This window comes from Actinoplanes siamensis, assembly GCF_016862395.1.
In the GTDB taxonomy this organism is placed as follows: domain Bacteria; phylum Actinomycetota; class Actinomycetes; order Mycobacteriales; family Micromonosporaceae; genus Actinoplanes; species Actinoplanes siamensis.
In genome coordinates, this window is sequence record NZ_BOMW01000024.1 from 1 (window position 1) to 167,725 (window position 167,725).

Annotated in this window: 152 protein-coding genes and 6 pseudogenes; 75 read left to right on the forward strand and 83 right to left on the reverse strand. The window is 71.4% G+C overall.

The annotated features are described in order from the left end of the window. Positions 1-292: hypothetical protein (locus tag Asi03nite_RS12920; RefSeq protein WP_203679526.1), on the forward strand; the 292-nt coding region annotated here is incomplete at its 5' end. 492 nt (positions 293-784) lie between these two features. Here Asi03nite_RS12920 and Asi03nite_RS38785 read toward each other — a convergent pair. The 7 genes and pseudogenes from Asi03nite_RS38785 to Asi03nite_RS12955 all read right to left on the reverse strand — a co-directional run. Then, positions 785-1,498: a DUF8817 family protein gene (locus Asi03nite_RS38785; RefSeq protein WP_203679800.1), complete on the reverse strand. Its 714-nt coding sequence runs from the start codon at positions 1,496-1,498 to the stop codon at positions 785-787. A gap of 99 nt (positions 1,499-1,597) precedes the next feature. After that, positions 1,598-1,816: pseudogene (locus tag Asi03nite_RS37810) on the reverse strand (adenosine deaminase); the annotation flags it as partial. Positions 1,817-2,386: 570 nt separating this feature from the next. Further along, positions 2,387-3,265 carry a GAF domain-containing protein gene (locus Asi03nite_RS12935; protein ID WP_203679527.1) on the reverse strand — a complete coding sequence of 293 codons (879 nt, stop codon included), beginning with the start codon at positions 3,263-3,265 and terminating at the stop codon, positions 2,387-2,389. Continuing rightward, a complete protein-coding gene (locus Asi03nite_RS12940; protein ID WP_203679528.1) occupies positions 3,255-3,548 on the reverse strand; it encodes a recombinase family protein in 294 nt (97 codons plus the stop codon). The genes Asi03nite_RS12935 and Asi03nite_RS12940 overlap by 11 nt, the downstream gene beginning before the upstream one ends. Positions 3,549-3,860: 312 nt before the next feature. Then, positions 3,861-4,001: pseudogene (locus Asi03nite_RS12945) on the reverse strand (IS110 family transposase); the annotation flags it as partial. Positions 4,002-4,442: 441 nt separating this feature from the next. Next, positions 4,443-4,835 carry a peptidase inhibitor family I36 protein gene (locus Asi03nite_RS12950; protein WP_203679532.1) on the reverse strand — a complete coding sequence of 131 codons (393 nt, stop codon included), beginning with the start codon at positions 4,833-4,835 and terminating at the stop codon, positions 4,443-4,445. Positions 4,836-5,395: 560 nt separating this feature from the next. Continuing rightward, positions 5,396-5,605: pseudogene (locus Asi03nite_RS12955) on the reverse strand (transposase); the annotation flags it as partial. Positions 5,606-5,717: 112 nt separating this feature from the next. On the opposite strand from Asi03nite_RS12955, the gene Asi03nite_RS12960 reads away from it, so the two are divergent. From Asi03nite_RS12960 to Asi03nite_RS12980, 5 genes are all read left to right on the forward strand, one after another. Continuing rightward, positions 5,718-6,128, forward strand: coding sequence for an HflX-like GTP-binding protein (locus Asi03nite_RS12960; RefSeq protein ID WP_203679535.1), 411 nt, complete (start codon positions 5,718-5,720; stop codon positions 6,126-6,128). A gap of 101 nt (positions 6,129-6,229) precedes the next feature. Then, positions 6,230-7,357 carry an NsdA family TPR-like regulatory protein gene (locus tag Asi03nite_RS12965; RefSeq protein ID WP_482866045.1) on the forward strand — a complete coding sequence of 376 codons (1,128 nt, stop codon included), beginning with the start codon at positions 6,230-6,232 and terminating at the stop codon, positions 7,355-7,357. Positions 7,358-8,172: 815 nt separating this feature from the next. Continuing rightward, on the forward strand, positions 8,173-8,397 hold the full coding sequence (locus tag Asi03nite_RS12970; protein WP_203679538.1) for a hypothetical protein: 225 nt from the start codon (positions 8,173-8,175) through the stop codon (positions 8,395-8,397). A 40-nt stretch (positions 8,398-8,437) separates the two neighbouring features. Beyond that, the gene (locus tag Asi03nite_RS12975) at positions 8,438-9,676 is read left to right on the forward strand and encodes a cupin domain-containing protein (RefSeq protein ID WP_203679539.1); all 1,239 of its coding nucleotides are present in this window, start codon (positions 8,438-8,440) and stop codon (positions 9,674-9,676) included. A gap of 69 nt (positions 9,677-9,745) precedes the next feature. Then, the gene (locus Asi03nite_RS12980; protein ID WP_203679541.1) at positions 9,746-11,557 is read left to right on the forward strand and encodes an ABC transporter ATP-binding protein; all 1,812 of its coding nucleotides are present in this window, start codon (positions 9,746-9,748) and stop codon (positions 11,555-11,557) included. Between the two features lie 38 nt (positions 11,558-11,595). Here Asi03nite_RS12980 and Asi03nite_RS12985 read toward each other — a convergent pair whose 3' ends face one another. Beyond that, positions 11,596-11,793 (reverse strand): hypothetical protein, encoded by a 198-nt coding sequence (locus tag Asi03nite_RS12985; RefSeq protein WP_203679836.1) that lies wholly within the window; start codon positions 11,791-11,793, stop codon positions 11,596-11,598. Positions 11,794-12,021: 228 nt separating this feature from the next. Between Asi03nite_RS12985 and Asi03nite_RS12990 the strand changes: the two genes are divergently transcribed. Further along, complete coding sequence (locus Asi03nite_RS12990) at positions 12,022-13,032, forward strand: aldo/keto reductase (RefSeq protein ID WP_203679544.1); 1,011 nt, start codon at positions 12,022-12,024, stop codon at positions 13,030-13,032. On the opposite strand, the gene Asi03nite_RS12995 is transcribed toward Asi03nite_RS12990, so the two are convergent. Both Asi03nite_RS12995 and Asi03nite_RS13000 read right to left on the reverse strand, forming a co-directional pair. Then, on the reverse strand, positions 12,956-14,068 hold the full coding sequence (locus Asi03nite_RS12995) for a LacI family DNA-binding transcriptional regulator (RefSeq protein ID WP_203679546.1): 1,113 nt from the start codon (positions 14,066-14,068) through the stop codon (positions 12,956-12,958). The genes Asi03nite_RS12990 and Asi03nite_RS12995 overlap by 77 nt on opposite strands. Before the next feature lie 362 nt (positions 14,069-14,430). After that, positions 14,431-15,129 (reverse strand): SDR family NAD(P)-dependent oxidoreductase, encoded by a 699-nt coding sequence (locus Asi03nite_RS13000; RefSeq protein WP_203679548.1) that lies wholly within the window; start codon positions 15,127-15,129, stop codon positions 14,431-14,433. Between the two features lie 86 nt (positions 15,130-15,215). Here Asi03nite_RS13000 and Asi03nite_RS13005 point away from each other — a divergent pair, with 86 nt between their 5' ends. Both Asi03nite_RS13005 and Asi03nite_RS13010 read left to right on the forward strand, forming a co-directional pair. Then, positions 15,216-16,055 carry a helix-turn-helix transcriptional regulator gene (locus Asi03nite_RS13005; protein WP_203679550.1) on the forward strand — a complete coding sequence of 280 codons (840 nt, stop codon included), beginning with the start codon at positions 15,216-15,218 and terminating at the stop codon, positions 16,053-16,055. Between the two features lie 77 nt (positions 16,056-16,132). Beyond that, positions 16,133-16,330: a hypothetical protein gene (locus tag Asi03nite_RS13010; protein WP_203679552.1), complete on the forward strand. Its 198-nt coding sequence runs from the start codon at positions 16,133-16,135 to the stop codon at positions 16,328-16,330. Between the two features lie 34 nt (positions 16,331-16,364). Here Asi03nite_RS13010 and Asi03nite_RS13015 read toward each other — a convergent pair whose 3' ends face one another. Both Asi03nite_RS13015 and Asi03nite_RS13020 read right to left on the reverse strand, forming a co-directional pair. After that, positions 16,365-17,381, reverse strand: a complete 1,017-nt coding sequence (locus Asi03nite_RS13015; RefSeq protein ID WP_239102650.1) for a 5'-3' exonuclease H3TH domain-containing protein — start codon at positions 17,379-17,381, stop codon at positions 16,365-16,367. Between the two features lie 46 nt (positions 17,382-17,427). Continuing rightward, on the reverse strand, positions 17,428-18,225 hold the full coding sequence (locus tag Asi03nite_RS13020) for an SDR family oxidoreductase (protein ID WP_203679554.1): 798 nt from the start codon (positions 18,223-18,225) through the stop codon (positions 17,428-17,430). Positions 18,226-18,314: 89 nt separating this feature from the next. On the opposite strand from Asi03nite_RS13020, the gene Asi03nite_RS13025 reads away from it, so the two are divergent. Genes Asi03nite_RS13025 through Asi03nite_RS13035 form a run of 3 tightly spaced genes read left to right on the forward strand, consistent with a single transcriptional unit; the run spans position 18,315 to position 19,974 of the window. Beyond that, entirely contained in the window at positions 18,315-19,052 is a 738-nt protein-coding gene (locus Asi03nite_RS13025; protein ID WP_203679556.1) for a hypothetical protein, read from the forward strand. 37 nt (positions 19,053-19,089) lie between these two features. Further along, positions 19,090-19,839 carry a hypothetical protein gene (locus tag Asi03nite_RS13030; RefSeq protein ID WP_203679558.1) on the forward strand — a complete coding sequence of 250 codons (750 nt, stop codon included), beginning with the start codon at positions 19,090-19,092 and terminating at the stop codon, positions 19,837-19,839. Positions 19,840-19,860: 21 nt separating this feature from the next. Beyond that, positions 19,861-19,974, forward strand: a complete 114-nt coding sequence (locus Asi03nite_RS13035; RefSeq protein WP_239102651.1) for an excalibur calcium-binding domain-containing protein — start codon at positions 19,861-19,863, stop codon at positions 19,972-19,974. A gap of 356 nt (positions 19,975-20,330) precedes the next feature. Here Asi03nite_RS13035 and nadE read toward each other — a convergent pair whose 3' ends face one another. Together nadE and Asi03nite_RS13045 are read right to left on the reverse strand one after the other, a co-directional pair. Further along, a complete protein-coding gene (gene nadE, locus Asi03nite_RS13040) occupies positions 20,331-21,140 on the reverse strand; it encodes an NAD(+) synthase (protein WP_203679563.1) in 810 nt (269 codons plus the stop codon). Then, positions 21,137-21,733, reverse strand: coding sequence for a CGNR zinc finger domain-containing protein (locus Asi03nite_RS13045; RefSeq protein ID WP_203679574.1), 597 nt, complete (start codon positions 21,731-21,733; stop codon positions 21,137-21,139). Before Asi03nite_RS13045 ends, nadE begins: the two co-directional genes overlap by 4 nt. A gap of 54 nt (positions 21,734-21,787) precedes the next feature. On the opposite strand from Asi03nite_RS13045, the gene Asi03nite_RS13050 reads away from it, so the two are divergent. The 8 genes from Asi03nite_RS13050 to Asi03nite_RS13085 all read left to right on the forward strand — a co-directional run bounded on the left by Asi03nite_RS13050 (position 21,788) and on the right by Asi03nite_RS13085 (position 29,440). Next, complete coding sequence (locus tag Asi03nite_RS13050) at positions 21,788-22,516, forward strand: MBL fold metallo-hydrolase (RefSeq protein WP_203679578.1); 729 nt, start codon at positions 21,788-21,790, stop codon at positions 22,514-22,516. A gap of 255 nt (positions 22,517-22,771) precedes the next feature. Continuing rightward, complete coding sequence (locus tag Asi03nite_RS13055) at positions 22,772-23,893, forward strand: LacI family DNA-binding transcriptional regulator (protein WP_203679580.1); 1,122 nt, start codon at positions 22,772-22,774, stop codon at positions 23,891-23,893. Positions 23,894-23,906: 13 nt separating this feature from the next. Then, positions 23,907-25,115 (forward strand): ABC transporter substrate-binding protein, encoded by a 1,209-nt coding sequence (locus tag Asi03nite_RS13060; protein ID WP_203679582.1) that lies wholly within the window; start codon positions 23,907-23,909, stop codon positions 25,113-25,115. Then, positions 25,112-26,149 (forward strand): ABC transporter ATP-binding protein, encoded by a 1,038-nt coding sequence (locus Asi03nite_RS13065; protein ID WP_203679584.1) that lies wholly within the window; start codon positions 25,112-25,114, stop codon positions 26,147-26,149. The genes Asi03nite_RS13060 and Asi03nite_RS13065 overlap by 4 nt, the downstream gene beginning before the upstream one ends. Next, complete coding sequence (locus Asi03nite_RS13070; protein WP_203679586.1) at positions 26,146-27,033, forward strand: ABC transporter permease; 888 nt, start codon at positions 26,146-26,148, stop codon at positions 27,031-27,033. Before Asi03nite_RS13065 ends, Asi03nite_RS13070 begins: the two co-directional genes overlap by 4 nt. Next, on the forward strand, positions 27,030-27,863 hold the full coding sequence (locus Asi03nite_RS13075; RefSeq protein WP_203679588.1) for an ABC transporter permease: 834 nt from the start codon (positions 27,030-27,032) through the stop codon (positions 27,861-27,863). Before Asi03nite_RS13070 ends, Asi03nite_RS13075 begins: the two co-directional genes overlap by 4 nt. Beyond that, positions 27,860-29,068 carry a D-mannonate dehydratase ManD gene (gene manD / locus Asi03nite_RS13080; RefSeq protein WP_203679590.1) on the forward strand — a complete coding sequence of 403 codons (1,209 nt, stop codon included), beginning with the start codon at positions 27,860-27,862 and terminating at the stop codon, positions 29,066-29,068. The genes Asi03nite_RS13075 and manD overlap by 4 nt, the downstream gene beginning before the upstream one ends. A 102-nt stretch (positions 29,069-29,170) precedes the next feature. Beyond that, the gene (locus Asi03nite_RS13085; RefSeq protein WP_239102652.1) at positions 29,171-29,440 is read left to right on the forward strand and encodes a sulfurtransferase TusA family protein; all 270 of its coding nucleotides are present in this window, start codon (positions 29,171-29,173) and stop codon (positions 29,438-29,440) included. A gap of 160 nt (positions 29,441-29,600) precedes the next feature. Here the strand turns inward: Asi03nite_RS13085 and Asi03nite_RS13090 are convergent, their stop codons facing one another. Both Asi03nite_RS13090 and Asi03nite_RS13095 read right to left on the reverse strand, forming a co-directional pair. Next, positions 29,601-30,080 (reverse strand): hypothetical protein, encoded by a 480-nt coding sequence (locus tag Asi03nite_RS13090; protein ID WP_203679596.1) that lies wholly within the window; start codon positions 30,078-30,080, stop codon positions 29,601-29,603. A 465-nt stretch (positions 30,081-30,545) separates the two neighbouring features. Next, positions 30,546-31,157 carry a TetR/AcrR family transcriptional regulator gene (locus Asi03nite_RS13095; RefSeq protein ID WP_203679597.1) on the reverse strand — a complete coding sequence of 204 codons (612 nt, stop codon included), beginning with the start codon at positions 31,155-31,157 and terminating at the stop codon, positions 30,546-30,548. A gap of 80 nt (positions 31,158-31,237) precedes the next feature. Between Asi03nite_RS13095 and Asi03nite_RS13100 the strand changes: the two genes are divergently transcribed. After that, on the forward strand, positions 31,238-32,323 hold the full coding sequence (locus Asi03nite_RS13100) for a lysylphosphatidylglycerol synthase transmembrane domain-containing protein (protein WP_203679598.1): 1,086 nt from the start codon (positions 31,238-31,240) through the stop codon (positions 32,321-32,323). A gap of 460 nt (positions 32,324-32,783) precedes the next feature. Here the strand turns inward: Asi03nite_RS13100 and Asi03nite_RS37815 are convergent. After that, positions 32,784-33,094: pseudogene (locus tag Asi03nite_RS37815) on the reverse strand (mycothiol-dependent nitroreductase Rv2466c family protein). 79 nt (positions 33,095-33,173) lie between these two features. On the opposite strand from Asi03nite_RS37815, the gene Asi03nite_RS13105 reads away from it, so the two are divergent. Beyond that, a complete protein-coding gene (locus Asi03nite_RS13105) occupies positions 33,174-34,259 on the forward strand; it encodes an acyltransferase family protein (protein ID WP_203679600.1) in 1,086 nt (361 codons plus the stop codon). Positions 34,260-35,094: 835 nt separating this feature from the next. Next, entirely contained in the window at positions 35,095-35,262 is a 168-nt protein-coding gene (locus Asi03nite_RS38895; RefSeq protein ID WP_373872105.1) for a hypothetical protein, read from the forward strand. A gap of 36 nt (positions 35,263-35,298) precedes the next feature. Here the strand turns inward: Asi03nite_RS38895 and Asi03nite_RS39090 are convergent. Together Asi03nite_RS39090 and Asi03nite_RS39095 are read right to left on the reverse strand one after the other, a co-directional pair. After that, positions 35,299-35,568: pseudogene (locus Asi03nite_RS39090) on the reverse strand (transposase); the annotation flags it as partial. 87 nt (positions 35,569-35,655) lie between these two features. Then, a pseudogene (locus Asi03nite_RS39095) lies at positions 35,656-35,856 on the reverse strand (IS110 family transposase); the annotation flags it as partial. A 279-nt stretch (positions 35,857-36,135) separates the two neighbouring features. Between Asi03nite_RS39095 and Asi03nite_RS13120 the strand changes: the two are divergent. After that, the gene (locus Asi03nite_RS13120; protein ID WP_239102653.1) at positions 36,136-36,555 is read left to right on the forward strand and encodes a hypothetical protein; all 420 of its coding nucleotides are present in this window, start codon (positions 36,136-36,138) and stop codon (positions 36,553-36,555) included. Between the two features lie 3 nt (positions 36,556-36,558). Here Asi03nite_RS13120 and Asi03nite_RS13125 read toward each other — a convergent pair whose 3' ends face one another. Continuing rightward, entirely contained in the window at positions 36,559-37,068 is a 510-nt protein-coding gene (locus Asi03nite_RS13125) for a transposase (RefSeq protein ID WP_239102654.1), read from the reverse strand. 527 nt (positions 37,069-37,595) lie between these two features. Here Asi03nite_RS13125 and Asi03nite_RS13130 point away from each other — a divergent pair. Then, positions 37,596-37,922, forward strand: coding sequence for a hypothetical protein (locus Asi03nite_RS13130; protein ID WP_203679602.1), 327 nt, complete (start codon positions 37,596-37,598; stop codon positions 37,920-37,922). A gap of 268 nt (positions 37,923-38,190) precedes the next feature. On the opposite strand, the gene Asi03nite_RS13135 is transcribed toward Asi03nite_RS13130, so the two are convergent. Together Asi03nite_RS13135 and Asi03nite_RS13140 are read right to left on the reverse strand one after the other, a co-directional pair. Further along, the gene (locus tag Asi03nite_RS13135; RefSeq protein WP_203679605.1) at positions 38,191-38,505 is read right to left on the reverse strand and encodes a TM2 domain-containing protein; all 315 of its coding nucleotides are present in this window, start codon (positions 38,503-38,505) and stop codon (positions 38,191-38,193) included. Positions 38,506-38,567: 62 nt separating this feature from the next. Continuing rightward, complete coding sequence (locus Asi03nite_RS13140; protein WP_203679606.1) at positions 38,568-39,362, reverse strand: SAM-dependent methyltransferase; 795 nt, start codon at positions 39,360-39,362, stop codon at positions 38,568-38,570. A 181-nt stretch (positions 39,363-39,543) separates the two neighbouring features. On the opposite strand from Asi03nite_RS13140, the gene Asi03nite_RS13145 reads away from it, so the two are divergent. Next, positions 39,544-40,470: a serine hydrolase gene (locus tag Asi03nite_RS13145; RefSeq protein WP_239102655.1), complete on the forward strand. Its 927-nt coding sequence runs from the start codon at positions 39,544-39,546 to the stop codon at positions 40,468-40,470. Here the strand turns inward: Asi03nite_RS13145 and Asi03nite_RS13150 are convergent. Then, positions 40,460-41,227, reverse strand: coding sequence for an aminoglycoside phosphotransferase family protein (locus Asi03nite_RS13150; RefSeq protein ID WP_203679607.1), 768 nt, complete (start codon positions 41,225-41,227; stop codon positions 40,460-40,462). The genes Asi03nite_RS13145 and Asi03nite_RS13150 overlap by 11 nt on opposite strands. An 81-nt stretch (positions 41,228-41,308) precedes the next feature. On the opposite strand from Asi03nite_RS13150, the gene Asi03nite_RS13155 reads away from it, so the two are divergent. The 6 genes from Asi03nite_RS13155 to Asi03nite_RS13180 all read left to right on the forward strand — a co-directional run bounded on the left by Asi03nite_RS13155 (position 41,309) and on the right by Asi03nite_RS13180 (position 46,447). Beyond that, complete coding sequence (locus tag Asi03nite_RS13155) at positions 41,309-41,611, forward strand: hypothetical protein (RefSeq protein ID WP_203679615.1); 303 nt, start codon at positions 41,309-41,311, stop codon at positions 41,609-41,611. Between the two features lie 77 nt (positions 41,612-41,688). Then, on the forward strand, positions 41,689-42,018 hold the full coding sequence (locus tag Asi03nite_RS13160; RefSeq protein ID WP_203679618.1) for a PadR family transcriptional regulator: 330 nt from the start codon (positions 41,689-41,691) through the stop codon (positions 42,016-42,018). Then, entirely contained in the window at positions 42,015-43,058 is a 1,044-nt protein-coding gene (locus tag Asi03nite_RS13165; protein WP_203679621.1) for an HAAS signaling domain-containing protein, read from the forward strand. Before Asi03nite_RS13160 ends, Asi03nite_RS13165 begins: the two co-directional genes overlap by 4 nt. A gap of 119 nt (positions 43,059-43,177) precedes the next feature. Then, the gene (locus Asi03nite_RS13170; protein WP_203679623.1) at positions 43,178-45,100 is read left to right on the forward strand and encodes an Hsp70 family protein; all 1,923 of its coding nucleotides are present in this window, start codon (positions 43,178-43,180) and stop codon (positions 45,098-45,100) included. A gap of 192 nt (positions 45,101-45,292) precedes the next feature. Then, positions 45,293-45,769: an HAD domain-containing protein gene (locus Asi03nite_RS13175; protein ID WP_203679625.1), complete on the forward strand. Its 477-nt coding sequence runs from the start codon at positions 45,293-45,295 to the stop codon at positions 45,767-45,769. Between the two features lie 258 nt (positions 45,770-46,027). After that, a complete protein-coding gene (locus Asi03nite_RS13180) occupies positions 46,028-46,447 on the forward strand; it encodes a VOC family protein (protein ID WP_203679634.1) in 420 nt (139 codons plus the stop codon). Positions 46,448-46,451: 4 nt separating this feature from the next. On the opposite strand, the gene Asi03nite_RS13185 is transcribed toward Asi03nite_RS13180, so the two are convergent. Then, positions 46,452-47,294 carry an AraC family transcriptional regulator gene (locus Asi03nite_RS13185; RefSeq protein ID WP_307834009.1) on the reverse strand — a complete coding sequence of 281 codons (843 nt, stop codon included), beginning with the start codon at positions 47,292-47,294 and terminating at the stop codon, positions 46,452-46,454. Positions 47,295-47,419: 125 nt separating this feature from the next. Here Asi03nite_RS13185 and Asi03nite_RS13190 point away from each other — a divergent pair, with 125 nt between their 5' ends. Continuing rightward, complete coding sequence (locus Asi03nite_RS13190) at positions 47,420-47,917, forward strand: VOC family protein (RefSeq protein ID WP_203679642.1); 498 nt, start codon at positions 47,420-47,422, stop codon at positions 47,915-47,917. 145 nt (positions 47,918-48,062) lie between these two features. On the opposite strand, the gene Asi03nite_RS13195 is transcribed toward Asi03nite_RS13190, so the two are convergent. The 18 genes from Asi03nite_RS13195 to rfbB form a co-directional block, all read right to left on the reverse strand. Continuing rightward, the gene (locus Asi03nite_RS13195; RefSeq protein ID WP_239102656.1) at positions 48,063-49,097 is read right to left on the reverse strand and encodes an endonuclease/exonuclease/phosphatase family protein; all 1,035 of its coding nucleotides are present in this window, start codon (positions 49,095-49,097) and stop codon (positions 48,063-48,065) included. Positions 49,098-49,198: 101 nt separating this feature from the next. After that, complete coding sequence (locus Asi03nite_RS13200; protein WP_203679653.1) at positions 49,199-49,693, reverse strand: DinB family protein; 495 nt, start codon at positions 49,691-49,693, stop codon at positions 49,199-49,201. 63 nt (positions 49,694-49,756) lie between these two features. Then, positions 49,757-50,857 carry an ABC transporter ATP-binding protein gene (locus tag Asi03nite_RS13205; protein WP_203679655.1) on the reverse strand — a complete coding sequence of 367 codons (1,101 nt, stop codon included), beginning with the start codon at positions 50,855-50,857 and terminating at the stop codon, positions 49,757-49,759. Then, complete coding sequence (locus Asi03nite_RS13210; protein WP_203679657.1) at positions 50,854-51,840, reverse strand: ABC transporter ATP-binding protein; 987 nt, start codon at positions 51,838-51,840, stop codon at positions 50,854-50,856. The genes Asi03nite_RS13205 and Asi03nite_RS13210 overlap by 4 nt, the downstream gene beginning before the upstream one ends. A 6-nt stretch (positions 51,841-51,846) precedes the next feature. Further along, on the reverse strand, positions 51,847-52,806 hold the full coding sequence (locus Asi03nite_RS13215; protein ID WP_239102657.1) for an ABC transporter permease: 960 nt from the start codon (positions 52,804-52,806) through the stop codon (positions 51,847-51,849). After that, on the reverse strand, positions 52,803-53,810 hold the full coding sequence (locus Asi03nite_RS13220) for an ABC transporter permease (protein ID WP_203679659.1): 1,008 nt from the start codon (positions 53,808-53,810) through the stop codon (positions 52,803-52,805). The genes Asi03nite_RS13215 and Asi03nite_RS13220 overlap by 4 nt, the downstream gene beginning before the upstream one ends. 69 nt (positions 53,811-53,879) lie before the next feature. Continuing rightward, positions 53,880-55,556 carry an ABC transporter substrate-binding protein gene (locus Asi03nite_RS13225; RefSeq protein WP_203679661.1) on the reverse strand — a complete coding sequence of 559 codons (1,677 nt, stop codon included), beginning with the start codon at positions 55,554-55,556 and terminating at the stop codon, positions 53,880-53,882. A gap of 357 nt (positions 55,557-55,913) precedes the next feature. Then, positions 55,914-56,918 (reverse strand): sugar phosphate isomerase/epimerase family protein, encoded by a 1,005-nt coding sequence (locus tag Asi03nite_RS13230; RefSeq protein ID WP_203679663.1) that lies wholly within the window; start codon positions 56,916-56,918, stop codon positions 55,914-55,916. Continuing rightward, a complete protein-coding gene (locus Asi03nite_RS13235) occupies positions 56,918-58,069 on the reverse strand; it encodes a Gfo/Idh/MocA family protein (protein ID WP_203679665.1) in 1,152 nt (383 codons plus the stop codon). Before Asi03nite_RS13235 ends, Asi03nite_RS13230 begins: the two co-directional genes overlap by 1 nt. 8 nt (positions 58,070-58,077) lie before the next feature. Next, positions 58,078-59,121: a substrate-binding domain-containing protein gene (locus tag Asi03nite_RS13240; protein WP_203679667.1), complete on the reverse strand. Its 1,044-nt coding sequence runs from the start codon at positions 59,119-59,121 to the stop codon at positions 58,078-58,080. Continuing rightward, positions 59,102-60,121 carry an ABC transporter permease gene (locus Asi03nite_RS13245; protein WP_203679669.1) on the reverse strand — a complete coding sequence of 340 codons (1,020 nt, stop codon included), beginning with the start codon at positions 60,119-60,121 and terminating at the stop codon, positions 59,102-59,104. Before Asi03nite_RS13245 ends, Asi03nite_RS13240 begins: the two co-directional genes overlap by 20 nt. Next, on the reverse strand, positions 60,118-61,623 hold the full coding sequence (locus tag Asi03nite_RS13250; RefSeq protein ID WP_203679670.1) for a sugar ABC transporter ATP-binding protein: 1,506 nt from the start codon (positions 61,621-61,623) through the stop codon (positions 60,118-60,120). The genes Asi03nite_RS13245 and Asi03nite_RS13250 overlap by 4 nt, the downstream gene beginning before the upstream one ends. Then, positions 61,620-62,777: an ROK family transcriptional regulator gene (locus Asi03nite_RS13255; RefSeq protein ID WP_203679671.1), complete on the reverse strand. Its 1,158-nt coding sequence runs from the start codon at positions 62,775-62,777 to the stop codon at positions 61,620-61,622. The genes Asi03nite_RS13250 and Asi03nite_RS13255 overlap by 4 nt, the downstream gene beginning before the upstream one ends. A gap of 381 nt (positions 62,778-63,158) precedes the next feature. Further along, positions 63,159-64,196 carry a hypothetical protein gene (locus Asi03nite_RS13260; RefSeq protein WP_203679672.1) on the reverse strand — a complete coding sequence of 346 codons (1,038 nt, stop codon included), beginning with the start codon at positions 64,194-64,196 and terminating at the stop codon, positions 63,159-63,161. Further along, positions 64,193-64,747 (reverse strand): RNA polymerase sigma factor, encoded by a 555-nt coding sequence (locus Asi03nite_RS13265; protein WP_203679673.1) that lies wholly within the window; start codon positions 64,745-64,747, stop codon positions 64,193-64,195. The genes Asi03nite_RS13260 and Asi03nite_RS13265 overlap by 4 nt, the downstream gene beginning before the upstream one ends. Positions 64,748-64,819: 72 nt before the next feature. Next, positions 64,820-65,380 (reverse strand): GNAT family N-acetyltransferase, encoded by a 561-nt coding sequence (locus Asi03nite_RS13270; RefSeq protein WP_203679674.1) that lies wholly within the window; start codon positions 65,378-65,380, stop codon positions 64,820-64,822. A 319-nt stretch (positions 65,381-65,699) separates the two neighbouring features. Beyond that, positions 65,700-66,524 carry a dTDP-4-dehydrorhamnose reductase gene (gene rfbD, locus Asi03nite_RS13275; protein WP_203679816.1) on the reverse strand — a complete coding sequence of 275 codons (825 nt, stop codon included), beginning with the start codon at positions 66,522-66,524 and terminating at the stop codon, positions 65,700-65,702. Next, the gene (gene rfbB, locus Asi03nite_RS13280) at positions 66,524-67,501 is read right to left on the reverse strand and encodes a dTDP-glucose 4,6-dehydratase (RefSeq protein WP_203679675.1); all 978 of its coding nucleotides are present in this window, start codon (positions 67,499-67,501) and stop codon (positions 66,524-66,526) included. The genes rfbD and rfbB overlap by 1 nt, the downstream gene beginning before the upstream one ends. 45 nt (positions 67,502-67,546) lie before the next feature. Here rfbB and rfbA point away from each other — a divergent pair, with 45 nt between their 5' ends. From rfbA to Asi03nite_RS13310, 6 genes are all read left to right on the forward strand, one after another. Then, positions 67,547-68,431, forward strand: a complete 885-nt coding sequence (gene rfbA / locus Asi03nite_RS13285) for a glucose-1-phosphate thymidylyltransferase RfbA (RefSeq protein ID WP_203679677.1) — start codon at positions 67,547-67,549, stop codon at positions 68,429-68,431. Further along, positions 68,428-69,057 carry a dTDP-4-dehydrorhamnose 3,5-epimerase family protein gene (locus tag Asi03nite_RS13290; protein ID WP_203679679.1) on the forward strand — a complete coding sequence of 210 codons (630 nt, stop codon included), beginning with the start codon at positions 68,428-68,430 and terminating at the stop codon, positions 69,055-69,057. Before rfbA ends, Asi03nite_RS13290 begins: the two co-directional genes overlap by 4 nt. Before the next feature lie 282 nt (positions 69,058-69,339). Further along, positions 69,340-70,836 (forward strand): sugar transferase, encoded by a 1,497-nt coding sequence (locus Asi03nite_RS13295; protein ID WP_203679681.1) that lies wholly within the window; start codon positions 69,340-69,342, stop codon positions 70,834-70,836. Continuing rightward, entirely contained in the window at positions 70,836-72,179 is a 1,344-nt protein-coding gene (locus Asi03nite_RS13300) for a UDP-glucose dehydrogenase family protein (RefSeq protein ID WP_203679683.1), read from the forward strand. Before Asi03nite_RS13295 ends, Asi03nite_RS13300 begins: the two co-directional genes overlap by 1 nt. Then, complete coding sequence (locus tag Asi03nite_RS13305; protein ID WP_203679685.1) at positions 72,176-73,246, forward strand: GNAT family N-acetyltransferase; 1,071 nt, start codon at positions 72,176-72,178, stop codon at positions 73,244-73,246. The genes Asi03nite_RS13300 and Asi03nite_RS13305 overlap by 4 nt, the downstream gene beginning before the upstream one ends. Continuing rightward, the gene (locus Asi03nite_RS13310; RefSeq protein ID WP_203679687.1) at positions 73,243-74,160 is read left to right on the forward strand and encodes a glycosyltransferase; all 918 of its coding nucleotides are present in this window, start codon (positions 73,243-73,245) and stop codon (positions 74,158-74,160) included. The genes Asi03nite_RS13305 and Asi03nite_RS13310 overlap by 4 nt, the downstream gene beginning before the upstream one ends. A gap of 117 nt (positions 74,161-74,277) precedes the next feature. Here the strand turns inward: Asi03nite_RS13310 and Asi03nite_RS38500 are convergent, their stop codons facing one another. The 6 genes from Asi03nite_RS38500 to Asi03nite_RS13335 form a co-directional block, all read right to left on the reverse strand. Then, entirely contained in the window at positions 74,278-74,409 is a 132-nt protein-coding gene (locus Asi03nite_RS38500) for a hypothetical protein (RefSeq protein ID WP_275409382.1), read from the reverse strand. Between the two features lie 187 nt (positions 74,410-74,596). Further along, the gene (locus Asi03nite_RS13315) at positions 74,597-74,920 is read right to left on the reverse strand and encodes a hypothetical protein (protein WP_203679688.1); all 324 of its coding nucleotides are present in this window, start codon (positions 74,918-74,920) and stop codon (positions 74,597-74,599) included. A gap of 154 nt (positions 74,921-75,074) precedes the next feature. Next, a complete protein-coding gene (locus tag Asi03nite_RS13320; RefSeq protein ID WP_203679689.1) occupies positions 75,075-75,740 on the reverse strand; it encodes a polysaccharide deacetylase family protein in 666 nt (221 codons plus the stop codon). Then, positions 75,733-76,572 carry a glycosyltransferase gene (locus tag Asi03nite_RS13325; RefSeq protein ID WP_203679690.1) on the reverse strand — a complete coding sequence of 280 codons (840 nt, stop codon included), beginning with the start codon at positions 76,570-76,572 and terminating at the stop codon, positions 75,733-75,735. Before Asi03nite_RS13325 ends, Asi03nite_RS13320 begins: the two co-directional genes overlap by 8 nt. Next, complete coding sequence (locus Asi03nite_RS13330; RefSeq protein WP_239102658.1) at positions 76,569-77,783, reverse strand: glycosyltransferase family 4 protein; 1,215 nt, start codon at positions 77,781-77,783, stop codon at positions 76,569-76,571. The genes Asi03nite_RS13325 and Asi03nite_RS13330 overlap by 4 nt, the downstream gene beginning before the upstream one ends. A 108-nt stretch (positions 77,784-77,891) precedes the next feature. After that, positions 77,892-78,575 carry a hypothetical protein gene (locus Asi03nite_RS13335; RefSeq protein WP_203679691.1) on the reverse strand — a complete coding sequence of 228 codons (684 nt, stop codon included), beginning with the start codon at positions 78,573-78,575 and terminating at the stop codon, positions 77,892-77,894. A 210-nt stretch (positions 78,576-78,785) separates the two neighbouring features. Between Asi03nite_RS13335 and Asi03nite_RS13340 the strand changes: the two genes are divergently transcribed. Genes Asi03nite_RS13340 through Asi03nite_RS13370 form a run of 7 tightly spaced genes read left to right on the forward strand, consistent with a single transcriptional unit; the run spans position 78,786 to position 88,892 of the window. Further along, positions 78,786-79,736 (forward strand): Wzz/FepE/Etk N-terminal domain-containing protein, encoded by a 951-nt coding sequence (locus Asi03nite_RS13340; RefSeq protein ID WP_203679692.1) that lies wholly within the window; start codon positions 78,786-78,788, stop codon positions 79,734-79,736. Then, on the forward strand, positions 79,711-81,105 hold the full coding sequence (locus tag Asi03nite_RS13345) for an O-antigen ligase family protein (RefSeq protein WP_203679693.1): 1,395 nt from the start codon (positions 79,711-79,713) through the stop codon (positions 81,103-81,105). The genes Asi03nite_RS13340 and Asi03nite_RS13345 overlap by 26 nt, the downstream gene beginning before the upstream one ends. After that, positions 81,102-82,577: an oligosaccharide flippase family protein gene (locus Asi03nite_RS13350; protein ID WP_239102659.1), complete on the forward strand. Its 1,476-nt coding sequence runs from the start codon at positions 81,102-81,104 to the stop codon at positions 82,575-82,577. The genes Asi03nite_RS13345 and Asi03nite_RS13350 overlap by 4 nt, the downstream gene beginning before the upstream one ends. A gap of 12 nt (positions 82,578-82,589) precedes the next feature. Continuing rightward, on the forward strand, positions 82,590-83,384 hold the full coding sequence (locus tag Asi03nite_RS13355; protein ID WP_203679695.1) for a glycosyltransferase family 2 protein: 795 nt from the start codon (positions 82,590-82,592) through the stop codon (positions 83,382-83,384). Then, positions 83,381-84,580: a hypothetical protein gene (locus tag Asi03nite_RS13360; RefSeq protein ID WP_203679696.1), complete on the forward strand. Its 1,200-nt coding sequence runs from the start codon at positions 83,381-83,383 to the stop codon at positions 84,578-84,580. The genes Asi03nite_RS13355 and Asi03nite_RS13360 overlap by 4 nt, the downstream gene beginning before the upstream one ends. 25 nt (positions 84,581-84,605) lie before the next feature. Continuing rightward, complete coding sequence (locus Asi03nite_RS13365; RefSeq protein WP_203679697.1) at positions 84,606-87,800, forward strand: DUF4082 domain-containing protein; 3,195 nt, start codon at positions 84,606-84,608, stop codon at positions 87,798-87,800. Between the two features lie 57 nt (positions 87,801-87,857). Continuing rightward, a complete protein-coding gene (locus Asi03nite_RS13370) occupies positions 87,858-88,892 on the forward strand; it encodes a glycosyltransferase family 2 protein (RefSeq protein WP_239102660.1) in 1,035 nt (344 codons plus the stop codon). 59 nt (positions 88,893-88,951) lie between these two features. Here Asi03nite_RS13370 and Asi03nite_RS13375 read toward each other — a convergent pair whose 3' ends face one another. The 4 genes from Asi03nite_RS13375 to Asi03nite_RS13390 all read right to left on the reverse strand — a co-directional run bounded on the left by Asi03nite_RS13375 (position 88,952) and on the right by Asi03nite_RS13390 (position 94,263). Further along, positions 88,952-90,685, reverse strand: a complete 1,734-nt coding sequence (locus tag Asi03nite_RS13375) for a multicopper oxidase family protein (RefSeq protein ID WP_203679698.1) — start codon at positions 90,683-90,685, stop codon at positions 88,952-88,954. A 538-nt stretch (positions 90,686-91,223) separates the two neighbouring features. Continuing rightward, on the reverse strand, positions 91,224-92,321 hold the full coding sequence (locus Asi03nite_RS13380) for a biotin/lipoyl-containing protein (RefSeq protein WP_239102667.1): 1,098 nt from the start codon (positions 92,319-92,321) through the stop codon (positions 91,224-91,226). Between the two features lie 5 nt (positions 92,322-92,326). Then, positions 92,327-93,334, reverse strand: coding sequence for an alpha-ketoacid dehydrogenase subunit beta (locus Asi03nite_RS13385; RefSeq protein WP_203679700.1), 1,008 nt, complete (start codon positions 93,332-93,334; stop codon positions 92,327-92,329). Then, positions 93,331-94,263: a thiamine pyrophosphate-dependent dehydrogenase E1 component subunit alpha gene (locus Asi03nite_RS13390; RefSeq protein WP_203679701.1), complete on the reverse strand. Its 933-nt coding sequence runs from the start codon at positions 94,261-94,263 to the stop codon at positions 93,331-93,333. Before Asi03nite_RS13390 ends, Asi03nite_RS13385 begins: the two co-directional genes overlap by 4 nt. Before the next feature lie 303 nt (positions 94,264-94,566). Here Asi03nite_RS13390 and Asi03nite_RS13395 point away from each other — a divergent pair, with 303 nt between their 5' ends. Both Asi03nite_RS13395 and Asi03nite_RS13400 read left to right on the forward strand, forming a co-directional pair. Further along, entirely contained in the window at positions 94,567-95,676 is a 1,110-nt protein-coding gene (locus Asi03nite_RS13395) for a DegT/DnrJ/EryC1/StrS family aminotransferase (RefSeq protein WP_203679703.1), read from the forward strand. Positions 95,677-95,685: 9 nt separating this feature from the next. After that, entirely contained in the window at positions 95,686-96,906 is a 1,221-nt protein-coding gene (locus Asi03nite_RS13400; RefSeq protein WP_203679705.1) for an MFS transporter, read from the forward strand. Between the two features lie 892 nt (positions 96,907-97,798). Here the strand turns inward: Asi03nite_RS13400 and Asi03nite_RS13405 are convergent. Then, positions 97,799-99,052 carry an acyltransferase family protein gene (locus Asi03nite_RS13405; protein WP_203679707.1) on the reverse strand — a complete coding sequence of 418 codons (1,254 nt, stop codon included), beginning with the start codon at positions 99,050-99,052 and terminating at the stop codon, positions 97,799-97,801. Between the two features lie 152 nt (positions 99,053-99,204). On the opposite strand from Asi03nite_RS13405, the gene Asi03nite_RS13410 reads away from it, so the two are divergent. Then, complete coding sequence (locus Asi03nite_RS13410; RefSeq protein ID WP_203679709.1) at positions 99,205-100,953, forward strand: asparagine synthetase B family protein; 1,749 nt, start codon at positions 99,205-99,207, stop codon at positions 100,951-100,953. 447 nt (positions 100,954-101,400) lie between these two features. Here Asi03nite_RS13410 and Asi03nite_RS13415 read toward each other — a convergent pair whose 3' ends face one another. The 3 genes from Asi03nite_RS13415 to Asi03nite_RS13425 are packed head-to-tail and all read right to left on the reverse strand — an operon-like array spanning position 101,401 to position 104,539. After that, a complete protein-coding gene (locus tag Asi03nite_RS13415; RefSeq protein WP_239102661.1) occupies positions 101,401-102,537 on the reverse strand; it encodes a DegT/DnrJ/EryC1/StrS family aminotransferase in 1,137 nt (378 codons plus the stop codon). Beyond that, a complete protein-coding gene (locus tag Asi03nite_RS13420) occupies positions 102,519-103,484 on the reverse strand; it encodes an NAD-dependent epimerase/dehydratase family protein (protein WP_203679711.1) in 966 nt (321 codons plus the stop codon). The genes Asi03nite_RS13415 and Asi03nite_RS13420 overlap by 19 nt, the downstream gene beginning before the upstream one ends. Further along, positions 103,481-104,539 carry a Gfo/Idh/MocA family protein gene (locus Asi03nite_RS13425; RefSeq protein WP_203679714.1) on the reverse strand — a complete coding sequence of 353 codons (1,059 nt, stop codon included), beginning with the start codon at positions 104,537-104,539 and terminating at the stop codon, positions 103,481-103,483. The genes Asi03nite_RS13420 and Asi03nite_RS13425 overlap by 4 nt, the downstream gene beginning before the upstream one ends. A gap of 237 nt (positions 104,540-104,776) precedes the next feature. Between Asi03nite_RS13425 and Asi03nite_RS13430 the strand changes: the two genes are divergently transcribed. Next, a complete protein-coding gene (locus tag Asi03nite_RS13430; protein ID WP_203679716.1) occupies positions 104,777-105,370 on the forward strand; it encodes an acyltransferase in 594 nt (197 codons plus the stop codon). A 70-nt stretch (positions 105,371-105,440) separates the two neighbouring features. Here Asi03nite_RS13430 and Asi03nite_RS13435 read toward each other — a convergent pair whose 3' ends face one another. The 8 genes from Asi03nite_RS13435 to Asi03nite_RS13470 form a co-directional block, all read right to left on the reverse strand. Continuing rightward, positions 105,441-106,457 carry a hypothetical protein gene (locus tag Asi03nite_RS13435; protein ID WP_203679718.1) on the reverse strand — a complete coding sequence of 339 codons (1,017 nt, stop codon included), beginning with the start codon at positions 106,455-106,457 and terminating at the stop codon, positions 105,441-105,443. 76 nt (positions 106,458-106,533) lie between these two features. Further along, positions 106,534-106,929 carry a GNAT family N-acetyltransferase gene (locus Asi03nite_RS13440; RefSeq protein ID WP_203679720.1) on the reverse strand — a complete coding sequence of 132 codons (396 nt, stop codon included), beginning with the start codon at positions 106,927-106,929 and terminating at the stop codon, positions 106,534-106,536. Beyond that, positions 106,926-109,718 (reverse strand): FAD-binding and (Fe-S)-binding domain-containing protein, encoded by a 2,793-nt coding sequence (locus Asi03nite_RS13445; RefSeq protein WP_203679722.1) that lies wholly within the window; start codon positions 109,716-109,718, stop codon positions 106,926-106,928. The genes Asi03nite_RS13440 and Asi03nite_RS13445 overlap by 4 nt, the downstream gene beginning before the upstream one ends. Before the next feature lie 516 nt (positions 109,719-110,234). Then, a complete protein-coding gene (locus tag Asi03nite_RS13450) occupies positions 110,235-111,764 on the reverse strand; it encodes a non-reducing end alpha-L-arabinofuranosidase family hydrolase (protein WP_203679724.1) in 1,530 nt (509 codons plus the stop codon). Between the two features lie 243 nt (positions 111,765-112,007). Then, positions 112,008-113,633: a serine/threonine-protein kinase gene (locus Asi03nite_RS13455; protein ID WP_203679825.1), complete on the reverse strand. Its 1,626-nt coding sequence runs from the start codon at positions 113,631-113,633 to the stop codon at positions 112,008-112,010. A gap of 341 nt (positions 113,634-113,974) precedes the next feature. Then, entirely contained in the window at positions 113,975-115,351 is a 1,377-nt protein-coding gene (locus tag Asi03nite_RS13460) for a glycoside hydrolase family 10 protein (RefSeq protein WP_203679726.1), read from the reverse strand. Between the two features lie 108 nt (positions 115,352-115,459). Further along, complete coding sequence (locus Asi03nite_RS13465) at positions 115,460-116,422, reverse strand: anti-sigma factor RsbA family regulatory protein (protein WP_203679728.1); 963 nt, start codon at positions 116,420-116,422, stop codon at positions 115,460-115,462. After that, positions 116,419-117,219 (reverse strand): MEDS domain-containing protein, encoded by an 801-nt coding sequence (locus tag Asi03nite_RS13470; RefSeq protein ID WP_203679729.1) that lies wholly within the window; start codon positions 117,217-117,219, stop codon positions 116,419-116,421. Before Asi03nite_RS13470 ends, Asi03nite_RS13465 begins: the two co-directional genes overlap by 4 nt. Positions 117,220-117,563: 344 nt before the next feature. Here Asi03nite_RS13470 and Asi03nite_RS13475 point away from each other — a divergent pair, with 344 nt between their 5' ends. Further along, entirely contained in the window at positions 117,564-117,944 is a 381-nt protein-coding gene (locus tag Asi03nite_RS13475; RefSeq protein ID WP_239102662.1) for a hypothetical protein, read from the forward strand. A gap of 13 nt (positions 117,945-117,957) precedes the next feature. Here Asi03nite_RS13475 and Asi03nite_RS13480 read toward each other — a convergent pair whose 3' ends face one another. Genes Asi03nite_RS13480 through Asi03nite_RS13490 form a run of 3 tightly spaced genes read right to left on the reverse strand, consistent with a single transcriptional unit; the run spans position 117,958 to position 121,040 of the window. Beyond that, on the reverse strand, positions 117,958-118,317 hold the full coding sequence (locus Asi03nite_RS13480; protein ID WP_203679731.1) for a hypothetical protein: 360 nt from the start codon (positions 118,315-118,317) through the stop codon (positions 117,958-117,960). Between the two features lie 57 nt (positions 118,318-118,374). Continuing rightward, positions 118,375-120,612 carry a catalase/peroxidase HPI gene (gene katG, locus Asi03nite_RS13485; protein ID WP_203679733.1) on the reverse strand — a complete coding sequence of 746 codons (2,238 nt, stop codon included), beginning with the start codon at positions 120,610-120,612 and terminating at the stop codon, positions 118,375-118,377. Beyond that, on the reverse strand, positions 120,609-121,040 hold the full coding sequence (locus tag Asi03nite_RS13490; protein ID WP_203679735.1) for a Fur family transcriptional regulator: 432 nt from the start codon (positions 121,038-121,040) through the stop codon (positions 120,609-120,611). Before Asi03nite_RS13490 ends, katG begins: the two co-directional genes overlap by 4 nt. A gap of 328 nt (positions 121,041-121,368) precedes the next feature. On the opposite strand from Asi03nite_RS13490, the gene Asi03nite_RS13495 reads away from it, so the two are divergent. Next, positions 121,369-122,040 (forward strand): Crp/Fnr family transcriptional regulator, encoded by a 672-nt coding sequence (locus tag Asi03nite_RS13495; RefSeq protein WP_203679738.1) that lies wholly within the window; start codon positions 121,369-121,371, stop codon positions 122,038-122,040. 73 nt (positions 122,041-122,113) lie between these two features. Here the strand turns inward: Asi03nite_RS13495 and Asi03nite_RS13500 are convergent, their stop codons facing one another. Next, the gene (locus Asi03nite_RS13500) at positions 122,114-123,919 is read right to left on the reverse strand and encodes a caspase family protein (RefSeq protein WP_203679740.1); all 1,806 of its coding nucleotides are present in this window, start codon (positions 123,917-123,919) and stop codon (positions 122,114-122,116) included. Next, positions 123,916-125,172 carry a hypothetical protein gene (locus tag Asi03nite_RS13505; protein WP_203679742.1) on the reverse strand — a complete coding sequence of 419 codons (1,257 nt, stop codon included), beginning with the start codon at positions 125,170-125,172 and terminating at the stop codon, positions 123,916-123,918. The genes Asi03nite_RS13500 and Asi03nite_RS13505 overlap by 4 nt, the downstream gene beginning before the upstream one ends. Positions 125,173-125,577: 405 nt before the next feature. On the opposite strand from Asi03nite_RS13505, the gene Asi03nite_RS13510 reads away from it, so the two are divergent. The 6 genes from Asi03nite_RS13510 to Asi03nite_RS13535 are packed head-to-tail and all read left to right on the forward strand — an operon-like array spanning position 125,578 to position 131,021. Further along, entirely contained in the window at positions 125,578-125,997 is a 420-nt protein-coding gene (locus Asi03nite_RS13510) for a hypothetical protein (protein WP_203679744.1), read from the forward strand. Positions 125,998-126,020: 23 nt separating this feature from the next. Beyond that, positions 126,021-127,790 (forward strand): hypothetical protein, encoded by a 1,770-nt coding sequence (locus Asi03nite_RS13515; protein WP_203679746.1) that lies wholly within the window; start codon positions 126,021-126,023, stop codon positions 127,788-127,790. Position 127,791: 1 nt separating this feature from the next. Continuing rightward, positions 127,792-128,019 carry a hypothetical protein gene (locus Asi03nite_RS13520; RefSeq protein WP_203679748.1) on the forward strand — a complete coding sequence of 76 codons (228 nt, stop codon included), beginning with the start codon at positions 127,792-127,794 and terminating at the stop codon, positions 128,017-128,019. A gap of 1 nt (position 128,020) precedes the next feature. Further along, complete coding sequence (locus Asi03nite_RS13525) at positions 128,021-128,569, forward strand: hypothetical protein (RefSeq protein ID WP_203679750.1); 549 nt, start codon at positions 128,021-128,023, stop codon at positions 128,567-128,569. 20 nt (positions 128,570-128,589) lie between these two features. Then, positions 128,590-130,152: an AAA family ATPase gene (locus tag Asi03nite_RS13530; protein WP_203679752.1), complete on the forward strand. Its 1,563-nt coding sequence runs from the start codon at positions 128,590-128,592 to the stop codon at positions 130,150-130,152. 5 nt (positions 130,153-130,157) lie between these two features. After that, a complete protein-coding gene (locus tag Asi03nite_RS13535; protein ID WP_203679754.1) occupies positions 130,158-131,021 on the forward strand; it encodes a hypothetical protein in 864 nt (287 codons plus the stop codon). 120 nt (positions 131,022-131,141) lie between these two features. Here the strand turns inward: Asi03nite_RS13535 and Asi03nite_RS13540 are convergent, their stop codons facing one another. Continuing rightward, entirely contained in the window at positions 131,142-132,014 is an 873-nt protein-coding gene (locus Asi03nite_RS13540) for a LysR family transcriptional regulator (RefSeq protein ID WP_203679756.1), read from the reverse strand. A 70-nt stretch (positions 132,015-132,084) separates the two neighbouring features. Here Asi03nite_RS13540 and Asi03nite_RS13545 point away from each other — a divergent pair, with 70 nt between their 5' ends. The 3 genes from Asi03nite_RS13545 (at position 132,085) to Asi03nite_RS13555 (ending at position 135,350) form a co-directional block, all read left to right on the forward strand. Then, positions 132,085-133,152, forward strand: a complete 1,068-nt coding sequence (locus Asi03nite_RS13545; RefSeq protein ID WP_239102663.1) for an EamA family transporter — start codon at positions 132,085-132,087, stop codon at positions 133,150-133,152. Positions 133,153-133,188: 36 nt separating this feature from the next. Next, positions 133,189-134,169 (forward strand): phosphotransferase family protein, encoded by a 981-nt coding sequence (locus tag Asi03nite_RS13550; RefSeq protein WP_203679759.1) that lies wholly within the window; start codon positions 133,189-133,191, stop codon positions 134,167-134,169. Between the two features lie 434 nt (positions 134,170-134,603). Beyond that, complete coding sequence (locus Asi03nite_RS13555) at positions 134,604-135,350, forward strand: YqjF family protein (protein WP_203679830.1); 747 nt, start codon at positions 134,604-134,606, stop codon at positions 135,348-135,350. A 139-nt stretch (positions 135,351-135,489) separates the two neighbouring features. On the opposite strand, the gene Asi03nite_RS13560 is transcribed toward Asi03nite_RS13555, so the two are convergent. Then, positions 135,490-136,443, reverse strand: coding sequence for a C45 family peptidase (locus Asi03nite_RS13560; protein ID WP_239102664.1), 954 nt, complete (start codon positions 136,441-136,443; stop codon positions 135,490-135,492). A 540-nt stretch (positions 136,444-136,983) separates the two neighbouring features. Between Asi03nite_RS13560 and Asi03nite_RS13565 the strand changes: the two genes are divergently transcribed. The 10 genes from Asi03nite_RS13565 (at position 136,984) to Asi03nite_RS13610 (ending at position 150,051) form a co-directional block, all read left to right on the forward strand. Then, a complete protein-coding gene (locus Asi03nite_RS13565) occupies positions 136,984-137,616 on the forward strand; it encodes a TetR/AcrR family transcriptional regulator (RefSeq protein WP_203679761.1) in 633 nt (210 codons plus the stop codon). An 81-nt stretch (positions 137,617-137,697) separates the two neighbouring features. After that, complete coding sequence (locus Asi03nite_RS13570; RefSeq protein WP_203679763.1) at positions 137,698-139,413, forward strand: acyclic terpene utilization AtuA family protein; 1,716 nt, start codon at positions 137,698-137,700, stop codon at positions 139,411-139,413. A 50-nt stretch (positions 139,414-139,463) separates the two neighbouring features. Continuing rightward, positions 139,464-140,999, forward strand: coding sequence for an acyl-CoA carboxylase subunit beta (locus Asi03nite_RS13575; RefSeq protein WP_239102669.1), 1,536 nt, complete (start codon positions 139,464-139,466; stop codon positions 140,997-140,999). Next, positions 140,999-142,873 carry an acetyl/propionyl/methylcrotonyl-CoA carboxylase subunit alpha gene (locus Asi03nite_RS13580; RefSeq protein ID WP_203679834.1) on the forward strand — a complete coding sequence of 625 codons (1,875 nt, stop codon included), beginning with the start codon at positions 140,999-141,001 and terminating at the stop codon, positions 142,871-142,873. Before Asi03nite_RS13575 ends, Asi03nite_RS13580 begins: the two co-directional genes overlap by 1 nt. 37 nt (positions 142,874-142,910) lie before the next feature. Further along, positions 142,911-144,053, forward strand: a complete 1,143-nt coding sequence (locus Asi03nite_RS13585) for an acyl-CoA dehydrogenase family protein (protein ID WP_203679765.1) — start codon at positions 142,911-142,913, stop codon at positions 144,051-144,053. Between the two features lie 117 nt (positions 144,054-144,170). Next, entirely contained in the window at positions 144,171-144,362 is a 192-nt protein-coding gene (locus tag Asi03nite_RS13590) for a ferredoxin (RefSeq protein ID WP_239102665.1), read from the forward strand. 296 nt (positions 144,363-144,658) lie between these two features. Beyond that, entirely contained in the window at positions 144,659-146,179 is a 1,521-nt protein-coding gene (locus Asi03nite_RS13595) for a flavin monoamine oxidase family protein (protein ID WP_203679767.1), read from the forward strand. A 100-nt stretch (positions 146,180-146,279) separates the two neighbouring features. After that, a complete protein-coding gene (locus Asi03nite_RS13600) occupies positions 146,280-147,443 on the forward strand; it encodes a cytochrome P450 (RefSeq protein ID WP_203679768.1) in 1,164 nt (387 codons plus the stop codon). Next, on the forward strand, positions 147,440-148,465 hold the full coding sequence (locus Asi03nite_RS13605; protein ID WP_203679769.1) for a methyltransferase: 1,026 nt from the start codon (positions 147,440-147,442) through the stop codon (positions 148,463-148,465). The genes Asi03nite_RS13600 and Asi03nite_RS13605 overlap by 4 nt, the downstream gene beginning before the upstream one ends. Beyond that, positions 148,462-150,051 carry an FAD-dependent oxidoreductase gene (locus Asi03nite_RS13610; protein ID WP_203679770.1) on the forward strand — a complete coding sequence of 530 codons (1,590 nt, stop codon included), beginning with the start codon at positions 148,462-148,464 and terminating at the stop codon, positions 150,049-150,051. The genes Asi03nite_RS13605 and Asi03nite_RS13610 overlap by 4 nt, the downstream gene beginning before the upstream one ends. Before the next feature lie 321 nt (positions 150,052-150,372). On the opposite strand, the gene ybiA is transcribed toward Asi03nite_RS13610, so the two are convergent. Further along, positions 150,373-150,936 (reverse strand): riboflavin biosynthesis intermediates N-glycosidase, encoded by a 564-nt coding sequence (gene ybiA / locus Asi03nite_RS13615; protein ID WP_203679772.1) that lies wholly within the window; start codon positions 150,934-150,936, stop codon positions 150,373-150,375. 130 nt (positions 150,937-151,066) lie between these two features. Between ybiA and Asi03nite_RS13620 the strand changes: the two genes are divergently transcribed. After that, a complete protein-coding gene (locus tag Asi03nite_RS13620; protein WP_203679773.1) occupies positions 151,067-151,234 on the forward strand; it encodes a hypothetical protein in 168 nt (55 codons plus the stop codon). A 388-nt stretch (positions 151,235-151,622) separates the two neighbouring features. Further along, positions 151,623-152,642, forward strand: a complete 1,020-nt coding sequence (locus Asi03nite_RS13625; protein WP_203679777.1) for a hypothetical protein — start codon at positions 151,623-151,625, stop codon at positions 152,640-152,642. A gap of 162 nt (positions 152,643-152,804) precedes the next feature. Here the strand turns inward: Asi03nite_RS13625 and Asi03nite_RS13630 are convergent, their stop codons facing one another. From Asi03nite_RS13630 to Asi03nite_RS13660, 7 genes are all read right to left on the reverse strand, one after another. After that, the gene (locus Asi03nite_RS13630) at positions 152,805-153,254 is read right to left on the reverse strand and encodes a pyridoxamine 5'-phosphate oxidase family protein (RefSeq protein WP_203679779.1); all 450 of its coding nucleotides are present in this window, start codon (positions 153,252-153,254) and stop codon (positions 152,805-152,807) included. Between the two features lie 170 nt (positions 153,255-153,424). Next, complete coding sequence (locus Asi03nite_RS13635) at positions 153,425-153,658, reverse strand: hypothetical protein (RefSeq protein ID WP_203679781.1); 234 nt, start codon at positions 153,656-153,658, stop codon at positions 153,425-153,427. Then, on the reverse strand, positions 153,655-154,143 hold the full coding sequence (locus Asi03nite_RS13640) for a hypothetical protein (protein ID WP_203679783.1): 489 nt from the start codon (positions 154,141-154,143) through the stop codon (positions 153,655-153,657). The genes Asi03nite_RS13635 and Asi03nite_RS13640 overlap by 4 nt, the downstream gene beginning before the upstream one ends. Positions 154,144-154,359: 216 nt before the next feature. Continuing rightward, positions 154,360-157,470: a hypothetical protein gene (locus tag Asi03nite_RS13645; RefSeq protein WP_203679785.1), complete on the reverse strand. Its 3,111-nt coding sequence runs from the start codon at positions 157,468-157,470 to the stop codon at positions 154,360-154,362. 230 nt (positions 157,471-157,700) lie between these two features. Next, a complete protein-coding gene (locus Asi03nite_RS13650) occupies positions 157,701-158,960 on the reverse strand; it encodes an LLM class flavin-dependent oxidoreductase (RefSeq protein WP_203679787.1) in 1,260 nt (419 codons plus the stop codon). A gap of 11 nt (positions 158,961-158,971) precedes the next feature. Beyond that, positions 158,972-159,922, reverse strand: a complete 951-nt coding sequence (locus Asi03nite_RS13655; protein ID WP_203679788.1) for an LLM class flavin-dependent oxidoreductase — start codon at positions 159,920-159,922, stop codon at positions 158,972-158,974. A 23-nt stretch (positions 159,923-159,945) separates the two neighbouring features. Beyond that, the gene (locus Asi03nite_RS13660; protein WP_203679789.1) at positions 159,946-161,352 is read right to left on the reverse strand and encodes an MFS transporter; all 1,407 of its coding nucleotides are present in this window, start codon (positions 161,350-161,352) and stop codon (positions 159,946-159,948) included. A 113-nt stretch (positions 161,353-161,465) separates the two neighbouring features. On the opposite strand from Asi03nite_RS13660, the gene Asi03nite_RS13665 reads away from it, so the two are divergent. Then, a complete protein-coding gene (locus Asi03nite_RS13665; RefSeq protein WP_203679790.1) occupies positions 161,466-162,062 on the forward strand; it encodes a hypothetical protein in 597 nt (198 codons plus the stop codon). Between the two features lie 3 nt (positions 162,063-162,065). Here Asi03nite_RS13665 and Asi03nite_RS13670 read toward each other — a convergent pair whose 3' ends face one another. After that, positions 162,066-162,566 (reverse strand): CAP domain-containing protein, encoded by a 501-nt coding sequence (locus tag Asi03nite_RS13670; RefSeq protein WP_203679791.1) that lies wholly within the window; start codon positions 162,564-162,566, stop codon positions 162,066-162,068. 178 nt (positions 162,567-162,744) lie between these two features. Continuing rightward, positions 162,745-164,952: an RICIN domain-containing protein gene (locus Asi03nite_RS13675; RefSeq protein WP_203679792.1), complete on the reverse strand. Its 2,208-nt coding sequence runs from the start codon at positions 164,950-164,952 to the stop codon at positions 162,745-162,747. Between the two features lie 414 nt (positions 164,953-165,366). Between Asi03nite_RS13675 and Asi03nite_RS13680 the strand changes: the two genes are divergently transcribed. Continuing rightward, positions 165,367-165,933 (forward strand): RNA polymerase sigma factor, encoded by a 567-nt coding sequence (locus Asi03nite_RS13680; RefSeq protein ID WP_203679794.1) that lies wholly within the window; start codon positions 165,367-165,369, stop codon positions 165,931-165,933. Between the two features lie 185 nt (positions 165,934-166,118). Here Asi03nite_RS13680 and Asi03nite_RS13685 read toward each other — a convergent pair whose 3' ends face one another. Both Asi03nite_RS13685 and Asi03nite_RS13690 read right to left on the reverse strand, forming a co-directional pair. Beyond that, positions 166,119-166,691 (reverse strand): alpha/beta fold hydrolase, encoded by a 573-nt coding sequence (locus Asi03nite_RS13685; protein ID WP_203679796.1) that lies wholly within the window; start codon positions 166,689-166,691, stop codon positions 166,119-166,121. A 114-nt stretch (positions 166,692-166,805) separates the two neighbouring features. Further along, on the reverse strand, positions 166,806-167,621 hold the full coding sequence (locus Asi03nite_RS13690; protein ID WP_203679798.1) for an SDR family oxidoreductase: 816 nt from the start codon (positions 167,619-167,621) through the stop codon (positions 166,806-166,808). Between the last annotated feature and the right edge of the window lie 104 nt (positions 167,622-167,725).

Here is a 167,725-nt window from a genome sequence, read left to right on the forward strand (position 1 = left end):
ACTCCGAGAACACAGCCTGGCACAGGTTCTCCAGCTGGCGTGGCAGGCCGTCGAAGGAGCCCGGAACGTCATCAAATGGAATGGTGTCAGAACGAGAACCTACTGGGCGACCGAATACGGCGTACGCCGCGTCGAGCACTACACGACCAGCAGCAACAGCGACGTCACCGTCACCGTCACCGTCACCGCAGCAGTCAACGATTACCTGACAACCCCACCCTTGTCCGCCATCACCCGGACCCTGTTCGGGACCGTCCCCGCCATCGACGTGACCACAGTGCCCACCGCGTAACTCATCGACACACTCGCCGCCCGGCCGCTCGCGCGCACCGCTGAGCCGGGCGGTTCCACCGGCAACACGCAAGCGTGAGGTCAGGGACAGGCGCGGCGCACGGCGAACACCGCAGACCGTCCAGCAGGGCGCAACGCTCGCCGACAAACACGTCCCTTGGCTGCCGAAAGGTTGCACGGGGCAGCGATGCCGAGCGCGTCTCTGAATCCCGTAGCGTTGCGAAAGTGCCAGCGGCACCTTAATCCTGCGCACCGACGAGGAAGCCACGCATCATTGGCGTGACTGGGATCACATAATTAGCAAAGATCCAGGCCAGAGGCCTGTGTGCACCTAGAAGTAAGCAGCCAAGCTGAATTCAATACTTACTTCTTCTTCAGCCTGGCCAAGCGAGATCGCCTGCGGCTATCATGTCCCACATTGACACCAATGTGGGACACGAATGCGACTTAAAAGTGTCCGAGGGGGGACTCGAGCCCGTGTGCGTCGATGATGTCAGGACAGTACTTCCGCAAGATCGGTAGCGGCCTCATGCGCGGCAGCAGCTCGTGTGGCTTCGTCCGCGCTCAACGCGACACGGTCAACACGGGTCAGCATCTCGACCGCCGTGGCCGGATCGTTCAGGACCATCGCAACCTCAGCGCGGTAGACGAGCACCTCCACCAACGCGACCGGGTCGTCATCTGCCTCAGGATGGGCCAATGCACTGTCGAGAATCCGAGCTGCCTGCCGGGCGTCCCCTCTGGAGTCGGACTGCACGACGGCGTTCGCCATCGCCTTGCCCAGCCGTCCAGTCGGCGCCGGAGCAGGGGAGGCCGGGGCGTTCTGGAAGACGCGGATCCAATTGCCGCCCGGGTCGATGACGCTGAAGCCGCTGAGCCCGTCGGCGTTCTTCCGTGCCCGGGGCCGGGTCATCCGCGGCGTTCCGGAGACCAACACCTTGCCGTATGCGGCGCGCATTCCCGCCGCGAAAGCCCGGTACAGCTGCCCCGTGTCCGAGGTCAGCACAATGCACGAGCCGTAGGACTGCGTCGGATCGAACCCCGCGATCTCGAAGAACTGCAGATTCAGATCTTCACGTTGCAGCCCCACGGCCGGGTTGGGCTTGCGCTGCTGGTAAGTGGTGTGGAAACCCAGCACCGCGTAAAAGGCGACGATGTCGTCGATCGACGGGCAGGGCAGCAGGGGAATGGTTACCTCGTTGGTCATCCACACTTCGTAGCCGTCGTGAAGGGGCGCGCGCCCATGAAAATGGCCGATCGTCGGCCACGGGCAACCGAACGGCCGAGCGCGGCACGAGGACATCTTGAGATAGTTGTCGATCTCGGTCAGCACCGCGGCCTTGCCTGGACCGTCGAGGAACGAGTACCGCACGGCCTGGCGTGCCAGCTCGGCGACACCGTGCTCGTCCAGACCGAGCAGGTCTGCGGCCACCTGGTACTCCCGATTCAGGGTGGTGGAGAACATGGGCGGGTCGTCGGAGTTGATGGTGACCGGCACGCCCGCGGCCACCAACCGCGGCAGCGGCCTCAACGCGGTGGCAGGGTGAGGGTCGGCCACCGGGGCGGCGGGCAGAAAGCCGGGCACCCAGCTGATGACCGGCGTACAGGTAGATCAGCGTCACGGCCAGCGGGATGGCAGCGGCCGCCAGCAGCGGCGTCCGGCCTACCCGTGCGGTCGCACCGGGCACCACGACATCGGCGGAAGCGGGGACAGTCACAGCCGCCCTGATCGGCGCCTCCGAATCCGGGATAATCGCAAACCAGTCGCCCGTGGGGAGTCATTCGGTAGCGGCCCGGCAAGGCGGAACCATCGCCTGAACTCGCCCGGCGGCGGCCGCACTGACCATCACCACCGGACGGTACGGGGCGCCGTCACCTCGCTGAGTATTCGCCTTCGTGCCCACACCGCCCTGACAGCTCTGTGAGTCACCCCCGCTTACGAGCGGGGGTCGCCGGCGAGCCTGCTCATTCTGTGGAGGAGAAGCGGAGCCGAAGAGCACGACGCACGAGCATGGCGACGGTGCACGCGCGTGGCGGGCCGTCACCCCGCTGCCGGTACCGCACGGGCGGCCCGACGGTGGGTTCGTGGTGACGGTCAACGGTTGAGGTAGGTGGCCAGGCCACCGAGTTCCTCACTGGCGATGAACACCGAACGGACGTTGAGGATGGCCTCTTCGACGTGGGTGGTGCAGCCCCAGGCCGAGTCGCCCCACGAGTCGGCGATCTTGATCTCGGCCGGCGCGGTGCAGCCGGCGGTGCCGCCGAGCTGGCAGTGCTCAGGGTGCGGCATGGTGGCCTGCACAGCAGCCGCGGCTCGCATCTGGGCGGCGAGCTCGGCGGCGGCGGCGGCGCGTTGCTCGGCTTCGTCGCGCAACTGGCGTTCGGCGCGTACCGCCTTGATGGTGGCCAGGCGCAGCTCCAGGTGCTGCGCGACCTGGTCGGCGAGATGGCCGAGCACGGTCGTCTGCGCCTCGGTCAACTCCCGGGGCATGGCGTCGATCGCGGTAACGGTGCCGAGGTGGTGCCCGTCGGCGGTGACGACCGGGGCGGCGGCGTAGAACCGCAGCCCCAGCTCGCCGCGTACCAACGGATGCTCGAAGGTGCGCGGATCGGTGACCGCGTCGTTGACCACGTACGGGCCCTCGGCGCAGAACGCCGAAGCGCACAGTCCCGGTTCGGTGCCGACCTGCGTGACGCCATCGAGTCCCTTGACCGCGGCGAACCAGACCCGGTCGGCGTCGACGATGCTGACCGTGGCGATCGGGGTGCCGCACACCGCGGCGGCGGCCGCCGCGATGGTGTCGAACTGGCCGTCGGCGGGGGCGTCGAGGATCTCGTAACGGCGTACGGCAGCCAGCCGGGCCGAGTCGGTGAGGACGGTCCTGTCAGCGGTGATCGACACGGTGTGGTGCTCGCTTCCCATGGGGGTGTTCAGGCCGGGGCGGCGTACGTGGTTGCGGCGGTCATGCCGCATCCGCTGTAGCTGTGGTGATGCTGGCGCGTTCGAGGACTCGGTACACCGTCGGGCGCGACACCTCGAACAGCTTCCAGTTCGGCGATGGTGTGTTCGCCGCGGCGTGCAGCTTGAGCAGGTGCGCCTGCCGGGTCTTCGACAGTTTCGGGGCCCTGCCGGAGGACGCCCGGTCGAGGTAGATCTGATCAGCGGGCACGCCGAGGTCGAGCAGGATCTGCCGGTTGGCTTCCAGGTCCTGTTTGTCGGTGGAACAGCGGGCGTAGCCGATCAGCACGGCGGTCATGCCGGTGAGCCTATCGGTAACGGATAGCCCCCCTCACCGGACAGATCACCGGACACCTTGTGTGAGACAGGTCGCGCCGCTGGTCACCGCGGCACCGGGGTCAGCGGTCCGTTGGCGGTTCGGCCAACGGGCAAGATCATCTCTACCGCTGTACCGATCTTCCTCAACCCTGGGTTACGGGCCGTTGGTCGATGCATGCGTCGTGGCTGGGAATCTGAGGATCTGATCGCTTACTGGACGATCCTCACGATGTCTCGTTCGCGTCCTTTTCGGCGTCGCCCGGTGTGGGTCGGCTGAGGCGTTGCGGCGCTGCACTTTTGGGCCGGGTACCCGTCCCAGCGGCGGGTGGATCCGGGTGAGCAGGCCGCGGATGCGGTTGGTGATGCGGGTGACCTCGCCGGCGGGATCATCGTCGTAGCCGACCAGCACCTCCAGCTCGGCCAGGGTGTCGTCGGCGGCCTGCTCCAGCGGCGGCCTTACCTTGCGGAACACCCGCGAGACCGTCGCCTGTGAACACCCGAACAGCTCACCCGCGACGTCCTGAACGTTGTCGTGTCTGCGCAGGAACAAGGCCAGCACCACCGCCCGGTGCGGGCTCACAGCCTTGCGACGTCCTTTCCTCGGCTGCCAGTCACCCACAAGGGTGGACACCGCCAGAATCAGTGCCGCGAGTTGGTCCGCACGCATCCCGGTCATACGCTCACTACGCGGCGGCCGTCCACCGAGGTACTCCTGAGTCCACACAACCCAGGCGAACCCTCGACGGACGGCCGCCGTTACGCATCGTCACCCTGACGCGGGACCGCGAGAAAAGCGACCACCGTGTTCTGAATAGAGCTCCGGGGGCTTGCCGGTAGAATCAAGCCCCCGGGATCCAACTATTCGGACAGACCTTCACGGGATGCAGGCATAGTCGCTGCTTTGGAAGCTCGATATCGCGTCATTTAGATTATGCGCCCCAAGATCCGGGATCTGACCGCCGTTCGCCGAAACGCAAACCCAGTCTCCACGATTGCCTTCCAGGCGGTGCGCCCGCACGGTCATGCTCGTGTTGTTGATGATCGACGAGGCCTCCTCGTCCAAGCCCGTGAATTTGAGCCACTGCTCGGTCTCGCCCCTGTTCCAACTCCACAGCCGGCCCTCGAAATTGATGTCCTTGTAGAAACATATATTGCCGGCCGGGCAGGGCTGGCCGGCGGGCGCTGTCGGTGACGCGACGGCAGACGAGACAGGCGCGAACAACACACCGCCGATGAGAGCAACAATTACTGCGGTCTTCTTCAGCATGGTTTTCTCCTGTTCTCTTTCGATTGATTCAGCGAGTTTCCGCCACACAGGGGAGCCGCAGCGGTGCCGGGACAACAGCCGCGTTCGTTTTTCGGATCGACGTAAGAATCTGACCGTATTCTTAGTTTTCCTGGTAACCGTTCAGTGTGCCGGACGCCGCCATCCCCCATACAGAACCGGGCACGAAGCAATCTTGGGATAGCGAGCTGTCTCAGCCCGGCGATCGACCAGAACGGCTCACGGGAAACTCTCTCGACAGGTGAGGAGGTGGATGATACGCCCGGAGCAGACATCGACCGGATACATTGCGGCTGTCGACACAGCCTCGGCCGACACGGCGACCTGAACGGCACCGGCCCCGTTGTCGTACCGGATCCTGGCGTTGGACCACACCGCTGAGTCCGGCATAGAAGCGGAACCCGCAAAAGTTGACGGTACTCCGGCCGGGCACCCGAGGTGAGCTCTTTGCTCGTTATCCGCCGGTCGCCGCGGCCAGGGTCTTTTCGTGTTCAGGCAAGGGTGCCCTGAGCTGCTGCTATACGGGGGTGTCACTATAAGTCCTCCGACAGCACGCTGAAGTCGAACCCCGGATCGTCCAGCTCCAGTCCGAGGCAGTACTTCCATTCGATCCGGGCCCGCACCGCCTCGCCGGCCTGCCGATCGGTCAGATCGCTGGCGAACTGCAACGCTGGCACCAGTGATAACTGTCCCGGCGACAACCCTGGCCGGCCCCGAGCCGCGAATGCCCTCCCCGCATCAACGATGATCAACGTCCAAGGTGTTGAGCCTTTCCAGCGTGGCCGGGGGTGAAATGGGGCCAACGGCCGTCAAACGGGCCGGAAAGCTCTGGCCCCGAAGTCACGGTATAGCGATCATGTCAGCGTGAAGCAGTACCGGAACCTTGATGACCCGCTCGACGGTGCCGACGTTGTACTTATCGGCCTGTTCTCGGCCAAGGAGAAGCGGTACGAGGTCAGGCTCGACGAGCTTGCCGCCCTCGCCGAAGCCCGTGGTAGCCGGGTGGTGGGCCGATACGTTCAACGCCGCGGCGCCTCCGACCGGTGGAACGAGCGACCCGGCGGAGCGGGTCGGATGTCTCAACCCTTCTCCCGGCGGACGCTGCTGACGAACGGCAAGGTCCGCGAGATCGCTGAGGCGTGCCGGAAGTCAGACGTCAACGCCGCGATCTTTGTGAACACCTTGACGCACATCCAGCGCACCGTGTTGGCCGACATGCTTGGCTGCCTCGTATTCACCGGCGATGATCTCGCCGCCCACGGTGAGACCGGGTAGCAGCGGGGCCGGCGGCGGGAGCGTCTCGAGCGCTGCCTGCGGAAGCGTTCGGCGAGTGGTACAGGTTCGGCTGGGCAAAGAGATCTGGCGGGTAGGACGACATGGTGCGGTTCCCGCGGGGGCAAGGTGGACGGTGCACCGCTGACGGTTTACACATCCCCGGTGCCATGCTGGGATTGGCCGCACGACCGTGGGAAGCGACCGAGCGAGCCGCAGCCGGGAGGGAGACCGCCCCCGTGGACCGTCGAGGATTCCTCCGTAGCACCGTTGCCACCAGCACGGCCGGACTCCTCGCCGGGGTTCTGGCCGACACCGACGCCGCCCTCGCGTACGACGGCGAGGTGGATCTGACCTCGCTGCAGACCACCGTCGAAAAGATCAGCCGCGGCTACAACGGCCAGCCGCCGGAGGACGTCCTGAGCCAGCTCGTCGACGAGTTGGCCGGCGCCGGGCCGCTGATGAGGCTGCACCACCCGCGTCAGGACAGACTCGACCTGGCCCGGGCGATTGGGCAGCTCGGCGGGATGGCCGCGATCGTGCTGCACGACATGGGCCGCAGCCGCGACGCGCTGGCCTGCTTCACCACCGCCGAGAAAGCCGCCAAGCAGGCCGGCGACCGCAGTCTGCGCGCCTGGGTGCTGGCGCGCAAGGCAATGGTGCCGCTCAACTGGGGCGCCCCCTTGGTCGCCGCCCGCATTGCCGGGCAGGCCCGACAGGCAGCCGGCCGGGCCGACACCGCCGCGGCCGCGGCCGCGCTCGCAGCCTCGGTCGCGGCGCGAGCCCATGCGATCGCCGGCGCCACCAAGGACGCGAACAACGCGCTGCAGCACGCAGACCGGATCGCGGGCAAGCTGTCGGTCGCGGAGAGTGCGGACACATGGCTTGGGTACGGCCTGCAGAAGCACTTCGTGCACCGGTCACAGGCCCTGACCCACCTGAAGGCCAGCACGCTCGCCGCGAAGAGCCAAGAGGCTGGCCTGGCCCTGTCCAGCGAGACCGGCATGACACGCACACTGCTGCTCCTGGACGGTGCGATGTGCGTCCGCCACGACGGCGACCCTGCCGGAGGGTGTCAGGCCGCCGTCGACGCGCTTACGAGACGACCCGGCAGCTACCGGGCCGGCCTGGTTCGACAGCGCGCGGCCGAGCTGTACGCCAGCGTGCCCGCCAGCGACCGGAACCTCGCTGAAGCACAGCGCCTCGCTGACCTGCTTGCTGAAGCTGCATGACGTCAGCGGGCGCCCCGGCGTGGCAGTGGCCTCTGAACCGCGAACCGGCTCGACCAGTTGTTCCGCAGGTACGGTTTGATGAACGAACTTACGTTGCACGCATCGTGCGAGGGCTTTGATGCTCGCGTTCGATCGCCGACTCCGACTGCACACCAACCCCGGCTGCGCTGCGCGACCTCGCCCGCGTCAGCTAGTACGGCATGCATGCCTTGGCCGTGCCGGCCGATCTGGTCGTGGCCGTCTCGACCGGGGCACGTGACGCTGCACCTGTCATACCGGCTCCCGTGTTGGGCTGAGGCGCCCGGCAGGGCCGGTTCGCAGAGTTTGCAGCGCTTCGGCGGGGACTGGCGCCGAGACAGCCAGGCGGTGAGTTGGTCCGGGGACATCCGGGTGGAGGGTCCGCTTGATCGCAGACCGAGGCTCCCGTAATACTCGCGGCCCTGGTGCACGTATTCCTGCAGGGTCCCGGCCGGGGTTGTCAATGGCCAATCAATTCGCCCCAGAGGCGGCCAGTAGTTGTCCCAGCTGGCGGCCACGGATTTCTCCCCGCTGGCGGCCGGATAAGTTCCCCGCCGCGGGGCGCTTGCACCGTGGGCATCGACGCCGAGCCAGTCGCCGTATACCGACGAACCCTCGCTCTGAGTTTGTTGGTCCTCGGCCGTACTCGGCGGTCCGGGAGCGCTTCCCCGGACCCGCACGCCTCGCGATTGCCAGACCTTTACCCCGGGTTGTTGGCCCGAGATCCCGAAGAACCATTCCAAGAAGAAGTCCTCCGCCGAGCCCATGAAGGCGTACCGTTGAATGGAGTTGTTCCTGTGCGTGTGCGTGTGCGCGTGCAGGTGTTATACGGTCATCAGGAGGATGTCCGGGGGCCGAGAGGGGCGCTGGCGATGGCGACTTCGCTGAACGACGACGACATAACGGTGATTCACCCAATGGATACCGACATCCGTAAGGACGACCCCAACGTCGGACCTGCCGACGACGACGATTGGTGGGACAGTGGCCGACGCGACAACAACGTGGACGACACCGACTGATCCGGGCGCCTGCCGAACCGGCGGAATAGGGACACGAGCAATGGCTGACGCCGTTAGCCGAGGAATGACTTCGCCGGAGACCGGGCAGGCATCATCGGCGTTGTCCGGACTAATTCATCCAACTGATGTGGACACCTTCGTACGTGATCATTGGGAGAAGCGCCCGCTCGTCGTGAGCCGAGGCGATCCTGAATATTTCGCAGATCTGCTGACGCTCGACGATGTCGACTATGTATTGTCCATGTCCAGCCTGACTTCCGATGAGCTGCGGGTGGTTCTGGATGGCAACGAGACGCCGGTCTCCAGCCTGTTCTCAGGCGGTCCGAACGGGCCGATGAACGCACTTGAGGCGCTGTACGCGTATTACCGAAAGGGCTCGACCATCATCCTCAACTCACTCGATCGGCGATGGGAACCACTGAAGCGTCTCTGCGGAACACTGTGCACGGAAACCAGTAGCAGATTTCAGGCGAACGTCTATATCACCCCGGCCGGCGCGCAGGGTTTCAAAGCGCACTACGACATGCATGATGTCTTCGTACTGCAGGTACACGGAACTAAACGCTGGCGGCTGTACGCTTCGCCGCTGCAGCTTCCTCTGCGGGGCCAGTCATATGATAAGTCGGGACCGAGCCCGGGCGATCCGGAACAGGAGTTCGATCTGCATGCCGGAGACGTCCTTTATCTGCCGCGAGGAATCATTCATTCTGCGAAGTCGAACGAGGGCACATCAGTCCACGTCACCATCGGTGCGCATCCTTTGTTGTGGTCGGACCTGATACAGGCGGAAATCAAGAAGGTGTTCGCCGCGGACGTCCGGTTCCGTAAGGGACTGCCTATCGGGTTCGCGTCCGACGGGGCAGCGCGACATAAAATGCAGAAGGCGATCGAGGAGTTGCTTGGCTCGTTGTGGCAGCAACTGTCGCCGCCGGACATGGTGGAGCAGTCATTGAAACGGGCCGCCTCACTCGGTCCGCCCGCATTGCGTCATCATCTCTCCGACCTCGAGGACGTCGCTGAGGTCGGCGTCGACACGCTCGTGCGGCGTCGGCCGGACCTGCGGTGGAAGACGACGGTCACCCGGGATGCGGTGTCGCTGGACTTTCACAACAAGACGGTTCAGTTTCCCGCCAGGGTGGCGGACGAGGTTCGGTTTGTTGCGGAACACAACGGTAATGGTGGGTTCGCCGCCGCCGAAATCCCCGGTGATCTGGACAGCCCGGGCCGACAGGTCTTGATACGGGCCCTGGTTCGTGAAGGTTTCCTCACTCTTGGTTGATCACTGTCCGCCTGATGAGGTCGGCTCTTCCACGTCATAGCCCGTGCGCACGCGAGGGAGTCGTCGTAGATGCAGTTGCCCAGAATCCTGCGACTCTTTTCGCCTCACCGAGGCCGGCTCGCAACGGTGTTGATTCTGATCGTGCTGGGGGCGGTGCTGTCACTTGCCCCACCTTTCTTGTTGCGTCAGATCCTCGATGTGGCGCTACCTCATGGCCGGATCGGCCTGCTCACCGAGCTGGCCGCCGGCATGCTGCTCGCAACCGTAGGAATCAGAGTCGCCGCGGTTATCGAGTCATATCTGTCGCTGACTGTGGGACAGGAGATCATAAACGATCTGCGCAAGCGGGTGTACGACCATCTGCAGCGTATGTCCTTGGCGTTCTTCACTCGTACCCGCACCGGTGAAATACAGTCAAGGATCACCAACGATGTCGGCGGGATGAGCGCCGCGGTCACCGGTGTGGCAGCCACGGTCGTCGGGAGTCTCGCCACCGTCGCGGCCAGTCTCATTGCCATGGTGATCCTGGAGTGGCGGCTGACGGTGCTGTCGATCCTGCTGCTTCCGGTCTTCGCGTTAATAAGTCGCAGTGTCGGGGAGGAACGCAGGGCCATCACTCTCGAGCGACAGCAGAAGCTGGCGACGATCTCGGCCTTCCTCGAGGAATCCCTCTCCGTGAACGGGTTCCTGCTGACTCGTGCCCTGGGCAGTTCACCCGTCCTCGTGGCCGAGTTCGGGAGACACTCGAAAGACCTTGCCGACCTCGGCGTCCGGTCTGCAATGGCCGGGCGATGGCGACAGTGCGGGGTGCAGGTGGTCATGTCGGCCATGCCCGTCATGGTCTATTGGTGCGCCGGACTCGTCGCCCACCACACCGGCACCTTCATATCGATCGGCACCCTGGTCGCCTTTACCGCGCTCCAGCAGGGGCTTTTCGGCCCGGTGGCACAGCTCATGCAAGTGGGAATCGCTGTCAGAAGCTCACTGGCACTGTTCCAGCGCGTCTTCGAGTATCTTGACCTGCCCATCGATATTCCGGCGCCGGAGCACCCCGTCCCGCTGCGCCGCGCTCGCGGGAACGTCCGGTTCGAGAACGTGCATTTCTCTTATGGCGACAAGCAGGTACTGAGCGGAATCGACATCGAGGTGCCGGCCGGTGGCCGGCTGGCGATCGTGGGCCCCACCGGGGCCGGAAAGACAACGCTCGGTTATCTGGTGCCCCGTCTTTACGACGTTACCGGGGGTCGTGTCGCTATTGACGGGGTTGATGTTCGTGATCTGAGCTTCGAAACTCTCGCCGATACGGTCGGCGTCGTTTCTCAGGAAACCCACATTTTTCACACCACGGTCCGGGACAACCTCCGTCTGGCCAAGCCGGGCGCTACTTCGGACGAGGTCGAGGCCGCCGCAAAAGCCGCTCAGATCCACGACTTCATCGAAGCGCTCCCGGACGGATACAGCACCATCGCGGGAGAGCGGGGGTACCGATTCTCCGGCGGAGAGCGACAACGCATCGCCATCGCCCGCACCTTACTTCGTGACCCGCCCGTTCTGGTGCTGGACGAAGCTACGAGCGCGCTGGACGCCGAGACGGAGCACGCCGTTCAGCGGGCCCTCGACCGGCTCTCGGTCGGGCGCACCACGATTATCATCGCGCACCGCTTGTCCACCATCCGGAGCGCGGACGAGATAGTGGTACTCGATCACGGGCAGATCGCCGAACGCGGCGATCATGACCACCTCGTCGTCGCCGGCGGACTCTACGCGTCTCTCGCCAGCCGGAGTTTGTTGTCGCCATCGGCTCCAGCGGACGCGCGAACCCGCCGATCAGCCCCACATGGTCAGCCAACCGGTAGACCTTCTGGGAAGACAGCCGTCTGACCACCTGGGTGTCGATCAGCGACGACGTTCGGATCTCGTCAGAACGACAATCCAAGTGACCGGAACGTTGAAGAGGGCGGCCACGCAAAGATCGCGTAGTACGGCAGAAAAGCCGGCGCGTACTTGAGCGTCTTGAACCAGACTTCGCTGTACGGATTGTCGTTGGAGGTCTTCGGCCGCGAGTGTGAGCGGATCACCTGAGGCTCACCGCGAGCCCGGTCAACCAGCATCGCCACCAGCTGGTCGTCAGATACCTATGCCAGGGGTTCAACGGCCGGGTCCTGCTCGATGGGTAGTCGGTCGTCATCAGAGCGTCTCCCTAGACATCGAGATCCGCCGTTATTCGTACGGGCCCGGACTTGGCGCTGTGGTCCGCCGTGTGGGCTTGCCGAGCATCGGCATGGTGCGAAAGTCGTAAGCGCTTACGGGGCAGCGGCGGGCTCACAACCAACCAGAATGGCAGCATGGAGCACAGATATGTGGGTGCGAGTGGACTGCTGGTCAGTGAGTTGTGTCTGGGCTCGATGACGTTCGGGGGCGAGGCCGACGAGGCGGCGTCCCGGCTACTGCTCGACCGGTACGTCGATGCCGGCGGCAATTTCATCGACACCGCCGACGTGTACGGCGGCGGTGCGTCCGAGGAGATCATCGGCCGCTGGCTGGCCGCTCGGGCCCGTGACGAGTTGGTCATCGCCACGAAGTGCTTCTGGCCGACCGGTGGCGGCCCGAACGACCACGGCGCGGGGCGCAAGCACATCATCGCGGCCGTGCACGCCAGCCTGCGACGGCTGGGCACCGACTACATCGATCTGTACCAGGTGCACGCGTTCGATGAGTCCACCCCGCTGGAGGAGACCCTGTCGACTCTCGACGGGCTGGTGCGAGCCGGGACGGTCCGTCATCTCGGAGTGAGCAACTACGCGGGCTGGCAGCTGCAGAAGACGGTCGACGTGGCGCGGCACCGCGGCTGGGAGCCGTTCGTGGCGTTGCAGCCGCTGTACAACCTGATCGACCGGGACGTCGAGCACGAACTGGTGCCGGTGTGCCGCAACGAGGGCGTCGGCATGATCCCGTGGGCGCCGCTGCGCGGCGGATGGCTCACCGGCAAGTATCGGCGCGGCATGACCTCGGCTCCACCGGACACCCGGTGGGAGGCGGACAAGCAGCCCTGGCTCGGCAACTGGCGGAACAGCGTCGACGAGCGCACCTGGTCGGTCACCGACGCTCTGCTCGCCGTGGCCGATGAGGTGGGGCGCAATCCGGCGCAGGTGGCGCTGCGATGGCTGATGCAGCGGCCGGGCGTCACCGCACCGATCATCGGAGCCCGTACGGTCGATCAGCTCGCGGTCAACCTGGGCGCGTCCGGCTGGTCGCTCACCGACAAGCACATGGAAAGCCTCACCGTCGCCGGGGATCGTCGGCCGCTGCCGTACCCACACGGCTACCTGGCGAAATCGCCACGCCGGCGCCCGTAGGCCGATCCGCACCCTCGCGGCGCCCGGCGGCGACGACACCGGGGCGGTCAGCCTCGGCGGAGCTCCGGCGCACTTGCAGGACAGCGGGGAACACCCGCCGCCAGTACGGCGCGAGTTGCCGATTCACCAGCGCACGGGTGGCCGCCGCGGCCATCGTCTCGACCGGCTGACGCACCGAGGACAACGGCGGGGTGGTGCAGACGGCGATCACACTGTCGTCGAATCCCACGACCGCCACATCCTCGGGGACCCGCCGGTCCGTGTCGGCCAAGGCCTGCATCACTCCGGTCGCCATCAGGTCACAGCCGACGAAGAACGCGTCCACGTCCGCCTCCTCGGCCAGCAGGCGCAGCGTCAGCTCGTAGCCCGCCTCCCGGCGGAACTTGCCGACCGCGGAGATGTCGGCCAGCCCGAGGTCACGCACCGCGCGCCGGAATCCTTCGCGCCTGGCCTCGGCGCACGGGTTGCTTTCCTGGCCGTGTAGCGCGGCGATGCGGCGGCGCCCGGTCTCGTGCAGGTGCACGACCGCCGCGTACGCGCCGTCGGCATTCTCCATGTCGACGAACGGGACCCCTGGGGCGGACGGACCCATCGAGACCACCCGTTCACACCGCGCATGAAAAGTTGCCGCCAGCTCCGGCGCCACATTGATCAAGATGACACCCACGCTCACCGTGTCGGCGATCTTCGCCAGCAGGGCGGCCGCGCCGGACTCGTCGACCACATGGACCCGCAACTGCGCCTCCCCGCCGGCGAGTTCCTGCAGGATCCCGGCGGTAACTCGACCGTAGTACGGGCTGTCGCCGAAGACCGCGGCGTCATCGACGACCACCAGCTCCACCACGCTGCCGTGGCCGAAGGCCAGTGCCCGGGCGACGGGATCGGGCCGGTATCCGAGTTGGGCGATCACCCGCTGGACGTGCTCGCGGGTCTGCGGTGCCACCCCCGGGGAATTGTTGAGGACCCGGGAGACCGCTGCGGTGGACACGTTCGCCGCGGTGGCGACGTCAGCCAACGTCGGCCTCTTCGGTGACATCACCCGACTATACATTCGCCACGATCAACCTTCCGGTGTGCCACGGTGACGCCCGTGTTCACGCATACCAGATCGCACCCGGTCGAAGGTTGGGGGCGGCAGGTGTCGGAGTACGAGGCGGCGACCGGCCGAACCCCATCGCGCTGTAGGGCAGTCATCAAGCCGGCAGGGTGACCCGGCGGCAGGCGAGTTGACGGCCCACGTGCTGGTTAGGCAATGTCTCCGGCCGGACGCTGCGATCGTGCCGCCTCGTCCGGCCGTGCGGGCTCGTCAAGCCGTGTTGCTCGGGAAAGCAGATACGCGGGTCGGCGTTCTTGGGCCGATTCGTGGCTTGTTTACGGCGACCAGTGCTGATCGAGGCGTCATGACCAGGAGATCTCGCGATGACGGTCGACGAGGCGGCCGGACTTGTGGCCGTGGCCCTCGGTGGCCAGGGTCACGACCGCGTCGGTGCCCTCGGTGACCGTCTGTGGGCCGGAGTGGCCGTTGAAGTCGGTTGCGGTGTATCCGGGGTCGGCTGCGTTGATCCGGATGTGGGGGAACGCCTTCGCGTACTGAGTGGTCAGCATGGTCAGGGCCGCTTTGGACGCGGTGTAGACCGGTGCCAGGTAGGTCGACTCGGGTCGGGACGGGTCGTGGGTCGCGTCCAGGGAGCCCATGCCGCTGCTCACGTTCACTATGACCGGGTCGGCGGAGCGGGACAGCAGCGGCAGGAACGCGGTCGTCGTGCGGACCACGCCCGCGACGTTAACGTCCATGACCGCGAGCACGTCAGCGCCGGTCAGGGTGCTCGGGTCGCCGGCCGGCCCGTGAATGCCGGCGTTGTTGATCAGGACGTCGAGTGTGCCTTCGTGGGCCTCCACATCGGCGGCCGCGGCTGCCACGGAGACGTCGTCGGTGACGTCGATGCGGACGAAACGCGCGCCGAGTTCATCGGCCGCGACCTTGCCGGCGTGTTCGTCGCGGGCGCCAACCAACACCGTGTGGCCCGCCGCGATCAACCGGCGGGCCGTCTCGTAGCCGAGGCTCCGATTAGCGCCAGTGATGAAAGTGGTCGTCATGGCGCCACCATGCCGCGGTCCCGCCCCCGTATCCAGGGAAAAGCGCTACCACCCAGATTCTCGTCGGGTGCGTAAGACTCGCAGGCATGAACGAGTTCGGTATAACCCTTCGCGCGTGGCGCGACCGGATGTCCCCGGCCGCCGTGGGCTTTCCGCTGGGCCGGACGCGCCGGGCCAAGGGCCTGCGTCGCGAGGAACTTGCCGAGCTCAGCGGCATCTCGGTCGACTACCTGGTCCGGCTCGAGCAGGGCCGTTTCACGAGCCCGTCGGAGCAGGTCGTGGCCGCGCTGGCCCGAGCGTTGCAGCTGTCCGGCGCCGAGCGTAATCACCTCTACCGGCTCGCCGGTCTCCATGCTCCCGGTGCCGCCGAGATCACCGACCACGTCTCCGCGAGCGTTCAGCGCGTGGTCCGGCGCCTCGATGACGCAGCGGTAGCGATCTTCGCAGCCGACTGGCAGCTCCTCTGGTGGAACCGTGGCTGGGCCGCGCTGTGCGGTGATCCGTCGGAGGTGCCGCCCCACCTGCGCAATTTTGTCCGTGACACCTTCCTGGCCAGCGTTCCGCGGCTCAACAAGCACGGCGTGACGTCGCTGGTGGCGGGAGCGCCGGAGGCCGCCCTGGTAGCCGACCTGCGCCGGGCGACCGGCCGTTTCCCGGACAGTCGCCGCCTCGGTGCGCTGATCGAAGAGCTGATCGCGGGAAGCGACCGATTCGCGATGCTCTGGGCGCACGGCGCTGTTGGCGCCCACCGCAGCGACCACAAAATAATCGACCACCCCCGGGTCGGTCCGATTGCAGTTGACTGCGACGTGCTTACCGACGGCGACGCGGACTTGAAGATCGTCATCATGAGCGCCGCCCCCGATAGTGACGACGAGATAAAACTGCGCCTGGCCCTACTCTCCGGAGCGGACAGCGAGGTGTGATCCGGTCGTACGTCAAAGGCACGAACCACATCGCCGCGTGGCGCGGCACCGCCGTTCGGGCGCCCGGGAGCCGGACGTTGCCTCGCCTGAAGAAGTCCGGGGCCTGCGCCGCGGGCCTGCCGACGCTGACCTCGGGCGATCTGACCCTCTACGACCGTCTGACTCTGATCATCACCGACGACGTCGCGGAACACGTCTTCCACCCGATCCGCGACCCGGCCTCCCACGCGTTGGACGTGATGTCCTGGCTCACCAGGCGCGCCCTGCGACCGTGACCGGGGCACGAGCAGGTCGTGGACCGGGCGCGCGTCAGAACAGGGCGGTCTGGCCGGGGATCGGATCCCGGCGGCCGGACATCGCGCCGTGCAGGACGCGGGGCTTCAACGTGCCGGCCCAGGCCGGCGCCGGCTCCGGCGGCACGTCGGGCGTCTCGACCGGCGCGTCGCCCCCGGTCAGCGCCCACAGCGACGGCCCCAGGTTGATGCCGTGCTCGCGCAGCGCCCGCCGGATCACCAGGTAGTCCAGCGGCAGGCGGGCCGTCTCCGGGCCGGGGACAGGCAGGTCACGGCGCATCCGCATGAGCCGGCGATTGCGGTCGACGATCTCCCGGGACGTGGGGTCGCGGAAACTCGTCGCGGCCAGCTCCCCGACCGCCTCCCGCAGCGCGGCGACGTCCGCCTGCCAGGCCTGGTCGACCGAGCCGAATGTGCTCAACAACCGGGCCGCGGTACGGGCGCCGAACCGTCGTACCCCGGGAAGGTTGTCCGAAGGGTCTCCGCGCAGCGCGGCGAAGTCCGTGTACTGCCAGGGGTGCACGCCGTACATCGCCGGGAGGGACTCGGCGTCGACCAGCACCGAGCGGCCGAAGCCGCCGTTGCGCACCCGCAGCACCGACGTGGTCTCGTCGATCAGTGCGAACGCGTCCCGGTCGCTGGTCATCAGCACGGACTGCCAGCCCCGCTCCCGGGCCAGGGCGGAGGAGCTGGCCAGGACGTCGTCCGCCTCGTACGCCGGCGGGACGACAGTGCCCACGCCGGCCGCCCGCAGCAGGTCCGGCGCGATCTCCAGCTGCCGGCTCAGCTCGGCCGGCTTCGCCGGGCGGTGCGCCTTGTAGCCGGGGTGGTCGGCACGCCGGGCCGAGTCGCGCGGGCAGTCGAAGCCGACCAGCACCGCGTCGGGCCGCAGCTGCGCCGCGGCCCGGGCGAGGTAGCCGATCAGCCCGCGCAGCGCGGGAGCGGGCTCCAGCGAGCCGTCACTGGCGTGGTACGCCCGGTGGAGCAGGCTGTTCCCGTCGAGGACCAGCAGCAGCCCACCCGTACGCGACACCCTGCGAGTTTGCCACCCGGGAGCGGGGAAGGCCAACGTGCGCCGGTCAGCGCGCCAGGCCGTGCCGGCGATGAGTGATCTTCTCGACCAGCCGGACCGGGGCGACCCGCCGCAGGGCGAAGACGAACGGCGCGTTGCTGCCCACGGCGTACCGCTGCCGGGGTTTGTCCGCCTCGATCGCGGTGACGATGGTCGCGGCGACGCGCTCGGCCGGGATGCCGGCCTTCTCGTTGCGGTCCAGAGCGGTCAGCATCCGCTCGAAGTCGGCGCGGTGCGGCGAGTCCCCGCTGACGTATTTCGTCCGCCGCTCGCTGATCCCGGTGTTGATCGACCCGGGTTCGACGGTGGTCAGCCACACGCCGAACGGTGAGTACTCGTGCCGGGCCGCGTTCGCGAACCCCTTGATCGCCGCCTTCGACGCGACGTACGAGGACCGGTACGCCAGCGGGAACGACGCCAGCATCGAGCCGACCATGACCACCCGGCCGTACCCGCGCTCGCGCATGCCGGGCAGCGCCAGCTGCGCCAGCCGCACCGGGCCGAGCACGTTGACCTCGAAGAGCCGGCGCAGCGCGTCCGCCGGCAGCTCCTCGAACGGCCCGGACTGGCTCTCGCCGGCGTTGTTGACCAGGATGTCGACGCCGCTCAGCAGCGGGGCGGCCGCGTCGATCGACTCGTCCGAGCTCAGGTCCAGGGCGAGATATTCGACACCGCGGGGCGGGTGTCCGATCGAGGCCGGGTCCCGGCTGGTGCCGATGACCCGGTAGCCGCGGGCGGCCAGCGCCGCGGCGGTGGCGAGGCCGATACCGGAGGACGCTCCGGTGACCAGGGCGGTGCGCTTCATCGCAGCACGATAACCGGCGCGCGCCAAGATCGTCGGAGGCGCTACAGTCCCCCTCGCTCGATTCAGCGTATGCGGGGGAACCACCACACGTGAACATTCTCAGATCGGCCACCGCCTCGGTGGCCGCCGGCCTCCTGCTGCTCGCCGGGTGCGCCTCCGGGAGCGAGGCGCCTTCCGGACCCGCCGCCGCGGCGGCCTCGCCGTCGCCGGCCGGCAACGGCATGGCGCAGGCGTCCGCGTGGGAGATCCTGGTCCGGGCGAAGCAGGCGCTCACCGCCGCGAAGTCGTTCCATGTGTTCGGAACCCTTCAGGGCGACGGCGGGACCGACACGTTCGACCTCAAGCGGGCCGGCGCGGACTTCCTCGGGACGCTGACGATGGGCGGCGCCAGGATGGAGGTGCTGGCCGTCGGTGACCAGCGGTTCTTCCGGGTCAACCAGAAGATGGCGGCCCTCGTGCCCGGCGCGCAGAATCTGGGCGTCCCGGCGTCGGCGCTGAACCGGATGTGGCTGCGGCCGGCGCCCGACGACCAGAGCTTCGCCAAGCTGGCCGGCGACTTCGGCGTGGAGGCCCTGCTCGATTCGACGAGCAAGGCGGTCAAGGGCGACGCGACCGTCTCGGACGGTCGTCCGGCGATCGTCCTGAAGGACCCGGAGACCGGCGACGCCCTGTACGTGTCGACGGTCGGGGAGCCGCTCCCGCTGAAGATCGATTCCGATGGCGGCTCCCTGATCTTCCGGGAGTTCGGCGCCGAGTTCCCGGAGATCGCGATGCCGGATGCCGGCAACGTCTTCCAGGTGCCGTCGCAGAAGACCAAAAAATCCTGACAACCTATTGATTCTGTACGACGGGGACACAGTGCACATGAAGAAGCGGGTCACCCTCGCGGTGGCCATGACGGGTCTGCTGCTCGCCGGATGCACGTCCGGCAAGTCCGCCGAGGCGCAGGCCGGGCCCACGGCGTCGGCGTCGGCTGCCCCGATCACCAACGGCATCCCGGCGCTGACGGCGGCGGAGATCCTGAAGCGGGGGTCGAACCAGGTGAAGGCGTCGAAGTCGTACCACGTGACCGGGAAGATCACCAATGACGGCTCCACCATGGAGTTCGACTTCAAGGTGGCCGGCAAGGACAAGATCGGCTCGCTGACCATGGATGGCGGCAAGATGGAGATGCTGGTCGTCGGCGGCAGCCAGTACGCCCGGATGGACAAGTCGTTCTGGACCCGGATGCTCGGCGCCGACCTGGGCAAGAAGATGGCCGCCCAGATGAAGAACCGCTGGATGAAGACGCCGAAGGGGCAGGAGAACAAGTCGCTCGCGCAGTTCTTCGACGCGGTCGACGTCGACAAGCTGCTGGACGAGACGGCCGCCAGCCCCGGCCTGTCCAAGGGCGCGCTGTCCGAGTTCAACGGCACGCCGACGATCCTGCTGAGCGACGCGGACTCGGGCACGTCTGTCTACGTGGCCACCACCGGCCAGCCGTACGTCCTCAAGGTCGGCGACATCGGCGGCAGCAACATGGTCTTCTCCGACTTCGACAAGGAGTTCGCCGAGATCAAGGAGCCGGCCGCCGGCGAGGTCATCGTCGTCCCGGACACCAAGAAGAAGGCGTGACGTCACGGGCCGGTGCGGGAAGTGCCCGCACCGGCCCGGTCCCGCGCGGCCGGCGCCGCGCCGATCTACGCCGGTGAGCCCGGGTACCGGAAGGCGCTGGACCGGGACAGCGACGGCGTGGCCTGCGAGCGATGATGTCCGCTGTGGCGGAGGAGGTCTGGGCGGCCCTGCCGGGGAAAGTCCGTGCCGGGACAGACGAACAGATCTGCCGGCGCCACCTACCGTTCGCGGTGAAGCCGCTGCGCGATGCGACGCCGATTGCGATCAGTCCCGCGCCGGGGTTCCGCGGTCGCCGCCTCGGTCAGCGGCAACGCTGAGCGCACGATCGGATTCTGCCGCGGACTCGCGAAGCGGCGAGGGCTCGAGGACCGCGTCCCACCAAGGCCGATGGTTGGTGGGACGCGGCCGGCGTGCGTTCGGCCCCTGGGCGTGGCCGGGTCGGACGCAGAGCTTGTGGTTGTGGTGGGACGCGGCCGGCGTGCGTCCGGACCCTAGGCGGGGCCGGGCGGGAGGCAGCGCTTGTGCGCGGTCTGGTGGAAGCGTGCGGTGACGGCCTCGGCGACCTCCGGCTTCACCGGCTTGCCCTCGAGGAAGTCGTCGATGTCCTCATAGCTGAAGCCGAGCACGTCCTCGTCGGCGACGCCGGGGCGCAGCGACTCCAGGTCGGCGGTGGGAACTTTGCGGACCAGCGGATCCGGCGCGCCCAGGGCTGCCGCGACGGCGCGGACGCGCCTCTTGGTCAGACCACTGAGGGGTACGACGTCGGCGGCGCCGTCGCCGTGCTTGGTGAAGAAGCCGGTGACCGCCTCCGCCGCGTGATCGGTGCCGACGACCAGGCCGCGGGTGGCCGAAGCGACCGCGTATTGCGCGATCATCCGCTCGCGGGCTTTGATGTTGCCGAGGATGAAGTCCTGCTCGGCGGCGTCGCGCGTGGTCAGTCCGCCGGCCAGCAGCGACTGCAGCGCCGCGTCGGCGGCCGGCCGGACGTCGACGGTCAGCACCCGGTCGGCCTGGATGAAGCCGAGTGCCGCCTGGGCGTCGGCCTCGTCGGCCTGGATGCCGTAGGGCAGGCGCATCGCGATGAACTCGGCCTGGTGGCCGGCGTCGCGGGAGCGCTCGACGGCGAGCTGGCAGAGGCGGCCGGCGGTGGACGAGTCGACGCCGCCGCTGATGCCCAGGATCAATGCCCGGGCGCCGGTGCGCGTGAGCGTGTCGGCGAGGAACGCGACCCGCCGCTCGATCTCCTGCGCGGCGTCGAATTCCGCGGTGACGCCCAGTTCACGGGCGATCTGCTCGGTCATGGGACCAACCTAGCCTTGCGTGCGTAGGCCCGCGCGGCACGGGCCCGATCGCCGCAGCGCACCGAGCACCACTGGCGCCGACCGGTGCGCAGCAGGAACCGCTGGCAGGGCTTGGACTCGCAGGCGGCCAGCCGCTCCGCGTCGGCGCTGGTGAGCAGGTCGGCGGTGTCGGCGGCGAGGACACCGAGCGCGTGGTCGACCACCTGGTCGGTCGGGTGCGGCTTGGCCCGGTGCAGGCCGAGGGCGGGATCCCAGTGCAACTCGGCCGCGGTGGGCACATGGGTGATCACGAAGTTGATCTCGCGCAGCGCGGCGGGTGGGGGCTCCAACTGCCCCACCCGCGCGTTCAGCAGGGCGCGGATCTGCTCCCGCATCGACCGCAGCCGGCTCGCACATGCCTCGCGCAGCTCGGCGCCGGCCGGGATCAGCCCGCGCTCGGCCAGCCACCGCGTCGCCCCGGCCGGCGTGTCGATCAGGTCGGTGACCAGACCGCCGGGCGCGGTGACGCGGCTGTTGGCCAGATCGAGGCCGGGGTGCAGGTCCGCCCCGGGCGCGGTGTCGTTCACGGACCTCACGGTACGCCTTGCGCTCATCCGTGACAACCCGATAGCCTCACGGATATCACCGATCCCATCCGTGAGGTTCACATGATCACTGTCCAGGCCTTCGGAGGCCCGACCGCCCTTTTCGAGTTCGGGGGCGTCCGGTTCCTCACCGATCCCACGTTCGACCAGCCGCAGAGCTACGCGTCGCCGAGCGGCACCACGCTGACCAAGCTCGCCCCACCCGCGGCCGGGCCGGAGGCCCTCGGGCGGGTCGACGCGGTCCTGCTCTCGCACGACCAGCATCCCGACAACCTGGACGACTCCGGCCGCGCGCTGCTCGCCGAGGTCCCGCTCACGCTCACCACGGTCAGCGGCGCCCAGCGCCTCGGCGGCACCGCCCGCGGCCTGGCCCCGTGGGCGTCCTTCCGGGTCGGCGACGTGACCGTGACGGCTGTCCCGGCCCAGCACGGCCCGGAGGGCTGCGAACCGGTCACCGGCGAGGTCACCGGCTTCGTGCTCACCTCCGCCGGTCTGCCCTCGGTCTACGTCAGCGGCGACAACGCGTCCCTGGCGATCGTCGAGCGGATCGCCGAGCGGTTCGGCCCGATCGGCACCGCGATCCTGTTCGCCGGTGCCGTGCGCACCGGCCTGTTCGACGGTGCGCTGCTCACTCTGGACAGCGGGCAGGCCGCCGAGGCGGCCCACATCCTGCAGGCGACCCAGGTCGTGCTGGTGCACTTCAACAGCTGGGCGCACTTCACCGAGGGCCGTGACGAGTTGGTCAAGGCGTTCACCGAGGCGGGTCTCATCGATCGCGTTCAGCTGGACTGACCCCGGCGTCCGAAGCGGCCGGTCTTGCCGGCTGCTGGGCTGGTCCGGCGTCCGTGGCGGCCCATCTTGCCGGCCGCTGGGCCGGTCGGGCGTCCGAAGCGGCCGGTCTTACCGGCCGCTGGGCCGGTCCGGGCCTTCGTCGCGGCCGGACGCGAGCGGACCTGGAGGCTTCCGGCAACTTCTTGACAATTTTCTGGAAACGATTCCAGACTGGCTCAACCGATCGATCGACATCGAAAGATCAGGGGGTCGGCCGTGGCGGTGACCATCAAGGACGTCGCGCGGCTCGCCGGGGTCTCGCCGTCCTCGGTGTGCCGGGCGCTGGCCGATCCCGCCCGGGTGCGCCCGGAGACCCGGGAGAGTGTCGAGCGCGCCGCGCGTGAGCTCGGGTATCACCCCAACCGGGTGGCCCGGAGCCTGATCACCGGGCGCACCGCGAACCTCGGCGTGGTCCTGCCGGACCTGGCGAACCCGTTCTTCCCGTCCGTGGTGAAGTCCATCCAGACGCAGGCGCGGCGATTCGACTACGCGGTGTTCCTCAGCGACACCGACGAGGACCCGGCGGTCGAGGTGCCCGCCATCCGGGCGCTCGCCAAGCAGGTGGACGGGTTCCTGCTCTGCTCGCCGCGGGCGCCCGACGAGGATCTGCGGTCGTTCGCCGGGGAGAAGCCGATCGTGGTGCTGAACCGGCGGATCACGCCGTTCCCGTCGGTCACCGCGGACAGCACCGGCGGGATGCAGCAGGCCGTGGCGCATCTGCACGCGCTCGGGCACCGCCACCTCGCGTACGTCGCCGGCCCTCGCACCTCCTGGTCCAACCGCGACCGGCAGCGGGGCCTGCGCGCGGCCACCGCGGCGCGCGGGATGAACCTGGTCGAGATCGGTCACGTCGCGCCCACCGTCGACGGTGGAGCGGCCGCCGCCGACCTCGTCCTCGCCACCCCGGCCACCGCGGTCCTGGCCTACAACGACCTGATCGCGCTCGGCCTGATCCAACGGTTGCAGGCCCGGGGCGCCGAGATCCCCGGGCAGGTGAGCGTCGTCGGCTTCGACGACATCCCGGTCGCCGGGCTGGTCGGCCCGCCGCTGACCACTGTCGCGATCGGCAAGGAGCAGATCGGCCGGGTCGGGGTGGACCTGCTGCTGGAGCTGATGGCCGACGCGCCGGCCCGGTCCGCGGGCCCGGGCCGCCGCGCGGCTGCGCGAATGCCCGCCGCGCCGGCCCGGTCCGTGGGCCTGGGCCGCGGCGCGGGTCCGTTGCCGGCCGACGCGCCGGGCCGGCGTACGGCTTCCCGGGACTCCACCGGCACCGCCCGCCGGGTGCTGCCCACCCAGCTCATCGTGCGTGGTTCGACGGGGCCCGCCCGGCAGAAGTAGAAGGGAACCACAGATGTCGCCCAGCCGCCGTCAATTCCTCACCCTGACCGCCGCCGCCGTCACCGTGGCCGCCTGCAGCCCACCGGAGAACAACAGCCCGTCCTCCGGCGCCTCCGGTCCGGTCCCGGACAGGCCGTCGAAACCGGTCACCCTCAACGTGCTCGACGTCGCCGGCAACCTGCAGCTCACCCAGGGCATGATCGACGACTTCGTGGCGAAGAACGGCGCGGTGGTCGAGCGGGTCACGTACACCAAGGCGACCGCCCCGGAGCTGGTCGGCAAGATCAAGGCGCAGCAGGCGGCGAACCGGGTGGACGTCGACCTCGTGCTGACCGGGGTGGACGGCCTGGCCGCCGGGATCGATCAGCGGTTGTGGGTGCCGCTGCTGCCGGCGTACGCCAGTCGTCTCTCCGGCATGGGGGACTACCTGCCCGGCGCGGCCGCCATGCAGAAGCTGGCCGGCAACGAGGGCGTGACCGTCACCTACTATCCGTCCGGGCCGCTGATCGAGTACCTGCCGGCTAAGGTGCCGAACCCACCGAAGACGGCGCAGGCGCTGCTGGAGTACGCGAATGCCAACCCGGGCGCGGTGCAGTACGCCCGGCCGTCCAACTCGGGACCGGGCCGCACCTTCCTGATGGGCCTGCCCTATCTGCTCGGTGACTCCGACCCGAAGGACCCGGTCGACGGCTGGGCGAAGACCTGGGACTACCTCAAGCGGCTCGGCGAGTCGATCACCCTATACCCGTCGACGACCAGCGAGACCATGAAGAACCTGGCCAACGGCTCAGCCAAGATCATCGCGTCGACGACCGGCTGGGACATCAACCCTCGGGTGCTCGGGACCGTACCGAAGGAGGCCGCGATCGGCACCCTGGAGGGCTTCCACTGGGTCACCGACGCGCACTACGCGGTGGTGCCGAAGGGTGTCTCGGCCGACAAGCAGTCCGCCGTGCTGAACCTGCTGGCCTGGATGCTCACCCCGGAACAGCAGGCCAAGGCGTACGACAAGGGCTACTTCTACCCAGGTCCGGCGGTGGCGGACGTGCCGATCACGATGGCGCCCGCCGGCAGCCAGCAGGCGATCAAGGACTACGGGCGGCCGGAGTACGAGGAACTGATCGCCGGCAACCCGGTCGAGGTGCCGCTGGCGGCGTCGGCGCTGGTGGCCGCTTTCGACAAGTGGGACCGTGAGGTCGGCGGCGCCAAGGTGAAGAAGTGACCGGCTTCGAGACGCTGCGCCTGGACGGGGTGACCCGCCGGTTCGGGGACGCGGACGCGCTGACCGGGCTCGACTTGGAGATCCGGCGCGGGGAGTTCATCGCGCTGCTCGGGCCGTCCGGCTGCGGCAAGTCCACCGCGCTGAACTGCTTGGCGGGGCTGCTGCCGCTCAGTGACGGCAGCATCTGGCGGGACGGGACCAGGCTCGACACGCTGCCGCCGGAGCGCCGCGGATTCGGGATGGTGTTCCAGAACTACGCGTTGTTCCCGCACCTGTCCGTACGAAATAATGTCGCTTTCGGCCTGAAAATGCGCGGTGTGCCGCGGGCCCAGGCGCGACGCCGCACCGAGGACGCGATCCGTCTGGTCCACCTCGAGGAGCATGCCGGCAAGCTGCCCGGACAGCTCTCCGGCGGTCAGCAGCAGCGGGTCGCGATCGCCCGCGCCGTGGTCGTCGAGCCGTCGCTCGTGCTGATGGACGAGCCACTGAGCAACCTCGACGCGAAGCTGCGCCTGGAGATGCGCACCGAGATCCGCCGCCTGCATCAGAACCTCGGCCTGACCACCGTCTACGTGACCCACGACCAGGAGGAGGCGCTCTCCATGGCGGACCGCCTGGTGGTGCTCCGGGCCGGGCGCGTGCAGCAGATCGGGACGCCCGAGCAGGTGCACACCCGGCCGGCGAACCGGCACGTGGCCGACTTCATGGGCTTCCGCAATCTGCTGCCGGGCCGCTCCGTGGACGACCATTTCAAGATCAACGACTTGGGGGTACGGGTGTCCGGCACGTCCGTGGGCGAGATCCACAAGGGCGACCCGGTCGTGGCGGCGATCCGCCCCGAGGACGTGCTGCTGCGGCCCGGCGGGTTCGAGGTCACCGTCGAGGTCGCGGAGTATCACGGCCGGGAGATCGCCGCCGAGGTGCGTACTACCGACGGCCTGACCCTGCACCTGCGCACGTCGCAGCGGCTGGCCCCGGGGGACAAGGTAGGCGTCGACCTGCCCGCCGACCGGTTGCTGGTGTTCCCGGCATGAGCACCGCCACCCTCGCGGCCCGACACCGCCTCGCCGAGCGGGGTATCGACCCGCAACTGTTCCTGCTGATCCCGGCCACGGTGTTCGTCGTGGCGCTGTTCATCTACCCGTTCTGCTACGGCATCGCGGTGTCGCTGCAGCCGGCGCAGGGCGGGGCGCTCGCCGCGTACCGGGCCTTCTTCACCGACGCCTACCAGCGCGACACGATCGCCACGACGCTCGCGATCTCGCTGCCGGCGGCGCTGTTCAACGTGCTCGCCGCCGTGCCGATCGCCTACCGGATGCGCGGGCGGTTCCGCGGGAAGCGGCTGCTCACCATCATCCTGGTGGTGCCGATCACGCTGGGCACCGTGCTGACCGCCGAGGGCCTGCTGAACTTCCTCGGGCCGACCGGCTGGTTCAACCGGGTGCTGCTCTCCACCGGGCTGGCCGATCGGCCGGTGACGCTCACCCACAACTACTGGGGTGTGTTCTTCTCGCTGGTGATCACCGGGTTCCCGTTCGCGTTCCTGCTCGTGCTCTCCTACCTGTCCGGGATCGATCCGAGCCTGGAGAGAGCGGCGGCGACGCTCGGAGCCGGATGGGCGCAACGGTTCTTCCGGATCACGCTGCCGTTGCTGGCCCCGGGACTGGCCACGACGTTCTGCCTGACCTTCGTCCTGGCGTTCAGCGTCTTCCCGTCGGCGATCCTGGTCGGTGATCCGTCCGGCAGCACCCGGGTGATCAGCGTCGCCGCCTACGAGGCCGCCTACGTGCGGTACGACTACGCCGCCGCGTCGGCCGCCGCGATCGTCATGGGCGCCGTCGAACTGGTGGTGATCAGCATCGTTCTGGGACTGCGGAGTCTGCTCTACACCGGATCGACGGCGGGAGGAAAAGGATGAGACGCCGGATCGTGGCCAGCCCTGGCGCCTGGGTGGTGTGGGGCCTGGTGGCCGTCTTCTTCGCCGGTCTGGCCGGGGTGATCGGGTCGGTGGTGGTCAACTCGTTCGGCGTGCGCTGGTTCGACACCTGGCTGCCGGAGTCCTACACCACACAGTGGTACGGCCAGGCGTGGACGGATTTCACCCTGTTGCCGGTGCTCACCGTCACGCTCCTGGTCTGCCTGCTGGTGGCGGGCATCTCCGTGCTGGTCGGGGTGCCCGCGGCGTACGTGCTGGCCCGTCGCAAGTTCCCCGGCGGCAGGCTGCTCCACCTGCTGTTCCTGCTGCCGATCCTGATGCCGCCGATCACCTACGGCATCCCGCTGGCCACGGTGCTCTACAAGTACGGGCTCGCCGGTCATCTGTCCGGGGTGGTGCTCGCCAATCTGGTGCCGTCGGTGCCGTTCGTGATCCTCACGATGACGCCGTTCATCGAGCAGATCGACCCGACGATCGAGCGGGCCGCGCGGATGTGCGGGGCGCGGACGCGGCACGTGTTCGGCAGAATTCTGGCGCCGTTGCTGGTGCCCGGCATCCTCGCGGCGTCGATCCTGGTCGTGGTGCGCACGGTGGGCATGTTCGAGTTGACCTTCCTGACCGCCGGGCCGGATTCGCAGACGCTTGTGGTGGCGCTGTTCTACTCGATGTCCGCGGCCGGCATCCGGGCGCAGCAGTCGGTCGACGCGATGGCGGTCATCTACTGCGTGATGATGCTGGTCCTGCTGGTGGTGGCACTGCGGTTCGTGAATCCGACCCAACTCGTCGCCCGGGTGAAGGAGGACCCGGAGTGAGGATCACCGACGCCCGTGTGATCCTGACCTGTCCGGGGCGCAACTTCGTCACCCTGAAGATCGTGACGGAGGACGGGGTCACCGGGGTGGGCGATGCGACGCTCAACGGGCGGGAGCTCGCGGTCGCCGCCTACCTGCGCGAACACGTCGTCCCGGTGCTGATCGGGCGGGACGCCGCGCGGATCGAGGACACCTGGCAGTACCTGTACAAGGGGGCCTACTGGCGGCGTGGGCCGGTGACCATGACGGCCATCGCGGCCGTGGACACCGCTCTCTGGGACATCAAGGGGAAAGTGGCCGGGTTGCCGGTGTATCAGCTGCTCGGCGGTCGATCCCGGGAAGGGGTGACCGTTTACGGCCACGCCCACGGGGAGACGGTCGAGGGGCTGCTGGCGGAGATCTCGCGATACGCCGGCTCCGGGTATCGTGCGGTACGGGTCCAGTCCGGGGTCCCCGGGCTGTCGTCGGTCTACGGGGTGGGCACGCCCGGGGTGACCTACGAGCCGGCCTCGTCCCCGGTGCCGGCGGAGGCGGTCTGGGACACCGAGCGGTATCTCGACCACCTCCCGCGGGTCTTCGCGGACGTCCGCGCGGAGTTCGGGCCGGGTCTCAAGCTGCTGCACGACGTCCATCACCGGCTGACCCCGATCGAGGCGGCGCGTCTGGGCCGGAGCCTGGAGCCGTACGCGCTGACCTGGCTGGAGGATCCGGTCCCGGCCGAGCTGCAGGAGGGCTTCCGGCTGATCCGGCGGCACACCACCACGCCGCTCGCGGTGGGCGAGGTGTTCAACTCGCTCTGGGACTGCCGGCAGCTGATCTCCGAGCAGCTCGTCGACTACATCCGGGCCACAGTGGTGCACGCCGGCGGCATCACCCACCTGCGCCGGATCTTCGACCTCGCGGCGATCCACCAGGTGCGCAGCGGCTCGCACGGCGCGACGGATCTGTCGCCGGTGTGCATGGCCGCCGCCCTGCACGTGGACATCGCGATCCCCAACTTCGGTCTGCAGGAGTACCTGCCGCACTCCGCCGAGACGGACGCGGTCTTTCCGCACGGCTACCACTTCGAGGGTGGCTACCTGCATCCGTCCGAGACGCCCGGGCTGGGCGTGGACATCGACGAGGAGCTGGCCGCGCGGTATCCGTACCGCCCGGCCGCCCTGCCGGTCAACCGGCTGCGGGACGGCACGCTGCACGACTGGTGAGGGGGATTGCGGGAAGAGGCGGAACGTGTTCGGTATGTGTCGGCGGAACGTCGGGCGCCGGGGGCGGGATGATCGGGACGGGCGGTGCGGGATGATCGAGCGGTGGAAGTTGTGCTCGACGGCGGAGACCGGCGCTGCGTACTGCTGCTGATCGAGCTGCGCAAGCTGATCTCGACCCTTTCGCCCGGCGCCGTGGTGCACCTGATCGCCACGGATCCGGCCGCGCCGCTGGACCTGCCGGCCTGGTGCCACCTGACCGGGCACACGTATCTCGGCCCGGTCCCGGGAGACCGGCCCACCTACGCGGTCGAGGTGGCCGCCGCCGCGAAGGCCACCGACGCCGACCGCCCCTGGCGGCTCAGGAACTCGTGAGCGTGGCCAGAGCATCCGGGGAAGGCGGGCCACCGGAGCGGCTCGGGCGCCGACACAACGTCCCAGGCCAACGCTGGGCGTAGTGGCGACCTACGACAAAATGATCAGGCCGGGACCGCTGAGATTCTCAGCGTCCCGGCCCGGGAGATGACCGGCTGTGTCAGCCGACCTTGGCGTGGTCCCGTGAGGTGGGGTCGGCCGAGCCGGCGCCGCCCCCGGTGCTCGGCGTGGTGATGCTCGCCTTGACCGCGTCGGTGTCCTGGCAGGCGGTCCGCAGCTTGAGGATCGCCGTGCTGACTTCGGCGGTCAGGACCGCCTCGTCCGGCTCGCCGGCGGCTGCCTGCGCCTTCTGCACCGAGGTGTCGAGCACGTCGGTGGCCGCCGTGACGATCGTGCTCTTGGCAGTCTTACCCAGAGCGACGATGTCGACCGCGGTGGCCAGGTCCAGGTCGCGCCCGTTCTCGCCGCGGGTGGCCTGGTCGGCCAGGGTGCAGGCGCCCGCGGTGCCCTTGTCCAGGCCGGCCACGTCCGGTCCCGCCCCGGCCGCGGTGGCGGTCGCAGGGGAGTCTTCGCTGTTAGCGCAGCCGGTGATCGCCAGTAGGGTGCACGTGGCGACGGCTGCGATGGTGGATCCACGCATGGTGCGGGAGGTTACCCGCACACGGTGATATCGGACGGGCTTGGGGTAGCTCAGTGTGAGGTACAGAACGTCCGATCTGCCCCTGCTTTTGTGGTCTGGCGCATAGTTATAACGCCGGACGGTAGCGATGGTGATGTCACGCAGAGCGATAATGCGTGATCATGACACTGATCGACGTGCTGGGTTTCCACAGCTGCTCACCCGCCCTCGCTGGGGATCCTGCATGTCGACGGGCAACGATGGGTGACGTACGCCTCCCTGCGGCGGAGCAAGCCGCCGGCCGTACGTTTCGTCTCGGTCGGTCTTCCCGCACTGCTTCGCACCCGGCCGCGCGCTGGCCAAGCGGGCGCCGCGATGTCCTAATCGCCGGCGGAGGGCTCCTGGACCACGGGGCCGCCGCCCGGACGGCGCACCATGGCCACGGGACCACCCATTCCCTCAGGGAGGCCGGGATCGCGACGCCGTTCAGGCGGCCGGGACCGCCGGGTCGCTCAGGAGGCGGGGGGCTACCAGCGCCGCGACTTCGCGGAACGTGTCGGGCAGGGAGGTCTCCGGGTGGTCGAGCCAGTGCTGCACGCTCGTCCGCAGCGCCGTCATAAACACGGCGACCAGCAGCCGGGCGCGCAGTTCCGCGTCCGGCCCGGTGAAGCGGCCGGCGATCTCGGCGGCCAGGTCGCGTTCGATCGCCGTGTAGGCCGCGATCTGGTGCGCCAGGTGGTTCGGGTCGTGGTACAGCTCGCGGCGCTGGACCAGCCAGGAGGTGTCCGTGTCGGCGAACGCCTCGGTGAGCAGGTCCAGGGCCGTGCCGGTGAGAACGTTCCACGGATCGGCGGCCGGCTGCCGGCGGATCGAGTCGCACAGCCGGCGCATCCGATAGGCGTCGCGGTAGTAGAAGACCTCTTCCTTGTTCGCGAAATAGTTCGTGAACGTTCGCCGTGAGACCCCCGCGGCTTCCGCGATGGCATCGATCGTGACGTTGTCGGCGCCGCGCTCGGCGGCCAGCCGGACGGCGGCCTCGTGCAGCGCCATCCGGGTGGCCATCTTTTTACGTTCGCGCAGCCCGAGGTTCTCCTCCACACCGCAACCCTAATGCGACGTGAGCCACTTCTCAAAGTGCAAACTTGCCTGGAGTGCAAACAAAGGCGAGGCTGAGTGCTGTGAGCACCTGGGCGGATGCGGCGGCGCGGCGACGGGCCTGGAAGTGGCTGTCGCGCACCGCCGTGCTCGCCGTCGCCGCGGCCGCCGTCTGGCTCACGGTGCGCGGTCGCCTCCCGACCCCAGGGGCGATGTGGACCATTCTGCGTACGGCGGACGCCCGCTGGGTGGCGGCGGCACTGGCCGCGCAGGTCGTGTCCCAGGTTGCGTTCGCGCTGCAGCAGCGCCACCTCCTCGCGGCGGTCGGGGTGCCCGTCTCCCGGGTGGGGATCGTGGCCATCACCTATGCCCGTTCCGCGATCAGCCTGGCCCTGCCGGCCGGCTCCGCCATGTCGGCCGCCTACGCCGTCCAGCAGTACCGGCGGCGCGGCGCCTCCGGCCCGACCGCCGCCACGGTCACCGTGCTGTCCATGGCGGCGTCGATGGGCGGCCTGCTGGCGGTGTGCGTGCTGGCGTTCGGTCAGGGCCCGCTGCTCAGCTGGTGGCATTCCGCGTCCTACGAGGCCGTCGCCGCCGCGGCGGTGCTGGTGTCCGCCCTGATCACGGCGGTGCGCTCCCGCCCCCGTACCCGCCGATCGCCCAGCCCCGGCCACGATCGGCCCGCACCCGGCACCGCCGAACCCTCCGCTCTGCGGAGATTCCGAACCCGCCTGCGCCGGGAGTGGACGGCGGCCGTGACCGCCGCCCGCTCGATCCGCCCCGTCGACGGCGCGGCAGCCCTTCTCTGGTCCGCGCTGAACTGGGCAGCAGACGCGTTCTGCCTGGTCGCCGCCGCGCAGGCCTGCGGCTTGCCGGCCAGCTGGCAGACCGTCGGCGCGGCGTACCTGGTGGCCCAGGTCGTGCGCCAGATCCCGCTGAGCCCCGGCGGCCTCGGGTTCGTGGAGGCCAGTCTGGTCACCGCCCTGAGCATCGGAGCCTCCCCGGCCACCGCGGCAGCGGCCGTACTCGGCTATCGCCTCGTCTCGTTCTGGCTGATCCTCCCGGTCGGCCTGATCACCTACCTCGGCCTACGCCGGCTGCCAGCACAGCCGGCGGAGTTCCCAACCTCCCCGCTGCTATCACCCCGCTTCGCAGAGTCGTCGCGCTAGCTCTCCGCAAGTCCGCCCTGCCCTGCTGGCCCGGCCTCGCCCAGCCCGGCCCTGCTGGCCCAGCCCGGCCCTGCTGGCCCAGCCCGGCCCTGCTGGCCCAGCCCGGCCCTGCTGGCCCAGCCCGGTCCGGCCTCGCCCGGCCCGGCCCGGCCCGGCCCGGCCCTGCGCAGGCTCTGTCCAGCCCAGCCTTGCTTGTCAGGCCCGGCTCAGCCCGGTGCCCGTCGGCGCAGGTCTCCTCGGCCCAGGTCGACGCGGCTCGGCGCTGCGCGGTCCGGCTCGGCGCAGTCCCGCCCTGCCTGGCCCAACGCGACGCTGCCGAGCGTGCCCGCGCCCAGCGCAATACGGTCATGCCCAGCCCGCACTCGGCGGCGCCGTCAGCTTGGCTTGTCCTCTTCGGTCTAGCCAAGTCCTGGTGCTCGCTTCGGCCACGGGTCGCTCGGCGATCCGGGCCCGCCCGCTGTCAGTCGAAGTTCAGCCCTCCCGTCCGGGTACGCTTGAGCTCGAAGAACCCCGGATAGTTCGCCATCGTCCGTGCGGTGTCGAAGAGCCGGGTGGCCTCCTCACCACGCGGAATCCGGTTGAGGACCGGGCCGAGGAACGCGACCCCGTCGATGTGGATCGTCGGGTGCCGACGTCCTCACCGACCGGGTCCATGCCCTCGTGGTGGAACTTGCGCAGTGCCTCGTCCCACTCCGGCGACTCGGCGGCCGCTGCCAGGCCGGCGGGCAGGTCCCTCCGAGCGCCAATCCTGCCGCAGCTGGATAGGCCAATGCATCAGACCAGGGTGGTAATCCGAAGTTCAGACCCAGGTCTGACGCGGCCGTCGCCCGGACCGCATAGCTTCGCTGCCATGGTTGTCGCAACCCATGCCATAGCATTCCGGGTCGAGGCCCTGACCAGTCCCGATCGGGACCGCGCCGTCGATGCGCTGCGCGCGATCGCCATCCTCGGGGTGGTCCTCGGGCACTGGCTGGTGACCGCGCTGGTCTTCGGCGACGGGCCGGTCCACGGGGCCAGTCCACTTCGCTCGCTGCCGCTGCTCACCCCGGTCTCCTGGGTGTTTCAGACCCTGGCGGTCTTCTTCCTGGTGGGCGGACAAGTCGCGGCGACCGGTTGGTCGAGACACCCCATGTCGTACGAGGACTGGCTCGCCAACCGACTCAAACGCCTGTTCCGCCCGGTACTCGTCGTCCTCGCCGGGTGGGCGGTGATGGCCGGCTTCCTGCTGGCCACCGGCGTCTCGCCAGAAACCGTGCGCACGCTGGTGGCACTCGTCCTGTCACCGCTGTGGTTCCTGCTGGTCTTCGCCGCTCTGACCGCGGCGACCCCGTGGGTGGTGCGGCTGCACCCGGTCATTCCCCTCGCTGTCGTGATGACGGTCGACCTGCTCCGGCTCGGATGGGACGCGCCTGCCTGGGTGGGTTGGATCAACTTGGCGGCTGGCTGGCTGGTGCCGTTCACGCTGGGCACGCGCTGGCGGACCGTCCCGCGGGGAATGCTGTGGACCCTGCTTCTCGGCGGCGTAACCGCAACCGCGCTGCTGGTGTGCTGGGCGGGGTATCCGGCCGCGATGGTGGGGGTGCCTGGCGCGGGCTTCTCCAATCTGGCGCCGCCGAGCCTGGCCGCGGTCACCTTCGGTGTGGCCCAGTGCGGTCTCGCCGGACTGCTCCGCGACCCGTTGCGCCGCCTGATGCGCCGCCCGGCGCTGTGGACGGTGGTCGTCGTCATCAACCTGTTCGCGATGACGATTTTCCTATGGCATCAGACCGCGATGATCGCCGTCACCGTCCTGATGCGGTTGTCCGTCGGCCCGTTGCCGGGGCTGCACACCAGCCCGGACAGCGGGGTGTGGGTCGCCGCCAGAGTCGGCTGGCTGCCACTGTTCGGCGTGGCGTTGGCGCTCTGCTGCACGGCAGCCCGTCGGCTGAGGGGGTGATGCGGAGGCCTTGTCGCGCCCGGTCGGCGATCGGCGACGTCTAAACTTTGGGGTTCTGGCGAGCCGCAGGGTTCGGGCGAGCCCGTGAGGTTCTGGCAAGCCGGGGGATTCTGGCGGGCCGGACGGTTCTGATGGGCCGCAGGGTTCTGACGCCGGCGCCGGCAGCCTGGCCGCCTCGGCGACCACCTCGGTTGGCTTCGTCGGGTCGTACAGCGGCCCCAACGTGCTGCCGGAGTGTTCACCGTCAACGGCACCGTCTGTACGACGAAGTGACCGCGCGGCCGGTGACGTGTGGTCACCGGCCGCGCCCTTCCCGGAGCCTCGCCCGGCGCTCGTGCTGTCAGATCGCCACCGGCCGGCGTTCCGCGCCGACGCGTATGCCGGTCGGCGTCACCCGATCCCACCGGCTTTCAAGGACAGGGTTCGCTGATCGGTTCTGAGGGTGGGGATGGCCTCGTCGAGGTGCGTCACGAACAACGCCCAACCCCGCTCGACATCGGGCTTTCTGATCGAACGCGCCGATGGCGTCGACAGCGTTCGCCGCGATCCGCGAAGAGAGTTCCTCCGCGGTGATGCGCAGCACCACCGGGGGTGTCCCTATAAGTTTCGTCAAGTGGCTCGGGCGGGAGCCAACGTGGCGAGATGTGCTCTCTATGGTGCAGGCGTGGAGATCCTCTCGTTCAGTGCGCCGACCGGCAGACCGGTGGATGCCTTTGGCAGTGTGGGCGTGACCGCGCAGGCGTTGGTGCGCGGTGAGGCGCTGGCTGTCACCGTGCTTCATGTAGCGGCGGGTGGTGAGGTAGGACGGCATCCCGCACCCGTAGATCAGCTCATGATGATTACTGCGGGTCGTGGTGAGGTGCAGGTTGCCGGTGGCCCTTGGGAGAAGATCGGCGCCGGACAGGCGGTGGTATGGCGGGCCGGTGACGAGCATGCAACCAGAGCAGTGGAGGACATCACTGCTGTAGTGGTGGAGATGGAGAGCATGCCGATCACGCAGTAGCGACGGATGCGACGGGTCTTGGTTGGTAGGGATCTTGTCGCGGAGCATGGCGAACAGCACGTCGCAGCGGCGCCGTGCCAGACAGATTAGGGCGGCGTTGTGGCGTTTGCCTTGGGCTCTCTTGCGGTCGTAGTAGGCCCGGCTGACGGGGTCGGCCAGGGCGGCGAACGCGGCGAGGAAGAAGGCGCGTTTGAGCTGCTTGTTGCCGCCTCGGGCGGGGTGTTCGCCGCGGATGGTGCTGCCGGAGCGGCGGGTGACCGGGGCAAGACCGGCGTAGGCGGCCAGGTGGCCAGGGGTGGCGAAGGAGTTGCCGTCCCCGAGTTCGAGCAGGGTCGCCAGGCCGGGCCGGTAGGCGACTTGCTGGCCGCAGGCACGAGCGACCGCGGCGGGAAGGGTACCGATCGAGGCCGGCTGGCCGGCCAGCACCAGGACCGGGCCGTGCTTGGCGAGTTTGTCGAAGACCTGCCGCAGCTTGGCCTCGGTGTTGACAAGTGCGGCGTCGTGCAGCCGCTTGCCTTCCCGGTTGAGGGCGATGGCGTGGTGGCCGTCCTTGCCGACGTCGAGACCGAGAAACACCTGGTAGTCGCCGTGCACCGCATCGCCTCCCCGCGACGTCGCCTTCCGTCTCGGTCGTCAGTCTGGCGTCGACTGCCGGCAGCCACGTTACGAAGAGGCCTACCCCAACCCTGCGGGTGGCCATGTCCCTATCAGCGGTCCATCGACGCCACCTGGCCCGGCGACAATCCCCCCGGATCATCCGTACGACAGGGGCAGTAAGTCATGCCAGGCCGGGCGACCGGGCAGTCCCCGGCTGGGGACGATCAATAAGTCCTCCGATCTCCCGCATGCGTCAAGAACGGGAATGATGTAGCGGTGGAAACGAATGAGGCCCTGCGCTTGGCTCGATCGCGGCTGTGGTCGGACAGGGCCGCCGCCGGACGTCATCTGGGCGCTGTCGTGGGGCGCGAACCGGTAGAGGCCGCAGTCCGCGGGCTGCTTCTCGACCGCATGGATACTGCGGTCATCGACGCGACCGCCGAGGCGCTGTTGCAGCGTCGCGACGCAACCGCGCTGCGGTTGTTTGCTGCGGCATGGCATGTCGCGGAACCGGAGCAAGCGGATCATCTCAGCGGTTGCCTGAGCGGCCCCTTGTTTGAGTTGTCCTGCGCCGAGCCCCAGGACCGCATGCGGTTTCGAGCCGTACTGCACGGTCTGCTGGACGATCCTGACCCGGATACCCGCGGCGGCGCCCAAGACCTATTCGATCGAGTTGCGCGGGCGCTACCAGACTGATCGTTACGGGTACCAACGCTGCGTGAGCGAACGCCTTGGCGGGGTCGTAGAGCTGGCCGGTTGCCAGGCAGTGGTGCAGGCAGCCGAGGAGCCGGTTGAACAGGTTGCGCAGCGCTGCGGGATACCGGTCGCCGTGGTCGCGTCGACGTTGGTAGTGCTGCTTGGCAGGTTCGGCATGGGTGGCGGCGACGAACGCCCACAGGTAACCGGCTGCGGCGAGCCGGTCGTTTTCACCTTGCGGTGGGTGATGGAGATGCTTCGCCCGCACGCGCGGGTGACCGGGGCCGCGCCCGCGTACGCCTTCAACGCGCGGGCATCGGCGAACCGGGCGCGGTCGTCGCCGATCTCGGCCAGGACGCGGGCACCGGTCACGTCGGCCAGGCCGGGAAAGCTGGTCACGATCGCATGGTCCGGGTGCTGGCGGAACGCTGCACTGGCAGTTTCGGCGAGCTGATCGACGCTGGCGCACTCGACGTTCAGCGTCGCCAGCAGCGCCAGTGCCTGGGTGCCCATCGCTTCCTCCACGACGGCCGGCTGGCGCAGTGCACCAGCACCCCGAGCTGGCGGTGAGTCCACCATGCACCTCGCCGCGATCCTTGATCTGATCGCCGAACGAGAGACCACCGCCGGGCAGGCCGCCGGCCGCCTCCGTGAGCAAATCACCGCCCTCACCGCCGAACTCGCCCGCCTCGACGCCCAACTGGCTAACCTGGCGACCACCCGCACCACCCTGAAAGCCCTCGCCGCCGACCAGTTCACCGACGACGGCCCCACCATCACCAGTGCCCCCTACCAGCAGATCCTCGCCGTTCTCACCGCGAACCCAGCCGGAATGCGCGCCAGGGACATCTGCATCGCCGTCGGCGTCGACCCCGTCCCGAAACACCTCAAGGCGCCCGGGCGCGACTCAAACGCATGGTCAGCCGCGAGATCCTCACCGAGAAGGAAACCGGAATATTCACTCTTGCCCCGAAAAAGACCTAACCTTTCCTGCCGTCCTTTGACGGGGCAGGCGGCAAACGAGGTCGTACGATCTCCCGGTGTTGACCTACCTCAAATGGCACATGCTCGGCTTCCCGATCCAGTGCTACGACGAGGTCGACGAGGAGCAGATGTCGTTGCGCCACATCGCGTTCAATGAGGAACTCGACATCTTCGAGGCGGCAGCGTCTCTCGCCGAAACGCTGCACGCCCGGGACACCGGTGGCCTTAAAGCTGTCGTGGCCTACGAGTACCTGTACGGTCCGGCACCCGAGGCGCCGATCCCCGACGTCGACGACGGGGCCGAACTCATCTCGGCCAAGGAGTTCGACGAGGTCTGGCGAACGGCTCGAGCCGCCCGGGAGGCTGATTGGGGAACGACGTGAGCGCTCGATCGGCTGGGTAACCGAAGTACTGGTGCGGTACACAGGCCAATGCTGGGCGGAACCCCTGCCCGCTCTCGAGACACGTCGAAGGTAACCTGCCAGGCTGAAACGCGCCTGGTCATCCGCGAAACCCTGGCCGAGACGCGGGCCTAGAGATTCACCTGATCGGGAAACGGACCCAACCTCCCGAGCCGGCCTCTGACGACCCGCAGGCTCTGGCGAGCCAGAGGGAGTCCTCCGGGTCCCGTCAAGGGGGCCCGCCGCCGGATCAGGATGCGTCGAGGACGCCGTATCGGGCCATCACCATGGCTCGCCGGGTGTGGTTGACCGTGCGGACTCGGCGGGCGATGAAGAAGACATCGAGGAGGGACCAGAGGCCGAGGCCACCCAGAGTGAACAACATGAGGATGGAACGGGAGGTGTCACCCAGATAGAACCGGTGGCCGCCGAAGATTCCGGTGACGCACCAGAGTCCGTACGCAATCGTGGGGTCCTTTTTGATGGCGTCGTATTCTGATTCGGCGCGGAGCAGGCGGAGTCGGTCCCATTCCGGGAGGGCGCTCTGTTCCTGCGGTGATTCCATTCGGGCAACGATAGTGGCCGGGGCGGCAGAGGGACGTTGCCGCCTGACGAGAGGAGTGCGGGTCAGGGTTTACGGGCCACCGCTCCGAACAGGGAGGCCTCGACCGGCGTCGGGTTCTCGGTCGCCGCCGGGTCCGGGCGCCACTCGCTGATCGCGGCGATCCCGGGATCGACCAAGTGCAGGCCCTCGAAGAACTGCTCGAACTGCTCCCGCGTCCTCGGGTGCACATCCGAGCGGCCGGAGCGCAGCGACTCGTCCCAGTTCGCCTTCAACTCGGGGGTGAGGAGGTCCGTGGTGGCCATGGTCATCGTCAGGTAGCTGCCGGAGGGGAGGGCATCCACCAGGGTGCGGACGATCTCCACGGAATTCGGATGATCCGGGAGGAAGTGGACCACGGCCACCAGGATCAACGCCACCGGCTCGGACAGGTCCAGGATCTCGAGCGAGTCCAGGATCTCCGCCGGGCTGCGCAGGTCCTTCTCCAGGTAACGCGCCTGACCTGCCGAGGTGCTGGTGAGCAGAGCCCGCGCGTGGACCATGACCATCGGGTCGTTGTCGACGTAGACGACGCGGCTGTCCGGGGCGATCCGCTGCGCGACCTCGTGCGTGTTGTCGGCGCTGGGCAGGCCGGTGCCGATGTCCAGGAACTGGCGGATCCCCGCCTCGCCGGCCAGGAAGCCGACCGCACGCTGCAGAAACGCCCGGTTGGCGCGGGCCGCGATGCGAGCGGCGGGATACGACTTGGCCAGTAGGTCGCCCGACTCCCGGTCGGCGGCGAAATTGTCCTTGCCGCCCAGCCAGTAGTTGTAGCGGCGGGCCGGGTGCGGCACCCCGGTGTCGAGCTTGTCGATCGTCACGGGCGAATCCTAATAGGAACCGGAACCCGCCGGGACGCAGGAACACGAACGCGAACACACGGAAATGCCGGACCGTGAACGGCTCGGAACGTACCGCGTTCGGTGATCACCGAAAGTGTTTGAATGCGTGCCCAGAGTGTGGCGATTTGTCGAGTAGCCCGGGACGCGGCACTATGCACGGGTGCAGCGTTACCGAGTTGGAATCCTGGCTGGCGCGGCGGTCGTGGCCCTCGGCGGTGGCGGCCTGATCCTCGCGGGCCTCGACGACGATGGCGGCGCCGGCGGCGGTATCGGGCTGCCCAGCGCGCTCCGTTTCGGCGAGCCGTCGCCGAGCGCCTCGCCGTCACCGACCGGGCCCAGCCCCGAGGAGCTCGCCAAGGCCGAGCGTGCCAAGCGCGAGAAGGCGCTCACCACCGCGCTCAAGAAGCTGACCGCCACCTCGCCGGAGTTCTCGGTCGCGGTGCAGGACAAGAAGACCGGCGAGACGTACGCCTATCGCGGCGACGAGCACTACGACACGGCCAGCATCGTCAAGGCGCAGGTTCTCGCCTGCATGCTGCTCAAGGACCAGGACGCCGGCCGTGACCCGAGCGCGAGCGAGATGGCCCTCGCCAAGCCGATGATCCAGCTCAGCGACAACGACGCGACCACCTCGCTGTTCAGCAGAATCGGCGGCAAGGCGGCGGTCACCAAGTGCAACAAGCGGCTCGGGCTGACCGACACCGTCGTCAATTCCTCGTGGGGGTTGACCCGCACCACCGCTGACGATCAGATCAAGCTGCTGTCCGAGCTCGTCGACACCGGGGGTCCGCTCGACGCGGATTCCCGCAAGACCGCGTTCAAGCTGATGAACACGGTCGACGCGGCGCAGGACTGGGGCGTGCCGGCGGTCGCCAGGAGCGGCGAGACGTTCACCGTCAAGAACGGCTGGGACACCCGCTCGGCCGACGGCGGTCTCTGGGCGATCAACACCATCGGCCGCGTCACGGGTGGCGACGACGTGGACGTCTCGGTGGCGGTGCTCTCCCACAACAACAAGTCGATGGAGAGCGGGAAGGCACTGGTCGAGAAGGTCGCCAAGCTGACCCGGCAGTACCTCAAATACTGAAGACCGGACGCTGGGCCAGTACGTAGTCGGCATCGCCCAGATACTGGATGTGGTGACCGGCGGCCAGGTGGCTCGCGAAGGCGGCGCTGCCGGCGGCGGCCTGCGAGCGCATCTGGTCGACCATCGTGCGCAGGCGGGTGGCGACCGCGTCGGGCAGGGCGGCACGGGCTGCCGCGTCGAGGCCGTAGCTGTCGCAGAACAAGCGGAGACGCTCGGCCTGCTCCGCCGTGCTGCCGAGGGCATCGGGGCTGCCGGGCGCGGTCAGCGGCGCCCACCGGTAGGCCGCGTAGGCGACGTCGTAGCTGCGCGGGCCGGGGCGCGCATGATCAAAATCGAACACACCGGTCACCCGGTTGCCCTCCATCACGCAGTTGTACGGCGCGAAGTCGCCGTGGCAGATCACCTCGCGCGGCTCCAGGGCCGGCAGCTGCCAGCCGTCCCGGGGCGCGGTGCGCGCATAGGACGAGGTGGCGTCGTGGTACGCCCGGAGCAGCCGGGCCGCCGACACGACCGCGGAACGCGAGGCCGCGGCCGGCGTCAGCGGGTAGCTCGCCACCTCGCCCGGCAGGAAGTCGAGAATCTCGAACCCGTCCTCGGTCATCTCGTGGAACCGCGGCGCCCCGGTGAAACCCGCGGCCCGCAGTGCCCGCAGCAACTCGTGAACCCGCGGCGACCATGGCCCGGCGGGCCGGCGCACCTTGTCGCCGATGCGCACCACCTCGTTGACTCCGCCGGTCAGCGTCTCCCGATCGTCCATCGGGCCATCATCTCGAAAGGGGGCGTGGGTCCGCTCGCTGAATCGGTTGCCGACGGTGGCCTGATTTGGCAGCCTGCCCGGGTGACGAAGCGCGAACCGGTCGTGATGCAGGTGTATTGCCGGGTTGAGGTGTCGATCGAGGATCCCGCGGCGGTCGCGGAGCTCGCCGTGCGGCGGCTGCGGGAGGCGGAGATCGACTGGGCCGACGAGCCGGGCACCCTGGAACAGGGCGAGCAGGAGCTGCGGGCGGATCTGCCGCAGGCTCTGGCCGGGCTGGTCGACCCGTTGGTGATGTTCCGCGACGTGCCCGGAGTGGATCTCCGAGGGGCCCGGCTGTGGGCTGAGGGCGGCTCGCCTGATCCGCGGTTCCAGCCGGGCTTCTGACCGTCCCTGATCCTTTGTGGCCACCCGCGGTATGGCGGCGTTGACGGTACTTCGGATTGCACAGTACTGTGCGGTGCGTGGATACCACGCAGCTCCTCAAAGGAGTGCTGGACCTGGCGGTTCTCGCGGCCCTTCGGGACGAGGACGGTTACGGCTACGACATCCTGCGCCGGCTGCGGGCGGCCGGCCTGCAGGACGTCGGCGACGCCTCGGTCTACGGCACCCTCCGCCGCCTGTTCAGCGGCGGCTTACTCAACACCTACGTGGTCCCCAGCGACGAGGGGCCGCACCGGAAGTACTACGCGCTCAACGCCGCCGGCCGCGCCGAGCTGGAGCGGAACGGCAAGACCTGGCGTGAGTTCGCCACCACCATGAACGACCTGCTCGGCGACCGGGGGATCGTGTGAACGACATCGCAGACGACGAGATCACCGGCTATGTCGCGCAGGTGCGCGCGGCCCTCGGTGGGGTGCCGGAGAGCACCCGGGAGGAGTTGCTCGACGATCTTCCGGAGCACCTGGCCGAGGTGCTGGCCGAGGGCAACGGGACCCTGACCGGACGCCTCGGCGCGCCGTCGGCTTACGCCGCCGAGTTGCTCGCGGCGGCTGGCCTGGCCGGCGGCCCGCCGAAGCGCCGGGACCAGCTGCGAGACTTGCGGGAGCGCGGTGCCCGCTGGCTGCGGATTGCGGATGTACGGGTCGGCCCCGTGCTCGGCTATGCGCGGGCCAGCGAGTTCCTGGTCCTGCTGCGCCCCGCCTGGTGGGTGCTGCGCGGCTACCTGGCCGCCATGGTGATCGCCCAACTGCTCGACAGCGGCTCCGCGCCGATCGGACTGCTGCCGCGCATCGGGGGCAGCGACCTCGTCGCCCTGGTCCTGCTGGCGGCCGCCGTCGTGGGCTCGATCTGGCTCGGCCGCCGTGGCGCGCCGGTGCGATTCTGGCCGCGGTACGCGTACTGGTCGGCGACGGCGGTCGTGGTCATCTTCGCGCTGGCCGGGTTCTCCTGGGCGGACAGTGGCGCGCGGACCGCTCCGTACCTCGACGCCACCTACAGCGGCGGCTCCGGCTACGGGAGCGTGGAGGACGTGTTCGTCTACGACGGGCAGGGCCGGCCGGTGGAGAACGCGCAGCTCTACGACCAGAACGGGGCGCCTCTCCAGATGGGCGGCATGTACTGCACCGATCCGGTCACCGGGGAGTCCCGGGCAACCTGGCAGCGCGGGTATCCGCACTGCCCGGAGCGCAACCCGTTCCAGTCACCGTCGGCGTCGCCGTCTCCGGCTGATCCGGGGGTGGCGCCACCCGGCCCGTCCCCGGCCGGCTCCGCCCCCGGCGCTCCAGCACCCATCGGTACGGCGCCCAGTGGCACAGCGCCCAACGGCGCGGGGCCCAGCTCGTCCGCCGGCGTCCGGACGTCGGCGACGCCTTCGGCCTCGCCCAGCCGTTAACGGGCGGCAGCGCGACGAGGCGCCGGGCCGCCGACTCGGGGCGGCCCGGCGTCAGCGCGGCCAGCCCCCTTCGATCGACGGCGATCGACTGATCGGTGCTCTTCTGTTTCACTGACCGTATGCAGACCGGTCCGCGCCTGGCGATCGACTACGGCACCTCGTGCAGCCGGGCGGTGCTGGCCTGGCCGGACGGACCCTGGCAAGCACTGATCATCGACGGTACGGCGGAGCCGTCCACCGCCGTGCACATCGCCCGGGACGGCACCGTCACCACCGGACCCGCGGCCTGGCGCCTGGCCGAAAAGGATCCGGACGGCTTCGTGCCGTCGCCGCTGGCCGCCGGGACCGGGACGGTACGGGTCCACGGCCGTACCGTCGATGTCACGAATCTGGTCGCCGCCACCCTGCGGCCGATCGTCGCCGAGGCGTCCCGGATGGCCGGCCTGCTGCCGGCCGACATCCGGATGAGCGTCCCCGCCGGGTGGGATCCCACCCGGCGGACCTGGCTCCGCCAGGCGGCCCATCAGGCCGGCCTCGGCCGTCCGCAACTGATCGAGGCGCCGGTCGCGGCCCTGCTCTCCACCGACACCCCCTTCGCCGGTACGACCTCACCCCGTTACGTCCTGGTCTGCGACATCGGCGCCACCGGAGAGGTCAGCGTGCTGCGCACCGGGCCGGACGGCGCGGAGGTTCTCGCCACGACGTGGAGCGCGGACGCGGGCGGCAACGCCGTCGACGACCGTCTCGTGGCGATGCTGCTGAGCACCGCGGTCCCGGCCGGAGCGGCCGAGTCCGCGCCTTCGGCCCGCCCCGTCGCGGCCGGTTCGACGTCCCGGGTGGCCGCGGATGAGCGAAAAACGCCGCCGAGCACGGCTACCGGCGTGACCGGGCCGGCTGACAGTTCCGACGTCGGGACCGTGCTGCGGGCGGCATCGGCGGCGACGGTTGCCGTACTTCGTACCGGCAAGGAGGCAGTTTCCCAACAGCCGGCCGTGACCGTGCCGCTTCCCTCGCCCGGAGCGGCGGTCGTGCTGAGCACGACCTTGGTGGAACGCGCCGCCGAGCCTGTCCTGCGCCGGGTCCTCCAGCTGGCCTTCGACGCCCTCCGGGCGGCCGCGCTGGAACCGGCCGACCTGGCCGAGGTGTACGCGGTCGGCGCCACCGCCGCGATGCCGGCCCTGCCACGGGTGCTGGGGGAGCGGTTGGGCGTGCCGGTGCGGGTGCCCGCGCTGCCCGGCGCCGCCGTGGTGCTCGGGGTGGCCCAGGCCGAGGGAGCCGCGGCGCCCATGAGCGAGCCGGCGCCCGCCGTCCCGAAACTCACCGTCCTGCGCGCGCTCGGGCTGGTCCTGCCGGGACTCGCGTCGGTCGTGTTGTTCAGCCACTTCGTGTTCACCGCGCGCGGCGCCACCGCCTCCAGCTGGGGTGAGCTCGCGATCGCCGGCGTGCTCGCGCTGGTGCTGTGCCTGGCCGCCGGGCCGTGGATCGGCGCGGCGCTGGCCCGCGACACCGGGCTGCGCGGGCGGTGGGACGCGGCCGGGCAGGTCTCAGCGGGGCTGCTGTCCGGGAACGCCTTCGGCGTCACGGTGGCGGCGTTGTACGCGGTGGCCGCCGCCTTGTACCTTGTCGTGCCGTTCGGCGAGCCGCTGCAGTGGGCGCTGCTGCCCGTGCTGCCGGCGGCGTTGCTGGCCGCCGCGGTCGCCGTCATCGTGCGGTGCCGGCTGAGCCCGCCGGTGATCATCGAGTTCCCCGTGGTGGCGGCGATGATCCTGAGCGTGGGGAGCGTGCTCTTCGCGCTGACCGTGCGGGCCGCTCCGCCGCCCGGCGTCGAGGCGGCGAGCCGGCTCGGTGGCGCGCTCGTCGGCGTGGGGGTGGCGCTGCTGCTGTTCCGGATCACGGTGCTGCGTGGGATCACCGCGGTGGTGCTGGGTGTGTTCGGGTTCTTCATCGCCGATCCCCGGGCGGTCGGTGTGTTCGGTGTCGGCATCGGCCTCGCGGTCGCCGTCTGGTGGGGACAGCGCCTGCTCGCCTGCGTCCGGGCGTAGGCGGTTTCGCCGGTCGTCAAGCGTTGTCCGGACGGTGTTTGATTGTGGCTATCGGCGGCTTTGGCCACGTTCCCGTGTCGCAACGGACCACCGCCACGGAACGTTACCGACAGCGGGTTCACCCCGTCGGATGACAGGTGGGTCGCCACGAACGCACACGTGCCACACCGACCGGACAGGTACGGTACGCCGGTGACGGCACGCCCCTTGATCTTCCTGGACGTGGACGGGACCCTGATCCCCCTGCGCGCCCGGACCATCCCCGCCACACCGACCCCACCGACCCACGCCAACCCGCTGCTCGCCCGCATCGACCCGGCCGACGGCCCACGCCTGAGATCCCTCGACGGCGAGCTGACCTGGGCCAGCACCTGGATGGAGGAGGCCAACGCCATCATCTCCCCGCGCCTGGGCCTGCCCCACCTGCCGGTGGTCGACTGGCCGGACGAGGACCCGGTTCCCGGCCTGCACTGGAAGACCGCGTTCCTGACCGAGTACGCCCAGGGCCGCCCGTTCGTCTGGCTCGACGACGAGGTGACCGACACCGATCAGCGCTGGGTGGCCGCCCACCATTCCGGCCGCGCGTTGCTGCGCCGGGTCTACCCGTTCACCGGCCTCACCGACGCCGACTTCGCCGCGGTCCGGGCCTGGCTGGTCGTCAACACCTGAGCGGCGAGAACGTCGACACACCCGCGGTGGCGGGAGTGGCTGGCCGGGGGGGCGGCCGGTTGTCGGCCATGGTGCTGTGCGTGATGTCGCCCGACCGACACGCCCATCCGCTCGGCTCGCGAGCACCGGCCGCAGGCGGGACGAGGTCTATTCGCCGGTGGTGTGGTGGATCCCGGGTGGGCTGCCGGCGGCAGGTCCGGCACGGTGATGTCCGGGGACAGCGCGGGAGCAAGCGGAGGGAGCAATACCATTCGGGCGATGGATTTCACCCTCGTGGGCGTCGCCTTCGCCGCGTCCGACCCGGCCGCGTCGGCACGCTGGTTCGCCGAGCACTTCGGCTTCACGGTAACCGTCGATCTCGGCTGGTACGTGAGCCTGCATCACGAGTCCCACACCGGTCTGAGCGTCGACCTCGTGCACCGCGACCACGAGTCGTGGCCGGACGGGGCCCGGGGCAGGGAAGTCGCCGGCACCCTGTTCGCCCTGATGGTCGCGGACGTCGACGCCGAACACGAACGCTTGCGTACGGAGGGGGTGGCCGTCCTGCGCCCGCCGGTCACCGAACCGTGGGGTCAGCGCCGCTGCCAGCTCGCTGGCCCGGACGGCCTGGTCGTGGAGATCCTGCAGCGGGTGGCCCCGGACCCGGCGTGGCTGGCCGCCAACGGCTTCGGCGCCTGACGACTCAGGGCGCCACCCTCACGTCCTTCACGTCGCGCCCCGGGTGCAGCGGTGATCCGTCCGGGTCGAGCGATGGCCGGTCCGGCGTCCGGCTCCCGGAGGTGCCCGGTGCGGTCGCGGTGTGGTCCCGGCTCCGGTAGGCGCTCGGGGTCAGGCCGAGCACCCGGTGGAAATCGTTGCTCAGGTGCGCCTGGTCGGCGTAGCCGAGCTGGGACGCGAGCTCGGCCAGGCTCCTCCCCGGGTCGGCGCGCAGCTGCTGGGCGGCCTCCTGGAGCCGGCGCCGGCGGATCATCGTCAGTGGCGGGAGGCCCACGTAGCGCCGGGCCAGCCGTTGCACGGTCCGCGCCGAGATGTGCAGGCGGTCCGCGACGTCCTCGACGCGCAGCACCTCCGGGTCGGCGTCGACGAGTTCGGCCATGGCGTTCGCGAGGCGCGCCTCCGGGCCCGGCGGCGGGATCGTCGCGGCCAGCCAGCTCGCGAAGGCGTCCACGGCGAGGCGGTGCCGCTCCGCGGCCTCGGCGGGGCGGCTCATCGCCTCGGCCACCCGGGTCCGCAGCTCCGGCAGTTCCAGCATCTCGGAAGTGTCCCGCAGGTCCGCGGGGTTCGCGGTGAACGCCGGCACGGCGGCGGGGCGCAGCAGAGCGCCGACCGCCCAGCCGGTCCCGGTGAGGTCGCGGTGCGAGCGGCGCGTGGCCGGGCCGGACAGCTCCACCGCGTCCGGCCCGGCCACCAGGTTCGACGCGGGGAACGGGATGAGGTGTTGGCGGGACACGCGGCCGGGGGCGATGTGCCACTCGGGGATCCAGAACCACCGTACGAAATCGGTCACCGCCGTGGGCGGCGGCAGCCGCGCGAAGGTCGGCAGCCGCACCGGATACAGGACACCGCGATGCTCCTGGCTCACCGTCGCCACCCTACAAGCTGTCGCGAATCTCCAAGCCGCCCGCCGGCCGCCCACCTAGCGTCGTGTCCATGACTGAGATCATCCAGGCCGCCGACGGGCGGTACACCACCAACGGAACCCCGCACGGCGCCACCAGCCTGACCCCGTTCCTGGTCATCCCGGACGCGCGCGGTGCGATCGACTTCTACCGGGACGTGTTCGGCGCCCGGGTGGTGGACGTCGCCGAGATCGGCGGCGTGGTGGCGCACGCCGTCCTCGACTTCGGCGCCGGCCTGCTGCAGCTCGGTGAGCCGATGGCCGACTACGGCCTGGTGCCGCCGCCCGCCGGGGACCAGGACTGTTACTCGATGGGGTTGTACTGCCCGGATGTGGACGCCGTCCTCGCCCGGGCCGAGGCGGCGGGGGCGACGGTGCGGGAGCCGGCCTCGACGTTCGTCTCGGGGGACCGCTTCGCGAGCGTCCGGGACCCGTTCGGGGTGCGCTGGTCGATCATGACCCGCGTGGAAGACCTCTCCGAGGAGGAGAGCGCCCGGCGGGTCGCGGAGTGGGCCGCCCAGCAGGGCTGACCGTCACCGGGCCCGGCCCGCGCGGGCGGGCGGGCGTCACCGGACCCGCCGCGCGGCCGCGCCGGCTGAGAGTAATCTGCCGCGTCCGGGACCGCCGTCACCGGAGCCGGCCGCCGGGAAAGCCCGGCGGCCGGCTCCGCGTCGGTCAGAACGCGCTCACGGTGCCGTCCTTGCCGGCGAACAGCGTCACGCTGCCGATGATGATCCGGTGGTCCGAGCAGGACTTGGCCGGGTAGTCGTCGGTGGCCGCGATGCCCGAGCAGGACTTCGCGATGTCCAGCGAGTCGCCGCTGTAGCCGCCGCCGAACTCGCGGAGCAGGCGGCTCTCCCGGACGAACATCAGGTCCACCTTCGCCAGCGGCTGGGTGGCGCTGCACGGCGGGGCGTTGTTGGGCGCCGGCGGGTGCAGCGCGGTGAACTCGCCGTACCCGGGGCAGTTACCGCTGTCGTTGTCGTCGAGCTCCCGGTACTGCCCGGTGTTCGATCCGTTGTTCGCCGTGTTCAGCGACGAGGAGTACCAGCCGTTGAGCCGGCCGTAGTGCGGCTGGGCGTTGAAGTCCCCGCCGATCAGGGCGGCGTGCCCGGAGGTGTGGTACGCCTCCAGCCGGTCCAGGACGTACCGCAGCTGGTTGGCGTTGTTCGGGGTCTCCGTGGTGATGTGCGTGGTGCAGTAGTGCAGGTAGACGTTGTCCTCGGTGTTGACGCAGGTGAGCGTGCGCGGCTCGTCGGTGCCGTCGGACGGCAGCGTCCACCGGGAGGCGTTGCCCAGCGGCTTCTTGGCGAAGATCGCGTTGCCGAAGTCCTGGCCGTTGCAGTAGTGGTCGTCACCCGAAATGCTCGGGGTCCAGCGGGAGAAGTTGGTCTCGTCCACCGGCCAGTTCGCGTCGCGCAGGGCGTTCTTGAGGGCGGTGTACTGCCCGTAGCACATCTCGCTGAACGACGCGAAGTCGGCGCTGCGGTTCTGGATCGACGAGGCGGCGACCCCGATCAGGCCGTTGGTGGTCGAGCCCCGGCTCATCTTGTAACCGGAGATGTTCCAGTGCCAGAGCTTGTAGTTCACCATGTACGGGAACTCGGGGACCGGCGTCTCCGCGGCGGCCGGGGCCGCGGTGCCGATCATCGCCCCCGCGGCGAGCACGGCGATGGACAGGGTATGGAACAGCCTTCGTAGCAGGCGCATGAACTCCCCTTGGGATGACCGCTCGGTGAACGGCCGGGCAACAACGGGTGAGATCATCGCATGCCCATGTGTGAGTGCGGCGCGTCCCGTCCCGGTCGCCGTCACCGGGGGCCCAGCCCGGTACGCCCGTCGATCAGCTCACGGACCGCGTCCAGGTGGCCGGCGTGGCGGGCGGTCTCCTCGATCATGTGCAACAGGATCCGGCGCAGATCGGTGGTCTGCGAGGCGAGCGCCGGGTCCGGATGCGCGCCGGCGGGCGCGGCGCTCAGCGGGGTGGCGGCGATGATCGTGTCCGCGATCCGGCACTGCTCGGCGTAGAAGCCGAAGACCGCGGCGGCCGGGTGTGGCGTGGTCAGCGGGGGATGATCGGAGTCCGGCCAGGGCAGCGGGACGGCGGAGCCGGTGAGAACCTCCTGGAACCAGTGGCGCTCGGCGTGCCCGAGGTGCTCGACCAGCCCGAGCGGCGTCCAGCCGGAGGGCAGGACCGGCCGCCGCAGCGCGTCCTCGCCGAGACCTTCCAGGACGGCGCGCGCGCTCGCGCGCTGATACTCCAGGAACTCGTGCAGAACCGCCTTCTCCGCATCGGCTTCGATCATGCCGGGCACGCTAGCAGGAGGCACCGACAGTTTCGTCCGGCCGCCGGAGCCGGCCGGGGTGGCTCAGGGCAGGTCGGTACGGGTCTGGATCAGGCCGGGGCCGACGTCGGGCGCCGTGTCCGAGGCCGGGCGGACCAGTTCCGTACGCACCTCGTGCATCGCCAGCTCGCCGCTGCGGATCTGTTCGGCGAAGTGGCAGGCCACCCGCTGTCCCGAGTCGTCGATCGCCCGCAGCCGCGGCCTCTGGTCGGCGCAGCGGCTCTGCGACCACGGACAGCGCGTGCGGAACCGGCATCCGCTCGGCGGGTCGGCCGGTGACGGCAGGTCCCCGGCCAGCAGGATCCGCTCGCGGCGGTCCTCCGTGTACGGGTCCGGGATCGGCACGGCGGAGAGCAGAGCCCGGGTGTACGGGTGCAGCGGCCGCTCGTACAGCCGGTCGCCGTCCGCCTCCTCGACCAGCGCGCCCAGGTACATCACGCCGATCGTGTCGGAGATGTGCCGGACCACCGCCAGGTCGTGCGCGATCACCAGGTAGGTCAGGCCGAGCGAGTCCTGCAGGTCGCCGAGGAGGTTGACCACCTGCGCCTGGATCGACACGTCCAGCGCGGACACCGGCTCGTCGGCCACGATCAGCTCGGGCCCGAGCACCAGCGCGCGGGCGATGCCGATGCGCTGGCGCTGTCCGCCGGAGAACTCGTGCGGATACCTGGTCAGCGCCGACGCCGGCAGGCCCACGGAGTCGAGGGTGGACCGGAGCCGATCCCGCACCGCGGCCCTGTCCCGGTGCAGGCCGTGCGCCCGGAGGCCCTCGACGAGCAGGGACTCCACCGACTGCCGGGGGTCGAGGCTGGACATCGGATCCTGGAAGACCATCTGGATGCGCCGGCGGAACAGCCGCATCTGCTCGCCCTTGAGCGCGCGGACGTCGGTACCGTCGAAGGTGATCCGGCCGCTGGTCGGCTCGACCAGCCGCAGCAGGCCGCGGCCCAGCGTCGACTTGCCGCACCCGGACTCGCCGACCAGGCCGTAGGTCTCGCCGCGCCCGATCGTCAGCGACACCCCGTCGACGGCATGGACGTGCCCGATCGTACGGTCGAAGAGCAGTCCGCTCTTGATCGGGAAGTGCACCTTGAGGTCGTCGATCTCGACGAGCGGGTCGCTCACGCCGGCACCTCCTGCGGTACGGGGTTCGTGCACCGCAGCGCGCCGTCGCGGCGGCGGGTGGGTTCCAGGGCGACGGTCGCGCCGATGCAGTCGTCGATCACCCGGGCGCACCGTGGCGCGAAGGCGCAGCCCTCCGTCCACGGGATGTTGTCGCTGACCGAGCCGGGGATCTGGTGCAGGCGCCGGCCGCGGTCGGCGTCGAGCCGGGGCACCGACTGCAACAACCCGTGGGTGTACGGGTGGCGCGGCTGGGCGAACAGGTCATGGCGCCCGGCCCGCTCGACGACCTTGCCGGCGTACAGCACGTTCACCGTGTCGCAGAGCCCGGCCACCACCCCGAGGTCATGGGTGATCATCACGAGCGCCGTGCCGGACCTGTCGACCAGGTCCTTGAGCAGGGCGAGGATCTGCGCCTGGATGGTCACGTCGAGCGCCGTCGTCGGCTCGTCGGCGATCAGCAGGCGGGGCTTGCAGGCCAGCGCGACGGCGATCAGCGCCCGCTGCCGCATGCCGCCGGAGAGCTGGTGCGGGAACTCCTTGAGCCGCCGGGCCGGATCCGGGATGCCCACCGCCTCGAGCAGTTGGCGGGCCTCGCGCAGCGCCGCCTGCCGGGTCCGGCCCTGGTGACGTTCCAGCACCTCGGCGACCTGCAGGCCGAGCGGGATCACCGGGTTCAGCGAGGACAGCGGGTCCTGGAAGATCATGCCGATGTCCCGGCCGCGCCGGTCCCGCAGGTCCTGCGGGCGCAGCCGGAGCAGGTCGGTGTCCTCGAAGAGGACCTCACCGGCGACCGTGTTGCCGCGGCGCGGCAACAGCCCCATGATCGCCAGGCTGGTCACCGACTTGCCGCAGCCGGACTCGCCGACCAGCCCGACCGTCTGGCCCGGATCCACCGAGAAGCTGACGCCGTCCACCGCCGTGAACGGCTCGGCGCCCTTGCGCCGGAAGACCACCGACAGGTCGCGCACGTCGAGCAGGGGCATGACAGATCACCGCCGGTTCTTCGGGTCGAGCGCCTCGCGCATGCTCTCGCCGAGCAGGGTGAAGCCGAGGGCCACCAGGATGATGGCCGCGGCCGGGAAGTAGGCCAGCTCCGGGCGGACCTCGAGGTAGCGGACGCCGTCCACGCCCAGCATCAGGCCCCACTCGGCCCGGTTGATGTCCGGGTCGCCGAGGCCCAGGAAGGACAGCGCGGCCGCGTCCAGGATCGCGACCGCGAACGTCAGGGTGGCCTGCACGATGACCGCGGTGAGCGAGTTCGGCAGCATGTGTCGCGTCACGATGTCCCGTCCCCGCACGCCGAGCGCGCGGGCCGCGAGCACGTGATCGCTCTCCCGCTGCGCCAGCATCGAGCCGCGGAGCAGCCGGGCGAAGACCGGCACGTTCACCACCGCGACCGCGACGATCACCGTCCACTGGGTCGACTCGCTGGCCAGGGCGACCAGCGTGATCGCCAGCAGCAGGCTGGGCAGCGCCAGCATGACGTCGGTGATCCGCATGATCAGCACGTCCACCCAGCCGCCGGCGGCGCCGGCGACCGCCCCGAGCAGCACCCCGGACAGCAGGCCGATGAGCGTGGCCAGGACGCCGACGAAAAGCGTCTGCCGGGCGCCGTAGATCATCCGGGACGCGAAGTCGCGGCCCAGCGGGTCGCTGCCGAGCGGATGCCCCGCGGTGGCGCCCGGGATCGAGTCGACGGTGAGCCGGCTGGTCAGCTCCGGGAACCGCTGCACCGGATCGTGCGGCGCCACCAGCGGCGCGAAGATCGCGATGACGAGGAAGAGCAGGATGAGTGCCGCGCCCACGACCGCCGCCGGGTTGCGCCGCAGTCGCCGGCCGGCGTCGCGGAGCAGGCTGACCCCGCCGGTCCCGGACGTGCGCGCGGTCAGCTCGTCGATGCGGCGGCGCTTGTGCTCGGCCAGCGTCGCGATTCCCCCGGGTCTGGTCACCGCACACGCACCCTCGGGTCGATGACCGCGTACGACAGGTCGACCAGCAGGTTGACCACGATGAAGACGAAGGCGGCCAGCAGGATCAGCGCCTGGAGCACCGGATAGTCACGGCTGCCGCTGATCGAGTCGGTGATCAGCGTGCCCAGGCCGCCCCAGTTGTAGACCTTCTCGGTCAGCACCGCGCCGGCCAGCAGCGCACCGGTCTGCAGGCCGATGGTGGTGACCACCGGCAGCAGCGCGTTGCGCAGCACGTGCCGCCGGCGGATGGTGGCGTCCCGCAGGCCCTTGGCGTCCGCGGTCCGGATGTAGTCCTCGTCCAGCACGTCAAGCACGCTGGCCCGGGTGATCCGCACGATGATCGCCAGTGGGATCGTCGCCAGCGTGACCGCGGGCAGCACCAGATGCCAGAGGGCGTCGGCGGAGGCGTCCCACTCCCGGGTCAGCAGCCCGTCCAGCACGAAGAACCCGGTCACGTCGGTGTTGCCGGCCCCGGTGCTGATCCGCCCGGACGGCGGGAAGACGTGGGCACCCTGGGTCAGCCAGTCCTTGAGCAGGTAGCCGAGGAAGAAGATCGGGATCGAGATGCCGATCAGGGTGACCACGATGGTCGCGTTGTCCAGCAGCCGGCCGCGATGCCGGGCCGCGAGGTAGCCCAGCGGGATGCCCAGCCCGACAGCGATGACGATCGCCGCGAGCGCCAGCTCGACGGTCGCCGGGAAGGCGCGGCTGATCACCGCCGTCACCGGCTCGCCGGTACGGATCGAGTTGCCGAGGTCGCCGGTCACCACGTTGCGCACGAAGCGCCAGTACTGCACCCAGATCGGCTGGTCGTAGCCGAGGGCCCGGATCAGCGTCTCGCGGGTCTGCGGGGTGGCGCGTTCGCCCAGCAACGCGTCGACCGGCCCGCCGGGAAGGTTCCGCAGCCAGAAGAAGATCAGGGTCATCAGGGCGATCAGCGTGACGCCCAGCTGGATCAGCCGGCGCAGGACGACTCTCACCATGGAACGACGTCTCCCGTCAGGATCGCGCCGCCGCGAGCCCGGACGCCGGGCCGCGGCGGCGCTCGGCGCCTACTTGGTGATCGAGACGGTGTTGAACGTCTCGGCCGTCAGCGGACTCGGCACCAGGCCCTCCACGTTCTTCGTGGTGACCAGGGCCGGCGGGGCGTGCCAGATCGGCACGGCCGGCAGCCACTTGGCCGCCAGATCGCGGTTGACCTGCTCGAACGCGGCTCGCTTGGCCTGCTGGTCGACGGTGGCGTCGGCCGCGCCGATGGCGGTGAACATCTCGGTCATCGACTGGTCGCCGAACTCGGGCTTGGGTCGGCCGAAGAACGTGCCGACGAAGTTGCCCGGGTCGTTGTAGTCGCCGGTCCAGCCGAGGATGTGCAAGTCCTGCTTGCCGAACTGCTGCACGTCGTCCTTGAAGCCGCCGTTCCACGGCCGCGGGACGCCGTTGACCTTGATGCCGGCGGCCTGCAGATCGTTCGCCAGCACGGTGAAGATCTCCTGCGGGTTCGGCATGTACGGCCGGGACACCTCGGTCGGGTAGTAGAAGTTCAGCGTGAGCCCGGTCGCGCCGGCCTCGGCCAGCAGCTGCTTGGCCTTCGCCACGTCGTACTCGTACTTCTGCACGTCCGGCGCGTACCCGAGCACGGTGCCGGGCAGGAACTCGTCGGCCACCGCCGAACCGCCCGGACCCTTGGTCTGCACCAGTTGGGCACGGTTCAGCGCGTACGCGATCGCCTGGCGCACCCGCAGGTCCTTGAGCTTCGGGTTGTTCTTCTGGTTGATGCCCAGATAGAGGATGTTGAAGGCGGGCCGTTCGAGCACCTGGTAGCCCTCGGCGGCGAGGGCCTTGCGGTCGGCCGGCGCCGGGAAGTCGATGGCGTGCACCGCGCCGGCCCGCAGCTCCTGCTTGCGGGTGTTCTCGTCCTTGATGACCTTGATGATCATCTTGTCGACCTTGGCCTTGTCACCCCAGTAGCCGGGGTTCCGGTTCAGGGTGATCTCGCCGGTCGCCTTGTTCCAGCCGCCGTACGTGAAGGGGCCGGTGCCGGTCGGGTGGTCGGTGGCGAACGCGCTGTACGCGAAGGAGTCGCCGCTCTGCGTGACCTTGTCGGCGTCGTACTGCTTCATCGCTGCCGGGCTGGCGATGGAGAACGCGGCGAGCGCGAAGGCGCCGGGGAACGCGCCCTTGTACTTCTTCATCGTCACGACGGCGGTGGCGGCGTCCGGCGCCTTGCAGTTGTCGTAGATGGCGTCCGGGTTGCCGGCGAACCCGCCGAAGACGTCGGCGTAGTAGATCATCTGGGACTGGGCGGCCTCGCCCTTCATGTTGTACCAGCGGTCGAAGTTGGCGCAGACCGCCGCGGCGTCCAGCGCGGTGCCGTCGTGGAAGGTGACCCCCTGGCGCAGCTTGAACGTCCAGACCTTGCCGGTCGGGTCGTTGGACCAGCTCTCCGCCAGGCCGCCGACCAGATCGGCGCTGCCCGGCCGGTGGGTGACGAGCGTGTCGTACATCTGCCGGATCGGCCGGAACGACTCCCCGTCGTCGTTGAAGATCGGGTCGAAGTTCTTCGGGTCGCCGGCGCCCGCGAAGATGAAGGTCCCGCCGGTGGCGCCGCCCTTGCCGCCGCCGTCGCGGTCGCTCTCCGCGCAGCCGGCCACGCCGATCGCCACCGCCGTGACGACACCGGCGGCGATCACCGTCCGCCGCCGGTACGCCTGCCTCCCTGGTGCACGCATCCTGTTCACCCCGTCCTGTGGGTACGGACCAAAGCTATGACGGCTGGTCACCGCTGGCGCGACAATATCCATTTACATTGATCAACACGCGGGGTTGGTATCGGATTGTGTCCTTCGGACTGACCGTTCGCCGCCGGCGGGCCGGTGCTCCGGCTCACCTGGCGGCTCACGGGCGACGCCACCGCCGGGAGCGCCTTCGCCGGCCCCGCCTGCGGCTCGTGGCAGGCCCGGCAGAAGAACCTGACGCTCGACGGCGGCACGCCCGCCACCCGGTGGGTCCCCGCCTCCCGCGGTCCGCGTGGCGCGGGGACCCGGCGCTCCGCGGAGCCCGGCGACGGGCTCCCGGAGGCCGTGGCGTCAGCGGCTGCTGAAGGCGGCGTCGAAGGCGGCCGCCGGGGCGTCGAAGAGATTGCGCCGCACGAACTCCAGCGCGGACGGAGCGCCCACCAGGCGGTCCATCCCGGCGTCCTCCCACTCCACCGAGATCGGGCCCTGGTAGCCGATGGAGTTCAGGGCCCGGAAACAGCGCTCCCAGGGGACGTCGCCGTGGCCGGTGGAGACGAAGTCCCACCCGCGGCGCAGGTCCGCCCACGCCAGGTGGGAGCCCAGCCGGCCGTTGCGGCCGTCGCCCACCGCCAGCTTCACGTCCTTGCAGTCCACGTGATAGATCCGGTCGGCGAACTCCAGGATGAAGCCGGCCGGGTCCAGGTCCTGCCAGACGAAGTGGGACGGGTCCCAGTTCAGGCCGAACGCCGGGCGGTGGCCGATCGCCTCCAGGGCGCGGCGGGTGGTCCAGTAGTCGTAGGCGATCTCGCTCGGGTGCACCTCGTGGGCGAACCGAACGCCGACCTCGTCGAAGACGTCCAGGATCGGGTTCCAGCGGTCGGCGAAGTCCTGGTAGCCGGCGTCCACGGCGGCCTGCGAGACCGGCGGGAACATCGCCACGTACTTCCAGATCGAGGAGCCGGTGAAGCCGACGACCGTGTCGACGCCCAGGCGGGCTGCCGTACGGGCGGTGTCCTTCATCGCGTCGGCCGCACGCTGCCGCACGCCCTCCGGGTCGCCGTCACCCCAGACCGGCGCCGGGAGGATGTCCCGGTGGCGCTGGTCGATCGGGTCGTCACAGACCGCCTGGCCGGTCAGGTGGTTGGAGATGGCGAAGACCCGCAGCCCGTACTTCGCCAGGATCTCGCGGCGGGAGGACACGTAGTCGTCGTCGGTGGCGCCGAGGGAGACGTCCAGGTGATCGCCCCAGCAGGCGATCTCCAGGCCGTCGTAGCCCCAGCCCGAGGCGAGCGCGCACACCTGGTCGAACGGCAGATCGGCCCACTGGCCGGTGAAGAGCGTGATCGGGCGGGTCATCAGACCTCCTCGGCGGATTCGACTGTGGTCCACGACGACGTCTCGGCGGACCGGGACACCGCGTCCAGGACCAGCTGGACCTGCAGGGCGTCGGCGAACGACGGGGCCGGGTCGGCGCCGGCCGCGATCGCCTGGACCAGGTCGTGGGCCTGGTGGACGAAGGTGTGCTCGTAACCGATCAGGTGGCCGGGCGGCCACCAGGCGGCCAGATACGGATGTGACGGCTCGGTCACCAGGATGCGGGAGAAGCCCTGCTCCCCGGCCGGCCGCGAGCCGTCGTAGAAGGCCAGCTCGTTCATCCGCTCGAAGTCGAACACCAGCGTGCCGAGCGAGCCGTTGATCTCCACGCGCAGGGCGTTCTTGCGGCCGGTGGCGAAGCGGCTCGCCTCGTAGGAGGCCACCACGCCGTCACCGAGCCGGGCCAGGAAGAGGGCGGCGTCGTCGACGGTCACGTCACCCTGGCCGGGGGAGTCCGGCAGCGGCCGGGAACGGACGAAGGTCTGGGTGAGCGCGCTGACCGAGGTCACCCGCAGGCCGGTGAGGAACTGCGTCAGGTCGACGATGTGCGCGCCGATGTCACCCAGCGCCCCCGACCCGGCCACCTCCCGGCGCAGGCGCCAGACCAGCGGGAACTGCGGATCCACGATCCAGTCCTGCAGGTAGCAGGCCCGGACGTGGCGGATCGTGCCGAGCCGGCCCGCGGCGACCATCTGCCGCATCAGCGCGACGGCGGGGACGCGGCGGTAGTTGAAGCCGCACATCGCCCGTACCCCCGAATCCCGCGCGGCGTCAGCGGCCGCGACCATCTTGCGGGCCTCGGCCACCGAATTCGCCAGGGGTTTCTCGCAGAGCACGTGCTTGCCGGCGGCCAGCGCCTCGATCGCGATCTCGGCGTGCACGTCGCCGGGCGCGCAGATGTCGATCAGGTCGACGTCGTCGCGGGCGAGCAGCGTGCGCCAGTCGTCGGTGGACTCCGACCAGCCGAGCCGGTCGGCCGCGGCGGCCACCGCCGCCGCGGACCGGCCGCTGACCACCTGCATCCGGACCGGCATCGGCAGGTCGTAGACGTGGTTGACGGTGCGCCACGCCTGCGAGTGCGCGGCCCCCATGAACGCGTAGCCGACCATGCCGACCCGCAGCGGTTGCGACATGAGCACCCCTAGAAGCCGAGCTTCGCGTACTTCGAAGCGTTGTCCTTGGTGATCGTTTCGGAGGCGAGCGTGATCTCCTTCGGCACCTGCAGCTCGACCAGGTCGGACAGGCCCTTGCCCTGCCCGATCAACCGGGCCAGGCTGATCGCCGAGGAGGCCATCGACGGGCTGTAGGTGACCGTCGCCTTCAGCACCGAGTCGTCCCTCGCGATCGCGTCGATGGCCGCCTTGGACCCGGCGCCGCCGACCATGAAGAACTCACTGCGGTTCGCCTGCTTGATCGCGGCGAGCACGCCGATGCCCTGGTCGTCGTCGTGGTTCCAGAGGGCGTCCAGCTTCGGCAGGGCCTGCAGCAGGGAGGTGGCGGCGGCCTGGCCGGAGTCCGCGGTGAACTCGGCCGGCCGGCGGTTGGCGACCTTGAAGCCGAACGTGGCGAGCGCGGCGTTGAATCCGGCGGTACGCTCCTGGGTGAGCTCCAGGGAGTCGATGCCGGGGATCTCGCCGATGACCGGATTGCTGACACCCTTGGCCTTGAGCTGCTCGCCGATGTACTGGCCGGCGGCCAGGCCCATGCCGTAGTTGTCGCCCTTGATCTGCAGCCGGTAGGCGGCAGCGGACGGGAACGCCCGGTCCAGGTTGATCACCGGGATGCCGGCCCGCATCGCCTCCAGGCCGGTGGCGTTCAGCTCCTTGCCGTCGTGCGGCAGCATGACGATCACGTTCGGTTTCTGGGCGATCAGGGTGGACAGCGCCGCCCGCTGCGCCGCGGCGTCCGAGCCGGCCTCGACCGGGCGCAGCTCCACGTCGGAGTACGCGCCGGCCTGCGCCTTGGCGTTGTTGGTGATGGCCGCGATCCAGCCGTGGTCGGCCGCCGGGGCGGAGAAACCGATGATCACTTTCGGACCGGCGGCGGCGTTCCCGTTGTCGCCGCCGGTGTCGGTCCTGACCTGCGCGTTGTCGCCGGTGTCGTTGCTGGTGCACGCGGTGAGCGCCAGGCCCGCGCCGGCCGCCGCGGTGCCGAACAGGAGTCGCCTACGAGTTGTTGCCGACATTTCTCCTCCTGAGGAGGTTGGTGAAGGAGCGGTAGCGGAACTGCTGAAGGAGCACGGCGGCCACGATGATGCCGCCCTTGACCATGTTCTGGACCTCGGTAGCGAGGTTGTTGATGGCGAACAAATTGGTGATCGTGGAGAACACCAGCACCCCGAAGAGGGCGCCGACGATGGTGCCGCGACCGCCGGAGAGCAGCGTGCCGCCGATGATCGCCGCGGCGATCGCGTCCAGCTCGTAGAGGTTCGCCATCGCCGCCTGGGCGCTGGTGGCCTGCGAGGTCAGCATGATCGCGCCGATCCCGCAGCACAGGCCGGAGAGCACGTAGAGCAGCACGGTGTGCCGCTTGACGTTGATCCCGGCCAGCCGGGCCGCCTCCGGGTTGCCGCCGACCGCGACCGTGCGCCGGCCGAACGTCGTCCGGTTCAGCAGCACCCAGCCGGCCCCGACGACCAGCGCCAGGATCCAGACCAGCAGCGGAATGCCGAGCGGCTTGGCGGTGGCCAGGCTGTTGATCGTCTCGTTCGCGGAGACCTGCGTCTGCTTGCCGGAGATCTGCGCGGCCAGGCCGCGGGCGGAGACCAGCATCGCGAGGGTAGCGATGAAAGGGACCAGTTTGCCGTACGCGATCAGCACGCCGTTGACCAGACCGACCGCGACCCCCACCACGAGCGCCGTGAAGATCATCCCGCCGGCGCCGTAGCTCTGGGTCGCCAGCGTGGTCGACCAGACCCCGGCCAGCGCGATGATCGCCCCGACCGACAGGTCGATGCCACCCCCGATGATCACGAACGTCATGCCCACCGTGACCACGCCGATCGCGGACGCCTGCTGCAGGATCGTGAGTATGTTGTCGCGCACCCAGGACGGGTCGGAGTAGAGCTCGGGCCTGGTGACGATCCCGATGACCACCAGGACCAGGAGCACTCCGACCAGGCCGAGGTTGCGGAGCAGGTTGTCGTCGTACTTCGGTGCCTTGGGAAGCGCCGTCTCGGCGATCACGCGGCCTCTCCCTCCATCAGCGACCCCGCCATCACGAGGTCCAGCACGGTGTCCTCGTCCAGCTCGCCGGCCGGCGCCTCGTGGATCAGCCGGCCCTCGCGCATGACCAGCACCCGGTCGGCCAGCCCGAGCACCTCGGGCACCTCGCTGGAGACCAGCAGCACCCCGACGCCGTCCGCGGCCAGGTCGTGGACCACCTGGTAGAGCTCGGCGCGGGCGCCCACGTCCACGCCCCGGGTGGGCTCGTCGAGCAGCAGCAGCCGGGTGTGGCCCAGCAGCCAGCGGCCCACCACCACCTTCTGCTGGTTGCCGCCGGACAGGGTGCGCACCGGGCGGTCCACGTCGCGTGGGCGCAGCTCCAGGTTGTCGGCGGTGCGCCGGGCCGCGGCCCGCTCCCGGCCGGCGGCGGTGAAGCCGGCCCGCGCGAAACCGGTGAACGAGGCCAGTGTCATGTTCTTGAAGACCGGCTCGTCGAGCAGCAGGGCCTGGCTCTTGCGCTCCTCGGGGGCCATGCCCATGCCGTGCGCGACAGCCTGGCCGACGCCGGTGATGCGCCGGCCGTCGAGGGTGACGGTGCCGCGGTCCGCGACGCGGGCGCCGAAGATGGTCTCCAGGAGCTCGGAGCGGCCCGACCCCACCAGGCCGGCGATGCCGACGATCTCGCCGGGGCGGACGGTGAGGCTGACACCGGCGAACTCGCCGGCGCGGCTCAGGTCGCACACCTCCAGCAGGGGCGCGGCGCCGGCTTTGGCCTCGCGGGGCGGGAACACGTACTCGAAGGCCCGGCCGGTCATCCTGCCGACCAGCTCCCTGGTGGGGGTACGGGCCGGCAGACCGGCCGCCGTGGTGCGGCCGTCCTTGAGCACGGTGACCCGGTCGCCGATCTCGCGGATCTCGGCGAGGCGGTGCGAGATGTAGACGACGGCGATGCCGTTGGCGGTCAGCTCCCGGATGATCCGGAACAGGTTCGCCACCTCGTCGTGGGCCAGGACCGCGCTCGGCTCGTCCATCACGATCAGCCTGGCGTCGTGCGACAGCGCGCGGGCCATGCTGACGATCTGCTTTCCGGCCGCCGGCAGGTCCCTGGTCAGGCGCCCGGGTGGGATCTCCGGATGACCCAGTTCGGTCAGGATGGTCCGGGTCCGGGCGGCCGCGCCGTGGCGGCGGGTGAAGCCGAACCGGCTCGGCTCGTGGCCGAGGAAGACGTTCTCCGCCACCGACAGGTCGTCGACCAGGTCCAGCTCCTGGTGGATGGTGGCGATGCCGGCGCGCATCGCGGCCTGCGGGCTGGCCGGCGCGAAGGGCTCACCCTGCCAGAGGATCTCGCCGGCATCCGCGTGATGGACGCCGGCGAGCACCTTGATCAGCGTCGACTTGCCGGCGCCGTTCTGCCCCAGCAGGCAGTGCACCTCACCCTCGCGGACCTCCAGGTGCACGCCGTCGAGCGCGCGCACGCCGGGAAAGGTCTTGACCACCTCGGAGAGCCGCAGGATGGCCGTCACGGGACCTGCTCGAATGCCGCGTCGCTGGCCAGCACCGCGGCCCCGGTGACGCCGGCGCGGCCGCTCAGCTCGGAGAGCACGACCGGGAGGTTGCCGGTGGCCAGCGGCAGGGACCTGCGGTAGACGACGCTGCGGATCTCGGCCAGTAGTACGTGGCCGAGCTGCGCCAACCCACCCCCGATGACGATCATCGACGGATTGGCGAAGCTGACCAGAGCCGCCAGGACCCCGCCCACCCGGCGGCCGCCCTCGCGGATCAGCTTGATGCAGACCACGTCGCCCTCGGCCGCGCCGTCGGCGACGTCGCGGGCGGTGAGCCCGGCGGACCTGCCGAGCCGCTCGGCCAGCGCGGGGGAGGCCCCGGACCGGGCCGCGGCCAGCGCGTCCCGGGCCAGCGCGGCCCCGCTGAACACCGCCTCCAGGCAGCCGGTGTTCCCGCACGAGCAGGTCGGCCCGCCCGCGTCGACCTGGATGTGCCCGATGTCGCCGGCGCACCCGTCGACCCCGCGGTAGACACCCCCGGACAAGTGGATGCCGCAGCCGATCCCGGTGCCGATCTTGACGAACAGGAAGTCGTCGACCGATCGGGCCACCCCGCCGTGCCGCTCGCCGATCGCCATGATGTTGACGTCGTTGTCCACCACCACCGGGCAGCCGTGCTCGCGGGCCAGCAGCTCGCGCACCGGGTAGCGGTCCCAGCCGGGCATTATCGGCGGCGACACCGGCACCCCGTCGCGGAAGCTCACCGGGCCCGGCACGCCGATCCCGACCGCGTCCAAACGGTCGTAGACTCCCTCGGCGCGGGCCTTGGCGAGCAGCTCGCCCACCCGGTGCAGGATCGGTTTCGGTCCTTGGCGGATGTCCGTGGCCTCCCGATACGCCGCCAGCGTCTCCAGCCGCCCGTTCACCACCTCGACGTCTATCGAGCCGGCGCCCAGATCGACGGCGGCGAACCGCAGCCGCGGGTGGATCTCGACCAGGGTGGAGCGGCGGCCGCCCCGCGAGGCGGCCATTCCGGCCTCGGTGACGAAACCGGCTCTGATCAGGCGCTCTATCTCGCCGGTCAGCCTCGGGCGGGTCAGGCCCAGGCGATCGCCGAGTTCGGCCCGGGAGACCGCGCCGTCGTCCCGGAGGGCACGAAGTATCGATAACACGACTGACGCCTAACTCTCGGTGCTGTGTTCGCCGTCACGTTAGGGCGCTTCCGTCGATCGCGTCCATAGCTTCGCGCTTTGTGGACCGAACTTTTGTCGCTCCGTGCAAAAGTTCGGCCGGAGGACGGCGCCCAGCGCTTGCGCCGGCGCTCGTGCGGCGCGCTCCGGGACGCGGTCGCGCCGCGGCTCGCGCTCTCGCCCGAGCATCGCCCGCCGCTGCCGCGAGTGGGCCGCAGCACCGCGCGGGCCGCCCGGCGCCATGTGCACCGCGCGGGCCGCCCGGCGCGACGTGCGCCGTGCCGGGGGCCGTGCGACGCGCGCCGGGTGCCCGGTGGAACGCCGCGGAAAGGGTCGCGCGGGGTGGAGTGGCGCGGGGGAGGATCAGTCGCAGTCGAGGCTCTTCCGGAAGTCGGGGGTGACCTTTCCGGCGGCTACCTTGTCGGCCATCCTCCAGAAGCCCTCCGCCCAGTCGCCCTCGTCCACCATCGACCGCAGGACCTTCCAGTCGTGGCTGCTGCGCATCGCCTTCGCCGCCTTCGCCCGGGCCGTGGTGTCGCCGACCCGGTCGGCGCGCTCCCACTCGGCGATCCAGGCGCAGCCGACCTGCGCGGTGACCTGCGCGCCGAACTGGTACGGATCGTTGGTGCCGAAGGTGAGCAGCCGCCCGGTGTCGAAGTTCGGCGGCATCGGCACGTCGGCCAGCACCTTGTTGGCCGCCTCGGCGGCCCGCGCCGGCGTGACGATCTCCGGCGGCATGGCGGCGATGAACGTCGTCGCGTCGACGCGCTGGATCTTCGTCAGCAGGGCGTCGAACCCGGCGCGTGTCCAGTTGTCGCTGGTGCGCAACTCGGCGAAGGAGCCGTCACGGGCGTGCAGCAGGAGAGCGAAATCGCTGTCGCCGTAGGTGAAGACGTCGCCCGCCCAGTCGCCGATCGCGGACGGCTGCGGCTTGCTCACCGCCAACCGGTCGGTGTAGTAGCTCTGGTAGTACTTCGCCGGGTACCAGGTGATGTTCAGCGAGCGCTTGCCGTTCTCGAAGAAGATGTCGCCGCTCTCGTCGGCGAAGCCGTAGACGCTGGTGATCTTCCAGCCCGGCTCGGTGATCAGCAGCCGCGGGTTCTCCTCGGCGGCCTTGAGCGCGAACTCCCACGCGTCGGCGGCCGGCGCGGCGATCGAGATGTTCGGCAGCGGGGCGGCGTACTCCGTGGTGGAGCGCTCCCGCGCCAGGACGGCCCCGGCGGCGACGACGCCGGTGACGGCCGCGGCGGTGGCCAACGGGACGAGGAGGCGGCGGCGTTTCCGCACGACGTCGGGAGTGGACATGATCTCCTCCAGGAGCTCCTGGTCGGCCCCGTCGAGGTCGCGGACGCGGTACGGATCGGCGTCGCGGACCAGCCGATCCAGACGGTCGTCGGTCATCGCCCCTCCTCCGGGGTCGGAACGGTCAAGACGCTGGAGACATGTCCGGGTCTGCGGAGATCGTCACCGACGAGTTCGCGGAGCCGGGCGCGGGCCCGGGACAGCCGGGTCCGGACCGCCGCCGCGTTCACCCCGAGCACCTCGGCCACCTCGCGCGGCTCCAGACCCTCCCAGACGGTCAGGGTCAGCACCTCACGGTCCAGGTCACCGAGCCGGGCCAGGGCCTCGCGGACGGCCAGCCGTTCCAGCACCTCGCTGCCCGGGTCGGCGCCGCCCACGGCGGCCAGACGTCGGCGCAGGCGCTCGCCGAGCCGCTCCCGGCGCTCGCCGCCGCGGTGGTGGTTGGCCAGGACGCGCCGGGCCACGCCGTACAGCCAGAGCCTGGTCTCGCCGCCCGGCGGCACCTCGTGCCGGCGGCGCCAAGCGATCAGGAACGTCTCGGCGACGACGTCGGCGGCGTCCGCGGGCTGCTCGACCCGCCGCAGCGCGTAGCCGAGCAGCGGCTGGAAATTGGCTGCGTACACCTGCCGGAACTGGTCGTCGGAGTCCACACCTCACCTCATGTCCGGGTGCGTCCCCATCGTGACAGCGGGCCGCGCGCGGAGGAAGCGGTCCGGGTCAGCTCAGCGCTCCCCGCCGTCCTCCCGCGCTCCCGGCCACGGTCCCGGCGTCCTCGCCGGCAGCGTCACGGTGTTCGTCCCGGTGCGGTAGATCCGCATTCCGCGGGCCTGGTAGTTGGCGAGCGCTGCCGGGCCGTCCAGGCTGCACGTGTGCACCCACACGCGGGTGATCCCGTCCGCCAGCGACCAGGCCCGGCGCAGCGCCACGGTGAGCAGGTGGCCGCCGATACGCCGGCCGGTGAACTGCGGGAGCAGCCCGAAGTAGCCGATCTCGACCTCGCCGGGGCGGGTGCCGTCCAGTTCGGCGTAGCCGGCCGGGGTGCCCCGCACGTAGGCCACCCAGGTCTGGATGCCCGGGCGGTCCAGGTGGTCCTGCCACTGCTGCCAGGTCCAGCCGAGGCGGTCGGTCCAGAACCAGTCACCGCCGACGGCGGTGTAGAGGAAGCGGCTCAGCTCCGGCGAGGGCAGGTGGGCGCGGTTGACTTCCAGGGGTACGGCGGGTGCAGCCCCGGGGACGAGCTGCGCGGGGTCGGTCTGCTCCAGGTACCAGGTGGTGATCTCCACCCGGACCATCATGACGCGTGCCCTGGGTCACACGGCCGGCCCGGTTGGCGCATCCCGCCGGAATGTCCGGTCCTTGCCGCGACGGCGCAGAAAAGCCCGGGGAGGTGGGAAGGCGACGGAGATGCCGCAGCCGCTGCGGTTGGCCGATCTGGTGCGCGAGGTCGCGCGGCGGCACGGCCCGCGCGAGTGGGTTGCCGGGCACGGCGGGCCGGGCGAGGAGGTCCGGCGGCATCCTGCCGGCCGGGCCCGGCGTGCGCGGCACCGGGACGTTCGGCGAATGGCCCGCGCGGCTGCCGTAACGGTGGTCCTGATCCGGCGCTCAGCGCAGCAGGGGCATCGCCGTGCTCAGCATGGTGCGCCAGTCCGGGAGCGGCGCGACGCCCGAGCCGGCCCAGCCGGCGTGGCTCAGGACGCTGTAGGGCGGGCGTCTGGCCGGGCGCGGGAAGCGGTCCGTGGTGGTGGGGCGGACCCGGGACGGATCCAGGCCGGCCTCCTCGAAGACCGCCCGGGCCAGGCCGTACCAGGTGGTGGAGCCGGCCGCGGTGCCGTGGTAGACGCCCGGGGCGGCGGCCGGGGCCTGGGCCAGCGCGACGAGCTGTTCGGCAAGCGCCCGCGACCAGGTGGGCGGGCCCTGCTGGTCGTCGACCACGTCCACGGTGTCGCGCTCGGCGGCGAGGCGCAGCACGGTGCTGACGAAGTTGGGGCCGTGCGCGCCGTACAGCCAGGCGGTTCTCACCACGGTGCCACCCGACGCCAGCACCGCCTCCTCGCCCACCGCCTTGCTCCGGCCGTAGGCGTTGAGCGGCGCGCGCGGCGCGTCCTCCGGGATCGGCGCGGTCGCGGAACCGTCGAAGACGTAGTCCGTGGAGAGGTGGATCAGGCGCTTGCCGGCCGCGGCCGCGAGGGTGCGCACGCCGTGGCCGTTGATCGCGGTGGCGGCCTCCTCGTGGGTCTCCGCGCCGTCGACGTCCGTCCAGGCGGCCGCGTTGATCACGACGTCCACGCCGCCGACCGCGTCGCGGACCGCGTGCGGCGAGGTGATGTCCAGGTCGGCCCGGGTGGCGGCGACGACGTCGCGACCGTGCAGCACGCCTCGCAGGTCCTGGCCGAGCATCCCGCCGGCCCCGGTGATCAGCCAGCGCATCAGCGGCCCGCCCGCGCCTTGAGCGGCTCCCACCAGGCCCGGTTGTCGCGGTACCAGTCGACGGTGTCGGCGAGGCCGTGCTCCAGGGGGACCCGCGGCTCGTACCCCAACTCGTTTTTGATCTTGGTGATGTCCAGCGAGTAGCGGCGGTCGTGTCCCTTACGGTCCTCGACCGGGGTCACCATGTCCCAGCCCGCGCCGCAGGCGGCCAGCAGCATCCCGGTCAGCTCGCGGTTGGACAGCTCGGTGCCGCCGCCGATGTGGTAGACCTCGCCGGCCCGGCCCTTCTCCAGCGCGAGCTGGATGCCGCGGACATGGTCGGTGACGTGCAGCCAGTCGCGGACGTTCCCGCCGTCGCCGTAGAGCGGCACCGGCTTGCCGTCCAGCAGGTTCGTCACGAACAGCGGTACGACCTTCTCCGGGAACTGGTGCGTACCGTAGTTGTTGGAGCAGCGGGTGACCACCACGTCCATGCCGTGGGTGCGGTGGGCGGTGAGCGCGAGCAGGTCCGAGGAGGCCTTCGAGGCGGCGTACGGCGAGTTCGGCGCCAGCGGCCACGTCTCGGTCCACGATCCCTCGGCGATCGACCCGTACACCTCGTCCGTCGAGACGTGCAGGAAGCGGCCGACCCCGGCGGCCCGCGCGGCGTCCAGCAGCACCTGGGTGCCGAGCACGTTAGTCGTCACGAACGGGACCGCGCTGTCGATCGAGCGGTCGACGTGCGATTCCGCGGCGAAATGGACTATCGCGTCGTGGCCGGGCAGGAGATCGCGCAGCAGGTCGGCGTCGCCGATGTCGCCGCGTACGAAGGTGAGTCGGGAATCGGTCAGGGGCACATTGGCGGGGTTGCCGGAGTAGGACAGCACGTCCAGCACGGTCACCGTGGCGCCAGTGGCACCTGGGAATTCATCCGCGAGTACCGCCCGGACATAGGCCGAACCGATGAAACCGGCGCCCCCGGTCACGAGAATCTGCACAGCGGCCCAGTGTACTACCGGCTCCACTGTGCTTAGTCTTCCTCGGTGCGCGGAATTCTGCTGGCCGGTGGCACCGGCTCCCGGTTGTGGCCGATCACCATGGCCATGTCGAAACAGCTCATGCCAATTTTTGACAAACCGATGGTGTACTACCCCTTGACCACGCTGGTCTCCGCCGGAATTCGGGAGATCCTGGTCATCACCACGCCCGAGGACCAACCGCATTTCGAGCGACTGCTCGGTGACGGCAGTCGTTTGGGATTGTCCCTTTCCTATGCGGAGCAGCCGAAACCGGACGGGATCGCCCAGGCATTCCGGATCGGCGCGGATTTCATCGGGAACGAGCCGGTCGCGTTGATTCTGGGCGACAACATCTTTCACGGCGTGGGGCTCGGCCGGCAACTCGCCCGGTTCGCCGAGCCGGCCGGCGGGCGGATCTTCGCCTACCCGGTGGCCGACCCGCAGCGCTACGGGGTCGTCGAGTTCGACGAGTCCGGCAAGGTGCTGTCGATCGAGGAGAAGCCGGAGAAGCCGAAGTCGGCGTACGTCGTCCCGGGCCTCTACTTCTACGATGCCGAGGTGGTTCGGATCGCTGCCGGCCTGGAGCCCAGCGCGCGGGGCGAGCTGGAGATCACCGCGGTCAACGAGGAGTACCTGCGGCGCGGCCGGCTCGACGTGACAGTGCTGGATCGCGGGACGGTGTGGCTGGACACCGGCACGTTCCAGTCGATGGTGCAGGCGTCGGAGTACGTGCGGGTGATCGAGGAGCGGCAGGGTCTCAAGATCGGCTGTGTCGAGGAGGCCGCCTGGCGGCTCGGGTGCATCTCCGACCAGCAGCTGCGCGACCTGGCCCGGCCGCTGCGCAAGAGCGGTTACGGCGACTACCTGGAGCAGTTGTTGGAGCGTGGGCCGTTCGGCGGTGCCCGGTGAGGGTCCGGCCGCTGGGCGTCGAGGGCGCCTGGGAGATCACGCCGGTGCAGCACGGCGACGACCGCGGCGCCTTCCTGGAGTGGTACCGCTTCGACCACCTGGCCGCCGCCGTCGGGCACCGGCTCGACCTGGCCCAGGCCAACCTCTCCACCTCGGCACGGGGGGTGGTGCGCGGGGTGCACTTCGCCGACGTGCCGCCCGGCCAGGCCAAGTACGTGACGTGCGTGTCCGGCGCGGTGCTGGACGTGGTGGTGGACGTGCGGGCCGGCTCGCCGACGTTCGGGCGGTGGGAGGCGGTGCGCCTGGACGACACCGGCCGGCGGGCCGTCTACCTGGCCGAGGGGCTGGGGCACGCGTTCTGTTCGCTGACCGAGGGCGCCGTCGTGGCGTACCTCTGCTCGGCCACCTACCGGCCCGGGCACGAGCACGGCGTCCACCCGCTGGATCCGGAGCTCGGCATCGCCTGGCCGGCCGAAGCGCCGCTGCTGTCGTCCAAAGACGCCGCCGCGCCGTCGCTGTCGGAGGCCCTCGCGAGCGGGTTGTTGCCCCGGTACGACGCCTGTCGTGACCATGTGGAAACGATGCGTCGCGTTGACGACAGTCAATCGCGCGCCGCACGCGATTGACCTGCGCAGTTCTCCGTAGTATGCGACCGCCCAGGGCGATCCGGTCCGAACTGGACGGAGGCTTTCCCGCCTCATCCGAACCGTCAATCGCGTCGGACGGAAAGGTGTAGCGCCGACCGGGTGCCGTTCGGAAGTCTGTCTCATGTGTCCGGTGCGTCGCCCGTGCGTGACCGGCCGCTCACCCTAAGCTAAGCCAGGGCCTTGACGCCTGGTGCATCCGGCTTGTCCGGATTGCCGCTGATTCTTGGTAATGGATTGACCGCAGCCAATGGGGGCAGAGGCGTGCAGACAATCGAATCGCTGGCCACCGTCGACCTGGGCGACAGAGCGTCGCAGGCCAGGCGGGGCAGACGAGCCGGCGAGACACGAGCCGGATGGCAGAACCGGTACGCCCGGATGCTGTACCTGATCGACTACGTGGTCGGCCTCGGCGCCGCGTGCTGGGCGCTGGTCCTGCGGTTCGGCCCGGACGGCGACGAACCGAACATGAAGGGCTACGTCCTGCTGACCGCCCTGCTGCCGATCGCCTGGATCGCCTGTCTCTCGGCGAACCGCGCCTACGAGCCGCGCCACCTGTTCGTCGGCACCGACGAGTACGCCCGGGTGTTCCGCTCCGGCGTGGCGCTGATGGCCGCGCTGGCCATCGTCTCGTTCGCCTTCGACCTGCGCCTGGCCCGCGGCTACGTGAGCATCGCCCTGCCGCTGGCGATCGCCGTCGACCTCGGCGCCCGCTACCTCTACCGCCAGCGGCTGCACCGCTCCTGGGGCCGGGGCAACCGGCTGCACCGGGTCCTGCTGGTCGGCCACGAGACGGCCGTCTCGGACATGACCCGCCGGCTGCGCCGCGAGCGATACCACGGGTTCGCCGTGATCGGCGCGGTGCTGCCGGCCACCCCGAGCCCCAAGACGTTCGCCAAGGGCATGCCGCCGGTGTACGGCACCTTCGACGCCGTCGACTCCGCGGTCACCCGTGCCGACGCGGACACCGTGATCGTCCTGGCCTGCCCGGAGATCGACGGTCCCGCGCTGCGGCGGCTCGCGTGGCAGCTGGAGCGCGACGAGATCGACCTGATCGTGGCCAGCACGCTGGTCGACGTGGCCGGTGACCGCACCACCATCCGGCCGGTCGACGGCCTGCCGATGCTGCACGTCGAGCACCCCCGGCTCAAGGGCAGCGCACGCTTCTTCAAGGCCACCTTCGACCGGGTCGGCGCGCTGCTCCTGCTGATCCTGATCTCCCCGCTGCTGCTGGTCGTGGCCGGCCTGGTGATGTTCGGCCGGGGCGGCCGAGGCCCGGCGATCTTCAAGCAGGAGCGGGTGGGCAAGGACGGCCGCACGTTCATGCTCTACAAGTTCCGCACCATGGTGGTCGGCGCGGAGGCCCGGCTCGCCGAACTGAAGGAGCTCAACGAACACGACGGCGAGCTCTTCAAGATCAGGCAGGACCCGCGGATCACCCCGATCGGCCACTGGCTGCGCCGCTTCTCGGTGGACGAGCTGCCCCAGCTGATCAACGTGCTCAAGGGCGACATGTCGCTGGTCGGGCCGCGCCCGCCGCTGGCCCGCGAGGTGGCCGGCTACCCGTCCGACATGCTGCGCCGGCTCGTCGTCAAGCCCGGCCTGACCGGCCTGTGGCAGGTGTCCGGCCGCTCCGACCTGTCCTGGGAGGAGTCGATCCGGCTGGATCTCAGCTACGTGGAGAACTGGTCGCTCGCCATGGACCTGGCCATTCTGATCCGTACCGTCAGCGCCGTCGTGCGCAGCTCGGGAGCCTATTGATGACCGCGCGTCCCCGTCTCACCGTGATCGGCACCGGTTACCTCGGCGCCACTCACGCGATCTGCATGGCCGTCCTGGGACTCGAGGTGCTCGGCGTCGACGTCGACGCCGACAAGGTGGACCGGCTCAACTCCGGTGTGGTCCCGTTCTTCGAACCCGGCCTGCCCGAGCTGCTCACCAAGGCGCTGGAGTCCGGCCGGCTGCGCTTCACCACCTCGTTCCGCGAGGCCGCCGCCTTCGGCGACGTCCACTTCCTCTGCGTCGGCACGCCGCAGCGGGCGGACTCGGAGGCCGCGGACCTGACGTACCTGGACGCCGCCGTCACCAGCCTCGCCCCGCACCTGGACCGGCGCGTCCTGGTGGCCGGCAAGTCCACCGTCCCGGTCGGCACCGCGGCCCGGATCGCCGCCCGGCTGCGCGAACTGGCCCCGGCCGGCGACCAGGTGGAGCTGGCGTGGAACCCGGAGTTCCTGCGCGAGGGCTTCGCCGTCGACGACACCATGCGGCCGGACCGGCTGGTCTTCGGGGTGACCTCGGACTGGGCGCGGGACCGGCTGCGGGCGGCGTTCCAGCCGGTGCTCGCGCAGGACGTGCCGGTCAAGGTGACCGACCTGCAGACCGCCGAGCTGGTCAAGGTCGCGGCGAACTCGTTCCTGGCCACCAAGATCTCCTACATCAACGCGATGGCCGAGGTCTGTGAGGCGACCGGCGCCGATGTGCACGATCTGGCCGAGGCGCTGGCGTACGACGAGCGGATCGGCGGGAGGTTCCTGCGCCCCGGGCTGGGGTTCGGCGGCGGGTGCCTGCCCAAGGACATCCGCGCGTTCGCGCACCGGGCCGAGGAGCTCGGGGTCGGGCAGGCGGTCGGCTTCCTGCGCGAGATCGACGGCATCAACCGGCGGCGCCGCGCCCGTACCGTCGATCTGGTCGTCGCGTCGTGCGGCGGGGACGTGGCCGGCAAGCGGGTCGCCGCGCTGGGGGCCGCGTTCAAACCGAACTCGGACGACATCCGCGACGCGCCGGCTCTCGACGTCGCGGCGACGCTGCGCCGGATGGGGGCGGAGGTGGTCGTCTACGACCCGGCCGCGATGGACAACGCCCGGCGGGCGCATCCTGAGCTGGGATATGCGACAAGCGCCCTGGACGCGGCCCGGGACGCGGACGTCGTGGTGCTGCTGACCGAGTGGAACGAGTTCCGCGAGATCGCGCCGTCGGCGTTGGCCGCCGTGGTCCGCCGGACCCGGATGGTCGACGGGCGCCACGCGCTCGTCCCGGCGGTCTGGGCCGCCGCCGGCTGGGACTACCGCGCTCTGGGCCGGCCGGCCGTGCAGGGCCGCTCGTGAAGATCTCGGTGGTACGCCCGGACGAGCTCGGCCCCGGGGAACTGGCGGCCTGGCGGCGACTGCGGAAGGACTCGCCCGCGCTGCGGAATCCGTTCCTGGCGCCGGAGTTCAGCGTCGCGGTCGGCCGCCGGCGTCCGGCCGCCCGGGTCGCCGTCCTGGAGGACTCCGCCGGGGTGGCCGGGTTCTTCCCGTTCGAGGTGCGCAACCGGCTCGTCGGGGTGCCGATCGGATTCGGGATCAGCGACTGCCAGGGTGCCGTGCTGCGCTCCGGTGTCGAGCTCGACCCGCTCTCCCTGCTGAAAGCCTGCCGACTGCCGGTGTGGGAGTACGACCACCTGATGGCCGACCAGTTCACGCGCTTCCACTCGGTCGTGACGGGGTCGCCGCTGATGAACCTGGCGGACGGCTACCCGGCGTACCTCGAAGACCGCAACCAAGCCGGCGACGTCGTCCGGCAGACGCTGCGCAAGCAGCGGAAAATGGTCCGCGAGGTGGGCGACGAGCGGTTCGTCTGGGACGACCGCGGCCCGGCCGCGCTGGCCGCCCTGCGGGACTGGAAGTCCGCGCAGTATCAGCGCACCCAGCAGTACGACCGGTTCGCCACCCCGTGGATCGCCGGCGTGCTGGAGGAGCTGCAGGCGTCCGGGTCGGACGACTGCCGGGCCGTGGTCTCCACGATCTACGCGGGGGACCGGCCGGTCGCCGCGCATCTCGGCCTGCGCAGCGAGTCCGTCCTGGCCTACTGGTTCCCGTCCTACGACCCGGGCCTGTCGAAGTATTCCGCCGGCATTCTGCTCTGCCTGCGGATGGCCGAGGCGGGCGCCGCGGACGGCATCCGGCAGATCGACCTGGGCAAATCCGAGGCGCTGTACAAGACCCGGCTGAAGAACGACGAGACTCCGGTCGCCGCCGGCCGGATCGGCAGGTCCTGGCCGGTCAGCACGGCACGGAGGGCGCAGACCGCGATGTCGCGCTCGCTGCGGCAGGGGGCGCTGGGGGAGAAGCTGAAGAGCGGCCGCACCGGAAGGGTGCTCCGCGGACTGAAGGCGAGGCTGGCGTCGCGATGACGATTCTGGTGGCGGTCGTCTCCTACAACAGCGAGCGCCTGCTCCCCGATCTGATCGCGGGACTGCGCTCCGGGCTGGACGGCCAGAAATGGCATCTCACGGTGGCCGACAACGCGTCCCGGGACGGCAGCGTCGCGCTGGTGCGCACGCTCGCGCCGGAGGCGACAGTCCTCGAGATGGGCCGCAACGCGGGTTACGCGGCAGGCATCAACGCCGCGGTCGCCGCGTCCCCGGCGCACGACGCCGTCCTGGTGCTCAACCCGGACGTGCGGCTGACGCCGGGTTGTGTGCCGCGTCTGCTGCGGGCGCTGCGCGAGCCGGGGACCGGCATCGCGGTGCCGCGCCTGGTGGACGGCTCCGGCACGCTGATCCCCACCCAGCGCCGGGAACCGAGCGTCCTGCGGACGCTGGGCGACGCTGTCCTGGGGGCGCGGCGGGCCGGCCGCTTCCGCCTGCTGGGTGAGGTGGTGACCGACCCTTCCCAGTACGAGGTGGAGCGGTTCACCGACTGGGCCGAGGGATCGACGCAGCTCATCAGCGCGGACTGCTGGGCGCGGATCGCGCCGTGGGACGAGTCGTTCTTCCTGTACTCCGAGGAGACCGATTTCGCCCTGCGGGCCCGGGACGCGGGATTGCGGACACGCTATGTTCCGGACGCGCACGCGGTCCATCTGGAGGGCGACTCCCGGGTGTCGCCGGGGTTGTGGGCGCTGCTGACGCTGAACAAGGTTCGCCTGTTCCGGCGCCGGCACGGCCCGGCGCGGTCGGCGGCATACTGGGCGGCGCTGGTGCTGCGCGAGTCCAGCCGGGCCGCCCTGGGCAAACGGCCGAGCCGGGCGGCGGCGCGCGACCTGCTGACGCCGTCGCGCCTGCGCGAGACCCCGGGGCCGGCCAGCGTCATCCGCTGGGCGTGAGCCCGCCCATCCGCCTTTCCGTCACCCGCCACCGGAGCCGGCCGGTGATCGAGGGGCGAACAGCGTCGTGGTGGACCGGGTGACGTGGGCCGGCGGCCGGGATGCCGGGCGTGCCGGTCAGCGCCAGCGGCGCGGGCAGCGGCCGGCGCGGCGGAGGCGGCCCAGGACGTCCTCCACCGCGTAGACCCCGAGAATGCCGGCGAGGCCGCCGACCACAGGCGTGGCGAGTTCCGTGAGTAGCGTCTGCATGTCCGCCTGGTCGGCTCGGCCGGGTGCCGCAGCCGGCGCCGATCGGGTGCGGGACGGGTGCGGACGCCACGCGAAAGCCGGCAGGGGCGCCGCCGTGTCGGAAACGGCGGCGCCCCTGCCGGGCCGGCTGTGTCGCGGGTCAGCGGTCGCGCGGGTCAGCGGTCACGCGAGCCGGCTGTGTCGCGGGTCAGCGGTCGCGCGGGTCGAGGTCGCGGCTGCGCGAGCCGGCCTTCGCCAGACCGCGACTGACCATGTAGCCGATGGTCAGCAGGGTGATGTACCACCACGCCTTGTCGGCGGCGAAGTAGTCGCTGCCGTTGTTCGCGGCGCCGTCGCCGACGGTCTGCGAGGCGATCAGCACGCCGATCACGGCGGCGAGATAGACGAACAGCTCAGTGGTCTTCCACGACGGTTTCGTCTCGTCGCCGTGGGCGCGGGCGACGTGCACGTCGCGGTCGCCGACGATGCGGTCCTTGGTGTGAGCGCCGTCGATGTGGGCAGTCGTAGTCATGGTCAACTCCAATGGGGGGTCCGCAGTTCCTGATCGTCAGGCGACTGCTTGTCTGTCCGTTCCTGACCTGGTGTATCCCCCATCGCCCGGGATGGGAAACCCAACAGATGACGAAACATCGGATTTGGCCTGGCGGACCCGCCCGAAGGTGACGTCAGCGCCAGCTCTTGACCAGGGTGGCCGCCGCGTTGCGGGCGCGCACCGGGAGCCGGCGGGAACGCTGGACCGCCGCCCGTACCGAATCCGGGGTGTCGGTGTCGTAGACGCTGAAGCGCGGCTGCAACCAGGCGCCGGGCGAGGCCGGGCGCCGGTCGCTGGTGAAGACCGTGGTGTATCCGAGGCGGCGGAGCCCGGTCAGCGTGGTGCGGTCGTAGCGGCCCAGCGGGCACGCCGCCCGGGTCACCGGGCGTCCGGTTACAGCGGCGATCCGGTCGCGGGCGAGCGAGAGCTCCTCGTGGATCGCCGGCGGGGACATCGCGCGCCACGGATGGTGGTGCATGCCGTGGGTGCCCACCGACATCCCGTTGCTCAGCAGCACGCGCAGCTCCGGCTCGCCGAGGCTGCCGGCGGAGCCGAGACGGCCGGCCAGGACGAAGAACTCCGCGGTCAGACCGCGGTCGAGCAGCGCCGGCAGAGCGATCTCGACGTCCGAGCTGTTGCTGTCGTCGAAGCTCAGCCGGACCGGGACGGACCACGAGACGATGTCGTCCAGGAGGGCCGCGAACGAGGATTCGGAGATCCAGTACCGCTGCTCGCCGGGCTCCAGCTCCCGCGCGGGCGTGCCGATGCCGTGGAACAGGATGTTGATGTGCTCAGGCATGCGCCCGCTCCCTCGACGAGCCGTCGTGACCCCAGTCCACCGGGCCCCGCCGCCGGGCCTGCACCGCCGCGTGGACGGTGATGCCGACGTAGCACACCGCGGCCGGCGCCAGCCACGGGCGGCGCAGGACCACGTCCGTGAGCCAGGAGGAACGGCCCGGTGGCCGTACCGCCGGCTTGATCTCGCCGCGCGCCGCGGCCGCGCGCATCGCCGTGTTGCCGGCGCGGACCCGGATCAGCCGGCGGACCAGGTCGCGGGTGTTCCGCGGCGTGGCCACCACCGACCGCACCGAGGCGACCTGGATCTTCTCGTCGGCGGTGAACAGCGAGTCGACGAACAGGTCGTCCGCGACCAGGTCCGGGAAGGTCGCGAAGCGGGAGCGCCCGGCCGCGGAGAGCGCGATCACCCCGCGGCCGAAGAGACCGGTCCGCAACGCCGGCAGATGCCGGTGCACGCTGAAGTAGGCCCTGACCAGAATCGGCCGCCCGGTCAGGTCCAGCGCCCGGTGCGCGGTGGCCGCGGGGTGCGAGGCGCAGGCCGACGCCAGAGCGCGCAGACCGGAAGTGGTCAGGATGACGTCCGCGTCCAGGTAGACCCGGGGAAAACCGGCCGCGACCCGATCGCCGGCGTTGAGGGCGCCGGCTTTGCCCGGCGCGGGGAGATCGACGACGCGTACGCCCCGCTCGCGTGCCACCCGGGCGGTGTCGTCGGCGCAGCCGTTGGCCACCACCGTGACGTCGAACTCGCCGGGCGCCGCGTCCGCCAGCAGGGTGTCCAGGCACCGGCCGAGCACCGCGGCCTCGTTGTGCGCGGCGATCACCACACTGGTCACGGCGCGTCCACCCGGGCCGGGGAGGAGGGCCGGCGCTGCCCGGGGACGCGCGGAGCCGGGCCGGGCCGGAGCAGGCGCTGCCACACCGCGACGTACTCGGCGGCCTGGTGTTCCCAGGACAGGAAGTCGCGGAAGCGCTGTCTGCCGATCTCGCGCATCCGCGCCCGCAGTGCCGGGTCGTCGAGCAGCGTGCCGATCGCCTCGGCGAACTCCGCGGGCGTGCCGTTGGGCACGTAGAGGCCGGCCCCGCCGACGGTCGCGTGCGTCTCGATCAGGTCGGCGGCCACCACCGGCACGCCGCGCCCCAGGTACTCCACCGTCTTCGCCATCGTGGAGAGCTGGTTCATCCGGGTCGGCAGGTCCGGCTGCAGGGCGACGTCGGCCCGCCGCAGCAGCGCGTCCACCTCGGGGCCGGTGAGCCAGCCGGTGAACTCGACGACGTCGGTGAGCCCGCGGTCCGCGGCGAGCTCGCGCAGCCCGGCGGCCGTCTCGCCGTCGCCGGCCAGGATCATCCGCCAGCCGGTGCGGCCGCGCCGCACGACCAGCTCCGCGGCGGCCAGGACGGCGCCCTCGACGTTGTCCTGGGGACCGAAGACGCCCAGGTAGACGACGGTGAGCGGGCCGTCGGGACGAGGATCCGCGGACGCCGCGATCTCGGCGAGCGCCGGCCCGTTGCGCACCACTGTCACCTTCGCCGGGACGACCCCGCGGCGGACCGCGTTCTCCCGGAACGACTCGTTCGTCGCGAACACCGCGGTGGCCGTCCGCAGGGTCAGCTTCTCGAAGAGCACCAGCAACCGCGACACCAGCGGATTCGGCTCGCCGCCGCGGGAGATGTAGACCTCGGGGGACAGGTCGTGGTGGTCGAAGACCCACGGCCGGCCCAGCGCCCGGACCAGCAGCGCGAGCGGGAAGTAGATGTCCGGCGGGTTGCACACCTGGACCGCCTGGGCCCGGCCGCGGAGGATCTCGCCCAGCAGCCGGATCGTGATCCAGGCGAACGACCAGAGGAACTCCAGCGCGAACGAGAGCACCCCGCTGCCGTAGACGACGATCGGGTACGGCCGCAGCCGGGTGCGGTCGCTGCCGGGCAGGATCCGCAGGCTCCTGTCGCCGCGCGGCGCGATCACCGTCACGTCGAAGCCGGCCGCCTCCAGACTCAGGCATTCGCGGATGACCCGGCGGTCCTTCTCGGCCGGCAGGTTAGCCACCAGAATCGCGACGCTCGGTCGCTTCACAATGATCACCCCGTTCGCCACCTGTTGACGCGAACAACATTCCAGAGAAGTCTTCGCGTAGCGATGCCGGGGAGTCCACAGCTAATGGGCTGAACGGGCCAGAGGATCAGACCAATTCGGCGAATCCTGCGTGGACAGACGTGCTTTTGATCGCTTCCGGCGGCGCAGCAGAACGGCGTCTGTCCACAATGTGACAGCGGATGTGACGAATGTGCCGAGCAGGCCCACGCCGATCAGCGAGCGCAGCGGCGAGTGGCTCAGCAGCGTGGAGCTGGGCGGGACCAGGGTGGCCACGGTGATCCGCAGGTCCCGCTTGACGTTCCAATGGTCCTGCATGCTCTTCAGCTCGTCCTGGTAGGTGCTGCTCAGGATGGCCAGCGAGCGCATCCCGTCATATTCGTCGGGGCTGATGTTGGTGATCGACATCGAGCCGATCACGTACCGCGGCTCCTGCCTGGTCCCGGTGTTGCGGGGCTCGAATCGGTACGTCCCGGTGACCCCCTTGCCGCGGAACATCTCCCGCGCGTCGGGGGTGTTCAGCCGGTTCGCGATGGCCGCCGCGGTGACCGCGATCGACGGGTACAGGCCGGTCACCGGGTTCGGCGCGTACGGCGAGACCGGTGGCTGGATGAGCAGCACCTCGGACGCCAGGAAACGATCCTGGGTGTGCACCGCGGGACTGGCCGCCGCGGCGGTCAGCAGAGCGCCGGCGATGATCAGATACCAGCGCCGTTCCAGTACTCCGGCCATATCGGACAGAAACATCGCTTTCCCGTTCTTCACGTCTCCAGCTGCGACAAGACTCCTTAGCCTGTTCCGGCAGATCTCGTCAACTTCGATTTCGATCGGACGGCCAATAGCCATGGTCGTCGGCGTCGTATAACTTGGCGCTGGTGTCGGGGCCGTCGTGCGCCGCTCCGATGTGGAGCTCGGTGGCGACGAAAGACGTCCTGGCGGAAATGTGGAGAGGCGTCCGTGGACCTCGGCGAGATTCTGCGCGTATTGCGCAACCGCTGGTACATCGTCGTGCCCCTGCTGGTGCTGGCGATGGGCCTGGGCGTCGGCACGTGGATCGTGGTGCCGCCGTCGTACTCGACCTACACCATGGTCAGCCTGCTGAGCGCGCCCGCCGCGACCAAGGCCGCCACCGAGGGGCAGGACAACCCGTTCCTCAACTTCAACGGCTCGCTCGTGGCCACCGCCGACTTCCTCGGCCGCCGCCTGCAGTCGACCGACACGATCCTGGAGCTCAAGGCCGCCGGGATCACCGAGGAGTACGAGGTCGCCCTCGCCGAGAACGCGCAGGGCCCGTTCCTCACGCTCACGCTCACCGGCGACGACAAGGACCACCTGCTCGCCTCCGCGGCGCAGCTCGCGCAGTTCGCCGGCACCACCCTCGCCGAGATCCAGCGGCAGAACAACGTCTCGGAGAAGGACGCCATCAAGCTGACCCAGGTCATCCCGCCGCAGAAGCCGCAGGTGGAGACCAAGGACAAGCTGAAGCTGGTGATCGTGGCCGGCGGCGGCACCGCCGCGCTCGGGTTCGTGCTCGCCTTCGTGGTGGAGAGCATCGCCCGGTCCCGGCGCCGCAAGGCGGTCCCGGCCCAGGCCGGGCCGGCCGGGTCGCCCGCCTCGCCGGCGTCCGCGTCGGGCGCCGTGACCGTCGCCCCGGACCTCGAGGGCACCGTGGTGCTCCAGCTGCCACCGGCGGTGCCGGCGGCGCGGCCCCTGCCGGACCGGGAGCAGAGCCCGGCCCGGGAGAAGTCCGCGGACACGGAGAAGACCCAGCGGATCCAGGTGCCGCCGCCCCGCCAGACCGCCACCGGTCAGAAGGAGAGCCAGCCGCGCCGGCCCGGCCTCTCCACGACGTATCAGTCGAACGGCGATCGTGGGGGCCAGAATGCCAACCGGGTCAACGGCAGCTGACGTTCACCTCCCGGCCGGGCCGGAGCGCCCGGCCGCCGCCGGGTCCACCGACCGGCACGGCCACCTCTACCGCTCGCAGCAGCGGCTGCGCCGGCTCGCTCCGGACTCGCTGCTCGCGATCTACCTCGTCCTGCTGCTGGTGGTGCCGGCCCGGCTGGTGGTCGCGAGCATCGGCGCGACCGGCACGGTGGCCAACCTGTTCCTGCTCGTGGCGCTGCTCTGGTACGCGGTGAGCTGGCTGATGCGCCGCGTCTCGCCCGCGCCGTACACCCGGGCGCCGCGCGTGGCGCTGCTCGGTTACGTGGTGGCGGTCCTGCTGGCGTACGTGGCGGTCGGCCGCCGGGACGCCGACGCCGCGGAGTACAGCGCCGCCGACCGGGCCCTGCTGCAGCTGCTGATCTGGCTGCCGCTGATCCTGCTCACCACGTCGCTGACCGAGTACCGGCAGATCGACCGGCTGTTGCGGCTCTTCGTCCGGCTGTGCACCTGGGTGTCGGTGCTGGCGATGGCCGAGTTCGTGCTCAAGCGGAGCCTGACCGCCTGGATCGTGATCCCCGGCCTCTCCTCGAACGCGGCCTCCGAGCTGGTCGCCCGCGGCGACTTCGTCCGGCCCACCGCCACCGCGTCGAACACGCTGGAGCTGGCCGCCACCCTGGTCGTGGCGCTGCCGTTCGCCATCGGGCAGGCGCTCCACGACACCGACCGGAAGGCCTGGAAGCGCTGGGCGCCGGTGTTCCTGATCGCGCTGGCCTCGGTGATGACCGTGTCCCGGACGTCGGTGATCGGCCTGCTCGTCGTCCTGCTGGTGCTGCTGTCCGGCTGGCCGGCCGCGCGGGTGGGCCGGGCCCTGCTGGTGATGATCCCGGCCCTGGGCGCCACCCGGGTGCTCGTCCCGGGTCTGGTCGGCACGCTGGTCGGCTTGTTCACCGCGATGCTCGACGGCGGCGACAACAGCACCCAGTCGCGGACCGCCACCAGCGCCGACGTCGGCGAGTTCCTGCAGGGCCACCGGTGGTTCGGCCGGGGCCCCGGCACGTTCCTGCCCGACCTCTACCGGTTCACCGACAATCAGTACCTGCTGGCCATGCTGGAGATCGGGATCGTCGGCCTGACAGCCATCGTCGTCCTCTACGTCACCACCATCCACTGTGGTGGCGCGGGCCGCCGCCGATCCACCGACCCGGCACGCCGGGAAACCGGACAGGCCTTTGTGGCCATCGGGTTCGTGATGCTGGTCGTAACGGCCACGTTCGACACTCTGAGCTTCCCGATCGTGGCCGGATCCACTTTTCTGATGTTGGGCCTGTCGGGCGCCTACCTGAGCGTGGCCCGCCGTGAAGAGGCGAGAATCGGAGACCTCCCACAGTGACGGATCTGAACCGGCGGGTGGCCACCGCCGCCCGCTGGAGCCTGGTCAACACCATCGTCCGCCGAGTCGGTACGTTCGCCTCCGGCGTCGTGCTGGCCCGCCTCTTCTTCGGCCCCTACGAATGGGGCCTCTACGCCGTCGGCCTGCTCGTCCTGGCCATGCTGCTGTCGCTCAACGAGATGGGCGTCAGCCTGGCGCTGGTGCGCTGGGAGGGCGACATCCGCCGCTTCGCCCCCACGGTGCTCACACTGTCCACATTGTCCAGCTCGGCGTTCTACGTACTGCTCTACTTCTCCGCGCCGGCCCTGGCCCGGGCCCTCGGGTCGCCGGACGCCACCACGATGCTGCGGGTGCTGTGCCTCAGCGTGATCATCGACGGCATCGCGTGCGTCCCGCTCGGCCGGCTGAACCGGGAGTTCCGGCAGCTCGGCCGGACCGTGGTGGACATCCTGAACTTCGCGGTCAACACCGCGGCCACCATCGCGTTCGCGGCCGCCGGCGTGGGCGCGATGAGCTTCGCCTGGGGCTCGCTGATCGGAAACCTGGTCGCGCTGGCCGGATTCAGCCTGTGCGCGCCCGGCATGCTCCGCTTCGGCTGGGACACCGGACAGGCCCGGCAACTGCTGCGGTACGGGTTGCCGCTCGCCTCGGCCAGCCTGCTCACCCTGGGCATCGTCAACGTCGACTCGGTGGTGGTCGGTTCGGTCCTCGGCCCGGCGGCGCTCGGCATCTACGCGATGGCGTTCAACATGTCGAGCTGGCCGGTCCGGATGGTCTCGGAGACCGCGCGCCGGGTTTCGTTCGCCGGCTTCTCACGGCTCGCCGACTCCTCGCCGGCCGAGTTCGCCAGCGGTTTCCTCCGGGCGTTCACGCTGGTCGTCGCGGCAGCGGTGCCGATCTGCGTGGTGCTCGGGGTGCTTGCCACGCCGATCATCGTGTTCGTCTACGGCGACCAGTGGGCGGCCGCCGGCCTGCCGCTGCGGTTCCTGGTCGCGCTCGGGCTGCTGCGCACGGCGGTCGAGCTGGCCTACGACTGCCTCGCCACCCGGGTCCGCAAGACGCTGATGCTGATGCAGGCCTGGTGGCTGTTCTCGCTGATCCCGGTGCTGCTGCTCGGCGCCCACCTCTGGGGGGTCCCGGGCGTCGCGGCCGGGCACGTGGTGGTCGCCGGCCTGCTGGTCGCCCCGGTCTTCGTGGTGGTGCTCGGCCGGCTCGGCATCCCGGCCGCACGGATCCTGCGCGCCTGCGTCCGCCCGGCACTCGGCGGCCTGGCCATGGGCGTGGTCGCCTGGCTGGCGCACGCCTGGCTGGGCGGCGGCTTCCTGGGCCTGGCCGTGGCCGGCGTCGCGTCGTTCGCGGCGTACCTCCCGTTCGTCCTCCCCATCGTCACCCGCCTTCGGTCCGGCGACGCCGGCGCCGAGGAACCGGCCGCCGAGCCCGCGCTCGCGGCCACGGCCGCCGACCCCGCCTAGGAGAGCGAAGACATGCGTGCGCTGAAGAAGCGACTGCGCGACCGGTACGGCTGGCTCCCGTTGGAGGAGCTGCGCAACAAGGTGGTGCTCGGGCACACCGCGGTCGCCCTGGGCCGGTTCGAGCGCTCCGAGGTGCGCCGCCTGCTCGCCGCGATGCCCGGGGCGCGGCGCCCGCGCGCCAAGGTCGCCGTGATCGTGCTGACCTACCGGCGCCCCGGTGGCCTGACCCGGGCCGTCGCGTCGGTGCTCCAGCAGACGATGCGGGACCTGGTCCTGGTGGTGGTCGACGACGCCGGTGGACAGCTGCCGGAACTCCCGCCGGACCCGCGGCTGCACGTCGTCACGCTGCGCCACAACATCAACGTCCCGGGTGTGGGCCGCAACGTCGGGATCGGGCTGACCGATTCGGATTACGTCGCGTTCCTCGACGACGACAACACCTGGGATCCGCACCATCTGGCGACGGCCCTGTCCCGGCTGGAGGAGCCGGACAACCGGCCGGACGCCGTCTACACCGCCATGCGCCGGGTGATGCCGGACGGGACCGTCCGGGACGTGCTCTCCGTCCCGTTCGATCGCAAGCTCGCCTGGGAGCGCTGCTACCTGGACAACAACCCGCTCGTGCTGCGGCGGCTGCCCGGCGCCCGGTTCAGCCGGCTGCGCCGGACCACGTCCGTCGCGCCGAAGGAGGACTGGGAGCTGGTCTACCGGTTCAGCCGCCGGCACCGCGTCGAGCACATCCCGGAGCCCACCGTGACCTACACCATCAACCCGGACAGCTACTGGACCCCGTGGGAGTTGTCATGACGGCCGGACGGCGCAAGCTCCTGCTGGGCGCGGCGCTCGCGCTGCTGGTCGGCGCCGCCGTGGTGATCGTGGCGCTGATCCGCGGCAACGGCGCGGACCCGGCGGCGGGGCCCGGCCCAGGCGCCGCGCCCGGCGGGGCCACCTCGCTGGTCACCCCGCCGCCGGAGATCGCGAGCAACCTGCCCGCGCCGCCCGCGTCCACGCCCGCCAAGGAACCGACCGCGGCGACCTCGGCGGCCCGGAAGGCGCTGCCGGTCAACGCCACCGGCGGCGGCCGTTATCCGGCGCGATTCTCGGTCGGCGCGCCCGGGGTGAAGCCGTACAAGCAGTCCGACCGGTCCCTTCCGGTGCCGAAGGGCTACCAGGTCGTCGAGCCCAGCAACGAACAGAGCAAGGAATGGGATCTGTACGACTGCAAGGGCACCGTCAATCTGGACCGTAAATACTTCAAGGCATTCATCTACATCGGCACCAGCTGCCATGGCACGGTGAACATCACCAACTCGGTGATAGCGCCGCCGCCCGGTTCGCAGAATCGCGCGGTCCTGGTGAACTCGGACGCCTCCGCGCCGCTGCGGCTCGACCTCACGAACGTCACGATCCGGCCCGAGCCGGTCGGGCTCGGCGAGAAGAACGCGCCGCTCAACGACCACGCCGTCAACGACTGCCAGACCTGCACGATCTCGCTGAACCGGGTGGACGTGGCGAACACCGGCGGGATGTGCCTGTGCGGGGCGCGCACCACGATCCGCAACAGCTGGCTGCACGACAACTACATCGCCAACCTGAGCGATCCGGGGCAGGCGCACACCGGCGGGGTCTTCCCGTACGGCGGGTCCGGCCCGGTGACGATCGAGAACAGCCGCCTGGAGCCCGGGATCGACGCGCACACCGGCGAAGAGGTCGAGAACTACTGGAAGGCCATCACGGCGGTGCTGTTCACGCAGAGCGTCGACGGCTCGGTGCTGCGCGGCTACTCGGTCCGCAACAGTTTCATCTCGCTCGGCGCCTACGGGCTCTACGCGCAGACCGGGGCCGACCTGCGGGTGACCGACAACGTCTTCGGGCCGACCCATTGGGACGCGGCCGGCGGATGCGACTCGAACTGCTCGGCGACGTACGGCGAATGGTCGAACAACGTGGTGGGGACGATCGACGGGGTGCCCACGAAAAAACAGGTTCCACAACCTAAGTGATGTTTGGCATGAAAAGAGCCGTCAATTGAGGACAAGAATAATCTCCGGCGCCGTGTCGGCGCTGATCATCGGGGCGGTGGTCGCGCTTCCCGGCGCGGTTCTCGCGGCCGACGACCCGTGTGGGGTCAACTCCAATCCGATCGTCTGCGAGAACTCCAGGACCGGCACCCCGCTCGAGGACTGGTACGGCGACAGCGCCTGGGGTGACATCGAGGGCTTCACCACGAAGATCAGCGTGCAGCCCGGCGAGACCCTGAAGATGAAGGTGAACTCGCCCACGTCGTTCACGGTCACCTTCTACCGGCTCGGCTACTACGGCGGCCGCGGCGCGCGGAAGATGCCGACCTCGCCGGTGACGCAGTTCCCGGCCAAGGTCCAGCAGACCTGCGACAAGGACGCGACAGGCCTGGTCGACTGCGGCAAGTGGGTCGCCAACGTCAGCTGGACCGTGCCGTCCGACGCGGTGTCCGGCGTCTACCTGGCCGCCCTCGACCAGGGCGACGGGCTCGGCTACATGCCGTACCCGTTCGTGGTCGCCAACGACAACAGCCGCTCCGACGTGCTGGTGCAGACCTCGGACGAGACCTGGCAGGCGTACAACTCCTGGGGCGGGCAGAACCTCTACGAGGGCGGCGGCCCGGCCCCGGACGGCCGCGCGTACAAGGTCAGCTACAACCGGCCGATGCGCATCGCCGGCGACAACGCGATCCTGGCCAGCGAGTACCCGTTGATCCAGTGGCTGGAACGCAACGGCTACGACGTCAGCTACGCGTCCAACCTGGACGTCTCCACCAAGCCCACGCTGCTGCCCAAGCACAAGGTGTTCGTCTCCTCCGGCCACGACGAGTACTGGGACCAGGGCATCTGGGACAACGTCAAGGCGGCCCGCGCGGCCGGCGTGAACCTGGCCTTCTTCAGCGGCAACGAGGCGTTCTGGCGGACCCGCTGGGAGCCGTCCATCGCCGCCGACGGCGGCGCCAACCGCACCCTGGTCAGCTACAAGATGACAAAGATGAAGCAGAACCCGCCGAACGGCATCGCCGACCCGAGCGGGCAGTGGACCGGCACCTGGATGGACCCGGCCGGCGCCGGAACCGGCGGCAACCAGCCGCAGAACCAGATCACCGGCACGCTGTTCTCGGTGAACGGGTACCGCAACGACGCGATCACGGTCTCCGCGCGGTTCAAGAACATGCGGCTGTGGCGCGACACCACGATCCGCAACCTCGGCGACGAGGAGGTGGCGACGTTCCCGGTCGGCACGCTCGGCTACGAATGGGACTCCGACGTGGAGAACGCCGCCCGGCCACCGGGCGCTATCTCGTTCTCGTCGACCACCCTGCAGATCACCGACGGCACCATGCTGCTCGACGAGGGCAACAACTACGGCAACGGCGTCGCCACCCACAACATCATGATGTACCGCGACGCCACCTCCGGCGCGCTGGTCTTCGGCTCCGGCACGGTCCAGTGGTCGTGGGGCCTGAGCACCCAGCACACCGGCCCGGCCAGCTCCGAGGACCCGCGGATGCAGCAGGCCACCGCCAACGTGCTGGCCGACATGGGCGCCATGCCGAAGACGCCGCAGACGAACCTGAGGACGCCCACGCTGCCGACCGACAGGACCGGTCCGGGCATCGCCGTCACCGCGCCGGCGGCCGGCACCACCGTGCCCAAGCTGTCGCCGATCACGGTGACCGGCACCGCGGCCGACACCGGCGGCGGCCAGCTCGCCCGGGTCGAGGTCTCCACCGACGGCGGCAGCACCTGGAACGCCGCCACCGGCCTGGGGAACTGGACGTACACCTGGACACCGGTCACCGAGGGACCGGCCGCGATCAAGGTGCGCGGCATCGACGACAGCGTGAACTTCGGGACGACCACCACCGTCAACGTGACAGTGGGGCCGCAGAAGTGCCCGTGCACCACGTACAAGACCAGCGACGCCCCGGCCAACCTGGACTCGTTCGACGGCAACCCGAACGAGTTGGGCGCGAAGTTCCGGGTGGCGGTGCCGGCGACGGTCACCGGCGTCCGGTTCTACAAGGCGCCCGGGAACACCGGCACGCATCTGGGCAAGCTCTACAGCGGCGCCGGCAAGCTGCTCGCCTCCGGCACGTTCGCCAACGAGACGGCCAGCGGCTGGCAGACCATGACGTTCAGCAAACCGGTCGCGATCGCGGCGAACACCACGTACGTCGTCTCCTATTTCACGCCGACCGGCCACTACTCGTACAGCAGCGGCTATTTCAGCACCAAGGGCGCCGGCGATGGCATCGTGAAGCAGCTGCAGTCCGGCGTGTCCGGGGCCAACGGCGTCTACCAGTACGGCGCCGCCGGCGGCTTCCCGAACCTGAGCTGGGGCGACACCAACTACTGGGTGGACGCCGTGGTGGAGACCAGCTCGGCGACCACCACGCCGCCCACGATCACGGTCCGGTCGCCGGCCCCCGGCGACGCCAGCGTGGCCCGCAACGCCAAGGTCACCGCGACCTTCGACCACGACATCGACCCGGCCACCATCGCCTTCACACTCAAGGCCGGCGGCGCCACGATCGGCGCCAAGGTGGCCTACGACGACACCACCCGCAAGGCGACCCTCCAGCCGGACAGCGCCCTGGCGCCGAACACCCTGCACACCGCCACGGTGCAGGCCTCCGACCTGTGGGGCAACGCCATGACCGGGCCGGTCACCTGGACGTTCACCACCGGCACCGGGGTGTCCTGCCCGTGCACGGTGTTCAGCCCGGCGTCCACCCCGGACGTGGAGAGCGCCAGCGAGGCCGCCTCGCTGGAACTGGGCATGCGGTTCACCTCGGCGGTCGACGGCTACGTCACGGGCGTCCGCTTCTACAAGGGCGACCGCAACACCGGCACGCACACCGGCACGCTGTGGACCGACAACGGCCAGGAACTGGCCACCGGGACGTTCGCCGCCGAGACGTCCAGCGGCTGGCAGACCCTGACGTTCGCCAGCCCGGTGCCGATCACGGCGAACACGCCGTACGTCGTGTCGTACCACACCGACCAGGGCTTCTACTCGTACAGCGGCGGCTACTTCGCCCAGGCGCACAGCTCGTACCCGCTGACCGCCCTCGCCGACGCGGACACCCGCCACAACGGCCTGTTCAAGGGCAGCGCCACCCGGACGTTCCCGACGTCGGGCTGGAACGCCGGCAACTACTGGGTCGACGCGGTCTTCACCACGACCACGCCGTGATGATCCGGGTCCGGCGCCCGCGGGCGCCGGGCCCGCTCTACTTTGGGGGAGAGAAGAGTGAGTTCGGTCAGCGTCGTGATCCCGTGCTACAAATACGGCGACTACCTGCGCGCCTGCGTCGACAGCGTGCTCGACAACCCGGGCGTCGACGTCCGGGTGCTGATCATCGATGACGCGTCGCCGGACGACTCGGCCGAGAAGGCGCACGCGGTCGCGGCGAGCGACCCGCGCGTCGAGGTCCGGGTGCACCAGGAGAACAAGCGGCACATCGCCACGTACAACGAAGGTCTCCTGGACTGGGCCGACGGCGACTACGTCGCGCTGCTGTCGGCCGACGACATGCTCACCCCGGGCGCGCTGACCCGGGCGGTGGCGTTGCTCGACGCGAACCCGGACGTCGGCTTTGCCTACGGCCACCCGGTGCACTTCCGGCACCCGGGCCCGCCCCCGCCGGCGAACCAGGGGACCGGCGGCACCGCGGTCTACCCCGGTCACTGGTGGCTGGAGCGGCGCTTCCGGGAAGGCACCGGCTGCATCACCTCGCCGGAGGTGGTGGTCCGCACCGACCTGCAGCGCAAGGTCGGCGGCTACGACCCGGCGCTGCCGCACGCGGCCGACATCGAGATGTGGATGCGGCTCGCGGCGCACGCGGACGTCGGCTACGTCAAGGCCGACCAGGCGTACTACCGCCTGCACGAGAAGAACATGCACGCCGCTGCCGGCGCGCTGGACGACCTGCGGGAACGCAGGATCGCGTACGAGTCGGTGCTGGCCAAGTGCGGCGACCTGCTCCCCGAGCGGGACCGTCTGGACGCCCTGGTCCACCAGCGGCTGGCCCGCTTCGCGCTGCGCCGGGCGTTCCGGGCCTACGACCGGGGCCGTACCGCCGTGGTGCCGGAGGACGAGCTGGTCGCGTTCGCCGCGGAGGTCTGGCCGGAGTACCGCAGGCTGCCGGAATACCGGGCGCTGGCGGTCCGCCGCCGGGTCGGGGCGCGCACCATGCCGTACCTCCAGCCGTTGGTGCTCTCCGCGGTGGCGGCCAAAGGCCGCGAATGGCTGTGGTGGCAGTCCTGGCGCCGCCGCGGCATCTGAAAGATCTCCGGTCGTACGCCGGCGTCCCCGCGAGGACGCCGGCCCGAACGCTGACCAGGTCAGCCGTGGTGGTGGCCGCTGGCCTCGGGGTCGAGCGCCATCACCGCGGCCGGCATCACCACGAACGGCCGCATCATGCCCTCGTCCTCGTGCTCCAGCAGGTGGCAGTGGTAGACGTAGCGGCCCGTGCCGCCAAGGAACTGCCCGGCCACGGAGACCAGCTGCCCGGGCCCGACCCGGATGGTGTCCTTCCAGCCCTCCTCGTTCGGATCCAGCGTGCCGGCTCCGCTGAAGGTCGCGTCCACCCGCATGATCCCGTCGGGATCGGTGGTCGTCGACACCGTGTAGTTGTGCCGCTGCAACGCCTGGAACCGGGTCAGGTGGATGTGCATGGGGTGCACGGGACCACCCAGGTTGAGGAAGTTCCACTGCTCCCAGGCGTCCCCCTCGATCATGAAGTTCAGCGTGCCGTTGAAGGTGGTCGAAGCGCGCTCGAACACCCGGGTCACGCCGGCGTCGTCGGTCACCGTGACGGTCGGCTCGGTCGCGGTCGAGGCGTCCTCGATCTCGTGCAGCTCCCACATCTCCGGATGCGGCGACTGCACACCCGGCGCGGTCAGCGCCACCCAGCGGTGCCCGTGCGGCTGCGGCAGGTTGCTGTGCGTGATCCGGGTGAACGACGTGGACGTCCGCGACGGCAGGGTGAACCAGTCCCACACCGGGAAGGCCCCCACCCGGAACTGCATGACGTCCGGCACCGGCGCCGGTGTCAGCGTGTTCACCAGGCGCAGCGCCTTGCCCCGCTGCCCGCTGAAGTCGATCAGCAGGTCCGCCCGCTCCGCCGGGGCCAGCGTCAGCTGATTCACCGGCACCGGCGCGGGCAGCAGCCCGCTGTCGGTGCCGATCTGGTACGCCACGCCGGTGACCGGCGAGCCGTTCTGGCCCACCAGGGACAGCCGGTAGATGCGGGAGTTGGACGCGTTGAGCACCCGGAAGCGGTACCAGCGTGGCTCGACGTCCAGATAGGGCCAGATCACGCCGTTGACCGTGGTGAACGGGCCGGTGAAGGGCAGCGTCGCCGGGGGGTCCGCGCTGATTTGCACCACCTTGTGCAGCAGCTGACCGGTCAGCCCGCCCGACGCGTCGGTGTCCAGGTTACGGTCGGCGATGATCAGCGGCACCTCGTTGGCGCCGCTGGGCAGGCGCAGCGAGTCCTCCTCGGGGTCCCGGATCAGGTACATCCCGGCCAGCCCGGTCATCACGTTCAGCGCGGTGATCGCCATGGCGTGGTCGTGGTACCACAACGCGGTGGCGGCCTGATCGTTGAGATACTCGGTGAGCTGGGCGTCGCCGGGCGACACCCCGTCCTCCGGCCAGCCGTCGCTGCCCCCGTCGGTGCGCCCGCCGTGCAGGTGCACCACGGTCCACGGTGGCAGGGCGGCCACCTCCGGGATCGGATCGGCGCCCTCCCGGCCCGGCCGGTCGCTCGGCGACGGGGTGCCGTTGGGCACCTGCACCGCGACCACCGGATAGTTTCCGCTCAGGTCGTTGCGCCAGGCCACCCGCAGCCGCTGGCCCCGGCGCACCTCGATGGTGGGGCCGGGGAAGCTGCCCTCGTACGCCCACACCAGCGTCCGCGGGAGCGCGGAGTGCAGGCGGACCCAGACGGGCCGGGCGGAGACGGTCAGCAGCTCCGATGTGTCGGGGCGGGGCCGCAGCAGCGGCGGGATACGCAGCGGGTCGGTGAACGGCACCAGACTGGTGACCGCGGCTGCCGGCAGCGTGGTTGTCATGGGTGTCCCCTCTCGGTGTGCTGATGCCGGCCGAGCCGTCGAAGGGGGTCCGGGAACCGGGAAAAGGCAAAGTGGATCGCTTGGCCATGTGAACCCCGGTCAGAAGTGAAGCCGGCCGACGCACCGATGGGAGCACGCCGCAAACGCGATAGCCAGTTTTTGCCATCGAAGGGGTTGCTGATGCCCCCTGTTCGGGTGCCGTGAAGAGCCCGGAACGGGTGGGGGTCGCCTATCCTCGGTGACATCGGCAAAGCCCAGGTCTTGCGACCGGGGATTTCCGAGCCTGGCACATCAGGGGCCCGGCGGCACGGACGAGCCAGGCCCGCCGGTGTACGCGGACGGGCCGCACCGCGCGGGGCCAGCCGAAGTCCGGCCGTGCCTCACCTCGAGTATCTCCGCGAAACGCCGCGGCGCGCCGAAGGCCGGGCTGATCGAAGGCCAGGAGGGGTGGCCGGTCCGCGACAGCCCGACCGGCGCGGGCCGCTGTTGCGCGTTGAGGGAGGCGGTGCGGAGCCGCGAGGTCCCCTTCCTTATGAGCTCACCGCCGCAGGGGCACCACGGTCGTCGTCACGATCTTCGTCTTGACCGCGTGCTCCGGCGGGACCGAGGTGACGAGCACCGCGCCCGACGCGATGGCCGCGTCGTCGCCGACGGTGACGTCCGGCTCGATGACGATGCCGGTGCCGAAGCGGATCCGGGAGCCGATGGTGACCCGGCCCGAGGTGTAGACGGACGGGCCGCTCGCGTTGTCGGAGCCGATCACGCTGTGGTGGTCGAACGAGTTGTACGCCGAGAAGAAGTTGTTGTCGCCCATCCGCACGCCCGTCGCCACGTGGCAGAACGCGCAGATGATGTTGCCCTGCCCCAGCCGCACGTCGGTGGCGATCCTCGCGGTCGGGTCGATCGCGTTCGCCAGCGGCACGCCGGCCGAGGCGCACAGCTCCCGGAAACGGGCGCGGACCGCGGGCGACCGCCCGATCGCGATGATCGCCGCGTCGAAGGCGCCGGCCGTGAACAGCTCGGAGATCAGCGCGGCCCCGCCGACCACCGGGACGCCGTGCACCAGGTCGCCCCACCGGGAGGCGTCGTCGTCCACGATCGCCACCGCCTGCTGCGTCGTGCTGCCGGCCAGGATGTCCAGCACCTGGGTCGCCCCGAGCGCCGCCCCGACGATCAGGATCCGCTGCCGTCCGGGCGCCCCGGGCAGCGGCGCCGGAAGGTCGGCGGCCGGCGCCGGGACGGCCACCGCGGCCTCGACGTCCTTGACCGTGATCAGCCGGTCCAGCCGCAGCGAGGCCAGGTCGACGCCGAGCTCGACGGCCCGCCGCACGGCCTTCGCCGTGGCGCGCGGCCCGTCCGGGGCGGCGGCGGGAGCGGCCGCCCGGGCGGCGGCGTAGGCGTCACGCTCGGCGGGGGTGGCGAACAGCTGGGCGATCGGCTCGGTCAGGGACACCTCGGTGCCCTTGGCGGCGGCGTGCAGCAGCACCCCGGCCACCGGGGCCACCACCTCGAGGACCGCCTTGCTCGTCTCCACCTCGGCGAGCAGCTCGTCCTTCGCCACCTCGGCGCCGTCCTCGGCGAACCACATCACCAGGATGCCGTGCTCGCTGTTGACGTCGTTGGTGGGAACCAGCACCGGATTCAACAGGCCCTCCTGATGGCCGCCTCGATCTGGGCGCCGCCGACGAGCACGGCGGCCTCCTTGGTCTTCGACGACGGGATGACGGTGGGCGCGCTGGCCACCACGTCCACCGGCCGCCGCAACTTGCCGAACAACCGCCGGGACAGCACCGACGCGGCCTCCGAGCCCCACGACCAGCCGTCGGCGCCCTCCTCGACGGTGACCACGCTTCCGGTCGCCGCCGCCGAGGAGAGCACCGGCGCCCAGTCCATCGGCGCGATCTGCGCCGGCACGACCAGCTCGGCGAAGATCTCCTCCTGCATGGCCAGGCGTTCGACCACCTTGGCCGCGAGAAGAGCCGGATAGCCGTACGCGAGAACGCTCACCGCGCACTCCGCGGCCGGCACCGCGGACAGCCGGATCGTCGGCAGCATTCCGGGGGAGCAGTCGCTGGTCGCGATGAGGTCGCCGACCATGCCGTGCACCGGCAGCGTCAGGTGCTGCGGGTAGAGCAGCTTGTGCTCGACGTAGAGCACCGGCTCGTCGCGACCCAGGAAGTCGGCGAACACGACGCGCGGGTCGTGGTAGAGCGACGCCGCCACCACGCGCAGGTGCGGGACGCCGAGGAAGTGCTTCTCCAGACTCTGGCTGTGCGTCGGACCGTAGCCGCGGTGCCCGCCCGTCGCGGCGCGCACGATCACCGGGCAGGTGGCCTGACCCGCGTACATCGCCTGGTATTTGGTGATGTGGTTGACCACCTGGTCGAACATCAGGGTGAGGAAGTCGCCGAACATCACCTCGGCGATCGGGCGGTAGCCGGCCAGCGCCAGCCCGGCGGAGATGCCGGCGATGGCGCCCTCGCTGATCGGGGTGGTCCGCACCCGCTGCGGGAAGGCCGTGGACAGGCCGCGGGTCACCTTGAACGCGCCGCCGTACGGATCGGCGATGTCCTCACCGAGCAGCACCACCCGCCGGTCGCCGTCGAGCGCGCCGCGCAGGGTGTCGCCCAGCTCCTTCGCGAAGATCACGGCAGGGCCCTCGCCGTCGCCACGACCTCGGCCAGCGCGGTCTCCACCTCGTCGTCGATCCGTGCGCGGTCCGCCGCGTCCAGCCGCCGGCCGTGCACCACCAGCGGCTCGACCAGCCAGCGCTCGGCGATCTCCTGCTCCGGCCGCTCGTCGTCGCTCTTCGAGTGGTGGCACAGCCGGTACGTGTGGATGAGCAGCACCCGCGGTCCCCGGCCGGCCCGCACCGCGCCGACCTCCTCCCCGGCGATCGCGCTCAGCTCCTCGACGTCGGTGCTGCCGACCTCGCGGACCGGCACCCCGAACGCCGCGAACCGGGCCGCCATGTCGCCGGCCAGGTTCGCCGCGACCGGCGTGCTCTGCGCCCACCGGTTGTCCTCGCAGACCACCAGCAGCGGCAGCTTCCACAGCGCTGCCATGTTCAGCGTCTCGTAGACCACGCCCTCGCCGAGCGTGCCGTCGCCGATGAAGACCACGCTCACCGCGCCGTTGCCGGCCAGCTGGTTGGCGAGGGCGATGCCTGCCGCGTTCGGCACGATGCCACCCTGCACGCCGTTGGACTTGAAGCCGGGCGCGCAGATGTGCTGGCTGCCGCCCACCCCGCGGCAGACACCGGCCTCCTTGCCCATGATTTCGGCGAGCAGGCCCAGCGCGTCACCGGAGTGGGCCAGGTAGTGGCCGTGGCAGCGGTGGTTGCTGAAGATGTGGTCGCCCTCGGCCAGGTGTTCGGTGACGGCGACGGCGTCGGCCTCCTGCCCGATGCAAGCGTGCGTGGTCCCGTTGAGCGCACCCTCCTCGAACAGCCGCAGCAGCGTCTCCTCGAACCGCCGGATGAACCGCATGCGCCGGTACCGCCGGTGCCCCGGCGGCTCGCCGGCGAGACCGGTGAGCCGCTCGTCGGTACGCGCCGGCGCGAGCGCCGTCGACCTCACTATCTGCCTCCCCGAGGGCGGTGATCCAACGCCCGACCCTACCGACGCGCGGGCGTCCACAGCAGACACCTTCAGCCATCGTGGGGCCGACGGGGATCGTCGAATACGAGCCGAACGGACGGTGGGCCCCTCCCAACGGATGGCACCGGTCCGCGTGCGGCGCTGACTACAGTAGACGAGCCGTTCGCGACGTACCGTGACGAAAACCGGCCTGGCGGAAAGCCGTCAGAGCCCTGCCGGAGAGGCCGCCGGCGGTAGTAGCGTCCGTCCACTCCAGACACCTTCCCCGGGAGCGCACACGACATGATTCCGCTCGTCGATCTGCAAGCCGCGCACGCCGAGGTCGCCGAGGAGGTCGACGCCGGGTTCAAGCGGGTGCTGGCCACCACCGGCTTCGTCGGCGGCCCCGAGGTCGCGGCGTTCGAGCGCGAGTTCGCGGAGTTCTCCGGCGCGGCGCACTGCGTCGGTGTCGCCAACGGCACCGACGCGGTGGAGCTGGCCCTGCGCGCGGCCGGCGTCGGCCCCGGGGACGAGGTGGTGGTGCCGGCCAACACGTTCGTCGGCACGGCCGAGCCGGTCGCCCGGATCGGCGCGCGGGTGGTGCTCGCCGACATCGACCCCGCGACGTACCTGGTGGATCCCGGCAAGATGCTGGCCGCGGTCGGCCCGCGGACCAGGGCCGTGGTCCCGGTGCACCTCTACGGCCAGCTCGCCGACGCCCGGCGCCTGCGCGACGAGCTGCGGGGCAGCGGCGTGGCGGTGGTCGAGGACGCGGCGCAGAGCCAGGGGGCGCTGCGGCACGGTCGCGGCGCGGGCGCCGACGGCCTCGCCGCGACGAGCTTCTACCCGGGCAAGAACCTGGGCGCCTACGGCGACGCCGGCGCGGTCCTCACCCCCGATGAAGATCAGGCGACGGTGGTACGGACGCTGGGCAGCCACGGCGGCCTCCGGAAGTACGCCCACGACGTCGTCGGGGTCAACAGCCGCCTGGACGCCCTGCAGGCCGTGGTGCTGCGCGCCAAGCTGGCCCGGCTGGCCGCCTGGAACGCGAGCCGCCGGGCCGCCGCCGCGCGCTACCACGAGCTGCTCGCCGGCCTGGACGTCGTGCTCCCGGCCACCCTGGACGGCAACGAGCACGTCTGGCACCTGTACGTGGTCCGGATCCCCGGCGGCCCCGCGCGCCGCGACGCGGTCCTGGCGAGACTGCACGAGGCGGGCGTCGGCGCCGGCATCCACTACCCGTACCCGCTGCACCTGACGCCCGCGTTCGCCGACGGCCGGCACCCGGCGGGCAGCCTCCCGCTCGCCGAGCAGGCGGCCGGCGAGATCCTCTCGCTGCCGTTGTACCCGCAGATCACCGTGGACCAGCAGGAGAGCACCGTGCGGGCGCTGAAAGCGGCCCTGGAGAACTAGGCGACAGGCGTGTACATCACCATCCGGGACCGGCCCGCGAAGTTGAAGCCGCAGGCCGGCCCCAAGGCGCGGGTGGCCGGCACGGTCGTCCTGCTCGGCGTGGTCAGCCTGCTCACCGACGTCTCGTCGGAGATGGTGACAGCGGTCCTGCCGCTGTACCTGACCGCCGAGCTCGGGCTCGGCCTGCTCGCGTACGGTCTGGTCGACGGCCTCTACCAGGGCGTCAGCGCCCTGGTCCGGATCTTCGGCGGCTACCTCAACGACCGCACCAGCCGGCCCAAGTGGGTGGCCGCGGCCGGGTACGGCATCTCCGCGCTCAGCCGCGTCGCGCTGATCCCGGCGCACGGCTTCGCCGCGATCACCGGCGTGATCACCGCCGACCGTCTCGGCAAGGGTTTCCGCACCGCCCCGCGGGACGCGCTGATCGCCGACGCGTCCGACCCGGCCGTGCTGGGCCGCGCGTTCGGGGTGCACCGCACCCTGGACACGATCGGCGCCGCGCTCGGCCCGCTCGCCGCGTTCACCCTGCTCCTGCTGGTGCCCGGCGGCTACAGCTCGGTCTTCGTGGCCTCGTTCGCGTTCGGCCTGCTCGGCGTGAGCGTGCTGGTGCTGTTCGTGCCGGACCGGCGTACCTCCGGCGGGGGTCTGGCCGCGAAGCGGCTGTTCGCCGAACTTCTCGGCCCGCGGCTGCGCCGGCCGCTGCTCGCCGCCGGGGTGCTCGGCCTGTTCACCGTCAGCGACGGCTTCCTCTACCTGTCCCTGCAGCACAGCGGCGACTTCGCGGCACGCTGGTTCCCGCTGATGTACGTCGGCACCAACCTGGTCTACCTGACCTGCGCCATCCCGCTGGGCCGGCTCGCCGACCGGGTCGGCCGGGCCAGGGCCTTCCTCGGCGGCCACCTCGCGCTGCTGCTGACCTACCTGGTCGCCGGCGGCTCGGACGGCGGCCTGGTCGCCACGCTGGTGGCGCTGGGTCTGCTCGGCGCGTACTACGCCGCCACCGACGGCGTGCTGCCCGCGCTGATCAGCAAGCGGGTGCCGGCCGCGGCCCGGGGCAGCGGCATCGCGGCCGCGCAGACCGTGGTGGTGCTGGCCCGGTTCGTGGTGTCGCTGGCGTTCGCCGGGCTGTGGGAGATGACGGGGCCGCGGTCCGCGCTCCAGCTGGCGGGCGCTGCGCTGGTGGTGGGCATCGGCGTGGCCGGGTGGCTGCTGAAGGGCATCGAGCGGTGAGTCCGCGGGTCAAGCTGGTGGCGTTCGCCGCCGTTCTCCTGCTGTCCGTCGGCGGCACCGTCTTCTTCGTCCTGCGCACGCGGCAGGAGCAGGCCCGCGCGGTGGCCGCCGCGCCGCCGGTGCCGGTGGCCGATCCGGCCGCGGTCAGCGCGCGGCCGCACCTGGTGTTCCGCAGCACCGCGATCGGCGACGACTACGGGAAGGTGGCGCTGGCGCCGCTCGCCGACCCGGGCGGGCCGCGCGCGTTCACGCCGGTGAGCTGCGACCGGGTGTACGCGCACCGCGACGAGGCGGTCTGCATGTCGTCGGAACCGGGCTTCGTCACCACGTACCGGGCGGCCGTCCTCGATGCGGACTGGCGGGTGCGCCGGGACCTGCCACTGGCCGGCGTGCCCAGCCGCACCCGGCTCTCCCCGGACGGCGCCTGGGCCGCGACCACGACGTTCGTGTCCGGTCACGCCTACTCGTCGCCTGGCGACTTCTCCACCGAAACCCTGCTGACGCCGCTGTCCGGAGGAAAAACCCTCAACCTGGAGACCGATTTCACGCTGTACGTCGCAGGCCGGCGCAACACCGCGCGGGACCGCAACCTGTGGGGCGTGACGTTCGCCGCCGACGGCGACCACTTCTACGCGACCGCGGCCTCCGGGGACAAGACCTGGCTGGTGCGCGGCAGCCTGCGGACGCGGGAGCTGACAGCGTTGCGGGAGGACGCCGAGTGCCCGTCGCTGTCGCCGGACGGCACCAGGCTCGCCTTCAAGACCCGCGACGGGCAGCCCGAGGGGCAGTGGCTGATCGCCGTCCACGACCTGGCCACCGGGAGGTCCACGCCGCTCGCCGAGAAGCACAGCGTGGACGACCAGATCGAGTGGCTCGACGACGACCGGGTGCTCTACGGCCTGCCGCGCTCCGGCAGCGGGCCGTCGGCCAGCGACGTGTGGGTGGTGCCGGCCGACGGGACCGGCTCGCCGCGCCTGTTCGTCCCGGACGCGTGGTCGCCCGCGGTCGTACGCTGACCGGGTCGCCAGTCCTTGACCGACATCGCCGGGCGCTCGACGAGATGCCAGGACGGGATCGCCAGGGCCAGGGTGCCGAGGCTGGCCAGCGCGATGTAGGCGACCAGGCCGAGATCGGGGACGCCGAGCAGGGCGAGCAGCTGCTGCACCGGGAAGGCGTAGATGTAGAAGCCGTACGAGTAGTCGCGGCGCCGCCCGACCCGCCGCAACGGCGCCGGCAGGCGGATCGCCAGCCAGAGCACCAGGTACGCGAACGCCGGGTAGCCGAGCACGGCGAACCCGCCGAACCGCAGCGTCCCGGCCAGCACCACCGCGGCGGCGAGCGCGCCGCCGTCGTTGAGCACTATCGACCGGCGGTACACCTGGAACAGCGCGCCGAGCAGGAACACGTAGGTCAGATAGATCAGCGAGTACGCGTCGAGCGCGCCGATGCCCAGGAACGGGCCGTGCTGACCCTGCGGGCCGGGGATCCGCGGGGCGCCCAGGAAATCCCGGACGATCCACCCGAGCAGGCCGGCGGCCAGGAGCACGATCACCCACCGGGCGCGCCTGAGCACCCCGGCCACGGCGAGCCCGGCGACCAGGAGGTAGCAGAGCGTCTCGTACAGCAGGCTCCACAGCGGGCCGTTGACGACCGACGTGCCGGTGAGCTCACCGTACGGCGTGTCCAGCAGCAGGTCGGAGATCCCGTACTGCCGGATCTTGATCGCCAGGTTGTTCGCCACGTAGCTGACCGGGCCGCCGGGCTCGGTGAACAACCCGGCCAGGCTGCCGCGCTCGATCAGCGCGACCACCGGGGCGAAGACGAACCCGGTGACGATCAGGCACACCCAGAGGCCGGGCAGGATGCGCAGGGCGCGGTGCCACAGGTAGCGGGGAAGCGGGAGCCGGCCCGCGCTGCGGGTGATCAGGAACCCGGAGATCGTGAAGAACCCGAGGAGGCCGATCTCGCCGAGCACGGTCTGCCCGTGGGTGAGGCCACCGCCCAGATCCTCTTCGCCGTAGCCCAGCGGCAGCGAATGGGAGACCAGGACGGCGAAGGCGAACAACAGGCGCAGGAAGCCGAAACTGTTGTCCGGGCCGGAGAAAGCCGTGTCGACGGTTTGCCGTGTCCAGATCGGATCCCGCATCTACGGAGTAAACCAGGTCGTCAGTGACTATTTCCAGGGGGTCGGAAGAATGACAGCCACGCTGTGCGGGAAGCGGGTCGATTGTCGGATTCGGCGGCCTTCCCGGCTATCCGTTGTGGAGGATAGGGTGAATCCGTGATGGGAATTCTGCGGTGAAGTCCTTCCTGGCGGTTTCCGGCGCGTCGGCTCCCGCGGCCGGCGTCCTGGCTCAGCTCACCGGCGCGCCGGTCGTCACGCGCACACCGGGCGGCTGGTTCGCGCTGGGCGGTCCGGACCCGGCGGACCGGGTGGACGCCGACGCCTTCACCGTCCGGCTGGGGAAGGCCGCCCGGACGCGGACCGCGGATGTCGCCACCGAGGCTCTCGGCACGCTGCTGCGCGACGGCGCCAAGGTGGCGGGGCCGGCGCTGGCCGAGCTGGTCCCGCCGTTCGCCGCCGCGCACAGCGACGGCGCCGGCGCGCCGGTGGTCGCGGCGACCGACTGGCTCGGCTTCCGGCAGCTTTTCTGGTGGCAGGGCGCCGGCGTCGCGGCGATCTCCACCAGCGCCCTCGCGCTGCGCGCCCTGGCCGGCGCCGATCAGGACCGGTCCGCGCTCGCGGTGCAGAGTCTGGCAGGCTGGCAGATCGGCCTGCGCACGGTGTTCGAGGGGGTGCACAAGGTGCCCGCCGGCTGCCTCGTGGCGCTGGAGAACGGCCGGGTCACCCTGCACCGGTACGTCGAGGAGTCGCTCGCCGTGGACGGAGCGCCGCCGTCGGTGGAGGACGCGGCGATCGAGCAGGCGGCCCTCATGACCGCGTTCCACGAGGCCTACCTGCGGGATCACCCGCGCTCGGTGCTGCAGCTGACCGGCGGGCAGGACAGCCGGGTGCTGCAAGCGGCGATCCGGGCCGACCTGCGGGTGGGGTTGCCGGCGCTGACCCTGGACGTGCACGGTGGCACGGATTCGCGCTTCGCTGCCCGGCTGGCCGGGATGACCGGGATGGACCTGCGGATTCACTGGATGGACGACGGGCCGGCGGTCACTCCCGGCGCGGCTTTCGACCTGGCCGTCCGGGCCGCCCGTGAGCTGGACTGCATGGCCAGCCCGCTGGCGCTGGCCCCGCTGCTGCGCGCCGAGGCCGAACTGGAGCAGGGCCACCGGCTCTCCGGCCTGGGCGGCGAGACGTGCCGCGGCTTCTACTACTTCGGCCAGCCCAGCGGCGCGGTGACCGGCCCCGGGCTGATCGAGAAGCTGGCCACCTGGCGGCTCTACGCCAACGAGGCCGTCTCCCCGGAGGCGCTGGCGCCGCAATTCGCCGCCTCGGCCCGCTCCCTGGCGCTGGAGCTGATCACCGAGTCGTTCGAGGGCTATCCGTCGGAGTGGCTGGCCGCCACCGATCACTTCTATCTGTACCAGCGGATGCAGCGCTGGTCGGGCGCGCACGGCTCGGTCGCGGCCGCCAACCGGCACTTCATCAACCCGATGTTCGATCGCCGCTTCGTCCAGCTGGCCCACGCGGTCCGCCCCGAGGAGAAGCGCAACGGCCTGCTCACCGGCCGCCTGATCACGCTGCTCGACCCGGCGCTGGCCGCGGTCCCGCTGGACTCGGGCCTGATCCCGGACCGCATGGGCAAGCCCGGCCTGGCCGCGCGGACCGCAGGCTACCGGGTGACCGCGCGGAAGGCCGCCCGCAAGATCCGCCAGAGGCTTCGCGGTCAGGGCCGCCCGCAGCTCGGCGCGACCGAGATGGCCGGCCTGGTGGTCGCCCACTGGCGCGCCGAGCCGTTGGTCACCGCCCCGCTGCGCGACACCGGCCTGGTCCGCGGGTCCTGGCTCGACGACGTCCTGGCCGGGCGCGCCACCCCGTCACCGGCCACCGTCGCCTTCCTGGTCAACCTGCTCGTGATCGCCGACCGCTGACCGCCCGCGACACCGCGCCCGGCCCTGCCCGCGATGCCGCGGCGCGAGACCCCGCAGCGCGGCTCCCGCCAGCCGGCTGGCGCGAGGGGGATTCGTGGTGGGACGTGCGTCGCGGCATACGGTTTCGGCTGGCTCCGGGGCGCACCCCCACGACCGGCCGCGGGGGCGGGCCGCGGCGTCGCGTCAGAGCGCGCAAACGGGGCTTGGCGGAAACGGATTTCTCGCCGACAGGGGTGTGCGGGAATTACCCGGAGTCCGGCATGCCGTCGAAGCCGACCACGCTCACTTCCTCGGGCCAACGGCGAAGAAGGAAGGGACCGGCGATTGTTTTGGACGCGCCGGCGGTCAGATCGCCGGGCCCGCCGGGCGCACGACATGAAGAATGTGAATGTGATCCGAATTCGGCGGGAGCCTGGCCGCCCCCGCCGAGCCGGTGGAAAAGCGTCCTCAGGCGAGTTCGCGGAGGATTCCTACGATGTGGCGCTGATCGTCCTCGGTCACCTGGTGGTGCAGGGGAAGAATCAGCGAATCCCGGGTGATGCGCTCGGTGACCGGCAGCGGAGCCGGGGCGACGTCGGCGTAGGCCGGCTCCAGATGGGCCGCCATGATGCCCCGCCGCGCGGAGACGCCCCGTTTCGCCAGCTCGGCCAGCACCTCGTCGCGGCCGGTGCGGTACGGCCGGTTCAGCAGCACCCAGAACGACTGGTAGTTGGTCCGCCCCCAGGCCGGGTCACGGACCGGGACCAGGCCGTCGATGCCGGACAGCAGCTCCTGGTAGCGGGCCGCCAGCGCGCGCCGCTGCTCGACCAGGCCGGCCAGGCGGCCCAGCTGGACCAGGCCGACCGCCGCCTGGATGTCCGTCATGCGGTAGTTGAAAGCGGTCTCCAGATACGTCTCCAGGACCGGCTGCGAACTGCGGTGCCGATCGGCCGCGGACACGTTCATGCCGTGCTCGCGCAGGCGCCGCAGCCGGGCCGCGGTGTCCGCGTCGTCGACGGTGACCATGCCGCCCTCGCCGGTGGTGAGCACCTTGCGCGGGTGGAACGACCACGCGGCGACCGCGGCGCCGGCGCCGGCCGGCTGACCGTAGACGGTGGTGCCGGCGGCGCACGCGGCGTCCTCGACCAGCGCCAGGCCCCAGTCGTCGGCGGCCTTGCGCACCGCTACCGTGTCGAACGGGACGCCGCCCTGGTGCACCGCGACGATCGCCCGGGTGCGCGAGGTGCGGACCGCGTCGATCGTGTCCACTGTCAGGTTGCCGGTGGCCAGGTCGACATCGGCGAAGACGGGGGTGGCGCCGACGTAGCGGACCGCGTTCGCGGTGGCGATGAACGACAGCGACGGGACGATCACCTCGTCGCCGGGCCGCAGGGCGAGCAGCACCAGCGACAGGTGCAGGCCGGTCGTGCAGGAGCTGACCGCGACGCCGTGCGCGGCGCCGGCGGTGGCCGCGAACTCCCGCTCGAACCGGGCGACCCGGGGGCCCTGGGCGACCCAGCCGGAGCGGACCGCCTCCGCGGCGGCCGCGGCCTCTTCCTCCCCGAGCATGGGGATCATCACCGGGATCACTTGGACGACCGCCACCAGTCGACGAGGCCCTGCAGGCCGTCGCTGAGGCTGATCTCGGCGCGGAAGCCGAGCCTGTCCCAGGCGGCGCTGGTGTCGGCGAGGCGGCGGGTGACGCCGTTCACCGCGCGGGCCGGGCCGTGCTCCGGGGCCAGGTCCGACTTCATCACCGCGGCCAGCGCCGCGGCCAGCTCCTTCAGGCTGGTCTCGGTGGCGCTGGCGATGTTGAACACCTCGTCGGTGACGTCCGCCTCCGCGGCCAGGAGGTTGGCCCGGGCGATGTCGGCCACGTGCACGAAGTCCATGGTCTGCAGGCCGTCGCCGAGGATCAGCGGGGGCGCGCCCGCCTCGATGCGCTCCATCCAGCGGATCAGCACCTCGGTGTAGAGGCCGTGGATGTCCATCCGCGGGCCGTACACGTTGAAGTACCGCAGCGCGACGTAGTCGAGGTCCTTCATGGCCTTGAAGCTGCGCAGGGTGGCCTCGTTGAACGCCTTGGCCGCACCGTAGAACGTGTCGTTGTTGTACGGGTGGTGGCGCTCGGTGGTCGGGAACTGTTCGGCCAGGCCGTAGACCGACGCCGACGACGACGCGATCAGCTTCGTGACCCGTGCGTCGGCGGCCGCCTCGATCACGTTGAACGTGCCGTCGACCAGGACCTCGTTGGCCAGCCGCGGCTCCTCGGCGCACTGCGTGATCCGGATGGCGGCCAGGTGGAACACCAGGTCCTTGCCGGCGGTCGTGCGGCGGACCAGATCCACGTCGCGGATGTCGCCCTCGACCAGCTCGACCGGCCCGTTCTCCAGCGCCCAGGCCAGGTTGTCCCGCCGGCCGCGGACGAAGTTGTCCAGGACCACGATCTCGGCGGCCCCGCCGCGGACGAGTTCGTCGACCACGTGCGAACCGATGGTGCCCGCCCCGCCGGTGACCAGGGCGCGCGCGCCCTCGATCGATACAGCCGTCACGCCATGTGCCCTTCGTCGATCCGGATCGTCGTGCCGCCCTCGCCGAGGCTCCGGGAGGCGGCCTGCAGCAGCCCGAGCACCCGCAGCCCGGAACGGCCGTCGGTGAGCGCGGGAGTCTTCGTGGTGATCGCCCGGGCGTACTCCTCGACCATGGTGCGCAGCGCCTCCCGCTCGGTCAGCGCCGGCGCGACCATGTCGCCGGAGCGGTACGAGATCAGGATGTCCCGGCGCTGCTCGTCGCCGAGCTCCTCGGGCGACGCCACGTCGACTCCCCGGTCGTAGATCGCCAGCCGCTGGCTGGGGTTCAGGTCGTCCCAGACCAGGGTCCGCTTGGAGCCGCCGAAGATCGCCGTGCGGATCTTCACCGGGGACAGCCAGTTCACGTGGATGTGCGCGATCGCGCCGTTGCTCAGCCGCAGCGTCAGGTACGCCACGCAGGCCCGGCCGGCGCCGATCCCGTCCGCGCCGTGCGCGGAGACCGTCACCGGGGTGACGCCCTCGGGGAGGACGAAATCCAGGATCGAGAGGTCGTGCGGCGCGAGGTCCCAGAGCACGTCGATGTCGCGCTGGACCAGACCGAGATTGATCCGTACGGAGTCGAGGAAGTGCAGCTCGCCCAGCTCGCCGGAGCGCAACAGCTCCCGGATGCGCAGCACCGCGGGGGTGTAGCAGTAGGTGTGGTCGCACATCAGGGTCAGGCCCCGATCCTCGGCCTCCTCGACGAGCCGGCGGCCCTCCTCGTAGGTGGCCGCGAGCGGCTTCTCGACCAGCACGTGCTTGCCGGCGCGCAGGGCGGACAGCGCCACCTCGAGGTGGGTGCCGGCCGGGGTGGCGATCGCGACGGCCTGCACGGCCGGGTCGGCGAGCACCTCCCGCAGGTCCCCGGTCACGCCGACCGTGGAGTAGCCGCCGAGGACCCGGCGGGCCCGCCCGACGTCGAGGTCGCAGAGCCAGCGCAGCCGGAACGCCGGACTGGCCGAGAAGTTGCGGACGAGGTTGGGGCCCCAGTACCCGGCCCCGATGACGGCGGTCCCGATCGGCTCGGACGCGTTCAAGTGACTTCCGTTTCTGTCTCGGATCAGCACGGATGCACAAACCTCTGGCAAGCTATCGATCCCTTGAGGACATCCGCCAGATCGCTGTCGCATTACCGCGCGCCCGGAGCGCAAGCCGATCCGTTCGGCCGTTCCGGGTAGACCAAAGGTCACAATGGACAGTGCCGTCGCCTTCCCGACATCGCCGTGCCCTGCCGCCCGCTACCCTGTGCCGCGTCCTTACCGGAAAGGCTGCTCATGACCGACGTGACAGTGGCTCCCACGGCCGATGTGGACCCGCGCGCGACGATCGGCGCCGGCACCCGGATCTGGCACCTCGCGCAGATCCGGGAGGGTGCCACGCTCGGCGGCAACTGCACCGTCGGGCGCGGGGCCTATGTCGGGCCCGGCGTGAGCATCGGCGACAACGTCAAACTGCAGAACCACGCGCTGGTGTACGAACCGGCCAGGCTCGCCGACGGTGTCTTCGTCGGCCCGGCCGCGGTGCTGACGAACGACGAGTACCCGCGCGCGGTGACCCCGGACGGCCGGCTCAAGTCCGGCGACGACTGGACCGCGGTCGGCGTGACCGTCGGCGAGGGCGCGGCGATCGGCGCGCGGGCGGTCTGCGTCGCCCCGGTGACCGTGGGCCGCTGGGCGCTGGTCGCGGCGGGCGCCGTGGTGACCACTGACGTGCCGGACTTCGCGCTGGTGGTGGGCGTGCCGGCGCGGCGCGTCGGCTGGGTGGGGCGGGCCGGCCGGCCGCTGACCCGCAAGGGCGACGGCGTCTGGGTGTGCCCGGAGACCGGCGCCACCTACACCGAGACCGGCGGGGCACTCGCCGAGGGGTGACCGTCCGCGCCGCCGTCCGGGCTGGTCGCGCCGGCTGACCGGCCCGGCGGGCGACCGGGGCCGACCGCTGCTATCGCCGGCCGGCTCGGCGGCGCGCGAAGGCGAACGCGGCGGCGAGCACCGCTGCCGTACCGGTCAGCAGGAACAGCACGAGGGGAAGCCGGGAGGACTCGCCGGAGGAGGAGGCCGCGGCGAGGGCCGGCGAGGGTTGCCCGGAGGCCGGGACCGACGCCGGCGTGGGGGAGGCCGGAGCCGGCGTTGGGGAGGCCGGAGCCGGCGCGCCGGGAAGCGGGTACCGCAGCAGGGCCGGCTTGGCCCCCTCCGAGACGGTCAGCAGCGCCGTGCCGTCGGGCGTGTAGGCGACCGCCTCGCCCTGCGGCTCGTCCGGCAGCGGGACCTGCCTCGGCGTGCCGGAGGTGATCGCGGTGACGACGTCGCCACCGGCCACGTCGTACTCGAAGGCGTCCGCGTAGGTCCGCAGGACCACGCGCGACCCGTCCGGGCTGCTCGCCGCCCCGGTGATCACCAGGCGGCCGGCGAACGAGAACGGGTTGCCGGTCATCGTGATCGGCACCGACACCTGCCCGGCCGCGCGCAGCCTCGTCGTGCCGCCCGGGTCCAGCGCGCCGGCCGGCACGTAGACCCCCGCCGCCCCGGGCGTCTTGGTCACGATCACCGGGGTGCCGTCCGGGGCGATCAGCAGCGCCTCGGCGTCGTGCGCGCCGTCCGGGTAGGACAGCCGGTAGAGGCGCGGCTTCGACGAGCCCGGCGCCAGCTTCCACAACCCGATCGTGCTCCGCGACGAGCCGTTGTCCCCGATGTCCGCGACCCACAGCGTGCCGTCCCGCCCCAGCTGCAGGTCCTCGGTGTCGCGGGGCCGCGACGGGTAGGACACCGTGCGCCGCACCGAGCAGTCCGCCGACAGGTAGAAGATCTTCCGGTGCGACGCCTGGTCGGCGCCGTCGTCGACCACCACGTACCCGTCGGCGGTGGCCACCAGCCCGGACAGCTCGTCCAGGCGCTTGTCGCCGGCCTGGCAGACCGGGGTGGCCGCTACCGCGGCCGCGAGCAACGGGGCGAGCAGCATGCCCCCATTCGACCATGCGCGCGCCACCGGCGGGGATTCGCCGGAGGTGATGAACGACGCCCGGGACCGCGGGCCGTCAGAGGGGCCTGGTGCAGAGCACGTCCGGCGCCGGCAGGTAGCCGAGGCTCTGCCAGAACCGCAGCCCCGACTCGTTGTGCGGCAGCACCAGCAGGTTGACCCGCGGGCAGCCCAGCGCGCGGAACCGGGCCTCGAGCTCACGGACCAGTGCCGTGGCGATGCCCCGGCGGCGGTGCGCGGGGTGCACCCCGAGCCGGAAGATCCAGCCGCGCCGGCCGTCCCAGGTCCCCAGGATGACCCCGCTGATCTCGCCGTCGGTGAGCGACACCAGGAACAACTCCGGGTCCCGGGACAGCTTCAGATCAAGTTCGGCCCTGGGCACGACCTCGACCCCGGCCGCCGACCACACCTCGGCGACCGCGTCGTAGTCGTCCCGGGCGAAGGCGCGGATCATGCGCGGGGCAGCGCGTTCGCCAGCAGCTGGACCAGGTGCACGCCGGACACCCCGGCCAGGTCGTCGGCCTGGGTGCGGCAGGAGAACCCGTCGGCCAGGAACACGTCGCCCTCCTCGGCCTTCTCCAGCGCCGGCAGCAGCTGTTGCTCGGCGACCGCCACGGAGACCTCGTAGTGGCCGCGCTCCACCCCGAAGTTGCCGGCCAGGCCGCAGCACCCGCCGAGCCGCCGCACCGTCGCACCGGCCTCCTTCAGCAGCTTGGCGTCGGCGTCCCAGCCCATCACGGCGTGGTGGTGACAGTGCGGCTGGGCGATCACCCGGACCCCCGCGAGCGAGGGCGGAGACCAGCCGGGAGTGGCGGCAAGCAGCTCGGCCACCGTCCGGGTCGCCGCCGCGACCTCCCGGGCGGCCTCGTTGTCGACCAGCTCGACGGCGTCCTGGCGCAGCACGCCGGTGCAGGACGGCTCCAGGCCGACGATCGGGATGCCCTGCTTGACCGCTTCGTGCAGCTCGGCCACCGTCGTGCCGAGGATGCGCCGGGCCGCGTCGAGCTGGCCGGTGGTGATCCAGGTCAGCCCGCAGCACGCCGTCCGGCTGGTCACCCGTGGCGCGTAGCCGGCGTCGACGAGCAGGTCGACAGCGGCCTGCGCGATCGCCGGCGCGAAGTGGTCGGTGAAGCTGTCCACGAACAGGATGACCGGTTTGCCGGTCGCCGTGCCCCGGAACGACGACCGGAACGTCTTCTCCGCGAAGGTCGGGATGGAGCGCCGGCTGTCGACGCCGGCCGCGAAGAGCGCGAGCCCGCGGATGCCGGGCAGGCTGGTCATCAGGTTGGCCAGGCGCGGCATGCGCGACGCCAACCGGGACCACCGCGGCAGCCACCCCAACGAGTAGTGCGACCGCGGCCGGACCCGTCCCCGGAAGCTCTGGTGCAGCACCTCCGACTTGTAGGCCGCCATGTCGATCCCGGTCGGACAGTCCGAGGCGCATCCCTTGCAGGACAGACAGAGATCGAGCGCATCGTGTACGGCCTCGGCCCGCCAATCCGGCGCCAGGTCCCCGTCGAGCATCTCCTGCAGCACCCGGGCCCGCCCCCGGGTGGAGTCCTTCTCGTTCCTGGTGGCCAGGAACGACGGGCACATCACGCCGCCCAGCGCCGTGGTGTCCGCGCGGCACTTCCCGACGCCTGTGCACCGGTGCACGGCCTGGTTGAAGTCTCCGCCGTCGTGGTGGTAGGCGAGGGCGAGCCGTGTGCGCACCGGCCGCGCCTGCGACACCCGGATGTTGGCGTCCACCGGGTCCGGGTCCACGAGGTTGCCCGGGTTGAGCAGGTTCGCCGGGTCGAAGGTGTGCTTGATCTGCCGGAACAGGGTCATCGCGGCCGGCGAGTACATCCGGCTCAGCAGCTCGCTGCGGGCTCGCCCGTCGCCGTGCTCACCGGAGAGCGACCCGCCGTAGCTGACCACGAGGTCGGCCGCGTCCTCCAGGAACGCCCGGAACCTGCCCGGCCCGCCCGGCTTGTCCAGCGGGAAGTCCAGGCGCACGTGCACACAGCCGTCGCCGAGGTGCCCGTACGGCATCGCGCTCAGCCCGTGCCGCTCGGTCAGCGCGTCGAAGTCGCGCAGGTACGCCCCGATCCTGGCGGGCGGCACCGCGGCGTCCTCCCAGCCGGCGTGCGCGGGCAGCCCGCTCGGCGCGCGCCCGGCCAGCCCGGCCCCGTCCTCCCGGATCTTCCACAGCGGCGCGGCCCGCACCGGGTCCTCGACCACCAGCGCGTCGATCGCCTGCGCCGCCGCGATCAGCTTCTCGGTGCGCGAGCGGACCTCGTCCAGGTCGTCACCGGCGATCTCGACCATCAGCCAGGCGGCGCCGGCCGGCAGTGGCGGCACCGCGTCCGGCCCGCGGCGGCTGCGCACCACGTCGCAGATCCGGTGGTCCAGGCCCTCGCAGGCGGTCGGCGTGAACTCCAGGATGGCCGGGATGACGTCGCCGGCCGTGCCGAAGTCGGGGTAGCCGAGCACGACCAGGGTGCGATGGGCCGGATCGGCCACCAGCCGGACCGTCGCCTCGGTGATCACGGCGAGCGTGCCCTCGCTGCCGACCAGGAACTCGGTGAGGTTGAACCCGTTCTCCGGGAGCAGGTGCTCCACCGCGTACCCGGAGACCTGGCGCCCGAACGTGCCGAACTCGGTGCGCCCGACCGCGAGGTTGGCCCCGATCAGCTCCCGCAGGGAATCGACGACCCCCGACTCGGCCAGGTTCTCGCCGGCGACGGTGAAGGCCTTCAGATCAAGGACGTTGTCGGAGGTACGGCCGTAGCCCAGCGTCCGCGACCCGCACGAGTTGTTGCCGATCATGCCGCCGATCGTGCACCGCGTGTGCGTCGACGGGTCCGGCCCGAAGCGCAGCCCGAACGGCCTGGCCGCGGCCTGCAGGGTGGCCTGCACCGTCCCGGCCTGCACCCGGGCGGTGCGCGCGTCGCCGTCGACCTCGAGCACCCGGTTCATGTGCCGGCTGAAGTCGAGGATCATGCCGGGGCCGATCGCGTTGCCGGCCACCGAGGTGCCGGCGCCCCGCGCGGTGATCGGGATGCCCAGCTCGCGGCAGACGGCGAGGGTCGCCAGCACGTCGTCGTCGTGCCGCGGCCGCACGATCGCCTGCGGCACCACTCGGTACAGGGAGGCGTCGCTGGCATACGCCGATCGGTGAGCCGGGTCGGTCAGCACGTCGGGCACGCCGGCGCGGCGCAGGCTCGGGACGAGGTCGGTCGAGATGGCAGCGGTCGTCACGTCGTTTTCCAGGGCAATCTCTCGTCGGGCAGTGCCAGCACAGTACCGACAAGCCGGTTCCGGCCGGTGGAGGCTTCCCGCAGCGCGGGACCAGGGGTCGCCTCGTGTGATCCGCGAGACAGTCCCCGGATCACCGCAGGGCCGCGAGGTCGTTGCGGCCCGCGGGAGCCCGGTGCGGCCCGGCCACGACCGGCGCTCCGGCCGCCCCGGGCCCGGCCACCACGATTCGCGTCACGGGATCCAGCATTCCACGCGCGCCGCACCCACCCGGCCCGGCCCGGCCGCCGCCCGGCTCCGCTGTCGGCCGCCGCACCCCCTCACCTGACCCCCATGCTGTCCGATCGCCGGGTGGCCCCGGTATTCCCCGGAGAGCGGGCGCCGACGCGCGCGAGCGGCCCCGAGCGCGTCACGCCCCGGCTGGTCCCCGTGGTCGTCCTTCCGGACCCGATGACCACCGCCAGGGCCAGCTGGCCGCTTCTCACCCGGGCGGGTGGCCCGGGTGAGGAGGTGACGCGGCTAGCGCTGCAGGGTCAGCAGGCCGGGGCGGTACGGGAGCAGGCCGTAGTCGCCGCCGGAGCTGGGCGAGCGGCCCTGGTACAGCAGTTGCAGGCGGCACGGGTCGACGGTCATGGTCTGGTCGGCGGTGGTCCGGACCAGTTCGCCGTGGCTGATGTCGTTGGTCCAGGTCGCGCCGCTGTTCGCCTTGCCGGCGAAGGGGTTGCTCTCGGTCGCGGCCTGCGGCGTCCAGGAGCCGTTCAGGCTGGTGGCGGTGAACGAGCGGAAGTAGCGGCCGTTCGCGCCGATCGCCTCGACGATCATGAGGTACTGGTTCTGGCCCTGGAGCTTGTAGACCTGGGGCGCCTCGAACAGGTTGTTCGTCGAGTCGCTCATGATCGTGGTGTAGGAGGAGCCGAAGTTGCCGGGGAAGTTCCCGATCGGCATGCTGGCCCGGTAGATCTTGCCGTTGTCGCCGGCGAAGAACAGGTACATGTTCGTACCGTCACCGATGAGGGTCTGGTCGATGGGCCCGGTGCCGGAGCCGGAGATCGACCCCGAGAAGAGCGGCTGAGCCGCCGACCAGCCGTTCGCGTTGGTGGGGTCGCTCGACGTCCGGTAGGAGAAGGCGGTCGGCCCCCACTGGTAGGCGAGCACCCAGATGTTCTTCGGGGCGAAGTAGAACAGGGTCGGCGCGACGGTCCCGCTGGACATCGTGTTCTGGCTGGCCGAGGCCATGTCCGACCAGTTGGTGAACAGGCCGAAGTTCATCGAGCCCCAGGACGATCCGGTGTCGTGCGTGGTGGCGTACACCAGGTTCCGGCCGTTGTAGGGCACGGTGGTGAAGTCCTTGAGCGACACCCAGCCCGACTTCGGCGTCGCCAGCGGGCCCGTCGAGCTCCAGCGGTAGGACGACGGCAGCCCGCACGTGCCGGGCGATGTCGTCGTTCCGGTCGACGGCGTGGACGTGCCGGCCCGGACCAGCTGCCACTGCTGGTTGGCGCCGTTCCAGTCGGCGTACTGCACGATGTTCGCGCCGTCCGCGGTGGACGCGCCCTGTACTTCGAGGGCCTTGCCGCTGTTGCGGTTGATCAGCTGGATGTAGCCGTCGATGTCCTGCACGCTGAACTGCTGGTTGGCGGCGTTGTTGTCGGTCCACTGCACGATCGAGCCGCCGTCGGCGGTGGACCAGTTGTAGACGTCCAGCACCTTGCCGGAGTACTTGGACTTCAGGCGGTAGTAGCCGCCGCCGGAGTCGACGAACTGCCACTGCTGCTGCGCCTGGTCGTTGCGGGCCCACTGGGTGATCCGGGCGCCGTCGTTGGTGGCCAGGTTGTAGACGTCGAGCGCCTTGCCGCTGGTGCGGTTGACCAGCACGTACGACGCGCTGGTGTCGATCGTCGCGGCGGATGCCGCCGAGGCGGTCACCGCGACGACTCCGGCGCCGGCGGCGAGAGCCAGCGCGGCCAGAGCGCTTCGCCGCCACCTGCGGCGCGGCGCGGCCGGCGGTCCTTCGATCGATGGGGGTACGGGGGGATGGTGCACCGTCATGATGGCTCCTTGGGAGCGGGCGCGAAACCGGGGGAATGCCCCTGCGGCCACCAGGGGATACGGCGATTGGGAGCGCTCACATTCAAGAAGCGATGTTGCCAGACGGTTACCGGCGTTTCAAGGCGTCGACGCCCGCGCTCGCCCGCGACCAGATCGGGGCGGCGCGCATAACAGTTCTCCGGAATTCTTGTCCGCGCGGAGTCTGCCGTCATCCGCACGGGAACGGAAAGGCCGTACGCCGGATCAGGGTTTTTTGTTGGCTTTCTTTTCTTTCTTGTTCTTGTCCGGTTTGGCCGGTGGCGCGGCCTTCCCGGGCGTGGCCGGCCGCGGGGGCGCGGCGGCCGGTGGGGCCGCGGCGGGCCGGGACAACCGCTGTGTGGTGGCGGGCCGGGAGGTCGGCGGGGTCGTGGCCCCGGCGATCGAATAGGAGGCCCGGCACGTCGTGCCGTTGAGCCGGAAGCTGTCCGGCAGGGCGTTGACGTCCTGATACGTTCCGCGGATCGACGCGGTCCGGGTCTCTCCGGGCGGCAGGTCGCCGATGTGTGCCGAGACGGTGCGGCCGCTCTGCCGCCAGTCGCCGGGCGTGCCGGTGAGCAGGCGCTGCTCGTCGGGGAGCGTGAAGTCGAGTTGCCCGGCCGCGATCGGCACGGCGCCGGTGTTGGCGACGCTGACGCTGGTGGCGAACCGGCCGCCGGCCGCCTCGGCGACGCGGTAGCCGACCGCGCAGTGCGGCGCCGGTGCGCTCGGAGCGGTGGTGATCGCGGGGCCGCTCGCCTGCGCCCGGGGGCCGGAGGGTTCGCCGGGCATGGCGGCGGCGACGGCGCCGCCGGTCAGCAGCACCGCGGCGCCGGCCAGGACCGCGATCCGCTGGTGTCGTGGCCGCGCACGCCAGGCACGCGCCGTCGCGCCGAGCGGCCCGGTCCGTGCGGTGAGGCTGCCGAGCCGCCCGGTCCGGGCGGCCAGGCCGTTGAGCCATCCGGTCCGGGCGGCCGGGGTAGTGGGCAGCAGCGGTGTGCTCACCTCGCCGGGCAGGCGCAGGCCGGCCCGGGTGAGGCCGGCCACCTTGGCCAGCACGGTCGCGGCCTCGGTGGCGGTGGGCCGCTGCTGGGGATCCTTGGCCAGGCAGCGGCGGCACAGCGCGGCCACCTCGGCGGGCAGCCCGGCCGGGGCGGGCAGCGGGGCCGGCTCCTGGTAGCGGTGCGCCCGCAGCATCTGGGTGGTCGTCGACGCCTGCCACGGCAGCCGGCCGGCCAGCGCCCGGTAGAGCAGCAGGCCCAACGCGTACACGTCGGTGGCGGGCCGGACGACACCGTTCTCCAGGCGTTCCGGGGCCAGGTACGCCGGTGTGCCCAGCACCTCGCCGGCGGCCCGGTCGTCGTCGCCGGAGGTCGCCGAGATGCCGAAGTCGACGAGTTTCACGCCGGTGGCGGCCACCACCACGTTGCCCGGCTTGACGTCCCGGTGCACCACACCGCGGTCGTGGGCCGCCGCGAGCGCCGCCGCGACCTGCGCGCAGATCACGACGGCCAGCCGCCAGGGCAGCGCGCCGCCGGTGAGCAGCTGGGACAGGGAGCGTCCTTCGACGACTTCCATCACCACGTACGGCAGCGGGGCGCCACCCGGTCCGGGCACCTCGCCGTAGTCGTACACGTCGACGATGTTGGGATGGCGCAGCCGGGCCACCGCTCGGGCCTCGGCCCGGATGCGGTCCAGCAGCAGGGAGTCCTCGGCCAGCTCGGCGGCGAGCACCTTGACCGCCACGTCGCGGCCGAGCACCTCGTCGTGGGCTCGCCAGACCACCGACATCCCACCGGCGCCGAGCCGGTCACGCAGCCGGAAACGGCTGTCCATCAACTCGCCGGGAATCATCACGGCCACCGATGCCCCGTCGCCGTCCCCGGGAAACCCCGCAGCGAACGGCAATCTCGCCGACGGCGACGTTCAGACCCTGGTCGCCGTCCGCGTCGCCGGCATGACACGCGTGGTCGCACCGGCCGCGCCACTGACGCCGTCCGCGTCGCCGTGCTGCCGGCTCCGGCCGTACCGGCGCAGGTCGCACAGAGGCCGAAGCGGACCCGGCGCCGGTCCTGCCCCGGCACCCGGCTGGTCGTCAGGGGTGTCCCGAAGGGCTCGAGAGACCCTGACGGCCAGCCGGGTGCTGGCGGCGCGGCAGGGGCCGCGCCGCGTTGCCGGCGTGGTCCGAGTGCGGGTCAGCCGGCGGCGCAGGTGGGGGTGGCGGAGGGCCCGGTCCCGGTGCCCTGGAAGCCGAACTCGGTCGAGCCGCCCGCCGGGATCTGTCCGTTGTAGGCCACGTTGCGGAAACTGACCGCCCCGCTGCTGCCGGTGTTGCCGGCGCTCCACACGCTGGTCACGGCGCTGCCGGAGGGCAGCGTGACGTCGACGGTCCAGCCGTTGACCGGGGCGGAGCCGGCGGTGACCCGGACGGTGGCGACGAAGCCGCCGTTCCACGAGTTGAGCGACACCGACGCGGTGCACGGCCCGGTGGGCTGCGGTGAAGTGGTGCCGCTGGGGGACGGCGACGGCGAGGTGGTGCCGCTGGAGGACGGCGACGGCGAGGTGGTGCCGCCGGCGTTGAGGGCGTTGAGGACCGAGGTGTACGCCGCCTTCTTGTTGCCCGAGTTGTCGAAGAGCAGCGGATTCTCGCCGGTGCGCCAGGAGTCGCTGTCGCGGATGCCCCACACGGTGATGCCTGTGCACCGGGACACGGCCAGGCAGGCCCTGGTCACGCTCGCGTAGACGCCGGCCTGGTTGCCGCCCTGCGCGACGTCGAGCTCGGTGATCTGCACGTCGACGCCGAGGTCGGCGAAGCGCTGCAGGTTGGCCTGGTAGTCGCCGGGTATGCCGGTGCCCAGGTGGGACTGGAAGCCGACGCAGTCGATCGGCACGCCGCGGGCCTTGAAGTCGCGGACCATGTTGTAGACGCCTGTCGACTTGGCGTTGACCCCGTCGGTGTTGTAGTCGTTGTAGCACAGCTTCGCGCCGGGGTCGGCGGCGCGGGCGGCGCGGAACGCGGCCTCGATCCAGTCGTTGCCGGTGCGCTGCAGGTTCGAGTCGCGCCGGCCGCCGCTGCCGCCGTCGGCGAACGCCTCGTTCACCACGTCCCAGGCGTAGATCTTGCCCTTGTAGTGGGTCGCCACCTGGGTGACGTGGTTGATCGCCGCGGTTCGCAGGGCGCTGCCGGACAGGCTCTGCGCCCAGCCGGGCTGCTGCTGGTGCCAGAGCAGGGCGTGGCCGCGGACCTTGGAGCCGTTCGAGAGGCCCTGGTTGAGGATCCGGTCGCCGTTGGTGTAGCTGAACCGGCCCTGCGACGGTTCGGTGGCGTCCCACTTCATCTCGTTCTCCGGCGTCACCGAATTGAACTCGCGGGTGAGGATGCCGGTGTAGGTGCTGTCGCCGAGCCGGCCGGCGGCGATCGCGGCGCCGAAGTAGCGGCCGGTCTGCGCCGCCGAGGCGCCGAGTGTGCTGGCGGCCTCGGCGGTGCCGGTCACCGCGATGCCGGCCGCGACGACGACGCCGGCGGTGGCGGAGGCGAGCAGGAGAAAGCGGCCTCTGCGGGGGATGGGCATGAGGGGGACCCTTCTTGGGAGCGCTTCCATCAGTGGTCGCCAATGTTGCCAGCGCATTTCCCGGCGAAGCAAGATACGACTATCGCGCCCGCGTCGGCATAACGTTTTTCAATTGCCGGAATGTGGATTTCCGGCGGTCAGCCGGATGGTGAACTCGCCCGGCTGCCGGTACAGGGCGACGTGACTGCACGACTGGTGGACGATCCACAGCCCGAGACCCCCGTCCGACCCGTCACCGCTGGGCAGCAGGCCGGCGAACGGGTCCTTGGGGCCGGGGCCGCCGTCGGTCACCGCCACCACGATGCGGTCGGCGCCCGACCACAGCCGCACCCGGACCGGTGCCCGGCCGTGCCGATGCGCGTTCGCCACCGTCTCGCTGACCGACATCATCAGGTCGTCGACGTCCGCGGGCGGCAGCACGCCCCGGTCGGCGGCGCGCACCGCGTCGCGGGCCTGGGCCGGGGTCGGGCCGGTGAGGTCGGCCAGCGGCTCGGCGCGCTGCACCGGGTCCGGCGCCGGCGGACGGGACCCGCTCAGGTAGACGACCGGTTCGGTGTAGTCGGCGTTCCGCACGTGCCGGTCGTCCGGCAGCGCGCTGCGCGGATGGGTCCGCAGGACGTCGGCCAGCACCGGCGCCGGAGTGCGGCGGGTGTCATAGACGCACATGCTCCACAGCGGGAACTCGTCGTAGGCGTGGTTGACGGCGGACTCGTACCGCGCCCACCAGTCCCAGGTCGCGCCGAACGCCTCCGGTGGGATCTCGCCGATGACCCGGATCTGCCCGGCGCCGCCGGCGGCGAAATCGGAGAGCATCTTCCGGTACGCCCGGATCGCCGAGGCCGGGCGCGTGTACATCGCGTCGCCGGACAGGAACGTGATCGGGGCGTCCGCCGGCAGGACCGCGCGCAGCAGCCCGGTGTTCCGTTCACCCAGCGCCACCACCGCCGGCTCGCCGGCCGCGATCGCGCCGAGCAGGAACGGCAGGGCCACGGCCAGCAGGCGCTCGTCGCTGTCGTAGCAGAGCGCCTCGTGGAAGTAGCCGCGGTGCCCCGCGGCGGCCCCGGTCCTCATCCGGTCACCGCCACCCGCACCCGGGGCAGCTCCAGCAGGCCGGCCAGGCGGGCCGTGGCGCCCAGCCGGGTCCGCACGACAGCGGTCAGCCGCCGGGCCTCGAGGTGGCGCTGCAGGGCGATCAGCGACTGGTGGTCGATGAACCGCAGCTCGCGGGCGTCGACCACGACCTCGCCGCCGGCCGTCGCCAGGTCGGTGTGCACCAGCGCGGAGGCGAACACCTCGCGCATGGCCAGATCCAGCTCGCCGGTCAGCACGCTCTCGCCGGCCCGTGCGCCGGAGTGGAGCTGGAAGGTCACCCCGGCCTCGTGGCTGGCCTCGTGCAGGCAGGCCAACTCGGCGACAGCCCGGTCACCGAGCTCGGAGCGGTCGTAGCCGCACACCGCGCGCATCGGCGCGGTGCGCATGTAGCGGCCGATGACGTACTCGTAGGTGGCGAAGGCGTGCCGCTGCGCGTCGCTGCGGACCAGCGCGGTGGCCTCGGCGACGACCCGGAAGCCGGTGAAGCCGGCGGCCAGGGCGTCCTCGGTGGCGGCGGCGTACGCGGCGACCTGGCCTGCCGGGTCCACGACAGCGACCCCGCGATACGCGTCGGCCTGCGAGATCACCCGGGCGGCGCCCGCCGGGCCGGCGCCGCGCAGCCAAGCCGCTGTCGTGCCGGTCCAGTCGCCAGGCACATACCACACCCGCTCGCCGGCGGCCAGCCCGGCGCCGAGGAAGTCCCGCGCGTAGGCGTCGAAGGGCCGGTGGTCGTCATATGCCCAACACGTGTGCCGGGCCTCGGCCACCCGGGTCATGTGCCGGGCTCCAAGGCAATCGTCACGGCGCAACAGTAGCGCGACCGCCGGTCCCTGGTCAGCGCAGGTGCGATGCGTCGTCGAGGTCCAGCACCGCCCCGGACGGCCAGATGGCCAGGGCGCCGGTTGCCCGGGGCCGCGCCCGGCCGAGATGGTCCGGCCGCTCCTGGCGGGTGTGCCCGGGGCGGAGGCACCGGTGGCGCCCAGCCGGGGTCCGGCGGCGCCGGGCTGAAGCCGGGGCGAGCCGGGCGTCGCCGGAGATCGGCGCGGGGTGGGGCTCCCACGGCGTACCGCTGGATCGTCTCTGCGAACATGTGGGCGAGTGGGCGGGCTGACTCAGGGAGTTGACGATCTTCTTCTTCGAAGGTGAGCGTGCCGGGCTGGCGAAGCCCCGGGCGCCGCTGGCCGGTTTCCGGGCGCTGCTGGTGGGCGCGGTGCTGCTCACGGTGCTGACCGTGGCGCTCCGGCCGGCCACCGACGTGCGTGACTGCCCCAACTACGGCGGCAACGGCAACGCCAGCGCCTTTCCCGACGAGAGCTGGGATCTGTTCTATCCGCTGCTACTGCTTGCCTGGTTGCTGACGGTCGTCGTGGAACAGCTGCTCCCGGTCACCTGGAACGGCCGCGGGGCGGGCCTGATCGTCGCCCGGGGCCTGCTCGCCGTGACTGTCGCGCTGACCGCTTCCTGCTGCGCGGGCCTCAAGCTGCTGCTTCTCTGCCACTAGCGAGGAGGTGCCGTCAGCGGGGAGCGTGCCGCCGGCCGGGAGCGCCGCCATCCGCGACGAGTGCTGCCGTCGGCGGGGAGCGCCGCCACCAGCGAGCCCGCGGCCGGAGCACCACGACGAGGACGCCGGCGCTGCGGACTCCGGTGGCACGCCCGGCGGCGTCGCGGTGCGGGGGCACCTGGATCTTGCCGAAGGTGCCGAACGGCTTCGGGGTGATGTGCGTGACGCAGTACCGGACCGGCATGGTGGTGGTCGGCGCGCAGAGCAGAGGCCGGATCTCGTCCTTGTCGTAGTCCGGGTTCGGGGTCAGCGGGAAGCGGTTCGCCGTGCCCAGCGGCCCCGACCGCGACCGGCCTCGCGGAGCCCCGAACACCGGCGAGCCCGGCCGGTCATCGTGCGACCGGCCGGGCTCGCCTGCTCCGAACTGGGATCAGGCCAGGTCGTAGCGGTCGTTGTCCATGACCTTGACCCACGCCGCGGCGAAGTCCTTGACGAACTTCTCCTTGGCGTCGGCGCTGGCGTAGACCTCGGCGAGGGCGCGCAGCTGCGAGTTGGAGCCGAAGATCAGGTCGACCGCGGTGGCGGTCCACTTCAGCTCGTCGGTGGCCGCGTCGCGGATCTCGTAGACGTGCTCCTCGGACTGCGCCGCCTTCCACCGGGTGCCCGGGGAGAGCAGGTTGGCGAAGAAGTCGTTGCTGAGCACGCCCGGCTTGTCGGTCAGCACGCCGTGCTGCGCGCCGCCGAAGTTGGCGCCCAGCGTGCGCAGGCCGCCGAGCAGGACGGTCATCTCCGGCGCGGTCAGGTTCAGCATGTACGCCCGGTCGACCAGCAGGATCTCCGGCTGGGTCTTCTCACCGGGGCGCAGGTAGTTGCGGAAACCGTCGGCGCGCGGCTCGAGGACGGCGAACGACTCGACGTCGGTCTGCTCCTGGGTGGCGTCGGTGCGGCCGGGGTGGAACGGGACGCTCACCTCGACACCGGCGTCCTTCGCGGCCTTCTCCACCGCGGCGGTGCCGGCCAGCACGATCAGGTCGGCCACCGAGATCTTCGCGCCGCCGGCCGCGTTGAACTCCCGCTGGATGGACTCCAGCTTGGTGATCACGTCGGCGACCGGGCGGTTGACCTCCCAGCTGCGCTGCGGCTCCAGCCGGATGCGGGCGCCGTTCGCGCCGCCGCGCCGGTCGGTGTAGCGGAAGGTGGCGGCCGACGCCCACGCGGCCGAGACCAGCTCGGTGGTGGTCAGGCCGGACTCCAGCACCTTCGCCTTGAGGGCGGCCACCTCGGCGTCGCCGACCAGCGGGTGCTCGACGGCCGGGACCGGGTCCTGCCACAGCTGGGCCTCCGGGACCCACGGGCCGAGGAAGCGGGAGACCGGACCCATGTCGCGGTGCAGCAGCTTGTACCAGGCCTTGGCGAAGGCCAGCGCGAACTCGTCCGGGTTCTCCAGGAAACGGCGCGAGATCTTCTCGTACGCCGGGTCGACGCGCAGCGACAGGTCTGTCGTCAGCATCGTCGGCAGGTGCTTCTTCGCCGGGTCGAACGGGTCCGGGATGATCGGCTCGGCGTCCTTGGCGACCCACTGCTTCGCGCCACCCGGGCTGGTGGTCAGCTCCCACTCGTAGCCGAAGAGGATCTCGAAGAAGCGGTTGCTCCACTGGGTCGGCACGTCGGTCCAGGTGACCTCGAGGCCACTGGTGATCGTGTCGCCGGCCTTGCCGGCGCCGTGCGTGCTCAGCCAGCCCAGGCCCTGCGCCTCCAGCGGCGCGCCCTCGGGCTCCGGGCCGACGTGGTCGGTGGCGACCGCGGCGCCGTGCGTCTTGCCGAACGTGTGGCCACCGGCGATCAGCGCGACGGTCTCCTCGTCGTTCATCGCCATCCGGGCGAACGTCTCCCGGATGAAGTGGGCCGCCGCCAGCGGGTCCGCGCTTCCGCGCGGGCCCTCCGGGTTGACGTAGATCAGGCCCATCTCGGTCGCGCCGACGCCCTCGGCCATCGTCTTGTCCGAGACGTAGCGCTCGTCGCCCAGCCAGGTGTCCTCGGGACCCCAGAAGATCTCCTCCGGCTCCCAGACGTCCTCCCGGCCGAAACCGAAGCCGAAGGTCTTGAAGCCCATCGTCTCCAGCGCCACGTTGCCGGCCAGCACCAGCAGGTCGGCCCAGGAGATCTTCTGCCCGTACTTGGCCTTGACCGGCCAGAGCAGGCGGCGGGCCTTGTCCAGGTTGGCGTTGTCCGGCCAGCTGTTGAGCGGGGCGAACCGCTGCCCGCCGTCACCCGCGCCACCGCGGCCGTCCTGGATCCGGTACGTGCCGGCGGCGTGCCAGCTCATCCGGATCATCAGGCCGCCGTAGTGCCCGAAGTCGGCCGGCCACCAGTCCTGCGAGGTGGTCAGGACGGTGGCGATGTCCTGCTTGAGGGCCTCGACGTCGAGCTTGGCGAACTCCTGGGCGTAGGAGAAGTCCGGCCCGAGCGGGTTGACCTTGGACGAGTGGGCGTGCAGCACCGACAGGTCCAGCTGGTTGGGCCACCAGTCGCGGTTGCTGCGCGGGCGGCCGCCGGTCTTGGGTTCCGGCGAAGGGATGCCCGGGTTCTCGCTCTCGCTGCCCTGTGAGGTTACGGAGTCGTGGGCGACCGGGCAGCCGGAGGCCTTCGGGTCTTGGATGTCGCTCATCTGATTCCTTCCGAACGGGTCAGGCAGTCGGGGCAGGTGCCCCAATAGACGACCTCCGCCTCGTCGATCACGAAGCCGTGATCGTGCGAGGCGGTGAGACATGGGGCGTTGCCGACCGCGCAGTCGACGTCGGCGATCACACTGCAGGAGCGGCACACCACGTGATGGTGGTTGTCCCGGACCCGCATCTCATAGCGGGCGGTCGCGCCGGCGGGCTGGATGCGCCGCACCAGACCGGTGTCGGTGAGCGCACGCAGCACATCGTAGACCGCCTGGTGGGAGACCGCCGGATGATCCGCGCGCACCAGCGCGATCACCGTGTCGGTGTCGACGTGCGGGTGGTCCCGCAGCGCGGCGAGCACCGCCAGTCGTGGCCGTGTCACGCGCAACGAGACCGCCCGCAGCTGAGCCTCGAAGTCTGACGTCACCCGGAGACCATAGACCCCTTTTCTGGAATGAATCAAGTTTTGTGACAGGTGCGTCTGTTGTTCACTCGAAGTTGGGTACGGCGCCAGGTCGGCTGAGGGTCGCGGGCGGCCACGAACAGCGGAGACTCGGCAGGTACGCCCGGGGGAGTTCCCTCCGCTGGCGGGTCCCGTGCCGGTCTTCCGCGAGGCTGCGGGCCGCTTCCGGCCGTTGCGCGCCGCAAGGTCGCGGCTGGCGGTTGGGCCGCCGGACCGCCGCCGTTCGCAGGCGGCCCGGCGGCGGGCTGCGGCCGTTCACGGTGGTCGATCCCGGGCGTGCTACGAATAGCTGGTGGAGTGGAGTGGGGGGTCGTTCCTGGACCGGCTCGCCGAGCCGGTACGGGAGGAACTGCTGCGTCTGGGAGCGACCCGCACCCTGCCGCCCGGCAAACGGATCTTCCGTCAGGGCGGAACGGACGACCACGTCGAGGTGATCCGCCGAGGCTTCGTCAAGGTCACCGTCGCCGACGGGCACCCGGAGCGGCTGGTCGCGGTCCGGCTGCCGGGCGACATCGTCGGCGAGTTCGCGGCGATCTCCGGGGCGGACCGCTCGGCGACCGTGACCGCCTGCGGCGAGGTGGTCTCCACGGTGGTCAGCGGGCGCGAGTTCCGGGCGTTCCTGGCCCGGCGGCCCGAGGCGGCCGCCGAACTGACGGTCGAGGTGGGCAAGCGGTTGCGGTGGTCCAACGTGCGCCGGGCCGATTTCACCACCCACCCGGTCGACGTACGACTGGCGCGGGTGCTCGCCGACCTCGCGGAGTGGGCCGGGGTGCCCGCCCGGGGCGGCGGAGTGCTGATCGGGGTGGAACTGAGCCAACCCGAACTGGCCGAGCTGATCGGCGCCGCGGAGGACTCCGTGCAGAAGGCGTTGCGGACCCTGCGTACCGCCGGTCTGGTCCGGACGGGTTACCGCCGGGTGAGTGTCCTGGACATCGAAAGGTTACGGTCCCATCCGGGCGCCTGAGATTCGCCTGCGGTCGACGGGTGCCGTCACCGGCCCGAGCGGATTCGGTGGTCCAGGGCGAGCTCGAAGGGGCTCACCCGGGCACCACGGTCACCACGCCCAGGGTGACGGCCGTCCAGTCGTACGGATCGTCCTCCGCCCCGCCCGCGTCCCGGTGCATGGTGACCGGCGCCGGCACGCCCCGCCGCCCGGCGTCGTCGATCGAGCCCTGCTCGAACGGCAGCGCGGCGAACTCGTCCTCGGCCACGATCAGTTTCAGCCAGTCCCGGATCTGCGCCTTGGGCTCGACAGGGGTACGGGCGGGCAGCCGGAACTGCACCGGGCGGCCGTGGAGCGCCGCCCCGGTCCGGCGCGGCCCGACGAACTCCCCGGGGAAGAGCCCGGCGTGGATCCGGTAGCGGCCGGTCAGATCCAGCAGCACGCAGAACAGCGGCTGGTCGGAGGTGTTGTGCAGCCTGATGAACGCGGTCGGCGCGACCCAGCCCCCGGCGCGGCGCAGGTACTCCATCCGGATCAGTCCGTCCGGGCCGGGGGTGAGCGCCGTCCCGCCCGTGGTGATCTCCAACCGGACCTGGCCGGCCAGCCGGGAGCCCGGGTTGGTCAGCGCCTGCACCTGCCGCCACCGGGCGATGTGCTCCGCGGCGCGGACCGTGTGCGGTGCCGAGGAGGTGACCGCCAACTCGGACTCGTCGGCGCCGAGGATCCGGGTGCCGCGGAACCGCAGCTCCGGCACCTCGCCCGGGGGCTGCACCCGCAGCAGCGGCGACGCGGCCGTCAGCCGGGCGAGCTCGGCGGATCCTCCGACGTCGACGGCCAGTCCGGGCCGCGGTAGCCGGGTGATCACCACCGGGTACTGCCGCCGCGGGTCGGGCGTCCAGCCGTCCGGTTCCACCACGGACCGGTCGACCAGCACCGACACCACGTTCGCGGGGCGCACCGGGCCGTCCCCGGCGACCGCCACGCGCAGCGGCCCCAGGTCCGGGGAGGGCAGCCCGTGGCAGGCGCCGGCGTCGATCTCCCAGCGCCCGCCCAGCCGCCGCAGCAGGATCCCGGAGGCGGGCGGCCGCAGCGCCCCGCCGAGGAACGGCTGGTCGGCGGACTCGTCGCCGTCCAGTTGCGGGGTCTGGAAGGCGACCCGGTCCTCCACCGCGCAGCGGGCGGCGGCGAGCAGTTCCCGGTACGTCGCGCGCGGCCCGAGCTGGGTCAGCGCCCGCAGCAGCGCCCAGCTGAACACCCCGTGCGGCGACCCGCCGTCCATCGGCAGCTCCTGGGCGAGCTGGTCGGAGCGGCACGCGGCGAGCTGCACCACGCGGCTGCGTCCGGGCAGCGCGGTCCAGCCGGCGCGCAACTCGGGGATGAGATCGCCGGGCTCCGGGGCGCGGGCGGCCGGCGGCACCTTGCGCACGTGCGCGACCGGCTCCGGCAGCTCGCCGCGGACCATGCCGGCCGCGTGGCAGCTGTCCAGCACCACGGCCACGTGACACCCGGTGGCGGCGACCTGGTCGAGCAGCACGGACAACTCCTTGTCGTACAGGTCGGGCACCTCGCCCTCGCGCGAGTCGGCGCAGACCAGCGTCTGCATCCGCCCGCTGGGTTCCAGGGGCCACAGCTGTGGCGGCAGCGGCGAGGTGGAGCCGTGCCCGGCGAACCAGAAGATCGCGGTGTCGCCCTCGCGGGCCTGGCCGAGGTGGCGCCGGATGCCGTCGACGATCGCGTCGCGGGTGGCCTCGCCGTCGTACAGCTCGGCGGCGCGCAGCCGGTCGCCGGCCCGGGAGCGCAGCAGCGCCAGGGCCGCGCCGGCGTCGTTGCGGCAGCCGGTCAGCGGGGTCACCGCGCGGTAGGCGTCGATGCCGGCGACCAGCGCCCAGACCGTGCTCATGCGACCGCCCCGGGCACGTAGAGCCAGGCATGTTCGCGGAACCCCTTGCCGGGCAGGTCCACGGTGACCGGCTGGAACGCCGCCGGCGGTGGTTCCGTGCCGGTGGCCAGCACGTCGGCGTAGAGCACGTCGGGCACGCCGAGCACCCAGTCGGCCCTCGGATGGTCGGCGACCGCGGCGCGCAGCGGCGGCGAGTCCAGCAGCCGGTGCACGGCGACGGCGGCCCGCCCGACCCAGCCGTTGTCGGCCTCCTTGACCAGGCCGCGGTGCAGCGCGAGGCGCAGCCGCATCGGCTCGTCGCCGGACGCCGCGTTGCGGAACCGCAGAGCCTCGTCCAGGCCGCGCAGCAGCCGGGGGATCGCGTCCGACTCGTCCAGGCCGGCCGGCAGCACGGTGAACTGTCCGTCGCCCTGCGGCTGCGGACTCACCTGGGCGGCTGTCACGCCGGCCGCCCACCGGGCGTCGGCCAGCACGCTGACCAGGTCGTGTTGCAGCCGCTCGGCGGCCTCCGGGCGCCTGCTGTAGCCGACCACGTCCGCGGCCATGCAGAGCCGCACGGCGGCGGCGCGGCCCGCGGCGGCGCCCGGCAGGGGCGCCGCGAACGGGATGCGGTGGCGGGTCGAGGCGCGCCGGCGGACCGCTCCGGTGAGCTCGGCCTCGACTTCCAGGAAACCGGCGATGTCGGTACGTCCGGAGCCGGTCACCTCGAGGACCGCGTGCACCCCGTACGTCCGCGGCAGCAGCGGCGTGCCGCGCCGATCCTGGTAACGCCAGCCGAAGCGGGTGCTCTGCGCCCCGGTGGTCCACGCCGGTGGCCGGTCGTCGCGCGAGCGCAGCCGGCTGATCAGCCGGGATACGCCGCCGGCCGCCGCCCGGTCGGCCAACGGCGACGCGGCACCGTCGGCGAGCAGCCCGAACTGGTCGGCGCCGGCGTGCACCAGCACGGCCGGCACGTCGCAGTCGCCGAGGTCGACGGTGAACCGGGCGGCGGAGTACCGGTACCCGGCCGGCGCCGGGTCCAGATCGAACGCGAACAGCGCGCCGAGGTAGCGGGCGCCGGTGGCCGCGGCCCGGCTGCGCAGCGCCACCGGCAGGTCCCGCGCGTCGGCGGGGTAGAGCAGCGGCCGGCCGCACCGCACGCCGATCGCGAATTGATCTTCTCCGCGGGCGGGAGGTGCGATCAGCCGAGCGTCGGCCAGCACCTCATCCGTTCGGAGTAATTCGTCCAGTTGAACGACAGCGTTGTTCGCCATCAATTACTCACCGCTCTTCGGCAGAAGCACGCGGGGTATCCTCGCACGCTCTCGCGGGGCCGACAAGAATCAATTCCGGTATCAAGATCGACAATGTCCGACGTAATTCCGTCCTACAGCGGAATGTCCGTGCAGGACTGTGGCAGTCTTGCGTCCGGGCCGGTGAGAGGCGCTGGGCCGGAACGAGTCGGCCGTTCGGTCAGTCCACCCCAGCGATCATCGTGGACGGTCGCCGAACGGTGGCCGGCGTTGATCTGACGTATTCGCCGACCGACCTGAAACGGGCTATGGTGCGCCTCGCCGCCCTGTTGTTACGCTCGCCGGCATCTGCTGCCGGTCATTGTTCGTTCTTTTCCGACCGCGTTCGGGGGGCAAGTGGAATTCCAGCGAAGGCGCCGCGTCGAAATGGGCCTCGACGCCCGTCCGGCCGTCGCCGGGCAAGATCAGAAAAGGTTCACCCCGGTGCGGCGGCAGCTGCGCAAGCCTCGTCACGCCGGCCTCGTCGAGGCGGTGCACCGCCTCGACGCGGGTCTCGACACGGCCACCCGCGCGCAGCTCGACGGATGGATCCGCGCGGAGTACGAGAGCGAGTTCGGCGACGTGCCGCTGGGCATGTTCGCGCTCTGCCACCTCGGTCCGCCCTACATCGACCACCGCCTCGACCTGTTCCAGTCGATCGTCGAGCACTACGCGCCCGCCGATCCGGTGCCCGAGCCGTTCGCCCGGGCCCGGATGCTGGTGCGCACCGGCGCCTACGACTTCGTCGAGGTCTACGCCAGCGGGGAACTGCGCCCCGTTCTCCACGACGGCTCCGTCGCCGCCTGACCGGGAAAGGCCGAGCTACCACCATGACTGATCCGGATCGCCAGCTCCACCACAAAGTCGACGCGGTCCAGCAACTGGTGCTGCGCCTGGAAGAGGGCGTCGGGCAGGTGAGCCTGCAGGTCGCCGGCGTCGGCCAGCGCACCGAGGAGGTCAACAGCCAGCTCCAGCTGCTGGCGCGGTCCTTCGAGGAGTACGTGCTCAAGGCCGAGCGCACGGCCAACGCGCAGCGCGCCGAGACGCGGATCGGGGTGATCGAGGCCCAGATCGAGCACCGGTTCGGTCACTACAAGGTGGTCCGCCGAGTGGCCCGGGGCATGCTGCAGGGTTTCGACGTGGGCCTGGTCTCCGACGAGACACTGCGGGACGTCGGCGAGCAACTGATGGTCGAGACACCCGGCTACTGGCTGGCGCCGGTCCTGGTCGCGCTGCAAGCGTGGCTGGCCGACGACCAGGCGACCTGCGAACGCGCGGTGCAGGAGGCGTTCCACCGGTCGCCGGGCCGCACCTCGCTGTTCATGGCGCTGATCCTGCGCAGGCAGGGCCGGGGTGAGAGCTCCTTGCGATGGCTGCGGCACTACCTGGCCGCGCTCGACCCGAGCGACCTGGGCCGCGAGTTCGCGGTGATCCTGGAGTCGGTGTCGCAGGGCGCGTTCGGCCCGGCCGGCATCGAGATGGTCCAGGAACGCCTCGACCAGTGGCGGGCCCAGCTGCTCAGCGACCCGGCCCGGGAGCAGGCACAGATCCAGCGCTGGCGGTCCGAGCTGGAGAAGTACGTGGGGCCGCCCGTGGCGGACCGGTACCCGCGGCTCGTCGCGGTCTCGCCGCAGTGGCCGCAGATGGACCGGGTGCTGTCCCGGGCCGCCGCGCACGAGGCCCTGATCAACCGGTACTCGGCGATGGCGGTCGAGGAGCCGGCCGCCCGCGCCCGCATCGAGGACCAGGTCGACGACATTCTGGACCTGCTGGTCACCGGCTTCGACGAGGAGGAGCTGCCGCTGAGCCGCGACCTCGCCGAGAACCACGCGATCGTCAAGCACGGCGGCGACCTGGCCGCGGCCCGGCGAGACCTGGACACCGACCTGCTCGCCCTGGACAAGCGGCACGACTACCTGACCACCCAGAGCGAGTCGGCGCTGAACCCGGACAAGCTCGGGGTCAGCCGGGCCACCCAGCGGATGGCGGTCTCGTCCTGCCACGAGTGGTTCGCCCAGGCACACGCCCAGTACAGCCGGGACTACCGGACCGAGCTGCCGGCCGACGTCGAGGCGGTCTTCGAGTCCGACCACAATCTGGCCGGCGTGGCCTTCCGGCTGCCCCGCTGGACCGGCTCGTTCACCCGGCCGATCGAGGCGCTGGAACGGTCGCTGGCCGAGCACTGGGACCGGGCCGGCCGGCCGTTCGTCGACAGCCTCGCCTACAACTGGCAGCGCAACCTCATCGCGCCCGGCGCGGTGGTGCTGGTCCTGCTGCTGTGCGGCTTCGCCCAGCCGATCATGCTGGTGGCCGCCCTGCTGGTCGGCGCGGTCTGGGGCGGGGTGCTCTGGTATCAGGCGCAGAACCAGGCAGCGGTCCAGCAGCAAGCCCGTGACTTCCTGGAACGCGCCAAGGTGGACTCGATCCAGCAGTTGCGCGGCGGCGCGGCCGAGCTGGCCGACTGGACCACCGCGTTCCGGCAGGCCGACGGCCGTGAGGCAGCGGTCCGGGCGGTGGTCGCCGACCTGGCCACGGCCGGCAGCCCCGCCACCCCGTACGAGCGGCGCGTGGCCCACGCCGGCACGCGGACAGGAGCCTGAGATGACCGAGCCCGCCGGCGCGCGGCCACACCACCCGATCCCGCAGCAGTTCACCCCCGCCCCGGCCGTCCCGGCGGGCGGGGCCGCGGAGGAGGAGGTGCCCTGGGCGCGCCAGTCCACGCACCACAAGCCGCAGACCGCCCGCGCCCGGCGCCAGGTGCGCGACCTGCCCTCCTGGGATCCGCCGCCGCCCGGCGAGATCCTGGTCAACCGCCGCCGGAGGGACTGACGTGTGGGTCACCGGCGGGCACTACCAGGCCTGGGCCGACTTCCTGGAACGCTGGGCGGCCGGGGAACGGCTCGACCCGGCCGGCCTGCCCCGGCTGGTCCGCGACGACTTCGCGGCCGACAGCTGGGCACGGCTGGCCGACCGGATCACCGGCGCGCTCGACGACCGGATGGTCGCCTGGTCGCGGACGCTGTCCCGGGAGCTGACCGCGGCGCCCGACGAGTTCGCGGCGGCCCGCGCGCTCAACCACGCCCGGTGGGCGCTGCCGCCGATCCGGGAGCTGGCCGGCGCGCCCGGACTGACCGACGAACTGCGGGCCAGGCTCACCGGGATGGTCGACGACGCGATCCGGTCGGTCCAGCGGCAGATCGACGAGCAGGTGTGGCGGATGCGGTCCTCCGGCGTGCCGCGGGAGCTGGTCGAGGCCCGCCTGCGGACGGTGCGGGAGAACCCGCTGACCGCGGTGACCCGCGGCCCGCACGTCACCGGCGACGGCTGGGCCGCCGCCGACCCGACCGCGACCCCCAAGCGCCGAGTGATCCTCGACTGACCCGCCTGGAGAGCTACGAGATGTCGAACTACGCGGAGTCCCTCCGGGACCTGGACAGCTACATCTCCGCCCGCGTCCCGATCATCGGGGTGCGCAGCATCGAGCAGATCCGCGCGCTGCGGATGGTCAAGCAGGTGGCCGCCGCCCCGCGCCGCGCCGGCCTGCCGTTTTGGATCTTCACCCGGGCCACCGGGCTGCGCGACCTGCGCACCAACGCGCCGGCCCAGGAGGACCGGTCGCTGACCGGCGCGATGGACTTCGCCGCCCAGCAGTTCACCAGCCGCGCCCAGGCCACGGTGATCTTCGTGGATCCGGAGAACCTCAGCGACGACAACACCGCCAGCCGGCACGTCGCCGAACTGGCCCGGCTCGCCGACGCGAACTCCGGCAGCATCGTGATCGTCACCGACACCCCGCTCTGGAGCGGCCTGGAACGGCTCGGCATGAGTGTCACGCTCGACCTGCCGGACGCCGCCGAAATGTACGACGTGATCGTCGAGTTCCTCCGCGACCACCAGGGCGTGGTCCCGATCGCGTGGACCGGGCAGGACGCCCGCCGCGCCGCGGAGTTCCTGGTCGGCGTGCCGGAGGGCACCGCGATCAACGTGCTGGCCACGCTGGTCGCCAAGGGCGCGGTGGAACGCTCCGACGTGGAGAACCTCGCCGAGTACAAGGACAAGCACTTCGGCGCGCTGACCGGGCTGGAACGGGTCAAGCTGCGCCCGGCCGAGGCCGCGGTCGGCGGCCTGACCAGCCTGCGCGCCTGGCTGCGCCGCAAGCACCAGTTCATCACCGCCGACCTGCGCGACAGCGAGCTGCGGCCGCCCCGCGGGGTGCTGCTGGTCGGCGTGCCCGGCTGCGGGAAGTCCCTGTCCGCCAAGGCGATCGCGACCGAGTGGCGGCTGCCGCTCTACCGCCTCGACCTGGGCGCCATCATGGGACAGTACTTCGGGCAGTCGGAGAACCGGCTGCGGGAGGCGCTGGAGACCGCCGACCGGCTGGCGCCGTGCGTGCTCTGGATCGACGAGATCGAGAAGGGGCTGGCCGGGCAGAACGACAGCACCGGCGTCAGCCGCCGGCTGATCGGCCAGTTCCTGTTCTGGCTGCAGGAGTCACGGCACCGGGTGTTCCTCGTGGCGACCAGCAACGACGTCCGGTCGCTGCCGCCCGAGCTGCTGCGCAAGGGCCGCTTCGACGAGTTGTTCTTCGTGGACCTGCCGGACCCGGAGGACCGCCAGGAGATCATCGGCATGTACTACCGGCGTTACGTGCGGCAGGAACCGTCGCCGGAGCTCGTGGACAAGCTGGTCGGGCTCTCCGAGGGGTTCGCCGGCGCGGACATCGAGGCGGCGCTGCACGAGGTGGGCGAGCAGGTCTACCTGAACGGGGCGGAGTCGCTGCGCCCGGAGTTCGTGCTGGACACGTTCGGCAACACGATGCCGCTGAGCCGCACCAACCCGGAGCAGATCGAGGAGATCCGGGGCTGGGGCCGGGACCGCGCGGTGCCGGCCGGCCGCCCGGCGGCCGCGGCGACCGCCGGCGCCAGGCGGCCGGGCCGCCGCGTCGTCGTCTTCGGGGATTGAGCTCGATGACCGGGCCCCGCGAGGACGACGACCGTCCGCTCTTCCCGAACTCGCCGCCGGCGCACCGGTTCCGCGAGGAGGCGTCCCCGCCGCCGCGTCCCCGCCGGCTGATCCATGACCCGGCCGAGCCGGCCCGGCCCGCCGGGAACCCCACGGCGCGGCGGCCTCCTCCCGGCCGCCGTCCACCGGCGCCGGAGCCCGCCCCGCGCCGCAGCCCGTCCCCGGGCGACCGGACCTCCGCCGGTGATCGAGCGCCCGCGCCCCCACCTGCGCCGCGTCGTCGCCGGGAGCCGGCCGACCGCTCTCGACGTCGCCCCGGCCCAGCCGGCCCGTCGCGCCGTCGCCAGGACTCGGACGAGTTCGTCGGGCTGGTCGCCGGACCGGTTGTGATCACCCGCGCCACGGTGTCCGGCCAGGCGCCGCCCGGGCTGCTCGCGGTCGCCGTGGCCGCCCTGATCACGCTGGCCGCCGCCGGGGGCCGGGCGCTTCGGGGCGGGGCCGGCTTCGGCGTGGTCCTCCTCGGCGTGGCGCTTCCCCTGCTGGTCGTCACCGGCGTCGCGGTGGAGCAGTTCCGCGCCTCGACCGGCAAGGTCCGCCAGTTCACCGTGCGCACCCGGGACGGCCGCTCGACCCCGTTCACGCTGCGCGACGACGAGCCCCGGGACGCGCTGCGGGCCAACGACGTCGTGCGGGTCACTCCCGGGCGCGGTGGCACCGCACGTACCGTCGCGATCCTGGCCGGGATGGACGGCCCGGTCGTGCGCCGCCTCGCCGGACACCCGGCCTTGCCGCGCTCGGTCCGGCTCGGCTTCGCCGGAGCCGCCCTGTTGCTCGCCGTCACCGCCCTCCTGCTGGCCGGAGCGTTCTGACCGGTTCGAGAGGGGGCCGCCACGCCGACCCGTCGGGCCGTCCCGACAGCCGGACCGCCACGCCGTGGGGCCCTTTCGGTGGGGCTGCCGTGCGGGATCCTCCGGCGGTTCCGCGGGGCGCTACAACGCGTCTTCCGGCGGGGCGCCGTAGGCCTCGCGGCTCAGCCGGACCAGGTCGTCCAGCTCGGCCGGCGGATCGTCGCGCCACCAGGCCAGCCACACCGGGATGGGCGGGGTCCGGCGCAGCATCCGGTACGCCACGCCGGGCCGCGGATTCTGGTTGGCGGTCGCCTCGGACGTCACCCCGACGGCCTGGTTCGCGGCGATCAGCGTCAGCCACTCGTCGACGCCGTGCGTGGGCCGGACGGCGGCCGGCGGCGGGCCCGGCGACCACAGGTCCGGCGTCGTGGTGCCGGTCCGGGCGTCGATCGCCACGGTGTACCGGCTCAGGTCGCCGAGCCGCAACGTCCGCCGCCGGGCCAGCGGGTTCTCGGTGGAGACCGCCGCGCACCGCGACTCCGCCCCGATTCGCGCGGTGGCGAACCGTGGGTCGTCCAGAGGCTTGCGGATCACCGCCACGTCGGCGGCGCCCTCGCTCAGGCCTGCCGTGATGCTGTTCGTCTGCACGAAGACCAGCGGAATCCCGGGTCGCACGCCGGCCCACGAGCGCTGCAGCCGCCGGGTGTGCTTGCCCAGCGCCGCCCACGCGTAGCCGACCCGGAGCTCCGTGCGCGTCCGCTCGGCGATCCGGTGCAGATGCGCCACCTCGTCGAGGACGCGCCGGGCGCCGGCCAGCACCTGGGCCCCCGTCGCGGTCACGCTCACGTGGCGGGTGGTGCGCTGCAGCAGGCGTACCCCCAATGCCTGCTCACACGCCGCGACCGACCGCGACACAGCGGCCTGCGAGGTGTTCAAGGCGGTCGCCGCATCGGTGAACGTGCCCGCGTCCACGACCGCGACCAGCGCCCGCAGGTGACGCAACTGCAGATCCATACGACGAGCGTATAAGTCGTATGCGGAAGTCATTTCTCGGCGCGCGTTCCGGCGAGGTTCGATGCGGAGCATGACGGTGCGACAGCTCAAGGGCGGCCTGGCGACCATGATGACCGGGGCCGCCGCCAACCAGGCCGGCGCGGCGATCGGCGCGCACGCGTTCCCGCTGATCGGCCCGGCCGGCGTGGTCGCGGTCCGGCAGGTCGTCGCGGCGGCGGTGCTGCTGCCGGTGGCCCGGCCGCCGCTGCACCGGTTCCGCTGGCCGCAGTGGTGGCCGACGATCCTTCTCGGTCTGGTCTTCGCGACCATGAACATCAGCCTGTATACCGCTGTGGACCGGGTCGGGCTGGGGCTGGCGGTCACGCTCGAGTTCCTCGGTCCGCTCGGCGTGGCGCTGGCCGGATCCCGTACCAGAACGGACCTGATCTGCGCCGGGGGTGCCGGAATCGGCGTCTATGTCCTGGTGTTGCCGCACGGTGACAGTGACTGGGCGGGCATCGGGTCGGGGGCGCTGGCGGGTGGGTGCTGGGCCGCGTACATCATGCTCAATCGTCTGCTCGGGCAGCGCCTGCCCGGTCTGCAGGCGCCGGCCGCGGCCATCTCGGTGTCCGTTCTGCTCTATCTGCCGGTTCTGGTGTGGCTGATCGTCTCCGGACGGATGACCGGGCTGGCGCTGCTGTTCGGAGTGGCGGCCGGAGTGTTCGCCTCGGCGATTCCGTACGCGGCCGATCTGATCGCCCTGCGGCGGGTGCCGCCGCGGTACTTCGGGGTGGTGATGAGCGTGCATCCGGTGTTCGCGGCCCTGGCCGGGCTGGTTCTGCTCGGGGAGGCGCCGCGGGCGCACGAGTGGACGGGGATTCTGATCGTGGTGGCGGTCAACGTGTTCGGTGCGGTCGTTCGCGGGCGGGCCGAGGCGGGGCCGTCGGACGCTGTCGTCGACGATTCCGCTCCCGCCTCTGCGTCCAGTTCGGCTTCCGGGCCCGCTTCTGCTCCGTCGCCTGGGCCGCGGCCTGCGGCGATCGTCGCCGGGCCGGTCGGTCCGCCCGGTGACGCGGCGACCGGGGTCGATCCGTTCTCGGCAACGTGTAGCGGTCCGCACTGCCGTCGACGCCTTCCGGAACGGGGCGTGCGGCGCTAGGTTGCTCCGGAGCCGCCGAGCGAGGGGGAGCCCGCGATGGAGAGCATCACCAAGAACCGGCAGCCCCTGGCGGTGCTGCGGGCGATGACCGAGCGGGCGTACGGCGCGGGCGAGGTGCCGGACGGCGACGACTGGTGCGCCGAGCTGGGCCACGGCTGGTTCAACGTCGCGTACCGGATCCGCCTGCGCTCCGGCCGTCAGGCGGTCCTCAAGATCGCGCCGCCGCCGCACGTCGAGGTGATGACGTACGAGCACGGCGCGATGGCCACGGAACTCGCCGCGCTGCGTCTGATCCGCGCGGCGACCGGCGTGCCGGTGCCCACCGTGGACTTCGCCGATCGGAGTCACGAGCTGTGCGACGCCGACTGGTTCTGCATGGAGTACATCGACGCGGACAATCTCGGAATGCTGCGCGACAAGCACTCCCGGCAGGAGCGGGCCGCCTACGACGAGGCGCTCGGGGCGCTGAACCGCGAGCTCAACACCATTCGGGGTACGCACTTCGGCCCGCTCGCCGGTCCGGGCTTCGCGACCTGGCGCTCGGCGTTCACCGACATGGTCGAGGGCGTGCTGCGCGACGGCGAGCGACGCTCGGTCGACCTGGGTCACGACTACGCGGCGGTGCGGGCGGTGATCGCCGCGCACGCGGACACTCTTGACGAGGTGACCGAGCCCCGGTTCGTCGAGTGGGACATGTGGGACAACAACGTCATGGTCCGCGACGGCCGGATCGTCGCGATCATCGACCACGAGCGGGCGTTCTTCGGCGACCCGCTGATCGAGGCCGGCTTCACCGGCAGCGAGGTCCCGGCGTACGGCGACTCGACGGCGTTCATCCGCGGCTACGGTCGCGGCCCGGCCACCGAGAACGAGCGCGTGCGCCGCCGGCTGTACTGCCTCTACCTCGTCCTGATCATGACGATCGAGACGGCGTACCGGAATTTTCCCGGCACGGAGAACTACGACTGGGCGCGTGGCCGGCTGGACGAGACATTGGCCCTTTTCGACCGGCCCTGAGATCTCCCCAGCCGTCCGGTCACTACTCCCTGACGGCCGCGCCCGCCGCGCCGTGCCCGCCGCGCGCCCACCGCGCCGTGCCCGCCGCGCGCCCACCGCGCCGTGCCCGCCGCGCCCGCCGCTCCCGGCCCGCGCCCGCCGCGGCCGCCGCGGCCGCCCTCACCGCCGCCTGGGTCAACCGGGCGAAGATGAGCGCCGACGTCCCGGCCCGCTGGGAGACGGCCCTGCTCGGCCGCAGCAACGAGATGGTCGAGGCGGCCCGCAGCCTGCGGCATCACGCCGAGCTCTACCAGCGGAGCACCGACCAGGGGGCCTGCGCCGGGCGTTGGACGCCGCCCACGGGAAACTGCGCGTCTGTGCCGAGCAGCTGCGCCTGGTCGGGAGCCGCCGTGTCCGGGTCTCCGGAGCAGCGAGGGAGGAGGCAGTCTGGAGAGGTGAGCGTCGAAAAGATCACCACGGAGACGGTGCGGCCGGTGGCCCGGACCGTGCTCGGCCAGCGCTGGACCGATCTGGCCTTCCTGCACTGGGCGGTCGATCCGGCACGGGTGGCGCCGCTGCTGCCGAGCGGTACGGTTCCGGACACGATCGACGGCGTGACCTACGCCGGATTGATCGGCTTCCGGATGGAGCGTTTCGGGTTCCTGGGCGGTTTCGGGGTGCCCTATCTCGGCACGTTCTGCGAGACGAACGTGCGGCTGTACAGCGTCGACGGGGAGGGCCGGCGGGCCGTGGTGTTCCGTTCGCTGGAGGCGGAGCGCCTGCTCCCGGTGCTGGTCGCGCGGGTGAGCCTGCGGTTGCCGTACATGTGGGCGCGCATGCGGTTGACGCGCGAGGGCGACGAGCTGTCGTATGTGTCGCGTCGCCGCTGGCCCGGCCCGCGTCCCGCGACCAACCGCATGCGGATCCGCATCGGGGACCCGCTCGCCGAGCCGACGGCGCTGGAGCACTTCCTCACCGCGAGGTGGGGACTGCATACCCGGGCCTGGGGCCGCACCCGCCATCTCGCCAACGAACACCCGCGCTGGCCGCTGCGCCGGGCGACCCTCCTCGACCTCGACGACACCCTGCTGGCCGCGGCCGGCCTGCCCGGTATCGACGCCGCGCCGGCGAGCGTCCTCTACTCGCCAGGAGTCCCAGTGATCTTCGGGCCGCCCAAGAGCCTGCCCGAGCAGGCCGATTGAAGGGTCGGGAGGAGGCGCTCGTCCGACCGGTGGAGCGATGACGAGAGCCTGCCGGTTCGTCGTGTGGCCGTGGCGGGGCGGGTGACATCACGTTCTCGCAGCATCTTCATGCGGGGTGAGCAGGGGTCCGGAAAGCCTCTCAGATGGTCCGGCCCAAGGTCACGGTGCGGGATCCGGGAGTGAAGTCGCCGAAGGACTGTTGCCAGGACTCACCGGGCCAGTAGTACGTCACACGGCCCTCGACGGGCCGGTAGTGGGCTGTGTAGAGCGTTCTCGACCCCTGCTCGTCGACGGATCGGTATAGCGGCGGCTTCAGCATCGCCGCCACGTCCGCGCCCGCGGCCCGGATGGCGCTCAGCCGCTCCTGCGTCCGCATGGTCCGTTCCTGCTCGTCGGTCACCGGCAGGTGCTGGTGATTGGCGGCGCAGGCATCCGGCGCCACCGTCGGTGACATATCCGGCCCCACGAACACCGTCACCGCCTTGGTGGGATCGACAAGGGTGAGGTTCTGGGGGGTGGCGAACGGTAGAAATCGCAGCCTGTCGACCGCCTCGTCGACGGTGTCGCACGTCTCCAGCAGGTAGCGCACCACGACGAGAATGGCGAAGCCGCATCCGTAGACGGAACGTCCGCCCCAGGTGAGCGAGACCGCGAGGCTGGCGTCGTTCATCCCGTCCAGCAAGCCCCACAGCATGTCCTGCATCCCGATCACAGGGCGCAGGAAGCAGGAGGAGACGATGGTCCCTTCGCACTGATCGGGCCGTAGGTCATAGTTGCGCAGCAGAGCGCCGTTCCTGCCGATCTGGGTGCACGCCTGGGAGAACGGCCGCAGTGCCGCGTGGGTGAGGAAGGCTTCCGCCTCGGGCCGGTCGAGTTGGCCCGCCAGGCGGTCCAGAACCGGGACAAGTTCCGGCATGTGCGCACGGAACAGCGCCCGAACACGATTTGCGCCCTCCGGAGTCCGGCCCTCCTCGGTGAGCAGGCCCTCCATCTCCTGCCACAGGCCCCGGGCGTAGGCGGCCCACCGCCCGTCGCCGCCGTCGCCGACCTCGATCGCCTGAAAGGTCTTGTGCGCTTGCCGCACGCCTGCCACTCCCCCTGTGAGAATCGGCCGAGGTGAGGGCAACCTAGCTAATCGCGGGGTGAATCGCCAGGCGGCCACCATCGGTGACGGCCAGGTGCTGGATCTGGTCGAGGTCGCTGAATACGAGCGTGGCCGATACCAAGCCGGCGACAATGTCCCGCTTTGGCGGAGCTGGGAGTCATGTAGGCGAGCGGCGGGAGCAATGGGGCGGCGTGGTCGTCCTGCCAACGCTTCGTCAGCCTGGTCACGGTCGTCGGCGACGGCCCGGCCGTGCCGCCGGGAACTGCTCCAGCGCGGTGACTGGTCGATCAATCACCCGGGAAGGTTTGCCCTTCGCGCGTCCCCCGGGGGAGCTGATCCACAGGTCCTGGGCGTTGCCCGAGCGGGCTGCGGGGAAGAGCGCGATGCGGGGCGGAGCACGCTGCCGCCGCGGTGACAGATGCCGCCTCGCCGGCCGGCTCGTGTCCGCGGCGACGAGGGCGGCCGGTAGCGCCCGACTTGGCGATACGCGTTCCGCCGTCGCCGGGTGGAGAGGCGATTATGGGGACCATGGGCCGATCACGAACCAACCCAGCGCCGACCGCCCCGGCGACCGCGCGTGGCCGGCGGACCCGGGACGCGCTGCTCGCGGCCGGCCGGGAGCTGCTGGAGACGCGGGGCTGGCCGGGCTTCACCCCGGAGCGGGTGGCGCAGGCGGCCGGCGTCTCGTACGGCACCTTCTACACCTACTTCGAGTCGAAGGACGATCTGCTCCGCTCCGTCGTCCGCACGGTCGCCGAGGAGATGTTCACGGACAGCCTGGTCGCCCCGGACACCGCCGACGACCCGTATGTCCGGATCCTCGAGTCGAACCGTGGATACCTGCGTGCCTGGCGCAACGCCTCCCGCGTGCTGCGCCTGGTCGAGCAGGGCGCCGACTCCGACGACACGTTGCGGGGACTCCTGCTGGAGGTGCGTGAGCGGTACGTGCGCCGCGGCGCGGAGGGTCTGCGCCGCCTGCAGGAGGCCGGCCTGGCCGACTCCGGGCTGGACCCGCGTCTCACCGCTATCGTGCTGGGCGCCATGGTCGAGCAGATGGCGCACGTCATCTACTCCTTGCGCGAGCCGCTCGACGAGGAGCAGGTGGTCAACCACATGTCGAAGCTGTGGGCCGCCGCGATAGGCCTCCGCGAGCGTCCTTGACAATTTTGTCAGATTGCTTACCGTGACCCTGACCGCAGGAAACCGCAGCAGGCCGCAGGCACGCGGGGGAGGGGCGCGACAGTGCGAACCGTCCGCATCGGCAACTGCTCCGGTTTCTACGGCGACCGCCTCTCCGCGATGCGCGAGATGCTCGAGGGCGGCCCGCTCGACTACCTCACCGGCGACTACCTGGCCGAGCTCACCATGCTCATTCTCGGTCGGGACCGGCAGAAGAACTCCGATGCCGGGTATGCGCGGACGTTCCTCCGCCAGCTCACCGACTGCCTGGATCTGATCAGATCGGGGACCGTCCGGATCGTCGGCAACGCCGGTGGCCTGAACCCCTCCGCGCTGGCCGCCGCGATCAGGTCCCTCGACCCGCAGCTGAAGGTCGCCCACGTCGAGGGCGACGACCTGCTGAGGACGGGGCGCTGGCCGCGAGCGCTGACCGCCAACGCGTACCTCGGCGCCTTCGGCATCGCGAAAGCTCTCCAGGCCGGCGCCGACATCGTCGTCACCGGCCGTGTCACGGACGCCTCGCTGACCCTCGGCCCGGTCCTCGCCGAATTCGGCTGGACCCACGACGACCTGGACAAACTCGCCGCCGGAATCGTCGCGGGCCACGTCCTGGAGTGCGGCGCGCAGGCCACCGGCGGCAACTTCAGCGGCTTCACCACGATCGACACCACCCGCCCGCTGGGCTTCCCGATCGCGGAGATCGGCGACGACGGCACGGTCGTCATCACCAAGCATCCGAACACCGGGGGAGCGGTCACCGTCGACACCGTCACGGCCCAGCTGGTCTACGAGATCGGCGCCCCGCACTACCTCAACCCCGACGTCACCGCCCGCCTGGACACGGTCCGACTGATCCAGGAAGGCGAAGACAAGATCAAATTATCCGGCGTACGGGGTACCGCCCCGCCCCCCACCACCAAGATAGGGATCAATCGCCTGGGCGGCCACCGCAACACCGTCACGTTCGTCCTGACCGGCCTGGACATCGAGCAGAAGGCGGCCTGGGCCCGCCGTCAGCTGGAGTCCACACTGCACCGGCGCCCCGCCGAGATCACCTGGGAGCTGGTGCGGACCGACCGGCCCGACCCGGCCACCCAGTCCGAGGCGTCCGCGCTGCTCCGCTGCCACGTCAAGGACCCCGACGCGCGGGTGGTGGGCCGGGCATTCAGCAACGCGGCGGTGGAACTGGCCCTCGCCTCCTATCCGGGTTTCCACGTGACCGCACCGCCGTCCGACGGCAGCCCGTTCGGCGTCTTCGAAGCCGCCCACCTCCCGCAGTCCCAGGTGCCGCACATCGCCGTCCTCCCGGACGGCACCCGGGTGGCGATCGCACCCCCACCCGACACCCCGGAGGCGTCTCTCCCGCCCAGCTTTCCGGCTGGTGGTCAGGGGTGTCCCGGGGGCGCGGAGGGGCCGCCGGCGGTGGGGCGGGACACCACGGTGGCTCCGCTGGGGCGGCTGGTCTACGCGCGGTCCGGGGACAAGGGCGGAACCGCCAACATCGGGGTGTGGATCCCGGCCGGCCACCCGCGCCGACCGGCCGCCTACGACTGGCTCGCCGGGTGGCTGGACGCCGACCGGGTGCGGGAACTGTTGCCCGAGACCGCCACCCTGCCGGTCACCGTCCACGCCCTGCCCAACCTGGCCGCTCTCAACATCGTCGTGGACGGCCTGCTCGGCGCCGGTGTCGCCGCGTCCACCCGTTCCGATCCGCAGGCCAAGGCGGCCGGGGAGTGGCTGCGCGCCCGGAACGCCGAGATTCCCACGGAGCTGCTGTGACCCTGCACGCGGAGCGCGACGACCCGGCGTACCACCTCAATCGGACAGCCATGCTGGAACGGGTGGCGGACCTGGAGAAACAGCATGCCGTCGCCCTCGCCGGAGGCGGGGCGAAGAGCGTCGAGCGCCACCACCGCCGCGGCAAGCTGACCGCGCGCGAGCGCATCGAGCTGCTGATCGACGAGGACTCGCCGTTCCTGGAGCTCAGCACGCTGGCCGGCTGGGGCACCGAGTTCACCGTGGGCGGCTCGGTGGTCACCGGGCTGGGCGTGGTCGAGGGCGTGGAGTGCATGATCATCGCCAACGACCCGACCGTGCGCGGCGGCGCCAGCAACCCGGTCACGCTGAAGAAGAGCTTCCGCGCCGCGCAGATCGCCGCGGAGAACCGGCTGCCCACCGTCAACCTGGTCGAGTCGGGCGGCGCGGACCTGCCCACGCAGAAGGACATCTTCATTCCGGGCGGCGGGCATTTCCGCGGGCTCACCGAGGCCAGCGCGGACCGGCGGCCGACGATCGCCCTGGTCTTCGGCAATTCCACGGCCGGCGGCGCGTACGTCCCGGGGATGAGCGACTACGTGGTGATGGTGGCCGGCGGCGCGAAGGTGTTCCTCGGCGGCCCGCCGCTGGTGAAGATGGCGACCGGCGAGGAGTCCGACGACGAGTCGCTGGGCGGCGCGGAGATGCACGCGCGCACGTCCGGGCTCGCCGACTACCTCGCGGTGGATGAGCGGGACGCGATCAGGATCGGACGTCAGATCGTCCGGCGGCTGAACTGGCGCAAGCTCGGGCCGGCCCCGCGCACCGGCTACGCCGAGCCGGCGCTGGACCCCGAGGAACTGCTCGGGATCGTGCCGGACGACCTGAGAATCCCGTTCGACCCGCGCGACGTGATCGGGCGGATCGTCGACGGCAGCGCGTTCGACGAGTTCAAGCCGCTCTACGGGACCAGCCTGGTGACCGGTTGGGCCCAGCTGCACGGGTATCCGATCGGGATCCTGGCCAACGCGCGGGGTGTGCTGTTCAGCGCGGAGGCGCAGAAGGCGGCGCAGTTCATCCAGTTGGCCAACCAGTCGGACACGCCGCTGCTGTTCCTGCACAACACGACCGGTTACATGGTCGGCAGGGAGTACGAGCAGGGCGGGATAATCAAGCACGGCGCCCAGATGATCAACGCGGTGTCGAACTCGAAGGTTCCGCACCTCTCGGTGGTGATGGGCGCGTCGTACGGGGCCGGCAACTACGGCATGAGCGGGCGCGCGTACGACCCGCGGTTCATGTTCAGCTGGGTCGGCGCCAAGTCGGCGGTGATGGGGCCGGCGCAACTGGCCGGCGTGGTGTCGATCGTGTCGCGTCAGGCCGCGGCCGCCGCCGGCCGGCCGTACGACGAGGAGGCGGACGCGCGGACCCGGGCCGCGATCGAGGCGCAGATCGAGCGGGAGTCCCTCGCGTACTTCACGTCCGGCATGCTCTACGACGACGGGGTGATCGACCCTCGTGACACCCGCACCGTGCTGGGCATCTGCCTGTCCGTCATCCACAACGCGCCCGTGCGGGGCGCTCGGGGCTACGGGGTGTTCCGGCTGTGATGATCCGTAAGCTGCTCGTCGCGAACCGCGGCGAGATCGCCCGCCGTGTTTTCCGGACCTGCCGTGAGCTTGGCATCGAGACCGTCGCGGTGTATGCCGAGAGCGCCGACCCGCACGTCCGGGAGGCAGACGTCGCGGTCGCCGTCGACTCGTTCCTCGACGCGGAGCGGATCGTTGCGGCGGCCCGGATGTCGGGCGCCGACGCGGTTCACCCCGGCTACGGGTTCCTGTCGGAGAACGCCGGGTTCGCCCGGGCGGTCGAGGCGGCCGGGCTGATCTGGATCGGCCCGGCGCCGGACGCGATCGAGGCGATGGGCGACAAGATCCGCGCCAAGAAGCTGGCCGCCGCCGCCGGCGTGCCGGTGCTCGGCGGCGACGAGACGTTCCCGCTGCTGATCAAGGCGGCGGCCGGTGGCGGCGGGCGTGGCATGCGGGTGGTCACCGATCCCGGGGCGTTGCGGACGGAACTCGCGGCGGCGGCCGCCGAGGCGGAGTCCGCGTTCGGGGACGGTACGGTCTTCACCGAGCCGTACCTGCCCGAGGCGCGGCACGTCGAGGTGCAGGTGCTGGGCGACAGGCACGGCCGGATCTGGGTCGTCGGGGACCGGGACTGTTCAGTGCAGCGGCGCCACCAGAAGATCGTCGAGGAGGCGCCGGCGCCGGGCCTGAGGAGCCGGCGGGAGCTGCACCGGTACGCGCGTGCGGTGGCCGAGGCCGTCGGCTACCGGGGCGCCGGGACCGTCGAGTTCCTGGTCGACGGCGACCGGATGTACTTCCTGGAGATGAACACGCGCCTGCAGGTGGAGCATCCGGTCACCGAGGCGGTGACCGGTCTCGACCTGGTCGCCTGGCAACTGGCGATCGCGGAGGGCCGCGAGCTTCCGGCCGAGCCGCCGGCCACCACCGGCCACGCGGTCGAGGTACGCCTCTACGCGGAGGATCCAGCCGCGGGCTTCGCCCCGCAGACCGGCCGGCTGCGGGCGTTCGGCTTCGAGGCGCCCGGCGTCCGCGTCGATTCCGGGGTCGAGGCGGGCAGTGCGGTCGGGGTCCGCTACGACGCGATGCTGGCCAAGATCATTTCGTACGGCCCGGACCGCGCCTCGGCGATCCGCCTGCTCGCCGACGCGTTGCGGCGCGGGGTGGTCCACGGGCTGACCACGAACCTCGGGCTGTTGCGGGCGATCCTGGCCGACGAGGACTTCCGGGCCGGGCGGGTCGACACCGCGCTGCTGGACCGCAGGCTCGCCGCCTGGACCCGGCCGCCCGAGGACCACACGGTGCGCAAAGCGGCCCTGGCGGCGGCCGTGGGGTCGGCGTTCCTGGCTGCGACGTCCGCAAATGTCCAGCCCCGCATCCCGGTTGCCTGGCGCAACGTGCCGAGCCGGGAACGCACCCGGACCTATCGATGGGGCGGCGCCGAGTACACGGTCGGCTACGCGGGCCGGGGTGGGCGGATCGAGTCGTCGTGGCTGCCCGGAGTCAGCGTGCTGTCCGTGGACGATCAGCACGTGGTGCTCGACGACCACGGGGTGCGCGAGACCTACCGGGTGACAGTGGTCGACGGCGGGGCCGACGTGCACGGGCCGTCCGGGGCGTACGACCTCCACGCCGTACCGAGATTCCCGGATCCGTCGGCGCACCTCGCCGCCGGCTCCCTGCTCGCCTCGATGCCGGGCGCGGTCGTCGCGGTCCACGTCGCGGCCGGCGACAGCGTGCGGGCCGGCGCCCCGGTCGTGGTGCTGGAGGCGATGAAGATGCAGCAGACCCTGACCGCGCCGGCCGGCGGCGTGGTCACCTCGCTGGCCGCGGCCGTGGGGCAGCAGGTGGCCGCCGGTGACGTGCTGGCGGTGATCGACCCCGGGGAGCCCGGGTGACGGCAGTCGTCCGGCCGGAAATCGAAGGGGAGGGCAAATGACCGCTTTTGTCGAGCCGGCCGAGCGCCGGGAGCTGCGCGCGGCCGTCGCCCGCCTCGGCCGCAGGTACGGGGAGGCCTACTTCTACGCGTGCGCCCGCGAGGGCCGCAAGACCACCGAGCTGTGGCAGGAGGCGGCCGCGCTCGGCTACCTCGGCGTGTCCATTCCCGAAGAGTACGGCGGTGGCGGCGGTGAGATCGGCGACCTGGCCGCCGTCCTGGAGGAACTTGCCACGGCCGGATGTCCGCTGCTGCTCATGGTGGTCTCGCCCGCCATCGTGGGCACCGTGATCGCGCAGTTCGGCACCGGGGAACAGCGCCGGCGCTGGCTGCCGGGCCTGGCGGCGGGCACCGCCAGGTACGTCTTCGGGATCACCGAGCCGGACGCCGGCTCGAACACCCACCAGATCGCCACGCAGGCACGCCGGGACGGCGACGAGTGGGTGCTGAGCGGCTCGAAGACGTACATCAGCGGGGTCGACGAGGCGTCCTGGGTCCTGGTGGTGGCCCGGGTCGGCAAGCGTCCCGCGCTGTTCATGGTGCCGGTGGACGCGCCCGGCTTCACCTACCGCAGGATCGACATGGGCCTGGTCGCCCCGGAGGACCAGTTCACGCTCTTCCTGGACGACGTGCGGCTGCCCGGGGACGCGCTCATCGGCAGCGATGAAGCCGGTTTCGATCAGCTGTTCGCGGGTCTCAACCCGGAGCGCATCATGGCCGCGTCGTCGGCGACCGGGATGGCCCGGTGGGCGCTGCGCAAGGCGGTCGGGTACGCCGGCGAGCGCGCGGTGTGGGGCGTGCCGATCGGCGCCCACCAGGCGATCAGCCACCCGCTGGCGAAGCTGCACGTGGAGATCGAGGCGGCCCGGCTGCTGACCCAGAAGGCCGCGGCGCTGCACGCGGCCGGGGAGCTGAAGGCCGCGGGCGAGGCCGCGAACATGGCGAAGTACGCGGCCGGCGAGGTGGTCTGCGCCGCGGTGGACCAGGCCATCCAGACACACGGCGGGAACGGCCTGGCCAGCGAGTACGGCCTGGTCCAGGCCCTGGCCACGTCCCGGTTGACGCGGATGGCGCCGGTCAGCCGGGAGATGGCGCTGAACTTCGTGGCCCAGTTCTCGCTGGGCCTGCCCCGGTCGTACTGACGCCGCCGGCAGGCGCGGTTGGGCCGCCGCGCCCCCGGGGCTCGCGCTGGGGGGTCTCTCCGGGTCTGTGACGCCCTCCGGGCACCGGCCGCGGGCCCGCGGCCGGTGCTGACCCGTGTGGAGCTCGACGAGCCCAGGTGCATCGCCGCCGGTCAGTGCGTGATGACCGCCCCGGAGGTCGTCGACCGGCGCGACGAGGACGGGGTGCCGGTGATCCGCACGCCCGAGCCGGCTCCGGAGCATCTGGTTGCCGTGCGCGACGCGGTAACCGTCCGCCCCGCGGCGGCGCTGAGACTCGTCGATAGGTAAGACGAATTCGGAATTCCCTGACGGACGTCGGCCGACCATGCCGTCGGCCGTCCGCCGTCCGGTCCTCTTTTGCGCCCCAACGGCCGTTGCACTCCTGTTGACCTGCAGCTTCAGATCCGGCCGCATATGCTTTGAACGGTAATGCGCCGGCTAGCTCAGCTATCGCGACGGGTGACGACGACCATTTGTCGGGCGTTCACCGTTAATTTCCGAGCATCAGGTCATTCCCAAACATCAGCTGATTCACTCTGCGCTGTCTTCTTCTTCAGAGGAACGGTGCGCGGGAGGAAGAATCCATGGGGCACATACGATCGCCGCTGGACCACCCGGTGGGCGGCGGCGGGACGGGCGGCAGGCGTCCGGATCGGACGGTGGTCATCCTCGGCGCCGGGGTCGCCGGCCTGTCGGCCGCCTACGAGCTGGAACGGCTGGGGGTACCGGTCGAAGTGCTCGAGGGCAGCCGCCGGCTGGGCGGGCGGATACACACCTTCCGGTTCGGCGACGACGCCGACGCGCCCTTCGCCGAGCTGGGCGCGATGCGGATCGCGGCCGGCCACAGCAACGCCCTGCGGTACGTCGCCGAGCTGGGCCTGGCCGAGGAGCTGCGGTCCTTCCACAGTCTGCTGGCCGACAAGAACGCCTACCTGCGTACGGCGGAGAGCTACGTCCGCCTCCGGGACGCCGCCCGGCAGCTGATCACCGAGATCCGCGACGGCCTGGCCCACGACGGCTACCACCCCGAGACCCTGATGTTCGGCGCCTGGCTGACCCTGGTCGTGGACGCCATCGCGCCGCCCGACCAGCGTCAGGACCTGCGCCAGGACCTGCGGTCCCGGCTCCTCGACCACGCCGACCACCTGAACCTGGCCCCGTTCGTCCGCGACGGCGGCAGCGCGTTCGACCTGCACGGGCTGTTCGCCGCGCACCCGGAGCTGCGCGAGGCGTGCCGCGATCCGCTGCGCGGCTTCCTCGACGACATCCTGGTGGAGACCAGCACCGAGCTGTTCCGGCTGCGCGGCGGCATGGATCAGCTGGTCCGCCGGCTGGCCCGGCGCATCCACGGGCCGATCCGCCGGCAGCACGAGGTGGTCGGGCTGGAGGCGCGTCCCGACGAGGTGGTGGTCCAGCTGCGGATCGACGGCCGGCCCGCGGTGCGCCACTGCAGCGAGGTGCTGTGCACGCTGCCGTTCTCGGTGCTGCGCGGACTGCGGCTGACCGGGTTCAGCGACGAGAAGCTGCGGATCATCAACAACGTCCACTACGTGCCGGCGACCAAGGTGGCGCTGCACTGCCGGGAGGCGTTCTGGCAGCGCGAGGGGATCAACGGCGGCGCCTCGTCCAGCGGCGGCCGGGTGCGTCAGACGTACTACCCGCCGATCGACGGCGACCCGGCGCAGGGCGCGGTCCTGCTGGCCAGTTACAGCGTCGGCGAGGACGCCGAGCTGCTCGGCCGGATGTCGTCGGCGGCCCGGTACGCGGCAGTGCTCGCCGACCTGGCCACCATGCACCCGCAGTTGCTGCGCCCCGGCATGGTGCTCAACGCCCGCAGCCTGGCGTGGGGACAGTTCCCGTGGAGCCGAGGCGGCTGCTCGGTGCACTGGGGGATGGACCCGTCGCAGGCCGAGGAGCAGCGGATGCTCGCGCAGCAGCCGGAGGGGCGGCTGTACTTCGCCGGCGAGCACTGTTCGTCGCGGCCGGCCTGGATCGACGGCGCCATCGAGTCCGCCCTGGACGCGGTGAGCCGGATCGTCATGCACGTGCCGGCCACACTGCCGGAGATGCCCGAGGAGCCGGCCCCGGCGGAGCTGGCCGGATGAGCGTCCTCGACCTCCGGTGCGGCACCGTCACGGTGCCGAACCTGGCCGGCGACTCCCTGCCGGACGAGGGGTTGTGCCTGTTCGGCGCGCGGGTGCCGGCATGAACCCGTTCTCCGTTCCCGCCGGGCAGCTCGCCGACCCGTACCCCGTCTATCGCCGGTACCGCGAGGCCGAGCCCGTGCACCACGGCGACGGCAAGTGGTACGTCTTCGGCTATGACGACGTCGCCGCGGTCCTGACCGACCGGCGGTTCGGCCGGTACGGGGCGGTCCCGGTCCCGCCGGAGTACCCCGCCCTGCGCGAGATGGTCGCGAACTGGCTGGTGTTCCTGGACCCGCCGGAGCACACCGCGCTGCGCGCCCACGTGGCCGGCCACTTCACCCAGGCCCGGGTGGTCCCGCTGCGCCCGCGCATCGAGGCGCTGGCCGACGGGCTGCTCGCCGAGCTGGCCGCCCACCCGGTCGCCGACCTGGTAGCCGGCTTCGCGGCGCCGCTGCCGATCCTGGTCGTGGCCGACCTGCTGGGGGTGCCCGCCACCGAGCACCGGTGGCTGCGCGAGCGGGCCGTGGCCCTGCAGGAGGCCAACACCTCGCGCGTCGGCGGCGGGCACGCCGCGGCGGACCGGGCCGCGCGCGAGCTGTCCGCGTTCTTCGAGGCCGAGGCCCGGCGCCCGCGCGGCGACGACGACCTGATCGGACACCTGCTCGCGGCCGGGGTCACCGGTGTCCCGCTGGCGTCGACCTGCGTCCACCTGCTCACCGCCGGGCACGAGACCACCACGAACCTGCTGGCCAAGGGTGTGCTGGCGATCCTGCGCCACCCGGACGCGCGCGCCGAGCTGAGCGCCGTGCCGGAGCTGATGCCACAAGCCGTCGAGGAGCTGCTCCGCTACGACACACCGGTGCAGATGGTGCGGCGCACGGCCGGACAGGACGTCGAGGTAGGCGGCCGGATGATCGAGGCCGGCGGCACCGTCGTGCTGGTGCTCGGCTCGGCGAACCGCGACCCGGCCCGGTTCCCGGACCCGGATCGCCTGGACCTGCACCGCGGACCCGGCCGGCACGCCGGCTTCGGCCTCGGCATCCACTACTGCCTCGGCGCGCACCTCGCCCGGCTGGAGGCCGAGATCGGGCTCGCCGGCCTGCTGCGCCGGCTGCCCGGGCTCAGCTTGGCGGAACACCGCGTTCCATACGCCGACGACCTGGTCTTCCACGGCCCGTCCCGGCTGCTCGTATCCACCAGCTCGCTTTTGGAGACCACATGACGACGACCAGGCAACCTGCCCCCGAACACGACGACGCGATGCGACTGCTGAGAATGGCCGAGGGGCTCGGGGCGGCCCGCCTCCTGCAACTCGCGGTCGAGTTCGACGTCGCGGCGCTGCTCGGCGACGGCCCGCGCACCGCCGAGGAACTCGCCGAGACCACCGCCACCCACCCGCAGGGCCTGCGCCGGCTGCTGCGCGCGCTGGCCGGCATCGGGGTCTGCGCCGAGGCGGCGTCCGGCCGGTTCGAGCTCACCGAGATGGGCAAGCGGCTGGACGCCGACCATCCACAGTCGCTGCACTGGTGGGTGCGTTTCCAGACCATGCTCAATCCGGTGTACGACGGCGCCGGCCAGAGCGTGCGTGCCCAGGACCCCACGTTCTCCGCGGTGTACGGCGAACCGATCTTCGAACACCTCGCCCGCCACCCCGAGCACGGCGAGATCTTCCACTCCGCGATGGCCGAGCACAGCCGGGTGATGGGCACGGTCCTGGCCACCGGCTACGACTTCGGCGGGGTCCGGCGCATCGTCGACGTCGGCGGCGGCGACGGCAGCCTGCTCACCGTGCTGCTGCAGCGCTACCCGGAGGCCGAGGGGGTGGTCTACGACCTGCCCGAGGTGGCCGACGTGGCCCGGGAGCGGATCGAGGCCGCCGGGCTGGCCGACCGCTGCGCCGTCGTGGGCGGTGACTTCCTCAGCGAGGTGCCCGCCGGAGCCGACCTCTACCTGCTCAAGGGGGTGCTGCACAACTGGTCCGACAGCGACGCGGTCACCCTGCTGCGCAACTGCCGGACCGCGATGGCCCCGGAGAGCCGGCTGCTGCTGATCGAGGCCGTGGTGCCGCCCGGCGACGACTTCCATCCGAGCAAGGTGCTCGACGTGGCCATGATGATCGTCTACGGCGGCCGGGAACGGACCCTGTCCGAGCACACCGAGCTGCTCACCGAGGCGGGCCTGCGGTTCGGCCGTACGGTCGAGGCGGCCGCCCCGCTCAGTGTGATCGAGGCGTACCCGGCATGAGCGGCAACCACGACATCGAGGTGCTGGTCGTCGGGGCCGGCCCGGTCGGCCTGACGACCGCTATCGCACTGCGGCGCCTGGGCATGCGGGTGGCCGTGATCGACCGCGCGCCCGCCACGAACCGCGAGCCCCGGGCCGATGTGATCTTCCCGCGCGCCGGTGAGGCGCTGGGCGCGCTGGGCGTCGGGGAGACCGTCCGCCGGCACGCGTACGAGATGGAGAGCGGCACGGTGTACTCGTCCGGCCACAAGGTCGGCCGGTTCGCCACGGGCCGGCTCGCCTCCCACTACCCGACCGCGATGACCATCGAGCAGCACCACATCGAGCGGCTGCTCGCCGACGAGCTCACCGGCCTGGGCGTGTCCGTCGGCTGGCGGACCAGGGTGACCGATCTGGAGCAGGACGAGACGGCGGTACGCGTCGACGTGCAACGCCCGGACGGCACGGCCGACCGGATCGAGGTGCCCTGGGTGGTCGCCTGCGACGGCATCCGCAGCACGGTCCGCCAGCGGCTCGGCATCCCCTTCCCGGGTAGCGACCGCCCCAACATGCAGGTGGTCCAGGGCAACGTGACGCCGGCCTGGCCGCTGCCGGACAAGCCGGGGAACGGGTACTTCTTCCTGGCCCCGCACCGCTCGGTGATCGCCTTCCCGACGCCCGGCTGCGGGTACCGGATCTTCTGCGTCCGCGACGACCCCGATCCGCAGCAGACCGACCCGCCCACGCTGCGCGAGCTGCGCGACCTGGTGGCCGGCGCGGCCCGGATCCCGGAGCTGGAGCTGGTGCTCAGCGAACCGGTCTGGCTGAGCCGGGCCCGGTTCAGCGACCGCATCGCCGCCCGGCTGCGCGCCGGCCGGGTCCTGCTGGCCGGCGACGCCGCGCACACCTGGGCGCCGCTGGGCGGGCACGGCATGAACGTCGGCATGCTCGGCGCGTACAACCTGGTCTGGAAGCTCGCCGCGGTGCACCGCGGCCAGGCCGCCGACGAGGTGCTGGACACCTACGACGGGGAGCAGCGGGCGCTCGCCGAGGGCGTGATCCGCGACATGCGGACCAGCCCGATGGAAATGATCCTGCCCTCGGTGCCGCACCGGATCCGCAGCCTGGTGCTGCGCGGCATGCTCGCCTCCGACACGATGCAGCGGCGTATCGAGTTCATGATGAGCGACTTCGGCAGGCACCACCGGCGCAGCCCGCTCTCGCAGGGCCGTGGCCGCCGTCTGCTCGGCGGGATCCGGGCCGGCGACCGGGTGCCCGACATCCCGGTGGTGCCGCCCGGCGGGCTCCCGGTCCGGCTGCACGAACTGCTCGGCTACGACCGGTGGACGCTGCTGCACCACCCCCGGTTCGCCGCGCCGGAGATCGAGCACGCGGTCGAGGACTGCCCGGCGCCGATCTCGATCCGGCCCATCACGTCCGCGGCGCCGCTCGGCGCCGCCGACGATCTCTATCTGGTACGGCCGGACGGGCACCTCGGCCTGGTGTGCCCGACGACCCGTCCGGACGTCCTCCGCGACTACCTGCGCCGGCACCTGACCGGCACGGCAGCCCCGGTCACGGCCGGTGTCCCGGCCGCGGCCGGGTGATCCGCACCGGTCAGACGGCGTGCTGCGTCTGTCCAGCTCGGCCAGGCGGGCCGGCAGCGGGGCGCGGATGCCGGCGACGGCGTCCGCGCCCACCGCCGGGCGCAACGGCTGGGCTCGGCGGCCGACCGCGATGAAACGTGGGCGCCGCGGGCCGGCGCCCGCTCGGCGTCGAGCCGCCCGAACCCGGAGGTGGCGCCGGTGATCAGCCCGGCCTCACGGCGTTCGGTTGGTCAGGACAGCAGTTCAGCCAGGCGTCCGGCGGGGTTGTCCCGGCCGGGGGTTGGCGGGGCGGCCCTCGAGTTCGGCGGCGGAAGGCTGGTGTCAGCCCGCGGCCAGCAGCCGGGCGCGGACCTCCATCAGCGCGAACCCGAGCAGGTTCGAGCCGCGCCACCGGGCCGGATCCGCCGCGCGGGGATCGTCGCGGGTCAGCCCGATACCCCAGATCCGGTCCGTCGGGCTGGCCTCCACCAGCACCCGGTGGCCCGTGCCGGCCAGGAACGCGCCCAACTGCGGATTCTGCCGGAACTTGGCCTCGTTGCCGGCGACGACGATCTCGAAGCGGCGATCGGCCCAGGTCTGCTCGTCGAACGGGGTCACCCGGCCGCCGAGGGTCTTGGCGTCCCGGGGATGGCCGGCGGCCAGGATCCGCTCCGCGGACGGCAGGTCTGCGAACAGCGTCGCCTTGCGCCACATCATGTAGTGCTCGGCCGTCGCGAACCGGATCCCGTCGACGGTGAAACTCTCCGGCGACCACTGGCTCAGGCACGACGCGCTCACGCCACCACCACGGGACGGGGTGTGACCCCAGAACCAGACATACTTCACCGGCTGACCGGAAGCGGTCAACGCGATCAGCTCGGCGACAGTGCGCGGCTCCTCGGACATACCCGCGAGTCTGCTGCATCGCGGCCCGTCCGCGCCCCACAATTTCGGGCCGGTGACCACACCTGGTGTCACCCAGACCGGCACGCCGGTGAGTGAGCCGAACAATTGGAGGGGAAAGGGTCCGCACAGCATGAGCCGCACGTCGGTGTCGCTGATCGCGGCGGCCAGGTCAGGCGAGCAGGCAGAGCTGCACCACGTGACCAGGGGAGTGCAACGAGCCGCGGATGTCGCCCGCAACAACTGCCACGACGCTTATCACCATCTCTGGGACATCAGAATGATCCTGGCTCATCAGTGATCAGCATCGGCGCCGAAGCACTCTGGTCGGCAAGAGCGCACCGTCGGCCAGATCCCCGGAGACGCCGACTCGGTGTGCCGCCATGCGGATCAACGCCGCGGATCGCGGCAGACGAAACTGCCTGGTAGCAGCACGGAGGAGACGCCAGCGATCTGATAGCCAAGCGCTCACCACGCCACAGCGGGTACGTCATCTCATCAGCTGTCCCGGTCTCCTCGCGACCAACGGGCGCACGATCTGCCGCAAGACCTCGAAGGGTCGGTGGTGTCGGCACGCGCGTACGACTTTCTGCTCGCGCACCCGGCTCCGTAAGACTTCCGTTAGACCATTTCGCGCTCTGGCCGGAGAAGATAGATCACGGCAAGTGACACATCAACGGGGAGCGAACATGCGACATCGATCAAGCTTGGCGGCATGCGTCGGACTATCATTACTGGTTTCGCTGGTGGCGATGCCGGCCGCGGCGAGCGCCAGCGCGCGGCCGAAGAGGGCCACCGCCCTACCGACGCTCGCCGGCGGCGCGGGGTACGCCAACGCGATCAACAACGATGGCGTCGTCGTTGGATCGAGCAAGCTCGCGTCCGGCGACTGGCACGCGGTCTCCTGGTCCGGCGGGCAAATCCGGGACCTCGGCACCCTTGGCGGCCGGAACAGTCAGGCCTGGGACATCGACGCCGACGGCCGGATCGTGGGCAGCAGTCAGGACGCGGCCGGCTACAACCACGCCGTCAGCTGGTCGGCCGGAAAGATCACCGACCTGGGCCTGTTCGGCGGCTTGGATACCGACGCCCGCAGCACCAGCAACGGCGTCATCGTCGGCACCCGTCTCGCCTTCGACTCGTTCAACGGACGCCGTGCCTTCGTGTTGCACAACGGTGTGGCGATTGACATCGACGTGCCGCCGGGTGCCACCGCCGACGGCGTCAACGACTCCGGTGCGGTGGTCGGCACTTATGCGTTCCAGGATTTCGGACACCCCGAGTTCCCCAACCACCAGGCCTACGTGTGGCGGGACGGCACGGTGACCACGCTCGGCACCTTCGGCGGGTCGGGCAGTATCGGCAGCGCCATCAACGCGCCGGGTCACGTGGTCGGCACGGCCGATGACGCGAGCGGCTGGGCGACGCCGTTCTTCTGGAACGGCACCACGAAGATTCCGCTTGCCGCACCGGCTGACGAGTCCGTCACGCCAACCTCGATCAACCGGTACGACGTCGTCGCAGGCACCAACGGCAACGCCGATCGAGCGGTCATCTGGAGCACTCCCGGGTCAGCGCCGCAGCAACTGCCGCTGCCGAACGGCAGCTCCGGCTCGCACGCCGGTGACATCAACGACTCCGGCGCCGTGGTGGGCAACGCGACATACGTCAGCCCGACGTACCACTCGCTCCCGGTCGTCTGGCGCTGACCGCAGCCGGCGCCGGGTCGGTCCCGGCGCCGCCGCGGTGCCCCAGCCAGCAGGCGTAGGGCATACGGTGCGTCGTGGCGGAGGTCGCGACTGGCCAGTCGGCGTGCTCTGTGCTGAGCCGGTGCGCCCATTCCAGGCCGGTGCGCCGCGTCCACCGCTCGGTTATTTGCGGCGGAACACCTTTACGCCCTCTCCCTGCCTCCACCGTGTGACGACCAGCTCGTCGCCTTCGACCGCGGTGAGCACTGCTTCGGTGAGATCGAGCCGGAACGCGTGAAAGTCGCCTGCTGGCTCGCCTCCCGTGGTGTAGGTGGCCTTCTCCGGACCCCGGACCTCAACGGCGACGCCAGTCACTTTGGCGTCGCCGCCTTCATAGGGATGCGCATGGATCGCGCACCGGCCGTCCCGCTGCAGGTCCTTCGCCTTGCGGGCGTCGAGCATGGAACCCAAGGACAGATACGGACCGCGGAAGTCGACTTCGGAGCCGCTGACCCGTGGTGAACCGTCCTTACGCAACGTCGCCAGGACGTGCGTCTTTGCTGCCTCGAACCGCTTCCGGATCGCCGCGGCGAGGTCGCTTGCCTCTTGCTCGAACGCATCCCAAGTCGCCATGCCGCTGATTCTTCCAACAACCGCTCGCTCGAGCATGCCCCTGAGCCGGTCCAGCGAACATCCGCTCATCGGCACGACCGGACGTCTGCGGCCCTGGCCGGCCTCCGACACGAGCAACACCCGATCGGCGGCAAATGGGCAGGCGGGACACGAGGGTGTCGTCGACAAGTTCAGGGCGTAAAGCGCCGCACGGATTCCCGGGTCACGGTGAACTGATCAATGCCGTCCTCCGCGGATATGCCGTCAGCGGCAGTCGAAACGATCAGCGTGGCGGGCCTCTGGAGGTCGTCTTCGGAAATCTCGCGGACGACGATGCCGCGAATACCGATACGCCAAGTGGCGGCGGGCACCCCAACGGCGCGCGCGGATCCGCCGGAGACAGCGCCCCGTTGCGGACCGGTCATGTAGTCGGATCAGCGTTGGCGATGTAGATGGCAAACGCCGCGACCTCTTCGTCGGTCACCGTCGGGGCGAAGTCAAGATGCTCGCTGGGATGAACCCCGGTGCCCATGCCGGTGACCGTGACGAACCACGCCGCCTCCTGGTCGAACCAGTACGCTTTTCCCAGCAGCCCAACCTCCACGGCCTCGGAAGGGTCATCGGGGTTTTCCGCCGCGATGATGCGCACCCACTGCCCGTCTCTCCCGTAAGGCGGCCGCGGAAATGTGAGAGCGATGTCGCCGGAGCCGAACTCCTCCACCGGCACGCCGAACGTTCGGGCTGCGCCTACGCGCGCCATGGACAGTACGTCGCGGGTCTTGCCGGTACGACCGACTTCCACCTCGCCAGCAGGCCCGTCGATCAGCACGACGTAGGAACGGTCCGGCTGGTGGCGCACCCTCGCACGCACCGTGCTCGGTTCATCACCCATCCGTTTACGGTGCCGCATCCATCCTCCTTCCTGAACCGATATTCAGCGCATACGTACCTGCATGACGGGCCGACAAGGCACCCCCTGTCCCAGGTAATGCGCTCCACCGTACGGAGCAGACGCTAACGGCGCCTCGGCGCTGTCCGTACTGGGGAACACGCGGGCCCCCGCTCCGGGGAACCGCAGCCGGCCAGCACCAGCACGACCGCAACAGGCATCGCGTCACGCACTCCCTCATGGGCACGGATCCACCATCCACGGCGCGGGACCCATCCGGTCCCGTGCCCCGTCCTGCATCGGCGCCGAGATTTCGCACAGCCGCGACCGCCAGCCGTCGAACGACGTGGGGAACACCTCGACGGCGCCGTTGCGCACCACCGCGAACCGCTCCCGGTCGGGCGAGAGCAGCAACCGCCGCCCCTCGCCGGGCACCCGGGCACTCATGTCGTCCGGCCACAACCGGTCGAGGTTCCGCGGCAGGCCCCACTTCCGCAGAACCGCAGGCCAGCCCACCACCGAGCCGGCGTCCTCGTTGGACAGCGGGCGCGTGGTGTAGTGGCCGACCGCGCCGGTCGCCTCGGCCGGCGCGGTGGGCGGCGACCGCTCCAGGATCCGCCGGCGCATGTCTATCGCGTCGGTGCCGCCCTCGCCGACCACCACGGCGTGCTCGGCGTCCGGGAACAGGATCAGGCGGGTGGGACCGCCGGGCAGCGGTCCCCAGGTCGTACCCATATCGGCCTTGTCGACATCGACCAGCTGGAACCCGGAGCCGTCCGCCGCCGCGACCGCCACCTCGCTGCCGCCCGGGCGGGCCGCGACCAGCGTGGTCCCGGTCCGGCCGCCGCCCTCGGCGGGGGTCAGCGTGATCCGGCGCGGCGGCGCCGCGGCCGGGTCCGCCGGATAGATCAGAAGATCGTCGTTCGACCGTACGACGATCCGCCCGTCCCCGAGCACGGTGACCGCCGACTCCGCCCCGAGCGCGTCGACCGGGACGGTCACCCACGCCCGCCCGGAACGCCGCAGCGCCGGCAGCTCGTAGCGGTTCACCTGATAGGCGGTGCCGCCGCCGGGCCGGGACAGCACGGCGAGGAACGACCCGTCCGGCGCCAGGGCCACCGTCCCGTGGTCGCCGGGAGTGCCGGTGGAGTCCACGCGCACGCTCGCCCGCGGCGATCCGTCCCGATCGAGCAGTTCCAGCAGGTTGTCGTCGTGCAGGGCGATCAGCGACCCGTCCGGCAGGAAGCGCGCGAACGCGATCGGGGCGACGGTGACCGGCGGACGGGCCGGCGGGCGGATCACCCGGACCACCCCGTCGGCCGAGGCGGCGATCAGGTACCGGGAACCCGGCCCGACGGCGTACGGGCCGTCCGGCCGTGGCCGCCCCGGCACCGCCGCCGCCAGCCGCTGCCCGTCGAACGCCAGGATCCGCGGCACCGTGGGGAACGCCGTCCCGACCTGCTCACCGGCGACCTCCTCGAGGGCCACCACGCGGGGCCCGCCGACCGCCGCCACCCGGGCGCCGCACCCGCGCCGGACGGCCGGCGACACCGGACGCCCGGTCTCCGGGTCGCTGAGGACCAGCTGGTCGCGCCGGCACCCGGCGATCAGCGTCGGCGTGCCGAAGGCCAGGTGGCCGGGTGGGCCGACGGCCCGCACCCGGGTCACCCGCGCGGTCACCGGGTTCCACACCACCGGCGGCAAGCTCAGCGAGAACTCGGCGGACGCCGAGCGGGCCGCGACGACCGCGCCACCCGGGGTGAAGCCGAGGCGCTCGACCATCATCCGGTCGCCCAGGGTCCGGTCCCACGTCCTGCCGCCGCCCAGGTCGTAGACGCGGACCCGGCGCGAGGTCGCGGCGACCGCCGCGATCCGGGCGCCGGTGACGTCGAAGGCGAGCGCGTGCACGGCGCTGCCCTCACTGTCCGAGCTGGGCGGCCCGGCGAACTCCCGGAGCACCGCCCAGGAGGCCGCGTCCCGCACGGTGATCCGGCCGGTGACGTCCCCGGTCGCCACCAGGGCGGGGCCCGCGGCCAGCGCTGACACGTTGCTCTCGCTGATCACCCGACGCGGCCGGCCCGCGCCGATCCGCCACCCGGTGAGCCGCCCGGCCCGGTCCCGGATCAGCACCCGGTCCCCCGCGACGGCCAGCTCGGCGACCGCCCCGGTGACCGGCAGCAACGCCACCGTGCCGGTGTTGTCCAGCAGGTCGTCGAGGACCGGCCGGACCGTGTCGAGGCGGCCCCGCATCCGCGCGGCGGCGAGGTCCAGGATCGTACGCAGGCCCTCGTCCGCTCGTCCGATCCCGTCGGCGGTGCGGCGCAGACCGTCCGCGAGCCGGTCCCGGGCCACCGGGTAGAGCACCGTCCCGGCCGTCGCGACCAGCAGCGCCACCACCGACACCAGCGCCACCAGGGTCCGTCGGGCCCGGCGCCGGCGCTGCTCCCGGGCGAACCCGGTGCGGATGAACTCCTGCTCGGCCGCGGAGAGATCGTCCGGTCGCCGCACCAGCCAGCCGTGCGCGGCCCGCAACGGCGCGCCGCGCGGCAGCGCGTGCAGGACACCAGGGCCACCGTGCCCGTGGCCAACCTGCCGGCGGGGTACTGGCCGGTGGCGCAACGGCTCGCCGGCGAGCGCCTGGTCACGGTGACCGGGCAGGACGGGCGGCTCGCGGTCGGCCTCGTCGAAACAGTGCAGCCCGCGGTACGGCTGCGGGGGCCGGCACGCGGCCCGCAGCTCCGGCCACATCCGGTGGATCTCGCCGAACGGGAGCGCGTACGCCGTACGCCAGTCCAGTCCCTCCTCGGCGCTGAGCACGATCCCGCACACCGCCCGGTGCGCGGGCGCCCACAGCGGCCCACCGCTGTACCCGGCCCGCTCCCCGGTCCGGGCGTGCGGCACCACCTGCATCTGGAGCAGCCCGCCGGCGGTCATGCCCTGCGAGACGGTCTCCAGCCAGAAACCGGCCTCCCGGTTCTCCGGCACGCCGAACAGCCGGAACTCGGTCCCGGCCGGCGGGTTGTCCGGCACCACCGGCGCGGGGCGCACCCCGGCCGGCGGGTCCCCGGTGAGCACGAGTCCACACAGGTCACCGGCCTGTTGCGGTCGCTGCCCGAGGTAGCGGCGCACCTCGGCGAGCCGCACGTCCCCGGGCGCCACCAGCGGGAAGTCGACGCGGACCAGGTCGCCGACGGCGGGCGCGCGCTCCAGCGCGAACTCGGCGTTGTGCCCGGCGGTGACCACGTGCCGCGCGCCGACCAGCACGGCCGCGCCGACGGGCCGCCCGTCGCGCTCGCGCAGGATCCTGGCCACAGCGATCTGGCTGGGCTCGCGGAGCACCCGCGTCACCGAACAAACTCCGCGACCATCGCGTCACAGCGTCGGTCCGTGCCGAGATCCACTCAAGACGGCGGGCCCGCTTTACCCCGATCGGCTGACCCCGGCGCCGGTGGTGCGGCTGATCCCCAGAGGTGTCTCGCGGTGCTTGCGGCACCGCTGAGGGCCCCGCCGGGCCCCGGCCGGCGGTGGCAGGTCTCCCGGGGCGCCGGAGGTACCCCTGGGGGACCGGCCGGGGCCGCTCAGGCGGGGAGGTCGAGGTGTTCGCGGAGGGTGGTGCCGGTGTACTCGGTCCGGTAGATGCCCCGCGACTGCAACTCCGGGACCAGCTTGTCCACGATGTCCTCGACCGTGCCGGGCACGAGCTGGGGAAGGATGTTGAAGCCGTCCACCGCGCGGTCGGCGAGGTACCGGGACCACTCGTCGGCGATCTGTGCCGGCGTGCCGACGAACGTGTTGTGCTGCGGCGTCACCTCGATGACCAGGTCGCGGATGGAGAGACCACGCTCGGCGGCGAGCCGGCGCCACCCGGCGATCCGCTCCGCCTTGCCGGTGCGGTGCTCGATCGAGATCGTGCCGCGGGACGGGTCGAGCTCGCCCTCGGCCGGCTCGATGTCGGGCAGGGGGCCGTCCGGGTCGTACCCGGAGAGGTCCTTGCCCCAATATTGCTCCAGGAAGGCGATCGCCCGCGGCCCGGTCACCTGTTCCCGCTGGATGTAGCGGGCCTTCTCGGCGGCCTCGGCCGGGGTGTCGCCGAGGACCACCGCCGCGCCCGGCAGGATCCGCAGCGAGTCCGCCGAGCGGCCGTGACCGGCGAGGCGCTTGCGCAGGTCCACCGCGTAGGCGACGGCCTTGTCGTAGTCGGTGTTCGCGGAGAACACCACGTCGGCGTGGCGGGCGGCCAGGTCCCGGCCGCCGGCCGAGTCGCCGGCCTGGAACAGGACCGGGCGAGCCGGCACGGTGGGGCCGGCGGTCACGTCGATCAGGTCGTCGTGGCGATCCACCGGCTGCCCCTGCCACAGCGCCTTCGCCGTCTCGACGAACGCGTTGGCGCGCTCGTAGCGGCGCTCGTGCGGCAGCCACCCGCCGTACCGGAAGTTCTCTCCGGTCCAGGCGTTGTCGGTGGTGACGATGTTCCACCCGGCACGGCCGCCGGAGACGGCGTCCAGGCCGGCCAGGCGCCGGGCCAGATCGGCCGGGAAGTTGTAGGTGGTGTTCTGGGTGGCGACCAGCCCGATCCGTGAGGTCTCCGCGGCCAGCGCCGCGAGCTGGGTGATGGCGTCCGGCCGCCCGGCGACGTCCAGCTCGTGGACGCGTCCGCGATTTTCCCGTACGCGAAGTCCCTCGCCCAGGAAGAACGCGTCGAACAGCCCGCGTTCCAGGGTCTGTGCCGTGCGGACGAACGCGTCGATGTGGGTGTGCGTGGCGAACGCCGGATCGGTCCAGATCAGTTGCGGCCCGACGCCTGTGAAGAACACACCCAGATGCAGTTGAGGTGACACGGCTGGCTCCCTTACGCGGCGGTGGCGAACTGGTTGGCGGGGCGCGGCAGCCCGAGCGTGTCCCGCAGGGTCGGCCCGGTCACCGGCGCGCGGCCCAGCACGGCGGCGATCCGGGGCAGGTCGGCGACCGGGTCGGCCAGGCGCAGGCGGACGCCGTCGACGATCGGGCCCAGCGTCTCGACCAGCTCCCGCAGGTCGCCGGGCGTCCCGGCGGACAGGCCGCCGGGCGTCTCCGGAAGGCCGCCCCACGTGTCGGCCGGGCCGCCGGCCCCTACCGCGACGTCGGCGAAGACCAGCGGCGCCCCGTCGGCCCGCGCGCGCCGCGCCCGGTCGGCGACCTCGTCGATGGTGGTCGCCGCGACCAGGACCACGTCGAGCCGGCCGGTGACGCCCAGGTCGTCCGCGCCCAGCACTACCGGCTGCCCCTGCGGCGGCCGTGGCGTGATCAGCGGCCCGACCACGGAGAACCGCGCGCCGGTGAAGTTCACGTGGTGCACCTTGTCGGCGTCCAGGAAGCGGCCGGTGGCGCGGTCCCGGATGACCGCGTCGTCCTCCCACGAGTCCCACAGCCGCCGCGCCACGTCGATCACGTCGGCGATCTCCTGTCGCAGGTCCGGACCGGCCAGCGGCGGAATGCCGACCGTGGCGTACGCCGCGGGGCTGCTCTCCGCGCCGACCACCCAGGCGCCGCGGCCGAGCGACGCGTGGTCCAGCGAGGCCACCTGCGTGGCCAGGTGGAACGGCTCGGTGACGGTGACGTGCAGGTTCGGCGCGAGACCGATCCGCGTGGTGCGCCGGGCGAGGTGGGCGGCCCGGACGCCGGCCTCGATCCGGCCGGTGGCCAGCGGCGAGTCCGCGATGGTGACCAGGGCGAATCCGGCCGCCTCGGCGTCGGCCACCAGGCCCGCGCCGGCCGGCACGGCACCGATCTCCAGCGCGAGGTGGGGTAGTGGTTGGCTCATCAGACCTCCCTTTCCTGGAAAGCCTATAGCTTAGATAGGGTATCTGCCGGGGTTGCCCGTGTCACACCGGTGCGGATGTCGAGGGCCGCGCAGGTGGCCGACAGGATCATCATGACCAGGCAGATCGTCAGCCCCCGGGAGGCGGCGGCCGGCCCGAGCGCGCCGACCAGGATGCCGGTCACCGCGGCCGTTGCCAGGGTCGCCGAGATGCGCTGGGACACCTGCAGGAACGCGCCGGCCAGCCCGGCCACCGCGGCCGGCGCGTGGGCCAGGGTCAGCGCCTGGTTCGGGGAGATGATCAGCCCGCCGGCGATGCCCATGGCCAGCTGGGTGAGTGTGATCCCGGCGCCGAGGGCGGCGCCGGAGGTGGTGTGCAGCACGACGATCGTGGTGGCGATGGCCAGCGACGACGCGCCGAGGGCGGCCACTACGCTCGGCCGGCCGTACCGGCTGACCAGGCGCCAGCTCTGCGACGACGAGATCGCGAACCCGAGCGCGCTGGGCAGCGTGACGAGCGCGGTGCGCAGCGGCGGCCAGCCGAGACCGTCCTGCAGGTACAGCACCAGCACCAGCGTGGTCGACAGCGACGCGCCGAACTGGAACATCGCGGTCAGGGTGCCGAGGCGGAAGCCGCGGTTGCCGAGCAGCGCCGGGATCAGCACCGGGATGCGCCCGGACCGCGCGTAGCGGACCTCCCAGCCGGCCAGCGCGGCGGCCGCGGCCAGCGCCGCGAGGATCCACAGGAAGGCCGGGGGCCCTTGGCCGGCGGGCAGGACGAACGGCAGCAGCAGTCCGAGAGTGATCAGCCCGAGCAGGGACAGGCCGGGCAGGTCGAGGGTGGTGCGCCCGGCGACCGGCCGGCGGTGGTCCGGCAGCAGGAGAATCGCCAGGGGTACGGTGACGAGCCCGAACGGCACGTTGAGCAGCAGCACCAGCCGCCAGCCCAGGTCGTTCCCGGCGGTGTCGAGCACCAGTCCGCCCAGTGGCGGCCCGACGATGCCGGCGATGCCGCCCACCGTGGCGTAGGCGCCGAGCGCCCGGGTGCGCTCCGGTCCGGTCCAGAGGTCCTGGATGATGCCGTACACCTGCGGATTGACCGTGCCCGCGCCGGCGCCCTGCGCCAGTCGGGCCACCGCGACCACCCACGGCTCGGTCGCCGTCCCCGCGACGACGGCGGCCACGGTGAACAGCGCGACGCCGCCGGCGAACAGCCACTTGCGCCCGTGCGCGTCGCCGAGCCGCCCGGCCGGCACGAGCGCCAGGCCGAACGCGAGCGAGTACCCCGCGATGATCCACTGCAGGGTGGCCGGGCCGGCGCCGAGCGACTCGCGCAGCGCGGGGATCGCCGTGGTCAGGCTGGACTGGTCGAGGAGCGTGGTGAAAGCGGCGCAGAGGCAGACGAGCAGCGGCGGGCCGGACCGGTTGGGCACCGCCTCACCGTATGCCATCAATTCGGTAGGTGATGTAGAGATAGTGGTCACGCCGGCCGGATGCTGACGACCGCCGGCCGGTGGCCTATTTCTGATCTTCTATAGTGGCCGCCGTGCATGATCACATACGGCGGTTCGTCATCGCGGGCGTGCTGCTGGCCGGCGGGCTGACGCCGGCCGGCTGCGGCGCCCGGCAAGTGCCGCCGTCGCCGGGGGTCGTCCAGCCGTCGCCCGATCTCGCGCGGGCGGCCGCCCGGCTGGGCCAGGAATCGGCCCGCTTCACCGTGGTGACCGGCGACGAGAAGGTCTCCGGCGTGATCGACCAGGCCACCGGGAACTGGGAGATGACAGGCAGGGGGTACGTCGTCCGCCGCCTCGGCCCGGACGTGTACGTCAAGCTGAGCGCGGAGCCGGCGCACAGCGGTTACCCCGGGCAGTACGCCGCCGACCTGGGCAGGTGGGTCCACGTGGCAGTGCCGGCCGGCGATGCCCCGGCCTTCGGCGAGGACTTCCCGTGGGCGCCCGCCCGCGCCGCGGCCACCGTGGACCTGGACGTGGACGGGCGGTTCAGCCGGGTCACCGTGCGGGACCCGGCCATGGTCGTCAGCTACTCGGACTACGGGGTGGCCGTGCGGGTCACGGCCCCACCCGCGAGCGAGACGATCGAGGACCACCTGTTCACGCTCGCCAACCTCGGCGAGCTCTTCTGACGGTCAGTAACCGAAGTCCTGGGTGTAGTACGGGGCGCCGTTCGCCGCGTGGACCGCGCCCACGCCGACCGTGGTCGACTGGCAGTTCAGGATGTTGGACCGGTGCCCGGCGCTGTGCATCCAGGCGTTCATGACCTCGGCGGCGCTGCGGTAGCCCCAGGCGATGTTCTCGGCGGACGGCGACCGGTAGCCGGCGGCCTTGACGCGGGCCACGAAGGTGGAGCCGCCGTCGCCGGTGTGCGAGAACGAGCCGGTCCGGGCCATCCACGCGCTGTGACCGCGGGCGGCCTCGGTCAGCCGGGCGTCGACGCTCAGGGCCGGGCAGCCGTGCTGAGCGCGCTGCTCGTTGGTGAGGCGGACGAGGTCGGCCTGCAAGGCCTGCTCGGAGGCTTTGACCTCGGCCCTGACCGGCGCGGCCTCGGCCGAGGACGCGGTCGTCACGACGCCGGCCGCGGCCGGGACGACGAGGGCGGCCAGGGCGAAGCGGCGGAGGAGAGAGCGCAAGATCCAAACCCTTTCGGAGTACGTGGCCCGGCGGGTCCGCCGGTGTCACCGTTCTCTTCGTCGGGCTCGGGTGGCCGGTGATGGCAGGTCGGTGGCCCTCCGGTCGCCGTTCGGTTGCCGGCGTCGCCGGTGCCGGTGCCCGGGAGCGCGGGGCTCGTGTGCTCCCGGGCACCGGCGGTCACGGACCGCTGACCAGGTTGGTGACCTGGTGGCTGCTGTTCACGGCCGCGCCGGTGTTGTTGATGACGTGGCTGATCGTGCCGGTGCCGCCCAGCGACACGGTCACCATGTCGTGGAACTTGACGCCGCTGGTCACCGGGACCTCGAAGGCCCGCGCGTTGACCACCGACGGGTTCACGTTGAAGTAGGCGTAGCTGCCCAGGCCCCACGCCTCGTGGCTGGTGACCGAGTCGGCGACCTTGTACGCCGCCCACCCCTGCGTCGAGCCGTTCATGTACGCGGCCTGGTTCGGCGGGTCGTACGGCATCTCGTTCTGGTAGAAGTAGGTCCGCCCGCCGTTGCCGTTCCAGATCGTCTGGTACTGCTGGTAGTGCTCGACGAACAGGCCGTAGAACGTGACGTTGTTGCCGTTGACGACCAGGCCGTTGCGGGCGGTGTTGACGTTCCAGCCGACAGTGCCGCCGTTGCCGTGGTCGGCGCGCCAGATCCAGGCGTGGTCACCGATCACGTTGTTGCTGTTGATCTGGACGCTGACCGTGGCCTTGCCGGCGATCGAGCCGCCGATCCGGACGAACACGTCGGAGAGCACCGTCGGGTTGGCGGCGTGCGACGCGGTCGAGCCGGCCGGGCCGACCTGCAGCAGGATGTTCGAGTTGGTGGTGCCGGCGTCGAGCAGCAGGCCGGCGATCCGCACGCCGTCGACGTCGGCGACGTGCACCGCGTCGATGCCGCCGTCCGGGACGAAGGTGGCCAGGCCCAGGCCCAGCACGACGGTGTTCGCGCGGGTCACGTTCAGCGTCTGGTTGAGGTGGTAGACGCCCGGGGTGACCAGCAGGTTCTTGCCGGCCGCCAGGGCCGCGTTGATGGTCGCCGCGGTATCACCGGACTTCACCACGTAGAAGCTGCTGATCGGCAGCGACGAGCCGGCCGGCGTGCCGGACGCCCACGTCGTGCCGGCCGCGTTGTTCCGCAGCGCGGGGACGAAGACCTGGTAGGCGCCGGCGCTGTCGACGTACAGGTAAGGCTTTTCCGCAATCGTCGGCGACGAGCCGACAGTGGTGTACGGCGGCGTGGGGAAGCTCTGCGCCGGCGCGCCGGTCGAGCCGACGAAGACCTGGTTCCAGTTCGAGCCGTTCCAGCTGCCCATCGCCGAGTTGCGGGTCAGGAACTGCTGCTGCGAACCCGACTGGATCTGCCCGTCGATCTTGGAGTCGGCGATGAAGCCGCCGGACGACCAGCCGCCGTCGGAGAGAGCGAGATTCCCGCGTACGTGCATGCGGCGGTACGGGGCGGCCTGCGACACCGCCCAGCGGTCGAGACCGTCGGCCGGGGTGACCGACAGGCCCTCCGCCGAGCGCCAGAAGTTCTGGGTGGCGTTCTGCGAGCCGTCCGGCCACCAGTCCGCCTCGACGTGCACGTGACCGTTGATGTTCACCTGGTCCGGGGTCAGGCCGAGACCGGCGACCTGGGTGAAGAAGCCGACGTTGACGTCGTTGGAGTACGTGCCCGGCTTGAACAGCAGCGCGTACCGGGCGTTGCCGAACTGGTTGCTGACCTGCGAGTTGAAGACCGAGTTCACCTTGGACTGGATGGTCGACGCGGACATCGACGGGTCGAAGACGGTGACGTTCGGGCCGAGGTCCGGGTTGTTCGGGTTGGTCGGCACCGTGGTGGGCGGGCTCGTCGGCGTGACCGGGCCGCCGGAGAACGTCCACTTCTGGTTGGCGGCGCCGGAGCAGTCCCAGAGCTGCAGCTTGGCCCCGTTGGCCAGATTGTTGTCCTTGATGTCGAGGCACTTGTTCGCCGCGGTGTTGACCAGGTCGTGCGACGACGCGTTGTAGGTCCACTTCTGGCTGGCCACCGAGTCGTAGCAGTCCCAGAGGTGCACGACCGCGCCGTTGGCTGTCGCGTTGTTCGCGACGTCGAGGCACTTGCCCAGCCCTTGGACCTGCCCGTTGTCGGCGAGCGTCCAGCTCTGGTTGGGCCCGCTCGCGCAGGTCCACATCTGCGGCTGGTTGCCGTTCGCGGTGCTGCCGTCGGTGACGTCGAGGCACTTGCCGTTCGCCGAGCTGACGATGGTGCCGGTGCTGGCGGCCAGCGCCTCGGTCACTCCGGCCACGCCGAGACCGGCGACGACCAGCGTGATCGTCCCGGCGGCGAACCACCGGGGCCGCCGCCACGGGCGGCGATGCGTAGGATCGGACATCTCGGGCCCTTCATGGGGAAATCGGGGGAGAGGCGCCCAGCATTCGCCTATGTCATCAGGCCCTCAAGGTTCTTTAAGGTTCCTTTAATGGTTCCGCAACACGTCAATTTGTTACATCGGGTGCAGGTAGCCCCGTCTTCGACCGAGCCGTCCCGGTCCGGCAGCCGGGTTCGGGGTGAACGTCGCGCAGCCGGTCCTGGAGGGGCGTCGCGCGGCTGGCCCGGCCGTCAGCATCAGTCGACGCCCGATCGACGGGCGCGGCGCGGGATCCGGGCGGATCCCGTGAATCATGCCCGGATTCCGTGCTCGGGTTCCCCCGCGGGCATGACACAGGGGATTTCCCCGGCGCGACGCGGCCCCGGCCGCCGGCAGTCTGCAGTGGTCAGCGAGACGCGAGCAGGGGGAGTGGCGGACATGCGGCAGGCGGTGGTCCAGGACCTGACAGCTGTGGTACGCGACGCGCGGGCCGGCGACGAGCTGGCCTGGCGCGAGCTCGTCCAGGTGTACGGCCCCCGGTTGCGCGCGATCGCCCGGCGGTTCCGCATCCCACCGGACCAGGCCGGCGATCTGCTGCAGGCCACGTGGCTGCAACTGGTCAACGGGATCGACCGGCTGCAGTGCCCCGAGGCGGTCGGGTCCTGGCTGGCCGTGACGATGCGGCGGTTCTGCCTGCAGGCGGTGGCGGGCCGGGAACGGGAGTGCCCGGTGACCGGTCTGGACGAGTGGCTGACACAGCCGGGCGACGCGCCGGAGGCGAGCCTCCTACGGGCGGAGCAGGCAGCCAGCGTGCGACGTGCGCTCGCCCGGCTGCCGGAGCGTCAGCGGCGGCTGCTGTGGCAGCTGGCGACAGATCCGGATGCGCGGTACACCGAGATCAGCGCCCGGCTGGACATCCCGGTCGGAGCGATCGGGCCGACCCGCGCGCGGGCGCTGGGCCGGTTGCGGCGCCTGCTCCGCGACGAGGAACGGGCCCGTCTCTAGACCCGCGCCCGTTCTCCAGGTCCGTGGCCTTCTCCGGATCCGGGTCCTTCCGGATCCGCTGCCTTCTCCGGATCCACAATCCTGCGGCCGGACCGGGCCCGGCGCGCTTTTCTGATGCCGCGCCGGGACGCGGCCCTGTCCTGCGTCCCCGATTCCGTGCCCGGCTCGGGTGTTGTCGCGCGGTTCTAGATTCGTGCCCGGACCGAGTCCTGGACCCGCAGCGCGAACGCCGCCGGATCGCGCAGGTGCGGGAACGGGCCGTCGGCGGTCTGCGTCCGCGGCGCCGCGGACCATCCGCGGTAGGCCGCCGCCAGTGCCGGGTCTACCCGGCGCACGGCGAACTGACGGTAGGCCTCGGGCACGGCAGCCAGGTCCGGTTCCGGACTGCCGTTCACCACGATCACATCCTGTACGGCGTAACGCTCGGCGAACGTGTGCGCGAGCGATGCGGACCCGCCGTGCGCGACCAGCACCGGGGCGCGGTGCAGGTCCAGCCCTCGCACCAGCAGCGCGAGATCCTGAGCCAACCCGGACGGATTGTCGCGGGCCGGGGAGTCGCCGTGCCCGGGCAGGTCCACCGCTACCGCGGCGCAGCTGCCGTCCAGCTCGGCGGCGACCGGCCACCACATCGTGCGGTCGTAGAACAGTCCGTGCAGCAGGACGACGGGACGCCCGAATCGTCCCCAGCGGTCGTAGACGAGCCGGTTGCGAGGAGTGCCGTGGCAATGGGTGGTGCGGCGTGGCGGTTGCGGAGACATGCTTACGGCTTCCCAAGCTTCGCGGGGGCTGAAACATCCGGATCAACGACGACCGGGGGAGTTCCGGTTACGCCGCCGCCGTGCCTTTCCCGCGAACGCCGGCCGACTCCCGGGTCAGGTCGCGAGGAACTCGCGGGCGCCGCGCAGGCGGGTGGTCAGGCGGCTCCGGGTGGCTCGACAGTCCAGGCGTACGGCGACGGCGCCGGGTAGTCCGCTCGCCGCCCGCAGAGCGGTGGGCAGGGCTTTCCCGTCCAGGCCGGCGCGCCGGGCGATCAGGACGCCGAGCTCGTGGCGGCTGGTCGCGTCGGACCCGGCGACGTGGTGCACGCCGGGCTCGGCGGTCAGTTCCAGGATCGCGGCCGCGAGGTCGCCGACGTGGACCGGGCAGCGGATGTCATCGGTGAACAGGGCCCCGCTCCGCGTTCCGGTGGCGAGCTCGCGGACGAACGTCTCGGTGGGCGATCCCCCCTTGCCGACGATCAGCGACGTACGCACGATGGCCGCCTCCGGCACCGATCCGCGCACCGCGACCTCGGCCGCGGCCTTGGCCGCCCCGTAGGGCGTGATCGGATCCGGCACCGCCGTCTCGTCGTAGGAGCCGGCCGCGCCGGAGAAGATCGCGTCGCTGGAGACGTGCACGAGGCGCGCTCGCGCCAGCGCGGCGGCCGCGGCGACGTGCATGGCGCCCTCCGCGGTGGTCACCCAGTCCGCCTGCTGATATGCCGCGTTGACGATCACCTCCGGTTCGATCTCACCGACCAGTCGTGCGACCGCGGCCCGGTCGCGGATGTCGAGTCGCCGCCCGCCGGGCTTGCTGTGCGCGGTCGCCGTGACGTGGTGACCGGCTGCCGCCGCCTGCCGCACCACCTCGCGCCCGAGGAACCCACTACCGCCGATCACCAGCAGTCTCGTCGCCCTGTCGATGGACATGGGCGACAAGTCTGCCCCAGCGACCGCCCGGCCAGCGACCGCCCGGCCAGCGACCGCCCGGCCAGCGACCGCCCGGCCAGCGACCGCCCGGCCAGCGACCGCCC

Excerpts from the sequence above, each read along its gene's own strand:
- Asi03nite_RS38785 (WP_203679800.1), bottom strand. The coding sequence starts at position 1,498 with ATGACCAACGAGGTAACCATTCCCCTGCTGCCCTGCCCGTCGATCGAC.
- Asi03nite_RS12935 (WP_203679527.1), bottom strand. The coding sequence starts at position 3,265 with ATGCGGCATGACCGCCGCAACCACGTACGCCGCCCCGGCCTGAACACC.
- Asi03nite_RS12940 (WP_203679528.1), bottom strand. The coding sequence starts at position 3,548 with ATGACCGCCGTGCTGATCGGCTACGCCCGCTGTTCCACCGACAAACAG.
- Asi03nite_RS12950 (WP_203679532.1), bottom strand. The coding sequence starts at position 4,835 with ATGCTGAAGAAGACCGCAGTAATTGTTGCTCTCATCGGCGGTGTGTTG.
- Asi03nite_RS12965 (WP_482866045.1), top strand. The coding sequence starts at position 6,230 with ATGGTGCGGTTCCCGCGGGGGCAAGGTGGACGGTGCACCGCTGACGGT.
- Asi03nite_RS12975 (WP_203679539.1), top strand. The coding sequence starts at position 8,438 with ATGGCTGACGCCGTTAGCCGAGGAATGACTTCGCCGGAGACCGGGCAG.
- Asi03nite_RS12980 (WP_203679541.1), top strand. The coding sequence starts at position 9,746 with ATGCAGTTGCCCAGAATCCTGCGACTCTTTTCGCCTCACCGAGGCCGG.
- Asi03nite_RS12990 (WP_203679544.1), top strand. The coding sequence starts at position 12,022 with ATGGAGCACAGATATGTGGGTGCGAGTGGACTGCTGGTCAGTGAGTTG.
- Asi03nite_RS12995 (WP_203679546.1), bottom strand. The coding sequence starts at position 14,068 with ATGTCACCGAAGAGGCCGACGTTGGCTGACGTCGCCACCGCGGCGAAC.
- Asi03nite_RS13000 (WP_203679548.1), bottom strand. The coding sequence starts at position 15,129 with ATGACGACCACTTTCATCACTGGCGCTAATCGGAGCCTCGGCTACGAG.
- Asi03nite_RS13005 (WP_203679550.1), top strand. The coding sequence starts at position 15,216 with ATGAACGAGTTCGGTATAACCCTTCGCGCGTGGCGCGACCGGATGTCC.
- Asi03nite_RS13020 (WP_203679554.1), bottom strand. The coding sequence starts at position 18,225 with ATGAAGCGCACCGCCCTGGTCACCGGAGCGTCCTCCGGTATCGGCCTC.
- Asi03nite_RS13030 (WP_203679558.1), top strand. The coding sequence starts at position 19,090 with ATGAAGAAGCGGGTCACCCTCGCGGTGGCCATGACGGGTCTGCTGCTC.
- nadE (WP_203679563.1), bottom strand. The coding sequence starts at position 21,140 with ATGACCGAGCAGATCGCCCGTGAACTGGGCGTCACCGCGGAATTCGAC.
- Asi03nite_RS13045 (WP_203679574.1), bottom strand. The coding sequence starts at position 21,733 with ATGAGCGCAAGGCGTACCGTGAGGTCCGTGAACGACACCGCGCCCGGG.
- Asi03nite_RS13050 (WP_203679578.1), top strand. The coding sequence starts at position 21,788 with ATGATCACTGTCCAGGCCTTCGGAGGCCCGACCGCCCTTTTCGAGTTC.
- Asi03nite_RS13060 (WP_203679582.1), top strand. The coding sequence starts at position 23,907 with ATGTCGCCCAGCCGCCGTCAATTCCTCACCCTGACCGCCGCCGCCGTC.
- Asi03nite_RS13070 (WP_203679586.1), top strand. The coding sequence starts at position 26,146 with ATGAGCACCGCCACCCTCGCGGCCCGACACCGCCTCGCCGAGCGGGGT.
- Asi03nite_RS13075 (WP_203679588.1), top strand. The coding sequence starts at position 27,030 with ATGAGACGCCGGATCGTGGCCAGCCCTGGCGCCTGGGTGGTGTGGGGC.
- Asi03nite_RS13090 (WP_203679596.1), bottom strand. The coding sequence starts at position 30,080 with ATGCGTGGATCCACCATCGCAGCCGTCGCCACGTGCACCCTACTGGCG.
- Asi03nite_RS13105 (WP_203679600.1), top strand. The coding sequence starts at position 33,174 with ATGGTTGTCGCAACCCATGCCATAGCATTCCGGGTCGAGGCCCTGACC.
- Asi03nite_RS38895 (WP_373872105.1), top strand. The coding sequence starts at position 35,095 with ATGATTACTGCGGGTCGTGGTGAGGTGCAGGTTGCCGGTGGCCCTTGG.
- Asi03nite_RS13125 (WP_239102654.1), bottom strand. The coding sequence starts at position 37,068 with ATGGGCACCCAGGCACTGGCGCTGCTGGCGACGCTGAACGTCGAGTGC.
- Asi03nite_RS13135 (WP_203679605.1), bottom strand. The coding sequence starts at position 38,505 with ATGGAATCACCGCAGGAACAGAGCGCCCTCCCGGAATGGGACCGACTC.
- Asi03nite_RS13150 (WP_203679607.1), bottom strand. The coding sequence starts at position 41,227 with ATGGACGATCGGGAGACGCTGACCGGCGGAGTCAACGAGGTGGTGCGC.
- Asi03nite_RS13170 (WP_203679623.1), top strand. The coding sequence starts at position 43,178 with ATGCAGACCGGTCCGCGCCTGGCGATCGACTACGGCACCTCGTGCAGC.
- Asi03nite_RS13180 (WP_203679634.1), top strand. The coding sequence starts at position 46,028 with ATGGATTTCACCCTCGTGGGCGTCGCCTTCGCCGCGTCCGACCCGGCC.
- Asi03nite_RS13190 (WP_203679642.1), top strand. The coding sequence starts at position 47,420 with ATGACTGAGATCATCCAGGCCGCCGACGGGCGGTACACCACCAACGGA.
- Asi03nite_RS13195 (WP_239102656.1), bottom strand. The coding sequence starts at position 49,097 with ATGCGCCTGCTACGAAGGCTGTTCCATACCCTGTCCATCGCCGTGCTC.
- Asi03nite_RS13200 (WP_203679653.1), bottom strand. The coding sequence starts at position 49,693 with ATGATCGAAGCCGATGCGGAGAAGGCGGTTCTGCACGAGTTCCTGGAG.
- Asi03nite_RS13210 (WP_203679657.1), bottom strand. The coding sequence starts at position 51,840 with ATGCCCCTGCTCGACGTGCGCGACCTGTCGGTGGTCTTCCGGCGCAAG.
- Asi03nite_RS13220 (WP_203679659.1), bottom strand. The coding sequence starts at position 53,810 with ATGGTGAGAGTCGTCCTGCGCCGGCTGATCCAGCTGGGCGTCACGCTG.
- Asi03nite_RS13225 (WP_203679661.1), bottom strand. The coding sequence starts at position 55,556 with ATGCGTGCACCAGGGAGGCAGGCGTACCGGCGGCGGACGGTGATCGCC.
- Asi03nite_RS13230 (WP_203679663.1), bottom strand. The coding sequence starts at position 56,918 with ATGACCCGCCCGATCACGCTCTTCACCGGCCAGTGGGCCGATCTGCCG.
- Asi03nite_RS13235 (WP_203679665.1), bottom strand. The coding sequence starts at position 58,069 with ATGTCGCAACCGCTGCGGGTCGGCATGGTCGGCTACGCGTTCATGGGG.
- Asi03nite_RS13240 (WP_203679667.1), bottom strand. The coding sequence starts at position 59,121 with ATGTCGGCAACAACTCGTAGGCGACTCCTGTTCGGCACCGCGGCGGCC.
- Asi03nite_RS13260 (WP_203679672.1), bottom strand. The coding sequence starts at position 64,196 with ATGACCGACGACCGTCTGGATCGGCTGGTCCGCGACGCCGATCCGTAC.
- rfbD (WP_203679816.1), bottom strand. The coding sequence starts at position 66,524 with ATGCGCTGGCTGATCACCGGGGCCGGCGGGATGCTCGGCCAGGACCTG.
- Asi03nite_RS13300 (WP_203679683.1), top strand. The coding sequence starts at position 70,836 with ATGACCGCGCGTCCCCGTCTCACCGTGATCGGCACCGGTTACCTCGGC.
- Asi03nite_RS13310 (WP_203679687.1), top strand. The coding sequence starts at position 73,243 with ATGACGATTCTGGTGGCGGTCGTCTCCTACAACAGCGAGCGCCTGCTC.
- Asi03nite_RS38500 (WP_275409382.1), bottom strand. The coding sequence starts at position 74,409 with ATGCAGACGCTACTCACGGAACTCGCCACGCCTGTGGTCGGCGGCCTC.
- Asi03nite_RS13315 (WP_203679688.1), bottom strand. The coding sequence starts at position 74,920 with ATGACTACGACTGCCCACATCGACGGCGCTCACACCAAGGACCGCATC.
- Asi03nite_RS13320 (WP_203679689.1), bottom strand. The coding sequence starts at position 75,740 with ATGCCTGAGCACATCAACATCCTGTTCCACGGCATCGGCACGCCCGCG.
- Asi03nite_RS13335 (WP_203679691.1), bottom strand. The coding sequence starts at position 78,575 with ATGTTTCTGTCCGATATGGCCGGAGTACTGGAACGGCGCTGGTATCTG.
- Asi03nite_RS13345 (WP_203679693.1), top strand. The coding sequence starts at position 79,711 with ATGCCAACCGGGTCAACGGCAGCTGACGTTCACCTCCCGGCCGGGCCG.
- Asi03nite_RS13355 (WP_203679695.1), top strand. The coding sequence starts at position 82,590 with ATGCGTGCGCTGAAGAAGCGACTGCGCGACCGGTACGGCTGGCTCCCG.
- Asi03nite_RS13360 (WP_203679696.1), top strand. The coding sequence starts at position 83,381 with ATGACGGCCGGACGGCGCAAGCTCCTGCTGGGCGCGGCGCTCGCGCTG.
- Asi03nite_RS13375 (WP_203679698.1), bottom strand. The coding sequence starts at position 90,685 with ATGACAACCACGCTGCCGGCAGCCGCGGTCACCAGTCTGGTGCCGTTC.
- Asi03nite_RS13395 (WP_203679703.1), top strand. The coding sequence starts at position 94,567 with ATGATTCCGCTCGTCGATCTGCAAGCCGCGCACGCCGAGGTCGCCGAG.
- Asi03nite_RS13405 (WP_203679707.1), bottom strand. The coding sequence starts at position 99,052 with ATGCGGGATCCGATCTGGACACGGCAAACCGTCGACACGGCTTTCTCC.
- Asi03nite_RS13430 (WP_203679716.1), top strand. The coding sequence starts at position 104,777 with ATGACCGACGTGACAGTGGCTCCCACGGCCGATGTGGACCCGCGCGCG.
- Asi03nite_RS13435 (WP_203679718.1), bottom strand. The coding sequence starts at position 106,457 with ATGCTGCTCGCCCCGTTGCTCGCGGCCGCGGTAGCGGCCACCCCGGTC.
- Asi03nite_RS13440 (WP_203679720.1), bottom strand. The coding sequence starts at position 106,929 with ATGATCCGCGCCTTCGCCCGGGACGACTACGACGCGGTCGCCGAGGTG.
- Asi03nite_RS13450 (WP_203679724.1), bottom strand. The coding sequence starts at position 111,764 with ATGACGGTGCACCATCCCCCCGTACCCCCATCGATCGAAGGACCGCCG.
- Asi03nite_RS13455 (WP_203679825.1), bottom strand. The coding sequence starts at position 113,633 with ATGATTCCCGGCGAGTTGATGGACAGCCGTTTCCGGCTGCGTGACCGG.
- Asi03nite_RS13460 (WP_203679726.1), bottom strand. The coding sequence starts at position 115,351 with ATGCCCATCCCCCGCAGAGGCCGCTTTCTCCTGCTCGCCTCCGCCACC.
- Asi03nite_RS13465 (WP_203679728.1), bottom strand. The coding sequence starts at position 116,422 with ATGAGGACCGGGGCCGCCGCGGGGCACCGCGGCTACTTCCACGAGGCG.
- Asi03nite_RS13470 (WP_203679729.1), bottom strand. The coding sequence starts at position 117,219 with ATGACCCGGGTGGCCGAGGCCCGGCACACGTGTTGGGCATATGACGAC.
- katG (WP_203679733.1), bottom strand. The coding sequence starts at position 120,612 with ATGAGCGACATCCAAGACCCGAAGGCCTCCGGCTGCCCGGTCGCCCAC.
- Asi03nite_RS13500 (WP_203679740.1), bottom strand. The coding sequence starts at position 123,919 with ATGAGCACGGTCTGGGCGCTGGTCGCCGGCATCGACGCCTACCGCGCG.
- Asi03nite_RS13505 (WP_203679742.1), bottom strand. The coding sequence starts at position 125,172 with ATGGCGAACAACGCTGTCGTTCAACTGGACGAATTACTCCGAACGGAT.
- Asi03nite_RS13510 (WP_203679744.1), top strand. The coding sequence starts at position 125,578 with ATGGGCCTCGACGCCCGTCCGGCCGTCGCCGGGCAAGATCAGAAAAGG.
- Asi03nite_RS13515 (WP_203679746.1), top strand. The coding sequence starts at position 126,021 with ATGACTGATCCGGATCGCCAGCTCCACCACAAAGTCGACGCGGTCCAG.
- Asi03nite_RS13520 (WP_203679748.1), top strand. The coding sequence starts at position 127,792 with ATGACCGAGCCCGCCGGCGCGCGGCCACACCACCCGATCCCGCAGCAG.
- Asi03nite_RS13530 (WP_203679752.1), top strand. The coding sequence starts at position 128,590 with ATGTCGAACTACGCGGAGTCCCTCCGGGACCTGGACAGCTACATCTCC.
- Asi03nite_RS13535 (WP_203679754.1), top strand. The coding sequence starts at position 130,158 with ATGACCGGGCCCCGCGAGGACGACGACCGTCCGCTCTTCCCGAACTCG.
- Asi03nite_RS13540 (WP_203679756.1), bottom strand. The coding sequence starts at position 132,014 with ATGGATCTGCAGTTGCGTCACCTGCGGGCGCTGGTCGCGGTCGTGGAC.
- Asi03nite_RS13545 (WP_239102663.1), top strand. The coding sequence starts at position 132,085 with ATGACGGTGCGACAGCTCAAGGGCGGCCTGGCGACCATGATGACCGGG.
- Asi03nite_RS13550 (WP_203679759.1), top strand. The coding sequence starts at position 133,189 with ATGGAGAGCATCACCAAGAACCGGCAGCCCCTGGCGGTGCTGCGGGCG.
- Asi03nite_RS13565 (WP_203679761.1), top strand. The coding sequence starts at position 136,984 with ATGGGCCGATCACGAACCAACCCAGCGCCGACCGCCCCGGCGACCGCG.
- Asi03nite_RS13575 (WP_239102669.1), top strand. The coding sequence starts at position 139,464 with ATGCTGGAACGGGTGGCGGACCTGGAGAAACAGCATGCCGTCGCCCTC.
- Asi03nite_RS13580 (WP_203679834.1), top strand. The coding sequence starts at position 140,999 with ATGATCCGTAAGCTGCTCGTCGCGAACCGCGGCGAGATCGCCCGCCGT.
- Asi03nite_RS13585 (WP_203679765.1), top strand. The coding sequence starts at position 142,911 with ATGACCGCTTTTGTCGAGCCGGCCGAGCGCCGGGAGCTGCGCGCGGCC.
- Asi03nite_RS13595 (WP_203679767.1), top strand. The coding sequence starts at position 144,659 with ATGGGGCACATACGATCGCCGCTGGACCACCCGGTGGGCGGCGGCGGG.
- Asi03nite_RS13600 (WP_203679768.1), top strand. The coding sequence starts at position 146,280 with ATGAACCCGTTCTCCGTTCCCGCCGGGCAGCTCGCCGACCCGTACCCC.
- Asi03nite_RS13605 (WP_203679769.1), top strand. The coding sequence starts at position 147,440 with ATGACGACGACCAGGCAACCTGCCCCCGAACACGACGACGCGATGCGA.
- Asi03nite_RS13610 (WP_203679770.1), top strand. The coding sequence starts at position 148,462 with ATGAGCGGCAACCACGACATCGAGGTGCTGGTCGTCGGGGCCGGCCCG.
- ybiA (WP_203679772.1), bottom strand. The coding sequence starts at position 150,936 with ATGTCCGAGGAGCCGCGCACTGTCGCCGAGCTGATCGCGTTGACCGCT.
- Asi03nite_RS13620 (WP_203679773.1), top strand. The coding sequence starts at position 151,067 with ATGAGCCGCACGTCGGTGTCGCTGATCGCGGCGGCCAGGTCAGGCGAG.
- Asi03nite_RS13625 (WP_203679777.1), top strand. The coding sequence starts at position 151,623 with ATGCGACATCGATCAAGCTTGGCGGCATGCGTCGGACTATCATTACTG.
- Asi03nite_RS13630 (WP_203679779.1), bottom strand. The coding sequence starts at position 153,254 with ATGGCGACTTGGGATGCGTTCGAGCAAGAGGCAAGCGACCTCGCCGCG.
- Asi03nite_RS13635 (WP_203679781.1), bottom strand. The coding sequence starts at position 153,658 with ATGACCGGTCCGCAACGGGGCGCTGTCTCCGGCGGATCCGCGCGCGCC.
- Asi03nite_RS13640 (WP_203679783.1), bottom strand. The coding sequence starts at position 154,143 with ATGCGGCACCGTAAACGGATGGGTGATGAACCGAGCACGGTGCGTGCG.
- Asi03nite_RS13655 (WP_203679788.1), bottom strand. The coding sequence starts at position 159,922 with ATGAGCCAACCACTACCCCACCTCGCGCTGGAGATCGGTGCCGTGCCG.
- Asi03nite_RS13675 (WP_203679792.1), bottom strand. The coding sequence starts at position 164,952 with ATGTCCGATCCTACGCATCGCCGCCCGTGGCGGCGGCCCCGGTGGTTC.
- Asi03nite_RS13680 (WP_203679794.1), top strand. The coding sequence starts at position 165,367 with ATGCGGCAGGCGGTGGTCCAGGACCTGACAGCTGTGGTACGCGACGCG.
- Asi03nite_RS13685 (WP_203679796.1), bottom strand. The coding sequence starts at position 166,691 with ATGTCTCCGCAACCGCCACGCCGCACCACCCATTGCCACGGCACTCCT.
- Asi03nite_RS13690 (WP_203679798.1), bottom strand. The coding sequence starts at position 167,621 with ATGTCCATCGACAGGGCGACGAGACTGCTGGTGATCGGCGGTAGTGGG.